The 223890-nt window shown below is 72.0% G+C and carries 217 protein-coding genes, 6 pseudogenes and 2 riboswitches (2 of these 225 running past the window's edge); of the genes and pseudogenes, 100 read left to right on the forward strand and 123 right to left on the reverse strand.

The window, feature by feature from the left end:
* On the forward strand, positions 1-36 hold the 3' end of the coding sequence (locus A3CQ_RS0149670; protein WP_026207084.1) for an FAD-dependent monooxygenase. The gene continues 1455 nt to the left of window position 1, outside the view; the window shows 36 of its 1491 coding nt (coding positions 1456-1491); its start codon lies beyond the left edge, outside the window; it ends in the stop codon at positions 34-36.
* Positions 37-94: 58 nt separating this feature from the next.
* Here the strand turns inward: A3CQ_RS0149670 and A3CQ_RS0149675 are convergent, their stop codons facing one another.
* On the reverse strand, positions 95-994 hold the full coding sequence (locus A3CQ_RS0149675) for a S1C family serine protease (protein ID WP_020518463.1): 900 nt from the start codon (positions 992-994) through the stop codon (positions 95-97).
* Between the two features lie 175 nt (positions 995-1169).
* Between A3CQ_RS0149675 and A3CQ_RS56800 the strand changes: the two genes are divergently transcribed.
* From A3CQ_RS56800 to A3CQ_RS0149690, 3 genes are all read left to right on the forward strand, one after another.
* Entirely contained in the window at positions 1170-1577 is a 408-nt protein-coding gene (locus A3CQ_RS56800; protein WP_026207085.1) for a DUF732 domain-containing protein, read from the forward strand.
* Between the two features lie 77 nt (positions 1578-1654).
* Positions 1655-1924 carry a peptidoglycan-binding protein gene (locus A3CQ_RS0149685; protein WP_026207086.1) on the forward strand — a complete coding sequence of 90 codons (270 nt, stop codon included), beginning with the start codon at positions 1655-1657 and terminating at the stop codon, positions 1922-1924.
* A gap of 24 nt (positions 1925-1948) precedes the next feature.
* Positions 1949-2644, forward strand: a complete 696-nt coding sequence (locus A3CQ_RS0149690) for a TIGR03089 family protein (RefSeq protein ID WP_020518466.1) — start codon at positions 1949-1951, stop codon at positions 2642-2644.
* Here A3CQ_RS0149690 and A3CQ_RS0149695 read toward each other — a convergent pair.
* From A3CQ_RS0149695 to paaN, 9 genes are read right to left on the reverse strand one after another with little or no spacing between them, the layout of a single operon-like run.
* Positions 2637-3449: a PHP domain-containing protein gene (locus A3CQ_RS0149695; RefSeq protein WP_020518467.1), complete on the reverse strand. Its 813-nt coding sequence runs from the start codon at positions 3447-3449 to the stop codon at positions 2637-2639. The genes A3CQ_RS0149690 and A3CQ_RS0149695 overlap by 8 nt on opposite strands.
* 16 nt (positions 3450-3465) lie before the next feature.
* The gene (paaE, locus tag A3CQ_RS0149700) at positions 3466-4524 is read right to left on the reverse strand and encodes a 1,2-phenylacetyl-CoA epoxidase subunit PaaE (protein WP_020518468.1); all 1059 of its coding nucleotides are present in this window, start codon (positions 4522-4524) and stop codon (positions 3466-3468) included.
* A 1-nt stretch (position 4525) separates the two neighbouring features.
* Positions 4526-5017, reverse strand: a complete 492-nt coding sequence (gene paaD, locus A3CQ_RS0149705; RefSeq protein WP_020518469.1) for a 1,2-phenylacetyl-CoA epoxidase subunit PaaD — start codon at positions 5015-5017, stop codon at positions 4526-4528.
* Entirely contained in the window at positions 5011-5910 is a 900-nt protein-coding gene (gene paaC / locus A3CQ_RS0149710) for a 1,2-phenylacetyl-CoA epoxidase subunit PaaC (protein ID WP_020518470.1), read from the reverse strand. Before paaC ends, paaD begins: the two co-directional genes overlap by 7 nt.
* A gap of 7 nt (positions 5911-5917) precedes the next feature.
* On the reverse strand, positions 5918-6214 hold the full coding sequence (gene paaB, locus A3CQ_RS0149715) for a 1,2-phenylacetyl-CoA epoxidase subunit PaaB (RefSeq protein ID WP_020518471.1): 297 nt from the start codon (positions 6212-6214) through the stop codon (positions 5918-5920).
* Positions 6211-7146, reverse strand: a complete 936-nt coding sequence (paaA, locus tag A3CQ_RS0149720; RefSeq protein ID WP_020518472.1) for a 1,2-phenylacetyl-CoA epoxidase subunit PaaA — start codon at positions 7144-7146, stop codon at positions 6211-6213. The genes paaB and paaA overlap by 4 nt, the downstream gene beginning before the upstream one ends.
* Complete coding sequence (locus A3CQ_RS0149725; protein WP_020518473.1) at positions 7143-8033, reverse strand: 3-hydroxyacyl-CoA dehydrogenase family protein; 891 nt, start codon at positions 8031-8033, stop codon at positions 7143-7145. The genes paaA and A3CQ_RS0149725 overlap by 4 nt, the downstream gene beginning before the upstream one ends.
* Positions 8030-8767 carry an enoyl-CoA hydratase/isomerase family protein gene (locus tag A3CQ_RS0149730; RefSeq protein ID WP_020518474.1) on the reverse strand — a complete coding sequence of 246 codons (738 nt, stop codon included), beginning with the start codon at positions 8765-8767 and terminating at the stop codon, positions 8030-8032. Before A3CQ_RS0149730 ends, A3CQ_RS0149725 begins: the two co-directional genes overlap by 4 nt.
* Entirely contained in the window at positions 8764-10458 is a 1695-nt protein-coding gene (paaN, locus tag A3CQ_RS0149735) for a phenylacetic acid degradation protein PaaN (RefSeq protein WP_026207090.1), read from the reverse strand. The genes A3CQ_RS0149730 and paaN overlap by 4 nt, the downstream gene beginning before the upstream one ends.
* A 109-nt stretch (positions 10459-10567) precedes the next feature.
* Here paaN and paaI point away from each other — a divergent pair, with 109 nt between their 5' ends.
* Genes paaI through A3CQ_RS0149755 form a run of 4 tightly spaced genes read left to right on the forward strand, consistent with a single transcriptional unit; the run spans position 10568 to position 14054 of the window.
* Entirely contained in the window at positions 10568-10939 is a 372-nt protein-coding gene (gene paaI / locus A3CQ_RS0149740) for a hydroxyphenylacetyl-CoA thioesterase PaaI (RefSeq protein WP_020518476.1), read from the forward strand.
* The gene (locus A3CQ_RS0149745) at positions 10936-11523 is read left to right on the forward strand and encodes a TetR/AcrR family transcriptional regulator (RefSeq protein WP_020518477.1); all 588 of its coding nucleotides are present in this window, start codon (positions 10936-10938) and stop codon (positions 11521-11523) included. The genes paaI and A3CQ_RS0149745 overlap by 4 nt, the downstream gene beginning before the upstream one ends.
* A 9-nt stretch (positions 11524-11532) precedes the next feature.
* On the forward strand, positions 11533-12849 hold the full coding sequence (gene paaK, locus A3CQ_RS0149750; RefSeq protein ID WP_020518478.1) for a phenylacetate--CoA ligase PaaK: 1317 nt from the start codon (positions 11533-11535) through the stop codon (positions 12847-12849).
* Positions 12850-12860: 11 nt separating this feature from the next.
* Positions 12861-14054 (forward strand): glycoside hydrolase family 3 N-terminal domain-containing protein, encoded by a 1194-nt coding sequence (locus A3CQ_RS0149755; RefSeq protein ID WP_063713694.1) that lies wholly within the window; start codon positions 12861-12863, stop codon positions 14052-14054.
* A gap of 20 nt (positions 14055-14074) precedes the next feature.
* Here A3CQ_RS0149755 and A3CQ_RS0149760 read toward each other — a convergent pair whose 3' ends face one another.
* Entirely contained in the window at positions 14075-15073 is a 999-nt protein-coding gene (locus A3CQ_RS0149760) for a LacI family DNA-binding transcriptional regulator (RefSeq protein ID WP_020518480.1), read from the reverse strand.
* Between the two features lie 101 nt (positions 15074-15174).
* Here A3CQ_RS0149760 and A3CQ_RS0149765 point away from each other — a divergent pair, with 101 nt between their 5' ends.
* On the forward strand, positions 15175-16344 hold the full coding sequence (locus A3CQ_RS0149765) for a Gfo/Idh/MocA family protein (protein ID WP_020518481.1): 1170 nt from the start codon (positions 15175-15177) through the stop codon (positions 16342-16344).
* A gap of 10 nt (positions 16345-16354) precedes the next feature.
* Entirely contained in the window at positions 16355-17359 is a 1005-nt protein-coding gene (locus A3CQ_RS0149770; protein ID WP_020518482.1) for a sugar phosphate isomerase/epimerase family protein, read from the forward strand.
* A gap of 466 nt (positions 17360-17825) precedes the next feature.
* Here the strand turns inward: A3CQ_RS0149770 and A3CQ_RS0149775 are convergent, their stop codons facing one another.
* Entirely contained in the window at positions 17826-18515 is a 690-nt protein-coding gene (locus A3CQ_RS0149775; protein WP_020518483.1) for a hypothetical protein, read from the reverse strand.
* 171 nt (positions 18516-18686) lie between these two features.
* Between A3CQ_RS0149775 and A3CQ_RS56805 the strand changes: the two genes are divergently transcribed.
* Together A3CQ_RS56805 and A3CQ_RS0149785 are read left to right on the forward strand one after the other, a co-directional pair.
* The gene (locus tag A3CQ_RS56805) at positions 18687-19859 is read left to right on the forward strand and encodes a sensor histidine kinase (protein WP_085944388.1); all 1173 of its coding nucleotides are present in this window, start codon (positions 18687-18689) and stop codon (positions 19857-19859) included.
* The gene (locus A3CQ_RS0149785; RefSeq protein WP_020518485.1) at positions 19856-20515 is read left to right on the forward strand and encodes a response regulator; all 660 of its coding nucleotides are present in this window, start codon (positions 19856-19858) and stop codon (positions 20513-20515) included. The genes A3CQ_RS56805 and A3CQ_RS0149785 overlap by 4 nt, the downstream gene beginning before the upstream one ends.
* A 57-nt stretch (positions 20516-20572) precedes the next feature.
* Here A3CQ_RS0149785 and A3CQ_RS58410 read toward each other — a convergent pair whose 3' ends face one another.
* From A3CQ_RS58410 to A3CQ_RS0149810, 5 genes are read right to left on the reverse strand one after another with little or no spacing between them, the layout of a single operon-like run.
* A complete protein-coding gene (locus A3CQ_RS58410; protein WP_020518486.1) occupies positions 20573-21352 on the reverse strand; it encodes a hypothetical protein in 780 nt (259 codons plus the stop codon).
* A 4-nt stretch (positions 21353-21356) separates the two neighbouring features.
* A complete protein-coding gene (locus A3CQ_RS0149795) occupies positions 21357-22190 on the reverse strand; it encodes a carbohydrate ABC transporter permease (protein ID WP_020518487.1) in 834 nt (277 codons plus the stop codon).
* The gene (locus tag A3CQ_RS0149800) at positions 22190-23158 is read right to left on the reverse strand and encodes a carbohydrate ABC transporter permease (RefSeq protein WP_245577693.1); all 969 of its coding nucleotides are present in this window, start codon (positions 23156-23158) and stop codon (positions 22190-22192) included. The genes A3CQ_RS0149795 and A3CQ_RS0149800 overlap by 1 nt, the downstream gene beginning before the upstream one ends.
* A gap of 27 nt (positions 23159-23185) precedes the next feature.
* A complete protein-coding gene (locus A3CQ_RS0149805) occupies positions 23186-24532 on the reverse strand; it encodes an ABC transporter substrate-binding protein (protein ID WP_051115583.1) in 1347 nt (448 codons plus the stop codon).
* Positions 24533-24548: 16 nt separating this feature from the next.
* The gene (locus A3CQ_RS0149810; RefSeq protein ID WP_020518490.1) at positions 24549-25583 is read right to left on the reverse strand and encodes a LacI family DNA-binding transcriptional regulator; all 1035 of its coding nucleotides are present in this window, start codon (positions 25581-25583) and stop codon (positions 24549-24551) included.
* 231 nt (positions 25584-25814) lie between these two features.
* On the opposite strand from A3CQ_RS0149810, the gene A3CQ_RS0149815 reads away from it, so the two are divergent.
* Genes A3CQ_RS0149815 through A3CQ_RS0149840 form a run of 6 tightly spaced genes read left to right on the forward strand, consistent with a single transcriptional unit; the run spans position 25815 to position 32826 of the window.
* The gene (locus A3CQ_RS0149815; protein WP_020518491.1) at positions 25815-27137 is read left to right on the forward strand and encodes a Gfo/Idh/MocA family protein; all 1323 of its coding nucleotides are present in this window, start codon (positions 25815-25817) and stop codon (positions 27135-27137) included.
* Between the two features lie 8 nt (positions 27138-27145).
* A complete protein-coding gene (gene uxaC / locus A3CQ_RS0149820; protein WP_020518492.1) occupies positions 27146-28570 on the forward strand; it encodes a glucuronate isomerase in 1425 nt (474 codons plus the stop codon).
* Entirely contained in the window at positions 28567-29853 is a 1287-nt protein-coding gene (locus A3CQ_RS0149825; RefSeq protein WP_020518493.1) for an enolase C-terminal domain-like protein, read from the forward strand. The genes uxaC and A3CQ_RS0149825 overlap by 4 nt, the downstream gene beginning before the upstream one ends.
* On the forward strand, positions 29850-31313 hold the full coding sequence (locus A3CQ_RS0149830; RefSeq protein ID WP_020518494.1) for a mannitol dehydrogenase family protein: 1464 nt from the start codon (positions 29850-29852) through the stop codon (positions 31311-31313). Before A3CQ_RS0149825 ends, A3CQ_RS0149830 begins: the two co-directional genes overlap by 4 nt.
* A complete protein-coding gene (locus A3CQ_RS0149835) occupies positions 31310-32446 on the forward strand; it encodes a Gfo/Idh/MocA family protein (protein WP_020518495.1) in 1137 nt (378 codons plus the stop codon). Before A3CQ_RS0149830 ends, A3CQ_RS0149835 begins: the two co-directional genes overlap by 4 nt.
* 56 nt (positions 32447-32502) lie before the next feature.
* Complete coding sequence (locus tag A3CQ_RS0149840; RefSeq protein ID WP_026207093.1) at positions 32503-32826, forward strand: hypothetical protein; 324 nt, start codon at positions 32503-32505, stop codon at positions 32824-32826.
* Between the two features lie 8 nt (positions 32827-32834).
* Here the strand turns inward: A3CQ_RS0149840 and A3CQ_RS0149845 are convergent, their stop codons facing one another.
* The 4 genes from A3CQ_RS0149845 to A3CQ_RS0149860 are packed head-to-tail and all read right to left on the reverse strand — an operon-like array spanning position 32835 to position 36680.
* Positions 32835-33629 carry a DUF6807 domain-containing protein gene (locus A3CQ_RS0149845; protein WP_020518497.1) on the reverse strand — a complete coding sequence of 265 codons (795 nt, stop codon included), beginning with the start codon at positions 33627-33629 and terminating at the stop codon, positions 32835-32837.
* Positions 33626-34429, reverse strand: a complete 804-nt coding sequence (locus tag A3CQ_RS0149850; RefSeq protein ID WP_020518498.1) for a sugar phosphate isomerase/epimerase family protein — start codon at positions 34427-34429, stop codon at positions 33626-33628. The genes A3CQ_RS0149845 and A3CQ_RS0149850 overlap by 4 nt, the downstream gene beginning before the upstream one ends.
* The gene (locus A3CQ_RS0149855; RefSeq protein ID WP_020518499.1) at positions 34426-35532 is read right to left on the reverse strand and encodes a DUF993 family protein; all 1107 of its coding nucleotides are present in this window, start codon (positions 35530-35532) and stop codon (positions 34426-34428) included. Before A3CQ_RS0149855 ends, A3CQ_RS0149850 begins: the two co-directional genes overlap by 4 nt.
* Positions 35529-36680, reverse strand: a complete 1152-nt coding sequence (locus A3CQ_RS0149860) for a Gfo/Idh/MocA family protein (RefSeq protein WP_020518500.1) — start codon at positions 36678-36680, stop codon at positions 35529-35531. Before A3CQ_RS0149860 ends, A3CQ_RS0149855 begins: the two co-directional genes overlap by 4 nt.
* A gap of 100 nt (positions 36681-36780) precedes the next feature.
* Here A3CQ_RS0149860 and A3CQ_RS0149865 point away from each other — a divergent pair, with 100 nt between their 5' ends.
* The gene (locus A3CQ_RS0149865; protein WP_020518501.1) at positions 36781-37779 is read left to right on the forward strand and encodes a LacI family DNA-binding transcriptional regulator; all 999 of its coding nucleotides are present in this window, start codon (positions 36781-36783) and stop codon (positions 37777-37779) included.
* A 360-nt stretch (positions 37780-38139) separates the two neighbouring features.
* Complete coding sequence (locus tag A3CQ_RS0149870) at positions 38140-39219, forward strand: pectinesterase family protein (protein WP_084699568.1); 1080 nt, start codon at positions 38140-38142, stop codon at positions 39217-39219.
* 81 nt (positions 39220-39300) lie between these two features.
* Here A3CQ_RS0149870 and A3CQ_RS0149875 read toward each other — a convergent pair whose 3' ends face one another.
* Positions 39301-39816, reverse strand: a complete 516-nt coding sequence (locus A3CQ_RS0149875) for a P-loop nucleotide/nucleoside kinase family protein (protein WP_157297272.1) — start codon at positions 39814-39816, stop codon at positions 39301-39303.
* A gap of 328 nt (positions 39817-40144) precedes the next feature.
* Here A3CQ_RS0149875 and A3CQ_RS0149880 point away from each other — a divergent pair, with 328 nt between their 5' ends.
* A complete protein-coding gene (locus tag A3CQ_RS0149880; protein WP_020518504.1) occupies positions 40145-41512 on the forward strand; it encodes a pectate lyase family protein in 1368 nt (455 codons plus the stop codon).
* Between the two features lie 54 nt (positions 41513-41566).
* Positions 41567-42181, forward strand: coding sequence for an NADPH-dependent F420 reductase (locus tag A3CQ_RS0149885; protein ID WP_020518505.1), 615 nt, complete (start codon positions 41567-41569; stop codon positions 42179-42181).
* On the opposite strand, the gene A3CQ_RS0149890 is transcribed toward A3CQ_RS0149885, so the two are convergent.
* Positions 42182-42901, reverse strand: coding sequence for an anti-sigma factor family protein (locus A3CQ_RS0149890; protein WP_020518506.1), 720 nt, complete (start codon positions 42899-42901; stop codon positions 42182-42184).
* Positions 42898-43431: a sigma-70 family RNA polymerase sigma factor gene (locus tag A3CQ_RS0149895; RefSeq protein WP_026207095.1), complete on the reverse strand. Its 534-nt coding sequence runs from the start codon at positions 43429-43431 to the stop codon at positions 42898-42900. Before A3CQ_RS0149895 ends, A3CQ_RS0149890 begins: the two co-directional genes overlap by 4 nt.
* A gap of 251 nt (positions 43432-43682) precedes the next feature.
* Here A3CQ_RS0149895 and A3CQ_RS56815 point away from each other — a divergent pair, with 251 nt between their 5' ends.
* Entirely contained in the window at positions 43683-44453 is a 771-nt protein-coding gene (locus A3CQ_RS56815) for a COG4315 family predicted lipoprotein (protein ID WP_020518508.1), read from the forward strand.
* Positions 44454-44548: 95 nt separating this feature from the next.
* Here A3CQ_RS56815 and A3CQ_RS0149905 read toward each other — a convergent pair whose 3' ends face one another.
* On the reverse strand, positions 44549-45343 hold the full coding sequence (locus A3CQ_RS0149905) for a sulfite exporter TauE/SafE family protein (RefSeq protein ID WP_020518509.1): 795 nt from the start codon (positions 45341-45343) through the stop codon (positions 44549-44551).
* Here A3CQ_RS0149905 and A3CQ_RS63495 point away from each other — a divergent pair.
* From A3CQ_RS63495 to A3CQ_RS56825, 5 genes and pseudogenes are all read left to right on the forward strand, one after another.
* Positions 45342-45503, forward strand: a pseudogene (locus tag A3CQ_RS63495) (molybdopterin-dependent oxidoreductase); the annotation flags it as partial. The gene A3CQ_RS0149905 and the pseudogene A3CQ_RS63495 sit on opposite strands and share 2 nt — an antisense overlap.
* A 201-nt stretch (positions 45504-45704) precedes the next feature.
* Positions 45705-47261 carry a carboxylesterase/lipase family protein gene (locus A3CQ_RS0149910; protein ID WP_020518510.1) on the forward strand — a complete coding sequence of 519 codons (1557 nt, stop codon included), beginning with the start codon at positions 45705-45707 and terminating at the stop codon, positions 47259-47261.
* Positions 47262-47384: 123 nt separating this feature from the next.
* Positions 47385-49844 carry a winged helix-turn-helix domain-containing protein gene (locus A3CQ_RS0149915; protein ID WP_020518511.1) on the forward strand — a complete coding sequence of 820 codons (2460 nt, stop codon included), beginning with the start codon at positions 47385-47387 and terminating at the stop codon, positions 49842-49844.
* Between the two features lie 84 nt (positions 49845-49928).
* Positions 49929-50123, forward strand: coding sequence for a hypothetical protein (locus A3CQ_RS61935; RefSeq protein WP_040434336.1), 195 nt, complete (start codon positions 49929-49931; stop codon positions 50121-50123).
* A complete protein-coding gene (locus tag A3CQ_RS56825) occupies positions 50120-50881 on the forward strand; it encodes an AfsR/SARP family transcriptional regulator (RefSeq protein WP_020518513.1) in 762 nt (253 codons plus the stop codon). Before A3CQ_RS61935 ends, A3CQ_RS56825 begins: the two co-directional genes overlap by 4 nt.
* 83 nt (positions 50882-50964) lie before the next feature.
* Here A3CQ_RS56825 and A3CQ_RS0149930 read toward each other — a convergent pair whose 3' ends face one another.
* From A3CQ_RS0149930 to A3CQ_RS0149940, 3 genes are read right to left on the reverse strand one after another with little or no spacing between them, the layout of a single operon-like run.
* Positions 50965-52152, reverse strand: coding sequence for an MFS transporter (locus A3CQ_RS0149930; protein WP_020518514.1), 1188 nt, complete (start codon positions 52150-52152; stop codon positions 50965-50967).
* A complete protein-coding gene (locus tag A3CQ_RS0149935) occupies positions 52149-53456 on the reverse strand; it encodes a GH1 family beta-glucosidase (protein WP_084699573.1) in 1308 nt (435 codons plus the stop codon). The genes A3CQ_RS0149930 and A3CQ_RS0149935 overlap by 4 nt, the downstream gene beginning before the upstream one ends.
* 30 nt (positions 53457-53486) lie before the next feature.
* Positions 53487-54629 (reverse strand): ROK family transcriptional regulator, encoded by a 1143-nt coding sequence (locus A3CQ_RS0149940; protein ID WP_020518516.1) that lies wholly within the window; start codon positions 54627-54629, stop codon positions 53487-53489.
* Between the two features lie 88 nt (positions 54630-54717).
* On the opposite strand from A3CQ_RS0149940, the gene A3CQ_RS0149945 reads away from it, so the two are divergent.
* Positions 54718-55989, forward strand: a complete 1272-nt coding sequence (locus tag A3CQ_RS0149945) for a YbiU family protein (RefSeq protein WP_020518517.1) — start codon at positions 54718-54720, stop codon at positions 55987-55989.
* Positions 55990-55996: 7 nt separating this feature from the next.
* Here the strand turns inward: A3CQ_RS0149945 and A3CQ_RS0149950 are convergent, their stop codons facing one another.
* Together A3CQ_RS0149950 and A3CQ_RS0149955 are read right to left on the reverse strand one after the other, a co-directional pair.
* Entirely contained in the window at positions 55997-56536 is a 540-nt protein-coding gene (locus tag A3CQ_RS0149950) for a hypothetical protein (protein WP_020518518.1), read from the reverse strand.
* Between the two features lie 84 nt (positions 56537-56620).
* The gene (locus tag A3CQ_RS0149955) at positions 56621-59368 is read right to left on the reverse strand and encodes an AfsR/SARP family transcriptional regulator (protein ID WP_020518519.1); all 2748 of its coding nucleotides are present in this window, start codon (positions 59366-59368) and stop codon (positions 56621-56623) included.
* Between the two features lie 140 nt (positions 59369-59508).
* Between A3CQ_RS0149955 and A3CQ_RS0149960 the strand changes: the two genes are divergently transcribed.
* The 4 genes from A3CQ_RS0149960 to A3CQ_RS0149975 are packed head-to-tail and all read left to right on the forward strand — an operon-like array spanning position 59509 to position 66850.
* Positions 59509-60411 (forward strand): hypothetical protein, encoded by a 903-nt coding sequence (locus A3CQ_RS0149960; protein WP_026207098.1) that lies wholly within the window; start codon positions 59509-59511, stop codon positions 60409-60411.
* A 15-nt stretch (positions 60412-60426) separates the two neighbouring features.
* Entirely contained in the window at positions 60427-61980 is a 1554-nt protein-coding gene (locus A3CQ_RS0149965) for a CHAT domain-containing protein (RefSeq protein ID WP_020518521.1), read from the forward strand.
* Positions 61977-65195: a tetratricopeptide repeat protein gene (locus tag A3CQ_RS0149970; protein WP_020518522.1), complete on the forward strand. Its 3219-nt coding sequence runs from the start codon at positions 61977-61979 to the stop codon at positions 65193-65195. Before A3CQ_RS0149965 ends, A3CQ_RS0149970 begins: the two co-directional genes overlap by 4 nt.
* Positions 65192-66850, forward strand: a complete 1659-nt coding sequence (locus tag A3CQ_RS0149975) for a hypothetical protein (protein WP_169516384.1) — start codon at positions 65192-65194, stop codon at positions 66848-66850. The genes A3CQ_RS0149970 and A3CQ_RS0149975 overlap by 4 nt, the downstream gene beginning before the upstream one ends.
* On the opposite strand, the gene A3CQ_RS0149980 is transcribed toward A3CQ_RS0149975, so the two are convergent.
* Positions 66847-70026 (reverse strand): penicillin acylase family protein, encoded by a 3180-nt coding sequence (locus tag A3CQ_RS0149980; RefSeq protein ID WP_020518524.1) that lies wholly within the window; start codon positions 70024-70026, stop codon positions 66847-66849. The genes A3CQ_RS0149975 and A3CQ_RS0149980 overlap by 4 nt on opposite strands.
* A 119-nt stretch (positions 70027-70145) precedes the next feature.
* On the reverse strand, positions 70146-71072 hold the full coding sequence (locus tag A3CQ_RS0149985) for a zinc-dependent alcohol dehydrogenase (RefSeq protein ID WP_020518525.1): 927 nt from the start codon (positions 71070-71072) through the stop codon (positions 70146-70148).
* 115 nt (positions 71073-71187) lie between these two features.
* Between A3CQ_RS0149985 and A3CQ_RS0149990 the strand changes: the two genes are divergently transcribed.
* Positions 71188-72264 carry an acyltransferase family protein gene (locus A3CQ_RS0149990; RefSeq protein ID WP_020518526.1) on the forward strand — a complete coding sequence of 359 codons (1077 nt, stop codon included), beginning with the start codon at positions 71188-71190 and terminating at the stop codon, positions 72262-72264.
* Between the two features lie 16 nt (positions 72265-72280).
* Here A3CQ_RS0149990 and A3CQ_RS0149995 read toward each other — a convergent pair whose 3' ends face one another.
* Positions 72281-73102, reverse strand: coding sequence for an IclR family transcriptional regulator (locus tag A3CQ_RS0149995; protein WP_245577694.1), 822 nt, complete (start codon positions 73100-73102; stop codon positions 72281-72283).
* A gap of 213 nt (positions 73103-73315) precedes the next feature.
* On the opposite strand from A3CQ_RS0149995, the gene A3CQ_RS56830 reads away from it, so the two are divergent.
* A complete protein-coding gene (locus tag A3CQ_RS56830) occupies positions 73316-74467 on the forward strand; it encodes an isocitrate lyase/PEP mutase family protein (protein ID WP_020518528.1) in 1152 nt (383 codons plus the stop codon).
* A 40-nt stretch (positions 74468-74507) separates the two neighbouring features.
* Here the strand turns inward: A3CQ_RS56830 and A3CQ_RS0150005 are convergent, their stop codons facing one another.
* Positions 74508-75410, reverse strand: coding sequence for a hydroxymethylglutaryl-CoA lyase (locus tag A3CQ_RS0150005; protein ID WP_020518529.1), 903 nt, complete (start codon positions 75408-75410; stop codon positions 74508-74510).
* A 180-nt stretch (positions 75411-75590) separates the two neighbouring features.
* Between A3CQ_RS0150005 and A3CQ_RS0150010 the strand changes: the two genes are divergently transcribed.
* On the forward strand, positions 75591-76247 hold the full coding sequence (locus A3CQ_RS0150010; protein WP_020518530.1) for an isochorismatase family protein: 657 nt from the start codon (positions 75591-75593) through the stop codon (positions 76245-76247).
* Positions 76248-76287: 40 nt separating this feature from the next.
* Complete coding sequence (locus A3CQ_RS0150015) at positions 76288-76788, forward strand: MarR family winged helix-turn-helix transcriptional regulator (RefSeq protein WP_020518531.1); 501 nt, start codon at positions 76288-76290, stop codon at positions 76786-76788.
* Here A3CQ_RS0150015 and A3CQ_RS0150020 read toward each other — a convergent pair.
* Entirely contained in the window at positions 76776-77693 is a 918-nt protein-coding gene (locus A3CQ_RS0150020; RefSeq protein WP_020518532.1) for a haloalkane dehalogenase, read from the reverse strand. The genes A3CQ_RS0150015 and A3CQ_RS0150020 overlap by 13 nt on opposite strands.
* A gap of 99 nt (positions 77694-77792) precedes the next feature.
* On the opposite strand from A3CQ_RS0150020, the gene A3CQ_RS0150025 reads away from it, so the two are divergent.
* The gene (locus A3CQ_RS0150025; RefSeq protein ID WP_157297276.1) at positions 77793-78212 is read left to right on the forward strand and encodes a hypothetical protein; all 420 of its coding nucleotides are present in this window, start codon (positions 77793-77795) and stop codon (positions 78210-78212) included.
* Here the strand turns inward: A3CQ_RS0150025 and A3CQ_RS56835 are convergent.
* On the reverse strand, positions 78196-78882 hold the full coding sequence (locus A3CQ_RS56835; protein WP_157297278.1) for a hypothetical protein: 687 nt from the start codon (positions 78880-78882) through the stop codon (positions 78196-78198). The genes A3CQ_RS0150025 and A3CQ_RS56835 overlap by 17 nt on opposite strands.
* 197 nt (positions 78883-79079) lie before the next feature.
* Between A3CQ_RS56835 and A3CQ_RS0150040 the strand changes: the two genes are divergently transcribed.
* Together A3CQ_RS0150040 and A3CQ_RS0150045 are read left to right on the forward strand one after the other, a co-directional pair.
* On the forward strand, positions 79080-79910 hold the full coding sequence (locus A3CQ_RS0150040; RefSeq protein ID WP_020518536.1) for a MerR family transcriptional regulator: 831 nt from the start codon (positions 79080-79082) through the stop codon (positions 79908-79910).
* Positions 79907-80305, forward strand: coding sequence for an ester cyclase (locus A3CQ_RS0150045; protein WP_020518537.1), 399 nt, complete (start codon positions 79907-79909; stop codon positions 80303-80305). The genes A3CQ_RS0150040 and A3CQ_RS0150045 overlap by 4 nt, the downstream gene beginning before the upstream one ends.
* 27 nt (positions 80306-80332) lie before the next feature.
* Here A3CQ_RS0150045 and A3CQ_RS0150050 read toward each other — a convergent pair whose 3' ends face one another.
* Positions 80333-81277, reverse strand: a complete 945-nt coding sequence (locus A3CQ_RS0150050) for a DUF3500 domain-containing protein (RefSeq protein ID WP_040434339.1) — start codon at positions 81275-81277, stop codon at positions 80333-80335.
* Positions 81278-81927: 650 nt separating this feature from the next.
* On the opposite strand from A3CQ_RS0150050, the gene A3CQ_RS0150060 reads away from it, so the two are divergent.
* From A3CQ_RS0150060 to A3CQ_RS0150070, 3 genes are read left to right on the forward strand one after another with little or no spacing between them, the layout of a single operon-like run.
* Positions 81928-82230 (forward strand): putative quinol monooxygenase, encoded by a 303-nt coding sequence (locus tag A3CQ_RS0150060; RefSeq protein WP_020518540.1) that lies wholly within the window; start codon positions 81928-81930, stop codon positions 82228-82230.
* A gap of 36 nt (positions 82231-82266) precedes the next feature.
* Positions 82267-83019 carry an AraC family transcriptional regulator gene (locus tag A3CQ_RS0150065; RefSeq protein ID WP_020518541.1) on the forward strand — a complete coding sequence of 251 codons (753 nt, stop codon included), beginning with the start codon at positions 82267-82269 and terminating at the stop codon, positions 83017-83019.
* Between the two features lie 31 nt (positions 83020-83050).
* The gene (locus A3CQ_RS0150070; RefSeq protein ID WP_211216835.1) at positions 83051-83812 is read left to right on the forward strand and encodes a PIG-L deacetylase family protein; all 762 of its coding nucleotides are present in this window, start codon (positions 83051-83053) and stop codon (positions 83810-83812) included.
* Between the two features lie 10 nt (positions 83813-83822).
* Here the strand turns inward: A3CQ_RS0150070 and A3CQ_RS0150075 are convergent, their stop codons facing one another.
* Positions 83823-84866: a DNA polymerase IV gene (locus tag A3CQ_RS0150075; RefSeq protein ID WP_020518543.1), complete on the reverse strand. Its 1044-nt coding sequence runs from the start codon at positions 84864-84866 to the stop codon at positions 83823-83825.
* A gap of 99 nt (positions 84867-84965) precedes the next feature.
* On the reverse strand, positions 84966-85415 hold the full coding sequence (locus tag A3CQ_RS0150080; protein WP_026207102.1) for an ATP-binding protein: 450 nt from the start codon (positions 85413-85415) through the stop codon (positions 84966-84968).
* A gap of 67 nt (positions 85416-85482) precedes the next feature.
* Here A3CQ_RS0150080 and A3CQ_RS0150085 point away from each other — a divergent pair, with 67 nt between their 5' ends.
* The gene (locus tag A3CQ_RS0150085) at positions 85483-86199 is read left to right on the forward strand and encodes a DinB family protein (RefSeq protein ID WP_020518545.1); all 717 of its coding nucleotides are present in this window, start codon (positions 85483-85485) and stop codon (positions 86197-86199) included.
* Positions 86200-86245: 46 nt separating this feature from the next.
* Here the strand turns inward: A3CQ_RS0150085 and A3CQ_RS0150090 are convergent, their stop codons facing one another.
* Both A3CQ_RS0150090 and A3CQ_RS0150095 read right to left on the reverse strand, forming a co-directional pair.
* Positions 86246-86851, reverse strand: a complete 606-nt coding sequence (locus A3CQ_RS0150090) for a YdeI/OmpD-associated family protein (RefSeq protein ID WP_020518546.1) — start codon at positions 86849-86851, stop codon at positions 86246-86248.
* A gap of 39 nt (positions 86852-86890) precedes the next feature.
* Complete coding sequence (locus tag A3CQ_RS0150095) at positions 86891-87505, reverse strand: MBL fold metallo-hydrolase (protein ID WP_026207103.1); 615 nt, start codon at positions 87503-87505, stop codon at positions 86891-86893.
* Positions 87506-87575: 70 nt separating this feature from the next.
* Between A3CQ_RS0150095 and A3CQ_RS0150100 the strand changes: the two genes are divergently transcribed.
* Entirely contained in the window at positions 87576-88712 is a 1137-nt protein-coding gene (locus tag A3CQ_RS0150100) for a hypothetical protein (RefSeq protein WP_020518548.1), read from the forward strand.
* 176 nt (positions 88713-88888) lie between these two features.
* Entirely contained in the window at positions 88889-91024 is a 2136-nt protein-coding gene (locus A3CQ_RS0150105; protein WP_020518549.1) for a phosphocholine-specific phospholipase C, read from the forward strand.
* 117 nt (positions 91025-91141) lie between these two features.
* Here A3CQ_RS0150105 and A3CQ_RS0150110 read toward each other — a convergent pair whose 3' ends face one another.
* A complete protein-coding gene (locus A3CQ_RS0150110; protein ID WP_020518550.1) occupies positions 91142-91582 on the reverse strand; it encodes a MarR family winged helix-turn-helix transcriptional regulator in 441 nt (146 codons plus the stop codon).
* A 46-nt stretch (positions 91583-91628) separates the two neighbouring features.
* Between A3CQ_RS0150110 and A3CQ_RS56840 the strand changes: the two genes are divergently transcribed.
* Together A3CQ_RS56840 and A3CQ_RS56845 are read left to right on the forward strand one after the other, a co-directional pair.
* A complete protein-coding gene (locus A3CQ_RS56840; protein WP_157297280.1) occupies positions 91629-92411 on the forward strand; it encodes a siderophore-interacting protein in 783 nt (260 codons plus the stop codon).
* A gap of 41 nt (positions 92412-92452) precedes the next feature.
* Positions 92453-93676 (forward strand): MFS transporter, encoded by a 1224-nt coding sequence (locus A3CQ_RS56845; RefSeq protein WP_281171562.1) that lies wholly within the window; start codon positions 92453-92455, stop codon positions 93674-93676.
* Here the strand turns inward: A3CQ_RS56845 and A3CQ_RS0150125 are convergent.
* The 3 genes from A3CQ_RS0150125 to A3CQ_RS0150135 are packed head-to-tail and all read right to left on the reverse strand — an operon-like array spanning position 93648 to position 95664.
* Positions 93648-93890, reverse strand: coding sequence for a hypothetical protein (locus tag A3CQ_RS0150125; RefSeq protein ID WP_020518553.1), 243 nt, complete (start codon positions 93888-93890; stop codon positions 93648-93650). The genes A3CQ_RS56845 and A3CQ_RS0150125 overlap by 29 nt on opposite strands.
* Positions 93887-94306: a DUF2199 domain-containing protein gene (locus tag A3CQ_RS59980; RefSeq protein WP_084699582.1), complete on the reverse strand. Its 420-nt coding sequence runs from the start codon at positions 94304-94306 to the stop codon at positions 93887-93889. The genes A3CQ_RS0150125 and A3CQ_RS59980 overlap by 4 nt, the downstream gene beginning before the upstream one ends.
* Entirely contained in the window at positions 94216-95664 is a 1449-nt protein-coding gene (locus A3CQ_RS0150135) for an MFS transporter (RefSeq protein ID WP_020518555.1), read from the reverse strand. Before A3CQ_RS0150135 ends, A3CQ_RS59980 begins: the two co-directional genes overlap by 91 nt.
* A gap of 113 nt (positions 95665-95777) precedes the next feature.
* On the opposite strand from A3CQ_RS0150135, the gene A3CQ_RS0150140 reads away from it, so the two are divergent.
* A complete protein-coding gene (locus tag A3CQ_RS0150140; RefSeq protein ID WP_020518556.1) occupies positions 95778-96359 on the forward strand; it encodes a TetR/AcrR family transcriptional regulator in 582 nt (193 codons plus the stop codon).
* Between the two features lie 24 nt (positions 96360-96383).
* Here A3CQ_RS0150140 and A3CQ_RS56850 read toward each other — a convergent pair whose 3' ends face one another.
* The 4 genes from A3CQ_RS56850 to A3CQ_RS0150160 form a co-directional block, all read right to left on the reverse strand.
* A complete protein-coding gene (locus A3CQ_RS56850; protein WP_020518557.1) occupies positions 96384-96878 on the reverse strand; it encodes a peptidase associated/transthyretin-like domain-containing protein in 495 nt (164 codons plus the stop codon).
* Positions 96838-97002: a hypothetical protein gene (locus A3CQ_RS63500; protein WP_020518558.1), complete on the reverse strand. Its 165-nt coding sequence runs from the start codon at positions 97000-97002 to the stop codon at positions 96838-96840. The genes A3CQ_RS56850 and A3CQ_RS63500 overlap by 41 nt, the downstream gene beginning before the upstream one ends.
* 87 nt (positions 97003-97089) lie before the next feature.
* A complete protein-coding gene (locus A3CQ_RS0150155) occupies positions 97090-97419 on the reverse strand; it encodes an ArsR/SmtB family transcription factor (RefSeq protein ID WP_020518559.1) in 330 nt (109 codons plus the stop codon).
* Entirely contained in the window at positions 97406-97840 is a 435-nt protein-coding gene (locus A3CQ_RS0150160; protein WP_020518560.1) for an SRPBCC domain-containing protein, read from the reverse strand. The genes A3CQ_RS0150155 and A3CQ_RS0150160 overlap by 14 nt, the downstream gene beginning before the upstream one ends.
* A 191-nt stretch (positions 97841-98031) precedes the next feature.
* On the opposite strand from A3CQ_RS0150160, the gene A3CQ_RS0150165 reads away from it, so the two are divergent.
* A complete protein-coding gene (locus A3CQ_RS0150165) occupies positions 98032-98982 on the forward strand; it encodes a LysR family transcriptional regulator (RefSeq protein ID WP_020518561.1) in 951 nt (316 codons plus the stop codon).
* On the opposite strand, the gene A3CQ_RS0150170 is transcribed toward A3CQ_RS0150165, so the two are convergent.
* Entirely contained in the window at positions 98966-99760 is a 795-nt protein-coding gene (locus tag A3CQ_RS0150170) for a helix-turn-helix transcriptional regulator (RefSeq protein ID WP_020518562.1), read from the reverse strand. The genes A3CQ_RS0150165 and A3CQ_RS0150170 overlap by 17 nt on opposite strands.
* A gap of 34 nt (positions 99761-99794) precedes the next feature.
* On the opposite strand from A3CQ_RS0150170, the gene A3CQ_RS0150175 reads away from it, so the two are divergent.
* Complete coding sequence (locus A3CQ_RS0150175) at positions 99795-100208, forward strand: DUF2000 domain-containing protein (RefSeq protein WP_020518563.1); 414 nt, start codon at positions 99795-99797, stop codon at positions 100206-100208.
* On the opposite strand, the gene A3CQ_RS0150180 is transcribed toward A3CQ_RS0150175, so the two are convergent.
* The 8 genes from A3CQ_RS0150180 to A3CQ_RS0150215 are packed head-to-tail and all read right to left on the reverse strand — an operon-like array spanning position 100209 to position 108364.
* Complete coding sequence (locus A3CQ_RS0150180; RefSeq protein ID WP_020518564.1) at positions 100209-101411, reverse strand: vWA domain-containing protein; 1203 nt, start codon at positions 101409-101411, stop codon at positions 100209-100211.
* Positions 101398-102267 (reverse strand): SRPBCC family protein, encoded by an 870-nt coding sequence (locus A3CQ_RS0150185; protein WP_020518565.1) that lies wholly within the window; start codon positions 102265-102267, stop codon positions 101398-101400. The genes A3CQ_RS0150180 and A3CQ_RS0150185 overlap by 14 nt, the downstream gene beginning before the upstream one ends.
* Positions 102267-103124 carry an AAA family ATPase gene (locus A3CQ_RS0150190; protein ID WP_020518566.1) on the reverse strand — a complete coding sequence of 286 codons (858 nt, stop codon included), beginning with the start codon at positions 103122-103124 and terminating at the stop codon, positions 102267-102269. The genes A3CQ_RS0150185 and A3CQ_RS0150190 overlap by 1 nt, the downstream gene beginning before the upstream one ends.
* Positions 103121-103693 carry a nucleotidyltransferase family protein gene (locus A3CQ_RS0150195; RefSeq protein WP_020518567.1) on the reverse strand — a complete coding sequence of 191 codons (573 nt, stop codon included), beginning with the start codon at positions 103691-103693 and terminating at the stop codon, positions 103121-103123. The genes A3CQ_RS0150190 and A3CQ_RS0150195 overlap by 4 nt, the downstream gene beginning before the upstream one ends.
* Complete coding sequence (locus A3CQ_RS0150200; RefSeq protein ID WP_020518568.1) at positions 103693-104571, reverse strand: XdhC family protein; 879 nt, start codon at positions 104569-104571, stop codon at positions 103693-103695. The genes A3CQ_RS0150195 and A3CQ_RS0150200 overlap by 1 nt, the downstream gene beginning before the upstream one ends.
* A gap of 19 nt (positions 104572-104590) precedes the next feature.
* A complete protein-coding gene (locus tag A3CQ_RS0150205; protein WP_020518569.1) occupies positions 104591-106984 on the reverse strand; it encodes an aerobic carbon-monoxide dehydrogenase large subunit in 2394 nt (797 codons plus the stop codon).
* Positions 106981-107469: a (2Fe-2S)-binding protein gene (locus A3CQ_RS0150210; protein WP_020518570.1), complete on the reverse strand. Its 489-nt coding sequence runs from the start codon at positions 107467-107469 to the stop codon at positions 106981-106983. Before A3CQ_RS0150210 ends, A3CQ_RS0150205 begins: the two co-directional genes overlap by 4 nt.
* A 4-nt stretch (positions 107470-107473) precedes the next feature.
* Positions 107474-108364: an FAD binding domain-containing protein gene (locus A3CQ_RS0150215; RefSeq protein WP_281171560.1), complete on the reverse strand. Its 891-nt coding sequence runs from the start codon at positions 108362-108364 to the stop codon at positions 107474-107476.
* 135 nt (positions 108365-108499) lie between these two features.
* Between A3CQ_RS0150215 and A3CQ_RS0150220 the strand changes: the two genes are divergently transcribed.
* Positions 108500-109570 carry an XdhC family protein gene (locus tag A3CQ_RS0150220; RefSeq protein WP_020518572.1) on the forward strand — a complete coding sequence of 357 codons (1071 nt, stop codon included), beginning with the start codon at positions 108500-108502 and terminating at the stop codon, positions 109568-109570.
* A 144-nt stretch (positions 109571-109714) separates the two neighbouring features.
* A riboswitch (cyclic di-AMP (ydaO/yuaA leader) is annotated at positions 109715-109856 on the forward strand.
* Between the two features lie 6 nt (positions 109857-109862).
* Positions 109863-110363, forward strand: coding sequence for a C40 family peptidase (locus A3CQ_RS0150225; RefSeq protein ID WP_020518573.1), 501 nt, complete (start codon positions 109863-109865; stop codon positions 110361-110363).
* A gap of 217 nt (positions 110364-110580) precedes the next feature.
* Here A3CQ_RS0150225 and A3CQ_RS0150230 read toward each other — a convergent pair whose 3' ends face one another.
* From A3CQ_RS0150230 to A3CQ_RS0150245, 4 genes are read right to left on the reverse strand one after another with little or no spacing between them, the layout of a single operon-like run.
* Entirely contained in the window at positions 110581-115179 is a 4599-nt protein-coding gene (locus A3CQ_RS0150230) for a hypothetical protein (RefSeq protein WP_026207106.1), read from the reverse strand.
* Between the two features lie 51 nt (positions 115180-115230).
* Positions 115231-115911: a Pr6Pr family membrane protein gene (locus A3CQ_RS0150235; RefSeq protein ID WP_020518574.1), complete on the reverse strand. Its 681-nt coding sequence runs from the start codon at positions 115909-115911 to the stop codon at positions 115231-115233.
* A gap of 38 nt (positions 115912-115949) precedes the next feature.
* A complete protein-coding gene (locus A3CQ_RS0150240) occupies positions 115950-116702 on the reverse strand; it encodes an SAM-dependent methyltransferase (protein WP_020518575.1) in 753 nt (250 codons plus the stop codon).
* Positions 116699-119455: a DEAD/DEAH box helicase gene (locus A3CQ_RS0150245; protein WP_020518576.1), complete on the reverse strand. Its 2757-nt coding sequence runs from the start codon at positions 119453-119455 to the stop codon at positions 116699-116701. The genes A3CQ_RS0150240 and A3CQ_RS0150245 overlap by 4 nt, the downstream gene beginning before the upstream one ends.
* An 87-nt stretch (positions 119456-119542) precedes the next feature.
* On the opposite strand from A3CQ_RS0150245, the gene A3CQ_RS0150250 reads away from it, so the two are divergent.
* Entirely contained in the window at positions 119543-120286 is a 744-nt protein-coding gene (locus A3CQ_RS0150250; protein ID WP_051115584.1) for an HAD family hydrolase, read from the forward strand.
* A 14-nt stretch (positions 120287-120300) separates the two neighbouring features.
* Here the strand turns inward: A3CQ_RS0150250 and A3CQ_RS0150255 are convergent, their stop codons facing one another.
* The 7 genes from A3CQ_RS0150255 to A3CQ_RS0150285 form a co-directional block, all read right to left on the reverse strand.
* On the reverse strand, positions 120301-120555 hold the full coding sequence (locus A3CQ_RS0150255) for a hypothetical protein (protein WP_020518578.1): 255 nt from the start codon (positions 120553-120555) through the stop codon (positions 120301-120303).
* A 65-nt stretch (positions 120556-120620) separates the two neighbouring features.
* Positions 120621-121520 carry a diacylglycerol kinase family protein gene (locus A3CQ_RS0150260; protein WP_026207107.1) on the reverse strand — a complete coding sequence of 300 codons (900 nt, stop codon included), beginning with the start codon at positions 121518-121520 and terminating at the stop codon, positions 120621-120623.
* Between the two features lie 14 nt (positions 121521-121534).
* Positions 121535-122503, reverse strand: a complete 969-nt coding sequence (tatC, locus tag A3CQ_RS0150265; protein ID WP_020518580.1) for a twin-arginine translocase subunit TatC — start codon at positions 122501-122503, stop codon at positions 121535-121537.
* A 9-nt stretch (positions 122504-122512) separates the two neighbouring features.
* Positions 122513-122842, reverse strand: coding sequence for a Sec-independent protein translocase subunit TatA (gene tatA / locus A3CQ_RS0150270; protein WP_020518581.1), 330 nt, complete (start codon positions 122840-122842; stop codon positions 122513-122515).
* A 164-nt stretch (positions 122843-123006) separates the two neighbouring features.
* Positions 123007-123249, reverse strand: a complete 243-nt coding sequence (locus A3CQ_RS0150275; RefSeq protein WP_026207108.1) for a hypothetical protein — start codon at positions 123247-123249, stop codon at positions 123007-123009.
* A gap of 10 nt (positions 123250-123259) precedes the next feature.
* Entirely contained in the window at positions 123260-124219 is a 960-nt protein-coding gene (locus A3CQ_RS0150280; RefSeq protein WP_020518583.1) for a helix-turn-helix transcriptional regulator, read from the reverse strand.
* Complete coding sequence (locus A3CQ_RS0150285; RefSeq protein ID WP_026207109.1) at positions 124216-125202, reverse strand: helix-turn-helix transcriptional regulator; 987 nt, start codon at positions 125200-125202, stop codon at positions 124216-124218. Before A3CQ_RS0150285 ends, A3CQ_RS0150280 begins: the two co-directional genes overlap by 4 nt.
* Positions 125203-125263: 61 nt before the next feature.
* Here A3CQ_RS0150285 and A3CQ_RS0150290 point away from each other — a divergent pair, with 61 nt between their 5' ends.
* Positions 125264-126286: a cation diffusion facilitator family transporter gene (locus tag A3CQ_RS0150290; RefSeq protein WP_020518585.1), complete on the forward strand. Its 1023-nt coding sequence runs from the start codon at positions 125264-125266 to the stop codon at positions 126284-126286.
* A gap of 11 nt (positions 126287-126297) precedes the next feature.
* The gene (locus A3CQ_RS0150295) at positions 126298-127377 is read left to right on the forward strand and encodes a DUF3866 family protein (protein ID WP_020518586.1); all 1080 of its coding nucleotides are present in this window, start codon (positions 126298-126300) and stop codon (positions 127375-127377) included.
* On the opposite strand, the gene A3CQ_RS0150300 is transcribed toward A3CQ_RS0150295, so the two are convergent.
* The 3 genes from A3CQ_RS0150300 to pafA form a co-directional block, all read right to left on the reverse strand.
* Positions 127378-128799, reverse strand: coding sequence for a GGDEF domain-containing protein (locus tag A3CQ_RS0150300; RefSeq protein ID WP_245577696.1), 1422 nt, complete (start codon positions 128797-128799; stop codon positions 127378-127380).
* 80 nt (positions 128800-128879) lie between these two features.
* A complete protein-coding gene (locus A3CQ_RS0150305) occupies positions 128880-129062 on the reverse strand; it encodes a hypothetical protein (protein ID WP_020518588.1) in 183 nt (60 codons plus the stop codon).
* Between the two features lie 18 nt (positions 129063-129080).
* Positions 129081-130439, reverse strand: a complete 1359-nt coding sequence (gene pafA, locus A3CQ_RS0150310) for a Pup--protein ligase (protein WP_020518589.1) — start codon at positions 130437-130439, stop codon at positions 129081-129083.
* A gap of 149 nt (positions 130440-130588) precedes the next feature.
* Here pafA and A3CQ_RS0150315 point away from each other — a divergent pair, with 149 nt between their 5' ends.
* The gene (locus A3CQ_RS0150315; RefSeq protein WP_026207111.1) at positions 130589-131524 is read left to right on the forward strand and encodes a dTDP-glucose 4,6-dehydratase; all 936 of its coding nucleotides are present in this window, start codon (positions 130589-130591) and stop codon (positions 131522-131524) included.
* A gap of 22 nt (positions 131525-131546) precedes the next feature.
* Here A3CQ_RS0150315 and A3CQ_RS0150320 read toward each other — a convergent pair whose 3' ends face one another.
* The 4 genes from A3CQ_RS0150320 to A3CQ_RS58415 form a co-directional block, all read right to left on the reverse strand.
* A complete protein-coding gene (locus tag A3CQ_RS0150320; RefSeq protein WP_020518591.1) occupies positions 131547-131804 on the reverse strand; it encodes a Txe/YoeB family addiction module toxin in 258 nt (85 codons plus the stop codon).
* Positions 131801-132076: a type II toxin-antitoxin system Phd/YefM family antitoxin gene (locus tag A3CQ_RS0150325; protein WP_026207112.1), complete on the reverse strand. Its 276-nt coding sequence runs from the start codon at positions 132074-132076 to the stop codon at positions 131801-131803. The genes A3CQ_RS0150320 and A3CQ_RS0150325 overlap by 4 nt, the downstream gene beginning before the upstream one ends.
* Before the next feature lie 65 nt (positions 132077-132141).
* Positions 132142-132915, reverse strand: a complete 774-nt coding sequence (locus tag A3CQ_RS0150330) for an MOSC domain-containing protein (protein WP_020518593.1) — start codon at positions 132913-132915, stop codon at positions 132142-132144.
* Positions 132915-133391: a CGNR zinc finger domain-containing protein gene (locus A3CQ_RS58415; protein ID WP_020518594.1), complete on the reverse strand. Its 477-nt coding sequence runs from the start codon at positions 133389-133391 to the stop codon at positions 132915-132917. The genes A3CQ_RS0150330 and A3CQ_RS58415 overlap by 1 nt, the downstream gene beginning before the upstream one ends.
* Before the next feature lie 105 nt (positions 133392-133496).
* On the opposite strand from A3CQ_RS58415, the gene A3CQ_RS0150340 reads away from it, so the two are divergent.
* The 3 genes from A3CQ_RS0150340 to A3CQ_RS0150350 are packed head-to-tail and all read left to right on the forward strand — an operon-like array spanning position 133497 to position 136352.
* The gene (locus A3CQ_RS0150340) at positions 133497-134462 is read left to right on the forward strand and encodes a zinc-dependent alcohol dehydrogenase family protein (protein WP_020518595.1); all 966 of its coding nucleotides are present in this window, start codon (positions 133497-133499) and stop codon (positions 134460-134462) included.
* A 7-nt stretch (positions 134463-134469) separates the two neighbouring features.
* Positions 134470-135492, forward strand: coding sequence for an alcohol dehydrogenase catalytic domain-containing protein (locus A3CQ_RS0150345; RefSeq protein WP_020518596.1), 1023 nt, complete (start codon positions 134470-134472; stop codon positions 135490-135492).
* A 26-nt stretch (positions 135493-135518) separates the two neighbouring features.
* Positions 135519-136352 carry a patatin-like phospholipase family protein gene (locus A3CQ_RS0150350; protein WP_020518597.1) on the forward strand — a complete coding sequence of 278 codons (834 nt, stop codon included), beginning with the start codon at positions 135519-135521 and terminating at the stop codon, positions 136350-136352.
* A gap of 60 nt (positions 136353-136412) precedes the next feature.
* Here A3CQ_RS0150350 and prcA read toward each other — a convergent pair whose 3' ends face one another.
* The 7 genes from prcA to arc all read right to left on the reverse strand — a co-directional run bounded on the left by prcA (position 136413) and on the right by arc (position 143505).
* A complete protein-coding gene (gene prcA / locus A3CQ_RS0150355; protein ID WP_026207113.1) occupies positions 136413-137276 on the reverse strand; it encodes a proteasome subunit alpha in 864 nt (287 codons plus the stop codon).
* 49 nt (positions 137277-137325) lie between these two features.
* Positions 137326-138165: a proteasome subunit beta gene (prcB, locus tag A3CQ_RS0150360; RefSeq protein ID WP_026207114.1), complete on the reverse strand. Its 840-nt coding sequence runs from the start codon at positions 138163-138165 to the stop codon at positions 137326-137328.
* Between the two features lie 10 nt (positions 138166-138175).
* Positions 138176-138307 carry an endonuclease domain-containing protein gene (locus A3CQ_RS64170; RefSeq protein ID WP_169516385.1) on the reverse strand — a complete coding sequence of 44 codons (132 nt, stop codon included), beginning with the start codon at positions 138305-138307 and terminating at the stop codon, positions 138176-138178.
* Between the two features lie 172 nt (positions 138308-138479).
* A complete protein-coding gene (locus A3CQ_RS0150365) occupies positions 138480-138695 on the reverse strand; it encodes a ubiquitin-like protein Pup (RefSeq protein WP_020518600.1) in 216 nt (71 codons plus the stop codon).
* Between the two features lie 110 nt (positions 138696-138805).
* Positions 138806-140323: a depupylase/deamidase Dop gene (gene dop, locus A3CQ_RS0150370; protein ID WP_040434343.1), complete on the reverse strand. Its 1518-nt coding sequence runs from the start codon at positions 140321-140323 to the stop codon at positions 138806-138808.
* 44 nt (positions 140324-140367) lie between these two features.
* Positions 140368-141663 carry an acyltransferase family protein gene (locus A3CQ_RS56860; protein ID WP_063713695.1) on the reverse strand — a complete coding sequence of 432 codons (1296 nt, stop codon included), beginning with the start codon at positions 141661-141663 and terminating at the stop codon, positions 140368-140370.
* A gap of 60 nt (positions 141664-141723) precedes the next feature.
* A complete protein-coding gene (gene arc, locus A3CQ_RS0150380) occupies positions 141724-143505 on the reverse strand; it encodes a proteasome ATPase (protein ID WP_026207115.1) in 1782 nt (593 codons plus the stop codon).
* Positions 143506-143681: 176 nt separating this feature from the next.
* On the opposite strand from arc, the gene A3CQ_RS0150385 reads away from it, so the two are divergent.
* Positions 143682-143972 (forward strand): ferredoxin, encoded by a 291-nt coding sequence (locus tag A3CQ_RS0150385; protein ID WP_020518604.1) that lies wholly within the window; start codon positions 143682-143684, stop codon positions 143970-143972.
* A 139-nt stretch (positions 143973-144111) separates the two neighbouring features.
* Here A3CQ_RS0150385 and A3CQ_RS0150390 read toward each other — a convergent pair whose 3' ends face one another.
* The 3 genes from A3CQ_RS0150390 to A3CQ_RS0150400 form a co-directional block, all read right to left on the reverse strand.
* Complete coding sequence (locus tag A3CQ_RS0150390; RefSeq protein WP_026207116.1) at positions 144112-144705, reverse strand: hypothetical protein; 594 nt, start codon at positions 144703-144705, stop codon at positions 144112-144114.
* A 185-nt stretch (positions 144706-144890) separates the two neighbouring features.
* Positions 144891-145811: a tRNA (adenine-N1)-methyltransferase gene (locus A3CQ_RS0150395; RefSeq protein ID WP_020518606.1), complete on the reverse strand. Its 921-nt coding sequence runs from the start codon at positions 145809-145811 to the stop codon at positions 144891-144893.
* A 161-nt stretch (positions 145812-145972) separates the two neighbouring features.
* A complete protein-coding gene (locus A3CQ_RS0150400; protein ID WP_370657648.1) occupies positions 145973-147133 on the reverse strand; it encodes a site-2 protease family protein in 1161 nt (386 codons plus the stop codon).
* A 75-nt stretch (positions 147134-147208) separates the two neighbouring features.
* On the opposite strand from A3CQ_RS0150400, the pseudogene A3CQ_RS64320 reads away from it, so the two are divergent.
* The 3 genes and pseudogenes from A3CQ_RS64320 to A3CQ_RS0150410 all read left to right on the forward strand — a co-directional run.
* A pseudogene (locus A3CQ_RS64320) lies at positions 147209-147532 on the forward strand (PD-(D/E)XK nuclease family protein); the annotation flags it as partial.
* A gap of 195 nt (positions 147533-147727) precedes the next feature.
* Positions 147728-148447: pseudogene (locus tag A3CQ_RS64325) on the forward strand (RecB family exonuclease); the annotation flags it as partial.
* 5 nt (positions 148448-148452) lie between these two features.
* Complete coding sequence (locus A3CQ_RS0150410) at positions 148453-149148, forward strand: LuxR C-terminal-related transcriptional regulator (protein WP_040434390.1); 696 nt, start codon at positions 148453-148455, stop codon at positions 149146-149148.
* A 554-nt stretch (positions 149149-149702) separates the two neighbouring features.
* On the opposite strand, the gene A3CQ_RS0150415 is transcribed toward A3CQ_RS0150410, so the two are convergent.
* On the reverse strand, positions 149703-150515 hold the full coding sequence (locus A3CQ_RS0150415; protein ID WP_020518610.1) for a DUF4097 family beta strand repeat-containing protein: 813 nt from the start codon (positions 150513-150515) through the stop codon (positions 149703-149705).
* 17 nt (positions 150516-150532) lie between these two features.
* Positions 150533-151030, reverse strand: coding sequence for a hypothetical protein (locus tag A3CQ_RS0150420; RefSeq protein WP_020518611.1), 498 nt, complete (start codon positions 151028-151030; stop codon positions 150533-150535).
* Positions 151031-151247: 217 nt separating this feature from the next.
* Between A3CQ_RS0150420 and A3CQ_RS0150425 the strand changes: the two genes are divergently transcribed.
* Complete coding sequence (locus tag A3CQ_RS0150425) at positions 151248-152000, forward strand: ABC transporter ATP-binding protein (protein ID WP_020518612.1); 753 nt, start codon at positions 151248-151250, stop codon at positions 151998-152000.
* A complete protein-coding gene (locus A3CQ_RS0150430) occupies positions 152000-154528 on the forward strand; it encodes an ABC transporter permease (protein WP_020518613.1) in 2529 nt (842 codons plus the stop codon). The genes A3CQ_RS0150425 and A3CQ_RS0150430 overlap by 1 nt, the downstream gene beginning before the upstream one ends.
* Here A3CQ_RS0150430 and A3CQ_RS0150435 read toward each other — a convergent pair.
* On the reverse strand, positions 154497-155159 hold the full coding sequence (locus tag A3CQ_RS0150435) for an HAD family hydrolase (protein ID WP_026207117.1): 663 nt from the start codon (positions 155157-155159) through the stop codon (positions 154497-154499). The two genes, A3CQ_RS0150430 and A3CQ_RS0150435, sit on opposite strands and share 32 nt — an antisense overlap.
* A 76-nt stretch (positions 155160-155235) precedes the next feature.
* Between A3CQ_RS0150435 and A3CQ_RS0150440 the strand changes: the two genes are divergently transcribed.
* From A3CQ_RS0150440 to A3CQ_RS0150450, 3 genes are read left to right on the forward strand one after another with little or no spacing between them, the layout of a single operon-like run.
* Positions 155236-156033, forward strand: a complete 798-nt coding sequence (locus A3CQ_RS0150440; RefSeq protein ID WP_211216836.1) for an aminoglycoside 3'-phosphotransferase — start codon at positions 155236-155238, stop codon at positions 156031-156033.
* Positions 156034-156091: 58 nt separating this feature from the next.
* Positions 156092-157066 carry an aldo/keto reductase gene (locus tag A3CQ_RS0150445; RefSeq protein WP_020518616.1) on the forward strand — a complete coding sequence of 325 codons (975 nt, stop codon included), beginning with the start codon at positions 156092-156094 and terminating at the stop codon, positions 157064-157066.
* 5 nt (positions 157067-157071) lie between these two features.
* The gene (locus A3CQ_RS0150450) at positions 157072-157797 is read left to right on the forward strand and encodes a YqjF family protein (protein WP_020518617.1); all 726 of its coding nucleotides are present in this window, start codon (positions 157072-157074) and stop codon (positions 157795-157797) included.
* Between the two features lie 170 nt (positions 157798-157967).
* Here the strand turns inward: A3CQ_RS0150450 and A3CQ_RS0150455 are convergent, their stop codons facing one another.
* A complete protein-coding gene (locus A3CQ_RS0150455; RefSeq protein WP_020518618.1) occupies positions 157968-158669 on the reverse strand; it encodes an SDR family NAD(P)-dependent oxidoreductase in 702 nt (233 codons plus the stop codon).
* Positions 158670-158787: 118 nt separating this feature from the next.
* Here A3CQ_RS0150455 and A3CQ_RS0150460 point away from each other — a divergent pair, with 118 nt between their 5' ends.
* On the forward strand, positions 158788-159285 hold the full coding sequence (locus tag A3CQ_RS0150460; protein WP_157297282.1) for a hypothetical protein: 498 nt from the start codon (positions 158788-158790) through the stop codon (positions 159283-159285).
* A gap of 3 nt (positions 159286-159288) precedes the next feature.
* On the opposite strand, the gene A3CQ_RS0150465 is transcribed toward A3CQ_RS0150460, so the two are convergent.
* Positions 159289-159840, reverse strand: coding sequence for a hypothetical protein (locus A3CQ_RS0150465; protein ID WP_020518620.1), 552 nt, complete (start codon positions 159838-159840; stop codon positions 159289-159291).
* A gap of 57 nt (positions 159841-159897) precedes the next feature.
* On the opposite strand from A3CQ_RS0150465, the gene A3CQ_RS58425 reads away from it, so the two are divergent.
* A complete protein-coding gene (locus A3CQ_RS58425) occupies positions 159898-160374 on the forward strand; it encodes a GNAT family N-acetyltransferase (RefSeq protein ID WP_020518621.1) in 477 nt (158 codons plus the stop codon).
* Here the strand turns inward: A3CQ_RS58425 and A3CQ_RS0150475 are convergent.
* A complete protein-coding gene (locus tag A3CQ_RS0150475) occupies positions 160340-160942 on the reverse strand; it encodes a phosphoribosyltransferase (protein ID WP_020518622.1) in 603 nt (200 codons plus the stop codon). The two genes, A3CQ_RS58425 and A3CQ_RS0150475, sit on opposite strands and share 35 nt — an antisense overlap.
* Before the next feature lie 220 nt (positions 160943-161162).
* Here A3CQ_RS0150475 and A3CQ_RS0150480 point away from each other — a divergent pair, with 220 nt between their 5' ends.
* The 4 genes from A3CQ_RS0150480 (at position 161163) to A3CQ_RS0150495 (ending at position 165517) form a co-directional block, all read left to right on the forward strand.
* Positions 161163-162032 (forward strand): PAC2 family protein, encoded by an 870-nt coding sequence (locus tag A3CQ_RS0150480; protein ID WP_020518623.1) that lies wholly within the window; start codon positions 161163-161165, stop codon positions 162030-162032.
* Between the two features lie 132 nt (positions 162033-162164).
* Positions 162165-162956 carry a GntR family transcriptional regulator gene (locus A3CQ_RS0150485; protein WP_026207119.1) on the forward strand — a complete coding sequence of 264 codons (792 nt, stop codon included), beginning with the start codon at positions 162165-162167 and terminating at the stop codon, positions 162954-162956.
* A 52-nt stretch (positions 162957-163008) separates the two neighbouring features.
* The gene (mshC, locus tag A3CQ_RS0150490; RefSeq protein WP_020518625.1) at positions 163009-164247 is read left to right on the forward strand and encodes a cysteine--1-D-myo-inosityl 2-amino-2-deoxy-alpha-D-glucopyranoside ligase; all 1239 of its coding nucleotides are present in this window, start codon (positions 163009-163011) and stop codon (positions 164245-164247) included.
* 1030 nt (positions 164248-165277) lie between these two features.
* Positions 165278-165517 carry a hypothetical protein gene (locus A3CQ_RS0150495; RefSeq protein ID WP_020518626.1) on the forward strand — a complete coding sequence of 80 codons (240 nt, stop codon included), beginning with the start codon at positions 165278-165280 and terminating at the stop codon, positions 165515-165517.
* 242 nt (positions 165518-165759) lie between these two features.
* Here the strand turns inward: A3CQ_RS0150495 and A3CQ_RS0150500 are convergent, their stop codons facing one another.
* The 4 genes from A3CQ_RS0150500 to A3CQ_RS0150515 form a co-directional block, all read right to left on the reverse strand.
* Positions 165760-166575, reverse strand: coding sequence for an SCO1664 family protein (locus tag A3CQ_RS0150500; RefSeq protein ID WP_020518627.1), 816 nt, complete (start codon positions 166573-166575; stop codon positions 165760-165762).
* A 7-nt stretch (positions 166576-166582) separates the two neighbouring features.
* Positions 166583-167179: a DUF3090 domain-containing protein gene (locus A3CQ_RS0150505; protein ID WP_020518628.1), complete on the reverse strand. Its 597-nt coding sequence runs from the start codon at positions 167177-167179 to the stop codon at positions 166583-166585.
* 95 nt (positions 167180-167274) lie between these two features.
* The gene (locus A3CQ_RS0150510; protein WP_020518629.1) at positions 167275-167949 is read right to left on the reverse strand and encodes a histidine phosphatase family protein; all 675 of its coding nucleotides are present in this window, start codon (positions 167947-167949) and stop codon (positions 167275-167277) included.
* The gene (locus A3CQ_RS0150515) at positions 167949-169001 is read right to left on the reverse strand and encodes an LLM class F420-dependent oxidoreductase (RefSeq protein ID WP_020518630.1); all 1053 of its coding nucleotides are present in this window, start codon (positions 168999-169001) and stop codon (positions 167949-167951) included. Before A3CQ_RS0150515 ends, A3CQ_RS0150510 begins: the two co-directional genes overlap by 1 nt.
* A gap of 129 nt (positions 169002-169130) precedes the next feature.
* Here A3CQ_RS0150515 and A3CQ_RS0150520 point away from each other — a divergent pair, with 129 nt between their 5' ends.
* From A3CQ_RS0150520 to A3CQ_RS0150530, 3 genes are all read left to right on the forward strand, one after another.
* Entirely contained in the window at positions 169131-170138 is a 1008-nt protein-coding gene (locus A3CQ_RS0150520; RefSeq protein ID WP_020518631.1) for an aldo/keto reductase, read from the forward strand.
* Between the two features lie 36 nt (positions 170139-170174).
* Positions 170175-172778, forward strand: a complete 2604-nt coding sequence (locus A3CQ_RS56875; protein ID WP_084699576.1) for a penicillin acylase family protein — start codon at positions 170175-170177, stop codon at positions 172776-172778.
* Positions 172779-173109: 331 nt separating this feature from the next.
* Entirely contained in the window at positions 173110-173301 is a 192-nt protein-coding gene (locus tag A3CQ_RS0150530) for a DUF5703 family protein (RefSeq protein ID WP_020518633.1), read from the forward strand.
* 28 nt (positions 173302-173329) lie between these two features.
* Here the strand turns inward: A3CQ_RS0150530 and A3CQ_RS0150535 are convergent, their stop codons facing one another.
* Together A3CQ_RS0150535 and A3CQ_RS0150540 are read right to left on the reverse strand one after the other, a co-directional pair.
* A complete protein-coding gene (locus tag A3CQ_RS0150535; RefSeq protein ID WP_020518634.1) occupies positions 173330-174001 on the reverse strand; it encodes a hypothetical protein in 672 nt (223 codons plus the stop codon).
* A 20-nt stretch (positions 174002-174021) separates the two neighbouring features.
* Positions 174022-175329 carry a M20/M25/M40 family metallo-hydrolase gene (locus A3CQ_RS0150540; protein ID WP_020518635.1) on the reverse strand — a complete coding sequence of 436 codons (1308 nt, stop codon included), beginning with the start codon at positions 175327-175329 and terminating at the stop codon, positions 174022-174024.
* A 62-nt stretch (positions 175330-175391) separates the two neighbouring features.
* Between A3CQ_RS0150540 and A3CQ_RS0150545 the strand changes: the two genes are divergently transcribed.
* Together A3CQ_RS0150545 and A3CQ_RS0150550 are read left to right on the forward strand one after the other, a co-directional pair.
* The gene (locus A3CQ_RS0150545) at positions 175392-175934 is read left to right on the forward strand and encodes a hemerythrin domain-containing protein (RefSeq protein WP_020518636.1); all 543 of its coding nucleotides are present in this window, start codon (positions 175392-175394) and stop codon (positions 175932-175934) included.
* Between the two features lie 100 nt (positions 175935-176034).
* The gene (locus tag A3CQ_RS0150550) at positions 176035-177027 is read left to right on the forward strand and encodes a LysR family transcriptional regulator (RefSeq protein WP_020518637.1); all 993 of its coding nucleotides are present in this window, start codon (positions 176035-176037) and stop codon (positions 177025-177027) included.
* 27 nt (positions 177028-177054) lie between these two features.
* On the opposite strand, the gene A3CQ_RS0150555 is transcribed toward A3CQ_RS0150550, so the two are convergent.
* Positions 177055-179577 carry an ATP-dependent Clp protease ATP-binding subunit gene (locus A3CQ_RS0150555; protein ID WP_020518638.1) on the reverse strand — a complete coding sequence of 841 codons (2523 nt, stop codon included), beginning with the start codon at positions 179575-179577 and terminating at the stop codon, positions 177055-177057.
* Positions 179578-179708: 131 nt separating this feature from the next.
* On the opposite strand from A3CQ_RS0150555, the gene A3CQ_RS0150560 reads away from it, so the two are divergent.
* The 5 genes and pseudogenes from A3CQ_RS0150560 to A3CQ_RS58590 all read left to right on the forward strand — a co-directional run.
* A complete protein-coding gene (locus tag A3CQ_RS0150560) occupies positions 179709-180089 on the forward strand; it encodes an NYN domain-containing protein (RefSeq protein ID WP_020518639.1) in 381 nt (126 codons plus the stop codon).
* 102 nt (positions 180090-180191) lie between these two features.
* Complete coding sequence (locus tag A3CQ_RS61575; protein WP_020518640.1) at positions 180192-180353, forward strand: hypothetical protein; 162 nt, start codon at positions 180192-180194, stop codon at positions 180351-180353.
* 62 nt (positions 180354-180415) lie between these two features.
* On the forward strand, positions 180416-181597 hold the full coding sequence (locus A3CQ_RS56880; protein ID WP_157297286.1) for an MFS transporter: 1182 nt from the start codon (positions 180416-180418) through the stop codon (positions 181595-181597).
* Between the two features lie 96 nt (positions 181598-181693).
* Positions 181694-181763, forward strand: a pseudogene (locus tag A3CQ_RS63515) (hypothetical protein); the annotation flags it as partial.
* 60 nt (positions 181764-181823) lie between these two features.
* Positions 181824-182312, forward strand: a pseudogene (locus tag A3CQ_RS58590) (transposase); the annotation flags it as partial.
* A gap of 488 nt (positions 182313-182800) precedes the next feature.
* Here the strand turns inward: A3CQ_RS58590 and A3CQ_RS0150580 are convergent.
* Together A3CQ_RS0150580 and A3CQ_RS0150585 are read right to left on the reverse strand one after the other, a co-directional pair.
* A complete protein-coding gene (locus A3CQ_RS0150580; RefSeq protein ID WP_020518643.1) occupies positions 182801-183799 on the reverse strand; it encodes a helix-turn-helix transcriptional regulator in 999 nt (332 codons plus the stop codon).
* Positions 183796-184740, reverse strand: coding sequence for an oxidoreductase (locus A3CQ_RS0150585; RefSeq protein ID WP_020518644.1), 945 nt, complete (start codon positions 184738-184740; stop codon positions 183796-183798). The genes A3CQ_RS0150580 and A3CQ_RS0150585 overlap by 4 nt, the downstream gene beginning before the upstream one ends.
* Before the next feature lie 260 nt (positions 184741-185000).
* On the opposite strand from A3CQ_RS0150585, the gene A3CQ_RS0150590 reads away from it, so the two are divergent.
* The 4 genes from A3CQ_RS0150590 to A3CQ_RS0150605 are packed head-to-tail and all read left to right on the forward strand — an operon-like array spanning position 185001 to position 189484.
* Positions 185001-185261, forward strand: coding sequence for a hypothetical protein (locus A3CQ_RS0150590; RefSeq protein WP_020518645.1), 261 nt, complete (start codon positions 185001-185003; stop codon positions 185259-185261).
* A 4-nt stretch (positions 185262-185265) separates the two neighbouring features.
* Positions 185266-186138, forward strand: coding sequence for a hypothetical protein (locus A3CQ_RS0150595; RefSeq protein WP_020518646.1), 873 nt, complete (start codon positions 185266-185268; stop codon positions 186136-186138).
* A gap of 17 nt (positions 186139-186155) precedes the next feature.
* Positions 186156-188792 carry an FtsK/SpoIIIE domain-containing protein gene (locus tag A3CQ_RS0150600; RefSeq protein ID WP_026207121.1) on the forward strand — a complete coding sequence of 879 codons (2637 nt, stop codon included), beginning with the start codon at positions 186156-186158 and terminating at the stop codon, positions 188790-188792.
* The gene (locus tag A3CQ_RS0150605; RefSeq protein ID WP_020518648.1) at positions 188789-189484 is read left to right on the forward strand and encodes a hypothetical protein; all 696 of its coding nucleotides are present in this window, start codon (positions 188789-188791) and stop codon (positions 189482-189484) included. The genes A3CQ_RS0150600 and A3CQ_RS0150605 overlap by 4 nt, the downstream gene beginning before the upstream one ends.
* Positions 189485-189628: 144 nt before the next feature.
* On the opposite strand, the gene A3CQ_RS0150610 is transcribed toward A3CQ_RS0150605, so the two are convergent.
* Together A3CQ_RS0150610 and A3CQ_RS0150615 are read right to left on the reverse strand one after the other, a co-directional pair.
* On the reverse strand, positions 189629-190834 hold the full coding sequence (locus tag A3CQ_RS0150610; RefSeq protein WP_020518649.1) for a cupin domain-containing protein: 1206 nt from the start codon (positions 190832-190834) through the stop codon (positions 189629-189631).
* An 18-nt stretch (positions 190835-190852) separates the two neighbouring features.
* Positions 190853-191125 (reverse strand): annotated as a pseudogene (locus A3CQ_RS0150615) (BatC protein); the annotation flags it as partial.
* A gap of 79 nt (positions 191126-191204) precedes the next feature.
* Here A3CQ_RS0150615 and A3CQ_RS0150620 point away from each other — a divergent pair.
* Positions 191205-191945: a DUF72 domain-containing protein gene (locus A3CQ_RS0150620; protein WP_040434398.1), complete on the forward strand. Its 741-nt coding sequence runs from the start codon at positions 191205-191207 to the stop codon at positions 191943-191945.
* Here the strand turns inward: A3CQ_RS0150620 and A3CQ_RS0150625 are convergent.
* The 6 genes from A3CQ_RS0150625 to A3CQ_RS0150650 form a co-directional block, all read right to left on the reverse strand.
* Positions 191920-192792 (reverse strand): DUF72 domain-containing protein, encoded by an 873-nt coding sequence (locus tag A3CQ_RS0150625; RefSeq protein WP_020518652.1) that lies wholly within the window; start codon positions 192790-192792, stop codon positions 191920-191922. The two genes, A3CQ_RS0150620 and A3CQ_RS0150625, sit on opposite strands and share 26 nt — an antisense overlap.
* A 67-nt stretch (positions 192793-192859) precedes the next feature.
* Positions 192860-193276 carry a TraR/DksA family transcriptional regulator gene (locus tag A3CQ_RS0150630; RefSeq protein ID WP_020518653.1) on the reverse strand — a complete coding sequence of 139 codons (417 nt, stop codon included), beginning with the start codon at positions 193274-193276 and terminating at the stop codon, positions 192860-192862.
* A 166-nt stretch (positions 193277-193442) separates the two neighbouring features.
* Positions 193443-194075, reverse strand: coding sequence for a nucleoside/nucleotide kinase family protein (locus A3CQ_RS0150635; RefSeq protein ID WP_020518654.1), 633 nt, complete (start codon positions 194073-194075; stop codon positions 193443-193445).
* Between the two features lie 10 nt (positions 194076-194085).
* Positions 194086-194640 (reverse strand): winged helix-turn-helix domain-containing protein, encoded by a 555-nt coding sequence (locus tag A3CQ_RS0150640; RefSeq protein WP_026207123.1) that lies wholly within the window; start codon positions 194638-194640, stop codon positions 194086-194088.
* A gap of 332 nt (positions 194641-194972) precedes the next feature.
* The gene (secA2, locus tag A3CQ_RS0150645) at positions 194973-197264 is read right to left on the reverse strand and encodes an accessory Sec system translocase SecA2 (protein ID WP_020518656.1); all 2292 of its coding nucleotides are present in this window, start codon (positions 197262-197264) and stop codon (positions 194973-194975) included.
* Positions 197265-197300: 36 nt separating this feature from the next.
* Complete coding sequence (locus tag A3CQ_RS0150650) at positions 197301-199034, reverse strand: ABC transporter ATP-binding protein (protein ID WP_020518657.1); 1734 nt, start codon at positions 199032-199034, stop codon at positions 197301-197303.
* 120 nt (positions 199035-199154) lie between these two features.
* Here A3CQ_RS0150650 and A3CQ_RS0150655 point away from each other — a divergent pair, with 120 nt between their 5' ends.
* Complete coding sequence (locus A3CQ_RS0150655; protein ID WP_020518658.1) at positions 199155-199889, forward strand: ATP-binding protein; 735 nt, start codon at positions 199155-199157, stop codon at positions 199887-199889.
* A 63-nt stretch (positions 199890-199952) separates the two neighbouring features.
* Here A3CQ_RS0150655 and A3CQ_RS56890 read toward each other — a convergent pair whose 3' ends face one another.
* Complete coding sequence (locus A3CQ_RS56890) at positions 199953-201974, reverse strand: hypothetical protein (RefSeq protein WP_040434345.1); 2022 nt, start codon at positions 201972-201974, stop codon at positions 199953-199955.
* Positions 201975-202233: 259 nt separating this feature from the next.
* Between A3CQ_RS56890 and A3CQ_RS0150670 the strand changes: the two genes are divergently transcribed.
* Both A3CQ_RS0150670 and A3CQ_RS0150675 read left to right on the forward strand, forming a co-directional pair.
* Positions 202234-202755, forward strand: a complete 522-nt coding sequence (locus A3CQ_RS0150670) for a hypothetical protein (RefSeq protein WP_020518659.1) — start codon at positions 202234-202236, stop codon at positions 202753-202755.
* Between the two features lie 97 nt (positions 202756-202852).
* Positions 202853-204331, forward strand: coding sequence for a glutamate-cysteine ligase family protein (locus A3CQ_RS0150675; RefSeq protein WP_020518660.1), 1479 nt, complete (start codon positions 202853-202855; stop codon positions 204329-204331).
* On the opposite strand, the gene crcB is transcribed toward A3CQ_RS0150675, so the two are convergent.
* The 9 genes from crcB to A3CQ_RS0150720 all read right to left on the reverse strand — a co-directional run bounded on the left by crcB (position 204324) and on the right by A3CQ_RS0150720 (position 214347).
* A complete protein-coding gene (gene crcB / locus A3CQ_RS0150680; RefSeq protein WP_020518661.1) occupies positions 204324-204683 on the reverse strand; it encodes a fluoride efflux transporter CrcB in 360 nt (119 codons plus the stop codon). The genes A3CQ_RS0150675 and crcB overlap by 8 nt on opposite strands.
* Positions 204680-205165, reverse strand: coding sequence for a fluoride efflux transporter FluC (locus A3CQ_RS0150685; protein ID WP_020518662.1), 486 nt, complete (start codon positions 205163-205165; stop codon positions 204680-204682). Before A3CQ_RS0150685 ends, crcB begins: the two co-directional genes overlap by 4 nt.
* Before the next feature lie 122 nt (positions 205166-205287).
* Entirely contained in the window at positions 205288-206721 is a 1434-nt protein-coding gene (locus A3CQ_RS0150690) for a hypothetical protein (RefSeq protein ID WP_020518663.1), read from the reverse strand.
* Between the two features lie 138 nt (positions 206722-206859).
* Positions 206860-208287 carry a cobyrinic acid a,c-diamide synthase CobB gene (locus A3CQ_RS0150695; RefSeq protein ID WP_020518664.1) on the reverse strand — a complete coding sequence of 476 codons (1428 nt, stop codon included), beginning with the start codon at positions 208285-208287 and terminating at the stop codon, positions 206860-206862.
* Positions 208281-208880 carry a cob(I)yrinic acid a,c-diamide adenosyltransferase gene (cobO, locus tag A3CQ_RS0150700; RefSeq protein WP_020518665.1) on the reverse strand — a complete coding sequence of 200 codons (600 nt, stop codon included), beginning with the start codon at positions 208878-208880 and terminating at the stop codon, positions 208281-208283. The genes A3CQ_RS0150695 and cobO overlap by 7 nt, the downstream gene beginning before the upstream one ends.
* A gap of 6 nt (positions 208881-208886) precedes the next feature.
* Positions 208887-210998: a VWA domain-containing protein gene (locus A3CQ_RS0150705; protein ID WP_245577697.1), complete on the reverse strand. Its 2112-nt coding sequence runs from the start codon at positions 210996-210998 to the stop codon at positions 208887-208889.
* A 9-nt stretch (positions 210999-211007) separates the two neighbouring features.
* Positions 211008-211137, reverse strand: a riboswitch (cobalamin riboswitch).
* A 16-nt stretch (positions 211138-211153) separates the two neighbouring features.
* On the reverse strand, positions 211154-212728 hold the full coding sequence (locus tag A3CQ_RS0150710; protein WP_020518667.1) for a gluconokinase: 1575 nt from the start codon (positions 212726-212728) through the stop codon (positions 211154-211156).
* Between the two features lie 5 nt (positions 212729-212733).
* On the reverse strand, positions 212734-213072 hold the full coding sequence (locus A3CQ_RS0150715; protein ID WP_026207126.1) for a VOC family protein: 339 nt from the start codon (positions 213070-213072) through the stop codon (positions 212734-212736).
* 51 nt (positions 213073-213123) lie between these two features.
* Positions 213124-214347 carry a glycosyltransferase gene (locus A3CQ_RS0150720; RefSeq protein ID WP_026207127.1) on the reverse strand — a complete coding sequence of 408 codons (1224 nt, stop codon included), beginning with the start codon at positions 214345-214347 and terminating at the stop codon, positions 213124-213126.
* Between the two features lie 66 nt (positions 214348-214413).
* Between A3CQ_RS0150720 and A3CQ_RS0150725 the strand changes: the two genes are divergently transcribed.
* Both A3CQ_RS0150725 and A3CQ_RS0150730 read left to right on the forward strand, forming a co-directional pair.
* Complete coding sequence (locus A3CQ_RS0150725; RefSeq protein ID WP_020518670.1) at positions 214414-214722, forward strand: ArsR/SmtB family transcription factor; 309 nt, start codon at positions 214414-214416, stop codon at positions 214720-214722.
* Entirely contained in the window at positions 214719-215228 is a 510-nt protein-coding gene (locus A3CQ_RS0150730) for an SRPBCC family protein (protein ID WP_020518671.1), read from the forward strand. The genes A3CQ_RS0150725 and A3CQ_RS0150730 overlap by 4 nt, the downstream gene beginning before the upstream one ends.
* Here the strand turns inward: A3CQ_RS0150730 and A3CQ_RS0150735 are convergent.
* Positions 215225-215590, reverse strand: coding sequence for a nuclear transport factor 2 family protein (locus A3CQ_RS0150735; protein WP_020518672.1), 366 nt, complete (start codon positions 215588-215590; stop codon positions 215225-215227). The two genes, A3CQ_RS0150730 and A3CQ_RS0150735, sit on opposite strands and share 4 nt — an antisense overlap.
* A 57-nt stretch (positions 215591-215647) precedes the next feature.
* Between A3CQ_RS0150735 and A3CQ_RS0150740 the strand changes: the two genes are divergently transcribed.
* On the forward strand, positions 215648-216052 hold the full coding sequence (locus A3CQ_RS0150740; RefSeq protein WP_020518673.1) for a GNAT family N-acetyltransferase: 405 nt from the start codon (positions 215648-215650) through the stop codon (positions 216050-216052).
* 10 nt (positions 216053-216062) lie between these two features.
* Here A3CQ_RS0150740 and A3CQ_RS56895 read toward each other — a convergent pair whose 3' ends face one another.
* Positions 216063-216737, reverse strand: a complete 675-nt coding sequence (locus A3CQ_RS56895) for a polysaccharide deacetylase family protein (protein ID WP_084699577.1) — start codon at positions 216735-216737, stop codon at positions 216063-216065.
* A gap of 68 nt (positions 216738-216805) precedes the next feature.
* A complete protein-coding gene (locus A3CQ_RS0150750; protein ID WP_020518675.1) occupies positions 216806-218089 on the reverse strand; it encodes a citrate synthase in 1284 nt (427 codons plus the stop codon).
* A 164-nt stretch (positions 218090-218253) separates the two neighbouring features.
* Here A3CQ_RS0150750 and A3CQ_RS56900 point away from each other — a divergent pair, with 164 nt between their 5' ends.
* The 4 genes from A3CQ_RS56900 (at position 218254) to A3CQ_RS0150775 (ending at position 222784) form a co-directional block, all read left to right on the forward strand.
* A complete protein-coding gene (locus tag A3CQ_RS56900; protein ID WP_169516386.1) occupies positions 218254-219096 on the forward strand; it encodes a universal stress protein in 843 nt (280 codons plus the stop codon).
* Between the two features lie 33 nt (positions 219097-219129).
* Positions 219130-221376: a putative bifunctional diguanylate cyclase/phosphodiesterase gene (locus A3CQ_RS0150760; RefSeq protein ID WP_157297288.1), complete on the forward strand. Its 2247-nt coding sequence runs from the start codon at positions 219130-219132 to the stop codon at positions 221374-221376.
* A gap of 192 nt (positions 221377-221568) precedes the next feature.
* On the forward strand, positions 221569-222348 hold the full coding sequence (locus A3CQ_RS0150770) for an exodeoxyribonuclease III (RefSeq protein ID WP_020518678.1): 780 nt from the start codon (positions 221569-221571) through the stop codon (positions 222346-222348).
* 208 nt (positions 222349-222556) lie between these two features.
* Positions 222557-222784: a hypothetical protein gene (locus A3CQ_RS0150775; RefSeq protein WP_020518679.1), complete on the forward strand. Its 228-nt coding sequence runs from the start codon at positions 222557-222559 to the stop codon at positions 222782-222784.
* Positions 222785-223140: 356 nt separating this feature from the next.
* On the opposite strand, the gene A3CQ_RS56905 is transcribed toward A3CQ_RS0150775, so the two are convergent.
* On the reverse strand, positions 223141-223890 hold the 3' portion of the coding sequence (locus tag A3CQ_RS56905) for a LamG-like jellyroll fold domain-containing protein (protein ID WP_020518680.1). It continues 180 nt past the right edge of the window; the window shows 750 of its 930 coding nt (coding positions 181-930); the start codon falls outside the window, past its right edge; it ends in the stop codon at positions 223141-223143.

A 223890-nucleotide genomic window follows, 5' to 3' on the forward strand; every position in this document is an offset into this window, starting at 1 on the left:
GCGCTCACCCAGTGGTTCGGTGAGCCGCGCGGATGAGATGACCGGCGTGGTCGCCGCCACCGGGGAAGGGCGGCGGCCACGCCGGAGCTTGATGTCAGCTGATCTGGCTCTTCAGCTGGCTGATCACCTTGGTGACGGTGTTGGCGGGGATCGCGAAGCCGACGCCGATGCTGCCGCTGTCGGTCTGGCTCGCCGTCGCGATCGCGACGTTGATGCCGATCACGTGGCCGGAGGTGTCGACCAGGGCGCCGCCCGAGTTGCCCTCGTTGATCGCGGCGTCGGTCTGGAGCAGGCCGGAGAGCTTCTCGGTGCCGGTGTCGACGCTGCGGTTCAGGGCGGACACGATGCCGGAGGTGACCGTGTTCTCCAGGCCGAGCGGCGCGCCGAACGCGAGCACGGTGTCACCCACCACGACGCTGTCGCTGGTGCCGAAGGTGACCGGGGTTAGGCCGGAGAGCCCGCTCGCCTGCACGAGGGCGAGGTCGTTGGTGGTGTCGGTCGCCACGACCTTGGCCGGCACGGTCTGCCCGGTCGACAGGCGGACGCTGACCGTGCCGTCCTCGGCGATCACGTGGTTGTTGGTGAGGATCAGGCCGTCCGAGCTGATGACCACGCCCGAGCCGAGCGCCGAGGATTGGGCGCCGTCGACCATGACCGTGACGACGCTGGGCTGCACGGCCTTGACCACGGCGGCGAGGTCGTCCCCCTCGGTGACGGTCGCGGTGGCGGTGGTCGCCGTGGTGCTGCTCGTCGCCGCGGTCTGGTGGTCGGCGACATAGCGCTCGGCGAGCACGCCACCCGTGGTGCCTCCGGCGGCCACGAGCGCGAGCACCGCGGCCCCACCGGCGAAGCGACGCGGCCAGCGGCTGCCACCCGAGGATGGCGGGATCGCGTACGGGGGCGCCGGCGGCGGCGGGGGCATGGTGTTGTCGTCGCGGTCGCCGGGGTAGTTGTCATCGCTCTGGGCCGGGGGCCGGGTCATCAGATCGGTCATGGCGACGCCTCGCTTCGTTGGGCTGGTGAGTCAACAGTTGCCCGGGAACTTGTTCCCCAGCGGTGAGCCGTCTGTGGGTTGCCTGTACGCGGCGGATCACCCGTCCGGGTCGGTTCGCCACCCGTCGGTGGGCGCGCCGGGGCGGGCGGGGCCGGCGGGGCCGTACGGTCCTCGGATGCCTTTCGCCGGTTTTTCCCCGATCGCCGTGCCGTTGCTGGCCGGAGTCGCCGTGGTGCTCGCGACGACGGCCGGATGCGGGGCGGAGCCGGCACCGGAGAAGGCGGCCGTCCCGGTCGCGTCCACGGGCGCCGTGCTCACTGCCGGCAGCGGGGACTCCGGACTTGACCGGTTTGTGGAGGCGGTGCAGCGGCAACTGCCGGAGGTGGCCCTCGACCGAAGGGATGAGGAGGTCGAGGAGCTCGGGGAACAGGCCTGCGACTCGCTGGCGGCCGGCGAGAAGGACGCGGCCGTGGCCGGCGAGATCGGTGAGCAGGGAGTGGCGTCGGCCGATGCCCGGACGCTCGTGGCGCTGGCCCGGACTACCGCCTGCCCCGGTCGGCCGAAAGTCAGAGTTCGGCCATAGATACCAGAGACCTTGGTCCGATGTGCGGCACAGCCTTCGCGCGGAAGCTGGAGACACTTCCGCAGAAGGAGGCCGCAATGTCCGCACGAGGAATGCTCAGCGTCGTCGGCACCGCCGTCGGCGGCCTGATCGGATGGTCGGAACCGCCGCCGCCGGCCGACCCGGCGAGCGTCCGCGCCCTGCTCGCCGAGGTCGGCATCCCGCCCTCACCACTCGAGGACGGGGTGCGTGTCTTTCAGGAACGCGCCGGGCTCGAGCCGGACGGGGTCGCCGGGCCGCGCACGGTGCACCTGCTCGCCCGGTACGCCAAGGAGATTCGTGAGCTTCACCTGGGAATGGCGGCCTGACCGCCGGTGGATAGGGTGGCCGTTGTGACCGGCGAGCTCATCACCTACTACGACGACGCCACCGGGGAGCGCACCGGGCTCACCCCGGCCGAGGTCGGCGACTGGTCGGCGGCCACGGCCGAGCTGCTCACCGCCGAGTGCGGGCTGGGCGCGGGCGACCGGGTCGGCGTGCTCCTGCCGCCGCATTGGCAGACCGCCGCCATCCTGCTCGGCGCGTGGTCGGCGGGCCTCGAGGTGTCGTATCGCGGGTGGGCCACGGCCGGGCTGTCACCGGCCGGCGAGCCGCTCGACGCGACGTTCGTGGAGTCGCGGCGCATCGGCAGCTGGCTCGATGATGTTCCGTCGGCGCGGCACCAGTTCGCGGTCGGTCCCGCCGCGCCCGCGGGTTACCGCGACTACCTGACGGCGGTGCGTCCTCATCTCGGAGCGGCTCCCCCGGATCGGTCCGTCGACGCCCAGGGCTTGGCGGCGCCGGGCGGTGTCACCTTCGGCGAGTACGGCGACGTGGCGCTCGGCGTGGCCGCCTCGCAGGGCATCGGGCCCGGTGACCGGCTGCTGATCGACACGGCGTCGACCTCCGGAGAACCGCTGATGTGGCTGCTCGCGCCCTTGTCGGCCGGCGCGTCGATCGTGCTCTGCGCCAACCTGGATCCTGCCGGGCTCGACTCGCGGGCGGCGGCGGAGGGCGTGACCCGCGTCTTCGCGGCCTCCGTCAGGTGAGCCACCACATGTCGTAGGGATGGCGGCCGGGGCGGAAGCCGTGCGCCTCGACCATGGCCGTCGCCTCGGCGAACCCGTTGGCCAGATCGCCCGGAGAGTGCGCGTCGCTCCCGAAGCTGACCGTGGTGCCGCCCTCCTCCCGCCACCACCGCACGATCTCGGGGAACGGCCGCCGCCGCGTGTTGACCTCCAGCGTCCGGCCGGCGAGCGACCGCAGCGCGTGCCGGAACTCCTCCTCGAAGTCCCCCGGATCGAAGACCGGCCCGTCGTCCGGCCAGTAGCGCACCGCGTAGTCGAGGTGCGCGAGCACCTGGAACCGGTCGTCGCCGGCCACCAGCCGCGGGATCTCGGCGAGGTAGTCCCGGATCACGTCGTCCGGCGACTGCCGCGCGTACAGCCCGCCGACCTCGAAGAACCGATCCCCCACCGGCAGGCAGTGCAGCGACCCCAGAACCCGGTCGAACCGGTGGCCGCCGAGCAGCGCCGCCGCCTCCGCCGGATAGCGGTGGATCTCCCCGAACTCGACCCCGGTGACGATCCGCAGCCCGGGGAAGTGATCACGGCAGCGCTCGATGGCCGCCAGGTAGCCCTCGGCGTCGAAGACCGGCGGGACGAGGAGGTCGCCGGACGCCGCGAGGAACTGCTTCAGGTGGGGATGGTCGTCGAGCTCGCCCGCTCGGACCGCCCACGGCGTGATGTCGACGTGCTCCGTGAACGCCACGGCCGGCAGCCCCAGCTCCACCGCCCGGCGGCAGGTCTGCTCCATCGTCCCGAGCGGCGCGTCCCAGGACCACTCGCTGTGCACATGATTGTCGGCGGGATCAGTCGTCGTAGCTCACCTCCACCTTGGGGGTGGCCGGACGCGACTGGCAGGTCAGGACGAAGCCCGCCGCCAGCTCGGCCGGCTCGAGCGCGAAGTTCCGCCGCATGGTCACCTCGCCGTCGACGACCCGGGCCCGGCACGTGCCGCACACCCCGCCCTTGCAGGCGAACGGCAGGTCGGGCCGCGCCCGCTGCGCTCCCTCCAGCACCGTGTCGCCCTCCGCGACGGTCACCGTCGTGGCCCGGCCGTCAAGCACCACCGTGACCTCGCTACTCGGCCCCTCGATGCCGCGTTCCTCCCGGCGCGGCTCGGGCGGCAGCTCGTCCACCCAGAACAGTTCCCGGTGGATCCGCGATGCCGGCACCCCGTACGCCATCAGGACCTCGGTCGCGTCGGTGACCATCCCGAACGGACCGCACAACCACCAGTGGTCCACCGCGCCGACGTCGATCAGCATAGGCAGCAGGGCCCGCATCTTGGCCGCGTCGAGCCGCCCGCTGAGCAGCTCGACCTCGCGCGCCTCCCGCGACAGCAGGTGCACCAGCTCGAGCCGCGACGGATGGCTGTCCTTGAGGTCGGCCAGCTCCTCGGCGAACATCACCGTGTCGGCGCGCCGGTTGCCGTACAAGATGCTGACCTGGGATCCCGGCCGCCGCAGCAACGACGTCGCGATCGACAGCACCGGCGTGATCCCCGACCCCGCCGCGATCATCACGTGCCGGCCGCCGGCGTCGAGGTCGGGCGTGAACGCGCCGGTCGGCGGGGCCACCTCCACCGCGTCCCCCACCCGCAGGTCGCGCACGAGCCAGGACGACACCAGGCCACCGGGCACCTCGCGCACGCCGATGCGCGGACGCGCCCCGACCGGCGCACAGATCGAGTAGCTGCGCCGCTCGTCGGCCGGGTCGGCCGGCCGTCGCACGGTCAGCGACTGCCCGGCTCGGAAGTCGTAGAGCTCCGCGAGATCGCCGGGCACCTCGAAGGTGACGGCCACCGCGTCGTCGCACAGCCGCTCGATCCCGGCGACGCGCAGCGGATGGAAGTCGCGCACCACCACGTCAGATCTCCTTCATGTGCTCGAACGGCTCCCGGCAGGACGGACATCGCCGCAGTTCCCGGCACGCGGTCGCGCTGAACGCGGAGATCTGCTCGGTGCGCGCGTTCCCGCACTGCGGGCAGGCGACCGACTCCGTGCGCGGGGCGAGCACGAGCGGCACCGGTCCGGCCGATCGCCGGGGCGCCGCGCCGGGCGGCGCGATGCCGGCGGCGGCGAGTTTCGCCCGCCCGGTCTCGCTGATCCAGTCGGTGGTCCAGGCCGGCGACAATTGCGTCCGTACGTCGGCGCGCCCGAACCCGGCCTGCCACAGCGCCGCCACGATGTCGTCCCGGATCGTCTCCATCGCCGGACAGCCCGAGTACGTGGGCGTGATCGCCACGACGACACCGTCGGCGGTCTCCCGCACCTCGCGCACGATGCCGAGGTCGGCCAGGGTCACCATCGGCAGTTCCGGGTCGGTCACGGTGGCCACCACCTCGGCCGCGGTCACCACACACCCCCGGGCAGGGCGCGGGCGAGCTCCTGCATCTCCGCGAGGATCTCGGTCAGCTCGGGCCCGTGGATCCCGTCCCGCCCTCGCCCGGCACGACCGGCCATCTCGCCGCCGGAGACCTCACCACCGGCCGGCGCGCTGAGCGTGGCGGCGTCGAGCACCTGGGTGATCGCCTCGTCGAACTCGGGGCGCAGCGCCGCCGGGTCGACCGCGACGCCGGCCGCCGCGAGGCGGGACTCGACCTCGTGCGGCCGGAACAGCTCGCCGGCGGTCGGGAGGACCGCGTCGATCGCGGCCTGCATCCGCCGGTGGGAGAGGTCGGTGCCGTCGCCGAGCCGGACCACCCACTGGGCCGCGTACTCCCGGTGGTAGGTGACCTCCTTGACGCCCTTGGCGCCGATCGCGGCCAGCACCGGGTCGCGCGAGGCCACCAGCCGGTCGAGCAGCGGGAGCCGCCAGCAGGAGAAGACCAGCAGCCGGGCGAGGAGGTACGCGAAGTCGGCGTCCGCGCGCTCGGCCAGCCGCACGTTGCGGAAGCCGGCCGGGTCGCGCAGGTAGGCCAGGGCGTCCTCGTCGCGCCCGGCGCCCTCGGCCTCGCCGGCCCGGGTGAGCAGCAGGCGGGCCTGGCCGAGCAGGTCGAGTCCGATGTTGGCCAGGGCCAGTTCGTCCTCCAGCTCGGGCGCGCGGGTAACCCACTGCTGCAGCCGGTGCGACATGACCAGGACGTCGTCGCCGAGCATCAGGCAGTAGGCGGCGAGGTCGGCCCGGTCGACGTCGTCGGGGACGGCCGTCGGCACCCCGGCCATCGGGTCGGCGAAGCCGGTCCCGTACGCCCAGCGGGAATCGTCGTCGTGATCGGTGAGCGCGCCGTAGGCGTCGTCGTCGAAGGACATGGCGGCCTCAGATGTGCGGAACCGAGTCGGGAATGGAGTAGAACGTCGGGTGGCGGTAGACCTTGTCGCCGCTCGGCGCGAAGAAAGCGTCCTTGTCCTCCGGCCCCGAGGAGACCACGTCGTCGGAGCGCACCACCCAGATGCTGACCCCCTCGTTGCGGCGGGTGTACAGGTCGCGCGCGTGGTGCAGCGCCATCTCGGGGTCGGCCGCCCGCAGCGACCCGACGTGCACGTGGTTGAGGCCGCGCTTGGCCCGCACGAACACCTCGAACAGCGGCCACTCGTGCCGGATCTCCTCGGTCATGCCCGCGCCTCCGCCCTTTTCGCCGCGTGGGCCGCGGCGGCCTCGCGCACCCAGGCGCCCTCCTCGTCGGCCCGCCGCCGGTGGGCGATCCGCTCCGCGTTCAACGGCCCGCCCCCGGAGATGACCCGCTTGAACTCGTCCCAGTCGATCTCGCCGAAGTCGTGCTGCCCGCGCTCGGCGTTCCAGCGCAGCGCCGGGTCGGGCAGGGTGACGCCGAGCGCCTCGGCCTGCGGGACGGTCATGTCGACGAACCGCTGCCGCAGCTCGTCGTTGCTGTGCCGCTTGATCTTCCAGGCCATCGACTGCGCGCTGTTGGGAGAGTCGGCGTCGGGCGGCCCGAACATCATCAGCGACGGCCACCACCAGCGGTTCGTCGCGTCCTGCACCATCTCGCGCTGGGCCGGCGTACCGCTCATCATCGTCATCAGCAGCTCGTAGCCCTGCCGCTGATGGAACGACTCCTCCTTGCAGATGCGGATCATGGCTCGGGCGTACGGCCCGTACGAGCTGCGGCACAACGGCACCTGGTTGCAGATCGCCGCGCCGTCGACCAGCCACCCGATCACGCCCACGTCGGCGAAGGTCAGCGTCGGATAGTTGAAGATCGACGAGTACTTCTGCCGGCCCTCGATCAGCCGCCGGGTGAGGTCGCCCCGGTCGGCGCCGAGCGTCTCGGCCGCCGAGTAGAGGTAGAGCCCGTGCCCGGCCTCGTCCTGCACCTTGGCGAGCAGGATCGCCTTGCGCCGCAGCGACGGCGCCCGGGTGATCCACGCCCCCTCGGGCTGCATCCCGATGATCTCGGAGTGCGCGTGCTGCGCGATCTGCCGGATCATCGTCTTGCGATAGCCCTCCGGCATCCAGTCGCGCGGCTCGACCCGCTGGTCCTTCTCGATCGTCTCGGCGAAGACCCGCTCCCCGGCGCTCGCGGTCATGATGCCTCCCAGCTGAAGAAACCGTGCCCGGTCTTGCGGCCCAACTCGCCCCGCGCGACCTTGTCCCGCAGCAGCGCGGGCGGCGCGAACCGCTCGCCGAGCTCGCGGTGCAGGTGCTCGGCGATGGCCAGCCGCACGTCGAGCCCGACCAGATCGGTGGAGCGCAGCGGCCCCATCGGGTGGCGATAGCCCAGTTCCATGGCCCGGTCGATCGAGGCGGCGTCGGCCACGCCCTCCTCGAGCATCCGGATCGCCTCGAGGCCGAGCAGCACCCCGAGCCGGCTGGTGGCGAACCCGGGCGAGTCGCGCACCACCACCTCGGTCTTACCCAGCCCGGCCACCCAGGAACGCGCCGCGTCGCGGGCGTCGTCGCCGGTCACCGGCCCGACCACGACCTCGACGAGGCTGCTGGCCGGCACCGGGTTGAAGAAGTGCAGCCCGAGGAACCGCCCGGGCCGGCGCAGCCCGTCGGCGATCCCGGCGATCGACAGCGAGCTGGTGTTGCTGGCCAGCACGGTGTGATCGCCGACCGCGTCCTCGGCCGCGGCCAGCACCTGGATCTTGAGGCCGGCCTCCTCCGGCACCGCCTCGACCACGAGATCGGTGTCGTACGGCAGCGCGGCCACGTCGTCGACCAGCAGCAGCCGCTCGAGCACCGCGTCGGCCGACTCGGTCAGCCGGCCCTTCTCCGAGGCGCGCAGCAGGCCCATCGCCACCCGGTCGCGGGAGGCGACGGCGGCCGCCGGGTCCCGCTCGGCCAGGCAGACGATCGCCCCGGCCACGGCGAACACCTGGGCGATGCCGGCGCCCATCCGGCCACCACCGATGACGCCGACCGTCTTCGGCACCGCCGGCCTCGGCGCCGCCGGCGAAACCGGGCCGGTCATGACCGGCCTCCGGCGAGGAACGCGTCCATCCGGTCCCGCTTGTCGGCGGACTCGAAGAGGATCGCCTGGGCCAGGTCGTCGGCGATCGGGTGGCCACCCGGCGCATCGGCCACCAGCTTGGTCAGCCGCAGCGCGAGCGCTCCCGACCGGGCCATCCGGTCGAGCAGGGCGTGCGCCCGCTTGAGGAGCTCACCGGCCGGCGCGACCTCGGCGACCAGGCCGAACCGCAGGGCGTCCTCGGCGTCGAGCCGCTTGCCCGCGAGCAGCACCTGCTTGGCGACCGAGGCGCCGACCAGTTCCCGCAACCGCCAGCAGGCCCCGGCCGCGGCCAGGATGCCCAGGCCGGGCTCGGGGTTGCCGAAGACCGCCGACGGCGACGCGAGGCGCACGTCGCACGCGTACGCGAGCTCGGCCCCACCGCCGAGCGCGTACCCGTCGACGGCCGCGACCGTCGGCATCGGCAGCCGGGCGATCCGGTCGAACACCCGGCTGTTGATGCCCCGCAGCGCCTGGTCGCGCCCGCGCTCGCGCAGTTCGCCGATGTCGGCCCCGGCCGCGAACGTGCCACCGTCGCCGGTGAGCAGCAGCAGCCGGGGACGCTCCTCCAGCGCGGCGCAGACGTCGTGCAGCTCGCCCACCATCGCCGCGTTCATCGCGTTGCGCGCCGAGGGCCGCGACAGGGTCACCACGACCCGGTCGTCGAGCTCCTCGATCCGCAGCGTCGTCGTGCTCACGGCCCCTCGACCCCCGCGGCCGGCACGTGGTGGCGGGACTGGAGGGTGAAGAAGCGGCCGGTCACGAAGTAGTCGTCGGTGAGCGACGCGGTGGCGGCCGGGTTGGCGCCGGTGCCGTGCAGGTCGCTGAAGGCGGCGGTCTGGTTGACGAAGACGCCGCCGGTCAGGTTTTCCGACAGGTGCACGCCGGCGTCGAGGGCCGCCTCGCGGGCCGCGTCGAGCACGTCGGGCGAGGACGAGTGGACCAGGGCGGTCAGCGCGCCGTGCGCGCGTACGGTCTCGACGAAGAGCGCGAGGCTCGCCGGGGTGGAGTCGGTCGCGATGAGGAACGACACCGGGCCGAACCACTCGCGGGTGTAGACCTTGTCGTCGGCGGCGTCGAGCCGGACCACCACGGGGGTACGGATAGTCGCGTTCGCGAACTGCTCGTCGGCGACCTCGGCCGACGGGTGGACGACCGACGGGAGCGTGCCCGCCTCGGCGAGCCGGCCGAGCACACCGTCGTTGACGATCGCGCCGAGCGTGCCGGCCGCCCGCTTGGGGTCGCCGAGCAGCTTGCCGAGCGAGGCGGCCAGGTCGGCGCCGAACTCGTCGAGGCTCTTGTGGCCGGCGTCGGTCTCGATGCCGTCGCGGGGGACCAGGATGTTCTGCGGGGTGGTGCACATCTGGCCGCTGTACAGCGAGAGCGAGAAGGACAGGTTGCGCAGCAGGCCCTTGTAGTCATCGGTCGAGTCGACGATCACCGTGTTGAGGCCGGCCTTTTCCGTGTAGACGACGGCCTGCCGGGCGTTGGCCTCGAGCCAGTTGCCGAAGTCGCTGGAGCCGGTGAAGTCGACGATGCGCACGTCGGGGTGGGTGGCGAGGGTGGCCGCGATGCCGTCGCCCGGCTCCTCGACGGCGAGCGTGACCAGGTCGGGGCTCTGGCCGGCCTCGGCCAGCACCTCGCGGCAGATCTGCACGGTGATGGCGAGCGGCAGGACCGCGCCCGGGTGCGGCTTGATGATCACGGCGTTGCCGGTGACCAGGCTCGCGAACAGGCCGGGATAGCTGTTCCAGGTGGGGAACGTGGTGCAGCCGATCACCACGGCGACGCCGCGGCCGACGACGGTCGTCATCTTCTCGAGGCGCAGCGGGTCGCCGCCGCGCTGCGGCTTGGCCCAGGCGGCATCGGCCGGCAGGCGGGTGGAGGCGGCCAGCGCGTACGCCACGGCCTCGAGCGCGCGGTCCTGCGCGTGCGTGCCGCCGGCCTGGAACGCCATCACGAACGCCTGGCCGGTGGTGTGCTGGACGGCGTGGGCGAGCTCGAAGCTGCGCGCGTTGATCCTCTTGATGATCTCGGCGGCGACGCCGGCGCGGCCGAGCGGGCCCACGGCGCGCCAGGCGGGGGTGGCGGCCCGGGCGGCCGCGATCAGGGCGAGCGGGTCGGCCTTGGGGTAGCTCACGCCGAGCTCGATGCCGAACGGCGAGCGCTCGGTGGCGACGGTGCCGGCCGCGCCGGGCACCTCGATCGGGAAGGTCTTGCCGAGGAGGGCGGTGAACGCGCGCTCGCCCGCGGGCGCGGCGTCCTCACCGTAGACGGACTTGCTCGGCGACTCCGGGAAGGCGGACCAGTAGTCGCGCTCGCGGGTGGCCCGGACGGCCCGGTCGAGCAGCTCGCGATGCGTCTCGTACAACTCGGTGGGGGTTGTCATCTGCGCTCCATTGCGGTTGGCTGTCCCTATTCTCTACCGAACGATCGGTTGGTATTCAAGTCCCGCGCGAGTCCCGGGGGTGAAGGTGGCACGAACGGCGGCCCACGACATGTTCGACCGTGACACCGCGTCCAAGGCGCTGGGCATCGAGCTGCTCGACGCCGGGGACGGCCAGGCCACGGTGCGGATGACGGTCACCGGCGACATGGTCAACGGGCACGCGATGACCCACGGCGGCTACGTCTTCATCCTCGCCGACACGGCGTTCGCCTGCGCCTGCAACAGCCGCGGTCCGGTGACCGTCGCCGCCGGGGCCGACATCAGCTTCCTGCGCACCACCTCGACCGGCGACGTGCTCACCGCGTACGCCCAGGAAAGGGTGACCAAGGGTCGCAGCGGGATCTATGACGTCACGGTGATGTGCGAGGGTGACGTGGTCGCCGAGTTCCGCGGGCGCAGCCGCACGATCGGCCCGGCATGACCGCGCCGCGACGCCGCGGACGCCCCGGCCACGATCAGGACGCCGTGCTGACCGCCGCCGTCCGCCTGTTCAACGAGCGCGGCTACGACGCCACCAGCATGTACGACATCGCCGTGTCGCTGGGCATCACCAAGTCGAGCGTCTACCACCACATCAGCGGCAAGGAGCAGTTGCTGCAGATGGCGATGGACCAGGCCCTCGACGGGCTCTTCGAGGCGGCCGACGAGGTGCGCGATCTCGAGCTGCCCGCGCTCGACCGTCTCGAGCGACTGATCCAGCTCTGCGTGATCGTGCTCGCCGAGCGGTTCGAGTTCGTGACCGTGCTGCTCCGGGTCCGCGGCAACACCGAGGTCGAGCAGCACGCGCTCGCCCGCCGCCGCGAGTTCGACGCGATCGTCACCGACCTGGTGAAACAGGCCCAGGCCGAGGGTGGCGTCCGGCCGGACGTCGATCCGGCGACCGCGGCCCGCCTGCTGCTCGGCATGGTCAACTCACTGACCGAGTGGTACAAACCCCGGCATGGCGGTGCCGAGGCGATGGCCGGCGCTGTCACCACGATCGCCTTCGAGGGACTGCGCCTATAGGAGGTTGAAGTGCAGGACCGCTCCCCCAACCCCGCGGATCTCGACCCCATCGAGCGAGCCTCCGTCGACGAGCTGCGCGAGCTTCAGCTCACCCGCCTGCGATGGTCGCTTCAGCACGCGTACGAGAACGTGCCGCACTACCGCAAGGCGTTCGACGAGCGACAGGTGCACCCGTCCGACCTGCGCGAGCTCGCCGACCTGGCGCGTTTCCCGTTCACCGACAAGGCGGCGCTGCGGGCGAACTACCCGTTCGGCATGTTCGCCGTGCCGCGCGAGCAGATCTCCCGGGTGCACGCCTCCTCCGGCACGACCGGCCGGCCCACCGTCGTCGGGTACACGAAGGACGACCTGCGCACCTGGGCCAAGCTGATGGCGCGTTCCATCCGCGCGTCGGGTGGCCGGCCCGGCGATCGCGTGCACGTCGCGTACGGATATGGCCTGTTCACCGGTGGTCTGGGCGCGCACTACGGCGCCGAGGAGCTGGGCTGCACGGTCATCCCGGTCTCCGGCGGCATGACCGAACGCCAGGTCCGCCTGATCACCGACTTCGAGCCCGAGATCATCATGGTCACGCCGAGCTACATGCTGGCCATCGTCGACGAGATGGAGCGGCAGGGCGTCGATCCGCGCGGCACGTCGCTGCAGATCGGCATCTTCGGCGCCGAGCCCTGGACGCAGGACCTGCGCCGCGAGGTCGAGGAGCGGCTCGACATGCACGCGCTCGACATCTACGGCCTCTCCGAGGTCATGGGTCCCGGTGTCGCCAACGAGTGCGTCGAGACCAAGGACGGCCCGCACATCTGGGAGGACCACTTCTATCCCGAGATCATCGACCCGCTGACCGGCGAGGTGCTGCCCGACGGCGAGTCCGGCGAGCTGGTCCTCACGTCGCTGACCAAGCAGGCCATGCCCGTGATCCGTTACCGCACGCGCGATCTCACCCGGCTGCTGCCCGGCACCGCCCGCCCGATGCGCCGCATGGAAAAGATCACCGGCCGCACCGACGACATGATCATCCTGCGCGGCGTGAACCTCTTTCCCACCCAGATCGAGGAGCTCATTCTCCGTACGCCTGCGCTCGCGCCGCATTTCCAGTGCGTGCTGACCCGGGACGGCCGTCTCGACGCGCTCACGGTGAAGGTCGAACGCCGGGCCGACGCCAACCCCGCGGTGGCCACGCAGGCGGGCCACGATCTGGTCACCGCGATCAAGAACAACATCGGGGTTTCCGTACGCGTCGACGTGATCGAACCGGACGGAGTGGAGCGATCCATGGGCAAGATGCGGCGCATAGTCGACCTTCGAGGGGGTGCGGAAAGGGGCTAACCTGGGCGCCGATGCGCAACCGGATGATCGCCTGCAGTGCCATCGTGCTCTCGCTGGCGGCGTGCAGCTCCTCGCCGCCTGCGGCCGCCCCGTCGGTGACCTCGGCCCGGCCTTCGCCCTCTTTGCCCCCGTCTTCGTCGCCGTCCTTCTCGGCGCGGCCGTCGCCCTCGCCTTCCGCCGACTGTGTGACCCGCACCCTCGGAAAGCTCACGCTCGCCGAGCGGGCCGGTCAGGTGCTCATGGTCGGCACCTCGGTGGACGCGCCGAGCGGCCTGGGCGACACCGTGCGGCGGTACCACCTGGGCGGGGTCTTCCTGCACGGGCGCAGCACGAACAGCGCGGCCGAGCTGCGCGGGGACATCGCGGCGCTGCAGAAACAGTCGGCGCTGCCGCTGCTGATCTCGCTCGACCAGGAGGGCGGGAACGTGCAGACGCTGAAGGGCGCCGACTTCCCGCGCATCCCGACGGCGCAGGCGCTCGGCGCCGGGCCGGTGACCACGGTGCGGGACACGAACCGGGACAGCGCCCGCCGGCTCGCCGGGATCGGGGTGACGATCAATCTCGCGCCGGTGGCCGACACCGTGCCGGCGTCGGTCGGCGAGGACAACCCGCCCATCGGGTACTGGCACCGGCAGTTCGGCTCCGACCCGGTGCGGGTGGCGGCGGACATCCGCGCGATCGTGCCCGCCAGCCAGGGAGCCGGGGTGCTGACCACGCTCAAGCACTTCCCGGGGCTCGGACGGGTGCGCGCGAACACGGACACCTCGACCAAGGCGGTCGACACGACGACGACCGCAAACGATCCCTACCTCGAGCCGTTCCGGGCCGGCATCCAGGCCGGGTCGGCGGCCGTGATGATCTCGTCGGCCGGCTATCCGCGCCTCGACTCCTCCGCGATCGCCGCCTTCTCCGGGCCGATCATCACGGGGCTGTTGCGCGAGCGGCTCGGTTTCCGCGGCCTGGTCATGTCGGACGACCTGGGCGCGGCGGTCGCGGTGAGCGGCGTGCCGGTCGGCCAGCGGGCCGTGCGGTTCGTGGCGGCCGGGGGCGACCAGGTGCTCACCATCCGCCCGCCGGACGCGGCGCCGATGGCGGCCGCGCTGATCGACCGGGCCGGGCAGGACCCCGCCTTCCGCGCCCGGCTGACCGACGCCGCCCGGCACGTGCTGCAGGCCAAGGCGCGCGCGGGGCTGCTCACCTGCTGACCCCTCAGCTCCCGCGGCCCTCAGCCGGCCGGCCTGGGTTTGCCCGTGCTGCCGCGCACCACCAGGTGCGGGACCAGGACCGTCTCCAGCCGGCGGGTGCGGCCACCGTCGAGGCGCGACACGGCGGCCTGGACCGCGTTGCGCGCCTGGGCCGGGGCGTCCTGATTGATCGAGGTCAGGTCGATGTGGGCGAGGCGGGCCAGGGTGCTGTCGTCGTACCCCACCACGGAGACCTGGCCGGGAACGTCGACGCCGGCCCGGACGAACGCGTCCATCACGCCGACCGCGAGCCGGTCGTTGGAGGCCACCACCGCCGTGGGGAGCACGTGCTCGGCGACGATGCGGCGCCCGGCGCGCACGCCACCCTCCTCGGTGTGATCGCCCGGCAGGACCTCGGCGACCAGCCCGGCCCGCCGCATCGCCCGGCGGTAGCCACGGCGCCGCGTCGCCGCCACGGCGCCACGGCCGCCGTCCACGAACGTGATCCGGCTGTGTCCGAGATCGATCAGGTGATGGAGGGCGGCGTCGACGCCGACGTCCTCCGCGGGGCGCACTACGTCCACGTCGGCGCCGGCGACCGGGCGGCCGACCACGACGCAGGGGACCTGGGCGGCCAGCTCGTCGAGCGCGGGGTCGGACGCGTCGGGGCCGAGCAGGATCAGCGCCTCGCAGCGGAAGTCGAGCAGGGTCTCGAGGGCGCGCGCCTCGTCGCGGTCGCGGGTGAGCGTGGACAGCACCACCTCGTAGCCCGCCCGGCCGGCCTCGATCTGCACCTCCTCGACCAGCTCGGCGTGGAACGGGTTGCGCACGTCGAGCAGCACGCCCAGCAGGTGCCGGCGGCGGCGGGCGAGCAGGCTGGCCGTGCGGTCGGCGCGATAGGACAGATCGGCGGCGGCCGCGAGCACCCGCTCGCGGGTCTCGGCGCTCGGGCCCGGCGCCCCGCGGAGAACGAGGGACACCGATGCGGTCGAGACGCCGGCGCGGGCGGCGACGTCGGCGAGGCGCGGACGCTGATCCACTGATTCACTCCCCGTGCAGGCCTTGACACACATCGAGATCGACTCAGATAGTACAGGGACTTAAAGCGCTTTAAAAGATCGCCCCTCTGGAGGTTCACCCCATGTCCCAGCCATCCATCGGCGTGGCGGTGATCGGGGCCGGCATGGTCGGCCGCGCCCACGCCAACGCCTATCGCAACGCCGCCACCGTCTTCGGTCTCGGCCTGCCCGCTCCCCGCCTGGTCGCCGTCGCCGACCTGCACGAGCCGTTCGCCGCCGACGCCGCCGCGCGGTACGGTTTCGCCCGCGCCGAGACCGACTGGCGCGCCATCGTCGACTCCCCCGAGGTCGACGCCGTCAGCATCGCCGTCGCCAACGGTCTGCACCGCGAGATCACCGAGGCCGCCCTGGCCGCCGGCAAGCACGTGCTCTGCGAAAAGCCGCTCGCTCCCTCCGTCGCCGACGCCCAGGCCATGGTCGAGGCGGCTGCCGCCGCTCCCGGCCAGGTCGACGCCGTCGGCTTCACCTTCCGCCGCTCCCCCGCGATCAATGCGATCAAGCAGCAGGTCGAGGGCGCCCTCGGCCCCGTGCGCCACTTCGTCGGCAACTACTGGTGCGACTACGGCTACGATCCCGGCCGCCCGATGAGCTGGCGATACCTGGGCGGTCCCGGCAGCGGCGTGCTCGCCGACATCGGCAGCCACCTGGTCGACCTCGCCGAGTTCTTCTGCGGCGCCACCGTCGGCGTCCAGGGCACCACGATGGCCACCCTGGTGACCGACCGCCCGCGCCCCCTCGGCGTCGCGATGGGCCACGCCGGCGATGTCCAGGTGAGCGACGAGCGCGTCCCCGTGGAAAACGAGGACGTCTGCACCTTCACGACGAGCTACGCGAGCGGTGCGGTCGGCACCTTCTCGCTGTCCCGGGTCGCCTTCGGCCACGCCAACACGCTGCGCATCGACCTGTTCTGCGAGAACGGCACGGCCTCGTTCGACCTGACCCGTCCCGCCGAGTTCACCATCGCCGACGCCGGCCCGGCCACCGCGGTGAACGGGGTGCGCACGGTCTTCATCGGCCCCTGGCATCCGTACGTCGCCCGGGGCCTGCCCATGGATTTCCCCACCGTCGGCCACGGGCAGAACGACTTCTTCGTCTACCAGGCCCGCGCCTTCCTCGACCAGATCGCCGGCGTCACCACCCTGCCGCCGTGCCCCGACATGGCACACGGCCTGCACAACCTGCGCGTCCTCGAGGCGGTCGTGTCCGCCACCGACAAGCCCGTCCAGCTCTGAGGAGTCCCCCATGAAACTCGGCGCGTACACCGCCTGCCTGCACGACCGTCCCCTCGACGAGACCCTCAAGATCCTCGGTGAACTGGGCCTGACCAGCGCCGAGATCAACACCGGCGGCTTCATCGGCTCGCCGCACATCCCGATCGACGACCTGCTGTCCAGCCGCGCCGCCCGCGAGGAATACTTGGGCCGCTTCGCCCAGGCCGGCATCACGCTCACCGGTCTCAACGTCAACGGCAACCCGCTCAACCCCGACCCGCTGGTCGGCCCCCGCCACGCGGCCGACCTGCGCCGCACGATCGAGCTCGCCGCGCTGCTCGGCGTCAAGCGGGTGGTCACCATGTCCGGCCTGCCGGGCGGCCACCCCGGCGCCGCCACCGCCAACTGGATGGTCAACCCGTGGGACAGCCAGTGGCTGGACGTCCTCGACCACCAGTGGAACGAGGTCGCGATCCCGTTCTGGACCGACATCCAGGCCCGCGCCGCCGACGCCGACGTGAAGGTCTGCATCGAGATGCACCCGCACAACCTGGTCTTCAACCCGCCCACCCTGCAGCGCCTGGTCGAGCAGACCCACGCCACCCACGTCGGCGCCGAGATGGACCCGAGCCACCTCTTCTGGCAGGGCATCGACCCGGTGGCCGCCGTCGAACACCTGGGCGACCTCGTCTTCCACGCCGCCGCCAAAGACACCCGCATCAACGCGGAGAACGTGCGCCTCTTCGGCGTCCTGGACGACCGCTTCACCCGCACCCCGGCCGACCGCAACCCGCTCAACCTAGGCGGCCGCAACACGCTCAACCAATGGCCGCAGCACCCGTCCTGGCAGTTCGTCGCCGTCGGCCGCGGCCACGGCGACGAGTTCTGGGTGCCCTTCCTACGCGCACTGCACGCGATCGACCCCGACATGGCAGTGAACATCGAGCACGAAGACACCGAGCTAGACCAGATCGAAGGCCTCCGCCGGGCAGCCGACAGCCTCCTCGCAGCCGCCCGATCAGCCGGCGTCTCCTGACCGTTCCGCCCCGAGCCCCGACCCAGCGCGTCCCGGCGCGGCGCGACCCAGCGCGACCCAGCGCGGCGCGACCCGGCGCGGCGCGACCCGGCCCAGCGCGGCGCGACCCGCCCAGCGCGGCGCGACCCGGCCCAGCGCGGCGCGACCCAACGCGGCGCGGCCCGGCGCGGCGCGACCCGGGTGCAGCGCGGCCCGGCGCGGCCCGGGCACAGCGCGGCCCGGGCACCGCGCGGCGCGACCCGACGCAGCGCGGCCCGACGCGGTGCAGCGCGGCCCGACGCGGCGCGGCGCGGCCCGACGCGGCGCAGCACGGCCCGACGCGGCGGGGCGCGGCCGCGGGCGGCACGGCCGCGGGCGGCACGGCCGCGGGCGGCACGGCCGCGGGCGGCACGGCCGCGGGCGGCACGGCGCGGGCGGCACGGCGCGGGCGGCGCCGCCGGGGCAGCGCCGCCGGGCGGCGGTGGGGTCAGGCGTGGGCCGGGATTGGTGTCTCGACGGGTCGGACTCCGGTCCATTGAGTGTCGGTCATCCGAAGGATCCGCCATCCCAGCAGGCCGAAGACCACGGTCAGGACGATCATGCTGACGAGCTCGGTGGCGGCCGGCGGATCGGGCAGCAGGACGTGGGCCAGGACGAGGGCGGTGACCACGGCCGGGGCCCACCAGCCGATGAGGCCGGCGCGCCAGGCCGACCACGCCATCGTGAGCACCGCGAGGCCGAAGCAGAAGATGAGGGGGAATGCCACGGCGTTGACCGGGACACTGGCGTTGAGCCGATCGACGTAGGCGACCATCTGGGTCGGTTCGCCGCCGGCGAGCGACAGGGTGAACAGGACGTACAGGGCGATCGCGGCGTGGCCGAATCCGCCGAGCACGGCTAGGACGGCGGCAACGTTGGCCAGGGCGGCGCCGCGGTCGCGGGCCTGGTGCAGGATGCCGGCGACGGCGGGGGCCATCAGGACTCCTGAGATCAGCAGCAACAGCGCCGACGCCACGTGGAGGTTCACGTGTTGTGACGCCGCGGCGTACATCTCCTCTGCGGTGTCGCCGTCGCCCGGATCGACCGCGGCCTGAGCAACCAGAAGGGCGGGGAACAGGATCAGGGCGGCGCCCATGGTGTACCGGCGCAGCCGTAGTGCGGTGGTGATGGTCGACATGAGTGCTCCTCCTGAGACGGGGTCGTTCGGCGGCAACTGTCCCGCCGCCGTCTCGGGTGTGTCGTCGGCACCGGGACGCGAGCTGTGTCCGTCGCGAGGAGGACGCGGCCGGGCCGGCAGATCGTTCGGTCGGCTGACTCGCCGGGAGCCGCACCGCCGTACCGTGACGTCATGCGCCGGTTGATGCCGCGACCCGTGGACATCGCCGCGGCCGCGGTGTTCACCGCCGCCACCCAGGCCGAGGTGTGGGCCGGCCTCGTGCCGGGTCCGTCCAGGGTGCTGCTGGCCGCCACCTACCTGGTCGGCACGGTCGCGGCGGCCTGGCACCGCATCGCTCCGATCACCGTGCTGGCCGTTGTGCTCACCGCGCTCGCCGTGGTGCCGGCCGCTATCGGCGTCGGGGACAACGCGGGACTCGCGTGGTTCGTCGCCGCGTTCGCGGTCATCGTGTCCGCCGGCTACCACGCCCGCCGCCCGCTGGTCGCGCTCGCGGTGACCCTCGGACTGCTCGCGGTGACCATTGTGCTGGCGACCGGGCCGGTGATCGCCGATGTCGTCTACGGGTGCCTGCTGGGGGCCGGCAGCTGGCTCGCCGGCCGGACGATCGCGAGCCGGACCCTGCGGGCCGAGCTGTCCGAGCAGCGGGTGGCGCTCGCCGAGCAACGGGCGCAGTGGCAGGCGGCCGTCGCCGTCGCGGATGAGCGCCTGCGAATCGCCCGCGAGTTGCACGACGTCATCGGGCACAGCATCAGCATCATGACGCTGCACGTCGGCGGGGTGCGCCGCCTCCTCGGCCCGGACCAGGTCGAGCAGCGGGCGGCGCTGGCGACCGTCGAGCAGACCGGACGTGAGACGCTCGCGGAGGCGCAGCGCCTGCTCGGCGCGCTCCGCACCGCGCAGCCGGACAAGTCGGCCCCCGCGCCCGGGCTGGCCCACGTTGCGGATCTCCTCGAACCGGCCCGGCTCGCGGGCATCCGCGTCGCCTTCGCGGAGACCGGCCAGGTGCGGCCGCTGCCGACCGGCCTCGACCTGGCCGCTTACCGGATCGTCCAGGAAGCGGTCACGAATGTGCTGCGGCACGCGTCCGCGAGCCGGGTCGACTGCACCGTCCACTACGGCACCGCGGAAGTCGATCTCCGAGTGGTCGACGACGGCACCGGCCACGCCGGGACGGGACCGGAGCGGAACGGGAACGGGCACGGGCACATCGGCATGCGCGAGCGCGCGACGCTCTACGGGGGCACCGTCGACATCGGTCCGCGGCCCGGCGGTGGGTATGCCGTGCACGCCGTGCTTCCCATACCCCGGAACGCCGTCCGGCCGGTCGGCGAGGGCCGGCCGTGATTCGCGTCCTGCTCGCCGACGACCAGGCGATGGTCCGGGCCGGGTTCCGGCTGATCCTGGCGGCCGAGCCTGACATCACCGTGGTCGGCGAGGCGGCCGACGGCATCGAGGCGGTGTCGGCCGCGCGCCGGCTCCGGCCCGACGTGACCCTCATGGACATCCGGATGCCGGGCCTCGACGGGATCGCGGCGACCCGCCGGCTGCTGGCCGAGGGGCCTGTCGTCACCCGGATCGTCATTCTGACCACGTTCGACGTCGACTCCCACGTCTACGACGCCCTGCGCGCCGGGGCCAGCGCCTTCCTGCTCAAGACCGCTCCGCCCGAGGACCTGGTCCAGGCCATCCGGGTCGTGGCGGGCGGCGCCGGCCTGCTCGACCCGGCCGTGACCCGCCGGGTGATCGAGGAGTTCGCCCGCAGCCCGGCGCCGGGACCGGTGCCGCCCGCCGTCGCCGCCCTGACCGAGCGGGAACTCGAAGTTCTGCACCAGGTGGCCCGCGGGCATTCCAACGCCGAGATCGCCGCGACGTTGGTCGTCAGCGAGGCGACGGTGAAGACCCACGTCGCCCGTACGCTGGCGAAACTGGGCCTACGCGACCGGGTGCAGGTGGTCGTCTACGCCTACGAGCACGGCCTGGTCCACCCCGGCGCCGGCTGACCACGGTCTCGGACGACGCGGGGGCCAACAGGATGCGGCCGAACAACTCGCCGCCGGTCAGCCCTCCAGCATCGGATCTCCGGCCGCCGACGAGACAGGACGGCGCCCCGCCACACGAGGTGTCACGACATGCAGGCCGAAGAGGACATAGCCGGCCAGCACCGGAATCAGGGCCGGATGGACGAACACGGCCAGCACGGCGGCAACCGCCAGCACGCCGGCCGCCGCCAGCGGAACGGCCGGGCGAGCCGTCGCCAGCGCAAGCGCCGACCGGGCAGCACCGCGCCCCGCCCCCGCGCCGACGGGGCCGCCGATGCCGGCAGCGACCGCGGGGCTGACGACGCCGAAGGCGGGGCTGTCGATACCGGCGGCGGCACCAACCGCGGGGCAGTCGATACCGGCAGCGGCACCCGCGGGGCCGTCGACGCCGGCAGCGGCACCGACGGCGGAAGCGCCGGCGGCGGTGCCGGACTGAACGGCGACCAGGGCGACGTAGCCGGCACCGAGGGCCGCGGCCGCCAGCACAACGGTCAGGACGGGGGCGCCGCCGGGGACGGCGCCGTGACGCAGGGCCGCGACGTCGATGACGACGAGGACGGTGGCGGCGACGACCGCCGGCCCGGCGACCAGGCCGGGCCGGAGTCGGCCGCGGAAGACCGTCCAGCAGTCGGCCAGCGACGGCCAGCGGCCCGTGGTGAGCACGTGGTGGATCGCGTGGCTGCCGGTGGCCACCGCCGCGCCCGCGGTGACCAGTGGCAGCGACAGCAGCGTGACGACGATGCCGAGCAGCGCCAGGTCGGCGGCGAGCCGCAGGGAGTCGCGCCAGTCGTGCGGCATGGTTCTATCCCTTCAGTCCGCTGGTGTTGATGCCCTCGACCAGCAGGCGCTGGAAGGCCACGAAGAAGAGGAACACCGGGACCAGCGAGAGCAGCGACATGGCGAACATCGGGCCCACCGAGCTCTCGCTGGTCGAGTCGATGAACAGGGTCAGCGCAACCGGCGCGGTGTAGTCCTTGAGCTGCGACAGGTACACCAGCTGCCGGAAGAAGTCGTTCCAGGTCCAGATGAACGAGAAGATCGCCGTGGTGACCAGGGCCGGGCGGCTCAGCGGCAGCACCACGTGGCGGAAGACGCTGAAGGCCGACGCGCCGTCGATCACGGCGGCCTCGTCCAGCTCGCGCGGGATGCCGCGCATGAACTGGACCATCAGGAAGACGAAGAACGCCTCGGTCGCCAGGAAGTGCGGCACGAGCAGCGGCAGGTAGGGGAAGTCGCCGCCGACCAGGCCCAGCGTCCGGAACAGGATGTACTGCGGGATGATCAGCACGTGCCCGGGCAGCAGCAGGGTGCCGATCATGATGGCGAACCAGAAGCCACGCAGCCGGAACCGCAACCTTCCGAGGGCGTACGCGGCGAGCAGGCACGAGACCGTGTTGCCGACCACGGTCAGCGTGGCCACCAGCGCGCTGTTGAGGAAGAAGCGGCCGAACGCCACGTCGAACTTGTGCCAGCCCTCGGTGAAGTTGCTGGGCGTGAACTCGTGCGGGATCAGGCCGATGTTGCTGGCGATCTCCTGCGGCGACTTGAACGACGTGCCGATCATCCAGGCCAGTGGATACAGCACGATCGCCAGGATGACGATCAGCGTCGTCAGGCGCAGCACGTTCGCGCGCATCACCGCTCCTCGGAGTCGGAGTAGTGCACCCAGAACCGGCCGGTGTTGAACAGCACGACGGTGATCAGGCCGACCACCACGAGGAAGACCCACGCCATCGCGGACGCGTATCCCATGTTCAGCTCGACGAAGCCGGCGTTGTAGAGGTGCAGCGTGTACATGAGGGTGGAGTCGACCGGGCCGCCCGTGCCGTTGCTGAGCACGAACGCCGAGGTGAAGCCCTGGAAGCCGTGGATCGTCTCCAGCACCAGGTTGAAGAAGATGACCGGGGACAGCATCGGCAGCGTGATGTGGAAGAACCGCCGCCACGAGCCGGCGCCGTCCACCGAGGCCGCCTCGTACAGCTCGGACGGCACCTGCTTGAGACCGGCCAGGAAGATCACCATGGGCGCGCCGAACTGCCAGATGGCCAGCAGCATCAGCGTGGGCAGCGCCCAGGTCGGGTCGTTGATCCAGGCCTCGCCCTCGATGCCGAAGATCGCCAGGAAGGCGTTGAAGGCGCCGTCGCCGGAGAACATGCTGCGCCACACGATGGCCACCGCCACGCTGCCGCCGAGCAGCGACGGCAGGTAGAACATGCCGCGGAACAGCGCGATCCCGCGCATGGCCCGGTTCAGCAGCATCGCCACGCCGAGCGCGGCGGCGAGCTTGAGCGGCACGGCGACCACCGCGAAGGTGACGGTGACCCGCACGGCGTGCCAGTACGACGGGTCGGCGGTGAACATCCGCCGGTAGTTCTCGAGGCCGACCCATTGCGACTCGGTCACCGAGATGAGCGGGCTGTAGTCGGTGAAGCTGAGATAGAGCGAGAGCACCATCGGGATCGCGGTGATCCCCAGCAGCCCGAGCAGCCAGGGTGAGAGGAAGACGTAGCCGGCCAGGTCCTCCCGGCGGCGCCGGCGGGCCGCCCGGCCCCGCCGCGATGCGGCGGGAACCGGGGGCACGGGCTCGGTCGGACGGACCGGCATCTGAGCCATGGTCACGGAGTCAGTTCCTCAGCTTTGCCCGATGGCCGTCTTGGCGGCGGTGACGAAGTCCTTGGCGCCCTGCTCGGGAGTGGCCTTGCCGTAGGTGACCTCCTCGGCGATCCGGATCAGCTCGCTCTTGACCTTGCTGTGCCCCTTGGGCGGCACGGTCGGCGAGGTCGGGCCGAACTTCGTGGCGAGCTCGGTCTGCACCTCGATGGTCTGCTTCATGTTCGGGTCGGTGACGGTCGCCTCGACCTGCTTGCGGACGTCGAGGTTCGGCGGCAGCCCGCGGTCGGTGCCGAGGATCTTGCCGGCCTCGGGGTCGTTGGTCAGGAAGTTGACCACGTCGACCGCGGCGTCCTTCTTCGGGCTGCCCTTGAAGACCGAGAAGTAGAGCGAGGCGCGAGCCCACTGGGCGCTCGGGTCACCCGGGTACGCCATCAGGCCGAGGTCGTTCTTGGTGTTCTTCTTCAGCTCCGGCATCTGGTTGGTCCAGACCCACGAGGTGTCGGCCTTGCCGGTGACGACCAGTTGCTTGCTGACGCTGGAGTCGTTGCCCTCGTGGATGACGTCCGGCGTCGGGGTGGCGCCCTGCGCGCCCGCGTCCTTCCACATCTGGAACCACTTGGTGATGTCGGACTCGTCGAAGGCGATCTGGTTGCCCTTGTACAGGTCCTTGCCGTTCTGCCGCAGGTAGACCCAGAGGGCCTGGTAGATCGCGCTGGGGTCCTGCGTGCCGGGAACCTTGGCGGTCTTGGAGACGTTGGCCGCCCACTTGATGAAGTCCGGCCAGCTCATGCCGGTGGTGGGCACGGGCAGCTTGTACTTGTCGAGCAGGGTCTTGTCGTACACCAGGCCCTGGGTGTTCTCGCCCATGGCGATGCCGACCAGCTTGCCGTCTACCTCGCCGTACTCCTTGAGGCCCTTGGAGAACTTGCTGACGTCGAGCTTGCCGTTCGACGAGTACGGGGTGAGGTCGAGCGTGACGCCGCGCTGGGCGTACTCGGAGATCGCGTTGTCGTCGATCTGGAAGATGTCCGGCGCGTTGCCACCGGCGGTGAGGGTCGCCAGCTTGTCGTAGTAGCCCTGGTTGGCCTGCCAGGTCTTCTTGAACGTCACGTTCGGGTGCTTCTGGGTGTAGAGGGCGAGCGCCTTGTCGGTGAGCTCGGCCCGGGCGTCCGCGCCCCACCAGAAGATGGAGAGCTCGACCTTGTCGTTCGACCCTCCGCCACCGCCCTTGTCGTCCCCGCCGCAGGCCGCGGCCCCGCCCAGCACCAGGGGCAGGGCGAGAGCGGCGGCGAGCAGTCGGCGACGTGTCGAGCGGAAAGCCGGGGTAGGTTGATCGTGCGTGACGCTCCTCGCGGAGGAATCCATGACGGTTGGCTCCTTTTTAGGAGGCGACACCTCCGGGGACGTTCACGTCGCCCGGGTCCGCAGGGCTGTGCGGACCCGGGCCCGACCCCGTCGAGTCGCGAATGACCAGTTCGGTCTGCAGGTGTAGGTGTGCGGTGGAGCGACGGTCGTCGCCATGCGCGAGCAGCATGTCGACGGCCGCCCGACCCGCGGCGGCGGTGGGTGTCGCCACCGTGGTCAGCTTCGGTCGGGTGAGCCGGCTGAGCATGATGTCGTCTATTCCGATGACACTGACGTCCTCGGGGACCCGCGCCCCGGCGGAGAACAGCCCCTCGATGAGGCCGATCGCCATCAGGTCGTTGTAGGCGAGCACGGCGGTGGCGCCGGCGCGCAGCACGTCCTCGGCGACGGTGAGACCGCCGACCTCGGTGGGCGGGTTGGGCCCGATGACGGTGAGCTCGGCGTGGCCGGCTCGGGCCGTGGCGGTCGCGGAACGCCGGATCTCCCGGCTGGTCCACGAGCCGCGCGGGCCGCTGAGCAGTGCGATGGTGCGGTGCCCGCAGGCGGTGAGGTGCTCGATGGCGAGCCGGGCGCCCTGGGCCACGTCCATCACGACGGCGGGAATGCCGGTGATCTGGCGATTGACGACGACCAGCGGAACCTCGCGGCTGAGCTGCTCGATCAGCGCGTTGTTCATGCGCGGGCTGCAGATCAGGACGCCGTCGACCTGCTTGGCCAGGGCCCGCACCACCTCTTCCTCGAGGGCCGGGTCCTCGTTGGTGTCGGCGACGAAGATGTGGTGGTCGTGCTTGCGGGCCTGGCTCTCGGCCGCCTTGATCAGCGGGGGGAAGAAGGGATTGGCGATGTCGGCGACGATCAGGCCGATGTTGTACGTGCGGCCGGTGATCAGCGCGCGGGCCGCCCGGTTGGGCCGGTAGCCCAGTTCCTCGGCGCAGGCCAGCACGCGGCTGCGGGTGTTCGGGTTGACCAGGTGCGGGGCCGAGAAGGTGCGCGACACCGTGGAGATGTGCACCCCGGACGCGCGGGCGACATCACGAATGGTGACGGACACGCTCTGACCTCCCCTGCCGACGTGTGGCGACGGTCACTGACGACCACAATTAATGCAAGCGGTTGCACGGGTGTCAATGTTCTTGTGTTGCATAAAGATTGCGAACGGGCATGAGGTACGCGCTTACCTTCGGACATAATCGGACAATCGAGCGCGGCGCCATTGACTCCACTGCATCGATACGCCTAATTTCGCTGCAAACCTTTGCAGACTCGTCGGCCGGGAGGCCCCATGCCACGAGACAACCGCCGCCGGTACGCGCTGGTCGGCGCCGGCGCCCGAGCCGAGATGTTCGTCCACGCCGTCACCGCCGACCACGCCGGCACGGCCGAGCTGGTCGCGCTGGCCGACGTCAACCAGTCCCGGATGGACGCGCACAACCGCTGGCTCAAGGCCGCCGGGCACGAGCCGGTGCCCACCTACCCCGCCGCCGAGCTGTCCGCGATGCTCGCCCGCGAGCGCGTCGACGAACTGATCGTGACCAGCGTCGACCGTACCCACGCCGGGCACATCGTCACGGCGCTCGAGGCCGGCTGCGACGTGCTCACCGAAAAACCGATGACCGTCGACGCCGAGAGCTGCCGGCGCATCCTGGACGCGCAGCAGCGCACCGGCCACCGGGTGTCGGTCGCGTTCAACTACCGGTTCAACCCGGTACACGAGATGGTCCGCACGCTGCTGGCCGGCGGCGAGATCGGCGAGATCGGCTCGGTGCACTTCGAGTGGCTGCTCGACGTGCGGCACGGCGCCGACTACTTCCGCCGCTGGCACCGGGAGAAGGCCAACTCCGGCGGCCTGCTCGTGCACAAGTCCGGCCACCATTTCGATCTGGTCAACTGGTGGCTCGGCGCGGCGCCCACCGAGGTGTACGCGTCCGGGCGGCTCTTCTTCTACGGCGCGGCCGGCAAGGAACGCGGGTACGACCGCGGCTACGACCGGGCGCACGGCAGCCCCGGCGCGCAGGGCGACCCGTTCGCCATCGATCTGGCGGCCAACCCGCGGCTGCGCGAGCTCTACCTCGACGCCGAGGCCGAGGACGGCTACCACCGCGACCAGAACGTGTTCGCCCCCGGCATCACGATCGAGGACGACCTGGCGGTGCTGGTCCGCTACGACACCGGGGCGACCATGACCTACCACCTCACCGCGTACGCGCCGTGGGAGGGCTACCGGTTCATGGTCAACGGCAGCAAGGGCCGGCTCGAACTCGAGGTCGTGGAGAGCGACCACGTCAGCCCCGACGCGGCCCACGAGCTCAAGGGCGCCGCCGTGCACGGCACCACCGCCGCCCCCGAGCGCGGCGGGGTGACCCTCACGATCCGGCCGTACTGGGCTCCCCCGTACGCGGTCGAGCTGCAGCCGCACAGCCGGGAGGGACACGGCGGGGCCGACCACCGCATGACCGCGGTCCTGCTCGGCGGGCAGACCGACCCGATGCGCCGCTCCGCGACCGCCCGCGACGGCGCCCTGGCGCTGCTCACCGGCCTCGCCGCCAACCGCTCCCTGCAGACCGCCGAGCCGGTACGGGTCTCCGACCTGCTCACCCTGACCTGACCGAAGAGGTGACCGTGTCCGACCCGACGTTCGCCATCGACCCGCGCCACGCGCAGGTCGCGCGCGAGCTCTACGCCACCGCCCGCGACCTGCCGCTGATCTGCCCGCACGGCCACGTCGACCCGCGCCTGCTCGCGGACGACGAGCCGTTCCCCGATCCGGCGCGGCTGCTGATCGTGCCCGACCACTACGTCACGCGGATGCTGCTCAGCCAGGGCATACCGCCCGATCGGCTGGGCGTCCCGCGGCGCGACGGCGGCCCGGTCGAGACCGACGGGCGGGTGATCTGGCGGCTGCTCGCCGAGAACTGGCACCTGTTCCGCGGCACCCCGTCCCGGCTCTGGCTCGAGCGCACGTTCGAGACCGTCTTCGGCGTCGAGACACGGCTGCGGCCGGAGACCGCCGACGAGGTGTACGACGCGATCGCGGCCCGCCTCGAGGAGCCGGGGTTCCGGCCGCGCGCGCTGTTCGAGCGGTTCGGCATCGAGGTCCTGGCCACCACCGAGTCGCCGACCGACGACCTCGGGCAGCACGCCAAGCTCGCCGCCGACGGCTGGGGCGGCCCCGGCGGCCGGGTGATCTCGACGTTCCGGCCGGACAACGTCGTCGACCTCGACCGCGAGGACTGGTCGGAGAACATCGCCCGGCTCGGCGAGCTGGCCGGGGAGGACACCCTCACGTACGCGGGCTATCTGAATGCCCTCCGGCAGCGGCGGGACGCCTTCATCGAGGCCGGAACCACCTGCTCCGACCACGGGCACCCGACCGCCCGCACCGAGGTGCTGTCCGAGTCCGAGGCGGCGGCGATCTACGAGCGGGGGCTGCGCGGGGAGGCGACGCCCGCGGACGCCGAGACCTTCCGCGGGCACATGCTGCTCGAGTTCGCCCGCATGTCGCTCGACGACGGCCTGGTCATGCAGATCCACCCGGGCGCGGTGCGCGACCACAACCGCAGGCTCTACGCCGCGCACGGCAAGGACGTCGGCGGCGACATCCCGCAGGCCACCGGCTACGTGCACGCCCTGCGGCCGCTGCTGGACACGTACGGGATGGATCCGCGGTTGCGGGTGGTGGTCTACACGCTGGACGAGTACACGTTCAGTCGCGAGCTGGCGCCGCTGGCCGGCGGGTACCCGGCGCTCTTCCTCGGCGCGCCGTGGTGGTTCCTGGACACGCCGGACGCGATGCGGCGCTTCCGCGAGGCCGTCACCGACTCGGCCGGCTTCTACAACACGGCCGGGTTCGTCGACGACACCCGGGCCTTCTGCTCGATCCCGGTGCGGCACGACATCTCCCGCCGCTCCGACGCCGCGTACCTGGCCTCGCTGGTGGTCCAGGACCGGCTTCCGCTGGACGAGGCGGCCGAGACCCTGGCCGATCTCTCCTACCACCTGCCCAAACGCATCTTCCGGCTGGACGGGAAGGCCGCATGACCACCATCACCGAACTCACCGTCCACGACGTACGTTTCCCGACCGCCGCCGCCGGGGACGGGTCCGACGCGATCAACCGGGGCGACTACTCGGCGACCTACGTCGAGCTCGCCACCGACGGGGGCCCAACCGGGACCGGGTTCACCTTCACCAACGGGCGCGGCAACGAGCTCACTTGTGGCGCCGTACGCGCGCTGGCCCGCCACGTCGAGGGGCGGACGCTCGAGGAGCTCGCCGCCGAGCCGCTGGCCTTCCTCCGGTCGCTCACCGCCGATGCGCAGCTGCGCTGGCTCGGGCCCGAGAAGGGCGTGCTGCACATGGCCACCGGCGCCGTCGTCAACGCCGTGTGGGACCTGCGGGCCAAGGTCGCGGGCAAGCCGATGTGGCAGCTGCTCGCCGAGATGCCCACCGCCGAGCTGGTCGCGTGCGTCGACTTCCGGCACATCGACGACGCGCTGACCCCGGAGGACGCGGCCGCCATCCTCGACAAGGGGCGCGTCGGGCTCGAGGACCGGCTCGCCCAGCTGCGGCGGGAGGGCTTCCCGTCGTACACGACCAGCGTGGGATGGCTCGGTTACCCGGACGACAAGGTGCGCGCGCTCACCCGGGAGGCGTACTCGCAGGGGTGGCGGGCCATGAAGATGAAGGTCGGCGGGCCGATCGAGGACGACGTGCGCCGCGCCCGGATCATCCGGGCGGAGATCGGGCCGGACGCCCTGCTGATGATGGACGCCAACCAGGTGTGGGGCGTCGACGAGGCGATCGCGAACATGCGCCTGCTGGCGGAGACGAACCCGTACTGGATCGAGGAGCCCACGCACCCCGACGACGTGCTCGGCCACGCGCGCATCCAGGAGGCGGTCGCGCCGGTGCGGGTCGCGACCGGCGAGGTCGCCGCCAACCGGGTGATCTTCAAGCAGCTGCTGCAGGCCGGGGCGATCCGGGTCATGCAGGTCGACGCCTGCCGGGTCGCGGGCGTCCCGGAGGTGCTCGCCGAGCTGCTGCTGGCCGCGAAGTTCGGGGTTCCGGTCTGCCCGCACGCGGGCGGGGTCGGCCTCTGCGAGCTGGTCCAGCACCTGGCGATCTTCGACTTCCTGCGGGTGGGCACGTCGCTCGACGGGCGGATGGTCGAGTACGTCGACCACCTGCACGAGCACTTCACCGATCCGGTGCGCACCCGCGACGGGCGCTACCTGGTGCCGGAACGGCCCGGCTACAGCTCGGACATCAGACCGGAGTCGATCGCCGAGTTCCGCTTCCCGGACGGGCCGGCCTGGCGATGACCGATCTCCTCGGCCTCGGCGCCCTCCCCCGCATCCCCGCCGCCTCTCGCCCGCGGATCACGCCCGGCGACGCCGGGTCCGGCATCGTCCATCTCGGCCTCGGCGCGTTCCACCGGGCCCACCAGGCCGTCTTCACCGAGGACGCGATGGCGGCCGCGGGCGGGGACTGGGGCATCGTCGGCGTCGCGCCCCGCTCGGTCACCGTGCTCGACTCGTTGCGCGCGCAGGACGGCCTCTACAGCGTCACCACGCTCGCCGCGGAGGGACGCTCGACCCGGGTCATCGGCGCCCATTCCGGTCTGATGCACGCGGCCGGCGACCCGGACGCGGTGGTCGCGCTGCTGGCCGACCCGGCCATCCGGATCGTCACGCTCACGGTGACCGAGAAGGGCTACCGCCTCGACCCGGCGACCGGGCGGCTGCTGCTCGACGACGAGCTGCGCGGCGACCTGGAGAGCGAGCGGCCGCCGCGTACCGTGCCCGGGCTGCTCATCCGCGGGCTGGCCGCCCGGCGGCGGGCCGACGCCGGACCGATCGCGCTGGTCAGCTGCGACAACCTGCCGGCCAACGGGCACCGGATGCGCGGGTTGGTCGACTATCTGGCCGCCGCCACCTCGCAATCCGACTGGGTACGGGACAACGTCACGTTCCCCGGCACGATGGTCGACCGGATCGTGCCGGCCAGCACCGCCGAGACCCGCGCGGTCGCGTACGACGAGCTCGGCGTCCGCGACGAGGCCGCGTTGTTCGCCGAGCCCTACTCGGCCTGGGTGATCGAGGACGACTTCCCGGCCGGGCGGCCCGCCTGGGAGCAGGCCGGCGCGGTGCTCACCGACGACCCGCGCCCGTGGGAGCGGCTGAAGCTGCGCTCGCTCAACGGAGTGCACTCGGCCATCGCCTACCTCGGGGCGCTCGCCGGGCGCGAGACCATCGCGGAGTCGCTCCGGATGCCGGGGATGTCCGCCGCGGTGCGGCGATTCATCGCCGAGGACATCGCCCCGAGCCTGACGCCTCCGCCCGGCGTCGACACCGTCCAGTACGGCGAGGAGGTCCTGCACCGATTCGCCAACCCGGCGATGGAGTACCGGACCGTGCAGGTCGCGATGGACGGCTCGCAGAAGCTGCCGCCGCGGGTCCTGCACACGATCATCGACCGGCGCGCGGCCGGCGCCACCCCGCGCTGGGGCACGATGGTGGTCGCGGCGTGGATGCGCTTCGCCGGCGGCGCCACCGACGACGGCCGGCCGCTCCCCCTGAACGACCCGCTGGCGTCGCGCATCCGGGCCCGGCTGGCGGCGGCGCCGGCCACCCCGAACGGCGTGGTGGACGCCCTGCTCGGGCTGGACACGGTCTTCGCCCCCGAGCTCGCCGGCGACGACACCGTCCGGCAGCTGCTCGTCGACTGGCTGACCGAATTCGACAAGCACGGCGTCGAGGCCACCCTGGCCGGTGTGCGATGACGACCACGGTGGCTTTGATCGGGGCCAACGGGCACGGGCGGTGGCATCGGCGACGGATCGCCGAGGTGGAGGCGGCCGGCCGGGTGCGGCTCGTCGCCCTCGCCGACGTCCGGCCGCTGGAGACGGACCCGCCCGTGCCGCCGGGGGTGCCGGTCTTCACCGACCACCGGGAGCTGCTCGCCGAGACCGGCCCGGACGTCGTAGTGATCTGCACGCCACCGCACACGCACCTGCAGATCGCGCTGGACGCGATCGCCGCCGGCAGCGACCTGTTGCTGGAGAAGCCACCGGTCGCGTCGCTCGCGGCACACCACACGCTCGCCGCGTCGCTGGGCGCGGCCGGGCGGGCCTGCCAAGTCGGGTTCCAGGCGCTCGGCTCGGTCGCGTGGCAGCAGTTCCGGGCGGCGCTGCCGGGGCTCGGGGAGCTCGGCGGGATCACCGCGACGGCGTCGTGGCAGCGGGACGACGCCTACTACGCGCGGTCGCCCTGGGCCGGGCGGCGGGTCGTGGCCGGGCGGCCGGTGATCGACGGCGCTCTGGTCAATCCGCTCGCGCACGCGGTCATGCAGGCGCTCGCCGGCGCCCGGGCGGTCGGGGCGGGACGGCCGCGGCAGCTGGTCGCCGAGCGGTACCGGGTGCGGCCGATCGAGGTGGAGGACACGGCGTTCGCGCGCATCACCTTCGACAGCGGGCTGCACGTGGTGATCGCGGTGACGCTGGCCGGCGAGGACTTCATCCCGGGCGAGATCGCGGCGCGCGGGCCGGGCGGCCGAGCCGTGCTGGAGTACCCGACCGACCGGCTGGCCCTGCCCGGCGACGAGGAGCCGCGAAAGATCGAGGGCCGCGCCGACCTGCTCACCAACCTGGTCGAGCACCGCGAGGACGGGACGCGGCTGCTCGTCCCGCTCGACGCGACCGCCGACTTCACGGCGGTGCTGGAGGCTCTGACCGTGCCCGATGTGCCGATGCCGCACCTGCTGGACGACGCGGCCGTGCTCATCGAGGGGCCGAAGCGCACCATCCCCGGCGTCAACGATCTGCTGCGCAAGGTGGTCGAGACGATGGCGCTGCCCTCGGAGATGGGCGTGCCCTGGGCGGTGCGCCCGTTCGTCCAGCGCCTGCCGGTCACCTAGTTTTTCTCGTCGCGGCCATTGACGGCCGTGCATCCCGGAGGAGTAGTCTGCCCGCCGTGGTGAGCCGGATGCGCGCCTTCACCATCGCCACGGCCTGGATCGTCGCCGGGCTGGCGGCCGGTGTCCTCGCGCTCTCGGCCGCCGCCGGCACCCTCACCGAAGGGGTGCGGACCGTCGTCGCCGACAGCCTGCCCTGGGCCGGCGCCCTTCTGCTCGGATGCCTGGTGGTGGCCGGTTTCTGGGTCACGGCCGGCGCCCGCAACGCCCGCTCGTCGGCGTCCCTCGGCGGGCAGGCGGCATTGTTCGGCCTCGCGGCGGCCCTGGTCGCCATCTTGCTTCTGGCCGCCCTGACCCAGCTCTCCGGCGACGCCGCCCACTGAAGGCCGCCTCAGGACAGAGCGGTCTCGATCTCGGCGCTGGTCAGGGCGCCGTCGGCGATCAGGACCTTGATTGTCCTGGTCAGCGGCGCGGCGGGCTTGATCGGGAGCGGGTCGGTGAAGGCCAGGGCGGCGCACACACCGACGTACTCCTCGGTGCGGGCGAACCAGCGGTCGGCGTCGGCCAGGCCCCGGAAGACCAGGGTGTACCGGTCGGCCACGGTCACGGCCAGCCACGGATCGGCGGTGCCGTGCGGTGAGTCGGCGGTCGTCGAGAAGGCCCGGGCCGGGCCGGGGGTGGCACGCCAGAAAAACCCGCCGTAGCCGGCCTGGCCGGGGCGCCCGTGGGTGGCGGGGCTACCGAGGGTCACCTCCGCCTCGGTGGGGGTGCTCAGCGCGTACGCGAAAGAAAGCTCCCAACCGTGCGGCGCGGCAGCTGCCGTCACCGTGCGTTGCTCGCGCAGGACCACGTCGCCGGACGAGTTGCACCAGTGGAGGGTCTCGGCGAAGCCGCCGTCAACCGCGGACGAGTCGACGCGAACGATGCGGCCGTGGTCGTCCAGCCAGACGTAACCCTCGTCGCGGACGTAGGTGCGGCCGCCCCAGAAATTGAGACCGTCGACGTCGGCGATCGTCACCGAGGCGCCCATGTGCCAGGGGTGGTCATAACAGAGCGCATCGGTGACCGCCACGCCGGAAAGTGTGCGGACCGGGTGGAGGTACGGCCGGGGAGCCAAGCGGATGTCCAGGTCCGGTGACTCCACGTAGGTGGCGACGGCGGTACCGGCCACCCGCAGGGTGGTCATGCGGCGAAGGCGCGGTAGCCGGCATAGGCCTCGGCGAGGACCTCGGGGCCGGGGCGGGACCAGACGTCCTCGTGGAAGACCTCCACCTCGACGTACCCCTCGTAGCCGGCGGCGCGGACCGCGGTGGCGAACCGGCGCAGGTCGACGCAGCCGGTGCCGGGGAGGCCCCGGCCGAGCAGAACTCCCGCGGGGAGCGGGGTGATCCAGTCGGCCAGCTGGAAGGCGGCTATGCGGCCCTGGCGGCCGGCCTCGTCGATGTGGCGCCAGACCTGGTCGTCCCACCACAGGTGGTACGTGTCGAGGCAGACACCGACGGCGTCGGCGGGGTGCGGCGCGGCGATCTCCAGGGCCTGGCCGAGGGTGGCGACCACGCACCGGTCGGAGCAGAACATCGGGTGCAGCGGCTCGATCGCCAGGCGTACGCCGGCGGCCCGGGCGTCGGGGACCAGGGCGCCGATCGCCTCGGAGATGTGCCGGCGGGCGCCGTCGATGTCGCGGGACTTGCCGGGCAGGCCGCCGCTGACCAGCACCAGCGTGTCGGTGCCGAGGGTCGCGGCCTCCTCGATCGCGCGGCGGTTGTTGTCGTACCAGTCCTCCTCGTGGAAGAAACCGCCGCGGCACAGGGACGAGACCTGCAGTCCCGCCTCGCGGACGAGGGTGGCGGCCTTGTCGAGGCCGTACGCGGCGACCTCCTCGCGCCACAGGCCGACCGCGGGGACGCCGGCCGAGACGCAGCCGGCCACCAGTTCGTCCAGGGGCCAGCGCTTGGTCGTGGCCTGGTTGAGGGAGAAACGGTTCATGACTCGAGTCCTACCGTGGTGAGCCAGGCCCGCGCGCGGGCCGTGGCCAGGTCGGCGTCGGGGAGGATCCCGGCCTCGTCGGCCAGGCGCATGAGGGTGAGCAGGTGGCCCGGGGAACGGCCGGCCTGCGCGCCGCCGACCATGAGCAGGTGGTCCTGGTGGCCGGCGAGCCAGTTGAGGAAGACGATCCCGGTCTTGTAGTGGTAGGTCGGGTACGCGAACAGGTGCCGGGCCAGCGGCAGCGTGGCGTCCATGATCCGGTCGTACGCGGTCAGGTCGTCGGCGTCGAGGGCACGCAGGGCGGCGGCGGCCGGCGGGGCGATCACGGCCAGCACGCCGAGCAGGGCCTCGGAGTGTCCCCGGTCGTCGCCCTTGATCAGGGTGGGGTAGTTGAAGTCGTCGCCGGTGTACATGCGGACGCCCGCGGGCAGGCGGCGGCGCATCTCGATCTCGCGGTCGGCGTCGAGCAGGGAGATCTTGATGCCGTCGACCTTGGCGGCGTGCTCCTCGATGATCTCGAGGACGACATTGTCGCCGCCCCAGTAGCCGGCCAGCGCGGGGTCGAACGCCTCCCCCAGCCAGTGCAGCAGCACCGGGCCGTCGGCCTGGGCGAGCAGCTCGCCGTAGACGCGGCGGTAGTCGTCGGCGCCCTCGGCCGCCGCCGCGAGGTGCCGGGAGCACATCAGCACCGGTTGGGCGCCGGCTTCCTGCACGTCGGACAGCTGTTCCGCGTACGCCTTGCGGATGTCGTCGATCGTGGCCGGGCCCGCGGGCACTTGGTCTGTGCCGACGCCGGCCACGATCGCGCCGCCGGCCGCGCGGGCCTCGGCGGCGCTGCGCCGGATCAGCTCGCGGGTCGCCGGGTAGTCGAGACCGGCGCCGCGCTGGGCGGTGTCCATCGCCTCGGCCACGCCGAAGCCGTGGGACCACAGGTGATGGCGGAATCGGAGCGTGGTGTCCCAGTCGAGCGCCGCCGGGGCGCCGGGAATGTTCTCGGCGTGCTGATCGGCGGTGACGGGCGCGGCCGCGTACGCGATGCGGGTGTGAAATGGCGCCCGGCCGGCGGCGAACTCGCGGCCGTGACCACTGAAGGTGACGGTCATCGGCCCAGCTCCGGAATCTCCAGCCGGCGGCCCTCGCGGGAGGATCGCAGGCCGAGCTCCGCCACCTGGACGCCGCGGGCGCCGGCCCACAGATCGCCGGCGTAGGGGGCGTCCTCGGCCACGTAGCGGAGGAACTGCTCCCACTGCGCCCGGAAGCCGTTCGGGAACACCGCGTTGTCGGGGACCTCCTGCCACTGCTCGCGGAAGCTCTGCGTGGTGGGGACGTCCGGGTCCCAGACCGGCTTCGGCGTGGCCGCCCGGGGCTGGATGCGGCAGTGATGCAGGCCGGCCACCGCGCTGCCGTGGGTGCCGTCGACCTGGAACTCGACCAGCTCGTCCCGGTTGACCCGGACCGCCCACGACGAATTGATCTGGGCGATCACGTCACCCTCCAATTCGAAGATGCCGTACGCGGCGTCGTCGGCCGTCGCGTCGTAGGCGGCGCCCTCCTCGTCCCAGCGGCGGTCGATGTGGGTGACGGCGCGGGCCGTCACCGCGCGGACCGGGCCGAAGAGCTGCTCGAGCACGTAGTGCCAGTGCGGGAACATGTCCAGCACGATGCCGCCGCCGTCCGCGGCCCGGTAGTTCCACGACGGGCGCTGGGCGGCCTGCCAGTCGCCCTCGAAGACCCAGTAGCCGAACTCGCCCCGGACCGACAAGATCTTGCCGAAGAAGCCGCCCTCGATCAGGCGGGCCAGTTTGCGCAGGCCGGGCAGGTAGAGCTTGTCCTGCACCACGCCGTGCTTGACGCCGGCCGCGTCGGCGAGGCGGGCCAGCTCGATCGCCTGGTCCAGCGTCTCGGCGACCGGTTTCTCGGTGTAGATGTGCTTGCCCGCGTCGATCGCCATCTGCAGGGCCTTGACCCGGGCCGAGGTGACCTGGGCGTCGAAGTAGACCTGCACGTCGTCGCGGGCCAGGGCGGCCGGCAGGTCGGTGGTCCAGTCGGTGAGGCCGTGGCGGTCCGCGATGTCCCGCAGCTTGGCCTCGCTGCGGCCGACCAGCACCGGCTCGGGCCAGAGCACCGACCCGTCGTGGAGCGGCAGGCCGCCGTCCTGGCGGATGGCGAGCACCGAGCGGAGCAGATGTTGCCGAAGCCCCATCCGTCCGGTGACGCCGTTGAGCACGATTCCGATCGTCGTCCGGGCCATTCTTGCGGGTCCTCCGTTTTCACCTGAGGTAAGCGCTTTCCTAGACCGTAGTGGGCGTGCCACCGCGCAGGCAAGACCGGCGAAGGTATCCTCCCCGGTCATGGCCACCTTGGCGGATGTCGCGCGCCACGCGGGAGTGTCCACCGCGACCGCGTCCCGGATCATCAACGGCAGCCCGAAGCCGGTCGCGGACGCGCTGCGGGCCCGCGTGCTCGCCGCCGTGGCCGAGCTGAAGTACGTGCCGAACGCGCACGCCCAGATGCTGGCCCGGTCGCATCGCAGCGCGGTCGGGGTGATCGTGCACGACGTGTCCGACCCCTACTTCGCGGAGATCACGCGGGGGCTGCAGCGGGTCGCGGAGGCGGACGGGCGGCTGGCGATCATCTGCAACAGCTACCGGCAGCCGGACCGGGAGCTGGAGTACATCGATCTCCTGCACGCCCATCAGGTCGCGGCGATCGTGATCGCGGGATCGGGATACCTGGACGCCGACACCGCCGCCCGGCTCGACGATCGGCTGCGGGCGTTCGAGGCGACCGGCGGGCGGATCGCCGTCATCGGGCGGCACGAGCACACGGGCGACGCGGTGATGCCCGACAACGAGGAGGGCGGCTTCCTCGCCGCCGCGCATCTGTTCGAGCTGGGGCACACGGAGATCGCGGTGATCGCCGGGCCGATGGCGCTGACGACGACGTACGACCGGCTCGCGGGTCTGCGGCGGGCGGTCCGGAAATATCGGCGTAAGTTGCCGAAGGAGCGGATTGTCCATTCCGATTTCACGCGGGACGGCGGGGTGGCGGCCACCGAGCGGGTGCTGGCGGAGTTCCCCGAGGTCACGGCGATCCTGGCGCTCAACGACTCGATGGCCGTGGGCGCGCTGGCCGCGCTGCGCGGATCGGACCGGCGGGTCGCGGTGATCGGGTTCGACGACATGCCCATCGCCCGGGACGTCACCCCCTCGCTGACCTCGGTGCGGTTGCCGTTGACCGAGCTCGGCGAGCGGGCCATGCGGCTGGCGCTGAGCGAGGCCGGCGACGCCCCGAGGGTCGAGCACATCGCGGCGGAACTGGTGCAGCGCGAGAGCACCTGGGCACTCTGAAGGCTTCACGGCCGGCGCCGCGGGCCGGTGACGCCGTCGGCACCGCGGCCGGTGCGGCGTCGGCACCGCGGTCGGCGCGGCGTCGGCACCGCGGTCGGTGCAGCGGTCGGTGCGGTGCCGGCGCCGCGGTCGGTGCAGCGGTCGGTGCGGTGCCGGCGCCGCGGTCGGTGCNCCGCGGTCGGTGCAGCGGTCGGTGCGGTGCCGGCGCCGCGGTCGGTGCAGCGGTCGGTGCGGTGCCGGCGCCGCGGTCGGTGCGGCGCCGGCGGCCACTCGCCCGCCGGCCGGAAATCCGGTATTGACGGGTACGCATCGATGGGCCTAACTTCCGCAGGAAAGGGCTTTCCTTAGGAGGTTCGACTGATGCGCAGACGTAGGTTCCTAGAGTTGGCCGGTGGGGGGATCGCCGGCACGGCCCTGACGGCGGCCGTCGCGTCGCCGGCCCAGGCCACCCCCGGCAGGACCGCCCGGGGCGCTCCCCCGTTCGCGATCGTGGCGGCCGACGGCAGCGGCGACTTCGCGACGATCCAGGCCGCGGTGGACGCCGTGCCCGCCGGCAACACCACCCCCGTGACCATTGCCGTACGCCCGGGCACCTATCTCGGACAGGTCAAGGTGCCGTCCTCGGCGCCGTTCATCACCGTGGCCGGGCTCGGAGCCGGGCCGGACGCCGTGGTGATCGCCGACGACCGGGCCAACGGGACGCTCAAGCCGGACGGCACCCCCTGGGGCACCACCGGCAGCGCCTCGGTCACCGTCGACGGCGCCGGGTTCCGGGCGCGCAACCTGACCTTCGCGAACCTGTTCGACGAGGCGGGGCATCCGGAGATCACGTCGAAGCAGGCGGTGGCGGTGCTGACCCGGGCCGACCGAGTGGAGTTCGACCGGGTGCGGTTCCTCGGCAACCAGGACACGCTGTACGTGAACAGCAGCGCGGCCGGCGTGGTGGCGCGGGCGTACTTCCGCTTCTGCTACGTCGAGGGCGACGTCGACTTCATCTTCGGGCGCGCTACCGCGGTCTTCGACCGGTGCCGGATCCACTCCCTCAACCGCAACTCCAGCCCCAACGGGTACGTGACCGCGCCGAGCACCGACGTCACCAATCCGTACGGGCTGCTGTTCCACCGCTGCATGCTCACTTCGGACGCGCCGGCCGGAACGGTGTTCCTCGGGCGGCCGTGGCACCCGAGCAACGACCCGAACGCGATCGGCCAGACCCTGATCCGCGAGTCGTGGATCGGCGCACACATCGGTTCCCCGGCCTGGAGCGACTTCGGGACGTGGCCGTGGCGGGAGGCGCGACTCGCCGAGTATCACAACCGGGGTCCCGGGGCGGTCCCGTCGGCCGACCGGCCGCAGCTCAGCGACGCCGACGCCGCGGCGAACACGATGACCGCGTTCCTGCGCGGCGCCGACGGATGGCGCCCGCAGTCCTGCCGGTAGCGCTTCGGGTCCGCCGCCGCGGACCCGCGGAACAGGCCGTTGCCGGCAGTCCGCCGCCGCGGCCCGCGAACGGGCGGGTCGCTACTCGGCGATGGTCGTCTCGATCCAGCGGTCGAGGTCGCACGTCGCGTGGTAACGGACGGGGTGCTCGGCCGCCGCCGGCTCCTCGAACATGGCCAGCGCCGTCGTCATCGTCTCGTCCGCCAGGTGGGCTCGCTCGCGGGTGAGCGCGTTTCGCCGCCGTCGTGACCTCACCTCCTCCGGTGACGCGTCGACGTAGATCAGCACCGGCGTGGCGCCGCAGGTCGTGGCGACGGCGCGCAGGGAATCGCGCTCGTGCCGCTTCAGGCTTCCGCCGTCGAAGACGGTGGTGCGGCCGGAGCGCAGCAGCGACTCGAGCCGGTCGAAGGCGCTGGTGTAGACGGCGTCCCAGTCGCGCTGGTCCATGACGGTGACGTCGTGGCCGCCGGCCGTGATCTCGGCGTCGACCGACGCGTAGCCGAAGCCGAAACGTCCGACCAGTTCCCGCGCGAGGGTGCTCTTCCCGGAGTACGGAAGGCCGGTCACGATGTACAGCTTCGGGTCCGATGCCGTCATGACCACAGCGAAACAGGGCAGCACGACGGGCTGCAAATTCGCCGGCCGGACGGGGCATTTGGGCGGAGGCGCCCGGGTTGGCCAATCGGTGCCGTTTGGCCAGGGCGGCGGGGGTGCGCGGCCGATTTGACCACGGTGCGGGCTGCAAATTTTCTGCGTTGTCCGAGGCATTGACTGGGGTCGACGCGCGTGTGAATGTTGCCAGGCAAGCGCTTTCCTGCGTTGTTCACGGCCGCCACCGGCCGGTCTAGGAGATGCCATGCCCTCTGCAGCCACTTCCGCCGCTGTCCTTGTCGCTGTCGCCGCGCTGGGGATAGCCGGCCCGCCGTTGGCCGTGTCGGCCGGCGCCGCTCCCCCGGCGGGCGCTCTCGGAGCGTCCGCCGGGGTGACCGCGGAGAAAGCCGCGAACAACGCCGCGAGAATCGCCGCGGCGAAGGGCGGCATCAACGCCTCCGCCCTGCGTCTGGGCCGCCAGACCCTGCCCGCCAATGACGGCTGGGCCGCGGCCGGCACCGGCACGACCGGCGGCTCGGCCGCCGACGACACCCACGTCGCGGTGGCGACCACCCGGGCCGAGCTCATCGCCGCCCTGGGCGGGGACGCCGCCACGAACGGCCAGAACGCCACGCCGAAGATCGTCTACGTCAGTGGGAAGATCGACCTGCGGGTGGAGGCGGACAACAAGCCGGTCGGCTGTGACGCGTTCGCCGACCCGGACTACAGCCTCGACGCCTTCCTCGCCGCCTACGACCCGGCCGTCTGGGGCAGGACGACCAAGCCCACCGGCCCGCTCGAGGACGCCCGGGTGCGATCCGCGAAGAAGCAGGGCGACACGATCAAGGTGAACGTCGGCAGCAACACGACGATCGTCGGGATCAACGGCGGCCGGCTGACGCACGGCAGCCTGGTGCTCACCGGCGTCAGCAACGTGATCGTCCGCAATCTCGAGGTGACCGACGCGGCCGACTGCTTCCCGGCATGGGACCCGACCGACGGGTCGACCGGCAACTGGAACTCGCTGTACGACCTGATCTCGCTGTCCGGCGCGACAAACGTGTGGATCGACCACAACACGCTCAGCGACGGCAACAACCACGACGAGGACCAGCCGCTCTACTTCGGGCGGCCGTACCAGGTGCACGACGGCGCGTCGGACATCATCAAGGGGTCCGACTACGTGACCGTGTCGTACAACGACTACTACGACCACGACAAGACGATGCTGATCGGCTCGACCGACACGCCGGGCGTGGACGTCGGGAAGCTGCGGGTGACCGTGCATCACAACCGGTTCGGCAACGTGCTCCAGCGGGCGCCGCGGGTGCGGTTCGGGCAGGTCGACGTGTACGACAACCTGTACGTGGCCACCGATGACCTGTACCAGTACTCGCTGGGGGTCGGGGTCGAGTCGAGCATCTACGCCGAGAACAACTACTTCCGGCTCAGCGCCGACGTCCCGGCCGCGAACGTCGTCCACTACTGGAAGGGCACCAGGATCACGGCAATCGGCTCGCTGGTGCAGGTCGGCAACAAGGCGAAGCCGGTCGACCTCGTGGCCGCCTACAACGCCGCGTACGACCCCGATCTGACGCCCGACGCGGGCTGGACGCCCACCCTCCGTACCCGCGTGGATCCGGCCTGGGCAGTGCCGCTTGTCGTCGCAGCGAGCGTGGGGATCCGCCACCTCGGGTGTTGAACGAAAAACGCCGTTCGCCCACCCCGCGGGTGGGCGAACGGGCACGCTGGAGGCATGCACATCGGCGTCATCGGGGCAGGACAGCTCGGCGCGACCCTGGCCGAGTGGTGTGTGGAGAGCGGGCACGACGTGGCGGTCACGTCACGGCACCCGGAGCGGCTCGGCGGCCTGGTCGGCCGGCTCGGCGAGCACGGCGCGGCGATGCCGGTGGCCGAGGCGGTGGCCTACGGGGACGCGGTGCTGTTCGCGCCCGACTGGCCGTCCGCGCGAGAGGTCATCGATCTCGCCGGCGACTCGCTCACCGGCAAGGTCGTCATCGACGCCACGAATCCGCCGGAGGCGACGCCGGACGGGATGAGCGGGCTCGAGACGCTGATGCGGTGGGCGCCCGAGGCGCACTGGGTGAAGGCGTTCAACACGCTGCCGGCCAGCGTGCTCACCCGGCGGCGCGGGCACGATCCGCTGCTGGCCGAGTTCGTCTGCACCGACCTGGTCGACGCCCGACTGACGGCGTCGAAGCTGATCCGGGAGCTCGGGTTCGCGCCGGTCTTCGCGGGGCGGGCGGACACGGCGAAGTACACCGAGACGGGCGGCCCGCTGCAGCTGACCGAGGTCGACGTCGCCGACGCGACCGAGGTGCTCGCGGGTGTGCTCGGGGACTACATCTGATCACACGTTGACGCTGACGAACTGCTTCCCGTCGGTGTTCACGACCCGGACCGCCGCCACCTGCGACGGCTCGATCAGGGCGCTCCCATTGAGCGTCGTCCCGTTGGCCTCACCCGCCGGCGACACCAGCCAGGACCCGGCCAGCACGGCCGACCCGTCCTTCCCGACGACCTCGAGACGGCATTTCTCCCCCGCCGGGATCCCGCCGACGGTCGCGCTCAGCCGCACCCATCCCATCGCGGGCGTGATGGTCGCGTTGATCCGCGCCCCGGTCGCGGGGTCCGCCGCCGCGACGAACTGCGTCCCGGCCGGCACCGACGCCGAGGGCGAGCCCTGCGCCTGCGGCGGGGTCTCGGGCGCCGTGCCCCGGCCGAGGATGACACCGCCGCCGACCGCGACCGCGATGATCGCCGCCGCGGCCGTGGTCAGCACGGTGAGGCGGCGCAACCGGCCACCGGACGACTCCTGCCGCACCTGTCGCAGCGTGCGCTGCAGCACCAGGTCGGCGTCCTCGGGCGGGCCGTCGAGCAGCATCTCCTCGGGGATGTCCCGCAGCGCCGAGGACCACTCCTGCAGCGACTCGATCTCCTCGCGGCAGGCAGCACACCCCGCGAGATGCGAGTCCGCCCGCTGCTTCTCGTCGGGCGTGAGCATCTCCATCAGGTAACCGGCCAGATCGACGTGATCGTTGGTCGGGTTCGTGCTCTCCGGCGTACTCATGATGCCAACCGTTCCGTGCCGGCCTCGCGTAGGGCCCGCAACGCATAGTAGGACCGGGACTTCACCGTTCCCGGCGGAATGCCGAGCGCCTCAGCCGCTTCGGTCACCGTGTTGCCCTTCAGATAGACCTGTTCGAGCACCGCCCGGTGCTCGGCGGAGAGCCGGCTGAGCGCGTCGACCACCACCATCGAGTTGACCACCCGGTCGGCGTGGTCGCCCTCGACCGCGGCGTCCGGCGGGCTCTCCCGCACCTCCGGAGGCCTCCGGTTCCGGGCACGTATCTGGTCGAGCACGATGTTGCGGACCACTGTCAAGAGCCAGCCGCGCACCGATCCCTTGCCGCTGTCCAGGCTGTCGGGGTGCCGCCAGGCGCGCAGCAGCGCCTCCTGGACCACGTCCTCGGCGGCGGCGCGGTCCCTGGTCAGCTGCGTGGCGTAGGCGAGCATGGCCCGGCCGTGTTCATTGAACAACGATCTGACCAGTGCTTCATCGGCCACCTCCCGGCGCGGTCTGGTCCTCGGTGACGGCATCGCGTCTCTTTCTCCCGCGGCACCAACGGTGCCGTTTCGTACGGGTCCGTCGTCCAGCATGGTGCGACGGACTCGCCGAAGGCGACATCGAAGAACGTACTGTGCCGCGGCTACCTGAGATACGACGAGGTAGCCCAACCGGATCAAAGATCTTGAGACATTGGCACGCCCGGGTGAACCGTCCCGGAAATCGCGTCGTGTGGATGGCAGGCCCGGATCCAGCCGGGCGGTGGCACAAGGAGAGAGCAGCCATGATGACGCGCAAACACACGACGATCATTGTGGTCACGCTGGCCGGGATCACGCTCACCGGTCTCGCGGGCTGCGGCAGCCGGCAGGCGCCGTCGACGGACAGGATCAGCCTGCCCATCGCGCTGACCCGATCGCCCGACGCTCCCCCGCCCACCGAGGGTCCCGGCGACCTGACCGGCGCGAACGCGCCCGAGGCGACAGCGCCCCCGTCCGCCTCGGGGTCCCCCAGCGCGAACGCGACCGGTCAGGGTTCCGGGGCGGGCGGGTCGGCACCCACGGTGAAGCCGACCGTCGCCAAGACCCAGAAATGGGTCAAAATCTTCAGCGGCCCGTCCGACAAAGACATCACGCCGAACGCCGACAAGACAAAGGGCAGCCACACCGTCGAGCTGAACGCCGTCGAGAACGACCAGATCGGCACCTATGTCACCGACGGCGCCGGCCGCACCCTCTACCGTTTCGACAACGACACCAACAAGCCGTCGAAGTCGAATTGCAACGGTTCCTGCGCCACCGCCTGGCCGCCGCTGCTCATCCATTCGCCCGGCAAGATCTTCCCCAAGGGCATCGACCCCCAGGAGATCGGCTACATCGAGCGCGCCGACCACACCTGCCAGGTGACCATCAACGGCTGGCCCGTCTACTACTTCATCGCCGACGCGAAGCCGGGCGACATCAACGGACAGGGCGTCAACGGCAAATGGTTCGCCATCAGCCCGGACGGCGCCAAGACCAAGGCGATTCCGGGATTCCCCCTCAAGACCAACTGAAGAAAACATCGGGGGTCCGCCGGCAGCGCATCAAGCTGCCGGCGGGTCATTTTCTTTGCCGTACGCGTGCGGAAAAGCATGTGGCGCCAGCCCGATCAGAACGTGGCCGCCTGAACCGCGTAGAGAGTGGCCAGTGCGGTGGCCAGGACACCGAGCAGCAGTCGAAGCACGCGTTCGGGCAGGTGAGGTTGCAGGCGGGCGCCGACGTATCCACCGATGAGGCCGCCGAGGCCGCTGAGCAGCCCGAGGGCCCAGTCGGGTGCGATGGTGCCGCTGGTCGTGGCGGCGAGGACGACGTAGGTGGCGGCGCCGGCGATGGAGGTCAGGAAGGTGGACGCCAGGACGGCCGGAGCGAGCTGGGTGATGGGGACGCCGCGGCCGGCGAGGATCGGGCCGAGCAGGGAGCCACCGCCGATGCCGTAGATCCCGCCGATGGTTCCGGCGGCGACGGCCAGAGCGATGATCGCCCGGCCGGGCAGGGGGCGGCCGGTCGTCGATGGCGGAGCAGGCCACAGGGCTCTGACGCAGAGCCAGAGCCCGAGCGGCAGCAGGACGATCGCCACGATCAGGCGGAACACCCGCGGGCCCGGGACGGCGAAGACGCGGATGACCGCGCCGAGGACGACCCCGGGCAGGGTGCCGATCAGCAGCATCCGGGTGAGCGGCCCGGCGAGACCGCCCTGGGCCCGGAAGCGCAGCAGCCCGCCCGGTCCGGCGACCACGTTGAACAGCAGGTTGGTCGGCGTCACCGCGGGGCTGGGAACGTGCAGCACGCTCAACTGCACGGGTAGCAGGAACACCGCGCCGGAGACACCGACCGGAGTCGTGACGGTCGCGATCATCAGCCCGGCGCCGAGCGCGAGCACGGCGGCTTCCCAGGTGATGATCATGCCGGGCAGCCTAAGTCATAGCAGCGCAGGGTTTCTCCCGGCGCACGTTCCTGGCGCTGGCCGCGACCACGGCCATCCGGTCCGGCTCATCGTGCCGCATTGGATCGGGATCTACTCGATCAAGTGGGTGGGCCGGATCGAGGTCTGCGACCAGCCACTGTTCTCGCCCTGGAACAGGGTCCATCACCCCGTCACCGCGGTCGCGGGCTGGGTCAACTCCCGGCGGACACGGGCGAGACAAGCAGGTCGGCCGCGGCGTTCCAGCCGCTCGAGAATCGCCGCGCTTGACACATCCACCCATATGGATTGGGCTTGTTTCGGATGTGTTACAGCGGCGTTCCTGATCGGGCGAGGAGGGACCATGCGGAACTGGCGGCTCAAGGCGATAGCGGGGGCGGTGCTGGGCGTGGTGCTCGCCCTCCCGGGGAGCACGGCCTGGGCAAACGGCGGGCACGGCGGGCTCGTGGTGCGGACCGACAAGGGGCTCGTCGAGGGGTTCCGGGATCACGGGGTCGACAGTTTCCTCGGGATTCGGTACGCGGCGGCGCCGGTCGGCAACCTGCGGTGGCGGGCCCCGCGGCCCGCGAAGCCGTGGAGCGGGGTCGCCGAGGCCACCGCGTTCGGCAACCGGTGCGCGGCCACGGCCAGCACCAACGGCCCACGCAGCGAGGCCGAGGACTGCCTGTTCGTGAACGTGCAGCGGCCCAGCGGAACGCGCTCGGGTGAGAAACGGCCGGTCTACGTGTTCATCCACGGCGGCGGCCTGGTCAACGGGAGCTCGAACCAGGCCGACATGGCGGCGATCGTGCGGCAGACCGGCGTGATCGGGGTTTCGTTCAACTACCGGCTCGGGGTGCTCGGGTTCCTCGGGCTGGCCGGGCTGACCGCCGAGGCCGGCGAGTCGGGGAACTACGGATTCCAGGATCAGCAGGCCGCGCTGCGGTGGATCCAGCGGAACGTGGCGGCCTTCGGCGGCGACCCGCGGCGCGTCACCGTGGGCGGGGAATCGGCCGGCGGCTGGTCGGTCTGCGGGCATCTCACGGCGCCGGGGTCGAACGGGCTCTTCGCTCAGGCGATGACCCAGAGCGGCTCGTGCTACTCCCGTACGGAGGAAAATGCGGAAACCGGCGGCAACCAGCTGGCCACCGCGGTGGGATGCGGCGCGGCCGCGACGATGGTCACCTGCCTGCGGAACACGCCGGTCGGCACCCTGATCGACGCGCCGCAGGGCGGATACGCGCTGGTCCGGGGAACGCCGACGCTGCCTCGCGACCCGGCCGAGGCCATTGCCGGCGGCCAATTCGCGCGAGTTCCGGTCGTGACCGGGGCCAACCGCGACGAGGGACGCACGTTCGCTCAGGGATTCATCGGGGCGACCGAGCAGAACTACATCGACTGGACGAATTCCACATTCGGCGACCGCGCGCCGGCGGTCCGGGCGGAATATCCGTGGCCGGCGAGCAGCGACCAGTTCACGGCCGCTTATCTGATCGGCGCCGTGATGACCGATTCCGGGGTGATCGCCGGGATCGGCGGCTGCACGCAGCGGCAGCTCACCCGCGACCTCGCGCGCTGGACAAAGACGTACGCCTATGAGTTCGGGCATCGCACCGGGCCGGGACTGACGCCGATTCCCGGATATGTCTGGGGCGCCGGGCACGCGGCCGAACTGGCCTATCTGTTCCCGAGCTTCGACAACGGCACGCCGATCGCGCCGACGTTCAACGCCGCCGAGCGGCGGTTGGCTCGCGACATGAAGGACTTCTGGGCTACGTTCGTGGCGCGCGGCGCGCCCGGCGGCGGCTGGCCCCGCTACGACGGCCGCGTGATGCAGTTGCGAGCCGGCGGCGCGAGCACTCCGATCACCGACAATAGGTACGTCGATGAGCATAAATGCGCATTCTGGGCGCCCGCCTGAGAAACGGTTATCGACACGCCGCCAACAAGAGGGCATGCCCATATCAACATCAGCTTATGATCCCGGCCGTGCGGTACTGATCTGCCTGATGTGACCTGAGAACGGCCTACAGGGTGGAGTGTCATGACCGAGTCGGCGGGAGCGCACGGCGGGGGCCGGATCGTTCCCCGCCCACGCCTGTTCGCGCTCCTCGACGACCCGCGGCGACGGGTGACGCTCGTGCGGGCCGGCCCCGGCTGGGGAAAGACGACCCTGGTCATGTCCTGGTCGGACACCCAGCCCGGGCCGGTCGCGTGGCTGACCGTGCGCCGCGAGCACCGCGGCCCCCGCGAACTGGCCGGCGCGGTCGCCGAGGTGCTCGAGTCGGTGGGCGTTCTGATCGTCGACGACTGCGCCGAGTACGAGGACAAGGCCGTCACCCTGGTGATCGACAATCTCCAGGAGCTGGACGGCGCGCCTTCGGCCGGCGACCTGGCCGCTTTCGTCGAGAAGCGGCGGGACTGGCTGCGGATAGTGCTGGCCGGCCGGGGCGAGGCCGGCCTTCCCCTGCACCGGCTGCGCGCGGCCGGCGAGCTCACCGAGATCGGCGCGGCCGAGCTGGCCTTCGACGCGGACGAGGCGTCCGGCGTGGAGGAAAGCGTCCTGGAACGGACCGAGGGCTGGCCGCTGGGACTGCGGCTGGCCGCGGAGGCCCGCGACCCGCGGGAGGCCACCCGCGACTACCTGCTGCACGAGGTGGTCGCCACCCAGCCGCCGACCGTGCGCCGGTTCCTGCTGCGTACCTGCTTCCCGGAGCTGATCTGCGCCGAGCTGGCCGCCGCGCTGACCGGTGAGACGCACGGGCAGCAGATCCTCGAGCACCTGCAGCGGGCCACCGGGTTCGTCACCCGGCAACCGGCCGGCTCGCGCTGGTTCCGGTATCACCACCAGCTACGCGACGCCCTGTGCGAGCAGGTCGAGCGGGAGGAGCCGGACGCCACCGCCGCCCTGCACGGGCTGATCTCCCGCTGGTACGCCCGGGAGCGGTTGATCTCCGAGGCGTTGCGGCACGCCCGCCTCGCCGGGGACTGGCCCTACATCGGCCGGCTCATCGCCGAGCAGGCGATCGTCATGATCATGTCGGAACGGCGGAACGAGCTGGTCGACACGATCCGGCGGATCCCGGAGGCGCTGCTGCCGACCACCGCCGAGCTCAGCCTCTGCGCGGGCGTGCTGATGTGGGCCAACGGCAACCAGCCGGCGCTGCGCGACCACATCGTCCGCTCCCGCCGCCAGCTGACCGGCCGCGGCCCCGAGCGGCGCGTCGCCATCGACGTGGCGCTCGATCTCTTCGAGGCGGGCGCGGTCGTCCGGAACGGCGGCGACATGCCCCGGCTGGTCGCCGTGACGACCCGCGCCCTCGAGCGGCTGCGCCCGGCACGCCTCGATCAGGTGCCCACGTTGCTGCAGTTCCGCGCGTTCGCGCTGAGCAACAAGGGAGTCGGCCTGCTGTGGACGGACACCCTCGACCACGCCGACCAGTACCTGTGGGCCGGGATGACGGCGGCCCGCTCGGCCGGCGTTCAGCTTGTCGAGATCAACGCGCAAGGCTACCTCGGCCTGCTCGCCTACCTGCAGGGCTCGCTGGGCGAGGCCGAGGAGCACGCGGCCGCCGGCGAGGTGCTGGCCCGAGACCTGCACATGGAGTCCACGCCGCAGGCCGCCATGTCCCATCTCGTGATCGCGCTGGTCGAGGTCGAACGCGGCCGCACCGCCGAGGCCCAGTCCGCGCTGCGCCGCGCCCTGCACACCGATATGAACCCGCCCGAGACGATCACCTCGATGCTCGCCGCGCTCGTGCGGATCCAGCTGCTGCTGTCGGCGGCCGACCCGGTCGCCGCCCGCGCGCTGCTGGAGACGACCCGCGAGCAGGCGCCGCCCGCGCTGGCCGCCCCGCGCCTCGACCGCTGGCTGCGGCTCACCGAGGGGGACGTGGCGCTCGCCCTGCACGAGCCCGACCGGGTGGTGGCGATGTACCGGCTTGGTGAGACGGCGCTGCGCCCGGCCGAGCAGGTCTGCCTCGGCCGTGCCTACCTCGCGCTCGGCGACCACGCCGCCGCCGAGGAGCTGCTCGTCCGGGCCGGGAACAGCCCCGACATGGTGGCCGCGGTGACCGCCTGGATCGCCCTGGCGCTGCTCGCCGAGGCGCAGGGGCACGTGGGCCGCTCGGTCGACGCGATGTCCCGGGCCAGGGCGCTGGCCCGCCGCAACGGGATCCGCGGGCCGTTCCGCCGCTTCGACCCGGCACGGGTCGCCGCGCTCGCGGGGCGGCAGCGCTGGCTCGAGGAGGAGGACGGCCGCGGCCCGGACCTGTTCGAGGCGTCGGCCGCGACCGAGGCGGTGGCGCTGACCGAGGCACTGAGCGAACGGGAACGCGACATCCTGCGCTTCCTGCCCACGGTGCTGACCGCCAACGAGATCGCCGACAACCTCGGCATCTCGGTGAACACGGTGAAGGCGCACATGCGGTCCATCTATCGCAAGCTGGGGGCGGCCCGGCGGCGCGAGGCCGTGGTGCGGGCCCGGCGGCAGGGGCTGTTGTAGCGGGCCCTTTGCAAGTGGCGGTCAAGTCGGCTGAGCCAGAATCCCGGCGTCCCTCCTGTCGCCGACGCCTGAGGAGTTTCCGCCGTGCCCCTCACGACCACGCCCCACACCCGGATGGAGGAGCAGCACCAGCGGCTCGACAAGTCGCTCATCGCGGTCGACGAGGCGCTGACGGCCGGGGAGCCCGGCGCGGCCGCCGAGGAGGAGGCGCAGGTGCTGTGGCGCCTGGCCGGCCGCCGGCAGGACCGCCGGCACGTGACCGAGCTGCGCGGCGCGTGAGCGGCCCGGCGTTCTCGCTGCTCGGCCCGGTCCGTGCCTGGCGGGACGGGGTGGAGCTGCCGTTGGGCAGCCCGCAGCAGCGCACCACGCTCGCGGTCCTGCTGCTGCGCTCCGGCCGGGTCACGACGACGGAGGACCTGGTGGACGCGCTCTGGCCGGACGATCCGCCGGTCACGGCGGTCGGCACGGTCCGCACGTACCTCTCCCGCCTGCGCCGCGCCCTGCCCGGCGCCGAGATCGAGTGGGTGTCCGGCTGTTACCAGCTGGAGGTCCCGCCGGACGCGGTCGACGTCTTCGTCTTCCGCCGCCGGACGCGGGCGGCGGCCGAGGCGATGCACCGCGGCGACCACGCGACGGCGGCGGCGCTGCTGCGGAAGGCGCTCGACCTGCACCGCGGCACCCCACTGGCCGGCACCACCGGGTACTTCCTGGCCGGTCAGCGGGCCCGGCTCGCCGAGCAGTGCCGCGCGGCGGTGGCCGATCTCGCCGCCACCACGATCGAGCTGGGCCGGCCGGCCGACGCCGTGGCCCGGCTGCGGGGCCTGGTCGCCGAGCAGCCGCTGGCCGAGTCGTACCACGGGCTGTTGATGACGGCGCTGTGCCGGGCCGGGCGCCCGGCCGATGCCCTGGCCCACTACGAGAAGGTCCGGCGCCTGCTGGCCGACCAGCTGGGTGTGCGCCCGTCGGCCGAGCTGCGCGAGCTGCACCGCCGGATCCTCGTCGGCGACGGCCGAGTCCTGCAGCTCGCCGTCCCCTGAGTCCCCGGCGTCGTCACGTGCCCCCGTGCGCGACGGCGCCGGGCCGCCCGCGCGCATCGCGTGATCAGGCCCGCGTCGCCGGGTCAGGCCACGCCCCGGATGCGGGTGACCAGGACCGAGCCGAGGATCGTCACGGCGGCCGCCGCCAGATACAGCACGGGATAGCCGCCCAGATAGGAGACCAGCGGAAACGCGATGGCGGGGCCGAGCACCTGGGGCGCCGAGTTGGCGATGTTGATGACGCCCAGGTCGCGGGCGCGGTCGTCGGCCGCCGGCAGGACCTGGGTGATCAGGGCCTGGTCGACCGAGAGGTAGACGCCGAAGCCCAGGCCGAGGATCACGGCGGCGACGATCGCGCCGGTCCAGGTGGGCCAGAAGGCGAGCAGGGCGGCGGCCACGGCCATCACGTAGCCGGAGACGATCACCGAGGGCTTGCGGCGGCCGGTGCGGTCGGAGATCACGCCGCCGACCACGACGGTCAGGACCGTGGCGACCGTGTAGATGACGATGAGCACGGCCAGGTCGTCGTCGGCGTTCGGGCGATGGACCCGGTCGCGCAGGAAGTAGAGCAGGTAGAGGGTGGCCATGGCGTTGCCCAGCTGCACCAGGAAGCGGGTGCCGAACGCCCAGGCGAAGTCGCGGTCGCGGAAGGCGTCGAACCGGAACGCGGCGAAGCGCGGCGGGTGGGAGATGGCCGGGTCGCGGGTGGCCAGCACGAACGGGAGCGCGGTCAGCACGACCACGAGGGCGATCGCGGCGTAACCGCCACCGACCGCGGTCACCAGCAGCACGCCGGCCACGACGCCGACGGACTGGGTGAGGCCGACCCAGCCGGAGACGAGACCGCGCTGCCCGACCGGGGTCTGGTCGGGGATGACGGCGGTGAGCCCGGCCTGCAGCGTGTTGAGACCGGCCTGGGCCAGGCACCAGCCGATGCCGACCCAGAGCAGGGTGTGCCGCCCGTCCAGGAAGACCAGGGCGGCGCCGCCGAAGAGCGCGCCCGCGACGATCCAGGTGTGCCGGCGGCCGGTGCGGGCCGTGGTCACGTCGGAGAGGGCGCCGGCGAGCGGGCCGGCGACGACCGCGACCAGAGCGCCGATGGCCGTGATGACGCCGAGCGCGGTCTCCTTGTCCTTGCCGGCGATGTCCTCGATCTGGTTGGGCAGCAGCACCTGCAGCGGGCCGAAGTAACCCATCCACAGGCCGAGGTTGGCCAGGCTCAGCAGGGCGATCCAGCGGGCGCCGACGCGCTGGGTGACGGCCGCGGTCATCCCCGCTCCTTCAGCGCCGCCTGCAGCCAGCGGTACGACGCCCGGGGCGTACGGGCAAGGGAATTGAAGTTGATGTGGACCAGGCCGAACCGCTGGCTGTAGCCCTCGGCCCACTCGAAGTTGTCCATCAGGGACCAGACGAAGTAGCCGCGGACGTCGGTGCCGTCGACGATGGCGCGGCGGACGGCGGCGAGGTGGCGGTCGAGGTAGTCGATGCGGAACCGGTCGTCGAGGTCTTCGGCGGTGGAGCAGCCGTTCTCGGTGATGTAGATCGGCGGGAGATCGTCGCCGTAGGTCGTCTTCAGGCCGGTGAGCAGGTCGTGGAGGCCCTCGGGGACCACCGGCCAGCCGAAGGCGGTGGTCGGCACGCCCTCGATCGGGACCATCTCGAACGGCAGGTCCCCCTCGGCGGCCGCGACCCTCGTCGGGTTGTAGTAGTTGATGCCCAGCGCGTCGAGGCTGGTCCGGATTATCGCCATGTCGTCGGGCTGGATGACCGGCTCGAGGCCCGCCGCGAGAAATTCCGGATAAGTGCCTTTCAGTACGGGATCGTTGAACAGCCGGTTGTGGAAGCCGTCGTAGATCATGGCGGCGACCTGGTCCTCGTCCTTCTCCGAAGCGGGAACGACCGGCGTGCAGTTGTTGGTGATCATCACCTCGGCGGCACCTCGTGACCGCAGTTCCCGCACCGCGAGGCCGTGGCCGAGCAGCTGGTGGTGGGCGACGGGCAGCGCATCGAGGAGCAGTTCACGGCCGGGCGCGTGCGTCCCGAAGGCGTAGCCCTGGGCCATGTGCACGATCGGCTCGTTCAGCGTGATCCAGCGCTGGACGCGGTCGCCGAGCCGGTCGGCGACGTGCCCCGCGTAGGTGCCGAAGCGCAGCGCGGTCTCCCGGCTCAGCCATCCGCCCTGGTCCTCAAGGGCCTGCGGCAGATCCCAGTGGAAGAGCGTCGGCACCGCGGCGATGCCGCGCGCCACCAGGCCGTCGACCAGCCGGTCGTAGAAATCGAGGCCGTCGGGGTTGGGCCGGCCGGTGCCGTCCGGCTGGACGCGGGGCCACGCCACCGAGAAGCGGTAGGCGTCGACGCCGAGCCCGGCCAGGAGATCGAGGTCCTCCTCCCAGCGGTGGTAGTGGTCGCACGCGACGTCGCCGGTGTCGCCGTTGAGGATCCGGCCGGGCGTGTGCGCGAACGTGTCCCAGATGGACGGCCCGCGGCCACCCTCGTGCACCGCCCCCTCGATCTGGTAGGAAGCGGTGGAAACCCCCACCTGGAACCCCTCGGGAAAACCTGAAAGCGCGCCCACCTCAACCCTCCCGCCAAAGGTGAATGCAGCTCAGGTTAGTGACTGAGCCCACACCACGGAAGAGCGCAGGCGGCGCAGGGCCTCGGCTTTCACTCCGGCGAGGACGGGCTCGGTGGTGCCGGTGTGCGCGGCGGCCCGGATGGGGACGTTTCGCGGCAGCTCCTTGGCCGCGGCCTCGATGACGTCGATCAGGGCCGGACCCCACTCACCGCCGATCACCATGTGCTGCGGATCGGCGAGGGCGACGACGGCGGCGATCGCTCCGGCCACGGCGGCGGCGATCGTCTTGCGGGCGCCGGATTTGCTGGTCAGAACCCGGTCGACGTCGATCGCCGTGGTGCCGGGGCGGCGCAGGCCGAGCTCATTGAAGACTTCGATGAACGGGATCGCGCGGCCCTTGGGACCCACGGTCAGCAGGTGGGCGATCTCGCCGGCCAGGCCGGAGTGGCCGCGGCGGACCTCACCGTCACTGACGATCGCGCAGCCGAGGCCCTCGCCCAGATAGAGGTAGGCGAAGTCGCCCGGACGGCCGGGCTCGGCGAGTGCCGCCCAGTTCACGTCGTTGTCGACGATGACCTCGAGTGCCTCGCCGTCCTCGGCCGTGATCGGTCGCGGGTGCACCAGCGGGGCGAGGATGGCGGCCGGGTCCAGCTCGCCGACCAGGAACGGGGCGTCGGGGAGGTGGACCAGGCGGCCGGTGGCGCGATCGACCGGGTCGGCGGCGCCGACGACGGCCAGCCTCGCCGGGCGGCCGGAGGTCTCGACGGCCCACGCGGCGGCGTCGCGCAGCGCGCCGGCGACCTGGGCCGGGCGGGCGGGGCGGTCGATCGGGCGCACCGCGCGGGTGACCGTGTCGCCGTAGACGTCGAGGCACTCGGCCACCACGCCGGCCGGAGCGATCGTCACGGCCAGCGCCACGCCGATCTCGGGGGCGAGCGCGTAGTACGACCCGACCCGGCCCCGGCCGCGGCCGCCTGGGGTGCGCTCGCCGGTGTCGGCCACCAGGCCGCGCTCGGTGAGGCGGCGGACGCTCTCCCCCGCGGTCGGCCGGGAGATGCCGATCTCGGTGGCCAGCTCGGCCCGGGTCAGGCGCCGGTGCTGCATGAGGGCGCGCAGCACGTGCTCGTCGGTGCGCGCCCGGACGAGGTCCTGCGACGGCTTGGCGTCGGTCATGTGCCGATTCTAGTCAGGGCCCTTGCCTAGAAAGCGCGCGCCACCTACAGTCGGTTCTAGTTAAGCCACTTGACTAGAATGGATCACGATGACACTGCTGCCGCACTGGGAGGAGACACCGGCCGACCTCGGCGCCGCCACGCGCGAGATCAAGGCGGCGCTTCGCGATCGGATCGCCGCGTCGGGGCGTACGGTCGAGGAGGTTTTTGCCGTTGTCGAGAAGCGTGTCCAGGCCGCCGTCGACGACATCTCGTCCGCCCGCCGGGACGGCCGACCGGTCTGGCCGGAGATCGAGTATTCGGACATCGCCGCCGGCACCGTCCCCGCCGCGCAGCTCGACCTGCTGCGCCGTCGTGGGTGTCTCGTGGTGCGCGGCCATTTCGAGCGGTCGCAGGCGCTGGAATGGGAGCGCGGCATCGTCGACTACGTGGAGAGCAACCACTTCTTCGAGAACTACCGCGGGCCCGGCGACGACTTCTTCGGCAGCGTCGGGTCGCGGCCCGAGATCTACCCGATCTACTGGTCGCCGGCGCAGATGCAGGCCCGGCAGAGCTCGCGGATGGCTTCCGTGCAGGCCTTTCTGAACGGGCAGTGGAAGCACACCTCCGACGACGGCGAGCAGTGGTTCGATCCCGGCCGCGACTCGCTCTATCCCGACCGCATCCGCCGTCGTCCCGAGGGAGCCGACTCGGCCGGGCTCGGTACCCACCTCGACCCCGGCACGCTCGACCTGTGGATGACGAGCGCCTTCCAGCAGGCGTTCCGGCACCTCTTCGACGGCACCGTCGAGCAGTACGACCCGTGGGACGCCGCCCACCGCACGGCCGGCCCCCAGTACCCGGGCTCGACGATGTGCTCGGTCTTCCGCACCTTCCAGGGCTGGACGGCGCTGTCCGACATGGACCACGACCAGGGCGTCCTGCACACGGTGCCGATCCCCGAGGCCATGGCGTACCTGATGCTGCGCCCGCTGCTGCCCGACGTGCCCGACGACGACATGTGCGGCGTGACGGTCAACCAGGTCTTCCCGGCCGGCCACAAGTGGCACGCCCCGCTCATGGAGGCCCTCTCCGGCATCCCCGACGTCCGCGCCGGCGACTCCGTCTGGTGGCACTGCGACATGATCCATTCCGTGGCCCCGGTCGAGGCCCAGAAGGGCTGGGGCAACGTCATGTACATCCCGGCCGCGCCCTGGTGCCCCCGCAACGAGGCGTACGCCGCCTCCGTCCGCGAGGCGTTCCTGAGTGGCGAGAGCCCCAGCGACTTCCCGGCCGAGCACTACGAGCGCGACTGGCCCAACCGCTTCCGGCCCGGCGGCCTCAACGAGATCGGCCGCCGAGGCCTGGGCCTGGCGAACTGAGGCGAACTCAGCCGACCGCGGTGCCGGTCACCGGGCCGCCGGCGTCGAGGTCGGCGACCTTGACCAGGCCCGCCCAGCCGTCGTCGTAGCCGAGCAGCACGCGGGTGGCCGGCTCGGGAGTGTCGCCGTCCGCGCGCCGGACGAGGTCGCGCACCTTGGCCGCCTCCGCCGCGGTGAGCGCGACGCCGTCGCGGGTGCCGGTCGCCTGCACCGTGCCGAGCGAGCCGTTCAGGACCACGCACTGCCCGCCGCCGTCGACCTCGATGTAGTAGCTGTCGGCGTCGCACATGCCGATGAACCGGCCGACGGTGCCGGGACGGTCGGCCGCCGGGACGACCGTGCTGATCGCGTCGTCGACGGTGTAGACCTCCACCGTGTGGAGGCCGGGCGGGAGTGCCTTGTTCCCGGCATGGGTAACGACGTAGGCGCATCCGGTCGCGGCGGCGATCCCGATGACCCCCGCGACGACGGCCAGGCCGATGAGCCAAGGGCGGCGACGGTCGCGTTCGTTCCTGATCGGACGGTCGAGGTCGATGGTCGAAGTCATGGACCTCAACCTAGGGAAGGCCGGCCCCGCGCCACGTGAGTCGCCGTACTCAACCGGCCTGGGGCCGGGCCGTCAGCCGGGCCGTCAGCCGAGGATGGCCCGCAGGCGGTCGATGTCCGGGTAGCGGGCCGTGTCGAGCAGGCTCAACGCCTCCGCGCGGGCCCGGGCCGCCGCCTTCTCGTCCCCGGCCGCCAGGTGGGTGGTGTAGAGCCCGATCAGCGGCTCGATCCGCAGGTCCTGCATGTCGCCGTACAGCTCCAGCGCCTGCTCGAACGCCGATACCGCGCCCGCGGGATCGCCCGTCTCCGACCGGAAGCGGGCCATGTGCATCCAGCTGCCGGCCGCGCCGTGCAGGTTGCCGCTGCGCCGGTTGATGTCGATGCTCTCCTGCAGGAGCGCCTGGGCCTTCTCCCGGCCGCCGGGGCGGTAGAAGTGGTACCAGGCGATCGGGTGCAGCGCGTTCGCCTCCTCGACCCGGCCGGTCTCGTCGCCGAGCCGCCGGTACTCGGCGAGCGCCTCGATCGCGTACGGATAGGCCGTCATGGTCTGCTCGCGGGTCGGCACCCGGTGCACGCCGACGATGCCGGTCGCCACGCTCAGCAGGCCGTGCGCGAGCCGGGTCGGATCGTTCGTGGCGCGCCCGACGGCGATCGCGGCCTCGAGCGGCGCACGGGACGACTCGACCTCGTTGAGTCGCAGGTGGCCACGGCCGATCACGTACTGCAGGAACCCGACCCACCACTGCTCCCGCGACCGTTCGGCGACCGTGAGCGCGCGCCGCGCCAAGGCGATCGAGTCGCGCACGTGGAAGCGTATGTCCTGCTGATGGGGGCAGAGAACCCAGACAAACGCTCCGAGGTACGCGTCATCGCAGGCCTCCGTGAGCGCCATGACGTTCTCGTATTCAGCGTCCTGCCAGGCGTACGCGTCCCTGGGATTGTCGAAGGTCTCCGGCTCGATGTCGGGCGGGCAGGGCGGCCGCCGGGACGTCCGGAACGGGAAGCACAGCTCGACGGCGTTCCCGGCCGAGTGCAGGTAGTGGTCGACCAGCCGGCCGAGCACGTCGAGGTGCCGCGCGGGGTCGTCGTAGCGGTGCGCCAGCTCGACCGCGTAGCTGCGGACGAGGTCGTGGTAGACGTACCGGCCGGGGCGGTGCTCGTCGAGAAGGTGGGCGTTACAGAGCTGGCGAAGCAGGGCGCGGGCGTCGGGGCCGGCGACGCTGATCGCGGCGGCGCGCGTGACATCGGGACCGGGGTGCAGCGCGAGGTGGCGGAAGAGCGCGGCCGCCGTCGACGGCAGGTGACGGTACGACCACGAGAAGACCGACCGCGGATCGTGCTGGAACCCCTCCACGGTGAACGCGTCGAGCCCGGTGTCGCGCAGCTCGGCGGCGATCACGTCGAGCGAGAAGGCGTCCCGAGTGATCGCTCGCGCGCACACCACGGCCAGCGCGAGCGGCAGCCCACCGCAGCGCGCCACGATCTCGTCGCGGGCGGCCGCGTCCTGGTCGGTGCGCTCGGCGCCGAGCCGTTGGCGCAGGTAGCCGCGCGCCTCCTCGTCGTCGAACGCGTCCAGCCGCAGCGTGTGCGCGCCCTCCGCGACGACCAGCCCGCCGAGCTGGTTGCGGCTGGTCACCACGACCGTGCAGCCGTGCGTTCCGGGCAGAAGCGATCGCACCTGATCGGCATCGGCCGCGTTGTCGAGCAGAACGAGCATCCTGCGCCCGGCGAGCACGCTGCGGAACAGCGCGACCCGCTCGCCGAGGCTGGGCGGCACCCGATGGTCGGGCACGCCGAGCGCGGTGAGGAAGCCGAACAGCACGTCGGCCGGGTCGGCGGGCGCCTCCTCGGGTCCGAAGCCGCGAAGGTCGGCGTAGAGCTGCCCGTCCGAATAGCGATCGGCGACCGCGTGCGCCCAGCGCACGGCGAGCGTCGTCTTGCCCACCCCGCCGGCTCCGCTGATCACCGCGAGGGTCCCGGCGAACCGGGTGAGCTCGTCGAGCTCCGCCTCCCGCGCCGCGAAACCGGCCAGGCTCCGCGGCAGTTGCGCCGGCCGTACCTGCGCACCTCCGACCGCCTGGTCGAGCACCTCGGTCCGCTGGCCGAGGATGGCCCGCTCCAACGTGGACAGCGCCGGCTCGGGATCGAGTCCGACCTCGTCCGCGAGGTGCTGCCGGTGCTCGCGCAGGGCGTCGAGCGCCTCCGCCGATCGATGCGCGGCCCACAGCCCGAGCGCCAGCAGCCGCCACGCCTCGCCCCGCAGCGGCTCCGCGTCGGCCAGGGCCCGGGCGGCCGGCACCGCGTCGCCGATCCGGCCGATCCGCAGCATGGCGGCGATGCCCCGCTCCTGGGCGGCTCGGCGCAGCTCGCTGAGGCGGGCGACCTCGGCCCGCGCCCACTCCTCGTCCGCGAACTGCTCGTAGGGCACGCCGCGCCACCGGCCGAGCGCCTCGCGCAGCACGCCGAGCGCCTGCTGCGGCGGCAGATCGCCACTGAGCGTGACGTCGCGCTCGAACCGCCAGGCGTCGACCGCCGCGGTGGGCAGGCGCAGCGCGTAGCCGGCCGCCTCGGAGATCAGGATGCTGGGCGCGGCCCGCGGTGGGCGGTCCGGTTCCAGCAGTCGTCGCAGCCTCGAGACGTACGCCTGGAGCGTGGCCGTCGCGCTCGCCGGTGGCTCGCCGCCCCACACCTGGTCGACAATGCGGTCGGCCGGCACCACCCGCCCACGGGCCGCCACCAGCATGGCCAGCACGGCCTGCTGCTGGTGGCCGCCGAGCGGCACGGGCTCGCCGGCCCGCAGCTCCAGGGGCCCGAGAACGCACACTTCGATCATCGAAGACACCGAAGCTGATCTTAAGCGCTTCAGTCACGCCCTTTGGCCAGGCCAGGAGCCGGATAGCCGACAGTCGGGACGGCGTCCTCCCCTGTGCCCGGCGCCCGGACCGCGCGAGACTGTCCTCATGGTCACGTTGAGTGATCAACTTGCTCCTGGGGATGATGGCGATGACGGATCCGGCCGCCGACCGCGCCGATCGGCTTCGTGAGGCCGCCGAGCTGATCGACGCGCTCGGCAGCACGCTGGGATCGCATGCGGCGGCCTCCGCGGACGGCGACCTTCTGCGGGACCTGGCCGCCGACCAGGTGGGGCTGGCGCGTGACGCGCTCGTGTTCCGCATCGAGGACGCGGCGCTCGCGGCGCCCGGCGTGCCCGTCCCGGTGGGCGCCGGCGAGCTGCTCCGGCAGTTCCGGCTGTACTGGCTGTGCGCCCCGGTCTCGCTGTTTCCGGCGCGCAACTGGGGCTTCGACAAGCTAGACCTGCATGTGGAGTTCAACCGGGACGCCGAGGCCGGTCAGCGCCGGCCCGTCGCTCTCGACGTCCTGCCGGGGCCGGAGATCGACGAGGTCGTGGACGTCGGCGGCCAGGTCGACGTGAGCGTCGATCCGTCCGCGCGGTTCCGGGTCGCCACACCGGACATCGATCTCACCCCGCTCGGCGTCCCGGTCGAGGCGGCCGCGAGCCTCGAGGCGTCCGCGTCGGCCGGCGTGCACGCTGCGCTCGGCCCGTTCCGCTACCGCGTGACGCGCGCGCGGATCTCGCACACGCCGGTCGGGATGGAGTACGTGCACTGGCGCATCGACGACGCGGCACATCTCGAGAAGGCCGGTCCGTCGCTGGTTGTCCTGCTCGCGGTGCCCCGGCCGGTTCGCGCGGTGGTGGTACACGCCCAGATGGAGGCCTCGCGGTACTTCAAGTTCGCCAGTGCCCCGCTGCAGGACAAGATCCGCCAGCTGCCGTCCCGGCTGCGGGACTACTTCATGCGGGACGGCGCCCCCGCCGTGGGTGCGGCGGTCTGGGACATCACCGCGATGCTCTGAACGGATGGTGAAGCCATGGCCGACGACCGGGACAACCGCGTTTCGCTCATCAAGATTCTGGTCAAGGGCGAGACCAAGGCCGTGACGGCGCACGAGTGCACCCAGATCGGCGAGCTCCGCGAGAACACCGAGCTCTCGCTGCCCAAGCTGAAGTTCGCCTGGGACGGCATCAACGAGAAGACCGTCACGCTGCTGAGCGAGCTCCTCCGGAACGTGGCGCGCGAGGGCTTCGTCTCCGACACCGGCAGCGGACCGCTGACCGGAGCCACGATCGGCGCGATCGAACGAGTCCTGGGCGACCATCTCTATCAGCTGTTGTTCGGCGACGAGACGAGCGGGCTGCTGAACACCGCGCTGAGCCGCATGGAATCGGGCGAGATCGCCCTGGTCCGCATCGAGCTCGAGTTCCCGGGCCGGGACGCGAGCATTCTCAACACCCTCCCCTGGGAGTACCTCCGGCTGCCGGACGGCACTCCGCTGGCGCGTAAGGGCCAGCTGATCCTCAACCGGCGCCTGCAGCCACCCGGCGACCTGACGTTGCGCAATCTCTCCACCGGCGACGAGCAGCTGCGGATTCTCGTGGTCGCGCCGAGCCCGCCCCTGGAGGACACGGGTGCCGCCGCGCCGCTGGCCACGGTGCGGTCGGATGCCGTACGCAGGGAGCTCGCCCGGATCAAGCGTGCGCTGGGCGACCGCATCACGTTCCAGGTGCTGAGTGACCCGCCGGTCCGGGGCTCGCGCGCGACTTTCACGCCGAAGGTCACGCTCTCGGCTCTGCGGCGGGCGATGTCCGCCGCCGAGTCGCAGCCGCACGTGCTGCATTTCATCGGCCACGGCAAGCGCGACGCCGACGGACGGGGGATGCTCGCGCTCTGCGGCCTGGACGGCCGGCCACACTGGATCGACGAGGAGCAGTTCGCGAACGCCGTGTGCACCGACAACCGGCTACGCCTGGTGATCCTCCAGGCGTGCGAGAGCGCTCTGCCGAGCCCGTACTTCCACGGCATCTCGGGCGTCGCCGGGACGATCGCCGCCCGGCGCATCCCCGCGGTCGTGGCCATGCAGTACAGCATCACCGCGACGGAGGCGAACACGTTCGCCAAGACCTTCTACAACAAGGTTCTCGTCGAGAAGGAGCCGGTGGACGTCGCCGTGAAGGCCGCCCGGAGCCAGATGGAGGACGAGGGCGAGCAGTACTACCCGGGCGAACGGTCCGTGGCGCTGCCCGTGGTCTACCTGCTCGATTACCACCAGCTGATCGGCCAGCAGGACAGGTTCACCTCGCCCGCCGTGGTCCTGTCGCCCAAGGAGCTGCAGAGCGAGGCGAAGATCACCTGCGTCCGCTGCGCGCACCGGATCGTCGAGAACGCCAACCGCTGCGGCAACTGTGCCCTCGTGCTCGTCTGCCCGGTCTGCAAGAAGCAATGGGATCCCGTGGCCAAGTACTGCAACATGTGCCCGGGCGACACGGCGCCGGTCCGGATCGTGCAGCCGGCCTGGTCGGAGGAGCCGGAGGCGGACACCCTCGCGGCGGCCGGGCTGCGCCCCTCGGAAAGCTCGTTCGGATGACCGGGCCCGGCACGGAGTCCGTACAGCAGCTCCTGCTGAGCCTGGGGCGGCGGCTCTGCGAGGAACGCCGCTACGACGAGGCACATGACACGCTCTTGTGGGCGGTACGGGAGGCCGCGTCCGTCCCGGTCACGGTCCGAGCCCAGCTCGCGCTGGCCGACGTCCACCTGGCGCAGCGGCAGTTCCGGAGCGCCGCCAACGTCTTCGTCGACGCGTTCGGCACCGACCGCGCGAATCCGGGACCGGTGCTCGACCGGATCGCCGAAGTGCTGTCCACGGTGCCCGCCGATGCCAGCCCCGACAGCGACCACGGGCGGATGGCCCAGCTGGCCGCGGAGGAACTGCTGTCGCACCGGGAACGGCTGCTGTCGCTGCCGGGCGAGGCGGGGCTGCATGCCGCTGTCCTGCTCGCCGAGGCCGCTCTCCGGCAGGACGACTCGGCCGCCGCCGCCGAGTTCCTGCGCCGGGCCGCAACCATTGACGCCGCGGCCGCCGTCGCCTCGGCACGGAACCTGAATGACCGGGTCGTCGAGCCGGCCGCGGAGAGCCCGGCGGCCGGCGGTTTCGTCAAGGCGCGGATGCTGGCCGGAGCCGGGGCCGATGCCGACGCTCTCGCCATGGTCGACGAGGTGCTCGGCCGGGAGCGGGAGGACGGCCTGCCCTCGTCGTTCCTCGCGCCGGTGCACGACCTGCGGGCCGTCCTCCTCGACCGCACCGGACGGACCGACGACGCGATCAGGGCGCGATACGAGGCCGGGCGGGAGTGGTATTGGGCCGGCAAGATGGACCGCGCCCTGACCGCGTTCGATCTGGTGCGGGCGGCGGGCGCGGGCGGGCCGGATCTCCCGTTCTTCCGCGCGCACTGCATGTGGGCCACACCGTGCCCGCCCGCGGACCAGTACACGGATCACGTGCGTGCGGCCCTGAAGGCATGGAGCGAGGCCGGCGCCGAGGTGGAGCCGCCGGCCTGGGCGTTCGAGCTGCGCGGGGACATCCTGCTCGACCTCGCGGCATTCGACGAGAACCCGCGGGCGGTGAATTGGGAGGCCGCCATCGAGTTCGAACGTGCCCTGGCGCGGGAGGAACGGCCGAGCGGCATGGCCGGTCTGGCCACGGCGTACTGGGAACTGGACTGTCAGGCGGTGGCGCTGAGGTGCGTGGTCGACGCGTGGGAACGGTCGCAGAGTGAGTACGTACTCGGCAAGACCGTCCGGATCCTGCTGAACGCCGGCCAGCCGGCGCCGGAATCCCTGGTCGAGGCGGTACGCCGGCAGGCCGCCGACGACCCCTGGTACCGGGCGGTCAGCGGCGTCCTGCACTGGCAGGCCGGCGACCCGGCCGTCGCCGACGACGAACTGGCCCGGGCCCTGAGCACCGACCCGGGCCTGCTCTGGGCCTACTGGTACCGGCTCCACGTGCTCATCCAGCTGCGCCGCTGGGACGAGGTCGCCACCGTCCTGGAGGCGGTCGAGCAGGAGAGCGAGCCGACGCCGCACTCGGACTACGCGCTGGCGGCGCTGGCACACGCCCGCGCCCGGTTGCTGCGCGGCCATCCCGAGGACGTGGCCGGGCAGGAAGAGAGCCTGATGCGGCTGGCGGGCTCGGCCGGTGGTGACGTCGAGTGGCTGCTGGCGATCGCGTCCGCGTACCTCGGCGACATCGACGGTTACGGCCGCTGGGCCGAGCGGGCACACACGCGCGTCGTGAGTCTGGGCGCGGAGCAGCTCCGCGAGGCCGCCCTGGACCTCACGCTCGCGGCCGCGATCCTCGAGCACGACCGCGGACCGGACGGCGAACCGGCCGTCGACCGGCTACGACAGGAATCGGCGAACCTCAACGCCGAGGCCGTCGGGCGCGGCCAGGAGTTCGGCGCCGACGTCGCCATCGGGGAGCTGGCCTCGATCACCGACGCGGCGCCCGCCGGAACCGCGTCGCGGTTGATGCTGGCCCGCATCCTTCTCGACGAGGGGAGGTCTCAGGAGGCGGCACCGGTGCTCGAGGCGCTCGACTCCGAGCCGGACCGGACGGTCTTCGCCGAGGCCCCGGACGTGGCCGCGGCCGGCTACGCGACGGCGGCCCTCGGCGCGGCGCGGCAGCATCGGCCGTTGGACGTCGCGACCTACCTGGGCAACAGCGTGCAGAGCGCGATCAAGGCCGGCCGCGACGACCTCACCAAACCGATCCGGGCGCTGGCCGACACCGGCCACGCCGGCCAGCTGGCGGACGCGCCGGCTCTCGTCGCCCTCTCCCAGGGCTTCACCTCCCTGCTCGGCGTCGAAGCCTGGTCCTCCTCCGAGCGGCTCAACCTGTCGGCCGCGCTTCTGCGCATTCACCGAACCGCCTACCCACGCGTCTTCGGGCCGCTGACGTCGGGCGACGGCACCGGCGACGAATCGCCGATGACGAGACTCCTGGTGGCGCCGCCCATCCTGATCGAGGCCGACCCGGGGCTCTTTCCCGACGGCGGAGACACCCCCGCCGTCCGCTGGATGCTCGACGAGGGCATCCCGGAGATGAAGAAACGGCTCGGGCATCCGCTGGTTCCGTTGCCCGGAGTCCGGATCCGCCCGGTGGCGGAGCTGCGGGACCGCGCCTATCGCCTGGTCGTGTTGTACAGCCTGGTCGCGCCGGGAACGGTCCCGGAGGAACCCGACGGATTCGCCGCCGTGCTCCGGCATCTCGAGGCGACGCTGCGCCCACGCCGGTCCCGCCTGCTGGATCGCGCTCAGTTCATCGAGGGGCTCAACGCGTCCGCCGAGCAGACCGGGTCGGACCGGCCTGCGGCGGCCCGCATCGAGGCGGCCCTCGCCGTGGCGCGAGCCGTCCTTCAGCTCGGCGGCGAGCCGATCGACCCGGACGAGATCGCCGGCCGGATCGATCCCGGCGTAGGGCTGGTGCCCAATCTGGCGGCCGTGGCTCACCCGGTGGCGACCGGACCCGCCGCGTTCGTTCTCGACGCCGGGATCGAGGCCTCGCTCGCCGAAGGGCTCACCGGCGCGGGCGACGACCCGGCCGTCGTGCTCCCCGCCGGCACCGTGGCCGACCTGGAGAACCGCTTCAGGGACTGGCACTGCGCGCTTCCACACGCCGGGGACCCGGCGGCCGGGACCGTGCTCGTCCGGGATCCGAATCTGCTGCTCGCCACCCATGTTCTGGCCGCACGGGCCGGCCTGCGGTGCGGCGTGGCCCCGCTCGCCGTGGAAGGGAGGCCATGATGGAGCCCCAGCTGGCCGTACGCGTCACCGTGCCCGGCCTCACGGACGAGGACCGGCGAAGCCGACTCGCCCGCCGGCTCACCGACGGACTGCGTGCGCTCGCCGGCTCGTACGGCCTCGGATTGACGCCGTCGGTGGTGATCGACGCCCGGCCGGAGCCGTACCTCGCCAGCGCGCTGATGATCGTGACCTCGGTCGGGCTCCAGGTGGACGGCCGGGAGGTGGGGCAATCGCTCGACACAGCGCTGCGGGTGACGTCCGCGATGCCGCCGTCGCCGTTGCGCCGGACGTTCCTGCCGTCCGCGGCCCGCGCGGGGCAGGCCACCGGCGACGGTCCGGACGACGTGACCGCCCGGGCCGAGTCCGTCGCTGTCGACGTGGTCCTCGGCACATTCCGCCGGCGGCCGCAGCTGATGGCGACCGAGGCCGTGGCGCGGGCGTGGTGGGACGCTCTGCCGGTCAACCGCTTCCGGCAGTCCTCCGGCCGGCCGGAACAGGTGCTGGGCCGGCTTCTCGCCGCCGGTGTGGGAGCCGATCTCGAGGGGCCGGCCATGGAGGCGCTGGCCCTCGCGGACTCGGCCGTCCCCGGCGACCCCGAGGAGGTGGCGCTCTGGGTGCTCGGCCAGGTCCGCACCGAGCCGCAGCTGGTGCTGCACCTGCCGGCGGCGATGGCGGCGGAGCTCCTCGGCGTGCCGGACCCCCCAAACCGGCTGTCCATCGAGGACGATCGGGTGCCCGCCCTGATGCGACAGTCCTGGTCGGGGTGTGTCTCGGAGATCGGGACCCGAACCGGCCTGCTGGTACCCGCGCTGCATCTGGAGACCAGCGAGGCGCTTCCCGGCACCGTGTCGGTGGGGATCCGGCGCAGGATGCTGGAGCCCGTCCCGATGCCCGGTCCCGGCGAGTGCTGGCGCGCGACGGATCCGGCCGGCGACGGCACCCTGGCCTACATCTCGGCGCGGGCCGCCGGAACGATCTGCTCGTCCGACGGCGGCGGTGGAATCGAGCCGGCCGAGCTCCTGCCGCAGATCGTCATGGCGGAGATCCTGGCCGCGCCGGAGCTGCTGGTGGACATCGAGCAGATCGCCTACCGGCTCGCCCAGATCGAGGACTCGTACCCCGATCTGGTCGATCGCGCCCTGGCGCGGCTGCCCATCCCCGCCCTGACCGTGCTCGTGCGGCGACTGGCCGCTCAGGGCGTCTACCCATGTGACCTGCTGTACGTCCTGGACGGCGTGGTGAGCGCCGACGTGGTCCGCACCGATCGTCCCGGGATGGTCGCGCTCGACACCAGAGCACTGGTCGCCGGGTCCGAGCCGGCGTGGCGCCCATTCCTCGATCCGTTGCGACGGGCTCTCGTCGACCAACTGCCCGTCGCCGGGCCGGTCGAGCACCTGCCATCACCTCTCGCCGACGAACTGGCCGCCGGGATCGCCTCGGAAGAGCTCTGGGATCTCGTCCGGCAGGTGCGGAGCGCCGGGACGACCCTGGTCACCGAGGACCTCGTCCGGGAGCGCGTCGCCGAGGAGTTGTCCGGCGTCGACCCGGCACTGCCCGTGCTCTCGCGGTACGAGGCCGCGATCCACCCCGCCCTCTCGCGGGCGACGGCCGACCCCTCCGCCGCCCGCGAGAGTCCGATCCGAGAGCACCCCTAGTGCGCGTACACCTCCAGCTCGTAGATCGAGAAGCCGTAGGAGGTGGCGCGGGTCTGGCCGGTCAGGCGCAGGTAGCGAGCGTTCGTGGCCGGGAAGGAGACGGTGTCGAGGCCGCCGTTTCCGCCGGTCACGGCGGCGGCCTGGGTCCAGGCGGTGCCGTCGGGCGAGGTTTCTATCGTGTACGCGGTGGCGTAGGCGGCCTCCCAGCGAACGAGTACCCGGGACACGGTCTTGCTCGCCCCGAGGTCGACGCGGATCCACTGGTTGTCGGCCCAGGAGCTGGCCCAGCGGCTGGATAAGCTGCCGTCGACCGCGTTCGAGGCGGGGTATCCGCCCTGCGTGCTGGACGCGGTCGTCGTCTTCGCGGCGGCCAGGTTGGAGATGTCGTCGCCCCGCTTGGCCGGGAACGAGACCACCTGCTGGTAGGTCGGCCGGTTCTGCCAGGCGATCAGATCGTGCTCGATGCCACCGAGCGGGCTCTGCAGGATCGCGTCCGCGCACCACTGGTCGCCGGCCGAGCAGTTGGCGTCACCGGGGTACGTGGTGGCGGCCGGCTCGGCGAGCGCGGCGGTCAGGCTGGACAGCAGCGCGCCGCGGCAGGTGCTGACCACGCCGCCGCCGCAGTACTTCGTCGACCAGCCGGGGACGGTGTCGCCGAGGGTGGCCCGCAGGTCCTTGTCGACGTAGCCCCACCAGCCGTACTGGAACGACGAGCCCTTGTGCGCCTGGTTCTCGTTCGCGCTGGTCGGCAGCGACGAGACCGGGCCGGTCTGCCCGCCGGACGGCGACTCGTTGATCTGCAATGCGTTCACCAGGGACTGGAACAGGCCGTCGCCCATCCCGGACTGGAAGGCGGCCTGCACGAGCCGCGGCCACCAGGCGTCGAAGATGCGGATCGCGTCGGCGTTCGCGTACGCCTTGCTGCCCGCCGACGTCTCCTGCCGGTGCGCCCCGGCCGCGAGCCAGGTGCGCAGCTTGGCGATCGCCGCGGCCTGCGCCGAGTCGGTCACCGTGGCCGTGTCGATCACCCGGAGCAGGACCGGCAGCACGTCCGTGCCGCGCAGGTCGGTGGTGGCCGCCGACTCGACGACCTTGAGCAGCGACGCCCGGTCGTACTTCGTGCCGTCCGCGATGCCCGCCTTCAGCGGCTTGTCGAGCAGGTCGCCGCGGTGCACCGAGCCGAAGCTGAAGTTACCGTCGGCGGCCCCGAAGTTGCTCGCCTGCTTGTTGTTCCAGCTGACGAAGTAGTCCTGGTTCACCGCCTGCGGGTGGCCGGACGAGGGGACGTAGGACGCGACATTCGTCGCCGGGTTCCAGCCCTGCCACTCGTACGCCTGCTCGGCCTTGGTCGGAAGGTTGGGGTCGGCGGACGTGGACCGGACCGGTTCGGCGCCCGAGGTGTACATGGCCGAGTCGGTCGAGTTGACGTAGAACCAGTTGAACGCGAACGAGATGTTCGAGGCGGAGTTCGTGAAGGCCGCCGGTGTGCCCATCTGATCGGGTTCGTTGAACATCTGGAAACCGATCGCCGAGTCCGCCTCGTGCCGGTAGGTCGAGCGCAGGCTGGTGAACGCCGTCGGGACGCCGCCGACCAGGCCGCGCCAGGTGACGAGGCCGTAGTTGGTGCGCTGGACGGTCAGCCGGTACGAGCCGGCCGCGGTGGAGTCGGCGGTGGTCGGCTTCCACGAGTTGGTCTGGGTCAGCGCCTGCATCGGCGTGCAGGTGCCGTGGTAGAGGTAGCTGGTACTCGTCAGCGTGGCCGCGCTGCCGTCGGCATTGCAGAGCTTGACCGCGTACGTGTCGGTGATGTCCTGGATCGACGAGGTGGCGCTCCACGCGTAGTCGGGACCGCGCCCGATCAGCGTGTAGAGGTTCAGGCCGGAGAACGCGATGCCCCGGCTGCTGATCCCCGGACCCTCCAGCTCCTGCACCATGAGCAGCTGCGGCGCGAAGTACCCGGTCTGCGGGCCGAAGACGGCGACCGGGTGGCCGGTGGCCGAGTTGGCGGCGCTCACGATGGCGGCGTTGGACATGCCGCGCTGGGCGCTGTCGATCGTCAGGGTGCTCAGCGAGCTCGCGATGGTGCTCGTCCCGCTCGCGGCGGTCGCGGCCGATCCGGTCTTATCAAAAACAATCGGTTCCGGTACGGCGCTGCCGGCATCGGGCATGGCGACGCCCGCGGCGTTCGGGTCGCCCGAACCGTACGGGAACGACTGCCCGTTGTGCAGGGTCAGGACCGTCTCCGGGTCGTTCTGCTCGCGGAACTGCTGCCAGACCTGGTCGCCGACCGTGGTTCCGTACTTGGCCCGGGACGCGATCCGGACCAGGGCCGACTGCATCTCGGTGCCGCCGCCCCCGCCGAACAGGCCGCCGATGACGCCCGCGATCGCGATGAGATCGGTCGTGGTGAAGTTGACCGGACCACCGGCGTTGGTGATCGCGTCGAGGTGACCGGTCAGGACATACTCGCCCGGGCAGTCGCGGGCCGACATGCAGTCGGCGATGTACTTGTTGATGCCCGCGATGTAGTTCTGCACGTCGGTGTACAGCTGGGCGCCGCGCGTGCTTCCGGCCTGCAGCGCATTGATCTGGGCCTGCAGGTCCGCCTCGGTGTAGGGCGAGTTGCGCCAGACGCTCTGCTCCAGATCGCGGTTGCCCGCGGCGCCACCGGCGAAGGTGGTGAGGTTGCCGCGGGCCACGTGGCGCATCAGGTCCATGAGGAACAGGCGGTCCTGGGCGCCCGCGTACCCGGCGCCGTACATGACGCCGGCCCGGGTCGTGCCGGTGATGTGCGGGATGCCGAGCTTCTTGTCGCGCACGATCGTGACGTCGCTGCGCGGGGACTTCGTGCTCTCGACGTCGGCGGACGCGACGCCGTACGAGCTGTCGTTGAAGAAGGTGTTGATCTGGTCGCCGGTGAGGCCGGTGTAGTTGTACGTGAGGTTCGCGTACGGGGCCAGCTGGTCGTCGGAGTGCGGTGGCTTCGTGCCGAACGCCTGCGAGGCCAGGATCTGGACCAGGTCGGCGTCGCCGTTCTGGCCGGGCGGCAGGATGTCGGAGCACTGGCCCAGGCAGTAGTCGTTCGAGGCGTACGCGGCCTGGGCTGTTGTGGTGGGGGCGACCGCTAAAGCGGTGATGAGGACGGATGCCGCGAGGGCGGAGAGGCTTCGGCGCATGGGACGTTCCCCTTGGGAAGACACGAACGCGAAACAATTTCATAGATGTTAAGACGTCGATGCCTCACTTAGCTACTGGTGCGTAGCTTTTGGTTTTCGCGCCCTCGTGCGGTGGGGCGTCAGGGGTGGACGACGACCTTGAGGCCCTGACGGGCGGCCGCCGTGGTCAGCGCGGCGCCGATCTCGGCGAGCGGGAAGGCGGCCGAGACCAGCGAGCTCAGGTCGACCCTCTTCGATGCGGCCAGCTCGATCGCGCGCGGGTAGACCTCGCCCATCCGCCGGGAAAGGACGAGGGTGAGTCCCTTCCGGCGGGCGATCGACGCCGGGAACGTGGTCTTGTCGCCCTCCGGGATGCCGACCAGGATCACCCGTGCGCCCGGCTTGGCGGTCTTGATCGCCGTCTCGACGGCGCCGTCCGATCCCGAGACCTCGAAGACCAGATCGGCCTCCTCGGTGCCGATCGGTTCCGCTCCGGCCCGAACGGCCGCGGCCATCCGGTGTGGCAGCGGATCGGCGGCGAGCACGCGCGTGGCACCGGCAAGGCGGCCGAGCTGGATCAGCATGAGACCGATCGGCCCGCAGCCCACCACCGCGACGGTCTGGGCCAGGCGGGAATGCGCGAGATCGTACGCGTGCAGCGCCACGCCGAGGGGCTCGAGCAGGGCGCACTCGTCGTCGGAGATCGTGTCCGGGATCGGGTGCAGGCGGTGGCTGGGCCATGCCATCAGTTGCCGGAGGCCGCCGTCGCAGGACCCGTGCCCGGCGAAGACGATGTTCAGGCAGAGATTCGGGTACCCCTCGAGGCAGGGTTCGCATTTCCCGCACGGGATCGCCGGGTCGATCGCCACCCGCGTCCCGTCGCGGTCCCCGCCCCGGATCACGCCGGCCATCTCATGACCGAGCACGAGCGGCCGCGACACGACCGCGTCGCCTATCCCGCCCTCGGTGAACCAGTGCAGATCGGACCCGCACAGCCCGACACTGGTCACCGCGACCAGCGACTCCCCTGCCGCCGGGACCGGGTCGTCCTCGGTCGTGAGCCGCACGTCGCCGGCACCGTGAAGTCGAGCCGCAAGCACGGTGCGAACGATAACACCGCAGCTCCCGGCCCACCCGGTCGGAGCATTGCGCCGTGCGGCCGGCCCCGTCGATGATCTCCGCGTGACCCGTCTCGCCCACATCGACCTGCTGCGGGTCGCGCTCACCGTCGGCGTCATCGCCACCCACGCGACGATCACGTACGGCGGCCCGGGGACGTGGTTCTACCAGGAGGGAGCTCTGCCCGACGGCGTGCGGATCGCGGTATCGATCCCGATCGCCTTCGGCGCCTTGTTCGGGATGGGAGCGTTCTTCTTCGTGGCCGGCGCCTTCCTGCCGGGTTCGCTGAGCCGCAAGGGCCCCCGCCGCTTCGTCGCCGGCCGCGCCCTCCGCCTCGGACTCCCGCTGCTGGCGTTCGTGCTGGTCGTTGTGCCGATCGTCGTCTGGACGGTGCACGCCGTCGCCGGCCCGCCCCGCACCTTCGGCCAGATCGTCACCGATCAGCTGACCGAGCTGGACCCCGGGCCGCTGTGGTTCGTCTGGGTCCTGCTGCTGTTCAGCACGGTGGTGGCCGTCCTGCCGCTCCGGCCGGCGACGCCCGGCCCCCTGCGGCCATCACTGCTGGTCGCATGTGGCGCCTTCATCGCGGTGGCGAGCTTCCTGTTCCGCGTGTTCTGCCGCGTCGACTCGTATCAGATCGGCGCCGCCCACATGTGGCAGTGGGGCCAGTGCATCGGCCTCTTCGCGCTGGGCGTCGTCGCCGGTCGCCAGGGCTGGCTGCCCGCCATCCCCGCCACGATCCGCCGTACGTGCGCCGGGCTGGCCCTCGCCGGCCTGATCTGCGTGGCGGCGGTGATAGCGCTGATGGGCGACGACCTCGACCCCGCCGGCGGCGGCTGGCACTGGCAGTCGGCCCTGATCGCCATTCTGGAGGGCGTCATCTGTGTCAGCGCCACGATCGTCCTGGCCGACCTCTTCCGCGGCGTCCGCACCGGCCGGTTCCCGGATTCGCTGATCCGCTCCGCCTACGGCGCCTACATCCTGCAGACCCCCGTGCTGGTCGCGCTGGCGCTCGTCCTCCGCGGGGTGCCGATGCCGAACGCCGCGAAGCTCGCGATCGTCCTCCCGGCCGCGCTCGCCGCCAGTTTCGGCCTGACCCTGCTGCTGCTCCGGATCCGCCCGCTCGCTCGCGTCCTCTGAGACCTGCTCAAACCGATCAGGCCGGCGGTTCGAAGCCAAGTTGCGCCGAAATGTGTCCCGCCGCCGCCAAGAGGTCGGAAATGACCGGCGACCCCGCCTCCGGCTTGAAGCGCAACGCCGGACCGGCCACGCTGATCACCGCCACCACGTGCCGGTCATGGTCGAAGACCGGCGCCGCCACCGACGCGGTCCCCGCCTGCCGCTCCCCCAGCGACATCGCGTACCCCCGCTTCCGGATGGTCGCGAGGTCCTTCCGCAGCCTCGCCGGGTCGGTGATCGTCTTGTCGGTCACCGCCTCGAGCGGATGCCGCCGCAGGTACGCCTCGAGCTCGAAGTCGGGCACCCAGGCCAGGAACGCCTTCGACGACGCGCCGGCGTGCAGCGGGAGCGGGATGCCGAGGTTCACCTCCAGCCGCAGTTCCTGATCGGGCACGACCTGATCGGCGTACAGCCGCGTGTCCCCGCGCCGCAGCGAGAGCGTCGCGGTCTCGCGCGTGCGGTCGGAGAGCCACTTGAGCTCGGGAGCGGCCATGGCGCGTACGTCCATGCGGGCCAGATAGGCACGTCCGAGCGCGACGGCCGCGTGTCCGAGCGCGTATCGGTGGGTCGCGGTGTCGAGCGTGATCAGGTCGCGACTGCGCAGAGCGGTCAGGATGCGGTGCACGGCGGCCTTGGTGAGCCCGAGCGCGGACGCGATCTCGGTGACCCCGAGGTCGGACCGGTCGGTACGTCCGAAGTGGAGCAGCACGTCCATGGCGCGTTCGACCGCGGCGACGGATCGGGACTGGCTCTCGTCGTCGGCCGGGGCCGGCATGTGCGGAACTGATCGGGTCGGCACAGCGAAACTCCCCGGAACACCCTCGGAACGAACTAGGCGCGAAGCCTAGCCTGACATTTCGCACAGCGAAACGACGTACCGTTCAATGGTTGACACGAAAGGGAATCGCACGCCGAGACCCTGCTGTTCTTCACCAATCCGGGGTTTTGCGCTGCGCTCCCGGCCATGATCGGGCGGAGAATCGCCTCCACGACCACTCAGGGAGGCTCAGTCATGACCGGCGCGGAGGAGCTGCGAGCGATGCTCGCGGCGGGCCATGTCACGCACGTCCCGGGCATCTACGACCCGGTCACGGCCGCGCTCGCCGTCAAGGCGGGCCATCGGGCCGTCCATCTCTCCGGTGTGGCCGTCTCGGCGCTCATGCTGGGCCGGCCCGACCTCGGTTTCGTGCACGCCACCCAAATCGCCGACCGCGCGACCACGCTGGTGTCCGCGCTGAACGGCGTCCCGCTGATCGCCGACGCGGACACCGGCTACGGCAACCCCAGGGACACGGTCTGGACCGCGCTCGCCTACGTGCGCGCCGGCATCTCCGGCCTGCACCTTCAGGACCAGGTCGCGCCCGACCCACGCGGCCACCTCGCCGGCAGAGAGATCATCGATCGCAGCCTGGCGACCGCCAGGATCAAGGCGCTGGCCCAGGAGGTGCCGCAACTCGTGGTCATCGCCCGGACCGACGCGTACGCCGTGAGCGGTCTGCCCGAGGTCATCGCCCGATGCCGGGACTTCGCGGAGGCCGGCGCCGACGCGGTCTTCCCGGAGGGGGTCGACGACCTTCACGAGCTCGCGGAGCTGCACGCGGCGGTCCCGGAGGTGCCGATCGTTCTCCACCGGTCGGAAGCGGGCGGAAGTCGTCCCTTCGCGACCGACTCCGATCTCGCCGAGGTCGGCGTCCGGATGGTGCTGCACCCGGTCGCCGCGCTGCTCGCCGCCCTGCGCGCCGCGTCGCAGGTCTACCGGCAGATCGCCGAGACCGGCAGCGCCGAGCCGGTGGACCGCCTGCCCTGGGCGGCGTTCACCGCGCTGATCGGGCAGCAGGAGGCGCTCGACCCGGACGCTCGGTACAGCGCGCCCGGGCTGGCGGCCGACTATGCCGGGCCCAGCGAAGAGATCGGCTACACCCCACCCACTCAGCCCGGCGGTTACGGCTCGCCGCAAGGCGGCAGCTACGGCGGGTCCGGCCGGGGCGGCAGCTACGGCGGGTCCGGCCGGGGCGGCGCCTACGGCCATCCCGGCGGCCAGAACCCGCCCGGGCACCGGCACGGCTCCGTCCCGCCCGGGCAGAGCGCCGGGTACACCCCGCCGAGTCAGGGCGGCGGCGCGCGTGACGAGGACGATTACACCTTCGGGAAGCTGCAGACGTGAGCGCTCGCCGCCGAGTCCCGGGCCTCGACGTTCCGCGCGCTCACTCCGAGAGATCGCCCGGGAAGTCGCCGGCGCGGCCCAGCTGCGCGGGAACGGTCGCCAGGCCGAGCTCGGCGCCGATCCACGCTCCGGTGGCGGCGGCCGGCCCGATGGCGACGCCGGTGGCCAGGCCCGATCGGTTGAGCAGGTAGGCCAGGTCCTCGGTCGCGATGTTGCCGGTCGCAGCGGGGGCGAACGGGCAGCCGCCGATGCCGCCCAGGCTCGCGTCGAGCGCCGTGAAGCCGAGGCCGGCGGCGGTGATCGCGTTCGCGTACCCGGTGTTGCGGGTGTTGTGGAAATGGGCCCGCAGCGGCGCGGCGGTCACCTCGCGCACCGCCGCCGCCAGCTCGGTGACCTGCACCGGCACGCCGACGCCGATCGTGTCCGCGATGCACAGCTCGTCCAGCTCACCGGCGTTGGCGACGATCTCCCGCACCCGATCGGGCTTGACCTCTCCGGTGAACGGGCAACCGAACGAGGCCGCGACGGTGAGCGTGACGGCCAGGCCGGCCTCGCGCGCCCGCCGCGCGACGGTCCGGAACGCGTCGAGCGACGCCATCGTGGTCATGCCCTGGTTTCGCCGGGAGAACTCGTCGGTCGCCACCACGACGTAGTTGATCTCATGCGGCCGGTCGTGCTCGCCGAGAGCGAGAATGCGATCGAGTCCGCGCCCATTGAGCACCAGCGCGATGTACCGGATCCCGTCGGCGCGGGGCAAGTCGCGCAGCACGTCCTCGGCGTCGGCCATCTGCGGCACCCGATCGGGACGAGCGAACGCGACGACTTCGAGCCGGGTCAGACCGGCCGCGATCGCCCGGCGCACATATTCCACCTTCGTCCCGGTGGGCAGGACGCGTTTCTCATTCTGCAGACCGTCGCGCGGACCGACCTCGACGATGTCCACCGTTCAGCCCTCCCTCGTTCCGGCTGGCGGAACAATGTTTCCGATGGTTAGGGTAACCACGCGGCAAACCGTACGACCAATGGTCCTGGTGGCGGGCGGTCGCGGGAAGCGGTTGACGAAGCCGTGCTCGCGATGATGAAGTCGAGCGGGCCCGACTCGACGCGGCGGGAGTGATCTGATGTGAGCACGCTCGATCGTGACTACGCCGCGGCCGGGTTCGCGCGCCGCCTCGGCTGGGGAACGCGTCCGGCGGTGCTTCTGGTGGATCCCGCGCTCGCCTACACGGCACCCGACTCGCCGCTGTTCCTGCGAACTGGCGCCGGCGCCGCGGCCGCCATGGACTCGCTCGCCACGGCGGCCCGGGCCGCCGGCGTACCGGTCGTGTGGACCAGCGTCCGCTACGCCGACGAGTCCTGCTCCGAGGCGCCCCTGTTCGCGGCCAAGGTGCCCGCGCTCAAGGTCTTCGCCAACGGCAGCCCGCTGGCCGGCTTCGCGCCGCCCCTCTCCCCCGCGCCGGGCGAGCTCGTCGTGGTCAAGCACTACGCGAGCGCCTTCGCGGGCACCTCGCTCGCTGCCTGGCTGGCCTCGCACGGCGTGGACACGGTGGTCGTCGGCGGGTATTCGACGAGCGGATGTGTACGCGCCTCGGCGCTGGACGCCCTGCAGAACGGCTTCCGCCCGATCGTGGTGCGCGAGGCCTGCGCCGACCGCGACGGCGGCCCGCACGAGCACAACCTCTTCGACCTGAACGCCAAGTACGCGGACGTCATCTCGCTGGAAGAGGCACTGCCCGCCCTTCAACGGCGAGGGGCGGGCAGCTCATCCGTTGAGGTCTAACGTTTCGACAGGTGAATTGTTAGACCGTAGAAGCGATAGAATGACGGTCGTGCCGACGCAACCCGACCGCGAGACGGTCATGGACGACCTGATCGACGCCCTCCGCCGTTTCACCGTGGAGAGCGACGTGTTCGTGGACGTCTTCGCCCGCGCGCACGGCCTCGGCCGCAGCGACCTGAACGCGATCATGTGGATCAGCGCCGGTACGTCCTCCGGCGACCCGATCACGGTCGGCGAGCTGGCCCAGCGCCTGCGCCTGAGCCCCGCCGCCGCGACGGCCCTGGTCGACCGGCTCGAGGCGGTGGGCCACGTCCGGCGTACGCGTGATCCTCAGGACCGCCGTCGCGTGACGGTCCGGATGAGCGAGACCGCGATGACCGTGGCGACCGCGTTCTTCGTGCCACTGGGCGGCCGCATGCGGGAGAGCGCGACCGGCTTCACCGAGGCTGAACTGGCCCGCGCCGCCGAGATCGTCCGCCGCATGACCGAGGCCGTGACCGCCGCGAGCCAGTCGCGCGGCTCCGATGCTCAGGAGGCGTGACCGGCGCCCTGGCTGAAGGAGGTGAGGGCGGCCCGAGCGACCACGTCACCCCGTTCCTGCACGAAATGGCCGGCGTCGGCGAGCACGAGCGGCGGCGGCGCTCCGCGGACCATCCGGTGCAGCCGGTCCATCGCCGGCACGCCGAGCACCGGGTCCTGAGCGCCGACCGCGAGGAAGCTCGGACCATCCCACGCCGACCAGAACTGCTGCGCCTCCCGCGAGACCTCGACGCCGGGCATGTCCGGATCGGTCATCACCAGCTGCGGGAACGCTCGCGCACCGGCCTTGTACGACGCGTCCGGGAACGGCGCGTCGTACGCCGCCGCCTCGGCCTCGGTCAGGTCCGGCACGCTGCGCTTGAGCAGCGCGCCGACCGCGAGGTCCGGGTGGGCCGCGACGTAGGCGCGCCAATCCTCGAAGCCCTTGCCCGGCGAGACTCCCAGGGCGAGACCGGTGTTCATGGCCAGCAGCCGGGACAGCCGCGGCGCGAACCCCGCGTCGATCGGCAGCGTCAGGCCGAGCAGACCGCCCCAGTCCTGCACGACCAGCGTGATGCGCGTCAGGTCGAGATGTTCCACCAGGCGCAGGAGATAGTTCCGGTGGAAGTCGAAGCTGTACACGTCCTGCTCGACCGGCTTGTCCGACCGGCCGAAACCGAAGAAGTCCGGCGCGACGACCCGCCCGCCGGCCGCCACGAAGACGGCGATCATCTTGCGGTAGAGGTACGCCCAGGTCGGCTCGCCGTGCAGCAACAGGTACGTGTTCGCGGCATCGCGCGGTCCGACGTCGACATAATGCGCCCGCAATCCCTCGAAACCGGGCAGATCCTCGACGTACGACGGCGGGTGGTCCCAGCCCGGCAGCCCGACGAAGCGTTCGTCCGGAGTGCGCAGCGCCTCAACCATGGGGTCCTCCCCAACCTTCGACGACACGTCGAGACCAGGCCACGGCAGAATGGGCCGGTGGACCGTCGTGCGAAACTCGCTCGTCCGTGGACGATGGCCGTGTTCACACTAGTCGTTCTCGGGGCGATCGCCGGGCTGCTCACCGTCGCCGAGCACCGCCGGCGGCAGGACGACGGCGGTCAGCGCGGCACCGTCGAGGTCACCGGCTGCGCGTTCGCCTCCTACGCCGTGCACGGCGACATCTACCGGTGCGGCGGCACCTTCACCGCCGACAACCAAACCTTCACCATTCCGTACGTCGCATTCAGTAACGCCGGACGGCTGGCCACCGGCCGGCGGGTGGCCGTGAGCGTCGCCGGCCCGGCCGCGACGACGGCCACCGAGGTGAGCGAGAGCCGCGCCCGGCTCATCATCACGCTCGGCGGCGCGCTCCTCCTGGCGGCAGTGCTGGCGGTGGTCTGGACACTGTGGCTCCGAGCCCGCGCCGCCACCCGCCCGTCGCCTACCGATCGGCGCTGACCCAGACCCGCAGCTCGCCGACCGGTTCAAACCCGCCGTCCCGGGCGGCCGCGAGGTCGTCCCCGCGCTCGTAGCCGACAAGCCGGCGGCCCGGGAAGTGCGCGCCGACCGCCTCGGCCAGTTCCGCCCAGTCGACGCTGTGCCCGGGCACGGCGTACACGTTCGACACGTCGACCACACCACTGCCCAGCCGGGCGACCGCGCCGGCCACGATGCGGTCGTCGACGTATCGGGCCAGGATGCGGAAGTGCGCACGCCGCAGCAGCGGCGGCAGCAGAACGTCGCGAGTGTCATGCCGGCCGGTCCATTCGGCGAGCTCGTCGGCGCCGGTCACGGCGACCCACTCGCCGGCCGTCCCGGATCGCCGAGCCGGCGCCGGTTCGCGGTGGATCCAGGTGGCCGAGAACAGCAGCTCCATGCCGTCGCCGGACAGGTCGATCGTGGCGAAGCTGTCCTTGACCCCGCCGCGATCCCGGCCCTCGAGGCGAGCGAGGACCTGGTCCGCGGTCACCCCGGGCTCGACGACCACCGCGGCCGAATGCAGCGGCGGCGGGGTGTCGAGCGCGCTCCAGAGCCCGTCGACCAGGATCGACCCGACCCCGTGCAGGGCGCAGAGGTCCTCGTACCACCCCACACTCGCATCGACCGCCGTGCGAAGCCGTGGATCCATGTCTCGACCCTCACCGGTCAGTAGCCGGTGCCGGCGTCGCCGCTGCCACTGCCGGCAAGCAGGATGGCCACGACGATGGCCGCGATCAGGGCCGCGGCGATGACGATCCACATGACGATGCGTCGAGTGGTCACGGAGACATTTCATCACGCCCAAGGGTTGACCTTGTCGCGGCGTCAAGGTGTCTGCTGGGAGGCATGCGGATCGGGGAACTCGCCGACCTCGTCGGTATCAGCACGCGGGCCATCCGGCACTACCACCGGGTCGGCCTGCTGCCCGAGCCCGCGCGGCGGACGAACGGCTACCGGGAGTACTCGCTGCGGGACGCCGTCGAGTTGGCTCGCGTCCGGCGCCTCGTCGAGCTCGGACTGAGCCTGGGCGAGGTGGGCGACGTCCTGGCCGGCGACGCCGACCGGGACCTCGCCGAGATCCTCCGCGAGCTCGACGCCGATCTGGCCGGCCAGGAGGCGGACATCCGCCGGCGCCGGGACCGGCTGGCCCAGCTGCTGCGGCAGGCCGAAGCGGGCATGCCCGCCGAGCAGGCGCCGGTCTCACCCGGACTGGCCGGGCTCTTCGGCCGGATGGCCGAGGCCGACGCGGGGCGGCACACGCCGGAATCGGCGACGGCGGCCAAAGATCGTGAGTTGATGGCGCTGCTGGAGACCGTGTCCGGCGCCCACGGCGCCGACTGGCTCGACGTGCTCACCCAGGAGCTGGGATCCGACCCGGAGGCGGTCGAAAGGGCGTACAAGCTCTACGCGCTTCTCGATGAGCTGGCCGGCGCGGCCGCCGACGATCCCCGGGTCGAGGCGGCGGCCGAGGCCATCGTGGCGGCCATCCCGGAGCCGGCCCGGCGGGCGATCCGGATTCCCGACGGCGCCTTCGAGGCGACGGATCACGGTTTCGCCGCCGCCTTCTACGCGGACTTCGCCCCGGCCCAGGCCGCCGCGATCCGCCTCGCCGTCGAGCTGATGAGGAAGTCGTCCGTGGCCGACGGGCCCGGTGCAGAAGAGGAGATCACACGATGACTTCGGAGACCGAGCTGATACGCGCCGCCTTCGAGGCGTTCAACGCCGGCGACGTCGCCGCGTGCATGGCGCTCACGTCACCCGACCTGATCATCAACCTGGCCGAGCTGCCCGAGCCCCGGCACGGACTCGAGGTGTGGCGGGAGGGCTTCGAGATGATGAGGCGCGCCTTCCCCGACCTGCAGGCGCACATCGAGGACATCGTCGCCGACGGCGACAAGGTCGCCCTTCGCCTGCGGTTCCGTGGCACCCACTCCGGCGAGTTCCTCGGCATCCCCGCCACCGGCCGCGCCATCGAGTACGTGAGCCACGAGTTCTACCGCATCGCGGACGGCCTCATCGCCGAGGAGTGGATCTGCTCCGACCTGGCCACCTTGTTCCGGCAGATCAGCTGACTCCACCGGATGGCCCCGTCGGTTCGCTCACGGCGCGGGGTGCCGCCGTGCGTAGTGGTCGTGGAGCAGGTCGCCGCCCCAGTCATCGCGCAGGTGCCGCCAGACGGAATGGGCGTGGTTGGCGCCGTCCTGGGTGTTGTCGTACTCGATGAGGAATTCGGGCGCGCGGACGCAGTAGTAGTGACCCTCGCCGGGCGTGGTCGGGCCTGCCCAGGCAAACCGGATCCGCTCCAGGCCCGCCGCCTCGGCGTCGCGCCAGCAGGCCAGCGCGTACGCCGCCGGGGCGCGGCCGAGGTATCGCCGGACCAACCGGCCGAGGATGTCCTGCTGCTCCGGATGCAGTTGGCCCCAGCCGATGCCGGTGGGCAGCACTGCCGGATCGGCCACTGGATCGGCCCGGGTGAGGATGTCATCCGGCGCGAGGCCCGAGCTGATGCCGAGCACCCGCTGGTCCGGATCGAACCCCGCGGCCAGCCGCCGAGCCAGGTCCTCCTCGGCGCCGAGGATCCGGCGGCCGGACGGAACGGTGGCCGGCTCCGAGCCGATGAAATGCGGTGTCACCGTAGTGCCGGCCGGCCCCACGACCACGTGGACGGCCAAATGGTGGCCGTTGATGCGCCAGCCCCACGGCTGGTCACCGTCCGGGTCGCCGAGCACCCGCAGCCAGTAACGATCCCCCGCCGGCGGTGAGCCGGTAGCCAGTTCCCGCCGGACTCGCTCGACCTCCACGGCGCCGAAGGCGAGGTCGCCGCCCTCCGGTGAGTGCGCGGACCTGAGCAGCTCCACCGCCAGGGTGTGCTGGGCATCGGTGAGATGCTCCATCGACAGGCCGGGCCGGTCGCCCGGCAGATAGGTCCAGCGCCGCAGGCCCGCGTCAGCGAGGTCGCCCCGAACGAGGCCGCGCTGCCGTTCGTCCAGACTCGCGAGAAGCGCAAGCGCACATCGCCGAGCGTCGATAGCTGCTGTCGTCATGCGCCGACGTTAGCCGCTCGAGTCACCCCGGCCGCCAGCGTGTCGTCACGGCCCGGCGACGAACCCTTCACCGAGCGCTCGCCCGGCATCTGAGCGCGTAGGCGCGTTCGGTGAACCTCGAGCGCCGTCGGACCGCCGAGGGTGTTCGTTGCCGCGTCCTTTGCTCTGCTTACCAATACGCGCAGTTCGGCCTGCCTGCGCAGGGCGGCTCGGGGTTTGGCCCGCTGAGCAGCTGCGCGTATGGGTAAGCAGAGCAAACGGTGCCCGGCGGCATAGTCGGCGTTCGGGATCGCACGAGTGGTTACCGATTCGTAGTAGGCCACAGGGTGATCACGTAGTCGCCCCGGACAAAGACCTCGGGCGTTTCCAGCGCGGCCACCGGGCTGCCGACCGCGGCCAGCCGCTGAGCAACGTCCACTTCGAACCGGGCGCACCGGCGCGCCGCCGGCGCCACCCGGGCCAGCACGTCGCAGGGCCGCAGACGCAGCTGTGCGCGGAACGCCCGGAGAGCGCGGGCCTCGGATCGTGTGGATCGGCTGTCCGATGCGAGCGTGAACCTGTCCGGCTGACGGCGGCGAGCCGGTATGTCCCCGCGTGAGGATCGACTCGTGACTACGCGGCCACAGCCGCCCCATCCGAGGAGATCCTTCATGTTCATCGCCATCCTGGACTTCAGCACAGCCGCCGCCGACCGTCCGGCCGCGCTTGCCCAGCTCGACAAGGAGCGCGGACAGGTGCAGGCCATGCCGGGCAACATCGCCTTCCGGGTCTACGCCGGCCGGGAGGACGACACCCAGGTCACCGTGGTGCACGAGTGGCAGGACGAGGAGTCGTTCGGCGGGTACCTGGGCTCGGCCTCGTTCGCCCGCTCGGGTGAGGTTCTCCGCCCGATGATGGCCGGGACGCCGGTGAGCCGTCGTTTCCGGGCCGAGCTGATGGAGACCGTGCGCTGACGCCGGCGCATACGATCAGCGCGTGCGAGAGCGTCGATGACCCGCCCGGCGTACAGCTTCGTGCGTACGTTCCCGGCCGAGCCCGAGCGTGAGCTGTGCGTTGACCGCCACTACCTGCTCTGCGCCTCGGCCGGGGTTCTGCGGCTGGAGGCCGAGGGGCAGGCGTGGCTGCTGCCGCCGGCCCGGGCGGCCCTCATCGAGGCGGGCCGGCCGATCCGGGTGAGCATCCCGCAGCCGGTCACGACCGCGTCGGTGCTGTTCGGCGCCGGGTTCGTCCCGGCGCCCCGGGCACCGCTGGCGGTGTTCGACCTGAACCGGCTGGCCGGCGCCCTGCTCGCGGAATGCGGCGACTGGGGTCCGAGCGAGGAGCCCCTCCCGGCGTACGCCGAGACGATGTTCGCGGCGCTGGCCGCGGTCTGCTGGCGGCTGGCCGAACGGCCGAGCCCGGTCGTCGTGCCGGCCGGCCGCTCACCCGAACTGCGCAAGGCATTGCGGCTGACCGAGCAGCGGCTCGGCGACGAGGCCCGGTTCGAGGACATCGCCGAGGAGGTGGGCCTGGCGCCGCGGTCGCTGGCCCGGCGGTTCGAGGACGAGACCGGCATGACCTGGCGGGCGGTCCTGCGCCGGATGCGGATACTGGCCGCGGTCGAAAAGCTGGCCGACAACGACCTCCCGATCACCGCGATCGCGTTCAGCGTCGGCTACAACTCGTTGTCGGCGTTCAACGCGGCGTTCCGCGAGCTGACCGGGCGCACCCCCACGCAGTACCGGCTCAGCTTCCGCCCTTGAGAAGACGGCCGGCCTTGAGAGGATGGCCGGCATGACATTGCCTGCTCTTCCCGAGGAGTCCTTCCAGCGCGTGCTCTGCGTCGTCGCGCACCCCGACGACATGGAGTACGGCACGTCCGCGGCCGTCGCGCGCTGGACCGCCCGCGGCATCGACGTCGGCTATCTCCTGCTCACCCGCGGCGAGGCCGGCATGCCGAACCCTCCCGAGGAGACGGCACGCCTGCGTGCCGCCGAGCAGAAAGCCGCCTGCGCGGTCGTCGGCGTCGAGCACCTGACGATCCTCGACCATCCGGACGGGGTGCTCGTCTACGGCCTCGACCTGCGCCGGGACATCTGCCGGGAGATCCGCCGGTTCAAGCCCGACGTCGTGCTCGGTTCCAGCTACGAGATTCAGACGCCCTTCGGCTTCGACCAGGCCGACCACCGGGCGGTGGGGCTCGCGACGCTGGACGCGGTGCGCGACGCGGGCAACCGGTGGGTCTTCCCGGAGCAGATCGACGACGAGAAGCTGGAACCGCACTCCGCACGCTGGTACATCGTCCCCGGCCTGCCCGGCTCCGGAGCGACCCACGGCGTCGAGGTCACGGGTGAACCGCTGCGCCGCGGCGTCGCCTCGCTCGAGGCGCATGCCGCCTACCTCGCCGCGCTCCCGGGCCATCCCGCTCCTGCCGACTTCATCCCGATGTTCGCCACGATGGGCGGAAAGGCCATGGGAGTCGAGCACGCGGTCCTGTTCCGCGCCCACGACCTGCAGGCACCTCCGGCGCTCTTCACCGAGGCGACGACGGACTGACTCAAGGCCCTCAATCATTCACAAGCAGATCCGCCCGTACGCCGAGAAGCCGCACCGGGCGGTCCAGTTCGAACTTCGTGAGGACCGTCAGCGCGGCGTGCGCGATCACGTCGGGGTCGGTGGTCGGGCCGTCGCGCAGTTTCGCCTCGCGGGTCTGGGTGAAGAACGAGGCGGTCCGCACCTTCACCCCGACCCGGATCACCCGCCGGCCGGCCGCGACCACCTCCGCGCCGAGCGCCCGGGCCAGCGCGGTGACCTGCTCCTCGATCTCGGTGCGCTCGGTCAGGTCGCGGTCGAACGTGACCTCCTTGCTGCGCGACCGTGCGACCCACGGTTCCGTCACCACCTCGGTGTCGCCGCCGCCGCGGGCGATGACGACCAGCCACGTGGCGGCGCGCGGCGTGAAGCGCGGCGCGAGTGTCTCGAGGCCGGCCGCCGCGAGATCGGCAACGGTCTCGATGCCGAGCTCTTCGAGCTTCTTGACCGTTTTGGGGCCGACACCCCACAACTCGCCGACCGGCCGGCCGCCCATCACCGGCATCCACGTCTCGCCGGTCAGGGTGGCAATGCCGGACGGGTCCTTCTTGGCGAACCGCGCCGCGATCTTCGCCTGGTTCTTGTTACGGCCGATCCCGATCGCACAGGTCAGCCCGACCTCGTCGAGAACCGCCGCCTTGAGGTCGGCCGCCAGTCGCTGCGGATCGTCGATGTCACCGCCGACGAACGCCTCATCCAGGCCCCACACTTCCAGGCGTACGGGAAAAGCTCGTAACGTCTCCATCACCCGGGCCGACGCCCTTTGGTAGGCCGGCATGTCCATGGGGAGAAACACGGCGTCCGGGCATTTGCGGGCCGCCATCCGGATCGGCATCCCCGAGTGCACGCCAAACTCCCGAGCCTCCCGCGACGCGGTAGCCACCACCGCCCGCGCCTGCGCCGGATCGCCCGCACCACCCACGATCACCGGCCGCCCGCGCAACTCGGGCCGCCGCAGCACCTCGACCGAGGCGAAGAACTGGTCGAGGTCGACGTGCAACAGCCAGACGCCGGTCACCGCACCAGTATGGTCACCCCGCCCAGCAGACCCGAGGACAATTGGCGATGCGTAGTCGGGTGCCACCTTCGGCGTCGTCTGAGCGCTATCGGCGGCAAATCAGGGCGTCGCGGCGAGCAGCCTTTCGACGATGTCGGCCAGTTCTTCGGTCGGTCGCCGGCCGTCGAGTTCGGCGGTTGCGCCGCGACGCAGTAGGGGCTCCACGTCGCTCAGATGACGCTTGATCTGCGCCTGCTCCGCGGCCGTCTTTCCGTATGGGTTGTCCGGCCGCCTCGCGACGCGGTCGAGAAGAACACTCAATGGTGCGCTCAAGAGCACCACCTGCTCGAACTGTTCGTAGAAGAGGCCCTGGTTCTCCACGGTCCCCGAGACGACGATTTCACGGTGCTCGACGAGCAAGGCGGCCATACGCAGCTCGTCCCAAGTGCCGTCCGGCAACGTCCAGCCGTCGTAGTCGGTGTCGACGACGGGATAGCCGCGCCGTGACATCTCCGCCAGCAGCGTGCTCTTACCTACGCCCGACATACCCGTTATCAATACCCGTGCCACAGCGCGACTCCAGGGGTCCGAAACAACCTCATCACAAGGGCTCGCTCGTGCGACCTAGCATGTCTGCATGCGACGCTTCCAGGATGAGGACCTCGCCGGCGCGGAATTCCGCGAGTGCGACCTGAGCAGGGCGCGGATGGTCGGCGTGGTCATGCAGGACGCCGAGATCGACGGCCTGGTCACCAATCTTGTGGTCAACGGGGTCGAGGTGATGCCCTACGTCGAGGCGGAACTCGACCGTCGTCACCCGGTACGGCTGCTGATCCGCTCAGATCAGCCGGACGACCTGCGCGAGGCCTGGCGGCAACTGCGCGACGATTGGGCCACGACTGCCGAGCGAGTTCGGTCCATGCCCGACAACAGCGAACACCAAGGCGTCGACGGCGAGTGGTCGATGGTCGAAACCCTGCGCCACCTGGTCTTCGTGCACGACTCATGGTTCCGGCGCTGCGTGCTCGGCCTCACCGAGCCGTTCACGGCCATGGGACTGGGTCCACCGGTCGTCATGGACCAGGGGGACGGGCTCGACCCGGCCGCCCAGCCGAGTCTCGACGAGGTGCTCGCCGTACGAGTCCGGCAGGCTTCAGAGATCGAGACCTGGCTGGCCGAGGTCACGCCCGATCAGCTCGCGAAGACCGCGCCGGTCCCGGACGACGACAGATGGCCCCCGTACGCCAGGGGGCGCACCGTGCGGCGATGCCTCGGCACCGTGCTCGACGAGGAATGGGCTCACCACCGGTTCTGCCAGCGTGACCTGGACAAACTGTCGCATCAGGGTTCATGACCGAACTCGTTGTCCACACCGGCCTCGGTGACGGTGATCGTGCCGATCACGGCGGGTTCGGGGGCTTGGCCTTCTGCGGGTAGATCGTCTCGTGGCGGGCCAGCATGGCGACGAACTCGCTGATCTTTCGCTCGCGGGTCTCCGCCCGTTTGACGGCATTGACGCGGTAGATGAGAGAGAACCGGTTGGTCTTGGTGAGTACGTCGAACATGGCCTGGGCGGCCGGGACGGCGGCGATGGCGGCGAGGAGGTCGGCCGGCGCCTCGGCTTCCGACACCGGGGCGTAGGCCGTCGCCCACCGCCCGTCCGCTTTCGCGGCGTCGACCGCGGCGCGGCCCGCCGGCAGCATTCGGCCTTGTTCTTCCAGCCGGGCCACGTGGGCGACGTTGCGTTGTGACCAGACGCTGCGGGGCCGGCGAGGGGTGAACCGGATCCACGAGGACTCCTGATCCCGTTTCCGGGCCTGCCCGTCGATCCAGCCGAAGCACAGCGCCTCGTCGACCGCCTGCTGCCAGGTCAGCGTGGTGACTACGCCACCCTTCTTGGTCAGGGCCAGCCAGACGCCGGGCGACGTGGCGTGGTTGGCCGACAACCACGCGCGCAGCGCCTCGGCGTCCGCGACGATCAACTCATCCAGCTCGGCGCTCCCCATGACGGCAGGCTAACCGACACGACGAGGTCAGGCGGGACGCTAGAGGCCGACCGACTCGCCGAGCGGAATGCGGGCGTAGTCGGTATTGCCCTTCGCGCCCAGCCACCAGTCGAAACTCTCCACGCCGACCTCGCTCAGATGGGCGTCATGGATGGGAAACGCCCGACCCGGCCTGACCGCGCGGACGAACTCGATGGCCTCGCCCAGCTTCAGCCACGGGCCGGACGCCGGTACGAGCAGCGTGTCGACCGCCTCGGCCGGGGCGAACAGCGAGTCTCCCGGGTGGTAGACGCCGTCGACGATGAAGCCGACGTTGGGGCATCCGGGCAGGCCGTCGACTATCTCGGCGTGCTCGCCGCCGACGACCCGCACGGTGAAGCCGGCCGCGGTGAAGGTTTCACCGACGCTGACGGGGTCTGCTCCCAGCGCCTCGGCCAGGGCGGGATGGGTGTAGACGGCCAACGCCGGGTTGCTGTCGCGGGCCGCCCGGAGTTTGTCGACATCGATGTGGTCGTCGTGCTCATGGGTGATGAGGACGGCGGTCGCACCGGCCATCGACTCCGGCCCGGACAGGGTGCCCGGATCGATCACCAGCACTCGGTCGTCGCCGCTTTCGAGGCGCACGCAGGCGTGGCCGTGTTTCGTCAAACGCATCCGATCAAGCTAGCGGCGAAGCGTAAACGGGGCAGCGCCGGCCTGTCCCGTGGTGCCAGAATCTGCGGCCGTGGATGAGATCGACACGGCCGTCGCGCCGCGGGGAGCGCGCCCGCCGCGCGAGTGGGAAGTGCAGACCGTCGTGCTGATGGTGGCGGTCTGGTGTGCCGCAGGGCTGGGCATTCTGCTGCTGGTCAGCGACCTGGCGGTGCGATCCTTCCTGCTCACCGACGGGGTGAACGGACTGTCCCCGCTGGTCGGGTGGATCCTGGACAACGGCGACGCGATCAGCGTCCTGTACCTGCTGCTGGGCTTCGGCTACCTGGCCGGGTTCGTCCTGTGGCGCCGGCGCACCAAGGAGATGCTGGACTCCGTCGGCGAGGAGAACCCGCACACGCTGTGGCACTGGAGCGTCACGGCCTGGTATTTCACCCTCGCCGCGTCCATCATGATCCGCTTCGCCAACAATCCGGACTCCCCCGACGACTCCGCGTCGTACACCTCGGTCTCGAACGTCTCGGCCTCCGTCCTGGACACCCCCGAGGAGCGCCTGGCGTCCTGGCTGGCCTGGGATGCCGCGCAGATCGGCGCCCGGCTGGTCGCGCTGACGTTCCTGCTGATCGCCGTGTGGCAGATCCGGGAGCAGGTACGCGAGCGGGTAGCGGCCGCGGGCGTGGTGCTCCGGGTCCGGGACATGGCGCGCCCGTCCGCGATGCCGCTGCCGGCGGCCGCCCGCCCGGCGCCACCGGCGGCCCGGCCGACCGGCCTCCCGCCGGCCGACGAGGACTTCTGGCGCCGCGTCGCCGCCCTGGCCACCGGACGGCGCGCCGGGATCGCCGTGCTGGAAACCACCGACGGCCTGGCGCACCGCTGGCTCCTCGTGCCCGAGAGCGGCGACCTCGGCGCGGTGCGCTCGGCGGTCGCGCCGGGCGCGGTCGTGACGGCGTACCAGGAGCCGCCCGACGCGACCGAGACGAAGGGCTTCACCCCGCTGCCCGCCGGCGAGTACCACGGCTTCCTCGAGGACGCCGATTCCGGGGCGCTCTGGTACCAGTCGGTCAAACCGAACCGGGTCGCCGCCTTCCTGGCCCGCGCCCGCCGCGCCCGCCGGTGGGCGCTCTACCCGGCGAACAGCCCCGAGAACCCGGCGGGCAGCCCCGAGAACCCAGCGAACAGCCGCGAGGCCATGATCGCCGTGGTGCCGTAAGCCGGCGACCCGGCGACCCGGCGACCCGGCGACCCGGCGACCCGGCGACCCGGCGACCCGGCGACGCCGCCGCGTCGGATAAACGGCATGTCGCCTTTGACTGGGCGTCGCGGTGGGGCCAGGTGGCGGGAACAGCGTCGTGGGGCATTGTTCCGCTTTCCCGGGGGTGAAGAGTCATGTCCGAACTGTCCCGCCGAAAGTTCCTCGGCACCGCCGCCGCCGTCACCGGCGCGGCGGCCGTGGGCGCAACCCTGCCCGGCGCCGCCGCCGAGGCGAATCCGGCACGGAAACCCGAGCGCCACGGCGACCTCCGCGACATCAAGCACGTGGTCGTCGTCATGCAGGAGAACCGCAGCTTCGACCACTATTTCGGTTCGCTGAGGGGCGTACGCGGTTTCGGCGATCGATCGACCATCATGCTGCCTGAAGGTAAGACCATCTGGCAGCAGCCCATCACGCCGACGCCCGGCGCCGAGACGCAGTACCCGTGGCGACTGAGCAGCGCCAAGACCTACGACGGCGATGTGCCGCCCAGCCCGGAGCTCGGCGCCGCCAACTACGGCGGCACCAGTCACGGGTGGGCCGACCAGCACGGCGCCTGGTACGGCGGTCTGATGAATGGTTGGTACTACGCGAAGGGTGGTCCGACCACGCTCGGCTACCTCGACCGGCGGGACCTGCCGTTCCACTACGCGCTGGCCGACGCGTACACGATCGGCGACGCGTACCACTGCTCGGTGCTCAGCGCGACCGGCCCGAACCGCACCTACCTGTGGAGCGGCACGATCAACGCGGACAAGGAGCACGGCGACTTCATCGCCTACTCCGGCGGCGACGAGCTGGGCAAGTTCCTGCCCTGGAAGTCGTACGCCGAGCAGCTGCAGGCCGCGGGGGTCAGCTGGCGCGTCTACCAGTGCGAGGACGACTACGGCGACAACGGCCTCGAGTACTTCGACACGTTCGCGAAGCTCGACCCGACGCAGGGCGGGACTGCCGCGCCGGGCAACGTCTACTACGACAACGGCGTGCGCAACGTGCCGGAGCCGGTCACCGGGCTCGCCGGCAACGCCGACAACATCAACAACGCGATCCGGGCGGACGTCGTCGCCGGCAAGCTTCCGCAGGTCAGCTGGGTGGTGAACAACCAGTTCTTCTCCGAGCACCCGGTGACCGCGCCGAGCAACGGGGCGTACTTCCTGCGCGGGCTGCTCGAGGCGCTCCACGCCGACCCGGACGTCTTCAACTCGACGCTGGTGATCCTCAACTACGACGAGAACGACGGACAGTTCGACCACGTGCCGCCGCCCGCCCCATCGCCCGGTGAGGCCGACGAGTTCGTGGCGGGCACGCTCGACGCGTACGGGATCACCGCGCCCGTCCCGGTGGGACTGGGCTTCCGCGTACCCCTGTTGCTGATCTCGCCTTGGACGCGCGGCGGGTGGGTGACCTCGGAGGTCTCCGACCACACGTCGGTGCTGCAGTTCCTGGAGAAGTGGACGACGGCGCTCGGCCGGCCGGCGATCTGCCCGAACATCAGCGCCTGGCGGCGCAAGGTCTGCGGCGACCTCACGGCCGCTTTCGATTTCAAGGAGCCGGTCTTTGGCCTGCCGCATCTCCCACAGACCGGGGGGCTCACTCCCGAGATTGAGTACGCCCCACTGCCCGGCGACAACACGATGCCCGTCCAGGAGCACGGCGCCAAGCGGGCGCGCCCGCTGCCGTACCAGCCGAACGCGAACCTGGTCGGTTTCGCCGGCGGCACGGCCAAGCTGTCCTTCAGCAACGACGCCCCGTTCGTGACGAAGGCCAGCCACTTCGCCGTCTACAACAACCTCTCCCCGATCCCGGCCCTGACGCAGTACCCGGCCGCCTTCCCCGGCCAGTACACGGTCGCCGCGAAGGGCACGGCCACCGGCGCCGGCCCGCTGAGCGGCACCGCGTACGACCTGACCGTGGTCGGCCCGAACCGCTTCCTGCGCCGCTTCGCCGGCGACACCGCCCGCCCGGGCCGCGACCTGCTGGTCACGACCTCCTACTACGAGGGCCGCCACGACTCGTCGCCGTCGCTGCGGCTGACCCTCCACAACGGCTCGGGGGTGACGGTGGCCTTCACCGTCACCCACAACCACTACACGTCGGGCCGCCCGCAGACCGTGAAGGTCCCCGCGCACGGCACGAAGACGTGGACCGCCGACCCGCTGAAGACCGGCCACGGCTGGTACGACGTCACCGTCACCGCCGACCGCGACCCGGGCTGGTCCCAGCGGCTCGTCGGCCACCTGGAGACCGGCAAGCCCAGCATCTCCGGCTGAACACGACTCCCCGCGCCGAGGGTCCGCCCTCGGCGCGGGCTGCCATGTCGTCACCGTCCGCGCCCGGGCTCGGGCGATCGTGGTCGCGCACCGGGACCGTGGCGCGGCCGGGCGTGATCAGGCCTCCTGGGAGCGGACCTCGTCGAGCAGGCGAGCGAGCGCGGGCAGGGCCCCGGCCAGCCGGGCGCGGTCGTCGTCGGAGAGAGCGGCCAGGGCGCGGGCCATCACCTCGGAACGGCCCTGGCGGAAGGCGTTGAGCATCTCCTCGGCGCGGGCGGTGGGCACCAGCAGCACCGACCGTCCGTCGACCGGGGCGGGCCGTCGCTCGAGAAGCCCGTCGGCGGTCAGGTCGCGTACGAGATTGGAAATGGTGGGCCGTGCCAGCCGGAGATCGTCGGCCAGCTGGGCCGGGGTCCGTCCGCCCGCGTGCGAGAGCCGCCGCAGCACCGCGACCTGCGCCTCGGGCAGCGCCGGCAGGCGCGAGGCCGAACGCGTCGCCCGCACGAGCGCCCGCCCGAGACCCTGCACCAGGCCGACGAGGTGGTCCCCGAGCTCCATCTGCTTCTCCTTGCGATCGCGCACCCGTACATGACAGCATAGTTTTGTGACAAAACTAAAAGACGATTCCCTGGTACGCCGTGAGCGCCGCACCCCGCGGCGGCGAGTGCTGCGCGTGACGCGGGTCGAGGAGCTCAGCCCGACGATGCGGCGCATCTGGCTCGGCGGCGACGACCTCGAGCCCGACTTCGCGGTCAGCGAGCTCGGCGCGAGCGACCACATCAAGCTGGTCCCGCCCGACCCGGCGACCGGCCGCGTCGTGCTGCCGCCGCCGGATGGGCCGCGGCCGGAGATGCGCGACTACACGATCCGCCGCTTCGACCCGGGGACGAAGGAGCTGGCGCTCGACTTCGTGCTGCACTCGCACGGCCCGGCCGGCCGCTGGGCGATCGACGCTGTGCCCGGCTCCGAGGTCGGCGTGCTCGGGCCGCGGGGCACCCAGATCTTCCCCGGCTCGGTGGGGGCATACTTGATCATCGTGGACGAGACCGGACTGCCGGCGGCCGAGCGCTTCCTCGAGGAGCTGCCCTCGGCGGTCGCCGTACGCGTGATCGTGCTCGGCGGCTCGCCGCGCCCGCTCGGCGGCTCGCCGCTCGGCGGCGACCGGCCCGCCGAGATCATCTGGCTGCCGGACGCGTCCGCGCTGCCGGAGACCGTCGGCGACCTGCCGCCCGATGGCTTCGTCTGGGCCGCCGGCGACGCCGACGTCATGCGCGGCCTGCGGGTCCACCTGCGCGACTCGCTCAAGGCCGACCCGGCCCGGGTCTCGATCCACGGCTACTGGCGCGAGGGTGTGGCCGGCGCGCTGCCCCGCGAGGAGGAGGGCTGACCGGCGCCGGGGCGCCCGCCACGCCCCGGCGGTTCGCCGCCCTGCGCAACCCCGATTGCCGTCCCTATCTGTTCGGGGCGGCGCTGGCGATGATGGCCGACAACATCGAGCACGTCATCACCTATTGGCAGCTCTGGGAGAAATTCCATTCCCCGGCCCTCGCCGGCTTCGAGGTGATCAGCCACTGGCTGCCGTTCCTGTTCTTCTCGGTCTATTTCGGCGGGCTCGCCGACCGGTTCGACTGCCGCCGGGTCATCCAGGCGGCGCAGGCCCTTTTCATGCTCGTCTCGGTGCTGTGGGGCGTGCTTTTCCTGACCGGCTCGCTACGCATGTGGGAGGCGTGCGTCCTGCTGATCCTGCACGGCCTGGCCGGCGCACTGTGGGGCCCCGGCGAGCAATTGATGCTGCACGATTTCGTCGGCGACGGCGAACTGCCGAGCGCCGTGCGCCTGAACGCCACCTTCCGCAGCCTGGGCGTGCTGTTCGGCCCGGTGGTCGGCTCGGCGCTGCTGCTCGGCCTCGGCCCGACCGCCGGCATCTTCGTGAACGTGCTCTTCTATCTGCCGCTCACTCTTTTCCTTTTCCGTACGCGGTTCACCGGGCACACCCGCGACGGCGGCATCGTGCGGCACGAGCGCGTCGGAGTGCTCGACTCGCTGCGCGTCCTGCGCGAGGTGCGCGCCAATCACACGCTGGTCAGCATGATTGTGCTGGGCGGCCTCGGCTCGTTCTTCGTCGGCGCCTCGATCCAGTCGTCGATGCCCATCTTCGCGCAGGACCTGGGCGCCGCGAGCGCCGGAACGGCGTACGGAATCCTGCTTTTCGCCAATGGCGCCGGCGGTGTTCTGGGCGGCCTCGTCCTCGAGGCCACCGGCTGGATTCCGCCCACGGTGGGCGCCGCAGTCATCAGCACTTTCGCGTACGGGGTGAGCACGTTCTTCTTCGCGGTGGCCGGCTCCTACCAGCTCGCCGTCCTGCTCCTGGTGATCGGCGGCGTGGCCAACCTGGCGTCGATGTCGGTCGGCCAGACCGTGGTGCAGCTGCTGGCCCCGCCGGCCGACCGAGGCAAGGTGATCGGCGTCTACGGCGTCTTCGCCAACGGCCTACGCTTCGGCAGCGGCATAACGGTCGGCCTCTTCGGCGCGGTCGTCGGCGTGCACTGGTCGCTGAGCCTGAGTGCCGCCGCCCTCTGCGCCGGCACGCTGATCGCGGCGCTCCCCGCCCTGCGCCGCCGCCCTACTCGCGTTCCTCCGGCAACAGGGTGATCTCGTCGACCGTGTCGCGCAGCCCGTTGGAGAGCGAACTGACCCGGCGCGCCCCGCGACCGGCCGGCAGACGAAAGCGTTTCCGGCCCCGGATCTCGACGTGCGCCCCGAGCTCGGCGGACCGGCTGTCGCGCCAGCCCTCCTTCTCGCTCCGTACGCCGCGAACGCGACAACGGAAATGATCGGCGACTATTTCACCGAAGGGCCGGCTCATTCCGCCAGCAGCTGGTCGGCGATCTCCTGGACTCGGTGGAGGGTGATGCCGTCTCGCTGCTCGACGGCGAGTGGGTGTTCGGTCGGTTCCAGATGGACGTGGGGGCGGGTGCCGATCACGTCGGTGTGGACCGTGGTCTTCAGGTTCTTGGTGCTCTGGGGGTACGCCGGCAGCTCGGTGGAGAGCCAGCCGAAGTAGCCCGGCTCCTTCTCGCGGCCGGGAGTGGTCCACAGGTCGAGCATGCGGCTGAAGTTGGGGCGGCTCAGCGAGACCCAGACGCCCCACTCGAAGTCGTCGTCGGCGTCGGCGTCGGCGTCGATGGGGGTCAGTTCTCCGGGAGGGCGGCGTCGGCGGTCGAGGCGTGGGTGGGGATGACCAGGGCGAGCAGGGCCGCCGCCACCGCCGAGGCCGCACAGATCACAAACAGGAGTTGGTACGCGCCGAGCGACGGCAGGGCGTGACCGGCCAGGTCGATGGTCTTCGCGGCCAGGATGGCGCCGCCGATGGCACTGGCCAGGCTGCTGCCGACGCTGCGGAACAGGGCGTTCAGTCCGTTGGCCGCGGCGAGCTCGGAACGGGGCGCGGCGTGGATGATCAGACCGGGCATGGCCGCGTACGCGATGCCGGTGCCGGCGCCCGCGATGGTCGCGCCGAGGATGACCTCGAAGAGGCTGCCGGTGAGCCAGATGCGGCTGGCGAAGCCGGCCGCGATGATCAGCGAGCCGATGATGAGCGCCGTACGCGGCTTGAGCTTGGCCGAAAGCGGGGAGAGCAGCAGCATCGCGATGCCGCCGGGCAGCATGCACAGGCCGCCGACCAGGATGGACTTGCCGAAGCCGTAGCCGGTCGCCTCGGGCGCCTGCACGTAGGTGGCGGTGCCGATCAGCGTGGCGAACAGCGCGAAGCCGACACAGAGCGACGCGATGTTGGTGAGCAGCAGCGAGGGCCGGGCGGTGGTGCGCACGTCGACCAGCGGCGACTTGATGCGCAGCTCGGCCAGCACGAAGACGATCAGCAGCACGGCCGAGAGCGCGAGCAGGCCGACGGTCCTCGGGTCGCTCCAGCCCCACGACTCGCCCTGGGCGAGCGGCAGCAGCAGGGCGAGCATCGCGCCGCCCAGCAGGGCCGTTCCGATCAGGTCCATCCGGCCCTTCGCGGTGCGGACCGGCTCCGGCACGAGCAGCACGATGCCGGGGATGGCGAGGATGCCGCCGGCGACGCAAACCCAGAACAGGACGTGGTAGTCGGCGTACTGGGCGATGACGCCGGCCAGCGGCAGGCCGAGCGCGCCGCCGACGCCGAGCATGGCGCTGATCAGGGCGATGCCGGCGCCGGCGTGCTCCCGCGGCAGGGTCACGCCGATGAGGCTGATGCTCAGCGGCACCGTGGCGACGGAGAGGCCGACCACCGAGCGGCCCACGATCATCCAGGTGAGGTCGTTGGAGAGCGCGCAGATCAGCGAGCCCACGACCAGGGCGGCCAGCGCGACCAGCACCATCTTGCGGGTGCCGAAGAGATCGCCGAGACGGCCGAAGGCCGGTACCGCCACCGCGCCGACGAGCAGGGTCGAGGTGAGAAGCCAGGCGACGCCGTCACTGCCGGTGTTCAGATCGACGGCGAGCTCGCCGAGCACCGGCACGAGCAGCGACTGGGTGAGCGACACCATCAGCGCGCCGACGCCGATGACCAGCAGGATCACGATCTGGCGGCTGCTCCAGGCCCGGCGCGCCGCCGCGCCCTCCGCGGGGGCGGCTAGATCAACGGCTTGCGACATGGGCGCTCCCTCGAACCTCACCGTAAAGTGGCAGACTCTGCCACGAGGCAGAGCGTGCCACTAAAGTGTTGCCGGTAGGCTGCCGGTGACGGATCTTGAGAGCGGGGTCACATTTGGCGGGGCTCAGGGACCGCAAGCGCGAGCGCAACCGCGTGCTCACCGCCGAGACCGCGTGGCGGTTGTTCATCGAGCGGGGGTACGACAACGTGACCGTCGCCGACATCTGCGCGGCGGCCGAGATCGCTCCGCGCACCTTCCACCGCTACTTCGCCAGCAAGGACGACGTGGTCGCCGAGCCGGTGCGGCAGATGACCGCGCTGGTCGCCAAGCAGGTCGCCGCGGCCGACCCCGGGCTCTCGGACGCCGAGACGTTGCGGCTGGCGTTCCACGAGCTGGGCGTCTTCGTGCTCGGCCACCGCGACTGGCTGTCCGCCCTGCGTACGGTCATCGAGCAGTCCCACCACCTGCGCGACACCCACGCCGGCGTGCCGCCGGAGCGGGAGCAGGAACTGAGCACGATGCTCGCGAAGCGGCACCCGGACGACGCCGAGCCGGACTGGCGCCGGCGGCTGCTGGTCGCGTGTTCGGTGGCGGCCTTCCGGATCTGGTACGACGATTTCCTGCACGGCACGATCGCCGATCCGCTGGAACGGCTCGGCGAGATGCTGGCCGCCGTGTCCCGCCCGGGCCGGTGAGGCTGATCCGGGCGGGACGTCCGATCAGGCCGACGGGCGCGGGCCTCCGCCGCTCGATTCGGTCTTCGACGGGTCGACCGTGATCGCCAGCGACGCGACATAGCCGGCCGAGACGCTGCCGGTGACCGTGGCCATCTCGCGGGCCGCGAGGTCGTCGCCGAACACCATGTCCGAGGCCAGCGTGATCCGGTTCATGTTGGCCACGCTCTGGGCGTAGCCGGTCGCCGAGGCGTACACCGTCCGGGAAATTGATTCGGGGAGCGCGATCTGCGAGGTCTTGCGGATCGGTCCGGCGCCGCCGGCGGCATTGGCCAGCGACGAATAGACCTCGAAGTGGATGTGCGGCCAGCGACCCGAATAGCAGGCCGGGTAGATGCTGGTGAACGCCACCCTGCCGGTCGAGTCGGCGACCTGGATGCCGCGCAGATAGTTCTCGTTGGTGACGCCCGACGAATAGAGCGAGTACCGCCCGGCGCGGTCACAGTGCCGCGCAGGCGGCGGCCGCGGCCTGAGCGCCACCGCCGAGCAGGGCGCTGCCGCCCATCGCGAGCGCGCCGGCGCCGCCGAGAACGGTGAGCAGCCGGCGCCGGTCGAAGGCGAATCCCCTGTCGTGGACCTCGCGCACATAGTCGTCGTTGTGCATGGACCTGTTCCTCCTGCCGTGAATCGGGATACGGGCCGGCAGGAAGCAAAACATTGAAGCCTATGAATGGCCCGTGGTTGATCTCGCCTATCCGAGATGACTTTTCAGAGCCGCGAGCGGGCCGTCCCAGTCGCGCGCCATCGCGGCCAGGAACTGCTGGGCCACCTTCATCGGGGCGGAGTCGAGCCGGAAGCGCACCCGGCGCCGCTCCCCCGGCTCGGCCACCACCAGGCCCGCGTCGGACAGCAGCCCGAGGTGCTTGGCGATGGCCTGCCGGGTGATCGGCAGGCGGGCGGCGAGGTCGGTCGCCGTGGCCGGGCCGCCCGACGCGAGAGCGGCGAGGATCTGCCGTCGCGTCGGGTCGGCCAGGGCGGCGAAGACCTCCTGGGCCACCGCCTCCGGGTCAGGACCGGCCATCGAGGTACGCGACCAGTTCGCCCAGCTCATCGGTCCAGCCGTCGGTGTTGCCGCCGAACGCCTTGGCGTGCGCGTCGTCGGGCAGCTGCGCGAATCCACTCTCCACGACGGTGAGCGTAGTGCCGGCCCCGTCGGGCTCGAGCGTGAACTCCACGTACGTCCGGCGGGGGTCCTCGGCGGGCATGCCGTAGATGTGCCACGTGTAGCCGAACACGCGGATCGGCTCGAGCCGCTCGACGGTGAGCGTGGCGGTGTCGCCGCTGGTCCAGCTCAGCTTGGCCTGGCCGCCGACCCGCAGGTCGATCTCGGCACTGTTGCCGAACCAGGTGCCGAGGCCCTCGGCGGTGGTGATCGCGGCCCACACCCGCTCGGGCGAGTGGGAAAGCTCCAGCTTGCGCACGATCTGGTCGGGGAATGCCATGACGTCTCTCCTCGTATCGCAACCTCTTAGTTGCTAAAGACGCTATAGCAACCGGTCGGTTGCGTCAAGAGGGTCCCCCCGGCGCAAGGGATCCACATTAGAATCGCGATCATGAACGTCGGGGCGGTACGCCGCCGGGACGCGCTACATTTCGGAGAACTTCCACCACCTCACTGGGGGATTGACGGGCCATGACCCCCACACAGCTGCGCGCGTACTCGGCCGTCGTGCGGCTGGGGTCGGTGAAGCTGGCCGCGGCTGAGATCCAGGTGTCCGAGTCGGCTATCTCCCTGCATATCGGACAGTTGCGGCGCGAGCTCGGTGACCAGCTCTTCACGCGTACGGCGGCGGGGCTGGCCTTCACCCCCGGCGGATTGCGGCTGGCCAGCCGGGCCGCCGAGATGCTCGGCCTGCAGGACATCACGGTGCTCGAGGTCAGCACGGCCGGCAAGGGACGCCGGCTGCTGCGGGTCGCCGCGTCGGCGCTGTTCGCCGAGCACGCGGCGCCGGGCCTGATCGAGCTGTTCGCGGGGCGCGCGGACGATCTCGATTTGGAGCTGAGCGTGCGCGGCCCGGCCGCGTTCGAGGCGCTGCTGATGACCCGCAGCGTCGACATCGCGATCGGGCCGCGTCCGGCCGCCGACTCGGGACTGATGTGCCGGCCGGTGATGAACTACCGGGTCGTGGTGGTGGCCGGGCCGGATCACCCGCTGGCCGGGGTGCGGGCGTCGGCGGCCCAGCTTCGCGACCAGACCTGGCTGCTCGGCCCGTCCGCGGCGGCCGGCATCGGGGCGGTTCCGTCGATGCTGCGGCGGCTGGCCGTCACCGAGCAGCGTCAGCAGATCTTCCAGAGCCACGCGGCGGCGCTGGAGGAGGCAAAAAGGGGCAAAGGCGTGGCGCCGGCGCTGTCGTTCGCGGTCGCGCCCGAGGTGCGCAGCGGCCACCTGGTGCAGTTACCCGGGCCGTACGCGAGCCTCGAAGCGGTGTGGCACTCGATGACGCTGGCCGACCACCCGACCGCGGCCGCGGCCGAACTGGCGCGCTTCGCCGCGACGCCGCGCGCGATCCAGGCGATGATGCGCGGCTCGGGGGTCAACGTCGGGCACTTCCGGCCGTCGGTGCACGTCACGCTCTGGAGCTGAAACCCCGCGGGCTCACCCCGAGAATCCGCCGGAAGTGGCGGATCAGGTGGGGCTGGTCGTAGAAGCCGCTCTCGGCGGCGACGGCCGACAGCGGGCGGCCGGCGAGGATCAGGTGGCGGGCGACGTCGACCCGGCGCGAGATCAGGTACTGGTGGGGGGACATGCCGAACTCGGCGCGGAACGAGCGCACCAGATAGGCGGGGTGGAAATGCAGCAGGCCGGCTGCTTCCGAGAGGGATATGCCAGCCACGACGTGCTGCTCGATCAAGTCACGGAGCCGATGAGCGGGCGTGCGGTCGAGCCGCGCCGGCAGGGCCGGGTGTCCCAGCCGATCGCGGAGCCGCTCGGTGATCTCGGCGAGGTGGCTCTCGGCCGCCAGTTCCTCCCCCGGCTCCCCGATGGTCCGGTGCAGCGCGGAGACCATCTGCCGCAGGCGCGCATCAGGAAATCCCGATTTATCCACGGATGGTCCGACAAGTTTCGGCGGGAGTTGGGCCTCGTCGAGGTAGAGGACCCGCTTGCGGAACGGATGGGGTGACGAGCCGTTGTGCGGGACGTGCGGCGGCAGCAGGGTGACCAGGTCGCCGAACGCGCCCCGCTCGTGCCGGTCGAGGTCGTAGCGGACCGCGCCGTCGTCCACGATCAGAAGCGTCCACGTGTCGTGCGCGTGCATCGGATAGGCGTGGCTGGTGAAATGGGCGCTGAGCACCTCGACCACGCCGCTCAGAGGTGGTCGCCAGGCCTCGAACCGCGCCCCCGACACGTCAAAATCGTACAAGAATCATCGGGAACGATCCGCGCATCATCGCCTCATGGAACGCTTCGACACCAAGATCGCCGTCCTGCTGCGGGACGACCTGCTCACCTGGCAGCGCCTCAACGTCACCGCCTTCCTGGTCAGCGGCCTCGGCACGCTCGTGCCCGAGGTGATCGGCGAGCCGTACGAGGACGCCGGCGACGTGCGCTACCTGCCGATGTTCCGCCAGCCGGTGCTGGTCTTCGAGACGAGCAAGGAACTGCTGCAGGCCGCGCACGGGCGGGCGGTGAGTCGCTCACTTCCGACCGCGATCTTCACCTCCGACCTGTTCTCGACCGGGAACGATCGGGACAACCGGGCCGCGGTCCGGGCGGTCACCACGGCCGACCTCGACCTGGTGGGCATGGCCGTCTACGGCCCCCGCAACGCCGTGGACAAGGTCATCAAGGGCGCGACCATGCATCCCTGATCAGCGCGTGGTCAGGCGGCGGGCCACCTCGGTCAGGTCGGCGAACGTCGCGGCGGGAAGCAGGGCGTCGCAATAGGGCAGGGCCGCGGCCATGGCCGCCACACCGGGACTGAAGCCAGGCGCGCCGGCGCGGGGATTCAACCACAGGATTTCGTACGCGCGGCGGCGCAGACGGGACATCGTGAGCGCGAGCCTCGGGGGCGGGTCGCTGTCCCAGCCGTCGGAGGCGATGATGGCGATGGAACCCCGCAGGCTGTTGCCGTGGTGCGAGTCGAGCAGCGCGCCGAGGTTGGTCGCGATCTTCGTGCCGCCGAAGCGATCGCTCACCGCGCTCGTGGCCTCGGCTATCGCCTGGCGGGCCGAGGTGCGGCGCAGGGCCGGCGTCAGGCGGGTCAGCGTGGTGGCGAAGGCGAAGACCTCGGCGTCGCAGACCGTGGCGAAGGCCCGCATGAGGTGCAGGTAGGCGGTGGCCTGGGCGCGCATCGACTCGCTGACGTCGCAGAGCATCACCACGCGTCGGGGACGGCGGACCGGGCGCTCGCGGACCACGGTCATCGCCTCCCAGCCGGTACGGCGGGCGCGGGCGATCGTCGGACGCAGCGCCACGCGGCGGCCGGTCGGGTCGGCCGCGTGGCGTCGCGAGCGGCGGGTGGGCCAGTGGGTGAGCGCGTCCTTGAGGGCGGCTCCGAGGCGGGCGGTCTCCGCCGCGTCCAGCTCCTCGAAGGGCCGGCCGGCCAGCGCGGCGAGGGCGCTGGCGCGCAGTTCGGGCAGCCGCAGGTCGTCATCGCTCGGGGACTCGTCGACCTCGGTGGCCGCGGGCAGGGTCGCCCAGGGCAGGCCGCCGCCCGGCGCGAACTGGGCGGTCTCGCCGCCGGGCACGGGCACGTGCACGTCGTCGCGGCCGCGGCCGGCGTTCTCGGCGGCCCGGCTCAGCGGCAGGGGCGGCGCGTCGTCGAACACGGCCGCGAAGACCCGATCGAAAACGGCCAGGTCGGCCCGGCGGCGCACGAGAGCGACCCGGGCGGTCCAGTAGAGCGCGGCCCGGGAGTCGGGCGGACTGACCGCCAGGGCCCGGACCAGGTCGTCGACCTCGGTCAGGCCCGCGGTCACGCCCGCCTCGCGCAGGCGGCCGGCGAAGGCCACGGCGAACGCGGCCCGGTCGGCGCCGCGCAGCAGGACCGGGGCAGGGTCAGCGCCGGGCAATGACCCAGGCAATGACGGCACCGACGACGATCACGCCGATCACGACCGGGATCGCCCGCTTGTAGATCGAGCTACCCGCGATGGCGAGCAGGTCGAGCGGCTCGGCCTCCTCGGCCGCGACGGGAGCGGGAGTGGCCGCGGCGGGAACACTGGCGGCCGCCCGGGCCGGTGCGGCATCGGCAGCGGGCGTGGCATCGGCGGCCGGCGGCGCATCAACGGCCGGCACGGCGTCGGGTGAGGTCTCGGCAGCAGCGTCCGCGGCTGACACGGTCTCGGCAATGGGGGCGGTCTCGGCAGCGGGCACGGTCTCGGTGGCGGGCGAGGCCTCCGCAGCGGCCACCGTCTCGGCAGCAGGCGCGGCGGCGGCGGCAGGCGCGGCGGCGGCGGCAGGCGCGGCGGCGGGGGCGGACTCTTCGGCGGCCAGCTTGGCCTCCAGGTTGGCGACGAACTGGGTGAGCAGCTTCCCGGACACCTCCTTGATCATGCCGCTGCCGAACTGGGCCAGCTTCCCGCTGATCTTCAGGTCGGTGTCGACGCTCACCGACGTACTGGATCCGTTTGGTGTCAGGACGGCCGTGACCAGCGCGGAAGCATTGCCCGCCGCCCTCGCGTCCTTGCCCTTGGCGTCGATGACCGCGCGGTGGGCGGCCTCGTCCCTCTCGGTGAAGCGCGCCGTGCCCGCGAACTCGGAGATCACCGGGCCCACCTTGACCTTCACCTTGCCCTTGTACGTGTCGCCCTCGACGCCGGTGAGCTGGGCGCCCGGCATGCACGGCGCGATGCCCTCGAGGTCGGTGAGGACCTCCCAGGCGCGCTCGATCGGGGTGTGCACGGTGAACTCGTTCGTGATCTTCATCAGGTCTCCAGCTGGGCGGCGCCGGCGACGACGAGCCGGTCGTCTGGGGTCTTGGCGATCGTGCCGAGGGTGCTCAGCACGTCGGCGGGGGCGAGTTCGGTGGCGCCGAGCGCGGCGAGCGCGGACACCCAGTCGATGGTCTCGGCGAGCCCGGGTGCCTTGTCAAGCTCCAGGCGGCGCACCCGGCCGATGAACTCGGTCGCGCTCGCGATCAGCGGGTGGGTGGCGCCCGGCACCGCCCGGCGCACGATCTCGGCGGTCCGGGCCGGCGCCGGGAACTCGATCCAGTGGTACAGGCAGCGCCGCCGCAGGGCGTCGTGCAGCTCGCGGCTGCGGTTGGAGGTGAGCACCACGATCGGCGGCCGCGCGGCGGTGAAGGTGCCGAGCTCGGGCACGGTCACCGACGCCTCGCCGAGGAACTCGAACAGCAGCGCCTCGAACTCGTCGTCGGCCCGGTCGATCTCGTCGATGAGCAGCACCGGTGGGGTCGGCCCGCGATGCCGCACGGCGCGCAGGATCGGTCGTTCCTGCAGGAACTCGGCCGTGAACAGATCGTCGTCGGCCAACCGCTCGTGCCGCGCCTCGGCCAGCCGGATCGCGAGCAGCTGCCGCTGATAGTTCCACTCGTAGAGCGCCTCGCCCGCGGTCAGCCCCTCGTAGCACTGCAGGCGGATCAGCGGCGCGTCGAGAGCGAGCGCGAGCGCCTTGGCCGCCGCGGTCTTGCCGACCCCGGGCTCGCCCTCCAGCAGCAGCGGTTTCCCGAGTCGCAGCGCCAGGTAGATGGCCATGGCCAGCCCGTCGTCCACCAGGTAGTCGACGGTGTCCAGCCGTTGGCGTACCTCGTCCGGCCCGTTCACCGGCGCTCCCCCGCGAGCAGCCGCTCGTAGTCCTCGCGAGTGTCCACATCGACCGGTACGGGCCCGGCCGCCGGCACCTCGGTCACCGGGAACGCGCCCGAGTGCAGCAGCTTCCACACGGCCTTGTCGCCGTGCAGCGCCGAGAGCGCCGTGAACGTCTCCCGCCGGAAGAGAAAGGGATGACCGAGCCCGTCGGCGTAGGAGCAGATCGCGATCGGTGCCGGCGCCTCGATCAGGCGGCGCACGTCGGCGGGGTCGATCCCGGGCTGGTCGCCGAGCAGCAGCACCACCGCGTCGGCCCGGATGTGCGGGATGGCCGCGCTCACCGACGACCCGCACCCGGTCGAGAAGCCGGGGTTGTCGACGATCCGGAAGCCGCTGAGGTCGACCCGGTCGCGAACCTCGGCGGCGGAGCCGCCCAGCATCACCAGCTTGTCGTCGAACGCGCAGGCCCGGGCCATGTCCAGCGTGGCGTCGAGGAGGGTACGCCCCCGGTAGGCGAGCAGCTGTTTGGCCTCGCCGAGTCGCAGCGACCCGCCGGCGGCCAGCACCAGCCCGCAGACCGTCATCACGCGGCCACGAACCGATCACGGCACCCGGCGCAGCAGAACCAGTGCTCCACCCCGTCGACCACGGCGTGCGGGGTGTCCTCCCCGATGACGACGGTCATCCCGCAGATCGGGTCGATCGCCGTCCGCCCGCCCGACATTTCAGAAATGTCGGTCAGGTGGAGAGGGGCGTGCGGCGCGTCCTCGGTGGCACGCAGGTCGCGGATTATCTCGGCCAGGACGGAGAGGGCGATCTCCTTGTGGGTGCGGGCCCCGATGTCGATCCCCGCGTGCGGGCGCACCCGGGCCCGTTCGGCCGGCGACAGGCCGAGCGAGTCCAGCACCGCCGCGCTGCGGGTGCGGCTCGCCACCAGCGCGACCAGCGGAACGCCGGCGTCGAGCGCCGCGCGGATCGCCTGCTCGTCGCCGCGGCCCAGCCCTGCGACCACGACGGCGCTCGCCCCGGCGTACGACATCGGTTTGGTGATCTCGAGGTCGAGGAAACCGGCCAGGGTGACCACCGCGGCGCCGATCGGCGTCGTCTCGCCGGCGATGCCGATCAGCGGGCGGGGCAGCATCGGCCGCAGGAAGATCTCGATGGCGCCGCCCGAGAGGCACGGATTGACGACGACCTGAGCGCCCGGAACCGACGGGAACTGCTCGGATTCGTTGGGAAGGACGCGCAGCAGGACGGTGTTGCCGTCGCGCAGCGTGTCGAGCGCGGCGGCACGCACGGACGTCTCGGCGCAGACCCCGCCGACGAAGCCCTCGATGGACCCGTCGGCGAGGATGACAGCGTCGTCGCCCGGCACCGCGGAGGTCGGCGCCTGCGCGCGGACCACGGTGGCGTGCACGAACGGCCGGCGCTGACCGGTCAGTTCGTGCACGCGTGCCGCCATGCTCATGAGAATCAAACTCCTAGATCGGGGGCGTGGCCCGGCCGCGCATCGCGTCCCAGACTCGGGACGGGGTGAGCGGCATGTCGGCGTGCCGGACGCCGAACGGCTTGAGCGCGTCGACCACCGCGTTCACGATGGCCGGCGGCGAGCCGACGGTGGCCGACTCCCCCACGCCCTTGGCGCCGATCGGGTGGTGCGGCGACGGGGTGACCGTGTAGCCGGTCTCCCAGTCGGGCACCTCGAGCGAGGTGGGAATCAGGTAGTCCATGAGCGACGCGCCGAGGCAGTTCCCGTCCTCGTCGAAGGCGATCATCTCCATCAGCGCCATGCCGACGCCGTCGGTGAGGCCGCCGTGGATCTGGCCCTCGATGATCATCGGGTTGATCCGGGTGCCGCAGTCGTCGACCGCGACGAAGCGCCGCACCTTCACCTGCGCGGTCCCGGGGTCGATGTCCACGACGCAGATGTACGCCCCGTGCGGGTACGTGAGGTTCGACGGGTTGTAGCAGATCTGCGCCTCGAGGCCGCCCTCGACGCCCTCCGGCAGGTCGCCGGCGCCGTGCGCCCGGAACGCGATGTCCTGGATCGTCACCGACTTGCCGGGGTCGCCCTTGACCTGGAACGAGCCCTTCACCCACTCCAGATCGGCGACCGACACCTCGAGCATCCCGGACGCGATGATTTGTGCCTTGTCGCGGACCTTCCGGGCGACCAGCGCGGCCGCGGCCCCGGAGACGGGCGTCGACCGGCTCCCGTACGTGCCGAGGCCGAACGGGGTCTGGTCGGTGTCGCCGTGTACGACCTCGATGTCGGCCGGCGGGATGCCGATCTCCTCCGCGACGATCTGCGCGAACGTGGTCTCGTGACCCTGGCCCTGGGTCTGCACGGACAGCCGCACCACGGCCTTGCCGGTCGGGTGCACCCGCAGCTCGCAGCCGTCGGCCATGCCCAGGCCGAGGATGTCCATGTTCTTGCGCGGGCCGGCGCCGACCGCCTCGGTGAAGAACGAGATGCCGATGCCCATCAGCTCGCCCCGGGCCCGCTTCTCCTCCTGCTCCTTGCGCAGGTCGGCGTAGCCCGCCATGTCCATGGCCAGCCGCATCGTGGGCTCGTAGTTGCCCGAGTCGTAGACCCAGCCGGTCTTCGTCTCGTACGGGAACTGGTCGGGTTGGATGAAGTTCTTGAGGCGGAGCTCGGCGGGGTCCATGTCCAGCTCGTGGGCGAGGCAGTCGACGATGCGCTCGACCAGGTACACCGCCTCGGTGATGCGGAACGAGCAGGCGTACGCGACACCGCCCGGCGCCTTGTTGGTGTAGACGGCCGTCATCTTGCAGTACGCGGCCTGCAGGTCGTAACTGCCGGTGAAGACGCCGAAGAAGCCGGCCGGGTACTTGACCGGCGCGGCCGTACCGTTGAAGGCGCCGTGGTCGGCCAGCACGTTGGTGCGGATCGCCAGGATCCTGCCGTCCCGGGTGGCCGCGATCTCGCCGCGCATGATGTAGTCGCGGGCGAATCCGGTCGAGATGAGGTTCTCCGACCGATCCTCCATCCACTTGACCGGTTTGCCGGTCAGGATCGATCCGACGATCGCGCAGACGTAGCCCGGGTAGATCGGCACCTTGTTGCCGAAGCCGCCGCCGAGGTCCGGCGAGATGACCTGGATCTTGTGCTCGGGGATCCCGGACACGATGGCGTAGAGCGTCCGGTGCGCGTGCGGGGCCTGGGTGGTCGACCAGAGGCGGAGCTTGCCCTCGACCGCGTCGAAATCGGCGACCGCGCCGCACGTCTCCATCGGCGCCGGGTGCACGCGCGGATAGACGATGTCCTCCTGCACGACGACGTCGGCCGACGCGAAGACGGCTTCGGTCGCCGCCTCGTCGCCGGTCTCCCAGTCGAAGACGTGGTTGTTCTCCTTGCCCTGCAGGTCGTCGCGGATCAGCGGCGCGTCCGGCTCGAGCGCGCGCCGGGCGTCGATGACCGGTTCGAGGACGTCGTAGTCGACCTCGATGAGCTCGAGAGCGTCGCGGGCCGCGTACCGGTCGTCGGCCACCACGAAGGCGACCTCCTGGCCCTGGAAGCGGACCTTGTCGGTGGCCAGCACCGCCTGCACGTCGTTGGAGAGCGTCGGCATCCAGGCCAGGCCCTTTTCGGCCAGCATCGCGCCCGTGACGACCAGCCTGACCCCGGGTGACGCCTCGGCCGCGCTGGTGTCGACGCTCAGGACCCGGGCGTGGGCGAAGGGCGAGCGCAGGATCGCCAGGTGGAGCATGCCGGGCAGCTGGATGTCGTCGGTGTAGCGGCCCCGGCCCCGCACGAAGCGCGGGTCCTCCTTGCGGAGCATGCGACCGAAGCCGACCGGTTTCTGATCGTTGTCGTGGAACTCGGTGAACTTCGGGTCCTGCACCGTGGTCATGCCGTCACCTCCTGCTGCGCGGCGGCCGCCTCGTGCACCGCGGCCCACCGCACCGACCGGACGATCGTCGAGTAGCCGGTGCAGCGGCAGATCTGCCCGGAGATGGCCTCGCGGATCTCGGCGTCGGTCGGATCCGGGTTCTTGTCGAGCAGGGCGCGGCAGGTCATCATCATGCCCGGCGTGCAGAAGCCGCACTGGAGGCCGTGGCACTGCATGAAGCCCTGCTGGATCGGGTCGAGCTCGCCGTTCTGGGCGAGCCCTTCCACCGTACGCACCTCGTGGCCGTCGGCCATCGCGGCGAGCACGGTGCACGACTTGACGGGCTCGCCGTCCATCCAGACCACGCAGGTGCCGCAGTTGCTGGTGTCGCAGCCCCAGTGGGTGCCGGTCAGGCTCAGCACGTCGCGCAGGAAGTGGACGAGCAGCAGCCGCCCCTCGATCTCCCGGGTGACCTCGGTGTCATTGACGGTCATCGTGACCTGCATCGGTTCAGCTCCTCGCCCGCTCGACGGCCTTGCGCAGGGTTCTCCGGGTCAGCTCGTCCGCGAGGTGCCGCTTGTAGTCCTCGCTGCCGCGCTGGTCGGTGACGGGGTCGCAGCTTCTCGCCGCGATCACACCCGCTTGCTCGTACGCCTGCTCGCTCGGGACCTGCCCGCGGAGCGTGGCCGAGATCTCGGGGATGCCCGTGGTGTTCGGGCCGACCGCGGCCAGTCCCACGCGAGCATCGGCGATCGTGCCGTCCGCGGCGAGCCACATGGCCGCGCCGGCGCTCACCACCGCCCAGTCCCCGGCCCGTCGCTCGACCTTCTCGTAGGCATTGCCGGAATTATCCCGCCGCGGGATCCGGATCTCGATGAGGATCTCGTCGTCGCCGACGGCCGTCTCGTACGGCCCGACGTGGAACTGCTCCATGGTCACGACGCGCTCCCCGCGGGGTCCGCGGATCACGCAGCTCGCGTCGAGCGTCGTGCACACCGCCGACAGGTCCTCCGACGGGTCCGCCTGGCAGAGCGACCCGCCGAGCGTCCCGCGGTTGCGCACCACGGGATCGGCGATCACCCGCTCGGCGTCCCGGAAGATCGGGAAGGCGGAAGCGAGCTCGTCCGATTCGAGAAGCTCACGATGCCTGGTCAGCGCTCCGATCCGTACCGAATCGCTTCCGACCCGGATGTAGCCGAGCTGGTCGTGCAGAGGGTTGATGTCGATCAGGTATTCGAAGTTCGCCAGCCGCAGCTTCATCATCGGCAGCAGGCTGTGCCCGCCCGCCACGAGCCGCGCTGAGCTGCCCAGACGTTCCAGCAGCCCGATGGCTTGGTCCACACTTGTGGCGCGTTCATATTCGAACGGAGCCGGCACCTGCACGCTGCACCTCCCGGCCATGTCCCGCGGGACGGAATGCTCGCGGGGCGGAATCGGAGAAAATCTCGCGCGCGGCTTGATCAATGTCAACAGCGACCTAAGACATCTCTTAACTCGCCGTTGACGATCGACCGCGTGATCACGGAGGGTTGAGTCGTGCGGGACATCGTGGACGGGCTGGTCGCCTGGCGCGCGGAGGGCGTCGCCTTCGCCGTGGCCACCGTCGTGCGCACGTGGAACTCGGCCCCCCGGCAGCCCGGCTCGTCGATGGCCGTCAACGAGCGCGGCGAGGTGCTCGGCAGCGTCTCCGGCGGCTGCGTCGAGGGTGCGGTCTACGCCGCCGCCGAGGAGGTCATCGAGACCCAAAAGGCCCAGCAGCAGACGTACGGGGTGAGCGACGGCGACGCGTTCGAGGTCGGCCTGACCTGCGGCGGGACGATCGAGCTGCTGATACAGCCCTCGGTCAGCCTGACCGACCTGGACGACGTGCTGTCCGCGATCCGGGAGGGCCGCCCGGTCGCGACGGTGTCCCTCGGCGACAACCAGCTCGTGGTTTGGCCGTCCGGCACGGCGGGCACGCTCGGCGATCCCGGTCTCGATCGGGCGGCCGAGCAGCAGGCGGCCGGCATGCTCTCGGCCGGCACCACCGGCACGGTCCACCTGGGCGTCCACGGCGAGCAGCGCCTGGACGACGTCGAGGCCTTCGTCCAGACCTACCTCAGCCCGCCCCGCATGATCGTCTTCGGCGCCATCGACTTCGCCGGCGCGGTGGCCCGCATCGGCGGCTTCCTCGGCTACCACGTCACCGTCTGCGACGCGCGACCGGTTTTCGCCACCCGCAAGCGTTTCCCGTCCGCCGACGAGTTGGTCGTGCAATGGCCGCATCAGTACCTCGAGTCCACGGCGGTCGACGAGCGCACGGTGCTCTGTGTGCTCACCCATGACCCGAAGTTCGACGTCCCGCTCCTCGAGGTCGCGTTGCGCACGCCCGCCCGCTACATCGGCGTCATGGGCAGCCGCCGTACGCATGCCGACCGGATGAGCCGCCTGCGCGAGGCCGGCGTCTCCGAGGCGTCGCTGTCGCGTTTGTCCGCCCCGATCGGCCTCGACCTGGGCGCCCGCACTCCCGAGGAGACGGCCGTCGCCATCGCCGCCGAGCTCATCGCCAAGGCGTGGGGTGGTTCCGGTCTGCCCCTGACCGACCTGGATGCCCCGATTCACGGGTAGCCGTCCGGGAGCAACGCCGCCGTTTCCCGCCGGATCCCTCGGCCAGGCCCGATCGATTCTTGCGCCGCCACCCGGTCGATTCGACGGGCAGGCCGCCACACCGCCGCGGACGCCGAGTCCCGCCCACCGCGCGCGGTCCATGTCTCCGATCGGAAGCTTCAGTGGGCGGGAGCGGGGGACCCCTTCTGCCCGGCCGTGCGCCGGCTCGGGGTGAAGTCGCACCAGCGACGGGCCGCCTTCAGGCCTAACCCGACAGCTAACCTCGCAGGCGGTTGAAGGACCAGGATCCGTCATGTCCGTTCATGTCCGCTTCAGCCTGCCCAAGTTCGCGGCGTTCCTCGCCCTGTTGTCCGTTATAGGCCTCCTGCTGGCCCCCTCCTCCCCCGCCCGCGCCGCGACGGGCTCGCCCCGCTCCTCCGCGGATGCCGACGACGCCCTGCGCCTGCGCGGCGAACGCATCGTCGCCGCCGCCCGCTCCCAGCGCGGCAAGCCCTACCGCCACGGCGCCCAGGGCCCCGACGCGTTCGACTGCTCCGGCCTTTCCGGGTACGCCTACCGGACCGTGCACGTCCGGCTGCCGCGAACGGCGAACCAGCAGTTCCACGCCGCCCACCCGGTCAGCCGCGCCGCCGCCCGCCCCGGCGACCTGGTCTTCTGGGTGCACGGCCGGCACGCCTACCACGTAGCCGTCTACGCCGGCGCCGGCCGGATCTGGCACGCCCCCAAGCCCGGCGACCGCGTACGCCTGGCCACGATCTGGAACCCCCGCGAGGTCCGCTACGGCCGGGTCTAGAGGCTTTCGGATCCCGCCCGCCCATGCAGGGTTTGAGGTTGGCGGCGAATGCCGCCCAAGCCGGACCCGGGGGTGATCTCCTCGCGACGGCAGCCGCCGCGAGGAGATCACCCCACCCACCGCAAGCAAAACGCCAGGCGGATCTCCGAGCGTGGCCGGGGTGCGGGGCGGAGCCCTGCGGTCTTGAACACCCCATCAAATAGCGCATGGCAGCGGATCAACGCGTGAGGCTGTTGAACTCGTCCTCGAGCCTGACCCGCTGCCGCCGCAGCCCCCACCGGTCGAGCCATTCCATGAACACCCGGTCCGGGGTGATCACGATGTGCGAGGGCGCCGAGTCGGCCGGCACGACGACGCCCGTCTCGCTGACGTGCTCACCGGCGGCGCCGCCCTCCGGCTTGGCCGGCTCGAAGTGGGCGCCCATCAGGTCGGCCGACCGGAACCCGCGATCGCGCTTCTTGCCGGGCAGGTCGATCACGAACAGGCTGTCCACGCCCTCCACGCCGGGACGCCCCCGCACATGCCACGTGAGCCGCACGCCGACGTCGGGATCGGATCCCGCCACGAACTGCGGTCGCATCGGATCGCCGCCCTTGGTGGCCGGCTCGAGATAGCCGGCGTCCCGCGCGGCCTGCAGGCGCTCCCAGACGGTCCCGAACGGCTGCATGTCCAGCGGGCCGCCGCCGGTCATCACCTCGACCGAGCGCAGCTGCCGGACGAAGCCGAACCCGACGTCCAACTCCGGTGACTGTCCCTTCTCGGCGGCCGACCGCAGCCGGCGCCGGAGGGTCATCATGCTCTCCAGCTCTGCGTAGAGGTTCCGGTACGGGTTCTGCCCGCCGAGCGTCGCCACGATGTCGGCGGCGAGCGTCGCGTCCATGCCGTTCTCGATGAGAGCCTTCGCCGTGATCTGCTCGGCTCCGAGGCCGGTCTGCGCCAGGATCTCGATGGCGTCCATCCGCTGCTCGGGCGTGAGGCGGGCGAACGGTTCCGCGGCGGCCGCCCGTCCGACGAGCGCGTCGGTGTACTCCCGGATGCGGGCGCCCACCGCCGGGCGGTCGGCCGGGACGAACGGCGTCTGTTCGGTGTTGGTGAGCCGCCACTGGTCGATGTAGGACAGCAGCGGCTCGTGCAGGCCTTTGGGCGCGTGGTCGCGGATCAGCCGGTCGCGGGTCATCTCCAGGCTGGTGACCGGCCGCATCTCGCCCGACGCGGCCGTCGGCGCCACCAGTTCCTGCCCGAACGACCGCGCGGCGAACCCCATCGCCTGCAGCTGACGGTCGAGCGTGCCCCGGTTCCCCTCGCTGGGGTCGGCGCGGTACCGCTGGAACAGCTCGATCAGGTCCACGGTGGTCGCGATGTCGTGCTCGGTCGCCGCGTCGCCGCGGGCGCCCTCGCGGGTCAGGCCGGAGCGCTGCTCGGCCGCGATCGCCTCGTTCAGCTCGGTGCCCGACAGTCCACGCTCGTGCACCTTGGCGACGATGCCGGCGACCTCGTTGGTCTCGTGCCGCAGCGCGAGCTGGGCGTCGCGCGGCTGCAGCCGCGGGTCGATCTCGATGCGCGCGCGCCACGTCGTGCCGTCGAAGGTGAGCCGGTTGGCCGCGTGCCCGGAAGCGAGGCCGTGGACGCCGCCCGCGGCGGGGGTCGCGAGCGCGATGTCGAGCTGCACCGAGCTGTAGACCAGCCCGCCGGCCGCGTCCAGCCCGACCGCCACCCGCATGGACTCCGCGGGTACCGCGGTCGGTTCGAAGGTCGTGCCGTGCCGCAACCCGCCCACCTCGGCCTCCTGCACGAGAAGCAGGCGCATGTCGACCAGCTCGGCGGCACCGATCACGGGCTTCTCGGCCAGCGGCAGGACCCCGGTGCCGCGCATTCCGCCCTGCGGCGTGCCGGCGGCCTCTCCCGGCCGGCCGGCACCGGCGCCCGCGCCCACCAGCTCCCGCTCGCCGCCGGCGACCGGTCCGGTCGCGTCCTGAGCGGCGTGCTCCCCCACCGCCGGCTCCCGGACCGTGGGCTCGCGCACGCCCGTGGTCGGCTCGGTCCGCGGAGTCACGGCCGGACCCGGCTCCGTCCGCGGAGTCACGGCCGGACCCGGCTCGGTCCGCGGAGTCACGGTCGGACCCGGCTCCGTCCGTGGGGTCACGGCCGGACCCGGCTCGGTCCCCGCTGTCGTGGCCGGGCCCGCCTCCGTCTCGCGGGGCCCGGCCTCCGGTCCCGTCCCCGGCCGCGGGCTGTGCACCCAGTGACCGAGGGCGCTCAACCCGAAGTTCGTCCCGAACGACGACCAGCTGAACTCGTTGTGCCCGGTGGCGACCGAGGTGCCCGCCGACTGGCCGACCGCGCCCGCTCCCCACCGCGACACGGTTTCCAGCAGCCCCGCCTCCCGCGCCGTGACCTGCGCCGCGGGCGCCTCGACGGCCAGCGCGACCGCGATGCCCTCGCGCTCGATGACGCCGGCCGCCGAGCCCGCGGAGCGCTGCACCACCCGGGCCGCGACCGCGCCGACGACCTCCTCGGCCATCGCACCGCCCAGCCCGCCGAGCAGACCGCCCAGCACGTCCGCCCGGAAATTCGACAGCGAGTACTTCTCCCCGTACACGGAAAGGTTTGTGATCACGGTCCCGCCGATGTTGAGCGCCATGGTCGCGGCGAATCCGTAGCCGAGGCCCGGCAGGGCCAGGCCGAGCGCGACCGTCACCGCGAAGCTCACGCCTTGGCGGATCTTGTCCCGCAGGGCCTCGTTCTCCTCCTCGTAGGCGGCGGCGTCACCGCTCAGGGTGGCCCGGACCCGTCGCGCGCGGGAGAGGATCCCCGGACGGTCGACCGCCCACGGGTCGCCGCCGAACTCGCCCCGCATCGCCCTCAGCCGCCCGGCGGAGTTCCGCATCTGCTGCTGGGTCTCCGGCACGTCGCCCCACTCGCGCATCGTGCCGGTCAGGCCGCTGGTCGCCTCGGTCGCGGACACCTCGCCGGAGCCGCCCGTGGCCAGCCACTCCATCTCCTGCTGCCCGCCCATGGCCACCGGCATGGACAGCGCCTCGGCCGCCCGGGCCGCGTCCCGCCCGAACAGCATGCCGCCGGGCATCATCGACGACTTCGCGGCCCCGCTCGCGTACTCGACCCCGAACGGCCCGAACAGACGCATCCGCAGGCCGCCGGGAATGCCGTGCGCCGCGTCGTAGGCGTCCTCCAGCAGCTTGACCTGGCGGCCGCTCGGCTGCCGGCCCAGCACGGCGAGCACCCCCTCCTTGTCGTTGCGGCTCAGGGCGAACTCCAGCTCCTGCAGCTCGGTCGCGCCTCCGCCGCCGGCCACCAGCCCGCGGAGCATCGCCTCGTTGCCGCTGCTGGCCGAGTCGACGATCGACTCCCACGACCGCCCGCCGCCCTGGTCGCGGATGCTGTCGTAGGTCGCGATGAAGGCCTGGACATTCCGCTTGGCCAGGCCGTCGGCGGCGCCCTCCGGATCCCGCCCGATGCGCTCCTTCTCGCTCGCCGCGACCCGCCCGTCGAAGATCATGGCCTGCACATCGCGGTACGCCTGTGCGCGCAGCCCCCGCAGCAGCGGCGCGATGGCGTCGGTCGACGTCGTGTGGGTGATCTCGAGTTCGAGCAGCTTGCGCGCGGCGGCCGCCACCGCGTCGCCGTGCGCGAGCGCGGTGATCGCCTGCCCGGCCCCGGCGCCGAGTGTCGCCTCGAGCTCCTCGCCCAGGCTCTTCACGCCGCCGGAGCCCAGCGTGCCGAGCACGGCGCCGAGCCGGCGGCGCACGGCCTCGGCCGCGTTCAGCCCTCCGGGATCCTCCTGCGCCTCCGCCACGTTCGTCCCGGCGATCGCCTGGATGTCGGCGACCAGGGCCGCGCGTTTCTTCGAGAGCTCCGACATGTCGACCGGGCCGAAGTTCGGCAGGTACCGGGCGTCGAACCCGAACGGCCGCAGGCGTTTGTCGATCTCCTCGATCGCACGGCGCTTGTCCTCGATGGCGCAGGCGTCGGCCTTGGCGCGGTCCCCGTCCCGCAGGAACGCCATCCGGCTGCGCTGCAGCCCGGTCAGCTTGCCCCCGAGCACCATGCTGAGCTCGCCACCGAACAATCGGGCGTACGCGGAGTCCAGCCGGTCGATCTCGCCGGTGTCCCGCCGGTGCAGCGTCATGACCCGTTCCCGGGTCTGGTCGGTGAGGTCGCGCGACAGCAGCTGGTGCAGCTCCGACGCGTCCGCCTCGATCTTGGCGTCCAGCGCGGGCGGCGGGCCGGCGCCCGGCTTCCGCTCCTGGCGGGTCCCGCGCATCAACGCCTGGATCCGCTTCGTCGCGTCGTCGGTCAGGTCGCTCGGGAAGCCGGAATGCCCGGTGCCGAACAGGTCCTTCTCGAGGGGCCGCCCCTCGGTGGTCTCGTAGAGCCGGGCGACGTGCTCGGCCTGGGCCGCCGTCAGGTCGTCGAGCACGGCGGCGACCGCGGCCGCGTCGACGTGCCGCACGAACTTGCCCGGAGTCGTCGTCCCCGTCATCAGATCGACCTGCGGCAGGCTGACGACCTTGACCTCGTCGCTGTCGATGGCCCGGGCCAGCCGGTCCACGAGCGACTCCGGGTTGAACCGCGGGTCGGCCAGCGGGTCGGACGGCGCGGACGGTCCCCCGAGCAGCCGGCTCAGAGCGAAGTTGCCCACCGCGGGAAGCGCCGAGGCCACCTGGACGACGTCCGCCGCCGACATCCCCGCCATGGCGCGGCTGCCCACGGGCGCGGACGTGCCCGGACCGGGCTGAACCGGTTCCGCCCGGGCCCCGTCGTCCGGTCCGGCCTGCGGCGCCGCCTTGCCGCTCACCGCGTCGCCGGCCCTTCACATCCCCCGTGGGCCGTACTCATTCAACCCACGTTAGGCAGGACCCGGACGAGCGTCGATGGCCTCCGGGGCAGACTTCCGGCCACGGTCTCCGGCCCGGCCCGCGAGCCGGTCCAGGCCCACGACCACCACGCCGAGCAGGCCGAAGATGACGGCGAGCTCGACGAACTGGAGACCCACCCAGCCGTACCCGTGCCCGGCCGGGTCCAGGAAGAAGTACGGATAGCGGATGGGCACCGACGGAAACAGCGCGCCCCGGATCTCGATCATCAAGCCATAGCCGAGCGGGTACGCGATCCACAGCGGGATGTCCCGCCACCGCACCACCCGATGCGGCCCGAACGCCACCCAGTCGGCCAGCACCAGCACCGGAACCACGTAGTGCACCAGGAACAACGACCAGTTCGCGACCGCGCCGGCTCCCACCAGCCCGGGCAGCGGGTTCTCGCCGTGGTTGAGCATGAAGTGGGAGATCAGGCAGGTGATCAGGATCCAGAGCGTGACGGCTCCCCGCCACCGCGGCGCCGGCGGCACGACGGTCGAGCGCTGGACCATCCAGTACAGAGCGCCGACGAAGTACGCCAGGACGATCAGGTTGCTCTGGGCGGTGAAGTAGACGACCCGGTGGTCCCCGATCAGCAGCCCGACCAGCCCGCATCCCACGATCGCGGCGCGCAGGAGAAACGGCGGCCGGACCCACAGCGGAGCACTCATGGCCAAGGAGTATGCCTACCCGCCGGTAGTCTCGTCGATCAGGGGACGCGAGCGACGATCCCGTTGCAGGCGACGTCCTCGATCGACGGCAGGTCGCCGGCGGCGTGCCAGTGGGCGACCGAGGTCAGGCCCGGGGCGACCGGCTCGAGGCCCGCGAAGAAGGCGGCGAACTGCGCGCCGTCGCGCGGGGCGAAACGGCCGTCGCCGTTCTGCGCGGTCAGCCGCTCGACGACCGTCGGCGGCAGATACTCCCAGGTGGCGTGGCTGGCCACGACGTAACTGCCGGACGGGAGCGCGTCGACCAGCGTGCGGACGACGCCGTGCGGGTCGTCGTCGTCGCGGAGGAAATGCAGAACCGCCAGCAGCATCAGGCCCACCGGCGCGTCCAGGTCGAGCGTGGCGCGCAGCGACGGGTGGTCGAGGATCTCGCGCGGTGAGCGCACGTCGGCCTCGAGGTAGACCCGGCCGTCGGCCAGCAGCGCGGCGGCGTGCTGGGCCACGAGCGGGTCGTTGTCGGCGTAGACGATGCGGGACGACGGGTCGACCACATCGGCTATGCCGCCCGGGGCCGGCAGGCCGGTGCCGACGTCGAGGAACTGCCGGACGCCCTGGGCGCTCAGGTAGGCCGCCGCGCGGCCGAGGAAGCGCCTGTTCTCCACCGCCATCAGCCGGATCGTCGGCATGGCCGCCTCGATGGCGTCCCCCGAGGCGCGATCGGCGGGGAAATGATGCTCCCCGCCCAGCCAGTAGTTGTAGCGCCGGGCGGGATGCGCCACCGAAGTATCGATCACAGCTCGCCCTGATAGGCCAGGACGCCGCGGTTGACCGCGGTGATCGCCTTGCGGGCCACCGCGCGCACCGCCTCGGACGACGCGGGCGCGTCCTTGACCTGGCCGAGCAGGTCGAGCACCTGCCGCGCCCAGCGCACGAAATCGCCCGCCGGCATGTCGGTGTCGTAGTTGTGCCCGCTGGTGAGCACCCGGGCCAGCGGCTCGCCCCGCGCCCACCGGTACATCGGCCAGACGAAGCCGGGGTCGGGCTCGCGGGTCAGCGAAAGACCGTGGTCGGCCTCGTCCGAGGCGATCTCGCCCCACAGCTTGGTGCAGGCGTCGACGGCGGCGGTGATCGGGCCTTTCGGCACCGAGGCGCGGTCGTCGCCCTCGCGGCGCGACTCGTACAGCACCATCGAGACGGCGGCGGCCAGCTCGTCGGGCTCGAGGCCCTCCCACACGCCCTGCCGCAGGCACTCGGCGACCAGCAGGTCGGCCTCGGACCAGATGCGGCCGAGCATGCGGCCGGCCTCGGTCACCTCGCCCTCGGGCGAGAGATAGCCCCGGTCGCCGAGCACGGCGCAGACCTGGTCGAACGTGCGGGCCAGCGAGCCCGTGCGGCCGGCCACCTTGTCCCGCAGGGCGTCGGTGTCGCGCTGCAGGCGGTGCCGCCGCTCGGCCCAGCGGGCGTGCTCCTCCCGGTCGGGGCAGGCGTGGCAGGGGTGCTGCCGCATCTGCACCTTGAGCAGGGCGATCTCGGGGTCCTCGCCGTTGGCGGCGCCGCCGCGGCGGCCGCGCCGGCCGCCGCCGTGCCGGTCGAGACCGGTGGCGGAGACCTGGGCGGCAAGGTCGCGGCGGGCCGAGGGGTTGCGGTGGTTGAAGTGTTTCGGTACGCGGATGCGCTCGAGCACCTCCACCTCGCCCGGGAAGTCGGCGGGACTGACCCGGCCGGCCCATCTGTCCTGCGTGAGCACGAGCGGCCGGGGCTCGCCGAAGCCACCGGCCGGCGCCTCCAGCACCACCGCCAGCCCGGCCCGCTTGCCCTGCGGCACCCGGATCACGTCGCCGATCCGCAGCCGCTCCAGTGAGGACACCGCGGCCGCCCGGCGCTGCGACACGCCCTGGCGGGACAGCGCCTTTTCCCGGTCGGCGATGGCGACGCGGATCGCGAAGTACTCGTCGAAGTCGCCGTGGTGGCAGGCCTCGTCCTCCGCGTACGTCTGCATGGTGTCGACGTTGCGCTGGACCTGCCGGGCCAGCCCGACCACCGACCGGTCGGCCTGGAACTGGGCGAACGACGACTCGAGCAGGTCACGCGATTTCTCGGCGCCGACCGTGCCGACCAGGTTGACGGCCATGTTGTACGACGGGCGGAAGGACGAGCGAAGCGGATAGGTGCGGGTGGAGGCCAGGCCGGCCACGTGCCGGGGGTCGACCTCGGGGTTCCACAGCACGACCGCGTGGCCCTCGATGTCGATGCCGCGGCGGCCGGCCCGGCCGGTGAGCTGGGTGTACTCCCCCGGGGTCAGGTCGACGTGCGCCTCGCCGTTGAACTTGACCAGGCGCTCGAGCACGACGCAGCGGGCCGGCATGTTGATGCCCAGGGCCAGGGTCTCGGTCGCGAAGACCGCCTTGACCAGGCCCCGCACGAAGCACTCCTCGACCGCTTCCTTGAAGGCGGGCAGCATGCCGGCGTGGTGGGCGGCGACACCCCGCTCGAGGCCGTCGAGCCACTCGAAGTACCCGAGAACGGAGAGGTCTTCGCGCGGGATGCCGGCGACCCTCGCGTCGGCGATGCGGCGGATCTCGGCGCGCTCGTCGGCGTCGGTGAGCCGCAGCCCGGCCGAGAGGCACTGCTGGACGGCCGCGTCGCAGCCGGCCCGGCTGAAGATGAACAGGATCGCCGGGAGCAGGCCGGCCCGCTCGAGCCGGTCGACCACCTCGGGGCGCGGCGGCGGCTGCCAGCGCCGGGAACGGCCGCGGTAGCCCGGGCCGTGCGCCCGGTCGGTGAGCTCGAGCCGGCGCTCCATCTCGCGGGTGTAGCGCAGCAGTTCGGGGTGGACGTCGTGCTTGCGGGCCGCGTCGGCGTCGTGGAACAGGTCGAACATGCGCCGGCCGACCAGCATGTGCTGCCAGAGCGGGACCGGCCGGTGCTCGCTGACCACCACCTCGGTCTCACCGCGGACGGTGACCAGCCAGTCGGCGAACTCCTCGTAATTACTGACCGTCGCGGACAGCGAGACCAGGGTCACCGACGCCGGGAGGTGGATGATCACCTCTTCCCACACCGCGCCGCGGAACCGGTCGGCCAGGTAGTGCACCTCGTCCATCACGACGTACGCCAGGCCCTTGAGCGACGAGGAGCCCGAGTAGAGCATGTTGCGCAGGACCTCGGTGGTCATCACCACGACGGGGGCGTCGCCGTTTATCGCGTTGTCGCCGGTGAGCAGGCCAACCTTGTCGGGGCCGTAGCGCTCGACGAGGTCGTGATACTTCTGGTTGGACAGCGCCTTGATCGGGGTGGTGTAGAAGCATTTACGCGCGCCGGCACGCAGCGCGAGGTGCACGGCGAACTCGCCGACCACCGTCTTGCCGGCGCCGGTCGGCGCGCACACCAGCACGCCGCTGCCCCGCTCGAGCGACTCGCAGGCCGCGCGCTGGAAATCGTCAAGGTCGAAGCCGACGTCGAGCATGAAGCCGTCGAGCGCCGGGAACTCGGCCTGCCGGGCCGCCCGCCGTTTCGATTCCGCGTACTTCTCGGCGGGACTCGTCATGACCACAAGGCTAATGCGGGGGTGTGACAACCCGCAGCACCGGCGGTTGCGTCCCAACCTGTCAGACGGGGTAGGTATCGTGCACCCGTGCCGGAAGCCGTGGAATCGACCGATCATCCTCCCCATCGGCAGTCCCGCCAGGTCGACGCCGTGCTGTTCGACTTCCACGGCACGCTCGCTCAGGTGGAGGATCCGATCCAGTGGGTTCAGGCGGCCGCGGTGGCCTGCGGCCACGAGCTCGAGCGGGGCAAGGCCACGATGCTCGCCGACCGCCTGGTGATGGCGGGCCGGGCCGGCGGGCCCCTTCCGGCGAGGGTGCCGCCCCAGCTCGCCGAGCACTGGGCCGACCGTGATCTGTACGCGCACAGCCACCGCGCCGCCTTCACCGGCCTGGCCGCGACCGTCCCGACCGAGGTGGAGGGCCTGGCCGAGGCGCTGTATGACCGCCTGCTGAGCGCCGAGGGCTGGCTGCCGTACGCGGACACCGAGCCCACGCTGCGCACGCTGCACGACGCCGGCATCAAGGTGGCGGTGGTCAGCAACATCGGCTTCGACATCCGACCGCACTTCGCGACGTGGGGCCTCGACTCCATGATCGACGCGTTCGCGCTGAGCTACGAGGTCGGCCGGGTCAAGCCCGATCCCGCGATCTTCCTGCGCGCCTGCGGCATGCTCGGCGCCGACCCCGAGCGCACGCTGATGGTCGGCGACACCCCGGCCGACGCGGGCGCGGTGAAAGCGGGCCTGGCCGCCCTGGTCCTGCCGGCCTCCGAGCCCGGCCGCCCCAACGGGCTCACCGCGGCGCTGGCGCTGGCCGGCTGCACCGACTGACCGAGAGACCTATCTCACGCGTACGCGTCGAGATTGATGCCCTTGCGGACCCCTGCCTTGCGCTTCTCGGCCGGCGTGGGCTCGACGGCCTCGAGGTCGACCGGGCCGGAAGCGGGACCAGCGGCGGGCGTCGCCTGGCGGCGCTCCCCGGGAGTGTCCGACCCGCCCGGCGGCACCGCGGCCTCGGCCATCGCCTTCAGCGTCGAGCGGGTGGTCTCGAAGGCGAGCGACGCGGCGCCACTGAACGAGCGGAGCGAACTGAGCGACATGCCCTCAGGTTCGGCCGGGCCCGGGATATCTGACCGCGTGGCGGCCCGCGCAACCGGACCGCACCTCAGCGCAGCAGCCGCAGCGCTCCCGGGACGCAGGTGATCTCCAGCGGCAGCGGTCCGATCCGCTCGCCGTCCGCGTACGCGATGATGCCGTCGGAGTGCAGCCGCACCTGCTTTGCCCGATATGTCCGGACGCGGGGGTCGGTGACGTGCGTGCCGCGCCGCAGCCGGGGCTTGAGCCGCGCCATCGCCGCCCGGGTCAGCGGCAGCGCGGTCAGCACGTCGAGAAGCCCGTCGGCCGGGTCCGCGGCCGGGACGATCCGCAAACCACCGCCGTAACTCGGACAATTCCCCACGGCGACCAGCGTCCCCTCGAAGCCGTGGTCGACCCCGTCGATCTCCAGGGCGTAGAGCCGCGGCCGCACCCGCACCATCTCGAGCACGATCGCCAGGTCGTAGCGGCGCGGCCCGCGCGGCCAGCGCATCCGGTTGGCGCGCTCGTTCACGATCGCGTCGAAGCCGGCCGCCAGCACCGCGCCGAACCATCGGGTCTCCCCGTCGGTACCCACCGTGCGGGCCAGGTCGATCGGCACGCTCGTGCCGTCACGCAGCGCGGTGGCGATCCCCGACGCCGCCGCCGTCGGATCGGCCGGGACACCCACCCCCGCCGCGAAGTCGTTCCCCGTGCCCGCCGGCACCACCCCGAACGCGACGGGCCGCGACGCCGCCGCCTGCAGCGCGAGATGCACGGTGCCGTCCCCGCCGACCGCCACCAGCGCCGCGCAGCCGTCCGCGACGGCCCGATGGCAGGCCTTCTCCGCCTCCTCGGCGCCGCCGGCCTCCAGCAGCCGCACGGTGTGCCCCGCGGCGCCCAGCCGCTGCAACACCCCCGGAAGCAGACCGCGGTGCCGGCCACGCCCCGCCGTGGGGTTGGCCAGCACCGCGATGTCACCGCTCGTCATGGCGGGCGACATTACTACGTCATGTCGTCGAAACGGCCCTCGAGCGGCAGCGGCTTGTGCACCGGTGTCGGCGGGTCGATCGTGCTGGCCGCCTCGATCGGGTCGGCGGCGCCGACCGGCACGCGGTCGTCCTCGAGCGGCGAGATCGTGTCGTCGTCGAGGTCGGCGTAGATCTCCCGGCCACGACCCTTGCGCTTGTCGTTGATCATCGCGATGAAGACGGCGATGAAGTACAGCAGGGACATGCAGGCGGCGAGCAGCGTCATGCCGAACGGGCCGGGGTCGGGGGTGGCGATCGCGGCGAACGCGAACGACAGGAAGATCACGATCCGCCACCAGCTCAGCAGGCGCCGGCCGGTGACGACCCCGGTGAAGTTCAGCATCAGCAGGATCAGCGGGAACTCGAACGCCACGCCGAACAGCAGGATCATGCTGGTGACGAACGATATGTACGCCGTCACCTCGAGCTGCGTGGTACCGCCGATGACGCCCGCGTCCATGATGAAGGCGAGGCTGTGCTTGACCACGAAGAAGGCCAGCACGGCGCCGCCGATGAACAGCGGAGCGGCGATCGCGACGAAGATGTACGCCCACTTGCGCTCGTGCTTGTGCAGGCCCGGCGCGATGAACGCCCAGAGGTTGTACAGCCAGACGGGCGCGCCCAGCACGAGACCGACCCAGAGCGCGATCTTCAGCCGGAGGATCAGCTGGTCACCGACGCCGAGCGTGATGAAGCGGCACTCGAGCTTGCCGCTGATCGGGTTTCGCACCCAGGACGTGTCCAGCCCGCAGTACGGCTGGCTGAGCATGTGGAACGTCCACCGGGAGATGATGAACCCGACGATCAGCCCACCGACGATGCCGAGTGACGCCCAGAACAACCGGTTACGAAGCTCCCGGATGTGCTCGATCAGCGTCATCGAGCCGTCGGCGGCCTGCTCGAACTTGCTGGGCCCCTGGCGGCGGCGAAGGGCGAGTGCCATCGTTCCGGGTCAGCGGTCGTTGGTGCGCTGCACCGGGTCGACGTACGGCTGCGCCGGCGGCTGCTGGTATTGCTGCTGCGGAGCCGGCGGCGGCTGGTAACCCTGTGCCTGCCCAGTTTGGGGCGGCTGGACGTCGCCCTGCAGCGGCGTGCGCGAGTACGGCGGCTCGGCCTTCTCCGCGACGTCGCTGTTCTCGTCGATGAGGCCCTTGGTCTCCGCCTTGATGATGCGCAGCGACCGGCCGAGCGACCGGGCGGCGTCGGGAAGCCGCTTCGCGCCGAACAGCAGCACGAGGACAACCACGAAGATGGCGATGTGCCATGGTTTGAGGGCACCCATGGGAGAACTCCAGTCGGTCGGATCAGGTGTGCGGGGTCCATCGTACGTGTCAAATCCGGTGAAGTAGCCCACCGGGACCCTTGGGATTCTGCACCCACCCGCGAAGTCTTGGACAACAGGGAAGGAACGCCGCACGTTACCGGCGCGCACACAATCTGTAAAGATTATTGACGATTAGTGATGCGTGCCAGCCCGGCCTGCACCGCCTCGGCGCGTTGCTGCACCTCGAGGACGGTCTCCTGGAGGACGAGCGCCTTCTCCTGCAGCTTGAGCGCCTCTTCCTGGCGGCGTTGCAGCTTGAGCGCGGCCCGGCGCAGGCCACCGAGCCGGCCCAGCAGCGGCATCGCCGCCGCGACCAGGATGACCACTGCGACCACGACCACGGCGATCCAGACCCAGAGCAGCACGCCGGACACCCTACCGGGCGGGCGAGCTGTACTGGTCGAGCGCGGCCGTGGCCTGCCGCCGGATCCGCTCGAGCAACTCGGGCGGGCCGATCACGGTGACGTCCGGGCCGAGGCCGAGCAGCAGCCGCTGCGCCCAGCCCAGGTCGGTGATCCGCATGGTCACCACCCACTCGGCGCCGTCCCGGCGCACCTCCTCGACCGGGTAGTACTCGGTGATCCAGCGGCTGTGCCGGCCCACCCGCAGGGTCATCAGCGGCAGGTCGGGGGTGGGCTTGAAGACGCCGTCGCTCACGTCCTGTGGCGCGGCCGAGGGCGGCGGCGCCGACGGCTCGTCCAGCTCGGTGAACGCGTCGATGCGGTCGACCCGGAACATCCGGGTGGCCTCGGCGCGCCGGCACCAGGCCTCCAGGTACGCCCGGCCGCCGACCATCAGCACCCGCATCGGGTCGACGACCCGCTCGGTGGTCTCGTCCCGGGCGGCCGTGTAGTAGGTCATCCGCAGCGCGTGCCCGCCCTCGACCGCGGCCCGCACCTGGTCGAGCTTCTCGGCGTTGGCCGGCAGCTTGACCGCCACCGGGGCGTCGGCGAGGTCGCCGGCCGCGCTCTCGATCTTGGCGAGGGCCCGCTCGATCACGTCGCGGTTGCCGGTGCCGGGCGTCTCGGCGAGCATCCGCAGGGCCACCACCAGGGCGAGCGCCTCGTCCGGGGTCAGCTTCAGCGGCCGGTCGATGCCGGCGTCATGGCTGATCGTGATTCGGTCGCCGTCGAGCGCCATGTCGATGAGGTCGCCGGGCCCGTACCCGGGCAGGCCGCACACCCAGAGCAGCTCGAGGTCCTCGCGCAGCTGTTTGTCGCTGATGCCGAGGTCGGCCGCGGCCTCCGAGACCAGGATCCCCGGGCGCGCGATCAGGTACGGAACGAGATTCAGCAGCCGGCCGAGGCGGTCGACCGACGTTCGAGGCCCGGTCATGCCGCCACCACACCCTCGTGCCGGGCCATGACCTCCTTGAGCTGCTGGATCACCGCGTCCCGCACCTCGGGCGGCCCCTCGACGAAGACGTCGGGCCCGTACCCGGCCAGGGTCGAGGCGATCCGCTCCGCGTCCGCGTAAGGAACCGTGAGCCGATCCCCGGACGGACCCGGCTGGGTGGAAACCGCCCATCGGCGCAGGCCCGCCGCACGGCCATGGCGGGCCACGACGATCGCCCGCCCGTTCCACTGCCGCGGCCCGTCCCAGCCCGCGACGTGGCTGATCAGGTCGACGGACTCCGGCGGGACGAAGGCGTCCCGGCGGCCGACCGGCCGGACGCTGCCGACGATGCGGGAGAGCCGGAAGCAGCGGGTGGCGTCCCGGTCGCGGTCGTGGCCGACCACGTACCACCGGCCGCGCCAGCAGACGACGCCCCACGGTTCGAGCCGGCGGGTGGCGGCCTCGTCGACCTCGGGCACCCGGTAGCTGAACGTGACCGCACGCCGGTCACGCGCCGCACTGGTCAGCGGCCCGAAGGCGGGGTCGACCGTGACCACCGGCTCGACGCCGAGGGTGGCCTGCGGGTCGACCTCGACGCCGGCGGCGCGCAGCTTGGCCAGCCCGGAGGAGGCGGCCGCGGCGAGGCCGGCGTGCTGCCAGAGGCGAGCCGCGATACCGACCGCGGCCGCCTCGTCGGGCTCGAGGATGATGTCGGGCAGCGCGTACTCGCGGTGCGCGATGCGATAGCCCGGCTCCTGGTCGAATACGCTGGCCGTGCCCGTCTCCAGCGGCACACCCAGCTCGCGCAGCTCGGCCTTGTCCCGCTCGAACTTGCGCTGGAAGGCCTCGTGGTCGCGGGGGTCCTCGGGGTCGTGCTCGTAACCCGGCACGGTCGCGGCGATCTGCGCGGCGGTGAGGAACCGTCGCGTGGACAGCAGGCAGATCACGAGATTGACCAGGCGCTCGGTGCGGGTCCGCGACACGAGAGGCAACGCTAGCAGCAGGAAGGCCCGCACTGTTATTTCGTGACCTGCCCGGGGAAGGATGATCGGTGTGACATCGGAGCGAACCCCCGGCCTCGCGGGCGCCGAGGCACTCGACGTGCCCGGTGCGCCCGAAGAGGCGGAGAGCGAAAGCATCGGCACGGTCATCCTGGCCGGCGCGGCCAACCTGGCGATCGCCATCGCCAAGCTCGCGGCGGGACTGTTCTCCGGCTCCTCGGCGATGCTCTCCGAGGCGGCCCACTCGTTCGCCGACACGATCACCGAGATCTTCCTGTACGTGGCGCTGGTGCGCGGCAAGCAACCGGCCGACGAGCAGCACCCGTTCGGGCACGGCAAGGAGAGCTTCGTCTGGGCGTTCATCGCGGCGCTGTTCACGTTCGTGGGCGGCGCCGGCTTCTCGATCTACCACGGCATCACGGCGATCGTCGCGGACGAGCCGAGCGGCGAGTTCCTCTGGTCGTACCTCGTGCTGGCGATCTCGTTCGTGGCCGAGGGCACCTCGTTCCTGCGCGCGCAGCGCCAGGTGGCCGGCGAGTCGCGGCGCTGGGGCGTGAGCCGCTCCCGCTTCCTGCGGCTGACCCCCGACACCACGGTGAAGGCGGTCTACTTCGAGGACTCGGCGGCGCTGGTCGGCCTGGTCCTGGCCGCGCTCGGCCTGATACTCACCGAGATGACCGGCGACGAGCTCTGGGACGGCATCGCCTCGGTGGCGATCGGCGTCCTGCTGTTCCTGGTGGCCGCGATCCTGGCCCGCAGCAACGTGTCGCTGCTGGTGGGCCGCTCGGTGCCGCGCCGCATCCACAACCAGATCGCCGAGGACATCGCGAGCATCCCGATCGTGGTGGCGGTGCCGACGCTGCTGACGATGCAGCTGGGCCCCGACGAGATCCTGGTCGCCGCCAAGGTCGACTTCGTGGACGAGGTGAGCGGCGGCGAGATCGAGCAGGCCTCCGACGACGCCGAGGTCCGGCTCCGGACCCGCTATCCCGCGATCCGGTACGTGTTCCTCGACCCGACCCGGGGCACGGCCGGTCGCAGTCACGTGGACGGCGGAGTCGAGTAGATTCGCCGGTCATGGTGCGCTGGCGGTCCGGGACGGTTCAGGCGATCCGCCGCACCTGGCACGGCGCGGCCGAGCTTGACGTGGCGACGGACGACGGCGTGCTGCGGGCGCTCGCCTATCCCGCGCTGGTCGGCGAGCCGCGAGTGGGCGATCGCGTGCTGCTGAACGTCGGCGCGCTGGTCATGGGCCTGGGCACCGGGGGTTACGCGCTGGTCGTGGCCATCCCCGACCGGCTGCCGGAGGACCCGGCCGACGACGGCACCACCCGCGAGCGGGGTCACCTGGTCAAGGCCCGCTACACGCCGCTGCAGGCCATCCGGCTCGGCGTCGACGAGGAGGCCTCCCCGCACCGGGCGATCATGGAGGCGGCCGTCTCGCTCGACGGCATGCCCGTGGTCACGGCCGATCTCCACTCCGCGCTCCCGGCCATCCTCGCCGGCATAAGAGCCGACAAGCCCAAGACCACGATTGTGTACGTCATGACGGACGGCGGGGCGCTTCCCGCGTGGTTCTCCCGCACCCTGGACGGGCTGCGCGGCCACCTCGCGGGGACGATCACGACCGGCCAGGCGTTCGGCGGCGACCTGGAGGCGAGCACCGTGCACACCGGCCTGCTCGCGGCCCGCCACGTGCTCGGCGCGGAGGTGGCGATCGTCGCGCAGGGCCCGGGCAATCTCGGCACGGGCACGCCCTGGGGCTTCTCCGGGGTGGCGCTGGGCGAGGCGGTCAACGCGGCCGCGATCCTCGGCGGGCGCCCGGTCGGCTCCCTGCGGGTGTCGGACGGCGACGGCCGGCCCCGGCACCGCGGCGTCTCCCATCACTCGCTCACGGCGTACGGGAAAGTGGCTCTGCTCCCCGCGGACCTGCCGGTGCCGGACGGCCTCGAGCCCCGCCTGGCCGCCGAGATCGACGCCGCGCTCGCGCCGCTCGGCGCACGACACCGCCTGGTCCGCGTCCCGGTCGACGGCCTGGACGAGGCGCTGCGCGCGAGCCCGGTCGGCCTGTCCACCATGGGACGCGGCCTGGACCAGGACAAGGCCTACTTCCTGGCCGCGGCGGCCGCCGGCCGGCACGCGGCGGCATTGCTCTGACTAGACGGTTACCCGGTTACGGCCCGCGTTCTTGGCCGCGTAGAGCGCCGCGTCGGCCCGTGCGACCAGCTGGTCCGGGGTCTCGTCGCCGTCCCACACCGCGATGCCCGCCGAGAAGGTCTGCTCCTGCGGCGTCGCGGCCAGCACCCGCTCCATGATCTCCCGCGCCTCGCCCTCGTCGGCGTCGGGCAGCAGCACGACGAACTCCTCGCCGCCGTAGCGGGCCAGCAGGTCGACCGCCCGCAGCGCACCGTGCCAGGCCGCCGACGCCTCCTTGAGCAGCCGGTCCCCGGCGGGATGGCCGAACGTGTCGTTGAACAGCTTGAAGTGGTCGAGGTCGAGCAGGGCCACGCTCATCGGCCGCCGGTCGCGACGGGCGAACTCGAGGGCCCGGGGCAGGTCCTCGTTCCAGACCCGGCGGTTGGGCAGGCCGGTCAGCTCGTCACGACGGGCCAGGTCGCGCACCTGGGCGGCCCGCCGCTCGACCTCCCGCACGAGCTGCGCCATCCGCAGCACCACCAGCAGGAACAGCACCGTGCAGCCGATCACGATGGCCCAGCCGTCGCGGACCCGCCCCTGCGCGAGCTGGACGGCGAGCAGGCCGGGCGCGATCAGCGAGGCCGCGGCGAGCAGCGCGAGCTGAATCCGGCCGAGCCGGACGGGCTCGGGGGACGCGGCGGCGCCGACCTCCCGGGCCTCGTTGTGCAGCGCGCCGAGACCGAACAGCACGAACGCGACCAGGAACACCATGTCGATCGAGCGGCTGAACCACTGGATCTTCTCGACCTGGGCGCCGATCTGCGGAATGCTGCCGACCACCACCCAGGCGGTGTCGCCGAGCAGGAACGCGCCGAGCGAGCCGGTGATCCACCAGAACGGGGCACCGCGGCGGCCGCCGCCGCGCAACAGGCGGGTCATCATGGCGAGCAGCAGAAGATCACCGATCGGGTACGCGGCCTGCACGGCGCGCCCGAGCATGTCGATGTCCTGCCCGAGGGTCGCCGGTTTGATCACGTACACCCAGGCGAGCAGACCGAGCCCGGTGGTGATGGTCGCGGCGTCCACGACCGCGGTCCGGTTCCGGCGCGGCTCCCGCCGGCGGATCAGCAGTGCCAGACCGAGCGCGCAGGCCGGGTACAGCAGCAGGAACAGCGGGTCGGCGGGGGTGGGCAGGCCCTGCCAGCCGAGCACGTCGACGCAGTAGATCGAGACGGGGATGCCGGTGACGTTGGCGCCGACGCCGAACGCGAAGCACCACCAGGGCAGCCGGTCACGGCGGGGCAGGCGGTGGGTGCCGGCCAGGATGCCGGCGACGCCGAGGTACCCGATGGCCAGCTGCCAGCCGCTGGTCCACCACCCGTCGGCGGGGATGAGCTGGTACGCGGCGATCGCAACGGCGGCGAGCACGGCGTATCGCTTCACCCGTCCAGATTTCCCGGTCCCGGTTGCGGGAGCGGGTGCTACCGGGTTGCTTTACCGTGCCGTCGCTCTTGCCGCTCCTCTTACCGCGCCAAGATCAGCCAGAGCCAGCCGAGCAGAGCCGCGCCGAGGACGGCGGCCATCGCCCACGTGGGGATCTTGTGGCCGCCGGCGCGGTTGCGCTGGATCTCGGCCCGGATGCGGTCGCGTTTGCGCTGCACCCGGCCCCAGAGAACGTCCTCGGCGGTGCGTTCGGGCTTGTCCATAGCCCGGCCACAATAGCTCTACATACTGGCGATCAGCCGCTCCACCCGCTCGTCGTACGCGCGGAAGGGGTCTTTGCACAGGACGGTGCGCTGGGCCTGGTCGTTGAGCTTGAGGTGCACCCAGTCGACGGTGAAGTCGCGCCGCTTCTCCTGCGCGTGCTTGATGAACTCGCCGCGCAGCCGGGCCCGCGTGGTCTGCGGCGGCGTCTCCTTGGCCTCGAAGATCTCCAGGTCGTTGGCGATCCGGTCGACCTGCTTGCGCTTCTCCATCAGCGCGTAGAGGCCGCGGCCCCGGCGCACGTCGTGGTAGGCGAGGTCGAGCTGGGCGATCCGCGGGTGGGACATCGGGATCTCGTGCTTGGCCTGGTACCGCTCGATCAGCTTGTACTTCGACACCCAGTCGATCTCGCGGGAGACCGGGTCGAGGTCGCCGCTCTCGATCGCGTTGAGCACCCGGCCCCACAGCTCGACGACCCGCTTGGCGGTCTGGTCGCCGCCGCGCCGCTCGACGAACTCCGTGGCCTTCGCGAGGTACTCCTGCTGGATCTCGAGGGCCGAGACCTCCTTGTTGTTGGCCAGGCGGATCTTGCGGCGGCCGGTGACGTCGTGGCTGACCTCGCGGATCGCCCGGATCGGGTTTTCCAGGGAGAGGTCGCGCATGACCACGCCGGCCTCGATCATCCGCAGCACGATGTCGGCCGACCCCACCTTGAGCAGGGTGGTGACCTCGTTCATGTTCGAGTCGCCGACGATCACGTGGAGGCGGCGGTACCGCTCGGCGTCGGCGTGCGGCTCGTCGCGGGTGTTGATGATCGGGCGCGAGCGGGTGGTGGCGCTGGAGACGCCCTCCCAGATGTGCTCGGCGCGCTGCGAGAGGCAGAAGACCGCGCCGCGCGGCGTCTGCAGGACCTTGCCGGCGCCGCAGATCAGCTGCCGGGTGACCAGGAACGGGATGAGCACGTCGGCCAGCCGGCCGAACTCGCCATGACGGGAGACCAGGTAGTTCTCGTGGCAGCCGTACGAGTTGCCCGCGGAGTCGGTGTTGTTCTTGAACAGGTAGATCTCGCCCGCGATCCCCTCGTCGTGCAGCCTTTTCTCGGCGTCGACCAGCAGGCCCTCCAGGATCCGCTCGCCGGCCCGGTCGTGGGCGACCAGGTCGGTCACGGAGTCGCACTCGGGTGTCGCGTACTCAGGATGGGAACCGACGTCGAGGTAGAGCCGGGCACCGTTGCGGAGAAAGACGTTGCTGCTGCGCCCCCAGGACACCACTCGGCGGAACAGGTAGCGGGCCACCTCGTCCGGTGACAGCCGCCGCTGCCCCCGATAAGTACACGTGACGCCGTACTCGGTCTCGAGGCCGAAAATTCGCCGTTCCATGACGAAACACTAGCCTCATCGGGCACCCATTGGCAGTCACCACTCGCGCATTCCCCGGCACTGCGGGCCACGCTCCCCGGCACCGCGGGCCACGGCCAGGTCACCGGATCGGGTGGCCGCCGCGGAGCCGCGGATAGACTCGCGGGGCGATGAGGCTCATGGTCACCGGCGGCGCCGGGTTCATCGGCTCGCACTTCGTGCGGGCGGTTCTCGCCGACCGCCTGCCGGGCCTCGAGGGCGCCTCGGTCACGGTTCTCGACAAGATTTCGTACGCCTCGAGCTTCGCGAACCTGAGCGCCGTGGCGGAGAGCAGGCGCCTCGACTTCGTCCCCGCCGACGTGTCCGACGCCCCAGTGGTCGCAGCCGCCCTGCGCGGTCACTCCGCCATCGTGCACTTTGCGTCCGCCCCCGCCGGCGCCGATGTCCACGCCATCCAGGTCCTGCTCGAAGCGGCACTCCGCCAGGACATTTCCCGTTTTATCCATATTTCCACCGACGAGGTGTACGGCTCGATCGACACCGGCGCGTGGACCGAGCGCTCTGCGGTCGCCCCCACCACCCCCGCCGCCGCCGCGAAGGCCGGCGCCGACCTCATGGCCCTCGCCTACCACCGCACCCACGGCCTGCCCGTGGTCGTCACGAGGAGCAGCGACAACTACGGCCCCTACCAGGACCCTGCCCAGACCGTCCCCGGCCTCGTGACGGCCCTGCTGGACAGCCGCACGGCCCGGCTGGCCGGCGACGGCACCCGCGTGCGCGACTGGCTGCACGTAGCCGACCACTGCCGCGGCATCGCCCTCGCCCTGCTCGAGGGCCGGGCCGGCGAGGTCTACCACATCGGCGGCAGCGTCGAGCTGGCCGACCGCGACCTGGCCACGATGATCCTGACCGAGCTCGGCGCGGGCCGCGACGCCCTCGAGCTGCTCGACGACGGCAAGGGCCACGACCACCGCCACGCCCTCGACGACGACAAGATCCGCCGCGAGCTGGGCTGGCGCCCCCGCACCGAGTTCGCCTCCGGCCTCTCCGCCACGATCCGCTGGTACCGCGACAACCCGTCCTGGTGGCGCCCCCTGCTCCCTTGACCTCGCGCCGGGGGTGGACCAGCTAGCGCGTGCCGTAGTGGTACCGGCAGGCGACGATCTCCACGTCGCCGCCCTTGATCCGGTACACCAGCCGATGCTCCTGGTCGATGCGCCGCGACCAGAGCCCGGACAGCTCCCCGCGAAGGGCCTCCGGCTTGCCGATGCCCCGATACCCGTTGCGCATGATGTCCTCGATCAGATCGTTGATCCGTTTGACCAGCTTCCGATCCGTATGACTGAGATACTGCGACCAGGCGGTCTCCGAGAAGATCAGCCTCACGCGACGTCCTGCGCCGCCGATGGGTCGGTGAGGTCCCGCTCGACGCCTTCGCCACGGTCCAGCTCAGCGATCGACCGGCGCAACGCCGCCGCGTTGCCAGGGCTGCGGAGCAGGTACTCCGTCTCCTTCATGGACTCGTACTCCGCCAGCGGGAGGATCACCACCGGCTCGTGCCCCGAGCGGGTCACCACCAGCTCCTCGGCATCGTCGACAACGCTGTCGAGCTCAGCGGCGAGATTCTGCCGCAACTGGGTGAAGTTCACCGTTCGCATATCCACTCCCCATGACGTACAGAAAACTGTACTTCACCGGGTCCGACCCAGCCATCCCCAGCGAGCTAGCTGCCGCCCAGCCGGAGGTCGCCGGGCTGGAGGACCTCGGCGTAGACGCCGAAGCAGGCGGCCTTGCCGAGGCCGGCGACCGGCATCCGGTAGCGGCGGGCCAGTGTGCGCAGCACATCGGCGTCGGGCGGCGCGCCGGGGCCGTGATCCAGGCTCGGGACTACGCAGCGCGGTGTCGGGGACATCGTGCGGAGCACCGCATCGCCCAGGCGGAGCTCGGTGCCGGGCTCCGGGTCGTCCGCGGCGTCGAGCACGATGTTGGGGCGGAAGCGGACGGCCGCCGCGCCGAGCCGGGCCAGCGCGCCCGTCGTGACCAGGTGGACCGGGGCGAAATCGACGAAACCGCCCGCGCCACCGCCACCCACGTCGGTGACCGTGTCCTCGCCCGGGCGCAGGCCGGCCATCCAGTCGGGGACCATGCCGTCGACGCCGGGCAGGGTGCGGTGCAGCCGGGCGCCGGGCGGCACCTCGCGGGTCAGCCGCACCGGGCGGTCGAGGTGGCGGGCCAGCGCGGCCTCGGCCCCGGCGGCGCGGAACTGCTCGGCGCCGATGCGGACGACCAGGTCGTCGTCCTCCGCTCGGGCGCCGACGGAGAGCAGGCGGCCCCAGCGGCGAGGGTGTTTGGCGCTGCCGACCGTGCCGTCGCCGGGGTCGACGCAGGCCCACTCGCGGTCGCCGGCGAGACCCGTCGTCTCCACCCTCGCCTCGGTCAGCGGCTCGCCGCGGGCGCTCTTGAGCGGGTAGCGCCACAGCTCGACGACGCGCGGCATCACTTGCCCCGGGCGCGGTGGGCGGCGACGTTCACCTTGTTGCCGCAGTACTCGTAGGAGTGCCAGCGGCGCGTACGGCTGCGGGTGTTGTCGTAGAAGGCCTCGCGGCACTCGTCGTTGGCGCACAGGCGCAGCCGGGTCCAGTTGCCCGCCGTGACCAGGGCGGCGACCTCCTGCGCGATGCGGCCGAGCACGGGATCGCCGGTGACCTGCCGCAGGCGTACGCCGTCGTCGAAGTCGTAGCCGAAGGTCGCCGCCGAGAGGCGGGCCGTCAGGTCGGCCCAGTCGCCACCCTCGCCGGCCAGCGCCACCAGCGCGTCCCGCACCGCCCGGACCTGCTCGATCCGCGCGGCCGGCGGCGGGCCCTCCTGCCCGAACGGACGCAGCACGACCTGGGCCGTCCCGGGGTCGTCGAGCTTGTCGGGGAGGTTCGCGTACGGCCGGGAGTTGAGAAGGTCGACGATCCCGGTTGCCATGGTCACATTCTTTCATGCGGGGCTACCCGTTGTAGCCGCTTACAAGGCGATGATACGTTGCCGTTGCTGTAAGCGTCTTCCAAGAATAGCCAGAAGGGCTAGGCCATGAGCCAACTAGTCATCTCCGCGCTCGGCGACCCCACGCACACCGCCGGCCTGGTCAAGGACCCCGACCTCACCGTCGGGCCGGACGACGTGCTCGTCGCGATGGAGGCGGCCCCGATCAACCCGGTCGAGACCCTGTTCGCCAACGGCTGGTACCCGATCCAGCCGCAGCTCCCGGCGGTGCTCGGCGCCGAGGGTGTCGGCCGCGTGGTGCGGGCCGGCGAGAACGCCGCCGCGCTCACCGGTAAGCGGGTTGTTGTGATCAGCCCTTACCGGCAGGGTGTCTTCGGCGACCAGGTCGTGGTGCCGGCCGGCAATACGGTGACGGTGCCCGAGGGCGTCGACGGCCATCAGCTGTCCATGCTGTCGATCAACCCGCTCACCGCGTACCTGCTGCTCAACGACTACGTCACGCTGCGACCGGGCGAGTGGGTCGCCCAGAACCTCGGCAACTCCGGGGTCGGCCGCTCGGTCATCGCCCTCGCCAAGCACGCCGGCGTACGGACGCTGAGCATCGTGCGCCGCGCCGAGGTGGCCGACGAGCTGCGCGCGCTGGGCGCCGACGACGTGCTGGTCGACGGCCCGGACCTGAGCATCGCCGAGCGGCCCCGGCTGGCCTTCGACGGCGTGGGCGGCCCGGGCGGCGACGTGCTGGCCGGTGCGCTCGCCCCCGGCGGCACACTGGTCTCCTACTCGGCCGTCACCGGCGAGAGCCCGCGGCTGCCGCTCGGCCCGCTGGTCTTCGGCGGCCTCGCCCACCGCGGCCTGTGGATCGGCAACTGGCTGGCCGCCACGCCGCGGGCCGAGATCGAGCGTGTGTACGCCGAGCTCGCCGGGCTGGTCGCCGACGGCACCCTGTACGTCCCGGTCGAGGCCACCTACCCCCTCGACCAGTACGAGCGCGCCCTCGAGCACGCCAACCGGCCGGGCCGTACCGGCAAGATCCTTTTTACGTTCGAAGGCTGAGGCATCGATGACCACCACCTACCGCGCCTACCAGGTGTCCGGGAAGGGCGAGTTCGCGCTCGTCGAGCGGGAGCTGCGCGAGCCCGGACCCGGCGAGGTCCGCATCCGGGTCGAGGCCTGCGGCGTCTGCCACAGCGACCTGCTCGCCGTGGCCGGGCTGCTCCGGCCCGACCCCGCCGTTCCGATGGTGCCGGGGCACGAGATCGCCGGGGTCGTCGACGCCGTCGGGGCCGGGGTGCGCGCCTGGAAGCCCGGCGACCGGGCCGGCGTCGGGTTCCTCAACGGACCCTGCTACGAGTGCGACCACTGCCGCCGCGGCGACTTCGTCGACTGCGCCGACCAGCAGACCACCGGCACCACGGTCGACGGCGGCTACGCCGAGATCGTGTACGCCCGGGCCAGTGGCCTGGTCCGGCTGCCCGCCGAGCTGAGCGCGGTCGAGGCCGCTCCCCTGCTGTGCGCCGGGATCACCGTCTACCGCGGCCTGACCGACCTCGGACTGCGGCCCGGCTCGCTGGTCGCGGTGCAGGGCCTCGGCGGTCTCGGCCACCTTGCCGTCCAGTACGCGAGCCGTCTCGGCCACCGGGTCGTCGCGATCGCCCGGGGCACCGGCAAGGCCGCGCTCGCCGACTCGCTGGGCGCGGACGACTACGTGGACAGCACGGCCGAGGACCCGGCGGCGGCCCTGCGGCGGCTGGGCGGCGCGGACGCGATCCTGGCCACCGGCGCGAACGGCGGCGCGATGTCGGCGCTGGTCGGCGGCCTGGCCGCGCACGGCCGGCTCGTGGTGATCGGCGCCGGCGGCGAGCCGATGACCGTCGACCCGGCACACCTGCTGTTCCCGGTCCGCGCGATCAACGGCACGATGGTCGGCACGGCGATCCAGACCGAGGACGCGCTGGCCTTCGCCGTCCGGCACGGCGTGCGCTCGGCCAACGAGATCATGCCGCTGTCCGAGGCGCCGAAGGCCTACGAGCGGATGATGGCCGGCGACGCCCGGTTCCGCATCGTTCTCGACTCAAGGTCCTGACAGGGAGCCCGTGCTACGCATAGATCATGGATAGTGCTCTCGTTCTCGGCGCCGGCGGCATCACCGGCATCGCCTGGCACCTCGGCGTGCTCACCGGCCTGCGGGCCGCCGGCGTCGACCTGACCGGCGCCGACCTGGTGGTGGGCACGTCGGCCGGGTCGATCACCGGCGCGCTGATCACCTCGGGCCTCGACCTGCTCGACGCGCGGCGCATCGAGGCCCGGCTCGGCGACGCGGGCCCGCCGATCGCCCCCGACTGGGAACGCGGCACGGCAGCGTTCGCGGCGCTCACCGACGAGAGCATGGACCCGGCGACGATCCGGCGGACCGTCGGCCGGCTGGCGCTGGAAGCCGACGTGGTGGGCGAGCGGGAGTACGTCGCCTCGCTCACCCGCCGGCTGCCGCGGCACGAGTGGCCCGACCGGCCGCTCGTGATCGCGGCGGTCGAGGCGGCCACCGGCGATCCGATCGCCTGGGACCGTTCGTCCGGGGTGCCGCTCGACCTCGCGGTGGCGGCCAGCTGCGCGGTCCCGGCGATCTTCCCGCCGGTGACCGTCGACGGCCGGCGCTACATGGACGGCGGGGTGCGCTCGGGCACCAACGCCGACCTGGCCGCCGAGTGCGCCCGCATCGTTGTGCTGGCGCCGCTCGCGCCGGTCCGCGTGCACGGCGCCCCGGCCGCCGAGATCGAGGCGCTGCGGCGGCGGTCGAAGGTCGCGCTGATCGCGCCGGACGAGGACACCCTGGCCGCGCTCGGCCCGAACGTCTTCGACATGGGCCGCTGGGAGGCCGCGATCGAGGCCGGCGACGCCCAGGGATCCCGCCTCGCAGCCGAGGTCGCGGCCGTCTGGCACAGCTGAAGGCCCGACTGGCACAGCTGAGGGCCCGGCCGAACCGGCCGGGCCCTCAATCGTCGAACGTCAGGAACCGTCGCCGTTCACGTCGTCGGCCGGCTCCGCGGGGTCGTCCGAAGCCGCCGGCGCCTCGCCCTCGGTGTCCACCGACGCCGCCGAGACGGTCGGCTTGTCTTCCGCCGGGCCGGGCGGGGCCGCGTCGACCTCGCCCAGATCGGCGTCGGCCACATCGGCACTGCCCGCGAGCAGCTCGTTGAGAGACGACCCGGCGATCCGGCGGAACGCCCGGCCCTTGCGCCGCCGGTCGAGCACCGCCACCTCGAGCTGCTTGGCCTCCAGCCGGCGCGGCTGGCCGTTCTCGCCGCCCACGCTGCCCAGCGCCTCGGCCGCGAGGGCCAGCGCGTCCTGCAGCTCGGCCGCGGTGTCGTGCCGCTCGCGCAGCACGTTGGAGATCGCCTCGGCCTGGCCGCCCATCGCCATGAAGCCCGGCTCGTCCATCACCGAGCCGTCGTAGGTGATCCGGTACAGCTCGTCGGACTCCGGGGTGGCGCCGACCTGAGCGATGCAGATCTCCACCTCGTACGGCTTCTGCGTCTCCGAGAAGATCGCGCCGAGCGTCTGGGTGAACGCGTTGGCCAGGCCGCGCCCGGTCACGTCGCGCCGGTCGAAGCTGTAGCCGTTGAGGTCGGCCATCCGCACGCCGGCCCGGCGCAGGTTCTCGAACTCGTTGTACCGGCCGACCGCCGCGAAGCCGATCTTGTCGTAGATCTCGCTGATCTTCCGGAGGGTCGTGATGTTCTCGGCGACCAGCAGGATGCCGCCCTCGTAGGTGAGCACCACGGCGGAGCGGCCGCGGGCGATGCCCTTGCGGGCGTACTCCGAGCGGTCGCGCTGGACCTGCTCGGGTGATGCGTAGAACTGCATGGCCACGGGTGGCTACTCCCTTTCGTCCCGAAATCAGCGTGGTCAAAAAAGGGGCTCAGCCGCCCGGGTTCTCCATGCGCCCGGCGACGACCCGCTCGGCCACCGCCGTGATCTCCTCTTCCGACAGCCGGTGGGTGCCCTGGGCCGTGGCCGACATGACCACCGGGTAGATCTTGCGGGTCACGTCGGGTCCGCCGGTCGCCGTGTCGTCGTCGGCCGCGTCGTAGAGCGCCTCCACCGCCAGCGTGATCGCGTCGGCCGTGCTCACGCCAGGCCGGTACTTCTTCTTGAGGGCGGACTTGGCGAACAGCGAGCCGGAGCCGATCGAGTCGTACCCGGTCTCCTCGTAGAGGCCGCCGGCCACGTCGAAGCTGAAGATGCGCCCGTGCCGGGACGGGTCGGCCGGCGCCAGGTCGTAGCCCGCGAACAGCGGCACGACCGCGAGGCCCTGCAGGGCCGCGCCGAGGTTGCCCCGCACCATGCCGGCCAGCCGGTTCGCCTTACCGTCGAGGGAGAGCATGATGCCCTCGATCTTCTCGTAGTGCTCCAGCTCGACCTGGAACAGCCGCATCAGCTCGATGCCGATGCCGGCCGTGCCGGCGATGCCGATCAGCGAGTACGAGTCCGCGGGGTGCACCTTCTCGATGTCCCGGCTGGCGATGAGGTTGCCCATGGTGGCCCGGCGGTCGCCCGCCATGACCACGCCCTCGGCCGTGGTGATCGCCACGATCGTGGTGCCGTGCGGCGCGATGTCGGCCGACAGTCCCGGCGGCAACGGTCGCCGTCCCGGCAGCAGCTCGGGCGACGCGTGGGTCAGGAACTGCGTGAAGGAGGACGTCCCCGCGTTCATGAAGAAATCCGGCAGACGCCCGGATGGATCAAAGTCCTTGGCCACGTGGTTCCTCTCAGATACGTGTTCGCACCGGCGCCCACTCCCCCGGGACGCCGTCGCAGTTGCTGCACAATATCCCGCGGACGGAGGAGGTGCGAAGATCGTGATCGCCGTGTTCGGGCCGGACGGAAGACGGGCCGCGCACGCCGGGACACGGTCAGGACCAGCCTGCCCGATCCGGCACACGACGGCCCGCACTTCGGTCGGTATTGCCCGGATTGCCCGCGTCCAGGCGGTCCGGGCAACCGTGGGTCGCTGCTCGAATTCGGCTAAGAGCGAAACGTGATTGTCCGATCAGTCAAAGTCGGACAAACCGCTCACTCACCGCCTTTCTGCACGTAGCCGCGAACGAACTCCTCCGCGTTCTCCTCCAGGACGGAGTCGATCTCGTCGAGAAGGTCGTCGACGTCCTCGGTGATCTCGGCGTGGCGCTCGGCTACCTCCGGGTTGGCCTCGACGGTGACGTCCTCGACCTCTTCAGCGCTGCGGCTCTTGCCGGACTGCGACTGGCCGCCGGTGTCTCGGGTTGCCATGGATGTCCCCCTTCTAGCCACCCGAAGTCGCACAACATCGGGTACCAAAAACCTACCTCGGACCTGTGACAAAACGCTCCGCCGGGGCGGAGCGTTTTCTCAGGAAGGACTCAGCGGCCGATGATGACCTCTAGCAGGTCCTTCGCGCTCTCACACTTGTCGAACAGGGCCCCGACGTGCTTCTTGGTGCCGCGCTCGGGCTCCATCATCGGCACCCGGACGAGCGACTCCCGGCCCACGTCGAAGATCACCGAGTCCCAGCTGGCGGCGACCACTTCGGACGCGTACTGCGCCAGGCAGCGGCCGCGGAAGTAGGCCCGGGTGTCGTCCGGCGGCTCGTACATGGCCCGCTGGGTCTCCGCCGGGTCGAGCAGCGTCTTCATCGAGCCCCGGGCCACCAGCCGGTGGTAGAGGCCCTTCTCGGGGCGCACGTCGGCGTACTGGAGGTCGACCAGCTGCAGTTTCGGCGAGGACCAGCCCAGGTTTTCCCGCTCGCGGTAGCCGTCGAGCAGGCGCAGCTTGGCGACCCAGTCGAGGGTGTCCGAGCAGAGCATCGGGTCGCGGCCCAGCTTGTCGAGCACGTCCTCCCAGCGCGCGAGCACGTCGACGGTCTGCTCATCGGCGTCGTCGCCGTAGCGCTCCTCGACGAAGGCCTGGGCCCGCTCGTAGTACGCCCACTGCAGGTCGAGCGCCGTGAGTTTGCGGCCGTCGCGCAGCCGGATCAGGTGCTTGAGCTCCGGGTCGTGGCTGACCGACTTGAGCTCGCTGACCGGGTCGGCCACGCCCAACTCGCCGGTGAACACCTTCTCCTCGATCATGGCGAGGACCAGCGAGGTCGTACCCATCTTGAGATAGGTCGCGATCTCCGACAGGTTGGCGTCGCCGATGATCACGTGCAGCCGGCGGTATTTGTCGGCGTCGGCGTGCGGCTCGTCCCGGGTGTTGATGATCGGCCGCTTCAGCGTGGTCTCGAGACCGACCTCGACCTCGAAGAAGTCGGCGCGCGACGAGAGCTGGAAGCCCGAGCCCGAGCCGTCCTGCCCGATGCCGACCCGGCCCACCCCGGTGAACACCTGCCGGGTCACGAAGAACGGCGTCAGGTGCGCGACGATGTCGGCGAACGGCGTCTGCCGCCGCATCAGGTAGTTCTCGTGCGACCCGTACGACGCGCCCTTGTTGTCGGTGTTGTTCTTGTAGAGCTGGATGCGGTGGGTGCCGGGGATCGTGGCGGCGCGGCGGGAGGCCTCGGCCATGACCCGTTCGCCGGCCTTGTCCCACTTGACGACGTCGAGCGGGTTGGTGCACTCGGGAGTGCTGTACTCCGGGTGCGCGTGGTCGACGTACAGCCGGGCGCCGTTGGTCAGTATCACGTTGGCCAGGCCCAGGTCTTCGTCGGCCAAGGCGTCGGCCGGATCGTAGGCGGCGCCGGAGTAGGTGAACCCCCGGGCGTCGCGCAGCGGCGACTCCTCCTCGTAGTCCCAGCGGGCCCGGCCACCCCGGTTGAGCTCGGGCCGGGCGCCGTAGGCGTTCACCACCTGCGAGGAGGTGACCATCGGGTTGGCGCCGGGCTGCCCGGGCACCGAAATGCCGTACTCGACCTCGGTACCCATGATCCGTCGAACGCTCATGCGACCACCATCCCGCGCGCCACGCTGCTGCTCATGTATCGAGCCTAGACGCTCTGGCGCTCGTTCTCGCCCTGCCCCGTGCGCGGCGCGGCACGCTGTGTGGCGAGCGAGCCCGCCCCGGCCGGTCGGGGCTCGAGCTTCGCGGCTATCCGCCGGCCCAGTCGCTGGCCGGGCTGTTCCACCATCCGGTACGCGAGCCACGCCGTCACCAGCGCCACCAAGAGGTACGCGACCCCGGCCGTGGCCCGGAACACGATGCCCCGCGTCCCGAGATCCGGGACAACGCGAGGGAGCGCCAGCAGCACGATCACGTGAAGCAGATACAGGGAGTAACTGATTCGGCCCAACCAGGTGAACACGGATGGCACAGTTCGGTTTCTCATGGCGTACGCGAAAAGGAATGTGAGCGCGACCGCGCCGACGTTGGCCGCCCAGAGACGCAGGGCCGCGGCGGTGCCCAGGTGTGTCCAATGCGCACCGATCACGCTGAGCGCGACCACCGTCAGGGCGAAGGCCGCCTCCCGGCCGCCGATCTGCGCGTGCTGCCACCGGTAGACGACGGTGCCGGCGAACATGATCGCCAGCAGCAGGATCCCCTGCCAGGACGCGATGACGACGCTCTCGCGGGTGGCGTGGCCGTTGACCGCCGGCAGCAGGACCAGCGCGATCCCGGCGGCGCCGGCCGCGGGCACCAGGCGATCCTTGAGGTACGCGAGGATGCTGAGCCCGACCAGCACGACCAGGATCGCGGCCGTGGTCCGCCGCGCGCCGGAACCGGCCCCGAGCAGGTCGTTCGGCAGTCCCGCGCCGAACACCAGCGCGGTGAGCCCGAGCCCGGCCGCCCACCAGGCGCTGTGCCGGTGCAGCCGCCACACGAACAACCCGGAGACGACCAGGTAGAAGGTCATCTCGTAGGAGAGGGTCCAGAAGACGCGCACGGCGCCGCGGACACCGACCAGGTCGGACATCATCGTCACGTGGGCGAGCGCGGTGGTGACCGTCTGATGGCGCATGCTCTCGCTCCAGGCGAGCCACCCGGCCGAGCTGAGCAGCACCACGACGGCGATGGCGGCGAGGTAGGCCGGGTAGATCCGGCACAGCCGGCCGATCCAGAACCGGCGCAGGCTGCCGTGCCGCTCCAGCGACATCGGGATGACGTACCCGCTGACCAGGAAGAACAGCAGCACGCCGTACTTGCCGGCGTCGAAGTGGCGGTAGATCGCCAGATGCCGGTCGGTGCCGATCACGCTGGGGCTCAGGTGGAACAGGACGACGACCAGGGCGGCGTAGCCGCGCAGCGCGTCCAACCAGGCGAGGCGTACGGGAGCGGGGCTGGTCACGCCAGGTGCAACGAGAACGCGGGCGGAGGGTCACCCCCGCCCGCGCAACTCGTCGATCTTTTACAGGTACTGGCCCGTGTTGGTCGCCGTCTCGATGGAGCGGCCGGCCTCGGCGCCCTTGCCGCCGGAGACGAGCGTGCGGATGTAGACGATCCGCTCGCCCTTCTTGCCGGAGATGCGGGCCCAGTCGTCGGGGTTGGTGGTGTTGGGCAGGTCCTCGTTCTCCCGGAACTCGTCGACGCACGAGTCCAGCAGGTGCTGCAGGCGCAGCCCCTTCTTGCCGGAGGTGAGGAACTCCTTGATCGCCATCTTCTTGCCGCGGTCCACGATGTTCTGGATCATCGCGCCGGAGTTGAAGTCCTTGAAGTACAGGACCTCCTTGTCACCGTTGGCGTAGGTGACCTCCAGGAAGCGGTTGTCCTCGGACTCCGTGTACATCCGGAGGACGGCGGCCTCGATCATCGCGGCCACCGTGGCGTCCCGGTTCCCGCCGTGCTCGTTGAGGTCGTCCTCGGAGAGCGGCAGGTTGGCCAGGATGTACTTGCCGAAGATGTCCTTGGCCGCCTCGGCGTCCGGCCGCTCGATCTTGATCTTCACGTCGAGCCGGCCGGGGCGCAGGATCGCCGGGTCGATCATGTCTTCCCGGTTGGAGGCGCCGATGACGATCACGTTCTCCAGGCCCTCGACGCCGTCGATCTCGCTGAGCAGCTGGGGAACGATCGTGTTCTCCACGTCGCTGGAGACGCCCGAGCCTCGGGTCCGGAAGATCGAGTCCATCTCGTCGAAGAACACGATCACCGGGGTGCCCTCGCCGGCCTTCTCCCGCGCCCGCTGGAAGACCAGGCGGATGTGCCGCTCGGTCTCACCCACGTACTTGTTGAGCAGTTCCGGGCCCTTGATGTTGAGGAAGTAGCTGGTGTGCTTCTCCTCGCCACGCCGCTCGGCGATCTTCTTGGCCAGCGAGTTGGCCACCGCCTTGGCGATCAGGGTCTTGCCGCAGCCGGGCGGGCCGTAGAGCAGGATGCCCTTCGGCGGGCGCAGCTGGTGCTCCCGGAACAGGTCGGCGTGCAGGAACGGCAGCTCGACCGCGTCGCGGATCTGCTCGATCTGGGCGTGCAGGCCACCGATGTCGGTGTAGTCGACGTCGGGGACCTCCTCCAGGACGAGCTCCTCCACCTCGCTCTTCGGGATGCGCTCGTACGCGTACGCCGAGCGCGGCTCGATCATGAGCGAGTCGCCGGCCCGCAGCTTGGAGATCTCGAGCGAGTCGGCCAGGAAGACGATCCGCTCCTCGTCCGCGTGCGAGACCACCAGGGCACGGTCGCCCATCTCGCCGTTGGGGCCGGTCAGGACCTCCTTCAGCAGGACGACCTCGCCGCTGCGCTCGAACCCGAACGCGTCGACGACGTTGAGCGCATCGTTGAGCAGGACCTCCTGCCCGCGCTGCAGCTCCTCCACCTCGAGCGACGGCGACACCGCCACCCGCAGTTTGCGGCCGCCGGTGAACACGTCCACCGTGCCGTCCTCGTGTGCGGCCAGGAATACGCCGTAGCCGCTGGGCGGCTGGGCGAGGCGGTCAATCTCTTCCTTGAGAGTGACGATCTGGGCCCGGGCTTCCTTCAAGGTCGCCACGAGCCGGTCGTTGTTCTCGGTCACTCGGGCCAGCTGCGCCTGCGTTGCCGCGAGCCGTTCCTCGAGCTGCCGGACGTGTCGTGGGCTTTCGGTCAACTTCCGCCGAACCAGTGCCAGTTCCTCCTGAAGGAACGCGACCTGGCTGGAGAGATCGTTGGCCTCTTTCTCCCAACGTGCGGCGCGTGAATCCGCTTCGTCGCTACGTGCCACGTCCCACCTCCCCGGGGGCTCGAACGTCTTGCGATAACACTAGCTGCTGTGGCCAGGATTTCGACCCGTGCAACACCCTCGTCACCGAGTCTTGATCCATTCGGCCAGTCGCCGCAAGTTGGTTGTCGTAGCCATCCGGTACGGTCGTCCGGGGGCATTTCCGGGAGAGTGGGTTGATGATGCGGGCCGGTACCGACGAGCTGCGGGTCTGGGTCGATCAGGACCTGTGCACCGGCGACGGGCTCTGCGTGCAGTACGCGCCGGAGGTCTTCGAGTTCGACATCGACGGTCTCGCGTACGTCAAGGATCCCGCCGGTGAGCTGCTGCAATCTCCCGGCGCGAGCACCGGTGTGCCGTCCCGCCTGCGCCTCGAGGTGATCGACGCGGCCAAGGAGTGCCCCGGCGACTGCATCCACGTCGTGCGGGCTCACGACGAGGTCGAGATCGCCGGTCCGGACGCCGATTGACAAACCCCTTCGCGCGTACGGGATTCCGGCGCGCGAAGCGAGGGCAGCGTCCCAAATTCGCGGCAAACGTCACATCCGCGAAACAACGCCGTCCAACCACCCCGCCCACCACCCTTGACCGGGCTGAAGGCTCACATCGTCACAGAGTGGGGCGTCCCACCAGAGAGGCCACGACCCGGCTGAACTCCTCAAGACGGGCGATCTGCCCCGGTCCGCCGTCGTCCAGCGTCTTGCCGAAGCGCAGCGCGTCGTGCCGCATCGCCGGGCGGCCGCCCTCGCCCTCGTCCATGCCCGGCGGCGGCACTGCGTCGTCGATCGAGCTGAGCAGCAGGTAGACGTCGATGCTGTCGACCCGGGCCTGGCCGTTGGAGGTACGGGTCAGCCGGCGCCGGCAGCCCACCTCGGTGACCGTGGAGAGCGGCACCACCCGCAGGGACGAGGTCATCGAGCCGACCGGGCCGTCGCCGGGGGCCACGTCCTCGCCGTGCCAGAGCACCAGGCGGCTGCCGTCGCAGATGACGACCTCCTGCCAGACGCCGTTGACCTCGTTGACGAAGCGCTCCAGCGTGAAGCACAGCACGGAGGCGCCGCGCAGCACCCCGAACAGGGCGTCCAGCGCCACCTCGGGGTCGCGCAGGTAGGCACGGGCGGCGGAGTCGAGATCCTGGTACGGCGACCAGTCGGGGAACACCGCCGGCATCTCGTTGCTGCCACCGAACGGCGGAGAACTCATCGTGCCCACCCGATCCTCCCCCGTCCAAATACCCCGCCCGCCACCCTTGAACGGACTGAAGGCTTGCTCGGTCGCCGCTGCCTCACAGGAAGCTACCCGACCGGACCGGCCGTAGTCACATCACTCGGCCGGGTAACGATCGTCGATCCCGTTCGTCCGTTTCGCCGGATTCGCCGGCGGGCTGCTCACTCTTCTTCATTCGCCGCCGGTGGCTCCTCGACCGCCGCCAGGGCCGCCTGGGCCGCGCGGCGCAGCGCGTACGCGGCGGCGCCCTTGCTCGGCTTGCGGCGGCGGGGCGGGGCGATGACGCCGGGCGCGAGCTTGCGGGCCGAGACCAGGAACGCGGTGTGGGCGATCATGCGGTGGTCGGGGCGTACGGCCAAGCCCTCGGCGTGCCAGTCGCGGACCAGCGACTCCCAGGCGCGCGGCTCGGTCCAGCCGCCCCGCTCGCGCAGCGCCTCGACCAGCTCGGACAGCTGCGGGGTGGTCGCCACGTACCCGATGAAGACGCCGCCGGGCACCAGCGACCGCTCGACCATGTCGAGAGCCTCCCACGGGGTCAGCATGTCCAGGACGATCCGGTCGAAACCGGTCTCCTGGTTGTCGGCCACGTCGCCGACGTGCAGGTTCCACGCCTTCTGGGTGCCACCGAGGAACGCCTCGACGTTCCTGCGCGCGATCGCCGCGAAGTCCTCCCGCAGCTCGTACGAGTGAAGCTCGCCGTGGTCGCCCACCGCGCGCAGCAGGGAGCAGGTCAGAGCGCCCGACCCGACACCGGCCTCGAGGACCTTCGCCCCCGGGAAGATGTCGCCCATCGCGACGATCTGCGCCGCGTCCTTCGGGTAGATCACCTGGGCGCCGCGCGGCATGCTCAGCACGTAGTCGGACAGCAGCGGGCGCAGCGCGAGGTAGGGCGTGCCGCCGGCCGAGGTCACCACGCTGCCCTCGGGCAGGCCGATCAGCTCGTCGTGCTCCAGGGCGCCCCGGTGGGTGTGGTACGACTTGCCGGGCTCCAGCACGATCGTGTGCATCCGCCCCTTCGGGTCGGTGAGCTGGACGCGGTCGCCCGGGTGGAAGGCGCGGTCGGGGGCGGTCGAACTGGTCACGGGCTTCTCTCTGTAGCTGTTGCTTCGGTCTACGGCGGTCCTGCGGCGGTCCTACGGCGGTTCTGCGGCGGTTCTGCGGCGGTTCTGCGGCGGTTCTGCGGCGGTTCTGCGGCGGTTCTGCGGCGGTTCTGCGGCGGTTCTGCGGCGGTTCTGCGGCGGTTTTACGGACGGCGCAGCCGGCGCGGCTCCAGCACCTCGGCGACGTCGCCGACGCGGAGCACGCCCACCACGTCCTTGCCATCCTCGCCCGTGGTGACGACGTACTGCCCGGCCGGGTGGGCCTGCAGCGCGCGGACCACCTGCTCCCCGGTGAGCCCGAGCCGCAGCGCGGGCACCGCGTCGCGCGACCGGGACACGGTGTCGACGGCCACCCACGGGCGACGGTCGACCGGGACGCGCTCGGCGGCCACCGGGTCGACCAGTGCGGTGAGATTACCGGCCGAGTCCGACACGGCGAGCACCACGTTCGGCCGGGGGTCCTCCGACCGGCGGCGCTGCGCCTCGCCGAGCGGCGTGCCGGCCGGCACGGTCAGCAGCGGCCGGGCCAGCCGGGCCAGGTCGACCAGCGGAAAGCGCCGGGTCATCTTGGCCAGCCGGATCGACTGCCCCGCGCCCTGCCACAGCGTGAACACCACCAGCAGCACGAACAACAGCCCGAACAGGGTCAGCGTCTCCAGCCGGTAGAGCCACAGCGCGATGATCATGCAGACGAACGCCAGGATCCGCCCCGCCCAGGCGGCCGCCTCGGTGGCCCGGTTCCGGTCCTTGATCAGCGCCCAGAGGCCTGCCCGCAGTGCCCGGCCGCCGTCCAGCGGCAGCCCCGGCAGCACGTTGAACAGCGCCACCAGGATGTTGCTGGCGGCCAGCTGGAACGCGATCTGCCCCGCCGCCGTGCGATCGGGCAGCGCGATCGTCGCGGCCGTGGCGACACCGCCGAGCACCAGCGACACGGCCGGACCGGCCAGGCTGACCAGCGCGTCGACCCGCGGGGTGGGCGCGTCGCGGTCCATCTCCGTCCAGCCGCCGAGCAGTTCGAGGGTGATGCCACGGACCCCGATGCCGAACTTGCGGGCGGTCAGCGCGTGGCCGAGCTCGTGCAGCAGCACCGAGCCGAGCAGGCAGATCACGAACCCCAGGCCGACCAGGTAGCCCCACGGCTCCGGGAGCCTGAGCTCGGCGCGCACGTAGTTGCCGTACACAGCCGTCACCAGCGCCGCGAGGACCAGCATCGACCCGTTCACGTAGATCGGGATGCCCAGCACATGACCCACCGGCCGGCCCGGCCGTCCGGGTCGTCGAGGCCGCGGCACGCTCTGCTCCACGCCGACGATGCTACGGAGTCCCCGCCGCCGGGTCGCCACGCGATTTCGTCATACCCCTGCCCTAGCCTTTCTGACATGACGGCACAGACGGCCCCCGGGCCTCAGACCGACCCGGCCCTCCGCCCCACCGGTCCCTCGCTGTCGCCGTCCCGCGCGGCCGACTTCAAGACCTGCCCGCTGCTGTTCCGCTTCCGCACCATCGACAAGCTCCCCGAGCAGCCCTCCGCCGACCAGGTCCGCGGCACGCTGGTCCACGCCGTCCTGGAGCGCCTGTTCGACCTCCCCGCCGCCGACCGCACCCCCGCGGCCGCCGCCGCCCTGGTCGCCCCCGCCTGGGCCGCCCTGCTCGAGGCCGAGCCCGCCCTGTCCGAGATCTTCGCCGCCGCCACGACCCCCCGCCCTCGGGCCACCACGCCGCCCGCCCCGATCACCGATCCCGCCTCGGATGCCGCCGCCGAGCCGGCCCTGCTCGCCGAACCGGCCCTGCTCGCCGAACCGGCCCTGCTCGCCGAGCCCGCTCAACCCGCCGGGCGTACCCCTACCGCCGAGCCCGCTCGTCCCGCCGGGCCGGACCTGCTCGCCGAGCCCGCTCAACCCGCCGGGCATACCCCCACCGCCGAGCCCGCGCTGGATGCCGCCGCACCGGCCCCGCGGTCGAGCAGCGACCCGGCGGCCGTCGCGGCCGAGGCCGACGCGACCGGCCAGCAGACGTTGATCGATTTCCCGGCCCCCGACGAGGCGGCTCGGCTGGCCGCCTTCCTCGGCAGCGCCACCGCCCTGCTCGACGGCTATTTCGCGGTGGAAGACCCGCAGCGCCTCGAGCCCGCCGAGCGCGAGGCCCTGATCTCGACGATGGTCGACGACACCCTGCTGATCCGGGGCTACATCGACCGTCTCGACATCTCCCCCGCCGGCGACCTGCGCGTGGTCGACTACAAAACGGGCGGCGCCCCGCGCGAGGCCTTCGAGGGCCGAGCCCTGTTCCAGCTGAAGTTCTACGCCCTCGTCCTCTGGCGCACCCGAGGCGTGGTTCCCAGGGTCCTGCGCCTGCTCTACCTGAAGGATGCCGAGGTCTGCGACTACAGCCCCGACGCCGAGGAACTGGAGCGCTTCGAGCGCACCCTGGTCGCCCTCTCCGAGGCCGTCGAGCGGGCAAAACGCGACCAGGACTTCCGCCCCAAACCCAGCCGCCTGTGCGGTTGGTGCAGCTACCAGGCCCTGTGCCCCGCATTCGGCGGCACCCCGCCCCCCTTCCCGGTAAATGAGCCCGTAAGCATCGACCTCACCCCCGCCGACGACGATCGCCTAGGGTGACGCCGGTGGGCGAGACGACGGGCGAGCGGCCGCTGCGCGTGCTGCTGGCCGACCCGGCGCCGATGCACCGCTCGGGCCTGCGCATGGTGCTGGCGCGGCCCGACGGCGACAGACCGGAGATCGTCGTGGCCGGCGAGACCGGCGACGGCGGCGAGGCGGTCGAGCTGGCCCGCCGGCTACTGCCCGACGTGGTGGTCGCCGAGATCACCTTGCCCCGGCTCGACGGCCTGGCGGTCGCCCGAACGGTGACGGCGGCCGGGCTGCCCGTTCGGGTGCTGATCCTGACCGACCTCGACACGGACGAGGATGTGCTGGCCGCGATCGCCGCCGGGGCCGCCGGCTTCGTGCGCAAGGACGCCCCGCCCGCCGAGGTCATCGCCGCGGTCCGCGCGGTGGCCGCCGGCGGCGCGGTCATCACGCCGGCCGTGCTGGCGCGCATCCTCACCCGGGTGGCCGAGGCATTACCCGCGCCCGAGACGACCGTCACGTCCAAGCTGGACACGCTCACCGACCGCGAACGCGAGGTCCTCATCCACGTCGCCCGCGGACACTCCAACGCCGAGATCGCCGAGGCCCTCCAGGTAAGCGAGACCACGATCAAGACGCACGTGGGCCACGTCCTGACCAAGCTCCGCCTCCGCGACCGCACCCAGGCCGTCGTCCTCGCCTACGAGACCGGCCTGGTCAAGCCCGGCGCCTGACCCGCCACGCTCAGCCGCCCAGCCCTCCCTCTCGGTGAGTCGCCGCCCCCTCCTGGTCGCGCCCTGTGCGGCCCGGCGCGGTCCGCGGGTGGCAGGGCCGTGCGTGCCATGGCCCCGGCCGCTGCGTGGTCGCGCCCGGTGCGGCCCGGCGCGGTCCGCGGGTGGCAGGGCCGGGCCGCTGCGTGCTCGCGCCCAGTGCGGCCCGGCGCGGTCCGAGAGTGGCTGGGCCGGGCGTGCCGCCCACGAAGCCGGGCGGGCCGCGCGACGAGCGAACACGCAGGCCCGCCGCGATGGCCGGCGGCGGGAGGCACGAGGGCGAAAGGCACGGCGAAAGCCCGGCGTGGGAGGCGCCGGGCTCTCGGTCGGGGCGTCAGCGACGCCGGGGGTTGGGAGTCGGGCCTCGGCTCCGGGGCCACTCCGGCGGAGAGAAGCGGGCGGCGCGCGAGCGGGATGCGGCCTGGAGGCGGTGGCGGACTCGGCGGGCGGTGGACTCGAGGCTGAGGCGGGCGTCGGGAAGCATCGGGCGTCCTTCCGGTAGGTGGTGGGCGGGAGCGTCAGGCGGCGGCCTGGCGGGGGGCGGCGACGCGGTGGACGCGGATGTCGCCGCTGGCGGTGCGGACGCGGACCTCGAGGTGGACGGGGGCGGCGGCGGGCGGGGTCTCGGGCTGGGCCATCAGGTCGGTGATGGACTTGCCGGAGATGGTGCTGGCGTCCATCCAGACGGCCGAGCCGGCCGCGACGCCGACCGTGACGTCACCGGAGGCGGAGTGGATGTCGGCCTTGCCCTCGCGGAGGGTGCCGATCTCGATGTCGCCGCTGGCGGTGGCCGCCCGCAGGGAGCCGCCGACCGCGCCGGTGCGGATGTCGCCGCTCGCCGACTCGGCGTTGACGTCACCGATGACGTCACCGACGCGTACGTCCCCCGACGCGGACTTGGCGCGCAGCGAACCGCCCACCCGGACCACCGAGAGGTCTCCGCTCGCGGCGTCGAGCGCGACGTCGCCGGTGGCCTCGCCCAGCTCGACGTCGGCCGAGGCCACGTCGAGGCGCACGTCGTTGTAGACGCCGGCGGCGCGCACGTCGGCCGAGGCGGTCTTGCCGGCCAGGGAGCTGCCCAGGGGCACCCGGGCGGTGATTTTGAGCTTGGGCGATCGGCGCCAGGTCCAGAAGTCGGCGCCGGGCACCTGGATGAGCAGCGTGTCGTCCTCGAGGACGACGCGCGTGTTCTCGGCGGCCTCGGCGCCACCGGCGCTCGCGGGCTGGACGTCGACCTCGACGGTGAGGCGCTCCTCGGCGACGATGTCGACGGAGCCGCCGTGGGCGCGGAAGACGACGGTGACGGGGCCGGAGTGGTCGAACTCGTACATGTCATTTCTCCTTGTGATCAGGCTTGGAAGTAGCCCTTGAGGCTCTTGCCGGTACGGGACGAGGAGGAGGGGCGGGCGGGCTGAGCCGGCTCGTTGATCGCCGCGGTCACCGCGCGGACCAGCCACGCGTTGACCGAGACGCCCTCGGCGGCGGCGATCTGCTCGACGTGGGTCTTGAGCGCCTCGGGCATGCGCAGGGTGAGCCGCGTGAGGTCGCCCCCGTCGGGAGGAGAGGGCGGGGCCGGCGGCGAGGGCGGCGCCGGCGGCTCGGGGACGACGCTGGTGACGACCAGGTCGGCCTCCCGGCCGCGCAGCCGCACCTCGACCGTGGTGTCGGAGAGGCGGGTGGTGATCTCGGCGGCCGCGTCGGAGAGCGCCTCGAGCAGCGCCAGCCGGGCCGACGACTCCAGCGAGTGGCCGAGCAGTTCGGCGGCCCGCGTGGTCTCCGACCCGCCCGGCGCCGCGGCGGCGGCCAGGTCGGCCCGGAGGGTCTCGAGGTAGGGCGTCAGGTCCATGACTCCACTATGACGTCACTCGTGACGTCAGTCAAGCGTCATAGTGACATCTCAGGGTCGTCCCTGAGAAATGCCTAGGGCTCACCCCGTACCGAAATCTCCGCGTCGCTCTCCGACCTCGGACGGACGTTTCGCGTCCGGACGGCCGAAACACTGATCTTGCCGGCCGGGCGCATGCCCGGCCGGACCAAGGGCGGGACAACAGGGGGCACGAAAGATGATCGGGACCAAGGCGCTCGAGCCGGTGGCGGCACGCGCCGAAGAGGTGTGGAAGGTCTACGGCACGGGCGACGCGCGAGTCGTCGCGCTGCGGGGGGTGAGCGCGAGCTTCGGCCGCGGCAGATTCACGGCCATCATGGGCCCCTCCGGAAGCGGCAAGTCCACGCTGATGCACTGCCTGGCCGGGCTCGACACGGTCAGCCGCGGCACCGTGCACATCGGCGGCACTGAGGTGTCGGGGCTGAACGACAAGGCACTGACCCGGCTGCGCCGCGACCGGGTGGGCTTCATCTTCCAGCAGTTCAACCTGCTGCCGACGCTGACCGCCGCCGAGAACATCCGGCTGCCGCTGGACATCGCCGGCCGCAAGCCCGACCAGGAGTGGTGGGACACGGTGATCAAGACCGTGGGCCTGGCGGACCGGCTCAGCCACCGGCCGAGCCAGCTTTCCGGCGGCCAGCAGCAGAGGGTGGCGTGCGCGCGGGCGCTCATGGGCCGCCCCGACGTCATCTTCGCGGACGAGCCGACCGGCAACCTCGACTCGAAGTCGGGCGCCGAGGTGCTGTCGTTCCTGCGCTCCAGCGTGCGCGAGCACGGGCAGACGATCGTCATGGTCACGCACGACCCGGTGGCGGCCAGCTACACCGACCGGGTGATCTTCCTGGCCGACGGCGAGGTCGTGCAGGAGCTCGACCGGCCGACGCCGGAGACCGTGCTCGAGGCCATGAACACCCGGGAGGTGCTGGTCTGATGCTGCGCGCGACGCTGAAGAGCCTGCTCGGCCGCAAGCTGCGGCTCGTGCTCTCCGGCCTGGCCGTGGTGCTCGGCGTGATGTTCGTGGCCGGCGCGTTCGTGGTCACCGACACGCTCGGCCGCTCCTTCGACCAGGTCTTCGCGACCGCCTACGCCACCACGGACGTGGGCATCAAGGCCAAACCCAAGATCGCCGTCTCCGAGATGGAGGGCGAGCAGGTCGACACCCCCCTGCCGGCGTCGGTCATCGACGAGGTCGAAAAGGTCGACGGGGTCAGATCCGCGACCGGCATGGTCACCGAGGACGGCGCCCGGGTGATCGGCTCAGACGGCAAGGTCGTGCAGAGCTACGGCCCGCCCCGGCTCGGCAACAACTGGATCGGCGAGGACGGCCAGGTCCAGCTGCGCGAGGGCCGCGGCCCGGCCAAGGACGACGAGATCGCGGTCAACGCGGCGGTCGCCAAGGCGGCCGGCATCAAGGTCGGCGACCGGGTGGGCGTGCTCACCCTGCAGCCGAAGAAGACGTTCACGCTGGTCGGCGTCTGGGGCTACCCGGGCGACAAGGACAGCATCGGCGGCGCCCAGGAGGTCGCCTTCACCACCCCGGTCGCCCAGCGGCTCATGCTCGGCCAGCCCGGCGAGTACTCGATGATCAACGTCAAGGTCGATCAAGGGCAGACCCCGGCCGGGGTACGGGATCGGATCGCGGCCCGGCTCGGCAGTGACTACGAGGTCAAGACCGGCCAGCAGCTCGCCGACGACAGCGCGGCCGGCATGAAGGAGGTCCTGTCCTTCTTCAACAAGATCCTGCTCGGCTTCGCGGGCGTGGCCCTGTTCGTCGGCGTCTTCCTGATCCTCAACACGTTCTCGATCATCGTGGCCCAGCGGACCCGGGAGCTGGCGCTGATGCGGGCGCTCGGCGCCAGCCGCCGCCAGGTGATCGGCTCGGTGCTGCTGGAGGCCGTGGTGATCGGCCTGATCGCGGCGGCCGTCGGCCTCGCGGCCGGCATCGGCGTCGGCGCCGGGCTGGGCTACCTGTTCACCCAGCTCGCCGACGGCCTCGCGCTGGCACCGATCGGCGTGCCGCTCGCGGCCGTGCTCAGCTCGCTGATCGTCGGGGTGGTGGTGACCGTGGTCGCGGCCGTGCTGCCGGCGCTGCGGGCATCGCGGATCGCCCCGGTCGCGGCCATGCAGGACGTCGCCACCCCGGACCGCCCGCTCACCAAGGTCAGCGTCGCCGGCGCGATCGTCGGGGCGGCCGGCGCGACCCTGCTCGGCATCGGCCTGTACGGGTCGGGCGGCCTGTGGCTGATCCTCGGCGGCGTGCTGGTCAGCTTCGTGGGCGTCGCCCTGCTCACGCCGCTGATCTCCCGTCCGGTCGTGTCCGCCCTCGGCCGGCTGTTCTCCTGGTCGCTGCCGGGACGGCTGGGCCGGCTCAACTCGGGCCGCAACCCGCGCCGCACGGCGATCACCGCAGCCGCGCTGATGGTCGGCATCGCGCTGGTCACCGGCGTCACCGTAGTGATGAACTCGGCCAAGACCAGCCTCGCCGCGCAGGCCGAGGACACGGTGAAGGCCGAGATCGTGATCGGCGGGGACCAGAACGGGCCGCGCCCGCCGACGTTCGACGACTCGGTGCTGGCCGCCGCGCGCAAGGTATCGGGGGTGCGCGCCGCGGCCGGCATCTGGAACGACCAGGCCCAGGTCGACGGGAAGCTCACGTACGTCAACGCCACCGACGATCTGGCCAAGCTCTCCGACGCGTACGGCGGGCCAGCGCTCGCCACGCTCAGGCCCGACCAGGTCGCGGTGAGCACGCAGGAGATGGCCGACCACGGCTGGCAGGTGGGCACCGCGCTGACCGTCCAGCTGGCCCGCGGCGACCAGCACCGGTACACGATCGCGTCGACGTACGACGAGGACGCGCTGCCCGGCAGCTACCTGCTGCCGGCGGCGGCCACCAAGGACTTCGGGATCACGCAGCCGGTCATCGGCTTCGTCCGGCTCACCGACGGCACCACCGTCGCCCAGGTGCTGCCGCAGATGAAGGCGCTGGTCGCGGACAGCCCCGAGGTGTCGGCCACCGACCGCACGACGTACATCCAGCAGCAGGTCGGCACCTTCGACACGGTCATCACCATGGTGCAGGTGCTGCTGGCCCTGGCGATCCTCATCGCGGTGCTCGGCGTGGTCAACACGCTCGCCCTGTCGGTGCTGGAACGCACCCGTGAGCTGGGCCTGCTGCGCGCGGTCGGCCTCGGCCGCGGGCAGACCATGCGGATGGTGACGGTCGAGGCGGTGGTCATCTCGGTCTTCGGCGCGCTGCTCGGCGTGGTCGTCGGCGCCGGCCTGGGCGCGGCGGTGGTGCGGGCGCTGAACGGCGAGGGCATCGACCAGCTGGTGCTGCCGTGGGGCGGGATGGCGCTCTACCTGGTCCTGGCCGCCCTGGTCGGGGTGCTCGCCGCGGTCCTGCCGTCGATCCGGGCGGCCCGCATCAACGTCCTTCAGGCAATAGCCGCTGAGTGACCAGCAGGTTGGCCAGATAGGCGGGGTCCACACCGACCAGCGAACGGCGGAGGTGGACCCCGTCGGTCGGCGGCAGCTCCAGCTCGGCCGGCACGGCCAGCACGACCGCCCCGGAGGCGAGCGCGCTGGCCACGCCGGTCGGCGAGTCCTCGATCGCGACGCACTCCTCGATCGGCACGCCGAGCAGTGTGGCGGCCGTACGGTATGGCTCGGGGTCTGGTTTTGGCACGCTGACCTCGTCGCCGCACACGACGACGTCGAAGTTCTCCCGGCCCAGGGTGTCGAGGGCGGCCTCGACCAGCAGCCGGCCGGTCGAGGTGACCAGCGCGGTGGGCAGGCCGGCGCCCTTGACCGCGCGCAGCAGCTCGGCGGCGCCGGGCCGCCACACCAGGCCCTCCCGGAACAGTTCGAACACGCGCGAGGTCAGCCACTTGGCATCGGGCGCCTCGGGACGGTCGGGCTGGCCGAGATCGTCCCGGAAGATCCGCATGCTGGTGGCCATGCTGCCGCCGACCATCGCGGCGCGGGCCTCGGGCGAGAGCGTGCCGCCGGCGCGGGCCGCGAGCTCGTGGAGGGCGATTTCCCAGACTTTTTCGCTGTCCACCAGCGTGCCGTCCATGTCGAAGAGCACGGCGGCGGGATGTTGTGAGTTCATCGCCCCCAATTCTCCCCGGCCGGGAGCGTCTCCGGGGCGGCGTGTGACACAAGTGGCAGAGTTGCCGGTCGTGCAGCCACCGGAGTCCGTGTTCGCGGGGGTCGAGGTCCCCGCCGCCGTCAACGCCGTCGCCGCGGGCCGCTCGTTGCGGCCGGTCTGGCGCAATGTCCTCGGCGGGCTAACTTACGAGATATCCGACACCAATGCCCGATATTTCGTGAAATACGCTTCGAGCGGCAGTGGGCTCCCGTTGCGCCAGGAAGCGGAGCGTCTCGAGTGGGCCGCCCGCTACACCCCGGTCCCGAGGGTCGTCGACGCCGGCGAGGACGAAGACGGGTTCTGGATGCTCACCGAGGCCCTCCCCGGCCTCTCCGCGGTCGACGCGAAATGGCGGGCAAATCCGGAAAAAGCCGTTCAAGCGCTTGCGTACGGCCTGAGCGCCCTCCACCAGAGGATGCCCGTCGACGAGTGCCCGTTCGACTGGAGCGTCGACCGACGCCTGCGCGGCCACCGTGACCTCTCCGGCACGGACCCGGTCCACGGCGACCTCCCGAACGACGAGGCCTGGCGGCGCGCCACCGATCCCCCTCCGGTCGACAAGATCGTCGTCTGCCACGGCGACCCCTGTGCCCCGAACACGCTGATCGGCGACGACGGCACCTGGACCGGCCACGTCGACATGGCCGCCCTCGGCACCGCCGACCGCTGGGCCGACCTCGCCGTCTGCTCGTGGAGCCTGAGCTGGAACTACGGCCCCGGCTGGGAGCCGCTCTTCTTCGACACGTACGGCGTGGAGCCCGACCCGGAGCGGATCGCCTACTACCGCCTCCTCTGGGACCTGGGCTCGTAACCCGCGTCACAGCCGGCGGCCGAGGCGCGTTCCCGGCCGCGGGCGTAGCTTCGGCCTCATGAAGCACATCTCGCTGGCCGGGCTCGAGGTCTCCCGCCTCGGTCTCGGCTGCATGGGCATGTCGGCGTACTACACGGGCCGCGGCACCGACGACGCCGAGTCCATCCGCACCATCCACCGCGCCCTCGAGCTCGGCGTCACCTTCTTCGACACGGCCGAGGTCTACGGGCCGTACACGAACGAGGAGCTCGTCGGCCGGGCGCTCGCGGGCCGCTGGGACCGGGTCGTCATCGCCACCAAGTTCGGCCTGCTCTCGCACCGCGGCGGCGACGGCGGGCGGCAGCTCGACAGCCACCCCGACAACGTCCGCGCCGCCGTCGACGGCTCCCTCAAGCGGCTCGGCACCGACCACATCGACCTGTACTACCAGCACCGGGTCGACCCGAAGGTGCCGATCGAGGAGACGGTCGGCGCTCTCGCCGGCCTGGTCGAGCAGGGCAAGATCCGGCACATCGGCCTGTCCGAGGCGTCGCCCGAGACGATCCGCCGCGCCCACGCCGTCCACCCGGTCAGCGCCCTGCAGTCGGAGTACTCGTTGTGGACCCGCGACGCCGAGGCCGCGGTCCTGCCCACGCTGCGTGAGCTCGGCATCGGCTTCGTTCCGTACTCGCCGCTCGGCCGCGGCTTCCTCACCGGCGCGATCCGGGACACCGCCGCCCTCGAGGCCGACGACTTCCGCCTGTCCACCCCGCGCTTCGCCGGCGACAACTTCCAGCGCAACCTGCACATCGTCGACGAGGTCGAGGCCGTCGCGCGGGAGGCCGGCGCCACGCCCGCCCAGGTCGCGCTGGCCTGGGTGCTCGCACAGGGCGGCGACCTCGCCCCGATCCCCGGGACCAAGCGCGTGTCCCGCCTCGAGGAGAACGTCGCGGCCGACGCCCTCGAGCTCACCCCGGCCCAGCTCGGCCGCCTCACCGCGATCGGCCCGCCGGTGGGCGACCGCTACGCGAACATGTCCGAGATCGGCCGCTGACCGCCGTGACCGTCGAGGAGGTCACGCCGACCACGACCCGGCCCGTGCGCCGGTCGCTGCTGGTGCAGCGCTGGGCCGACCTGACCTTCCTGCACTGGCCGGTCGACCCCGCGCTGGTGGCGCCGCTGCTGCCCGGCGGCTGCCGCCCCGACCTCCTCGGCGACGTCACGTACGTCGGCCTGATCGCCTTCCGGATGGAGGGCGTGGGCTTCCTGCGCGGCCCGGGGGTGCCGTACCTGGGCACGTTCTGCGAGACCAACGTCCGCCTCTACAGCGTCGACCGCCACGGCCACCGCGCGGTCGTCTTCCTCTCCCTGGACGCGGAACGCCTGCTTCCCGTCCTCACCGCCCGCGCCTGGCTGCAATTGCCGTACATGTGGTCGCGAATGCGCCTGACCCGCACGGAAAACGTTCTGACCTACACATCCCGCCGCCGCTGGCCGGCCCCGCGCGGCGCCTCCTCATCCCTTTCCGTGCGCGTCGGCGACCCCATTCCCGAGCCCACCGAGCTGGAGCATTTCCTGACCGCCCGCTGGGGTCTGCACACCCGTGCCTGGGGCCGCACCATCCATCTGCCGAACGACCATCCGCAATGGCCTATCCACCGCGCGACGCTCCTTTCCTTGGACGACGCGCTCATCCCCGCGACGGGCCTGCCAAAACCGACGGGAGCGCCGACGAGCGTGCTCTATTCCCCCGGCGTCCCGGTCGTTTTCGGAAAACCGCTTTAGCCGTACGAGGTTCACCCCGCACCCGACCGCAGGATGCCCGTCCCTGCCTGCCGTTTTCGGCCGCGTGCCACCCAAGGCCGCACCCCGCTTCCGGCCCGGTGGGTGGCCAGACCAGCAAACCACCCGCGCGACGCGTGGTCAGACCAGCAAACCGCCCGCGCGACGGGTGGTCAGACCAGCAGACCACCCGTAGCGCGAATGTTCTGCCCGGTGATCCAGCCGGCCGCCGGCGACGCGAGCAGCTCGACCACGGCGGCGACGTCGTCCGGCGTGCCCAGCCGGCGCAGCGCCGTCATGGCGGCCGACTGCGCCAGCCCCTCGGGCGAGTTGGTGGAGCGCAGCAGGTCGGTGTCGGTCGCGCCCGGCGAGACCGTGTTCACCGTGATGCGCCGCTCCCCCAGCTCCCGGGCCGCCACCGCCGAGAGCTGTTCCAGGGCCGCCTTCGACGCGCAGTAGAGCGTCAGCCCCGGCGCCGGGACCACGGTGTTGAGCGTGGAGATGTTGACGATCCGCCCGCCGTCGCGCAGCAGCGGGATCGCCCGCTGCACGGCCAGCAACGGGAACGTGAAGTTGACCGTCATGGCCCGCTCGATGTCGGCGGGGTCGAGGTCGGCGATGATTTTCCGGTCGGCGGCGGCCGCGTTGTTCACGAGAATGTCCAGCCCGTCCGCCACCCGCTCGAAGATCGCCCCGAGACTCGCCAGGTCGGCCTGGTCGGCCCGCACCGCCTCGGCCCCCGCCACCGCCTCGCCGGGCTCGTTGACGTACGTGTAGACCACCCGGGCGCCGCCCGCGGCCAGCCGCCGCACGATGGCCCGCCCGATCCCCCGCGATCCCCCGGTGACGATCGCCGTCTTGCCGTTGAGCGTCATATCCGCACGCTACGCCCGCCCGGCACGGAAATCCGGGCGGTCCACAATCGACGTATCTTGATGCAGTCGTGTCCGGGACGTGGTCGGTTCGCCGCGGTGGATCACTAGGTTCGGGGTCATGACGACACCACCGCTGCCTCCGGCCGGGCCCGTGTCGCCGCGGGCCATGACCAGGCCGCCGCGCGCCCGCTCCTCGTTCGGCCTCATGTCGCTCTCGGTGAGCGCCGGCGTCCTGGTGTCCCTGGTCGTCGTCTTCTGCCTCGTCGTGGGCGGCGGCTTCTCCGTCTGGATGTGGCTCGGCCCCGACATCGACGACGCCAAGGCCGTCGCGAACCAGTACCTGTCGCGCATCGAGTCCCACGACGACGCCGCCGCGTACGCGATGCTGTGCGAGGACGCCCGCGCGAGGCTCACTCCGGCGTCCTTCACGGCTCTCGTCGAGGACGCCCCGCGCCCGGCCTCCCACCAGCTCGGCTACGGCGCCTTCCTCGACGAGCCCGGCAACGAGGCCTTCGTCCGGGTGACCCTCACCGACCGCTCCGGCGCCATCCGTCAGACCGAACTGACCATTGCGAACGACAAACCCTGGCAGGTGTGCGGCGATCCGTTGATCTGACGGTCAGACCTTGCTGGGCAGGCGCCGGTGCAGCTCGGCCAGCAGCACCTTCGGGCCCGGGGACATCAGGCCCACGTCGACCAGGTAGGACGTCTCGCCGGCCCGGCGGCGCAGGCGCGGGCGGCGGCCGGGGGCGTCGCCGATGGTCGCGAAGTCCTCGGCCACCGGGGTGACGACCAGCTCGGTGAACGGGCCCCAGTGACGCAGGGCGACCGTGGCGATGCCGGCCCAGGGCAGGTGGACGGGCTTGCGGCCGGTGGCGGCGAAGTCGAGGCCGTGCATGGAGCTGTGCAGCCAGCCGAGCCGGCGCCAGGCCAGCAGCAGGATCAGGGCGGCGAAGACCACGGGGACGATCAGGGCCACCTCGGCGTAGGTCACGATGTCGGCGGCGGACAGGGAGTCGCCGATGGCCAGGCGCAGCAGCACGTGCAGGGCCAGGGCGGTCACCCAGACCGCGGCGGTCACCCAGAGCATCGTCACGTAGACCATGGCCCGGGGCTGGAAGAACGTCACCGTGTCGTCGGCCGGTCCGAGGACTTGGTCGATGTGCGCCACCGTTGCATTATGCGGGTTTATCCGGCTCTTCGCCGTGGTGACCGGAATTATGACGCTATGACCGGGGAGCGAGTCGTGCGGCTGATGGCGGCCACCGACACCCTTTTCGACGGGGCGGCGGCGCTCTTCGACGAGTACCGGCAGCACTACGGGGCCAACCCGGCGCCGGAGGCGGTCGCGGCCTGGCTGACCGAGCTGGTGCTGTCCGGCCGCGGGCGGGTCTACGCGGCGGGGCGGGTCTCCGCAGGGGGGCGGACCGAGCGGGCCCTCGGCATCTGCTCGACGGCCGTGGTGCCGGCGGCGCTGACGCTGCGGACCGTGTGGCTGGTCCGCGACCTCTACGTCGCGCCCTCGGCCCGCCGTCAGGGGGTGGCCCGGGCGCTGCTCACGCACGTGGCCGAGGAGGCACGGGCGGCCGGGGCGCACCGGCTCTCGCTGCAGACCGAAACCGCCAACATCCAAGCCATCAGCCTGTACGCCCGGAACGGGTTCGACGAGCTCAGCGACGTGGCGGTGATGGATCGGCTGCTCTAGCCGCCCCCGGCTCGCGACTCGCGCCCGAATCGACGGCGAGCAGCGCGGCGCAGCGCAGATTGCGGTACCGGCCGTGGTGGTCGAGGCCGTAGCCGACGATCAGGCCCGGCCCGACGTCGAAGCCGACGTAGGTGGGAGTGTCGGCGAAGCGGGCCGTGTCGGGCTTGCGGAGCAGGGTGCAGACCGAGATCGACGCGGGATCGCGCTGGGCCAGGTTGCTGATCAGCCAGCTCATCGTGAGGCCGGTGTCGATGACGCCGTCGACGATGACCACGTGCCGGCCCGTGATGTCCACCTCAAGATCCTTCAGCAGGCGCACGGAGCCGGAGGCCCGGTTGCGGGTGCTGTAGGACTTGATCGCCATCCAGGCGATCTCGGCGTGCGCGGGATAGGCGCGGGCCAGGTCGACCGTGAAGGTGGCGGCGCCGCCCAGGACGCCGACCAGGACCGGGACGGTGTCGGGGAGGTCGCGGTGCAGGTCCTCGGCGAGGGTGGCCACGCGGGCCAGGATCTCGTCCTCGGTCAGGATCACCGCTTCCAGGTCGTCCGCCACGTGGCTGGCGTCCACGTCAGTGCCCCCTCCGCACGTGTTGCCGGATGATCGTGTCATGAATGCATGAACGACAGAAGAGCCGGGGCGTCCGGTGCAACCGTACAATTCCGGGCGCGCTTTCCCCCGTACGATATGATCGGTTTTGAAAGGGTTTTGAGGTCGCCGTTGGTGGCCGCTCGCCGTGCGCGGCGCGGCCGACGGGTGGGGCGGACGGGGCGCACGTAGGCTGTCAGCTATGACTGAGTTCGACGGCCTCCCGCTGCTTCGCTCGCCTGTGGCAATCGCCGCCTTCGAGGGCTGGAACGATGCCGCGGACGCTTCCACCGCGGCCGTGGAACATCTCGAACAGGTCTGGCAGGCCCGGGAGATCTCGACGATCGATCCCGAGGACTTCTACGACTTTCAGGTGAGCCGGCCGACCATCACGATGGCCGAGGGCGAGACCCGCAAGATCGAGTGGCCCACGACCCGCTTCACCGTGGCCAGCCCGCCCGGCGCCGACCGTGACGTGGTGCTGATCCGCGGCATCGAGCCGAGCATGCGCTGGCGCACCTTCTGCGAGCAGGTCCTCGAGGTCTGCCACAGCCTCGAGGTCAACCGGATCGTGCTGCTCGGGGCGCTGCTCGCCGACGTGCCCTACACCCGCCCGCTCCCGATCAGCGGCTCGGCTAGCGACAACGACATCGCCGACAAGTACAACGTCGTGCCCACCCGGTACGACGGACCGACCGGCATCGTCGGCGTGCTGCACGAGGCGGCCGGGCGAGCCGAGCTGGAGGCGCTGTCGTTCTGGGTGCACGTGCCCCACTACGCGAACAACCCGCCCTGCCCGAAAGCGACCCTCGCCCTGCTGAGCCGCCTCGAGGACGTGCTCGACCTGCCGGTCCCCATGACCGACCTCGCGGAGGAGGCCGACGAGTGGGAAAAGCGCGTGCGGGCGGCCGCCGAGCAGGACGCCGAGCTCGGGGAGTACGTGCGCGAGCTCGAGGAACGCGTCGGCGACGAGGGCATCCAGCCGCTGACGGGCGACGAGATCGCCAGCGAGTTCGAGAAGTACCTGCGACGGCGGGGCGGCTCGGCCGGCCCGACCGCCGGATCCTGGTAGCTCTCGCCTCTCTGTTGCGGCGCCTCCCGATGCAATTTGGGGGGCGCCGCGGCGTGTCAATGCCGCTGCAGTCACCCCGCCGAGGGCATCCTAGGAACCTAGGTTCTATCCATCTCTCGCCGGGGGTCGGCCATGACTATCAATCCGGGGGCTGCCGAGTTTCCGCATCGGCAGATCGCGGCCCAGTTGAAGGAACGCATCCGGCGCGGGGACTGGCAGCCCGGCGAGCGGCTGCCGTCCATCCCGGCCATGGCCGAGATGTTCGGGGTCGCGAAGCAGACCGTGCAGCGGACCGTCGACCAGCTGCGGGTCGAGGGCGTCCTGATCACCAAGCCGGGCTCGGGGACGTACGTGCGCGGGACCCGGCGGCGGCTGAACCGGCTGTCGCGCGGGCGGTACGGCGCGCACCGGGGGTATCACGCCGACCTCGCGGCCCGGTACCGGCAGCAGCTCGTATCGGTGGGTCGGGAGCCGGCGCCGCCCGAGGTGGCCGACGCCTTCGGGGTGCGCGACGGCACCGAGATGCTGGCGCGGCGGCACATCGTGCGGACCGACGACGCGACCGTCGAGCTGGGCGCCTCCTGGTTCCGGGTGGCCGAGACCTCGGGGACCTCGCTCGAACGGGCCGAGGCCTTCGGGCGGCCGCTGTACCAGGAGGCGGAGGAGGCGCTCGGCAAGCGGTACGCGTCGGCCACGGACACGATCAGCGCCCGGCAGCCGAGCCGGGACGAGGCCGAGATCCTGCAGATACGGCCGGATACGCCGGTGTTACATCTGTTGCACGTGGCGTTCGACGAGACGCGCAAGCCGATCGAGGTCGCGCAGGCCACCTGGCCGGGGCCGATGACCACGTTGACCGAGGAATACCGGATCCCGGCGCCCGCGGCCGACCCCGATCCGGATCCGGGGCTCGCGCTGGCGTGAGGTAAACCTCACGCCCGGGTATCTGTCACAGCCGCTCGATAGGCTCGTGACCATGGACGCTTGGACCGGGCACGACGTGCCGACCCTGCCTGGCGACGCGGTGGCGCCGCGCCTGTTCGACTCGGCCCGGCGCTCGGTCGCCGCCACCACGCCCGAGGGCGCCGCGACGATGTACGTCTGCGGCATCACGCCCTACGACGCGACCCACCTCGGTCACGCGGCCACGATGATCACGTTCGACCTGGTCAACCGGCTGTGGCGCGACGCCGGCCTCGATGTCAACTACGTGCAGAACGTGACCGACATCGACGACCCGCTGCTCGAGCGCGCCCAGCGCGACGGCGAGGACTGGATCGTCCTCGCCATGCGCGAGACCGCCCTGTTCCGCGAGGACATGGAATCTCTGCGCATCATCCCGCCGGCACACTACGTGGGCGCCGTCGAGTCGATCCCCGCCATCGCCGCCCACGTGCGCGAGCTCGTCGCCGCCGGCCAGGCCTACGCGCTCGACGACGGCACCGGCGACCTCTACTTCGCCATCTCCGCCGCACCCCGATTCGGGTACGAGTCGCACCTCACCCGCGACGAGATGACCGTCCTGTCGGCCGAGCGCGGCGGCGACCCCGACCGAGCCGGCAAGCGCGACCCGCTCGACCCGTTGCTGTGGCGCGGCGCCCGCGACGGCGAGCCCGCCTGGGAGGGCGGCGAGCTCGGCCCCGGCCGGCCAGGCTGGCACATCGAGTGCGCCACCATCGCCCTCGGCCTGCTCGGCGACACGATCGACGTCCAGGGCGGCGGCAACGACCTGATCTACCCCCACCACGAGTGCTCCGCCGCCCACGCCGAGGTGCTCACGGGCGACGAGCCGTTCGCCCGCCACTACGTGCACGCCGGCATGATCGGCCTCGACGGCGAGAAGATGTCCAAGTCCAAGGGCAACCTCGTCTTCGTCTCCCGCCTCCGAGCCGACGGCGTCGACCCGATGGCCGTGCGACTGGGCCTGCTCTCCGGCCACTACCGCGCCGACCGCGAGTGGACCGACGACGTCCTCAAGGCCGGCCAGGAACGCCTTGCCCGCTGGCGAGCAGCAGCCGCCGCCCCCGCCGGGCCGTCGGGCGAGGGCCTGCTGGCCGCCGTCCGCGAGAGCCTGGGCAACGACCTGGACACCCCCGCCACCCTCGCCATCGTCGACGCCTGGTGCGAGGCCGCCCTGACCGCCACCGGCGACGACGAGTCCGCCCCCGCCCTGATGTCCCGCACGGTCGACGCCCTGCTGGGCATCCGCCTCTGACAGCCGACCCATCCCCGCTTCCGCCCAGCGCGCCCTCACTCCGCGACCGGCCGAACTGGGCGGTGGTCACTTGCCTGGATACGTCCCGTGCGGCCGCCCCGCCACCCAGCCCCGCGCGCGGGGTGCGACCACTCACGGTCGGCGGCCGGCTGAGCTGGACAGCCCCGCGCGCGGGGTGCGACCACTCGCGTTCGGCGGCTGGCTGAGCTGGACAGCCATGGCCCGGCTCGTGCCTGGTTGCGGTGGGTGCGGCCCGTCCCGGTGGGCGATATGCGGCCAATGCCGGGTCTGCGAGGCGGCGGGTTGATCTCGGCCGTCGCCTCCGGATAGGGGAACGCCGACCAAGACCGGCCGCACCACGCGGGACCAGGCAGCGGCCGGGCCATGGCGCCCCCGCCCAGCCCGCCCGCCGACCGCGACCGGCCGCAGCGGGCGTGACCAGGCACGACCCGGGCCATTGCGCCCCCGCCCCACATCCACCAATCGCGAGTGCCGCACCCCGCACGCGCTGCTGGGTGGCCGGGCGACGCAAGCGGGCGAGGCGCGGGGGGCGGAGCGCGGCGCGGGCGGGGCCCGGCGCGGCGGGGGTGGAGCGCAGCGCGGCGGGGGTGGAGCGCGGCGCGGCGAGGGCGGAGCGCGGCGGGGCCAGGCGCGGCGGGGCCAGGCGCGACGGGGCGGGGTGCGGCGGGGCCAGGCGCGACGGGGCGGGGTGCGGCGGGGCCAGGCGCGNCGGGGCGGGGTGCGGCGCGGCCAGGCGGGGCGCGGCCAGGCGCGGCGGGGCCAGGCGCGACGGGGCGGGGTGCGGCGGGGCCAGGCGCGGCGGGGCGGGGTGCGGCGCGGCCAGGCGGGGCGCGGCCAGGCGCGGCGGGGCGAGGCGTGGCCGGGCTGGCACCCTAGCGCTCTCGCGGGAACGGCGGTCGGGTTTTCGGGGAAAACAACGCGTTTGTCGGACTTTCTGGAAAACGGCCACATTTGACCGGCTACAAGGCCAGACTTTCGGAGGTCCTACTTTCGTCCGAAAGGAATTATCATGCGACGTCCGGTTCTGTACCTCGCTGGCCTTCTTCTGGCCACCGGCGCGAGCCTCGCTCTCGCGGGACCCGCCTCGGCCGCCCCTTCGCACGACACGAAGTGCCACCACAATCACCACAACTACTGGAATGACGACGACTACGACTCGTTCTGGTACTTCTCGTCCGAGAACAACAACGGCAGCAACAACGAGTTCCACGGTGTCAGCATCCTCAGCGGTATCGGCAGCATCCTCTGACCGGCTGAGGACCGGCCGTCCCAGGCCGATGACAGAGACCCGAGGTGGCCAACCGGCCCCTCGGGTCTTCGCCTTTCCGGGGAAGCACCGGGCCGGCGGCGGGCCACCCACGGTGAGTCGCGATCAGACGGATGACCGGCCGGGACAGCCCGGAAGCCGCTCGCGGAGGGTGAGTGGGCACCCAGCCGGGCGCTCGGGCCGGGACTTCGCAGAATCCCGTACGGGATAAGGAAAAGCGCGAGTCAGACCGGCGGCCAGGGAATCGCCGGCCAGTCCTGCGGGGGCTTGGGGAAACGGCCGGCGCGCAGCAGGCGGCGGACGCGCAGGCGCAGGTGCTGCACCTCGGAGAGCGTCAGATGCTCCTCGAGGGCCGAGCCGAGGTCACCGTCGAGGCGGGACGAGAGCGACTTGAGCACCTCGGTGGCCTCGTCGATCAGGGACTTGCCGGTCCAGCCCCAGAGGACGGTGCGCAGTTTGTTTTCCACGTGGAAGCTGACGCCGTGGTCGACGCCGTGGATGGCGCCGGTGGCGGGGTAGAGCACGTGGCCGCCCTTGCGGTCGGCGTTGTTGATGACGGCGTCGAAGACGGCCAGGCGGGCCAGGCGGGGATCGTCGGCGTGGGCCAGGGCGTAGGCGTCGCCGTCCTCGTCGCGGGCGTTGGCGACCGGAAGCCAGCCGTGCGGGACGTCGTAGGCGGGGACGAAGCCGATCAAGGATTCCGCGTCCTCCGGCTCGTCTATCCAGAGTTGGAGGGCGCCGACGCCGAGCGGGCCGTCGCGGAGGATGGTCGGTGGAACCAGGTCCCACTGGGTGGCCTGGGAGACCAGGAACGCGGAGACCTCGCGGCCGGCGAGGGTGCCGTCGGGGAAGTCCCAGAGGGGGCGCTCGCCGCGGACCGGCTTGTAGACGCAGCGGCGGGTGAGGCCGCCGAGGGTGATCTCGGCCCGCAGAGTCGTGTTCGAGGCGTCGACCAGGCGGCCCTCGATCTCCATCGTGCCGCGGCTCAGCAGCTCGAGGGCATCGCTTTCCGCCAGGGCGGCCGCGGGCTCGGTGGTCACTCGAAGGTCACCGATGGTAGCCGTTGTGCCGCGGGCAGAGATGGCCGGCGGGGTCGAGCGGCTGGCCGCACAGCGGGCACGGCGGGCGGCCGGCGGCGACGACCCGGCGGGCGCGGTCGATGAAGGCGCGGGTGGCCTCGGGGCTCAGGCGGACGCGGAGCCGGTCGAGGTCGTCGTCGGGCTCGTCGTCGTCATCGTCATCGTCGTCATCGTCGTCGTCGGGGGTGTCGGGGCCCAGCTCGAGCTCGACCTCGGCCTCGCCAGCCTCGATGGCCTCGATCACCACGGTGCCGCTGTCGACGTCGAAGGCGAGGCCCAGCGTGCCGACCCGGAACTCCTCGTCGACGGGGGTGTCGAGAGGCTCGTTGTCGTGGCCGGACATCATCGGAGCCTCGGGCAGGCTCACGCCGAAGCGCTTGTTGGCCTCGAGAAGGAGCTCCTCGAGCTTTTCGGCGAGGAGCGACACCTGCACCTTTTCCAGCGCGACGGTGATCACCCGGCCGCCGCCGCGAGCCTGCAGGAAGAAAGTGCGGTCACCCGGCTCGCCCACCGTCCCGGCCACGAACCGCTCGGGCGGCTCGAAGGAGTGCACCTGGTGGGTCATGGCAACAACCCTATCGAGCCGTTGCCGCAATCGCTCACCCCGCGCACTCCGGTTCGCCTAGGGCGCAACCGAGACCACCGGCCGTGATTCGGGGGTCACGTTCCGGCGCCACCGCCCACCGCGGCGTCCGAGGCGGCGGTCTCGTTCTTCGGGGGTACGAGGGACGCGAGGTCACCGCCCTCGTTGACCCGCACGACGAACGGCCGGAACGGCGTGTACCGGACCACGCTGATCGATGCGGGATCGGCGACGATCCGCTGGAACTGGTCGAGGTGCAGGCCGAGCGCGTCGGCGAGGATGGCCTTGATCACATCGCCGTGGCTGCAGGCGAGCCAGAGCGCGTCCGGACCGTGCTCGGCGGTGATCTTCTCGTCCCAGCGGCGGACGGTGGCGACCGCCCGCGCGGACATGTCGGCCATCGCCTCGCCGTTCGGGAAGACCGCGGCGCTCGGGTGCGCCTGCACGATCGGCCAGAGCGGGTCCTTGGCGAGGTCCTTGAGCTGCTTGCCCTCCCAGTCGCCGTAGCCGCACTCGGTCAGCCCGTCGTCCTCGACGATCTCGGCGTCGGGCAGGGCAAGTTCGACGGTGCGGCGGCAGCGCAGCAGCGGGCTCGATACGACCGTTTTTAACGGGATTTGTCGTAGCCTTTCGCCAGCGCGTTCGGCTTGAGAAACGCCGGCGTCGTCGAGATCCACGGGGCGGCGACCGGCCAGCTCGCCGGACGCGTTCGCCGTCGTCCGCCCGTGCCGGAGCAAGAGGACCGTAGCCACTACTCCGCCACGCCGGATTCTTCGTACGCCTCGGCGACGATCCGCAGGGTGTCGATGCCGCTCTTGATGTCGCCCACGTACGGGCTGATCGAGAGCGTGCCGACCCCGGCCGCCGCGTACTGCTTGATCCGCTCCTTGACCTGGATCTTGTTGCCGAGGATCGCGGTGCGCTCGATGAACTCCTGCGGAACCGCCTCGGCCGCCTCGGCCTTCTTGCCGGACAGATAGAGGTCCTGCACCTTGGCCGCCTCGTCCGCGTAACCCATGCGGACCGCGAGCTGGTTGTAGAAGTTCTGCTCACGGCTGCCCATGCCGCCGACGTACAGCGACGCGTACGGCCGGATCACGTCGGCGCACCAGGCCACGTTGTCGCCGATGACGACCGGGACCGTGGGCGCCACGTCGAAGCCGGTCAGGCCCAGCCCGCGCTTGGCCCGGCCGCGCTCGATGTGCTGCAAATACTCCCCCGCCGCGTCGGGCGCGAAGAAGATCGCCAGCCAGCCGTCGGCGATCTCACCGGCCAGCTCGAGGTTCTTCGGTCCGACCGCGGCCAGGTAGATCGGGATGTGGTTGCGCGGCGGGTGGAAGCCCAGCTTGAGCGCCTTCCCCGGCCCGTCCGGCAGCGGCAGCGTGTAGAAGTCGCCCTGATAGGACACCGGTTCGCGGGCGATCGCCATCTTGACGATGTCGACGTACTCCCGGGTGCGCTGCAGCGGCTTGCCGAAGCGGACCCCGTGCCAGCCCTCGGAGACCTGCGGCCCGGAGACGCCGAGGCCGAGCCGGAACCGGCCGCCGGAGAGCGCGTCGATCGTGGCGGCGGTCATCGCGGTCATGGCCGGGGTGCGCGCCGGGATCTGCATGACGGCCGCGCCCAGGTCGATCTGCCGGGTCTGACCGGCTATCCAGGCCAGCATGCTGACCGTGTCCGACCCGTACGCCTCGGCCGACCACGCCACGGCGTAGCCGAGACGATCCGCTTCCTGCGCCATCGCCAGGTGGTCGGCGGGCGTCGTCCACGCCGCCTGATAGCCGAGGCTGAGTCCGAGCCGCACGGTGTGTCCCTTCCCAGATGCCGGTGATCCCCGTACGCAGCCTATCCACCCACGCTGCGTGATTCTCCGTCCGGTAACCGACCTGCTCGGAGCATTTCGCCGCGAGCACAGTCTGAATAAGGTTCACTCATGCAACAGCGACCGCTCGGCCGAAGCGGGCTGGCGGTCTCCCGGCTGGCCCTCGGCACCATGACCTGGGGACGCGACACCGACCCCGACGACGCGGCCGCCCAGCTCAAGTTCTTTCTGGAGGCCGGCGGCACCACCATCGACACCGCCGACGTGTACGGCGACGGCGACGCCGAGGTGGTGATCGGCTCCCTGCTCGACCACCTCGTGCCGCGCGACGAGGTGGTGATCGCCACCAAGGCCGGCCTGACTCCGCACGGTTACCGCCGCCGCGACGGCTCCCGGGGCAACCTGCTGCGCTCGCTCGACGCGTCGCTGCGCCGGCTCGGCACCGACTACGTCGACCTGTGGCAGGTGCACGGCTACGACGCGGCCACTCCGCTGGAGGAGACCCTCGCCGCGCTCGACCACGCGGTCACCAGCGGCCGGGTGCGCTACATCGGCGTGTCGAACTTCGCGGCCTGGCAGACCACCCGGGCCGCGACCTGGCAGGCCGCCTACCCGGGCCGGGCGCCGATCGTGGCCGCCCAGATGGAGTACTCGTTGCTCGAGCGGGGCATCGAGCGGGAACTGCTGCCCGCCTCGGCGGCGCTCGGCTTCGGCGTGCTGGCCTGGTCGCCGCTGGGCCGGGGCGTGCTCACCGGCAAGTACCGAAACGGCCGCCCGCTCGACTCGCGCGCCGCGACCGAGCATCTCGCGCCGTTCGTGCAGACCTACCTCGAGCCCCGCAGTTCGAGCATCGTGCAGGCGGTGGTGACCGCGGCGGCCGGGCTCGGCGCGTCGCCGCTGGAGGTCGCGATCGCCTGGGTGCGCGACCGGCCCGGGGTGGCGGCGCCGATCCTGGGCGCGCGCACCGCCGCTCAGCTGCAGGGCGCCCTGCAGAGCGAGGATCTGGTGCTGCCGGCCGAGATCGCGGCGGCGCTCGACGACGTGTCGGCGATCGACCTGGGCTACCCCGAGCGCGAGGGCGTCGGCTATCCCGCCGATCCGGATGGGTCGGTCTTGTGACATCGTCCCGTCCGGCGGCTCGGGCGAACCATCGGCATGCATATGTTTTCCGCGCTCGTACTCGCACTCGGGCTCGCCTCGGTCCCGGCGCCCGTCTCGTCGGTGACCCGCGACGTCCATGGCGTCCCGCACCTGCGGGCATCCACCACCCACGATCTCTTCTACCTCCAGGGCTGGACGCACGCCGAGGACCGGCTGTTCCAGATGGACGTGACCCGGCGGCGGGCGTCCGGCACCCTGGCCGAGCTGCTCGGACCCTCCGCCCTGCCCGGCGACGTCCAGATGCGGACCTTGGGGCTGCGGCGCGCCGCCGAGCGCACCGCGCCCCTGCTCTCGCCCGCGACGATCAAAGACCTTGACGCGTACGCCGAGGGCGTGAACGCCCGGATCGCGAGCGGGAACCTGCCCGGGCAGTACGCGGCGGTCCACGTCACCGAGGTCGCGCCGTGGACCGTGGTGGACAGCCTCGTGGTGAACAAGGCGCTGGCCTTCACCCTCTCCTTCGATCTCGACATCGACCGGACCACCGCGGTTCGGGCGTACGAGGCCGCGGGCTTCGACGGCCACGCCGCGGTGTTCGGGGATCTGATGCCGTTCGCCCCGTTCCGCTCAGCGTCGCCGGTGCCGGTGCCGGTGCCGGCCACCGATGTCGCGCTGGCCGACATCCCGCCGGCCGCCGCCCGCCTCGCCGCCGACTACGAGAAACGCGCCGCCGCCACGCCGATGATCGCCGAGGCGATGAACCGGTCCGGCGACCGCGGCTCGAACTCGTGGGTGATCGGCGGCCGGCACACCACGACCGGGCGGCCGATCCTGGCCAGCGACCCGCACCTGAGCCCCGAGGCGCCGGCCCTGTTCCACCCGATCTCGCTGCGCGGCGGTGGTTACGACGTCCAGGGGGACAGCCTGCCCGGCACCCCGTACATCGTGCTCGGGCAGAACCGGCGCATCGCGTGGGGCGCGACCCAGCACTTCATGGACGTCTCCGACACGTACGTCGAGCAGGTGCGCACCGATCTGGCCTCGCCGAGCGGGCTGTCCACCGTCTACCGGGGCAGGCTGGAGCCGGTCGTCGCGATCGATGAGACCTTCCGGGTGAACGGCGGCGATCCGGTCCACGGGCGGACGCTGATCGTGCCGCGGCGCAACAACGGGCCGCTGCTCTCGGTCGACCAGGCCGCGGGAGTCGGGCTGTCGGTGCAGTACACCGGGTTCTCCCCGACCACCGAGCTCGAGACGTTCCGCCGGTTCGCGCTGGCCCGCGACGTCGGTGACTTCCGGGACGCCCTCCAGTTCTTCGATGTGGGCGGGCAGCACTTCACCTACGCGGATGTCGACGGCACGATCGCCTACTTCACCAACGCCGAGGTGCCCGTACGGGAGGACCTGCAGGCGGGCGCGGTGCGGGGCAACCCGCCGTACCTGCTGCGCGACGGCACCGGCGGGAACGAGTGGCTCCCGGTCACCCACCCGCAGCCGCACCAGTCCGTGCCGTACGAGATCGTCCCGTTCGCCGAGCTGCCCAAGGTGGTGAACCCGCCGGCCGGGTTCGTCGTCTCGGCCAACAACGACTCGACGGGCAACACCTTCGACAACGACATGCTCAACCAGCGGCGGCCCGGCGGCGGCATCTCCTACGTCAGCTTCTTCCACAACGGCCACCGGGCCGCCCGGATAACCGATATGGTCCGCGCCGCCATCGCCCGCGGGCCGGTCGACCAGCGGGACGTGGTGGCCATGCAGGCCGACACCACCGCGGTGGACGCGCAGTTCTTCACCCCGGTCATCGCCGGCGCCCTCGACCGGGCCCGGCACAGCGCCACCCCGCAGCTGGCCGCGCTGGCGGCGGACCCGCGGATCCGGGAGGCGGCCGCCCGGCTGGCCGGCTGGAACCACACCTACCCGACCGGCATCCCGGAGGGCTACGACGCCGCCGACCAGGACGGCCGCCTCGCCGAACCGTCCGCCGCCGAGGTCGGCAACAGCGTGGCGTCCACGATCTACGCGCTCTGGCGCGGCCGGTTCGTGGTGAACGTCATCGACCGGCACGTCCCGGCCGGCCTGCCGTCGACCAGCGACTTCCACGGCACGCAGGCACTCCGGCGGCTGCTGGCCACGGGCGGCATCGGCCGCTCCGGCATCGACTTCTTCGCGGTGCCCGGGATCGGCGATCCGGCCGACCGGCGCGACTACCTCGTGCTCCGCAGCCTCGCCGACGCCCTCGACCTCGCCGCCTCGGACCGCTTCGCGCCCGCGTTCGGCAGGTCGGCCGATCAGCGCGACTACCGCTGGGGCAAGCTGCACCGGATCGTGCTGAGCTCACCGCTCGGCGCGCCGTACACGATCCCGTCGCTGGGCAACCGGTTCACCTCGCCGCTGCCCGGTCTGCCCGGCATCCCGGTCGACGGCGGCGTGAACGTGCCGGACGTCGCCGGGCACCCGCTGCGGGCCGACGCGCCCGACCGGTTCACCGTCCCGCTGGTGCCGATCCGCCGCTTCGTGGCGCAGGCCACCGCGGGTGGCTGGCGGTCCGTGGACTCGCTGGCCGGCGGGGTGAGCGAGGGCCTCGGCGGCCCGTTCGAACAGAGCCTGCTGCCGCTCTGGCTCACCAACGACACGTACCCCGTCCTGGCTGAATAGGGCTTCGCCCGGGTAAGACCGTGGGGCTCTGCCCCACACCCCGGCCATCACAAGAAGATCAGCCTGGCGGTTTGCTTGCGGTGGGTGGGGTGATCTCCTCGCGACGACAACCTCAGGGAATCGAAAGAGGGGGTGGGACGCAACCACACCCCGGTTGCGTCCCACCCCCTCTTTCGATGGCGCTTGGCTGCCGTCGCGAGGAGATCACCCCCTGGCCCCTCTGGGCGGCATTCGCCGCCTTGGGCGCGGGTACCGGGACCAGGTGGGATCCCGCGATACGGTCGACGGCGGTGCTTGTCTCTGGCCGTGTTGGAGGGGCATTCTTGCACCCATGGACTACGAATACGCGCCGCTACGGTTGCCTTCGAATGTCGACAAGTTGACCGCGGCGGCGCAGCTCGCCATCCAGGCGGAGTTCTCCGGCTGGGAGCTCGCCCGGGTGCAGCTCTTCCGGGACGGCACCCGGAAGGTGATGCTCCGCCGAAAGATCCAGGCCAACCCGCAGCCCGGGCTCAGTTACTGAGCCCGGGCTGCGGGCTTTATAAAGCCCGTCAGTGGTTGTGGCCTGCGTGATCCTCTTCCTCGTCCGGGAGGAAGGGGTGCTCGTCGAGCCTGCCCACCAGGAGGTCACCCTCCTGGGGCTTGAACGGCCCGTCCCCGTCGGAGTCCTCGAAGGCCTCCAGGTCGAGCGGCTCCACGATCTCGCTCACGGTCAGCAGGCCGTCGAGCGGCTCCAGCTCGGGCACGTCAAGCGAGGCCAGCGAGCCGTCGCCGGCCTGGAGCAGCTCGAGCACGGCCTCGCCGACGGTCTCGACCGCGCCCGCGTCCTCGTCGTCGGGCACCGAGTTGCGCCGGGCCACGTCGGCCACCCGCAGCAGGGCGCCGATGCTGGGCACGCGGTAGTCGCGGCGCTGCCGCACCGAGACCACCTGCGGGTACGGGTCGGTCGCCTCGGCGGCGTCGAAGCCGTCCGCGCCCAGGCCGAAGCGCTGGTCGGCCTCGTCCGGGTCGATCGCCTCGACATCCCAGGGCGTGACCTCCCCGTACGCGTCGAGCAGCTTCTCGTCGTACGCGAAAGAGGCGTTGTTCAGGGCGACGTAGGCCTGCCAGACGTCGTCGTCGTCGATGCGGCCGGCGGCCGCCTTGACCGCCGTGAGGTGCGCCCGAGCGGCCGCCACGACCTCGTCGAGAGCGGCGTCGAGCTCGGCGTTCTGGTCGGTCATCTATGGGGTCCTTCCCGGATTCAGCTGGTTCGCAGGAGTCGGTCGAGCACACGCACGCCGAACTTTAGTCCCTCCACCGGGACGCGCTCGTCGATGCCGTGGAACAGCGCGGCGAAGTTCAGATCGGGCGGCAGCCGCAGCGGCGCGAACCCGAAGCACCGGATGCCGAGGGTCGCGAACGCCTTCGCGTCGGTGCCGCCGGACATCAGGTACGGGATCGTGCGGGCGCCCGGGTCCTCGGCCCGCAGGGCGGCGCCCATGGCCTCGACCAGCGGCCCTCCGAACTCGGTCTCGACGGCCGGCTGCCGGTGGTTGTGCTCGATCTCGACGTCGGGGCCGATCACGTCCCGCAGCTCGGCGAGGAACGCCTGGTCCTGGCCGGGCAGCGTGCGGCAGTCGATGGTGGCCGAGGCCCGGCCGGGGATCACGTTGTCCTTGTAGCCGGCCTCGAGCCGGGTCGGGTTGGCGGTGTTGCGGATCGTGGCGCCGATCAGATTGGCGATCGGGCCGAGCTTGGCCACCGCGACCTCGGGGTCGTCCGGGTCGATGTCGATGCCGAGCGCGTCGCCGACCCGCCGCAGGAACTCGCGCACGGTCGGCGTCACGACGACCGGGAACCGGTGCCGGCCGACCCTCGCGACGGCCTCGGCGAGCGCGGTGACCGCGTTGTCGTCGTGGATGAACGAGCCGTGGCCCGGCCGGCCGGTCGCGTGCAGCCGCAGCCAGTCGAGCCCTTTCTCGGCGGTCTGCACGAGATACAAGCGAAGATCATCATTGACCGTGTACGAGTAGCCGCCCACTTCCCCGATCGCCTCGGTGCACCCGTCGAGCAGGTCGCGGTGCTTGCGCACAAGGAACTCGGAGCCGTAGGTCATCCCGGCCTCCTCGTCGGCGGTGAACGCCAGCACGACGTCGCGCGGGGGCACGTAGCCGGTGCGGCTCCACTCGCGGACGACGGCCAGGATCATGGCGTCGAAGTCCTTCATGTCGATGGCGCCCCGGCCCCACAGGTAGCCGTCCTTCTCCTCGCCGGAGAACGGGTCGACCGACCACTCGCGGGGGTCGGCCGGTACCACGTCGAGGTGGCCGTGCACGAGCAGGGCGCCGCGGGAGCGGTCGGCGCCGGGGATGCGGGCGACGAGGTTGGCCCGGCGGGGCGCCGACTCGTGCATCTCGTAGGCGATGCCCGCCTCGTCGAGTTTCGCCGCCACGTACTCGGCGGCGACCCGTTCGCCGACCGTGGTCGACTGGTCGCCGGTGTTGGTGGTGTCGATGCGCAGCAGATCACGGCAGATGCCCGTGACCTCCTCGGCGGCGGTGGTCTCCATCCGCCCTTCTTACCAGGTGTTTGACATGTCGACCGGGCGGGTACCGGCGGGCCGTGTCGTCAGTGAATCTTCCCCCGCTTCCCCCGGTCGGCGGCGAGACCACCGGTCGCAGCGTGATCGACGTCCTCTCCGAGCAGCACCGCGACCTGCTGGCGTTGTGCGACCGGATGGACGACAAGCGCGCCCTGGATGTCCTCATCGCCGAGCTGTCGCGGCATTTGTCGGCCGAGGAGCAGTACCTCTATCCCGCCCTCAAGGCCGCTGTCCCCGGCGGCGAGGATCTCGTCGCCCGCGAGCTCGCCGAGGACCACAAGCTCCTGCTTCTGATGAAAAATCCCAGCAAAGACCTCATTCCCGCCGTACGTCGTCACGTGGCGGCCGACGAGGAGGAGCTGCTCCCGGTGCTGGCCGAGATGGTCGGTATCGAGGACCTGATCCGGCTGGGCAATCGCGTGGAGACGACCGAGGAGGCCGCGCCGACCCGCCCCCATCCGGGCACGCCGTCCACCCCGCCCTGGAACAAGGTGGTCGACCCGGCCGTCGCGGTAGTCGACAAATTACGCGATGTCGTCACGGGACGTACGACTTACCTCAGCGATTTGTGACGTTACCGTTGGATTCGTTAACCGATTTGTCACAAGTGGAGGATCTTTCACCAGGCCGCAGGTCTAGCCTTCGATGTCTTGCAGGTCCTAACGTCACGCTATGAACCTGGAGCTGCGGCATCTCAAGGTGGTCGTCGCCATCGCGGAGACCGGCAGCGTGACCAAAGCGGCGTCGCAGCTCGGGCTCGCCCAACCGGCCTTGACCGCGCAACTGCAGCGGATCGAGCGCACCCTGGGCGGACCGCTGTTCGAGCGCGACCGGCGTGGCGCGCGTCCGACCGCCCTCGGCGAGCTGGTGCTCTCCCGCGCCCGCGTACTGCTGCCGGCGATGAAAGGCCTGCAGGACGAGGCGGCCCGGCTGGCCGGCGCGACCGGCTCCGAGGCCCTGAGCCGCTACCGGATAGGCGCGCAGGGCGGCCCGATCCTCGGCGGCATGGTGCACCGGCTCTCGATGGCCCAGCCCGACGCCCAGATCAGCACCCACGCGTCGTACTACGTGGACGAACTGGCCAACATGGTGCTCGCCGGCAAGCTCGACTACGCCCAGGTCGGGGTCTGCGGCGACGCGATCCCCTCGGCCGACTACGGGCTGGTCTGGCAGACCATCGCGGTCGACGCGGTCTGCGTGCTGATGCCGGAGGACCACCCCAACGCCAAGGACGTCGACGTCGACCTGGCCGAGCTGGCCGACGAGCAGTGGGTGGGCAGCACCGGCGACGGCTGCTTCGCCGACTGCTTCGCGGCCGCCTGCGCCCGGGCCGGGTTCACCCCGCGCCGGGTGCTCGAGACCGACGCGCGCGGCTGCGTCGACATGGTCGAGTCGGGACTGGCCCTGGGCCTGTGCCAGCCGACGTTCCGGCCGCCGGCCAGCCTCACCCACCGGCCGATGCGCGGCGCGCCGCTGCGCTGGCGGCTGGTGCTGGGCTGGCACCCCGACTCCGCCGCCGCCCGGACCGCCCCGAAACTGATGGAGATGGCCCGCGAGGCGTACCACGAGGTGGTCAACCGCAACCCGATGTACGTGGAGTGGATGACCGACTTCCCGCACCTCGGCGAGTCCCCGGACGCACTGGCGCCGCTCAGCGGTCGCTGAGCGGCGCCATATCTCACGGCTTACGGCTTACGCGAAGGTCAGCTTGCCGTCCGCGACGTCCACCTTCACCGTCTGACCCGGCTTCAGGTCGGACGAGAGCAGCAGCTTCGACAGCCGGTTGTCCAGCTCGCGCTGGATCGTCCGGCGCAGCGGCCGGGCGCCGAACTCGGGCTGGAAGCCCTTGTCCGCGAGCCAGTCGACGGCCTCCGGGCTGATCTCCAGGCTGATCCCCTGGTTGGTCAGCCGGTGGCGGGTCTCCTGCAGCATCAGCTCGGTGATCTGCCGCAGCTGGTCGGTCTCCAGCTGCCGGAAGACGATGATCTCGTCGATCCGGTTGATGAACTCGGGCCGCAGCTGCTCACGCAGCCGCCGGTCGAGCCGGTCCCGCAGCTCCTCGTCGGCCGACGACTTGGCGTCCGCCGTTCCGAACCCGACGCTGCGCCGGGTGCCGCTGATGATGTCCGAGCCGATGTTGCTCGTCATGATCAGCACGGTGTTCTTGAAGGACACCGTCCGGCCCTGGCTGTCGGTCAGCCGCCCGTCGTCCAGCACCTGCAGCAGGATGTTGAACACGTCCGGGTGGGCCTTCTCGATCTCGTCGAGCAGCACCACGCTGTACGGCCGCCGCCGCACCGCCTCGGTCAGCTGCCCGGCCTCGTCGTAGCCGACGTATCCGGGCGGGGCGCCGACCAGCCGCGACACGGTGTGCCGCTCCTGGAACTCGCTCATGTCCAGCCGGATCATCCGGTCCGAGTCGCCGAACAGCGCCTCCGCGAGGGAACGCGCCAGCTCGGTCTTGCCGACACCGGTCGGGCCGAGGAACAGGAAGCTGCCCACCGGCCGGTCCGGGTCGCCCAGTCCGGCCCGCGACCGGCGGACGGCCTCGGCGACCGCCTCGACGGCGTCGTCCTGGCCGATCACCCGGTCGTGCAGGTGCCCCTCGAGGCGCAGCAGGCGCTCCCGCTCCTCCTCGGTGAGCTGGGCGACCGGGATGCCGGTGGCCCGCGAGACGACCTCGGCAATGTCCGCGTCGGTCACCTGCGGCACGCTCTCACCCGACGGCGACTGCGCCGACTCGAGGCGCGCGCGGATCTCGTTCATCTCGTCCCGCAGCTGGGTGGCCTTCTCGTAGTTCTCGGCCGCCACGGCCTGGTCACGGTCGCGGGTGAGCTGCTCGAGCTTGCGCTCGTCCTCCCGCGTGTCGGCGGACGGGGTCTTGACCCGCAGCCGCACCCGGGCGCCGGCCTGGTCGATCAGGTCGATCGCCTTGTCCGGCAGGAACCGGTCGGTGATGTACCGGTCGGACAGCTCCGCCGCGGCGTCCAGCGCCTCGTCGGTGATCCGCACCTGGTGGTGCGCCTCGTAGTTGTCCCGCAGCCCGCGCAGGATCGCCACGGTGTCCTCGACGCTCGGCTCGCCGATCAGCACCGGCTGGAAGCGCCGGGCCAGCGCCGCGTCCTTCTCGATGTGCTTGCGGTACTCGTCGAGCGTGGTCGCGCCGACCACCCGCAGCTGCCCGCGGGCCAGGGCCGGCTTCAGCATGTTGGAGGCGTCCATGCCGCCACCGTCGCCGCCGCCACCGCCCGCGCCGACCAGCGTGTGGATCTCGTCGAGGAAGACGATGAGGCCGTCGCCCTCGTTCTGGATCTCGTCGATGACCTTGCGCAGCCGCTCCTCGAAGTCGCCGCGGTAGCGGGTGCCCGCCACCAGTCCGGCCAGGTCGAGCTGGATGACCCGCTTGCCCTCCAGGGTCAGCGGCACGTCACCGTCCACGATGCGCTGGGCCAGGCCCTCGACGACGGCGGTCTTGCCGACGCCGGCCTCGCCGATCAGCACCGGGTTGTTCTTGGTACGCCGGGAGAGGATCTCCACGGCCTGCTCGATCTCGTCGGCGCGCCCGATCACCGGGTCGATCTCGCCGCGTCGGGCGAGCTCGGTGAGGTCCACGCCGTACTGCTCCAGCGTCGGGGTCTTGCCGCTGCCTCCGGTCGAGCCGCTGCGGCCCGGTCCGCCCGGCTGGGGCTCGCCGGCGGCCTGCTGCTGCAGCGCCTGCGGGTCCAGCTTGCCGGCCAGCAGACGGCCGGCCGCGGAGTCCGGGTTGAGGCCCAGCGCCATGAGGATGTGCTCGGGTCCCACGTAGGACGAGCCGAGCGCCCGGGAGATCTGGAGGCTGTCCAGCAGGGCCCGCTTGGCCTGCGGGGTCAGCGCGACCTGCTCCGTCGGGTTCTCCCGCACGCCCGCGGGACGGCCGAGGGCGGCGAGCAGCTGCTCCGGGTCGGCGCCGGCGCGGCGTACGGTCTGCTTCATGCCGTCCTGCTGGAGCGCGCCCCAGAGCAGGTGGTCGGTGTCGAGATCGGCCACGATCCGATCCGGGTCGGCGAGCTCGGCGGCACGACGCGCGGCGGCGGAGAGCACCTCACGAGCATCTCCGCTCATGTACTTCGTGATATCGATGCGCTGCTGCCGGCGCGGCTCGGCCGCACCGAAGAAGCGCGCGAACAGGTCGTCCCAGTTGCCGGGTCCACCCGGTCCGATCGGTCCGATGCTCATAAGTCTTCTTCTCCTGATACCTAGCCTGTGTGCGGACGGCTTTACCCGAGCGCACGACCCCTATCAGCGTCGTTCGTCCTCCATTGATTCCCGGATCCGCCGAAAACTTGACTCGGGTAGGCTCAACTCTCATGACCGTACCGCTGGTGATCGTCGACGGGGCCAACGTCGTCGGATCCGTGCCGGACGGGTGGTGGCGCGACCGCCCGGCCGCGGCGATCCGGCTGCGCGATCGCCTGGCGGCGGTCGCTTCGGACGGCCTTACCGACATTCCAGGCCCCGTCGAGGTCACGCTCGTCGTCGAGGGCAAGGCCCGCGACATTCCGCAGACCGACAACGGGGTACGGGTGGAGCGCGCCCCCGGCTCCGGCGATGACAAGATCACCGATCTCGTACGGGGGTCCGACCGCGACCGCCGCATCGTCGTCGTCACCGCGGATCGCGAGCTGCGCGACCGTGTCATGGCTCTCGGCGCCGAAGTGAGAGGCCCGTCGGCCGTCCCCCGGCGTTAGTCTGTCCCGATGAACGCCCCGGTCGCCCCCATGCCGCGACCGGCCGTGCCCGGCATCACTCCGCATCAGCCTCTCCCGGCGCGCCGGTCTCCGGTGCGCCCTGTGTCCGGAATCACGACCGCCCCGCCGTACGGGATCACCTGTCACCAGCCCCCCTGGGCGCGACGGGCCTCGGCGGCGGCGCAGCTGGCGCTCGCGCGGTGGGTCACGCCCGATCTCCCCCTCTACGGCAACGACCACGACCGCGGCGACTTCGCTCCCTGACCGCTCCCGGCCCTTCCGTACGTCCCTCTGTTCGTCTTCTCCTCAGCCGGGAGCTCTTCGTCATGCCCGCAGCCACCGCTGTCCTGCGCGCACCCCAGGTGCCGCTAGTCCTGATCGCCAGCCAGGTGGGCCGCCTGCCCACCGCCGCCGCGCCCCTGGCCCTCCTGCTCTACGCCCGCGAATCGGTGAGCCTCGCCGTCTCCGGCATCGTGGTAGCCGTCTTCACCGCCGGCATGGCCGTCGGCGCGCCCGTCCTGGCCCGCTCGGTGGACCGCTGGCGCCAGCCACCCGTCCTCTACGGCTCGGCGTCGCTCTCCGGCATCGGCTACCTGATCGCCGCCGTCAGCGACGGCCGCCCCGCCGTCCTGCTGACCGGCGCGGCCCTGGCCGGCATCGGCACCCCACCGCTCGAGGCCTGCCTGCGCGCCCTGTGGCCCGCCCTGGTTCCCGCCGGCGACGTCACGGCCGCGTATTCCCTGGACATCGCCCTCCAAGAGGTGATCTTCGTAGTGGGCCCGCTGGTCACCCTGTCCGCGGTGGCCGCCGGCGGCCCCGCAACGGGTCTGCTCACCGCGGCCGCCCTCCAACTGGGCGGCGTGGCCGTCTTCGCCCGCGCCGCCGTCGTACGGGGTTGGCGCGGCACTCCCGCCCACCGCCACTGCGCCGGCCCGCTCCGCGCACCCCGCCTGGTGATCCTGGTGCTCGGCATCGTCTGCACCGGCGCCGCCGTGGGCAGCATTCCCGTGGTCCTGACCGGTTACGCCGAGGCCGCCGGCAACCGCGGCCTGACCGGCTGGCTGCTGGCCGCCCAGGCCGTAGGCGCCCTGATCGGCGGCCTGCTCTACACCCGCGCCCGCCCCGGCGGCCCCGCCCGCCTCCCCGCCCTGGCCGCCTGCTTCGCCGCCGGCTACGTCCCGCTGCTGCTGGTGCCCGCCCCGCCCGCGATGGCCCTGCTCCAGGCCATCAGCGGCATGGGCCTGCCACCCCTGCTCACGGCGGCCTTCCTGGCCGCCGACCGCCTGGCCCCACCCGGCACCGCCGTAGAGGCCTTCGCCTGGATCTTCACCGCCTTCACCGTCGGCAGCGCCACCGGCGCCGCGATCGCGGGCCCCCTGACCGACACCGGCCTACGCCACGGCTTCGCCCTAGCCCCGCTAGCAGGCCTCCTGGCCATCATCGCCATGGCCGTAGTAGCAGCCGCCCACCCGCCCCGCCCTGGTCACGTCCACCAAAGTGGTGTATGACCTGGCCTTTCCCGGCGAATAGAGGTTGCGCGAGCATCTGGAATCGGCGAGCCCTGATCTGCTGCGGGAGATGGTGAAACCTCCGCCGACCTGCTGATGTCCACCGAGGCCGACGCCCTGCGCGGCGCCCAGTACGGCGAACGCAGCCCCGAGCGAACGAACTCACGCAACGGCTACCAGGCGCGGGAATGGGACACCCGGGCCGGCACGGTCGAGCTCGCCATCCCGAAACTGCCGCACCCACTACCTGCGCAACCTCCTGGCAAAGGTGCCCAAATCCGCGCAGCCGTGGGTAGCCACCCTCGTTCGCACGATCTTCGATCAGCCCGACACCGACGCCGTCACCGCGCAGTTCACCCGGGTGCTGGACATGATCGGCGAACGGTTCCCCGACGCCGCCGAACACCTCGACGACGCCCAAAAGGACATCCTGGCGTTCACCGCGTTCCCCACCGAACTCTGGCGCCAGATCCGCTCGTACAACCCTCAAGAACGCCTGAACAAAGAAATCCGCCGCCGCACCGACGTCGTCGGGATCTTCCCGAACCGGGCCGCGATCATCCGCCTGGTCGGCGCCGTCCTCGCCGAACAAACCGACGAATGGACCGAAGGCAGCCGCTACATGGGCCTCGACATCCTCTGCAAAGCCCGCCTCACACCACTGGCCATCAGCCAAGACACCGAACCAGCCGAACCCGCCGAGATCGCCGCATAGCATCAACCCACACGGATCGGCGATGACCGACTCTTACACCACGCCAGCGAACGTGACCCCCCGCCCTCACCCTGTCTAGTTCGCTCCCTTTGCTCTGCTCACACAGACGCGCCGCTCTGCTCACATAGACGCGCCGCTCTGCTCACACAGACGCGCCGCTCTGCTCACACAGACGCGCCGCTCTGCTTACAGGGACGCGCCGCTCTGCTTACATGGGCGCTCGGCGGTGCCCACCTGCGGGCGAGTGAGTGGCCGGGGTGGGCTTGCCATGGCCGGGCCGGGCCTGGTCGCGCGGCGTGCGGGCCGTCGCGGTTGGCGGGTGGCCGGGCTGGGCCTGCCATGGTAAGCGACGCGCGACCACCCACCCGGCCGGGCGGGCCGCACCCATCGCAACCACGCAGGGGCCCGGGCCATGGCAGGCCACGCGCGACTACCCCACCCAGCCGGGCAGGTCGCAGCGGGCGCAAGCAGGCACGGTGGCACGAACCTCAGGAGGTGGCGGCGGCTCGGGCCTGGTGGGGGGTGGTGCCGGACCAGCGGTGGAAGGCTCGGTAGAAGGAGCTGGGCTCGTCGTAGCCGAGCAGGAAGGCGATCTCGGCGATGGTGACGTCGGGGCGGTCCAGGTAGTGGCGGGCCAGGGACAGGCGGGTCTGCTCGAGGACGGCCTGGAAGGTGGTGTCCTCGTCGGCCAGGCGGCGTTGCAGGGTGCGGGGGCTCAGGGCCAGGCGGCGGGCTACGGCAGGGGCGCTCGGCTGGCCGGCGGGGAGCAGTTCGAGGAGTGTGGCGCGGACGCGGTCGGTCGTCGACTCGGGGCGGTCGAGGTCGGCCAGGCGGCGGCGTAACTCGGGCTCGAAGAACTGCCACATCTCGTCGTTGGCGGTGAGGAAGGGGCGGCGGGCGTCCAGCGCGCTGAAGGTCACGGTGACGGACGGCGACGAGGTGAGGGGGACGCCCAGCAGGTTGCGGTAGGTCTCGGCGGCGGCGCCGGTCGGCGGGGTGGGCATGGCGATGCGCAGTGGTACCACGCGGGTGCGGGTGCCCAGGCGGGCCAGGCCGACGATGAAGGCCAGCTCGTAGGCGAGCAGGCCGGGCGGCGGGGGCGGGTCGGGCGGCCAGTCGACGGTGAGGCGCAGGCCCTCGGGGACGGTGTCGACGTGCATGACCAGGGGGCCGATCAGTCGCTTGTGGACGGCCAGGCGCTCGGCCGCGCTGGTCAGGTCGGGGCTGCACAGGGCGGCGAACAGCGGGGGCTGGAAGGCCTCGGTGCCGACCCGCTCGGCGAGGGCGGCGCCGATCGCGGGATCGCCGGAGACCTCCTCGAGGGCGCGCCACAGCCGGTAGAACTGGTCCCTCGTCAGGCGCACCTGCTGAGCCAGGAACAGATCGCCGGGCAGGCCCGCCGCGCTCAGGACGGCGGCCGCGGGCACGCCCAGGTCGGCCAGTGAGGCCGCGGTCGACGGGCTGAGGGCGAAGGGCCCGGTTGTCACGGGCGGCTCGCGGGCAGGGTGGAGGTCACCTCTATATCCAACCCCGTCAGGTCACGGGAGACCGCCCACAGGGTGGCGATCGCGCGGTCCGAGCCGGGGCGGATCAGGCGGCGGCGGACCGGCGGGCCCGCGGACGTCCAGCGCGGACCGTACATGGTGCCGCCCTCGGCCCGGGGGTCGGTCGCGGCGCGCAGCTCGCACAGCGCGCCACCTTCGACGGACATGCCGATCCGGCGGGTCAGGGCCAGGAAGAAGCCGCCCATCGCACCGCCGCCGCCCTCGGCGACCGTGTGCGACTGCAGATCGGAGTTGGTGAGACCGGGATGCGCGGTCAGGGCCCGCGCGGGCACGCCGGCCGCCCGGAAGCGGCGGTCCAGGCCCTGGGCGAAGTGGCGATTCGCGAGCTTCGAGTTCGAGTACGCCCGCCACGGGTCGTACCGCCGGTCGAGGAACGGATCTTCCGGGTTCAGCGGGCGGCCCATGTGCTGAGCGCCGCTGGTCACCGTCACCACCCGGGCGGCGGGGGCGCGCAGCACGGCCGGGAGCAGGTGGGCGGTGAGCGCCCAGTGGCCGAGGTGGTTGATGCCGAGCTGGGACTCGAAGCCGTCGGCCGTGCGCCGCTGCGGCATCGCCATCACGCCGGCGTTGTTGATGAGCAGGTCGACGATCGGGTGCGCGGCGAGAATCCGGCGGGCCGCCCGCTCGACCGACGCCAGCGAGCCGAGGTCGAGCTCGACCAGCTCGACGGAGGCGGTGGGGTGAGCGGTCAGGAGGCGGTCGCGGGCCGCGGCGGCCTTCGCCTGGTCGCGGGCGGCCATGACGACGTGGGCGCCCCGGCCGGCCAGGGCGGTGGCGGTGGCGAGACCCAGGCCGCCGTTGGCGCCGGTCACCACGGCCACCTTGCCGTCCTGCGGGGGAATGTCGTGCGAGGTCCAAGACATGACTCGACGCTACGAGCGACGGCGCCCCCGGCGCAGTGGCGGAAGACGCCAGTCCTTTAGCAGATCGCGCCACGGATCACTCAGTCTCACTCCCAGTCGGATCAACGACACCTCGGCCCCGGTAAGGACCGGTACGACGATCCTTCGGAAAAGGGTCCGTACCGTCCCGCTCGCAAATGGGGTAGCCGGGACGGCGAGGCAGGAAGGGGGCAGTAGTCTGAGGGCCGTAGTCGGGTTCAGCACAGCAGGAGGCTGCACGAGTGGCCAGTGTCGCCGAGGTCAAAGCGGCCGTCGATGCCGCGCTCCAGCAGGTCAGCGAGGGGCAGGCGGCGATACAGGCGGCGCGGGAGAAGCTGGGCGAGGCTCAGCAGAGCCTGGCGGCGGCGCTCGACGGGAGCGGGAGCGATGCGGTGAGTTCCGCGCACGCCTCGCTGTCTCAGGCCGACCAGCAGCTCGAGGAGTGCATGGGCGCGATGGCCGTCGCCGTCGACCAGGCACAGACCTACACGGCCAACCTCTGACGCGATGTCGCTGATCCAGGACCTCGGCGCCCAGGTTCGCGCCGCCTCCGACGAGTTGCCCACCGGGCTGGTCACGGTGGCCATGGAGAAGCTGCGCGGCGCCACCGAGATCCTCATGTGGGTGCGGGAGGCCTCGCAGGACCCGATGGGCGTGCCGCAGCTGGGCAACGCGACCGAGTCGGTCGAGCGGGCCGCCGCCGCGCTGCGGCTGGCGCAGGACTCCATCGCCACCTATCTGGCCGGCATCGGGCTGACCGCCGATGCCGCCGCCGCGCCGGACAAGGACTGGAAGGCGGGACTCGAGCGGCCGGAGGTCAAGGCCGAGACCGCCGAGGGCCCGCCGCCCGGCGAGAAACTCGGGCCGTGGTGGCAGCAGCGGGTCACGCAGCTCACCGGCGAGCCCGCGCCCCAGGAGGAAAAGCCTCCGTCCACGCAGGACACCGCCGAGCTGCTGCGCCGGGTCGCCTCGGGCGTGCGGGCCGGCGACAAGGCGAAGGTGGGCCGCGACCTGCACGACGCGAGCGCGGCGACCGGGCTGGGCCTGTCGGCGATGACCTCCCCGGTCCTGCACCGGCTCGCCGGCGACCTGCTCGGCCATGAGCCGCGACCCGACGACGTCGAGCGGCTGCGCACGGCCTCGGCCGGTCGGGTGCGCTCGCTGCTGCCGGGCACCTCGCCGGCGGTGCTCGAGACACTGCTGGCACGCATCTGCCGGGCACCGGTCAAGGGGCAGCAGCCCGCCGGGCATCCGGCGGACAGCGCCGTCACGGCCGGCGTACTCACCGGCGTCCTGCTCGCCCGGCTCGGCCGCGACGCGTCGTCGCTCGACCCGGATGCCCCCGACCCGTTGCGCCGCGAGGCCGCCGACGCCCGATGAGAGCGTGCTGACACCCCATGGCTGAGTCGACCGCACAACAGGTGATGGACATCCGGGCGGCGCTGTCGCACGCTCTCGGCGCGGCCGCGAACGCGCTGGCCGGTGCGCAGGCGGCGCACGAGGCCGCGGCCGAGCGCCGGGAGCGGGTGGTGGCCGCGGCGATCGCCCGCCGCAAGAAGGTGGCCGAGACGCTCGACGCCCGGCTGCACGAGATCGACGACCAGCACCGGCGTGACCTGTCCGCGTTCGCCGGGGCCGCCGCCGGGGCCGCCGACCGGGCCGCGCCGGGCGCCGCCGGCGACCCGTGGGACGACTGGCAGCCGACGCCGCTCGACAAGGCGGCCGAGCTGCGCGTGGGCCGGCTGCTGCTGCCGCACCCCGAGGAGGTTCCGGCGCTGGTGCCGTTCCTCGACCGGGGACACATCGTGGTACGCGGCGACCGGCGCAACGGCGACGAGGTGGTGGCCGGGCTGCTGCTGCGCGCGCTGGGCACGGCGGCACCCGGAGCATTGACCATCACCGGGTACGACCCGGAGCACCTCGGCGGCGGACTGGCCCGATTCGCGACGCTGGCGCCGGCCGGCGTGCTGAAGTTCGTCGGGCCGGGCGGCCTGGCCGTCCTGCTCAACGAGCTGGTCGACGAGGTACGGCGGATCAACGAGACCGTGCTGGCCGGGGAGTACACGTCGCTGCGCGAGCTGGCCGCGGCGACCCACCGGCGGCCGGAGCCGTGGCGGGTGGCGGTGCTGCTGATGGGATCGGGCGAGCTGGGCCGGCCCGAGCAGACCCAACTCCAGCGGCTGCTGCGGACCGGAGCCGCCGCGGGCGTCCACCTGATCATCCAGGGGCTGCCGGTGGAGGCGGGCCCCGGCATCGAGTTCATCTCGGCCGCCGACGGCGACCGCGCCCACATCAGCAGCGCGGGTGCTCTCCCCGTACGGCTGGATGGTGGTCCGCCGCAGGCGGTGGTGGCGGCGACCTGTCGCCGGATCGCCGAAGCTGTTGCGGCGGGGCCGGCGCCGGTGGCCTTGGACAGTCTGCTCCCGCAGCAGCTGTGGAAGGAGAGCTCGGCGACGGGGCTGACGGCGCCGCTCGGGGACAGCCCGCAGGGCGTGCCGGTCACGGTGACGCTGAGCGACTACCCGCCGCACGCGCTGATCGCCGGGCCGTCCGGAACCGGCAAGACCAACCTGATCTACGCCTGGATGGGCGCGCTCGCGGCCCGCTACTCCCCCGGCGAGCTGGCCTTCTACCTGCTCGACTTCAAGGAGGGCGTGTCGTTCGCGCGGTTCGCGCCGGGCCGGCGGGACCCGAGCTGGCTGCCGCACGTACGGCTGGTCGGCGTGAACGTCAACACGGACCGTGAGTTCGGGCTGGCGCTGCTGCGGTTCCTCGGCGAGGAGCTGCGCCGCCGGGCCGACGCCGCGAAACGGTCCGAGGTGACGAACCTGGCCGAGCTGCGCGCCGAGGATCCGGACGGCTCGTGGCCACGGATCGTGGCGGTGGTCGACGAGTTCCAGGTGCTGCTGGCCGGGCGCGACGCCGTGGCCACCGAGGCGGTCGACCTGCTCGAGGACCTCGCCCGCCGGGGCCGCTCGCAGGGCATCCACCTGATCCTGGCCAGCCAGGACGTCTCCGGCATCGAGGCGCTGTGGGGACGGCCCGCGCTGGTCGCGCAGTTCTCGCTGCGGATAGCGCTGCCGCGGGCCCGCCGCATCCTCGCCGAGACGAACACGGCGGCCGAGTCGCTGCCGCGCTACCACGCGGTGGTGAACGCGGACTCCGGCGCCACCGAGGCCAACAAGATCGTACGGGTGCCGGCTGCCGGCGACCGGGACCGGTGGAACGCGCTGCAGCACCGCCTGTGGCGCAGCCGGCCGGAGGGGCAGGGCCCGCCGCGGCTTTTCGACGGCGACGTCCGCCCCCGGCTGATAGACAGCCCCGACTTCCGGCGGCTCGCCCCGGCCGAGGGGTCGCCCGCGCCGGTGATGCTGCTCGGCGAGACCATCGACGTCCAGGCCCGGTCGGCGCGTACGGTGCTGCGCCGCGCTCCCGGGCGGAACCTGGCCGTTCTCGGCACTCGGACCGAGGAGGCGTGCGCGGTGCTCGCCACCGCCGGCCTGTCCCTAGCGGCGCAGTTCCCGCCCGACGGCGCCCGCTTCTCGCTGCTCTGCCTCGACCAGGACGCCCGCCCCTACGCCGCCGACCTCGAGGCCGAGCTGCCCGAGCCCAAGGGCCTGTTCTCGGCGGAGAACGCGGACTGGCTGCTCGAGGACGCCGCGGCCGAGGCCACCGCGTCCTGGCCGGCCGACCGGCCGCACTTCATCCTCATCTACGCGGCGGACGCGCTGCCCGGCGGCAAACCGGCCGCCGACCAGTTGCGGACGATCCTGCGGCAGGGCCCGGAGCGGCGCATCCACGTGCTCGGCTGGTGGCGCGGCGCCGGTCTGCTGCGCGACGCGCTCGGCGGGCCCGCGTCGCGCACCGACCCGATCGGCGCGTGGGTGGCCCTCGATGTGCACGGCAGCGAGCTGTCGCCGTACTATCCCGGCGCCGGCGCGCCGGCCTGGTACCCGCGGCCATGGCGGGCGCTGCATTTCGACCGCTCGGTGCATCGAGGCACCGAGGTGATCATCCCCTACGGACACCAATGAGCGACGTTCAACCGGCCGATTTCGAGACCGCCGACTACCGCAGCGTGCTGCGGCGGCTGACCACCCTGGACGAGGAGGCCGCGGACCTGCGCGCCGAGGCGAAGCGATGGCACGACGGCCGTGTCGCCGCCGCCGACCAGGCCGTGCACCAGGCCGATGTGGACCTGAGAGCCGCCGCGACCGCGGCCGAGCAGGCGCAGCGCGACCTCGAGGAGGTGGACGCGCGGGCGGCCGGGCTGTGGGCCGACTACGTGCACAAGGTCGGGCCGGTCGCCGAGCGCTACGGCCGGACGATGCCGGCCGCGGCGATCCCGCGCCAGCGCGACGGCCGGAACGCCGGCGACTACCTCGAGGAGGTGGCGGCGAAGGTGAAGTACATCGCGCCGCCGAAGCCGATCAACTTCGGGGTGAAGCTGATGTTCGCGCTGTTCGGCGTCGCGGGCGGGCTGGCCGGGGCCGGCGCGTTCCTCGGACTGCGGCGGGTCGCCGGGACTCAGCAGACCGGCACCTGGCGCGACGCGCTGCCGGTGGTCGCGCTGGTCGTGCTGCTGGCCTGCCCGGTGCTGGCGGTGGTGGCGGCCAAGAAGGTGGCGGACCGCCGCAGCGTCGGCCTGGACGCGGCGACGGTGGCCACGGTGCTGGTGGCCGGCCTGGTCGCGGGCGGGCTACTGATCGCGGCGGTCGGCCTCTAGGACGGCGTCACGACTGATCGCGGCGGTCGGCCTCTAGGACGGCGTCACGACTGATCGCGGCGGTCGGCCTCTAGGACGGCGTCACGACTGATCGCGGCGGTCGGCCTCTAGGACGGCGTCACGACTGATCGCGGCGGTCGGCCTCTAGGCGGGCGTCACGACGGCCTCGCCCAGGAGGCGGCGGACCAGCACGAGGCTGTCGTCGAGGGGCAGGTCGCCCACGCGGACCGGGTCGCCGACCAGCAAGATGCGCAACGCCGGTCCGCAGGAGGCCGGGAAGCGGATCGTCTGGCCGACCGTGTTCAGCACGACCTGCTCGTCCTCGTCGGTCAGCCGCCACCGCAGACCGTCCCGGAGTGCCACGACCGACTCCGGGGTCAGGGCGTCCGCGAAGCCGAGCTGGGCGAGCGGGGAGATCGGGGCGGGCCGGGCGGCCGGCCAGTCGCGGGCGGCCAGCCGGTCGGCGACATCGGCCGGGGCGGCCTCGGCGAGCCAGTCGCGCAGGGCCTCGACCGTCTCGGTCAGCTCGGGCTCGATCGCGACGGGGTCGGTGACGTCCAGGCCGAACGGGAGTGTCGCGCGCAGCCGGGCGTCGTCGGCGGCCATCGTCAGGAGTTCCTCGACCAGCGCGTACCGGGTGAGGGCCCGGACGCCGATCGTCAGGTGCAGCGAGCGGGTCTCCTGCGCCTCGGCCGAGTGCAGCCAGCCGCGTGGCAGGTAGAGCGCGTCGCCGGGAACCAGCGCGACGTCCATGGCCGGCTCGCCCCGCGCGGTGGCGGAGACCTCGCCGGCGTGGCCGCCCCAGGGCTGGCGGTCGAGCGGGTCGGCGAGGACCGGCTCGTGGATCCGCCAGCGCTTGACCCCCTCGACCTGCAGCACGAAGACGTCGTGGGTGTCGTAGTGGGTGCTGAAGCCCCGGCTCTCCGGCGGGGTGAGGTACGCGTTGACCTGCAGCGGACGGCGCAACTCGGCGCCCAGTTGGCGGGCGAAGTCGATCAGCGGCGGCCAGATCCGGTGCAGGCCCTGCAGGACCAGGGTGGCGCCGCCGGCGTACAGGCGCATGACCTCGTCGTCGATGATCTGGTCGGCGATCTCGGCGCCGGCGCCGCCCCCGCCGGTGAACCGGGCCGTGGGCAGCACCTTGCCGTGCTTCGCCACCCGCAGGAACGGGGTGCGCAGGCCGCGGCGGCTGAGCAGCTCGTCGACGGCGTCCGCCGAGAGCAGGTCGGTGAACGGGCCGGTGTGCGAGAGCAGCGGCGCGCTCCCCCAGTGGGCGGCGAACTTGGCGGGATCGAGGGCGACGCAGCGGGCGAGCGCCGGGCGGTCACCGCCCGGCGCATCGGAAGTCATGCCCGGGCCCGCTCAGGCGGCCGGGCCGTCGGCGCCACCGTCGTGGCCGCGGGGGTTCGCCCCGCCGTCGGCCGGGCCCTCGCCCGACGCGCCGCCGTCCGCACCGCCGTCGTGCCCGGCCGGATTCGCGCCGCCGTCCGCGGGACCTTCGCCCGTGGCGCTGCCGTCCGCGCCGCCGTCGTGCCCGGCCGGGTTCGCGCCGCCGTCCGCCGGGCCCTCGCCCGAGGCGCTGCCCCCGGTCGAGCCGGAGAAGGCGCCGCTGGTGGTGATGTCGTCGTCGCTGAGTGGCATGCGAAGCTCCTCATTGTCGTAAGACTCCCCGCATACCCGGAGTTGATCGTGCGAAACCGGGTATCCCGTGACCGTGCTCATGGTCGGGACCTCGGGATGGCAGTACGCGGACTGGCGCGGCCGACTGTATCCGGCCGGGCTGGCCCAGCGGCTCTGGCTGGAGCGCTACGCCGAGGAATTCACCACGGTGGAGATCAACAACGCGTTCTACCGGCTGCCGGAGCGCAAGACGTTCGAGCAGTGGCGGGAGCGTACCCCGGACGACTTCGTCGTGGCGGTGAAGATGAGCCGGTACCTGACCCACGTGAAGCGGCTGAAGGAGCCGGAGGAGCCGGTCGCTCGGTTCCTCGGGCGGGCAAGCGGGCTGGGCGAGAAGCTCGGGCCGGTGTTGCTGCAGCTCCCGCCGACGCTCAAGGGGGATCCGGAAGCGCTGGCCAGGACGCTGGAGCAATTCCCGCACGACGTACGGGTGGTGGTGGAACCCCGGCACAAGACGTGGTTCACGGACGAGACGCGGGACGTGCTCACGAAGCACGGCGCGGTGCTGTGCTGGGCGGATCGGCGGGGCCGGCCGCTCGGCCCACTGTGGAATACCGGAAATTTCGTGTATGTCCGGCTGCACGAGGGGCGGGCAAAGCCGTGGCCACGGTACGGGCGGGCGGCGACGGCCCGCTGGCTCGATCGCGTGGACGGGTGCTCCGAGGCGTACACCTATTTCAACAACGATCAGGGTGGCGCGGCCGTCGAGGATGCAAAGGCGCTGGTGGCGATGGCCCGCCGCCGAGGCGTCGAGGTCAGTCGGAGTCCAGCAGCTCGATGAGGGTGGACGCGTTCCGCTGGGCGTAGTCCGAGTAGCAGTTGTTCATGAACACCTGAACTTGTCCCGCTTTTTCGGACAAATCCTGCAACTTGGTCTTCCAGCTCGATAGTTCGGCCCGAGAGTACTCGTAGCCGAATTTTTCGTGGATGTCCTTGCTGGTCCACTTGTCGGAGTGGCCGTGGAAGCGGACGACCGACAGGTCGGCGGTGGCGGCGACGATCGGCGGGACGGACGACTTGTGCCCCTGCGGCATGTCGACGCAGACGAACGGCAGCTCGTGCGCGCGCAGGAAGTCGAGCGTCTCGGTCTGGTTCGCGCCCTCGAACCAGGACGCGTTGCGCAGCTCGAACACCGGCCGCAGCGGCTTGCAGCGCTCGGCCACCTCGACCATCTGCTCCTTGTTCGAGCGGCGGATGCCGAACCACGGCGGAAACTGAAAAAGCACGGCTCCGAGCTTCCCGGCCTGGGCGAGCGGGTCCAGGGCCGCGAGAAATCGGCTCCAGATCTCGTCGTACGCCCCGGGCGACAGGTCACCGGGATAGACGTTCTTCTTCTCCGTCTCCGGTCGAAGATCCTTGTAGATGGCGGACACCTTCGTCGGATGCCCGGTCAGCAGGCTGAAAGCCTTGATGTTGAAGGTGAAGCCCGGCGGCGTGCGCTGCGCCCACAGTTTCGTGGTCTGCTCGTTCGGCGGGCCGTAATAGGTCGCGTCGACCTCGACGATCGGGAACTGGCGCGCATAGTAGGCGAGCCGCTTCTCGGGCGTGTCGGCCGACACCGGGTACCACCCGGACGCCAGCAGCGTCCGGTCGGTCCACGAGGCCGTCCCCACGACGATCGAGCCCATGCGATCACGCTAGTCCGGATGTGACGGGTCCGCCGCCCTCCGAGGCGGCGGACCCGGGTGGCCCGTGTCAGCTGGCCCTGCGCTCGCGCACCTGCTTGCAGTTGACGCACGTGGTGGCCGAGGGGAAAACCTCGAGCCGTTCCACCGGGATCGGGTTGGAGCACCCCTCGCAGTTGCCGTAGGTGCCCTCGTCGAGCCGGTGAATGGCGTGCTCGGCCTGCGTCCGCCTGTCCAGCAGGGTACGCAGCAGCGACGTGGCGGCGTCGCGCTCGGCCGTCTTGGATCCGCTGTCGGCCTGGTCGTCGCCGGCGGCGTCGCCGATCTCGACCAGCCGGAGCTTGTGGCTCTCCGCGAGGGCTTCTTCGTACTCGGTGCTGGCGTCGTCGAACCGGCCCCGCAGGATCGAGCGGATCCGCTCGACCTCCTCCGGCGTACGGCCCTTCGCGGCACCCTTGCCCGTGATCACCGCTCCATTGACGAGCATGCGCTCCCCCTGCCCTTCCTCTGCCCCTGCCGGCGGGTCCCCCGAGGGCGCCCCATCGCACCGTGAGGACGCCTGATACCCGCCGCCGGAGATCCCAAACTGGGGTCTCCGCTAAAAAAGTAACCGGAGCATAACTGTCAGTGGTCGACTCCGCCACAGACTCGCGTCACCAACGTTGCTCGACCATCGCGGGACGCTTCGCGTCGTCGACCCGCAGGACCACGTCGGCGAAGCCGGCCGGGCCGACCTCGTCGGCGTACCGCAGGTAGGCGGGCAAGGTCCACTGCTGGTCAGGCGGGGTACGGCGGCGCAGGGCGGCCGGGGAGAGCTCGAGATGCACGGTGAAATCGAAGGCCAGGCCGCCGCCCAGCAGCAGCGGGCCGCTCACCAAAATGATCGTCCCCGGGGCCAGCGCGTGGTAGGAATCACGCGCCGAGCGGTCGGTCCCGGCGTTCCAGAGCCGGGTCAGGATGTGGCCGTCGCCCCCCGGCCCGGCCCGGTCGAGGACCTCGCGGGCGAGCCCGGCCTCGTCGAACCAGCCGGCGTAGAACGAGTCGGGGTTCTCCCGGCCGAACTCCAGGCGCAACGAGGCGGGCCGCAGGAAGTCGGCGGTGTCGACCCGTACCGCCGGACGCCCGCGCAGCCGCAGCGGGTCAACCAGGGCGTCCGCGAGGCGCCCCGGCTCGGCGCCCGGCGGCCCGTCGATCGCGACCCGCAGAAAACCGCCTGGCTCGCGAGCCGCCAGCGAGTCGGCCAGCTCCTCGACGAGGTTCTCGACGGAGACCGGACGCACGCGCACGCCCGGAAGGCTACTCGTGCGGCTGGACCACGATCCGGGCCTCGTCGGAGAGGCGGTAGCCGACCCCGTAGACGGTGGTGATGACCGGGAGGTTGCCGCCGAGCTTGAGGCGCAGCCGGCGGACGTGGACGTCGACCGTGCGCTCGCCGGTGTGCTCGTAGCCCCAGACGCCGGCCAGCAGCTGGCCGCGGGTGAACACCCGGCGGGGACGCTCGGCGAGGAACAGCAGCAGATCGAACTCGAGGCGGGTCAGCGGCAGCTGCTCCCCGGCGAGCAGGACCTGCCGGGTGCCGGTCAGCAGCCGCACCTCGGGGCCGGACGGCAGGTCGTCGCGCTCGGCGGGCGCCAGGGCGGGCTCGACGGTGATCGTGCCCTGGCTGATCTCGACGAGCTCGCGGACCGCCTCGATCAGCCGGTGGGCCTGCGGGGTGAGCGCGTCGGTGGTGAGCGGGATGGCGACGGTGACGGTCAACGCTGGGTCGGCGGGCCGGCGAGGTCCGGACGCTCCGCGACCCGGACCGGTGACATGGCGATTGACACGAGGCGACAAAGCGCTGACCGGCATGGTGAAAGAGCCCCCTGGAAATTGCGTGGTCGGTAACCGTATACGACCGATCACCCTCCGTTAATCGCGGAGAATGTTTCCGCTGATGCCGTTGCCGGGTCAAGACAGCAACCACACTGTGGGAAAATCATTCCACATCGGCTTTGACCGAGGGAAATGCATTCTGGGAACGGATTCTGTCAGCTTGTTTAATCATTGCCGAACTGAGAAGAGCCGTTCTGCCAGGCCACGGCGCATGTACGGGCAATTTTGAGACTATCGCCACATCACATTTCTTTGGAGAAGCAAAAATCCCGCGTGACGCCGTACACGTCACGCGGGATCGTCGAAAATCAGTTTCCGCCGGTCAGGCGGCGTCCCACGGCGGCGATCAGCCGGTCCAGCTCGGAACCGAACGGGTTGTCGTGCACCAAATAGGTCCAGGTGGCGCTCGGGCGCACGATCTCGGCCCGCTCCGGCTCCCAGCCTTCGCTCAGGTCGGTCTCCTCGAACGTCGCGATCGTGCGCGCCTCGACCTGGGTCAGCAGGTTCTGGAAGGCGGGCACGGCCGCGCGGTGGAACTCGTCGAGCGGGTCGAGCTTGCCCAGCGCGCGCAGGTGCACGCCCTCGCGCACCTCCTGCAGCTCGGCCAGGTGCTCGGCCCAGAGCCGGTCGAGGTGGAAGAGAGCGATCGCCCGGGCCGCGTCGGACAGCACGTCCTCGTCGGTCTCCTTGGCCTTCTCCGGCGAGCGCTCGAGCAGCATGATCGCCGCGATCTCGGAGGTCAGCAGCCGCTCCCGGCGCTCGGCGAGCTGGATGCGCTGCTGCTCGATGACGACGCTGTAGCGCCAGGTGTTGCGGTGGATCTCGTGGTTGACGCCCTCGGCGACGCGCTGGGCGTGCTCGACCGCGTACTCCACCTGGTCGTCGTGGACGACGCCGTCCATGTCCATCCGCGGCGAGCGCGGCAGGATGTCGCCGGCGTGCCGGACCACCAGCTCGTCCTCGAGGCTCACGAAGAAGACCGAGCCACCGGGGTCGCCCTGCCGGCCGGCGCGCCCGCGGAGCTGGTCGTCGACGCGGCGGCTGTCGTGCCGGCCGGAGCCGATCACGTAGAGGCCGCCGAGCTCGACCACCCGGTCGCGGTCGGCCTCGTCGCTGCCGCCGAGACGGATGTCGACACCGCGGCCGGCCATCTGGGTGGAGACGGTGACGGCGCCGACCGCCCCTGCCTCCGCGATGATCGAGGCTTCCTCGGCGTCGTTCTTGGCGTTCAGCACGTTCGACGGGATGCCCGCGGCCGCCAGCTGCTTGGCGAGCAGCTCGGACGCCTTCACGTCGAGGGTGCCGACGAGCACCGGACGGCCCTTCTCGTGGGCGATCTGGATCTCCTCGACCAGGGCGCGGTCGCGGTCCTCGTGGACCGAGTAGATGCGGTCGGGCTCGTCCTCGCGGATGTTCTCGGTGTTCGGCGGGATCACCGCGACCTCGAGCTTGAAGTACTCCCGCAGCTGCTCGCCGACGTGCACGGCGGTCGCCGTCATGCCGCAGACCGTCGCGTACAGGGCGATGTAGGCCTGCACGGTGATCGTGTCGAGGACCTCGCCCTCGGCGGTGGCGCTGAGCCCCTCTTTCGCCTCCACGGCGGCCTGCAGGCCGTCGGGCCAGCGGCGGCGCTGGGCGACCCGGCCGCGCATCTCGTCGATCAGCTCGACGGAGCCGTTGCGGACGATGTAGTCGACGTCGCGGCGCAGCAGGGCCTGGGCGTGCAGGGCGACGTTCACCGCCGACAGGTGCTCGACCTGGTCGTCGGCGTACAGGTCGATGCCGCCGAGCTTCTCCTCGATCTTCTTGAGGCCGGTGTCGGTGAACGCGACGCTGCGGCCGTCGTCGGCCACCTCGAAGTCCTTGCCGGGACGCAGGTCGCGGACCAGCTCGGCGGCCTCGTGCACCGGGTCGCTCTCGGTGGTGATCGAGCCGGCCAGCACCATGGGCACGCGGGCCTCGTCGATGAGGATCGAGTCGGCCTCGTCGACGATCGCGGTGGCCAGCTCGCGCTGCACCCGGTCCTCCACGTCGGTGACCAGCTGGTCGCGCAGGTAGTCGAAGCCGGCCTCGCTGACCGAGACGTAGGTGACGTCGGCCAGGTACGCCTCGCGGCGCTCCTCGTGGGTGGACGCCTCGGTGACCCAGCCGACGGTGAGGCCGAGCAGCTTGTAGACCGGCTCCATCCACTCGGCGTCGCGGCGGGCGAGGTAGTCGTTGACGGTCAGGACGTGCACCGGGCCGTGGCCGAGGCGGACGTGACCGTAGGCGGCGATGGTGGCCGTGAGCGTCTTGCCCTCGCCGGTGGCCATCTCGGCGACCTTGGCCGAGAGCAGCGCCATCACGCCGAGCAGCTGAACGTCGTACGGCCGCTGCTCGAGAGCCCGCCACGCGGCCTCGCGGCCGATCGCGCAGAGCTCGGTGAAATCCTTCGCCTCGCCGGCGGCCTCGGTCAGCGCCTCGTCGTCGAGCTCGCGCAGCGCCTCCTCACGAGCTTCGATCGCCGGGAGCCGCTTGCGGAACGGCGCCAGGTCGACCGTCGTGCCCGGACGCTGCAGAAACTTGCGGAACCGGCCCTTGAGCCGCGTCGACACACCCATGGCGCGCAACGGTACTTCATTTAGCTGAGAGCCGTGTCACGACACCAGCAGCTGATGGGTAGCCAGCTCGCGGTAGAGCGGGCTCGCGTCGAGCAGCTCGTGGTGCGGGCCGGCCGCCACCACCCGGCCGTCCTCGACCACCACGATCCGGTCGGAGTCGACGACGGTGGAGAGCCGGTGTGCCACCACGATCAAGGTCCGGCGTTCGGCCGCCGTCGCGATCGCCGCGCGCAGGGCGGCCTCGTTGCGGGCGTCGAGGTTGCTGGTGGGCTCGTCGAGCAGCAGGATCGGCGCGCCGGTGAGCAGTGCGCGGGCGATCGCCAGGCGCTGCCGCTCGCCGCCGGAGAGCAGCACGCCGCCCTCCCCCACCTGCACGCCCAGCCCCTCGGGCGACCGCTCGGCCAGCCCGCCGAGGTTGACCTCCTCCAGGGCGGCGATCAGCTCGGCGTCGGTCGCGTGCGGGGCGGTCAGCAGCAGGTTGTCGCGCAGCGTGCCGGCCAGCACCGGGGCCTCCTGCTCGACGTAGCCCAGCTGGGCGCGCAGGGCGTCGCGGGGCAGGTCGCGCACGTCGTGGCCACCGACCCGCACGGTGCCGCCGGTGACGTCGTAGAAGCGCTCGATCAGTGCCAGGATCGTCGACTTGCCGGCGCCCGAGGGCCCGACCAGCGCTATCCGGCTCCCCCGCGGCACCTCGAAACTGACGTCGTGCAGGACGAGACCTTCGCCCGGGTAGGCGAAGGAAACCCCGTCGAACGTGACGGCTGGGGTGGTGGTTCCGCTTGCTTCGGGCGTACGCGTGGAGTCGCCGGCTTTCTCGGCGGGCAGAGCGAGCATCTCCTCGATCCGCTGCAGGGCGCCGAGGCCGGTCTGCAGCTGGGTGTACGCGTGCAGGGCCTGCCCCAGCGGCATCGCCAGGAAGAACAGGAACAGGATGAACGCCACGAGGTCGCCCACGCCGATCGCCCCGGAGGCCACCCGGGCCCCGCCCACGCCGAGGACGACGAGGAACGCGCCCTGGATCGCGGTGTCGGCGGCCGGGCCGACGGTCGCCTCGAGCTTGGCCAGCCGGACACCCGCCGCGTACGCCTGCTCGGCGCCCTCGGCCACGGTCGCCGCCTCGCGCTCCTCGGCCCGGCCGGCCCGGATCGTGCGGGCCGCCGAGATCGCCCGCTCGACCGCCGAGGTCATCTCGCCGAGCCGGGCCTGCGCCTGCTCGGAGAGGCCGCGCACCCGGCGGGAGGCGAGCATCGCCACCGACAGGCCCACAGCCAGGGCGGCCACCGCCACGGCCAGCAGCAGCGGGTCGAGCACGGCCATCGCGATCAGCGCGCCGCCGACCATCACCACGCCGGTGACGATCTCGAACAGGCCCGAGGTGACCACGGCCCGCAGCAGCGTCGTGTCGGCGCCGACCCGGGAGAGCAGGTCGCCGGTGCGGCGGTGGTCGTACTCCGCGATCGGCAACATGAGCAGGTGCCGGGCGAGGCGGCGGCGGGTGGTGAGCACGACGCCCTCGGCGGTGCGCTGCAGCAGGTAGTCGCGGAAGCCGCGCAGGGCCGCGCCGATCAGCAGCAGCGAGACCAGCACCGAGACCGGGCCGGCGATCGGGCGGCTCGCGGTGACGCCGTCGAGCACCCGGCGCACCAGCAGCGGCTGGAGAAGTGCCGCCCCGGCGGCGGCCAGCGAGAGCACGGCGACCACGGTGAGCGTGCCGCGGTAGCGATTCAGGTAAGGCGTCAGGGCTCGCAACCCGACCCTGCCGTCGACCATGGCATCGAGACTACCCACGCGACGCGAGCAACGGCCTTAGGTCAGACGTTTGGCCCGCTCGGGGCCAGGGCACCAGGAGGGCACAATCGAGACGCCAGCGAGCACGGGAGGGGGCGGCGGGTGCCCAGCCAGCTCGTCTGCCGGCCGGAGCGGGACCTGCCCGTGGCGGTGCTGCGGGTCACCGGGACCCTCGACCCGATCACCGGGGACGCGCTGCAGCAGGCCGTGCGCCACAGCCTGGCCGCCGAGCCCACCCACCTGCTGCTCGACGTCGCGGAACTGCACGTCGGCGACCCGCTCGGGCTCTCCTCGCTGAGCGCCGTGATCTGCCAGACCCATGACTGGCCCAACGTGCCGATCGTCCTCTGCGCCGCCGCTCCCGAGACCCGGGCCGCGATCGAGGCGACGCCGGAGTGTGCGGACCTTCGCTACGCCGACGACTGCGACGCGGCGCTGGCCGAGTTCGGCGCCGAGCCGTCGCCGCCCCGGGTGCGGGTCCGGCTGCGGCCCGTGCCGGACGCGTGCCGGCAGGTGCGGCAGCTGGTCACCCAGGCCTGCGAGGCCTGGCACCGGGCCGACCTCGCGGCGACCGCGTCCTTGATCGCGACCGAGCTGGTGGCGAACGTGGTGCGGCACGCGCACACCACCATGGAGTTCACCTTCGGCCTGCGCGACGGGCGGTTGAGCATCAGCGTCCGCGACCACAGCCGGAGCATGCCGAAGCCCGCGGAGCCCGGGCTGACGTCGCCGGGCGGGCGCGGGCTGTGGCTGGTGCGGGACCTCACCGAGGCGTGGGGCGTCCTGCCGGTCAGCGACGGCAAGGTCGTCTGGACCCAGCTGGGGGCCGCGATCTAGCCGGTCCTGGCGATACCAGCCGGCGGGTCCCGGCCCGTTCCAGCCGGCCGACTCCGGCCCGTCCTAGCTCTGGCCGTTCCGGTTCTGGCCGTTCTCGTTCTGGCCGCCCTCCGACAGCGGCCGGTTGAGCTGGCCCATCTGCGGGGGCTCGAGCGGCGGGCGGTTGCGGCGGGCGGCGCGGGGCGCGGGCTGTGGCGGCTGGTTGGGTGGCTGGCCGGGCGGCTGCTGCTGGGCGCCGGGGGCGTTGATCTGGCCCATCTGTGGCGGTTCCAGGGGCGGGCGGTTGGGGCGGGCGGCGCCGAGGCCGCTGGGCTCGGCCTCGCCGGCGCCGCCGAAGCGGTTGCCGAGCGCCTGCCCCGGTGGGATCGCCTGGGCCGGCGGCTGGCCGGCCGCTGCCGGTGACGAGGGCTGGGCCGGGCCGGCGGACGGACGACCGAGACCCAGGCCGCTCGGAGGCCCGGCCGCGGTCTGCTGAGTGGGCGCGACCGTCGGCGGCCCGGCGGCCCCGGGCTGTCCCAGGCCGCTGGGCGCATCCGGCTGCGGCCGGCCAAGACCGGTCGGCTGCGGGCCTGCGGACGGCTGAGCGCCGAGTTGCTGACCGCCGGGCCCCTGACCGATGAGTGGCTGACCGCCGGGCACCTGACCGATGAGCGGCTGACCGCCGGGCGGCTGACCGATCGGCGGCTGACCGATGGGCGGCTGACCGCCCAACTGACCACCCGGAAGCTGAGTGCCGGGCCCCTGATCTACCGCCGGCTGACCAAGGCTGGGCGACGACGGCGCGACCGGCGACGGACCACCAAGATGCTGAGCACCGGGCGCTTGGCCGACCGGCGGCTGACCACCGAAATGCTGAGCACCGAGCGGCGGCTGACCGAGACCGGGTGAGGGCGGGACGGCGGGCGGCTGGCCGAAACCCGCTGCGGGCTGGGGTGGACCGGCCGGCTGCTGGGCCGGAGCTACGGGCGGGCGGATCGGGGCGCTCGGCGGCTGGATTCCGGCGGTCGGTGCCTGGGCCGGAGCGATCGGTGGCTGGGCACCGGCGATCGGAGGCTGGTTCAGCGGGGCCGGAGGCGCGCCGTTGACCGGGGACGGGCGGGCGGCCGAGGGCGAGACGGGCCGGGGGTCGAGCGGGGGCGGGCCGGCCGGGCGGGCCGCGGGCACGGGTGTGTAGAGCGGTGCGTCGAGGGGCCGGTCCTGGGGTCGGTACTGGGGCTGGGGCGGCGGGTTGCCGTGCCGCGGGTCAGGGCCGGACGGGTAGGACGGCGGCGGTGTGGCGGCCGCTGACCACGGTTGCGGGTCGGCGGGTGGCGGATCGACCCGGGATTCCATGATCGGGTCCATCCGGGGTGGCTCGGGGATGCGCGGCTCGGCGTGAATGGCCGGCGGGCCGAACGGGAGCCCGCCCGGAGGCTCGACCGGGGGCAGGTCCACGGAGGGGCCCAAGGGGTCGGGCAGTCGCGGTCCGCTTTCGTAGTCGGCCCGCGATGGTGGCCCGGCAGGGGGAAGAGGCCCGCTCGGGGGCGCGGAGAACTCGAGCTCGACCGGGGCACCGCCGAGAACCGGGCTGCCGGCCGACGGCCCGGCCCAGGGCGGCAGGTCCTCCCGGATCCCCAACGACCGGTCTCCCAGCGACCGGTCCCCCAGCGACGGGTCGCCCAGTGGGCGGTCCCCCAGCGACCGGTCCCCCAGCGAAGGGTCGCCCAGCGACCGGTCTCCGAGTGGGTCGTAACGGTCATCGAGCGGGTCGCGGCCGGGACCCTCCGGTGGCGCCTCGAGCGGCGAGCCGAAGGCCAACGGTGACGTGAACGCCGGCTCCGGGGCGTACGGCTGCTGATGCTCGCCGAACCCACCGCCGGGCGTGCCCTGGCGGACGGCCGTGACCAGACCGGAGGCCTCGGCCAGGCCCGCGGCCGCGACGACCTCGGCGGCGGAGCGTCCGGCGGGGCACGGGAGCGGCTCGCCGCAGACGGGGCACTCGGTCATCCCCTCGCTCGGACCGGCCCCACCCGCGTGCGCCTCGAGCATGCCCAGGGCGGTGCGCGCGAGGACGCTGTCCGGATCCACGAACGCCTTCGGTGCCATGCCCTGCCCCCATCCCCCGCGGTTCACGAGTCAAGTTCACCTTCCGCGGGGGCGGCTCGCGGGGTTTTCCGCAGATCAGGGCCGGCCACGCTGCGCGACCGTCGGCATTGCGGGCGGTAGCGGCCGGAACAGGGCGAGGCCGGCACCCGGCGACTGACCAGCGCGTCTGCCCGATCCTGACCTGTTCTCACTTATTCACTCACGGTGTGTATGAAGTTGCTCTCCGTACGATATGAAGACATCCAGGAGGTGATCCCCCATGGACGAGGTCGAGCTGTACCGCGAGCAGATCCTCCGGCACGTCAGCCCCGTCATCACCGGCCGCTTCGCCGGCTACCAGACGTCGTACACCCGCGAGGTGAAGGTCGGGCAACCGCTGCTGGTCCTCGTCTTCGTCGCCGCGGGCATCGCCCAGCTGATCGGCTCGCTGCTGCGGATGCGCGGCGCGCGGCGCAGCTTCAAGGAGCTGAAGAAGGGACCCGAGTTCCTGGTGACGCCGCTGCGGGTGCGCGACGACCTGGGGCAGACGTACGAGGTGGAGATGCACGGCCACCTGCCCCAGTCGGCCCTGCACCGCGGCGACCTGGTGCAGCTCACCACCCGCCCGCAGAAGGACGAGCGGCTGGCCGTGCGGCTGATCCAGGTGGTCAACCTGACCACCATGCAGCCGCTCACCCCGCGCATCCCGACCATGTGGTCGCACTTCGGCCCGGCCCTGGTCATCCAGGCCGTCCTCGGGGTCGCCGTGGCCGCGGCGATCATGGCCGCTTGGCTGGCTTGAGACCCGGATTTGCGGGGTACCGGCACATGTCGATGGACGCCTGGCGCAGACCCTCACGGTGTGCGATTTTGGAGTCACTCGAGAGAGGTGGTGTGCCGTGGGCGAGGAAGTCGAGCAGACCAACTTCACCCGAGAGGACCGGGCCAAGTACCGTCACAAGATCCGCCGGAGCCTGGACGTGTTCGCCGCGATGCTGCGCGAGTCACGCTTCGAGTTCGAGCGTCCCCTGACCGGCATGGAGATCGAGCTCAACCTCATCGACGAGGACGCGAACCCGGCGATGCGCAACGCCGAGGTCCTGGGCGCGATCGCCGACCCCGACTTCCAGACCGAGCTCGGCCAGTTCAACATCGAGATCAACGTGCCGCCGCGGCGGCTGGCCGGCGACGAGAACGCCGACCTCGAGCGCACGCTGCGGGCCAGCCTCAACAACGCCGAGAAGCACGCGCGCGGCGTCGGGACGCACACGGTGATGGTGGGCATCCTGCCGACGCTGCGCCGCGAGCACATGACGCTGGACGCGCTGTCGGCCAACCCGCGCTACAAGCTGCTCAACGAGCAGATCTTCGCGGCCCGCGGCGAGGACCTCGACATCCGCATCGACGGCGTCGACCGGCTGGCCGTCACCACCGACACCATCGCGCCCGAGTCGGCCTGCACCAGCACCCAGTTCCATCTGCAGGTCAGCCCGGCGCAGTTCGCGTCGTACTGGAACGCGGCCCAGGTCATCGCCGGGATCCAGGTCGCGCTCGGCGCCAACTCGCCGCTGCTGTTCGGCCGGGAACTGTGGCGCGAGACGCGCATCCCGCTGTTCGAGCAGGCCACCGACACCCGGTCGGAAGAGATCCGGGCTCAGGGCGTACGCCCCCGAGTGTGGTTCGGCGAGCGCTGGATCACCAGCGTCTTCGACCTGTTCGAGGAGAACGTGCGCTACTTCCCGGCGCTGCTGCCGATCTGCGACGACCTCGAGCCGTCCGAGATCCTCGAGCGCGGCGAGATCCCCGAGCTCGGCGAGCTGCGCCTGCACAACGGCACGATCTACCGCTGGAACCGCCCGATCTACGCGGTGGTGCGCGGGCGGCCGCACCTGCGGGTGGAAAATCGGGTGCTGCCGGCCGGGCCCACGGTGGTCGACACCCTGGCCAACGCGGCGTTCTACTACGGCCTGATCCGCAACCTGGCCGAGGCGGAACGGCCACTGTGGACGCAGATGAGCTTCAGCGCGGCCGAGGAAAATTTCCACGCCTGCGCCCGGCACGGCATCGACGCCAGTGTGTTCTGGCCGGGGCTGGGCTACATCCAAGTGACCGAGCTCGTGCTGCGGCGGCTGCTGCCGCTGGCCCAGCTGGGCCTGGAGCGGTGGGGCGTCTCCCCGGGCGAGCGGGACCGGCTGCTGGGCATCATCGAGCAGCGCTGCCTGACCCACCGCAACGGCGCGGTGTGGCAGGTGGAGACGCTGCACTCGCTGGAGGCCGACGGGCTCGACCGGCGGCAGGCCCTGCACGAGATGCTGAAGCGCTATCTCCCGCTCATGCACGAGAACAAGCCGGTGCACGAGTGGCCGCTGCCTAACTGAGGCCCTGGGCCAGCAGAAGTCCGACGCCGGCCGCGCCCAGGCCGGCGACCACCGAGGCGACCACGTTGACGACGGCGTAGAAGCGGGCGCCCTCCTGGGCCAGGCGCAGCGTCTCGTAGCTGAACGTCGAGTACGTGGTGAGCGCGCCGCAGAAGCCGGTGCCGAGCAGCGCGGTGACGGCGGCGCTGCTGGGCAGGCCGGTGAGGAAGCCGAGCAGCAGCGACCCGGCCATGTTCACCGCGAACGTGCCCCAGGGGAAGACGGAGTCGTGGCGGGCCTGGACCGCGCGGTCGGTCAGGTAGCGCAGCGGGGCGCCGACCGCCGCGCCCAGCGCCACCAGCAGCAGCGTCACAGCGCCTCCGCCCGGCGGCGGCGCCCGACGGCGGCCCGGGTCACGGCCGTGCCGCACCAGACCGCCGGCAGCGCGGTGACGAGCGTGAGGGAGAGGTAGGCGAGCGCCACCCACGGTGCGCCCGCCCCGGCGGCGCGCTGAACATCGACGACGTACGTGGAGAACGTCGTGTACCCGCCGAGCACGCCGACGCCCGCGAAGGGACGCAGCAGTGGCCGCCCGGTGGCGACCTCCGTGACGATCACCATGAGCACGCCGATCAGCAGGCACCCGGTCACGTTGATCACGAAGGTGGCCCACGGGAAACCGTCCGCCGGATGGGGCCAGGCGGCGGAGAGGCCGTACCGGGCCAGCGCGCCGAGCACACCACCGGCCGAGATCGCGCTCAGGACCGGGATGGGGCTCGGGCGCAGCTCGGCCCGCTCGGACGGCACGTGCAGATCGACATCGGGATCCACCGGGACCGGCTCGGACTCGGTCACGCCACACTCCTGCCATGGTCAAGCTCTGGCAGGGACCGTTGGCATCGTCGCGGTTCACCCCGGCACAGGGGTCGGCGGGCCCCACCGCCGAGATCACAGCTTACCGTGGGGCCCGCCGGTTCCTACGCCTTGGGGCTCAGCGTCACGTCGTCGACGACGAAGGACGTCTGGATCTGCGTCCCCTCGGTGCCGGTGAACGTGACCGTCGTGCTCCCCGACCCCGAAATCGTCAACGATTTCTGAATATATCCGGAAGAGGCATTCAAATTGGAGTACGTCGCCAGGGTCGTGCCCTTCGCGGCGACGGTCAGCTTGTCGTACGCCGTCGTGGTGGTTGTCTCGTCGGTGTCGACGTGGAGCCAGAAACTCAAGGTCGCGCCGCCGCACCCCGACGGGATGGTGACCGTCTGCGAGAGCGTGTCCGTGTGCGCTGAGCCGTAGCCGTCGAGCCAGGCCTTGTACGAGCCGGCGTGCGCGGCCTCGGACGACGAGTTGGTGATGACGCCCGACGTGGCGCTCCAGACGGTGTTGCCCGACTCGAATCCGGTGTTGCCGAGCAGCTGGGTGGTCGCGCAGCTGCCGCCGCCGGTCGGCGACGTCGTCGGGGAGGTCGTCGGCGTCGACGAGCCCGTCCCGGCCAGCCACTCGGTCGCGTTCAGCGCCAGCGCCTTGTTCGTGCCGGCCGTGTCGTTCCAGCCGTCGTAGAGCGTGTTGCCCGACTGCCCGGTCCCGTCGTCGATGGGCGAGCTGTCGCCCCAGACCGCGACCCGGCCCGAGCCGAAGGTGCTGGTCGTGAAGAACGCGCCCGTGCTGCCGGTCTGGCTGGATCCCGGCCGCCACACCAGGCCCGCCACGCTCGAGTTGTCGGCCTTGTGCAGCGTCTGGGTGCTGCCGTCGCGGATGATGCTGCCGGTCACCCGGCCGTAGGGTCCGTTGATCACCGGGTTGGTGCTGCTGCTGATCGCCGTCGGGTTCTCGCTGGAGATGTCGTTGGAGTCGATGCTGAAGCCGAACGGGTCGGTCGAGTCCACGGTGTTGTTCGTGAGCAGGTCGTTGGCGATCTCGACCGAGTCGTAGCCGTCGTTGTTCCGGTCGCTGCCGGTGTGGTCGACGATCAGGAAGAACCCGCCGCCGGCCTGCACGAACTTCATGATCGCGGTCTTCTCGGCCGCGCTGAGCAGCACGTTCGGCTCGGGCATCACGAAGACGTCGAAATTCTTCAGATCAAGAGCACCGGAGCCGCCGTACGTGATGGTGTTGCCGGCCGGCAGGGTCTTGAGGCTGTACGAGCCGGTGCGCTGCAGCGCGACGCCCCAGCTCGACAGGGCGCCCGTCCACGAGGTCTCCGAGGTCGGGTTCGAGTTCTGCCCCAGCGGGTCCGGCTGGGACGTGCTGATGATCCAGTCGGCGTTGCCCGCCGTCTCGGCCTTGCTGTTGTCGAACAGCACACGATGGACGACCGCGGCCGACGCGGGTGGCGTCGACACGACGGCGACGAGGGCGGCTCCGGCTGCCAGGATGGCGGCGGCCAGGACAGCCCGGGTACGGACCAGCACCTTGCACCTCCGATAGTCGATATATCGACCGGAGACTATGAGTGCCGGGTGGCCGCGCCTACCCTGCAGCCGTTCCGCCGGATGACGCAAGGGAAAACCCTCTCCCGGCGCGCGCCGCCAGGCCGACGACCGGCCGGCTCATCGGGCGGCCGCCGCCACGACGCCGGCGGCCAGCGACGGCGTGCCGGCCCAGTGCAGGTGCAGATAGGACGCGTGCACGGCCGGGGTGGCGAAGCCCTCCGGGTCGGCGCCGCGCCACTGCCAGGCCGCGCCGGTGGCCGGGGAGTGCAGCAGGCCCGAGCGCGGGTGCACGGTCGTGCGGTGGAACTCGTGGCCGGTGACCCGCGTGCCGGCCCGGGCCAGGGGGCTGTCGGCCAGCGCGACCGCGTCCCGGTACCCGAGGGTCAGCGACGGCGTCATGGCCGCGTCGGCGTCGAGGACCCCGCACATCGGCGCGTCGTCGAGCGTGCGGCACAGCCAGAGCAGGCCGGCGCACTCGGCGGCGATCGGGCCTCCGGCGGCGGCCAGTGCGGCCACCTCCCGGCGCAGCGGCTCGTTCGCCGACAGCTCCGCGGCGAACACCTCGGGGAAGCCCCCGCCGACGACCAGCCCCCGGGTTCCCGCCGGCAGCTTCTCCTCGCGCAGCGGGTCGACGATGACGACCTCGGCGCCCGCGGCCGCGAGCAGCTCCGGCGTCTCGGCGTAGGAGAAGGAGAAGGCCGGCCCGCCGGCCAGCGCGATCACCGGCGCCGGCCCGGCGAGGCGCTTGTCCACCGAGTTGGCACCCGGGCCGACCGGGCAGACAGCCGCCACGCCCGGGCCGGCGGCGGCGGCCAGGGCCGTGGCCGGGCTCCACGGTCCGACCCGCAGGGGTGGGACAGAACGGGCGATCGCGGCGATCTCGTCCAGGTCGACCGAGGCGGCGACCAGGGCGGCGAGGGCGTCGACCGACGCCAGGGCCTCGGCGCGGCGCTCGGCGGCGGGAACGAGGCCCAGGTGACGGGAGGGCGCGGCCACCGCGTCGGCCCGGCGGAGCGCGCCGAGCACGGGGGTGCCGACCTCTTCGCAGGCCTCGCGCAGCAGGGCCTCGTGCCGGTCGGAGCCGACCCGGTTGAGGATGACGCCGGCCAGCCGCACGCTGCCGAAGCTGCGGAACCCGTGCACCAGCGCGGCGATCGACCGGCCCTGCGCGGCCGCGTCCACCACCAGGATGACCGGCGCGTCGAGCAGGGCGGCCACCTGGGCGGTCGAGCCGGTGTCGCCGGCTCCGGTACGGCCGTCGTACAGGCCCATGACGCCCTCGACGACCGCCAGCTCGGCCCCGGCCGCGCCGTGCGCGAAGAGCGGCCCGATCAGGCCCTCCCCCACCAGCACCGGGTCGAGGTTGCGGCCGGGCCGGCCGGCGGCGAGCGCGTGGTAGCCGGGGTCGATGTAGTCGGGCCCGACCTTGAACGGCGCGACCGGCACGCCCCGCCGGGCGAACGCGGCCAGCAGCCCGGTCGCGACCGTCGTCTTGCCATGACCGGAGGCGGGCGCGCCGATGACGACCCGCGGGATGTCTACCACTCGATGCCCTGCTGTCCCTTGCGCCCCGCGTCCATCGGGTGCTTCACCTTGGTCATCTCGGTCACCAGGTCGGCCGCCTCGAGCAGCTCCGGCGCCGCGTCCCGCCCGGTGATCACCACGTGCTGCGTGCCGGGCCGCTCGGCCAGCGTGGCGACCACGTCGGCGACGTCGACCCAGCCCCACTTCATCGGGTAGGTGAACTCGTCGAGCACGTAGAACTTGTACGTCTCGGCGGCCAGGTCCCGCTTGATCTGCGCCCAGCCCTCGGCGGCCTCGGCGGCGTGGTCACGCTCGGCGCCCGGCCGCTGGATCCACGACCAGCCCTCACCCATCTTGTGCCAGGTGACCGGGGTTCCGCCCGCGGCGCCGAGCGCCTTGAGCGCGGCCTCCTCGCCGACCCGCCACTTCTCCGACTTCACGAACTGGAACACCCCGATCGGCCAGCCCGCGCTCCAGGCTCGCAGCGCCATCCCGAACGCGGCCGTCGACTTGCCCTTGCCGTGCCCGGTGTTGACGGCGAGCACCGCCTGGCGGCGCCGCTGCCGGGTGGTGAGCCCGTCGTCCGGCACGGTGGTGACCTTGCCCTGCGGCATCTGTGTTCACGCGGCCTTTCGGGTGGAGGCGGTCCGGGCGGAGGCGGTGGCCTCGAGGTGCTCGAGGGGCATGAGGTCGGCGCCGAGGGCGGTGGCCAGGCGGCGGGCCAGCCCGAGCCGGATCGGCCCCGACTCGCAGTCGACGACCACGGCGGCCACCCCGGTGAGAGCGGGCGCGATCGTGATCGGGTCGGGACCGCTGGTGGCCCGGCCGTCGGTGACGACGATCAGCAGCGGGCGCCGGCGGGGGTCGCGGCGGCGCTCGGTGGCGATGGTGGCGGCGGCGGTCCGGAGGCCGGCCGCGAGCGGGGTGCGGCCGCCGGTGCGCAGGCCGGCCAGGCGCAGGACGCCCACCTCGTGGCTGGAGGTCGGCGGGAGCACCTGCTCGGCCGCGTGCCCCCGGAAGGTGATCATCCCGACCCGGTCCCGGCGCTGGTAGGCGTCGCGCAGCAGCGACAGGACGGCGGTCTTCACGATGGTCATGCGCTTGCGGGCGGCCATCGAGCCGGACGCGTCCACGACGAACAACACCAGGTTCGCCTCGCGGCCCACGTGGATCGACTCGCGCAGGTCCCGCGGGTCGACGTCGCGGGCGCCGCGGTGCAGGGCGGCCCGCAGGGTGGCGGGCAGGTGCGGCGCGCCGGCCAGCTTGCCGCGCGGCTCCCGGCTCCCGACCACACGCCCCCGTCGCGTGAAGGCCGGCGACCGCCGGCCGGCGTGCCCGCCCTCGCCGCGCCGGGAGATCGACAGCGTGCGCGTCCGGTACGGGTTCCCGGCGGCGACGGCCGGCATCGGGCTCGCGTCCCCCGTGCCGGTCTTTTCGGAGAGGTCCGGCGGCTCGCCGCCCTCCGCTCGCGGCCCACTGGCCTCCGCGGTGCCCGTGCCGGATTTTTCGGAAATGTCGGGCGAGTGGCTGTCGCCGGCGAGCTCGGCATCGGGCGCGTCAAGACCGCCCGGCTCGCCCGAATGGTCCGGGCCGTCGTCGGGTGATGGGCCGCCGTCGGGTGATGGGCCCCCGTCGGGATCGGGATCGTCGTCCGGCCGCTCGTCCTCCAGGCCGGCCTCCGCCTCGGCGAGGGCCTCGTCCAGGCGCTGCTCATCCGTCCCGGGCGGGTCGAGCGGATCCTTGCGGCGCCGGTGGGGCAGGGCAAGACGAGCCGCATCCCGTACGTCGCCGGCGGTGACCAGCTCGCGTCCGTGCCAGGCGGCCAGGGCCACCGCGCACCGGGCCACGACGATGTCGGCGCGCATCCCGTCGACGCCGTACGCCAGACACACCAGGGCGATCCGGTCGAGCTCGCGATCGGGCAGCACCACCCGCGGCAGCACCTTCCGGGCCGCGACGATCCGCGCCGCGAGCGCCCGCTCGTCCTCCGCGAAGCGCGCGGCGAACCCCGCCGGGTCCGCCTCATAGGCGAGCCGCCGCCGCACCACCTCGGCCCGCTCCCGGGCCTCCCGCGGGGCGCCGACGGTGACGACCAGCCCGAACCGGTCGACCAGCTGCGGGCGCGGCTCGCCCTCCTCCGGGTTCATGGTGCCGACCAGCAGGAACCGGGCCGCGTGCTTGACCGACACGCCGTCCCGCTCGACGTGGGCACGACCCATGGCCGCCGCGTCCAGCAGCAGGTCGACGAGATGGTCGGGAAGCAGGTTGACCTCGTCGACGTAGAGGACCCCGCGGTGGGCCGCCGCGAGCAGTCCGGGCTCGTACGCCTTGACGCCGTCGGCCAGCGCGCGCTGGATGTCGAGCGTGCCGACCACCCGGTCCTCGGTGGCGCCGACCGGCAGCTCCACCAGGGCGGCCGGGCGCGACAGGGCCGGGCTGTCCGCGGGGTGCGGTCCGTCCGGACAGTCCGGGTCGGGTTCCGCGGGATCGCAGGCGAAGCGGCACCCCCGTACGACCGAAACAGCCGGCAGCAGACCGGCCAGAGCTCGCACCACCGTGCTTTTCGCGGTCCCCTTCTCGCCGCGCACGAGCACCCCGCCCACGTGCGGCGAGACGGAGCTGAGCAGGAGCGCCAGGCGCAGGCCGTCGAGTCCGACCACGGCGGAGAACGGGTACGGCGTCACGTGGATCCTCTCCTGCGCGGGTGTCCACGCCCGCGCGATGGCAGTCACGAGCGGCCGGAGTCTCCTGGCTCCCGGATCGCCGCTGCCCGCCCGAGCCTTCCGGCCGATGGGCCGTGGCTTGCCAAACTGGGCGGGAAACTCCCCGGTCACAGTGGCGGGACCGTCCCGGATTCGCACCGGGTTCCTCCGCTACCGCTCTGCGGTCATGCTTTCGTACCGCCCGGCGGGCCGTCAACGCGGTCCCCCGCCGCAGTGGCGGCCGTCTCCGGCAACGGCGCCAGCCGGTCGAGCTCGCGCACCGTGTCCAGCACCGAGAGCGCCGCCTTCTCCACCAGCGGCCGCAACCGCGCGTAGAGGGCCGCGTTGGCGGGATCCGGCCGGGTCGGCTCGCCGATCTTCACGAGCGCGGCCGCGGCGTCGAGGTCGGGCAGCTCGCCGAGCGCGTGCAGCCCGAGCAGGCAGGCGCCGAGCGCGGTGCCCTCGGGCGTGTCGGCGATCGCCACCGGCAGGTCGAGCGCGGCGGCGAGCACACCGACCCAGAGCTCGGAGGCGACGGCGCCGCCGGTGGCCCGGACCTCGCGCACCTCGAAGCCCTCGGTGGCGAACGAGTCGCGCACGAGCGCCAACTGCTGGCAGACGCCCTCGACGGCGGAGCGCACGAGGTGGGCCCGGCCGTGCTCGCGGCGCAGGCCGAGGTAGGCCCCGCGCAGGCCGGAGCGCCACCAGGGCGCCCGCTCGCCGAGCAGGTAGGGCAGGCAGAGCAGGCCGTCGCTGCCGGGCGGCACCCCCTGCGCCTCCATGAGCAGGGCGGCGTCGCGCTCGTCGGCGTCCTCGCCCTCGGCGCCGGGGCGCTCGAAGCCGGACGCGAAGCTCTGCCCGGCCCAGCGCACGACCGAGCCGGCGTTGTTGACGGCGCCGCCGATGGCCCAGCGGTCCTCGGTGAGGGCGTAGCAGAACAGGCGGCCGTCGGCGTCGGCGGTGGGACGGTCGACGATCGTGCGGACGGCGCCGCTGGTGCCGAGCGAGACGGCCGCGACGCCGGCCGGGGTCGCGCCGAGGCCGAGGTTGGCGAGGGGCCCGTCGGCCGCCCCGATGATCAGCGGTACGTCGCCGAACTCGGCCCGGAGCTTGAGGATCGTCGTGGTCGGCACGACCTCGGACAGCTGCTCCGGCCGGACCCCGGCGATGTCGAGCGCTTCCGGGTCCCACCGCCGCGCGTGGATGTCGTACATCCCCGTTCCCGACGCGACCGACAAATCTGACAAGTACGATTCGTCGGCCAGCGCGGCCAGGATCAGCTCCTTGACGCCGCCCCAGCGCGGGGTGTCCCGGAGAGTCGACGGATCGGTGGCCCGCCACCAGGCCAGCTTGGTCAGCGGCGACATCGGGTGGACGGGCGTACCGGTGCGGGCCTGGAGGGCCTTGGCCCGGCCCGATGCGATGATCTCGTCGCACTGGTCCCCGGCCCGGCCGTCGGCCCAGGTGATCAGCGGCCCGAGCGGCTTTCCGCCGGCGTCCATCGGCACCAGCCCGTGCAGGAACGCGCTCAGGCTCACCGCGATGACGCGGTCACCCTGCTCGCGGCAGGCCGCCGTGATGTCGGTGAGCGCCTTGACCGCCGCGTCCACGAGGTGCCGCGGATCCAGTTCGGCCCGTCCAGGGGCCGGGACCGACAGTGGATAGTGGACGCTCGTCTGCGCCCGCAGCCGCCCGTCGATTCCCGCCGCGATCGCCTTGGTGGCCGTGGTCCCCGTGTCGATGCCGATCACGACGTCCACGGCGGTCAGGCCACCAGGCAGAAGACGTGCCCGTCCGGATCGGTGAGCACCGCCTGGCGTTCCCCCCACGGCTGGTCGGCCGGCGCGTCCAGCACCGTCGCCCCCGCCTTCTCGGCGGCGGCCGTCACCGCGTCCACGTCGTCGACGACGAAGCTGACCGCGACCGCGGCCGGCCCGGGCGTGGGCGGCCGCTGATGCAGCATCAGCTCCAGGGGGCCGGCGAGCGTGACGATGTCCCCCGACCGGTACGTCTCGGCGAACCCGAGGGCGTCCCGGTAGAGGGCGAGCGCCCGGTCGAGATCGGCCACCGACACGATGATGCGACGCACTCCGCGAACCGTCATAGCTCCAACCTAGTGGGCCCACCGCCCTCGCGCCGCCGCACTGGTTGGGCCTCAGCCGATCCATTTCCGGATCGGCGCGGCGCCGTCCTCGGCGTTCACCCGGGCCTGCAGGGCCTGCGCCCGGGCCGCGTAATGCGGATTTCCGGTGACCCGGCACAGCGCGGCGGCCAGCGCCTCCGCGGTCAGGGCCGGCATCGGGATCGGCCGGGGCGCCGCCCCGAGGTCGTGCAGCCGCCGCGCCCAGAACGGCTGGTCGGCCAGCACCGGCACGGCCACCGCCGGCACCCCGGCCCGCAGCCCGGCCGCCGTCGTGCCCGCGCCCGCGTGGTGGACGACCGCCGCGACCCGCGGGAACAGCCAGGAATGCGGGGCCGCGCCGATGCCGAGCACGTCGTCGCCGTCGCCGGCGGCCAGCTCCGACCACCCGGCCTGCACCACCGCGCGCACCCCGGCCCGTCGCACCGCCGCGCCCACGATCTCGCCGAGCCGCCGCCCCTGGCCCGGGGCCATGCTGCCGAATCCCACGAACACCGGCGGGGTCCCGGCCGCGAGGAACGCCTCGAGCGCCGGCGGCGGCCGCCAGTCCTTGTCCTCGGCCGGCCACCAGTACCCGGTGACCTCCAGCTGCGGCGGCCAGTCCTCGGGCCGGGGCACGATCGCCGGGCTGAAGCCGTGGAAGGTCGGTTCCCGCAGCTCCTGCCGCTGCCGCAGCTCGGCGAGCGGCACGGCGGGCAGCCCGAGCTCGCGCCGCAGCTCCCGGATCGGCCCGGCGTAGAGCGGCTGGATCCCGCGCGACGCGACCCGCCCGGCCACGCGGTTGCCGACCGGTCCCAGCGACCGGCCGCCCAGCAGCACCGACCCGAACTCCCGGGTCGGCTGGACCGGCTGCAGGAACACCCCGGCCCGCCGGATGCCGTACGCCTCGGCCACCTGATAGCCGAGCGGGGCGACCATCGTGGACAGCAGCATGGCGTCCGGACGCACCGCCGCGGCCGCCGCCGCGATCCCCTGGCCGAGCGACGCGATCAGCGGCCGGGCCAGCCGGAACTGCCGGCCCAGCGCCCGCGGGCCCATCCCGCCCAGCGCGTGCGCGAGCGTGGCCCGCAGGTCGCCCGGCAGCGGGGCGAACTCGAGCCCGGCCCGCTCGACCGCCGCCCGGAACGGCTCGTGGGTGGCGAGCGTGACGGCGTGCCCGGCGTCGCGCAGCCGCGCCCCGAGGCCGGCGTAGGGCGCGACGTCCCCCACCGAGCCCGACGTGACGATCAGGACCCGCACCACCCCATCCTGGCATCCTGCTTTATGCCTTGACGGTTATATAACCGCTGAGGCACGATGGCGGGCATGGACGCCCTCACCGCGATCGCCGAGCCGACCCGGCGGCGCATCGTCGACGCGCTCCGGACGCGGGAGTGCAGCGTCACCGACCTGGTCACGATGCTGCGGATGAGCCAGCCGGCGGTCTCCAAGCACCTGCGGGTCCTGCGCGAGGCCGGCGTCGTGACCGCCTCCACCCGGGCCCAGCAGCGCATCTACCGGCTGAACCCGGCACCGTTCCGCGAGCTGGACGCCTGGCTGGCGCCGTACCGGCAGCTGTGGACCAGGCACCTCGCGGCCCTGGAAGAGCACCTCAACGAAAGGGACAAGCCATGACCGAGCCCGACGTCACGTATGCCAAGGACGACGGCAGCTGGACGCTCGTGTTCATCCGTGAGCTCCGCCAGCCGCCCGACCGCGTCTGGACCGCCCTCACCGACCCGGCCGAGCTCGACAAGTGGTCGCCGTTCACCGCGCGCGGCGCGCTGACCAGTCCCGGCGACACCACACTGACCATGGTCGACGGCGACGAGCGGACCGACCTGCCCGCCACCGTCCACCGGGCCGACAAGCCGTCTTTCCTCGACTACACATGGGGCGACGACCGCCTGCGCTGGGAGCTGGAGCCCACCGCCACCGGCACCCGGCTCACGCTCCGGCACACTCTGGCCGGCCCGGGCATCGAGGCGATGGTCGCGGCCGGCTGGCACCTGTGCACCGACGTTCTCGAGCGCCTCCTCGACGGCAACCCCACCGGCGTCATCCGCGGCCAGGACGCGATGAACCACGGCTGGGAAGAGCTGCGCGCCCGCTACGAGAAGACTTTCTCCTCGTACGCCTAAGGTTGGGAAAGCTTTTTGGCCATGGCGTCGGCCAGCGCCTGCAGCCCGCTCATCGGCCGGATCATGACCATGAATTCGGAGATCAGCCCGTCCCGGTCGAGGCGGATGAAGTCGCAGCCGTTCAGCGCCTTGTCGCCGATCCGCGCCTCGAAGACCAGCGCCGCGTCGTCGGTGCCGATCTCGCGCACGTACCGCAGGTCTTCGAAGACGGTGAAGACGGCCCGCAGAATTGTCTCGGTGGCCTCTTTGCCCTGGTAGGGCTTGTGCGCCACCGGGCTGAGAAACACCACGTCGTCGGCGAGCAGCCGCAGCGCCGCGTCGATGTCACCCGCCTCGACGGCGGCCCGGAACGGATGCGTCATGCCCGCAGTCTAGGAACCGGGTGCCGACCGGCGGCCGGGACCCCATACTCTCCGGAAATGCCGACGATCGAGCTCGTGACCCGCTTCCCGGTGAATGACGAGCAGCTGACGGCGTTGCACACGGAAGCGTTCGGCGGCGAGCCCGGCCCGGCGCGGCCGTGGGCCGAGCGGCTGGAACGCCACGCGCTCACCTGGATCGGCGCCTTCGACGGCGGCACGCTGATCGGCTTCGTCCAGGTGGCGTGGGACGGCGGCGACCACGCGTTCCTGCTCGACACCGCGGTGGCACCCGCTCACCAGCGCCTCGGAATCGGCCGCTCGCTGGTCGAGGCCGCCGTCGGCGAGACCCGCAAGGCCGGCTGCGAGTGGCTGCACGTCGACTTCGAGCCGCACCTCACCGGCTTCTACCGCGACCAGTGCGGCTTCCGCGCGACACCGGCCGGCCTGATCCGGCTGTCCTAGGTCTTCGAGCCTAGGTCTTCGAGCGACTCACCAGGTCGGCGACCGTGACGGCGGTGAGGCCGGTCAGGGCGGTCAGCAGCTCGTCGGTGGTCTCGACCACGCCCCGGCGTTCCGGGGTGCCCTCGTGCAGGACCAGGATCGAGCCCGGGCGCAGGCTCGGGAGCAGGGATTTCGCGATGCGCTCGTCGGACGGAGTGCCCCGGTTGCCGGCGACCAGGGTCCCGAGGACGGCCTGCAGGTTCTGGTCGGCGGCCGAGCGCAGCATCCGTGGCGTGAAGACGCCGGAGCCCGGCCGGAACCAGCGGACCGGCCCGTGCGGCTCGAGCAGTCGCGTGGTGCGGGCCAGGTCGAGCCGGAACTGCGGGTCGGGGATCAGGGCCGACCGCTCGTCGCGCATCAGGTGGTTGGCGATCTCGTGGCCCTCGGCGATGATCTCGGCCACCAGGTCGGGGCGGGCCTCGACCCGCTCACCGACCAGGAAGAACGTGGCCTTCGCGCCGTGCCGGGCCAGGACCTCCAGCAGGCGGGGGGTGCTCTCGGCACCGGGACCGTCGTCGAAGGTCAGCGCGAACACCGGGTCGGCCGTGTCGACGTACCAGATCACGTCGCCGGGGATCATGCGGGAGACGGCTCTGGTGGCGGGCTCCCGCCAGCGGGCAAGGAGTCCTGCCGGTGTCGCGCTCATGAACAAAGAGTAATTCAGGCGCCAGAACGCCCCGCCGGAACAAGCCGGCGGGGCGTACCGAGGGAAAATCAGCGCTTGTCGATCGCGACGAATTCGCGCTCGGTGAAACCGGTGTAGAGCTGGCGCGGGCGGCCGATCTTCGTGGCCGGGTCGAGCATCATCTCGGACCACTGGGCGATCCAGCCGGGAAGGCGGCCGAGGGCGAACAGGACCGTGAACATCTTGGTCGGGAAGCCCATCGCCTTGTAGATCAGGCCCGTGTAGAAGTCGACGTTCGGGTAGAGCTTGCGGCTCACGAAGTAGTCGTCGTGCAGCGCGATCTCCTCGAGCTGGAACGCGAGGTCGAGCAGCGGGTCGGGCTTGTCCAGGGTGTTGAGCATCTCCTGGGCGGCCTTCTTCACGATCGCGGCGCGCGGGTCGTAGTTCTTGTAGACCCGGTGGCCGAAGCCCATGAGCTTGACGCCCTTTTCCTTGTTCTTCACCCGGGTGACGAAGGAATTGACGTCGCCGCCGTCCTTGCGGATCTGCTCGAGCATCTCGAGGACCGCGGCGTTCGCACCGCCGTGCAGCGGGCCGGAGAGCGCGTTCACGCCGGCCGCGACCGAGGCGAACAGGTTGGCCTGCGCGGAGCCCACCAGCCGGACCGTCGAGGTCGAGCAGTTCTGCTCGTGGTCGGCGTGCAGGATGAACAGCATGTCGAGGATCTTCGCGACCTTCGGGTCCACGTCGTACTGGACGGTGGGCAGGCCGAAGGTCATGCGCAGGAAGTTCTCGACGTAGTCCAGCGAGTTGTCGGGGTACGGCAGCGGGTGGCCGATGCTCTTCTTGTACGCGTACGCCGCGATCGTCGGAAGCTTCGCCATCAGGCGGATGCCGGAGATCTCGACCTGCTCCTCGTCGAGCGGGTCGAGCGAATCCTGATAGAACGTCGACAGCGCGGTGACCGCCGAGGAAAGGACCGCCATCGGGTGCGCGTCGCGCGGGAATCCGGAGAAGAACGAGCGCATCTCCTCCTGCAGCAGAGTGTGCACCCGAATCTTGTCGGCGAAGTCCTTGAGCTGCGTCGGGGTCGGCAGCGCGTCGTGCATCAGAAGATACGACACCTCGAGGAACGTCGACTTCTCGGCGAGCTGCTCGATCGGAAATCCGCGGTAGCGCAGAATGCCCGCGTCACCGTCGATGTAGGTGATCGCCGAGGTCGTCGACGCCGTGTTCACGAAACCCTGGTCGAGGGTGACGAAGCCGGTCTCCTTCAGAAGGGCACTGACGTCGATGCCGCCCGGACCCTCGACGGCCTCACGTACCGGCATCGACAACTGGCCACCCGGGTGGTCGAGCTTGACATCCGTCATGTATTTCCCTCACTTCACCGGCAGATGTCCACAAGAATTTGTCGTTCACCGTAAACCCTCAACCTGAATGGGTCATCAGGTGGCCACCCGCTGAGGGATTGATCACGGGGGGTGGCGTTCTTGCATAGATAATGGTGCACAGTCTCAGTGCGGAGGTGAGACCGGTGCGAAACCCCGTAGTGGTCGGTGTGACGGGAACGTCGGCGGGACTGGCGGCGGTGCGGCTGGCCGCGCGCGAGGCCGTCTCGCGTGGAAGTCAGCTCCGGGTGGTACACGCGTTCACCTGGCCCAGTCATGGCCCGCCGGGCGCCGGGCTCGAGTACGACCGGGCACGCCGGGCCGCCTCTCAGGTGGTCGGCGAGGCGGTCGCCACCGCCCAGCGTTCCACACCGGGGGTGCGGGTGACGGGACAACTCGTGGACGGGTTGCCCGATCGGATCCTGTTGCGCCTGAGCCACTCGGCCGCGCTGCTGGTGCTCGGCGACGACGACCTGGCCACGACGCCGTGGCTGCCGCACGCGTCGGTGCTGGTGCAGGTGGTCGCCCGCGCCTGGTGCCCGGTGCTGGTGGCGCGCGGGCCGAGGCCGCCGCGCGGGGTGGTGCTGACCGCGGTGGACGGGTCCCGCCAGGGCCAGCTGGCCCTGCGGTACGCGGCGGGCGAGGCGCGCCGCCGCCGGGTCACGCTCGAGGTGGTGCACGTGGTGCGGGAGTACGGTGGCCGGTACGAGGAGCAGGGCCGCGAGGTGCTGGCCGACGCCGCGGACACGGTGCCCTCCGCGCGCACCCGGCTGCTGGCCGGCGCGCCGGGGCCGACTCTGGTGCTGGCCTCGCGTCGGGGCCGGGTGATGGTGCTCGGGCCGCGCGGCGTCCGCGACGCGGGCCTGCTCGGGGCGGTGGCGCGCGAGGTGCTGCATCGGGCCGCCTGCCCGACGATCTTCGTGCACGGCCGGCGGACCCCGGCCCAGCGGTCGCCGGCCGGAGCCTCCAAAGCGAGCGCGTTGACCTAATACTCGGGCGTAAACCGCCGATCTGTTCCGTTGATGACCGGATTGTGGCGGCTGTTCGCCCTCGGCGGGGTGGCGGCGACGGCCGTGTACCTGCTCGACCTCGCCCCCGCGCTGAACAACGCCTGCTCGCTGCTGGTCGGAGTGGGCACCGTGGTCGCCTGCTTCCTCGGGCCGCGGCGGCTGGGCGCCGAGCCCCGCCGCGCCTGGACGTTCGCCGCCACGGGCGCGCTCTTCTTCCTGATCGCCATGGTCGTGCGCCCGTTCGTCACCGACGCCGGGCTGCCGCTGATCGCCGACACCTTCTTCGTTCCCGGCTACGTGCTGCTCTGGGGGTTCCTGGGCGGGCTGCTGCGCGCCCGGCAGAGCCTCGAGTGGCACACCGTCCTCGACGGCCTGATCGTCTGCCTCGCGGGCGGGCTGGCCAGCACGTTGCTGCTCGCCATCCCGGCGGCCGAGATCACCGATCGCTCGCCGGTCGTCTCGATGCTGGCCGGGCTGTACCCACTGTTCGACATCGTCGTGCTGATGCTCGTGCTCAGCCTGACCTTCACCGCCCGGACCTGGCCGGTCGGCCTGATCGCGCTGCTCGGCGCCATGACGCTGCTGCTCACCGGCGACCTCGCGTACGCGATCATCGGCGCCTCCGGCCACCTGTACACCTCGCCGCTGCTCGACGCGCCGTTCCTGCTCACGTACACCCTGATCGGGATGACCGCCCTGCACCCGTCGGCCGTGCTGCTGGGCCGGCCGGCCCGGGCGCCGGTGCCGGCGTGGTCGGCCCGGCGGATGGCGCTGCTCGCCCCGGCCCTGGCCACCCCCTTCGTGCTGTTCGTCGCGCTCGGGGACACCGCCGGCAACCGGGTGGTCATCGCCGTGGTGGGAGCGGTCATCGTCTCGCTGGTGCTGCTGCGCGCGATCGCGGCGGTGCGGGCGCAGACCAGCGCTCAGCACTTCGCCGAGTATCAGGCCACCCACGACGCGCTGACCGGGCTGCCCAACCGCCGGATGATCAGCGACGAGATCGAGCGGCTGATCGGCTACGTCGCGCCCGGCGACGAGGCGGTCTGGGTGTTGCTGCTCGACCTCGACGGCTTCAAGTACGTCAACGACTCGTGGGGGCACGACACCGGCGACCGGCTGGTGATCGAGGTCGGCGACCGGCTGCGCGCCCGGGTGCCCGCCGACGTGCGGGTGGCCGCGCTGGGCGGCGACGAGTTCCTGCTCACCGCCATCGGCGACCAGGCGTACGCGGACCGGCTGCTCGAGGCCGCGCTCGGCTGCTTCGAGCGCCCGTTCGTGGTGCGCGACTTCGAGCTGAAGATCAGCGCGTCGGTCGGCATCGCCTCGGCCGGACCCGAGGGCGACCCCGAGGAGCTCATGCGGGACGCCGACACCGCCATGTACCAGGCCAAGTCGCAGGGGCCGGGCCACGCGACCGTGTTCGACCGGTCGATGCACGACCAGGTGCGCGAGCGCATCGAGCTCGAGGTCGCGCTGCGCCGCGCTCTCGGCGAGGGCGACCTCTGGGTGGCCTACCAGCCGATCGTACGGGTGGAGACCGGTCGCCCCCTCGGCGCCGAGGCGCTGGTCCGCTGGGTCCACCCGGAGCGCGGCCCGATCTCGCCGGCCGTGTTCATCCCGCTCGCCGAGGACGCCGGGCTGATCCGGGCGATCGGCACCTACGTGCGGCAGGAGGCGCTGCGGCAGCTCGCCGCATGGCGGGCCGACGGGACCGTCTCCGACGACTTCTACCTGTCCATCAACGTCTCGGCCAAGCAGCTCAACGACCCGTCGTTCCCCCTGGTCGTCGCCGGTGAGCTGCTGCGGTTCGGGGTGCCGGCCCCGAGTGTGGCCCTGGAGATGACCGAGAGCGTGATGATCGACGGCTCCGGTTCCGGCACCGCCTCCCGGGTCGTCTTCGAGCTGCGCGAGCTGGGCGTGAAGCTGCTCATCGACGACTTCGGCACCGGCTTCTCCGGCCTCGGCTACCTGCGCCGCTTCCCGGTCACCGGGGTGAAGATCGACCGCTCGTTCGTGATCGGGCTCGGCGCCGACGACGAGGCCGGCGAGCTGGTCCGGGCGATCGTCGCGATGAGCCAGGCGCTGCGACTGAGCGTGATCGCCGAGGGGGTGGAGACGCGGGTGCAGCGAGACGCGCTCGCCGGCATGGGCGTGACGCACGGCCAGGGCTGGCTGTGGGGTCCGGCGGTGCCACCGGCCGAGTTCGCGGCACATTGGCACGCGTCCGGAACTGCGGCGACGCTCGCCGGGCACGAGTGACCCTGGCGCCGCGGCGTTCGGTCGGGCATCATTTCGGTGCCTGTAAGTAATGCGGATCACAGTACGAGGAGTGTCATGATCGCGTTGGTGAGCGTCCTGCTCATGCTCACCGTGGGCCTCGCCGCGGCACTCATGGCGGCCGTGCGCCGCCCCTGATTCCCACGCGCGACCGCGATGGGGCAGGCTGGGCAGATGCGCTTCGCCACGTGGAACGTCAACTCGGTCAAGGCCCGGCTGCCGCGGCTGCTGGAGTGGCTCGACGGCACGAAGCCCGACGTGCTGTGCCTGCAGGAGACCAAGGTCCCGGCCGACGGATTCCCGTCCGCCGAGGTCGCCGAGCTGGGCTACGAGACCGCGGCCTACGGCCAGGGCCGATGGAACGGTGTCGCCCTGCTGTCCCGCGTCGGCCTGACCGGCATCCGCCACGGCTTCGCCGGCGAGCCGGGCTTCCCCGACCCCGAGGCCCGCCTCATCAGCGCCGTCTGCGACAAGATCAAATTCATGTCCGTGTACGTCCCGAACGGGCGCACGCCGGAGGATCCCCACTACACGTACAAGTTGTCCTGGCTCGCCGCGCTGCGGTCCGCGCTCGCCGCGGAGATCGCCGAGGGACCGCTGGTGATCGCCGGCGACTTCAACGTGGCGCCGACCGATGCCGACGTCTGGGACCCGGCCGTCTTCGTCGGGGCCACCCACGTGACCCCGCCCGAACGCGAGGCGATCGCCGCGATCCGCGACCTCGGGCTGCACGACATCGTGGGGCGCCCGCTCAAGGGCGACCGGCCCTTCACGTACTGGGACTACCGCGCCGGGATGTTCCACATGAACAAGGGCATGCGGATCGACCTGGTGCTCGCCACCGAGGACATCGCCGGCCAGGTCACCGACGCGGTGATCGACCGCGAGGCGCGCAAGGGCAAGGGCCCGTCCGACCACGCGCCGATCGTGGTCGACATTAATTCGGTCGCGTAGCACGCACCGCGCGGTTAGCGTGGTTCGCATGATCTTCTGATGCTCTCGGGGGGCCGCCATCGGCGGCCCCCGCGTTCCGGCTCCGGGTGCTCCGGCGGGCTGTCCGCCGTGGAGACACCGGCGTGCCGACGCCCGGAGCAATCATGTTCTCTCTCCACGGCATCACCCTGCTTTGCCCCGGTTTGTGCCGGGGCCCGAGGAGGTTCCCATGCCTTTCACCGTTCATATCGATCCGGACGAGCTCGCCCAGCGCGATCTCGCCGCCGGGCTCACCCGCCCGGTTGTTGCCGACGGCGGGGCCCCGCGGCCCAGCGCCGTCGAAGCCGGGCACCGCGGTGCCCGGGACGGCCGCGAGGCCGCCCGCGGCCGGTCGGAACGCAATCACGCCCGCGTCGGCGGCGGCAAGTCGCGGTCCTACGCCTTCCGCCGCAGCTAGACATCCTTCGAGGCCGGGGCCGCGGCGGCAACCGCGGTCCCCGTCCTCCTGGCGAGAGGAGACCACCGTTCGCAGCGAAGAGAAACTCCACGCCCTCTCCGGTCTCGAGGAACGGGCGGCGCCGTACTCGCGATGGTGGGCCGGATGCGGGATGCCCGGCCGCCATTCGGGTGCCCTGCGCGTCCCGCGGCCCGGAGCCGGCAGCCGGGCCGCCGCCGGGAGGCGACGCGATCTGGCCGAGCGGCTCGTGGCCGGATCGCGGTCCGGCCCCCGGTCGCCGGGCCGTTGTGCCTGGTGGGTGCGGCGGGAACAGCGGATGTCGGCCCGGCGCGGGGGCGCCGGGCCCGGTGGATGGGTCAGCCCAGCTCGGCGTACACGTCGTCGAGGAGGCCGTGGTACATGTCGCTCGTGGTGTTGAAGTTGGGGCCGCCGAGGCGCAGGGGCAGGGTGTTGGTGATCGACAGGGTGGCCGGGATCGCGGTCTGGCCCCGGGGGACGCCGTCGATGTAGACCGAGAGCGCCGGGCCCACGCGCTGGCAGAGGATCTTGTGCCAGAGGCCGTCCGCGACGGAGGTCGTGGAGCGGGCGATGTAGACGGTGGGCGAGCCCACGCCCACGGCCACACACTGGGCCCGGCCCTGGGTGGCGCCGACCTGCATCTTCCACTGGCTGCCGGTGTTGGCCACGCCCTTCTGCATGATGTTGGCGGAGCCGCCGATCTGGGCCTTGGTCAGGTGGACCCGTGCCGACCAGCGGAACAGGCGGGTTCCGGGGTTGAGGTCGGCGTCGTTGGGCGCCTCGAGGAGGCCGCGCGGGCAGGTCGTCGCGGTGGTCGGGCACAGGTCGGGGAAGGCGACGTACTTGCCGCCGGTCGGGCCGCCCTCGAACCGGATGATGCCCTGGTCGGCCGAGCGCACGCTGAGCGCGGGTCCGCGGCCGGAGGTGTCGGCGACGCGGCCGCCCACCGAGCCGGCGTCGAAGTCCCAGCGGGCCACCAGGGCCGGGACACCGGGTGCGGCGGCCGTGGCCGGCGGCGTCGTCGCCGCGGCGGGGGCGGTGTTCGCCGGAACCCCGCCCGGCCGCGCAACGGCCGGCGCGGCCGCGGT

The organism is Paractinoplanes globisporus DSM 43857 (assembly GCF_000379645.1).
Lineage (GTDB): Bacteria > Actinomycetota > Actinomycetes > Mycobacteriales > Micromonosporaceae > Actinoplanes > Actinoplanes globisporus.

Coding starts and splice junctions, on each gene's coding strand:
- A3CQ_RS0149950 (WP_020518518.1), bottom strand. CDS start 56,536: ATGACTTCGACCATCGACCTCGACCGTCCGATCAGGAACGAACGCGAC.
- A3CQ_RS0150390 (WP_026207116.1), bottom strand. CDS start 144,705: ATGAGTTCTCCGCCGTTCGGTGGCAGCAACGAGATGCCGGCGGTGTTC.
- A3CQ_RS0150625 (WP_020518652.1), bottom strand. CDS start 192,792: ATGGGCTCGATCGTCGTGGGGACGGCCTCGTGGACCGACCGGACGCTG.
- A3CQ_RS0150350 (WP_020518597.1), top strand. CDS start 135,519: ATGGATAGTGCTCTCGTTCTCGGCGCCGGCGGCATCACCGGCATCGCC.
- A3CQ_RS0149930 (WP_020518514.1), bottom strand. CDS start 52,152: ATGACCGCGGCCGTCACCCAGCGCGTCGGCGCCCGCTGGATCGCCCTG.
- A3CQ_RS0150020 (WP_020518532.1), bottom strand. CDS start 77,693: ATGGTTGAGGCGCTGCGCACTCCGGACGAACGCTTCGTCGGGCTGCCG.
- A3CQ_RS0150215 (WP_281171560.1), bottom strand. CDS start 108,364: ATGGCCGGGAGGTGCAGCGTGCAGGTGCCGGCTCCGTTCGAATATGAA.
- A3CQ_RS0150420 (WP_020518611.1), bottom strand. CDS start 151,030: ATGGACCTGACGCCCTACCTCGAGACCCTCCGGGCCGACCTGGCCGCC.
- A3CQ_RS0150290 (WP_020518585.1), top strand. CDS start 125,264: ATGATCGGTGTGACATCGGAGCGAACCCCCGGCCTCGCGGGCGCCGAG.
- A3CQ_RS0150060 (WP_020518540.1), top strand. CDS start 81,928: ATGTTCATCGCCATCCTGGACTTCAGCACAGCCGCCGCCGACCGTCCG.
- A3CQ_RS0150210 (WP_020518570.1), bottom strand. CDS start 107,469: ATGCAGGTCACGATGACCGTCAATGACACCGAGGTCACCCGGGAGATC.
- A3CQ_RS0149955 (WP_020518519.1), bottom strand. CDS start 59,368: ATGATCGAAGTGTGCGTTCTCGGGCCCCTGGAGCTGCGGGCCGGCGAG.
- A3CQ_RS0150555 (WP_020518638.1), bottom strand. CDS start 179,577: ATGAGCATCGGACCGATCGGACCGGGTGGACCCGGCAACTGGGACGAC.
- A3CQ_RS0150325 (WP_026207112.1), bottom strand. CDS start 132,076: ATGCGAACGGTGAACTTCACCCAGTTGCGGCAGAATCTCGCCGCTGAG.
- A3CQ_RS0149895 (WP_026207095.1), bottom strand. CDS start 43,431: ATGCCGTCACCGAGGACCAGACCGCGCCGGGAGGTGGCCGATGAAGCA.
- A3CQ_RS0149890 (WP_020518506.1), bottom strand. CDS start 42,901: ATGAGTACGCCGGAGAGCACGAACCCGACCAACGATCACGTCGATCTG.
- cobO (WP_020518665.1), bottom strand. CDS start 208,880: ATGCCGCAGGGCAAGGTCACCACCGTGCCGGACGACGGGCTCACCACC.
- secA2 (WP_020518656.1), bottom strand. CDS start 197,264: ATGGGTGTGTCGACGCGGCTCAAGGGCCGGTTCCGCAAGTTTCTGCAG.
- A3CQ_RS0150185 (WP_020518565.1), bottom strand. CDS start 102,267: ATGAAGATCACGAACGAGTTCACCGTGCACACCCCGATCGAGCGCGCC.
- A3CQ_RS0150760 (WP_157297288.1), top strand. CDS start 219,130: ATGACCGGATTGTGGCGGCTGTTCGCCCTCGGCGGGGTGGCGGCGACG.
- A3CQ_RS0150110 (WP_020518550.1), bottom strand. CDS start 91,582: ATGGAGCTCGGGGACCACCTCGTCGGCCTGGTGCAGGGTCTCGGGCGG.
- A3CQ_RS0150245 (WP_020518576.1), bottom strand. CDS start 119,455: ATGACGAGTCCCGCCGAGAAGTACGCGGAATCGAAACGGCGGGCGGCC.
- A3CQ_RS0150160 (WP_020518560.1), bottom strand. CDS start 97,840: ATGGCATTCCCCGACCAGATCGTGCGCAAGCTGGAGCTTTCCCACTCG.
- mshC (WP_020518625.1), top strand. CDS start 163,009: ATGGACGCTTGGACCGGGCACGACGTGCCGACCCTGCCTGGCGACGCG.
- A3CQ_RS0150050 (WP_040434339.1), bottom strand. CDS start 81,277: ATGACGACAGCAGCTATCGACGCTCGGCGATGTGCGCTTGCGCTTCTC.
- A3CQ_RS0150260 (WP_026207107.1), bottom strand. CDS start 121,520: ATGACGAGCGGTGACATCGCGGTGCTGGCCAACCCCACGGCGGGGCGT.
- A3CQ_RS0150455 (WP_020518618.1), bottom strand. CDS start 158,669: ATGACGCTCAACGGCAAGACGGCGATCGTCACCGGGGGATCGCGGGGG.
- A3CQ_RS0150040 (WP_020518536.1), top strand. CDS start 79,080: ATGCGGATCGGGGAACTCGCCGACCTCGTCGGTATCAGCACGCGGGCC.
- A3CQ_RS0150205 (WP_020518569.1), bottom strand. CDS start 106,984: ATGACCACGGTGCAGGACCCGAAGTTCACCGAGTTCCACGACAACGAT.
- paaN (WP_026207090.1), bottom strand. CDS start 10,458: ATGACAACCCCCACCGAGTTGTACGAGACGCATCGCGAGCTGCTCGAC.
- A3CQ_RS0150195 (WP_020518567.1), bottom strand. CDS start 103,693: ATGACGGTCTGCGGGCTGGTGCTGGCCGCCGGCGGGTCGCTGCGACTC.
- A3CQ_RS0150295 (WP_020518586.1), top strand. CDS start 126,298: ATGGTGCGCTGGCGGTCCGGGACGGTTCAGGCGATCCGCCGCACCTGG.
- A3CQ_RS0150485 (WP_026207119.1), top strand. CDS start 162,165: ATGACTATCAATCCGGGGGCTGCCGAGTTTCCGCATCGGCAGATCGCG.
- A3CQ_RS0150255 (WP_020518578.1), bottom strand. CDS start 120,555: ATGTCGCTCAGTTCGCTCCGCTCGTTCAGTGGCGCCGCGTCGCTCGCC.
- A3CQ_RS0150165 (WP_020518561.1), top strand. CDS start 98,032: ATGACCCCCACACAGCTGCGCGCGTACTCGGCCGTCGTGCGGCTGGGG.
- pafA (WP_020518589.1), bottom strand. CDS start 130,439: ATGGAACGGCGAATTTTCGGCCTCGAGACCGAGTACGGCGTCACGTGT.
- A3CQ_RS0150385 (WP_020518604.1), top strand. CDS start 143,682: ATGATGCGGGCCGGTACCGACGAGCTGCGGGTCTGGGTCGATCAGGAC.
- A3CQ_RS56805 (WP_085944388.1), top strand. CDS start 18,687: ATGCGCCGGTTGATGCCGCGACCCGTGGACATCGCCGCGGCCGCGGTG.
- A3CQ_RS0150750 (WP_020518675.1), bottom strand. CDS start 218,089: ATGACGGATGTCAAGCTCGACCACCCGGGTGGCCAGTTGTCGATGCCG.
- A3CQ_RS0150650 (WP_020518657.1), bottom strand. CDS start 199,034: ATGGTCGACGGCAGGGTCGGGTTGCGAGCCCTGACGCCTTACCTGAAT.
- A3CQ_RS0150345 (WP_020518596.1), top strand. CDS start 134,470: ATGACCACCACCTACCGCGCCTACCAGGTGTCCGGGAAGGGCGAGTTC.
- A3CQ_RS0150630 (WP_020518653.1), bottom strand. CDS start 193,276: ATGCTCGTCAATGGAGCGGTGATCACGGGCAAGGGTGCCGCGAAGGGC.
- A3CQ_RS0150495 (WP_020518626.1), top strand. CDS start 165,278: ATGCGACGTCCGGTTCTGTACCTCGCTGGCCTTCTTCTGGCCACCGGC.
- A3CQ_RS0150095 (WP_026207103.1), bottom strand. CDS start 87,505: ATGCGTTTGACGAAACACGGCCACGCCTGCGTGCGCCTCGAAAGCGGC.
- dop (WP_040434343.1), bottom strand. CDS start 140,323: ATGAGCGTTCGACGGATCATGGGTACCGAGGTCGAGTACGGCATTTCG.
- A3CQ_RS0150135 (WP_020518555.1), bottom strand. CDS start 95,664: ATGTCGCAAGCCGTTGATCTAGCCGCCCCCGCGGAGGGCGCGGCGGCG.
- A3CQ_RS0150125 (WP_020518553.1), bottom strand. CDS start 93,890: ATGAGCCGGCCCTTCGGTGAAATAGTCGCCGATCATTTCCGTTGTCGC.
- A3CQ_RS0150770 (WP_020518678.1), top strand. CDS start 221,569: ATGCGCTTCGCCACGTGGAACGTCAACTCGGTCAAGGCCCGGCTGCCG.
- tatC (WP_020518580.1), bottom strand. CDS start 122,503: ATGGCACTCGCCCTTCGCCGCCGCCAGGGGCCCAGCAAGTTCGAGCAG.
- paaB (WP_020518471.1), bottom strand. CDS start 6,214: ATGACCGAGGAGATCCGGCACGAGTGGCCGCTGTTCGAGGTGTTCGTG.
- A3CQ_RS0149885 (WP_020518505.1), top strand. CDS start 41,567: ATGCACATCGGCGTCATCGGGGCAGGACAGCTCGGCGCGACCCTGGCC.
- A3CQ_RS0150740 (WP_020518673.1), top strand. CDS start 215,648: ATGCCGACGATCGAGCTCGTGACCCGCTTCCCGGTGAATGACGAGCAG.
- A3CQ_RS0149775 (WP_020518483.1), bottom strand. CDS start 18,515: ATGTCGACCATCACCACCGCACTACGGCTGCGCCGGTACACCATGGGC.
- A3CQ_RS0150425 (WP_020518612.1), top strand. CDS start 151,248: ATGATCGGGACCAAGGCGCTCGAGCCGGTGGCGGCACGCGCCGAAGAG.
- A3CQ_RS56890 (WP_040434345.1), bottom strand. CDS start 201,974: ATGGCACCGAAGGCGTTCGTGGATCCGGACAGCGTCCTCGCGCGCACC.
- A3CQ_RS0150600 (WP_026207121.1), top strand. CDS start 186,156: ATGGCTGAGTCGACCGCACAACAGGTGATGGACATCCGGGCGGCGCTG.
- A3CQ_RS0149725 (WP_020518473.1), bottom strand. CDS start 8,033: ATGACCGGCCCGGTTTCGCCGGCGGCGCCGAGGCCGGCGGTGCCGAAG.
- A3CQ_RS0149965 (WP_020518521.1), top strand. CDS start 60,427: ATGGCCGACGACCGGGACAACCGCGTTTCGCTCATCAAGATTCTGGTC.
- A3CQ_RS0149870 (WP_084699568.1), top strand. CDS start 38,140: ATGCGCAGACGTAGGTTCCTAGAGTTGGCCGGTGGGGGGATCGCCGGC.
- A3CQ_RS56800 (WP_026207085.1), top strand. CDS start 1,170: ATGCCTTTCGCCGGTTTTTCCCCGATCGCCGTGCCGTTGCTGGCCGGA.
- A3CQ_RS0149945 (WP_020518517.1), top strand. CDS start 54,718: ATGACACTGCTGCCGCACTGGGAGGAGACACCGGCCGACCTCGGCGCC.
- A3CQ_RS0150505 (WP_020518628.1), bottom strand. CDS start 167,179: ATGACCCACCAGGTGCACTCCTTCGAGCCGCCCGAGCGGTTCGTGGCC.
- A3CQ_RS0150175 (WP_020518563.1), top strand. CDS start 99,795: ATGGAACGCTTCGACACCAAGATCGCCGTCCTGCTGCGGGACGACCTG.
- A3CQ_RS56895 (WP_084699577.1), bottom strand. CDS start 216,737: ATGAGCGCGACACCGGCAGGACTCCTTGCCCGCTGGCGGGAGCCCGCC.
- A3CQ_RS0150725 (WP_020518670.1), top strand. CDS start 214,414: ATGGACGCCCTCACCGCGATCGCCGAGCCGACCCGGCGGCGCATCGTC.
- A3CQ_RS0150735 (WP_020518672.1), bottom strand. CDS start 215,590: ATGACGCATCCGTTCCGGGCCGCCGTCGAGGCGGGTGACATCGACGCG.
- A3CQ_RS0150090 (WP_020518546.1), bottom strand. CDS start 86,851: ATGGGGAGCGCCGAGCTGGATGAGTTGATCGTCGCGGACGCCGAGGCG.
- A3CQ_RS0150530 (WP_020518633.1), top strand. CDS start 173,110: ATGGACTACGAATACGCGCCGCTACGGTTGCCTTCGAATGTCGACAAG.
- A3CQ_RS56835 (WP_157297278.1), bottom strand. CDS start 78,882: ATGGATCCACGGCTTCGCACGGCGGTCGATGCGAGTGTGGGGTGGTAC.
- A3CQ_RS0150430 (WP_020518613.1), top strand. CDS start 152,000: ATGCTGCGCGCGACGCTGAAGAGCCTGCTCGGCCGCAAGCTGCGGCTC.
- A3CQ_RS0150620 (WP_040434398.1), top strand. CDS start 191,205: ATGGTCGGGACCTCGGGATGGCAGTACGCGGACTGGCGCGGCCGACTG.
- A3CQ_RS0149675 (WP_020518463.1), bottom strand. CDS start 994: ATGACCGATCTGATGACCCGGCCCCCGGCCCAGAGCGATGACAACTAC.
- A3CQ_RS0149845 (WP_020518497.1), bottom strand. CDS start 33,629: ATGACCACCCTGCGGGTGGCCGGTACCGCCGTCGCCACCTACGTGGAG.
- A3CQ_RS0149755 (WP_063713694.1), top strand. CDS start 12,861: ATGCGCAACCGGATGATCGCCTGCAGTGCCATCGTGCTCTCGCTGGCG.
- A3CQ_RS0149970 (WP_020518522.1), top strand. CDS start 61,977: ATGACCGGGCCCGGCACGGAGTCCGTACAGCAGCTCCTGCTGAGCCTG.
- A3CQ_RS0150045 (WP_020518537.1), top strand. CDS start 79,907: ATGACTTCGGAGACCGAGCTGATACGCGCCGCCTTCGAGGCGTTCAAC.
- A3CQ_RS0150610 (WP_020518649.1), bottom strand. CDS start 190,834: ATGACTTCCGATGCGCCGGGCGGTGACCGCCCGGCGCTCGCCCGCTGC.
- A3CQ_RS56815 (WP_020518508.1), top strand. CDS start 43,683: ATGATGACGCGCAAACACACGACGATCATTGTGGTCACGCTGGCCGGG.
- A3CQ_RS0150445 (WP_020518616.1), top strand. CDS start 156,092: ATGAAGCACATCTCGCTGGCCGGGCTCGAGGTCTCCCGCCTCGGTCTC.
- A3CQ_RS0149905 (WP_020518509.1), bottom strand. CDS start 45,343: ATGATCATCACCTGGGAAGCCGCCGTGCTCGCGCTCGGCGCCGGGCTG.
- A3CQ_RS0149865 (WP_020518501.1), top strand. CDS start 36,781: ATGGCCACCTTGGCGGATGTCGCGCGCCACGCGGGAGTGTCCACCGCG.
- A3CQ_RS0150330 (WP_020518593.1), bottom strand. CDS start 132,915: ATGCCGCGCGTCGTCGAGCTGTGGCGCTACCCGCTCAAGAGCGCCCGC.
- A3CQ_RS0150155 (WP_020518559.1), bottom strand. CDS start 97,419: ATGGCCGGTCCTGACCCGGAGGCGGTGGCCCAGGAGGTCTTCGCCGCC.
- paaC (WP_020518470.1), bottom strand. CDS start 5,910: ATGTCCTTCGACGACGACGCCTACGGCGCGCTCACCGATCACGACGAC.
- A3CQ_RS0149800 (WP_245577693.1), bottom strand. CDS start 23,158: ATGCCGGTCCGTCCGACCGAGCCCGTGCCCCCGGTTCCCGCCGCATCG.
- A3CQ_RS0150460 (WP_157297282.1), top strand. CDS start 158,788: ATGACGACACCACCGCTGCCTCCGGCCGGGCCCGTGTCGCCGCGGGCC.
- A3CQ_RS0149770 (WP_020518482.1), top strand. CDS start 16,355: ATGAAACTCGGCGCGTACACCGCCTGCCTGCACGACCGTCCCCTCGAC.
- A3CQ_RS0150605 (WP_020518648.1), top strand. CDS start 188,789: ATGAGCGACGTTCAACCGGCCGATTTCGAGACCGCCGACTACCGCAGC.
- A3CQ_RS0150015 (WP_020518531.1), top strand. CDS start 76,288: ATGACGGTCGTGCCGACGCAACCCGACCGCGAGACGGTCATGGACGAC.
- A3CQ_RS0150085 (WP_020518545.1), top strand. CDS start 85,483: ATGCGACGCTTCCAGGATGAGGACCTCGCCGGCGCGGAATTCCGCGAG.
- tatA (WP_020518581.1), bottom strand. CDS start 122,842: ATGGGTGCCCTCAAACCATGGCACATCGCCATCTTCGTGGTTGTCCTC.
- A3CQ_RS0149855 (WP_020518499.1), bottom strand. CDS start 35,532: ATGACCGTCACCTTCAGTGGTCACGGCCGCGAGTTCGCCGCCGGCCGG.
- A3CQ_RS0150280 (WP_020518583.1), bottom strand. CDS start 124,219: ATGACCGGGCCTCGAACGTCGGTCGACCGCCTCGGCCGGCTGCTGAAT.
- A3CQ_RS0150535 (WP_020518634.1), bottom strand. CDS start 174,001: ATGACCGACCAGAACGCCGAGCTCGACGCCGCTCTCGACGAGGTCGTG.
- A3CQ_RS0150595 (WP_020518646.1), top strand. CDS start 185,266: ATGTCGCTGATCCAGGACCTCGGCGCCCAGGTTCGCGCCGCCTCCGAC.
- A3CQ_RS0149850 (WP_020518498.1), bottom strand. CDS start 34,429: ATGAACCGTTTCTCCCTCAACCAGGCCACGACCAAGCGCTGGCCCCTG.
- A3CQ_RS0149915 (WP_020518511.1), top strand. CDS start 47,385: ATGACCGAGTCGGCGGGAGCGCACGGCGGGGGCCGGATCGTTCCCCGC.
- A3CQ_RS0150715 (WP_026207126.1), bottom strand. CDS start 213,072: ATGACGGTTCGCGGAGTGCGTCGCATCATCGTGTCGGTGGCCGATCTC.
- A3CQ_RS0149910 (WP_020518510.1), top strand. CDS start 45,705: ATGCGGAACTGGCGGCTCAAGGCGATAGCGGGGGCGGTGCTGGGCGTG.
- paaA (WP_020518472.1), bottom strand. CDS start 7,146: ATGACCGCGAGCGCCGGGGAGCGGGTCTTCGCCGAGACGATCGAGAAG.
- A3CQ_RS58415 (WP_020518594.1), bottom strand. CDS start 133,391: ATGGCAACCGGGATCGTCGACCTTCTCAACTCCCGGCCGTACGCGAAC.
- A3CQ_RS0150560 (WP_020518639.1), top strand. CDS start 179,709: ATGACCGTACCGCTGGTGATCGTCGACGGGGCCAACGTCGTCGGATCC.
- A3CQ_RS0149875 (WP_157297272.1), bottom strand. CDS start 39,816: ATGACGGCATCGGACCCGAAGCTGTACATCGTGACCGGCCTTCCGTAC.
- A3CQ_RS0149830 (WP_020518494.1), top strand. CDS start 29,850: ATGACCGATCTCCTCGGCCTCGGCGCCCTCCCCCGCATCCCCGCCGCC.
- A3CQ_RS58425 (WP_020518621.1), top strand. CDS start 159,898: ATGACCGGGGAGCGAGTCGTGCGGCTGATGGCGGCCACCGACACCCTT.
- A3CQ_RS0149765 (WP_020518481.1), top strand. CDS start 15,175: ATGTCCCAGCCATCCATCGGCGTGGCGGTGATCGGGGCCGGCATGGTC.
- A3CQ_RS0150305 (WP_020518588.1), bottom strand. CDS start 129,062: ATGGACAAGCCCGAACGCACCGCCGAGGACGTTCTCTGGGGCCGGGTG.
- A3CQ_RS0150105 (WP_020518549.1), top strand. CDS start 88,889: ATGTCCGAACTGTCCCGCCGAAAGTTCCTCGGCACCGCCGCCGCCGTC.
- A3CQ_RS0150340 (WP_020518595.1), top strand. CDS start 133,497: ATGAGCCAACTAGTCATCTCCGCGCTCGGCGACCCCACGCACACCGCC.
- A3CQ_RS56880 (WP_157297286.1), top strand. CDS start 180,416: ATGCCCGCAGCCACCGCTGTCCTGCGCGCACCCCAGGTGCCGCTAGTC.
- A3CQ_RS0149815 (WP_020518491.1), top strand. CDS start 25,815: ATGCCACGAGACAACCGCCGCCGGTACGCGCTGGTCGGCGCCGGCGCC.
- A3CQ_RS0150520 (WP_020518631.1), top strand. CDS start 169,131: ATGCAACAGCGACCGCTCGGCCGAAGCGGGCTGGCGGTCTCCCGGCTG.
- A3CQ_RS0149860 (WP_020518500.1), bottom strand. CDS start 36,680: ATGGCCCGGACGACGATCGGAATCGTGCTCAACGGCGTCACCGGACGG.
- A3CQ_RS0150540 (WP_020518635.1), bottom strand. CDS start 175,329: ATGGAGACCACCGCCGCCGAGGAGGTCACGGGCATCTGCCGTGATCTG.
- A3CQ_RS0150480 (WP_020518623.1), top strand. CDS start 161,163: ATGACTGAGTTCGACGGCCTCCCGCTGCTTCGCTCGCCTGTGGCAATC.
- A3CQ_RS0149745 (WP_020518477.1), top strand. CDS start 10,936: ATGACCGCGCCGCGACGCCGCGGACGCCCCGGCCACGATCAGGACGCC.
- A3CQ_RS0150730 (WP_020518671.1), top strand. CDS start 214,719: ATGACCGAGCCCGACGTCACGTATGCCAAGGACGACGGCAGCTGGACG.
- A3CQ_RS56875 (WP_084699576.1), top strand. CDS start 170,175: ATGCATATGTTTTCCGCGCTCGTACTCGCACTCGGGCTCGCCTCGGTC.
- A3CQ_RS0150070 (WP_211216835.1), top strand. CDS start 83,051: ATGACATTGCCTGCTCTTCCCGAGGAGTCCTTCCAGCGCGTGCTCTGC.
- A3CQ_RS0149980 (WP_020518524.1), bottom strand. CDS start 70,026: ATGCGCCGAAGCCTCTCCGCCCTCGCGGCATCCGTCCTCATCACCGCT.
- A3CQ_RS63500 (WP_020518558.1), bottom strand. CDS start 97,002: ATGCACAACGACGACTATGTGCGCGAGGTCCACGACAGGGGATTCGCC.
- paaI (WP_020518476.1), top strand. CDS start 10,568: ATGTTCGACCGTGACACCGCGTCCAAGGCGCTGGGCATCGAGCTGCTC.
- A3CQ_RS0150585 (WP_020518644.1), bottom strand. CDS start 184,740: ATGTCTTGGACCTCGCACGACATTCCCCCGCAGGACGGCAAGGTGGCC.
- A3CQ_RS0150200 (WP_020518568.1), bottom strand. CDS start 104,571: ATGGCGGCACGCGTGCACGAACTGACCGGTCAGCGCCGGCCGTTCGTG.
- A3CQ_RS0150315 (WP_026207111.1), top strand. CDS start 130,589: ATGAGGCTCATGGTCACCGGCGGCGCCGGGTTCATCGGCTCGCACTTC.
- A3CQ_RS0149940 (WP_020518516.1), bottom strand. CDS start 54,629: ATGACCGACGCCAAGCCGTCGCAGGACCTCGTCCGGGCGCGCACCGAC.
- A3CQ_RS0149825 (WP_020518493.1), top strand. CDS start 28,567: ATGACCACCATCACCGAACTCACCGTCCACGACGTACGTTTCCCGACC.
- A3CQ_RS0150670 (WP_020518659.1), top strand. CDS start 202,234: ATGGACGAGGTCGAGCTGTACCGCGAGCAGATCCTCCGGCACGTCAGC.
- A3CQ_RS56830 (WP_020518528.1), top strand. CDS start 73,316: ATGACCGGCGCGGAGGAGCTGCGAGCGATGCTCGCGGCGGGCCATGTC.
- A3CQ_RS0149975 (WP_169516384.1), top strand. CDS start 65,192: ATGATGGAGCCCCAGCTGGCCGTACGCGTCACCGTGCCCGGCCTCACG.
- A3CQ_RS0150225 (WP_020518573.1), top strand. CDS start 109,863: ATGTCCGTTCATGTCCGCTTCAGCCTGCCCAAGTTCGCGGCGTTCCTC.
- A3CQ_RS0149835 (WP_020518495.1), top strand. CDS start 31,310: ATGACGACCACGGTGGCTTTGATCGGGGCCAACGGGCACGGGCGGTGG.
- A3CQ_RS0149795 (WP_020518487.1), bottom strand. CDS start 22,190: ATGCGCGCGAACGTGCTGCGCCTGACGACGCTGATCGTCATCCTGGCG.
- A3CQ_RS0150415 (WP_020518610.1), bottom strand. CDS start 150,515: ATGTACGAGTTCGACCACTCCGGCCCCGTCACCGTCGTCTTCCGCGCC.
- A3CQ_RS0150640 (WP_026207123.1), bottom strand. CDS start 194,640: ATGCCGGTCAGCGCTTTGTCGCCTCGTGTCAATCGCCATGTCACCGGT.
- A3CQ_RS0149685 (WP_026207086.1), top strand. CDS start 1,655: ATGTCCGCACGAGGAATGCTCAGCGTCGTCGGCACCGCCGTCGGCGGC.
- A3CQ_RS0150365 (WP_020518600.1), bottom strand. CDS start 138,695: ATGGCAACCCGAGACACCGGCGGCCAGTCGCAGTCCGGCAAGAGCCGC.
- A3CQ_RS0149805 (WP_051115583.1), bottom strand. CDS start 24,532: ATGGATTCCTCCGCGAGGAGCGTCACGCACGATCAACCTACCCCGGCT.
- A3CQ_RS0150550 (WP_020518637.1), top strand. CDS start 176,035: ATGAACCTGGAGCTGCGGCATCTCAAGGTGGTCGTCGCCATCGCGGAG.
- A3CQ_RS0150235 (WP_020518574.1), bottom strand. CDS start 115,911: ATGAGTGCTCCGCTGTGGGTCCGGCCGCCGTTTCTCCTGCGCGCCGCG.
- A3CQ_RS58410 (WP_020518486.1), bottom strand. CDS start 21,352: ATGCCGCACGACTGGCGCGACTCCCTGCGGCTCGCCGCCGACCTGGCG.
- A3CQ_RS0150065 (WP_020518541.1), top strand. CDS start 82,267: ATGACCCGCCCGGCGTACAGCTTCGTGCGTACGTTCCCGGCCGAGCCC.
- A3CQ_RS0150775 (WP_020518679.1), top strand. CDS start 222,557: ATGCCTTTCACCGTTCATATCGATCCGGACGAGCTCGCCCAGCGCGAT.